We start from the raw sequence: 228533 nt of genomic DNA, 5'->3' as shown, positions 1-228533 counted from the left end.
CGAACCAGGGGTTTCGGGCCATCTACGCGAAACTTCAAGCGACCGAACCTCATCGAATGGCGAACGAACGCTACAATCCCCGCGAATCCGAAGCGCGTTGGCAGAAAGTCTGGGACGACGAGAAGGTCTTCACGACCGATAACGACGACCCCCGGCCGAAGTACTACGTGCTCGAGATGTTCCCCTATCCGTCGGGCAAGATCCATATCGGCCACGGCCGCAACTATGTGATGGGCGACGTGGTGGCGCGCTACAAGCGCGCCAAGGGCTTCAACGTCCTGCATCCCATGGGCTGGGATGCCTTCGGCCTGCCCGCCGAGAACGCTGCGATCGAGAAGAAGGTCCATCCCAAGGAATGGACCTACGAGAACATCGAGACGATGAAGGCCCAGCTCAGGCTGCTCGGCCTGTCGATCGACTGGAACCGCGAACTGGCGACCTGCGATCCGGAATACTATTCCAAGCAGCAGCTGCTGTTCGTCGAGTTCCTGAAGGCGGGCCTGGTCGAGCGCCACACCTCGCTGGTCAACTGGGACCCGGTCGACCAGACCGTGCTCGCCAACGAACAGGTGATCGACGGGCGCGGCTGGCGCTCCGGCGCGCCGGTGGAGAAGCGCGAGCTGGCGCAGTGGTTCTTCCGGATCACCGACTACGCCCAGGAGCTGCTCGACGCCATCGACACGCTCGACAACTGGCCCGACAAGGTGCGCCTGATGCAGCGCAACTGGATCGGCCGCTCCGAGGGCCTGCGCTTTTCCTTCGACATGGTCGACGGCGACGGCAAGGCCGTCGACGAGCCGCTCGTCGTCTACACCACCCGCCACGACACCATCTTCGGCGCGAGCTTCTGCGCCGTCTCGCCGGATCATCCGCTGGCCAAGCGGCTTGCCGAGACCAATCCGGATCTGGAGGCCTTCCGGCGCGAATGCGCCGCGCTCGGCACCAGCGAGGAGGCCATCGAGCGGGCCGAGAAGAAGGGCTTTGCGACCGGGCTCTACGCGGTCCATCCGTTCCGCCCCGACGTGACGCTGCCGGTCTATGTCGCCAACTTCGTGCTGATGGGCTACGGCGAAGGCGCCGTCTTCGGCTGTCCGGCGCACGACCAGCGCGACCTCGACTTCGCCCGCAAGTACGACTTGCCGGTCATTCCCGTCGTCGCCCCGGCCGATGCCGACCCGGCGACGTTCGACGTCGTCGACGAGGCCTTCGTCGAGAAGGACGGCGAGGCGGTGGTGCTGATCAACTCCGAATTCCTGGACGGCATGAGCGTGGCGCAGGCGAAGGAAGAGATCGCCGACCGCATGGAGGCCGCCGGCACCGGCGCGCGCAAGGTGAATTTCCGCCTGCGCGACTGGGGCATCTCGCGGCAGCGCTACTGGGGCTGCCCGATTCCCGTAATCCACTGTGATTCCTGCGGAATTGTCCCTGTGCCGGAAACCGACCTGCCGGTGCTGCTGCCCGACGATGCGACCTTCGACAAGCCCGGCAATCCGCTCGACCACCATCCCACCTGGAAGCATGTCGACTGTCCGTCCTGCGGCAAGGCCGCGCGGCGCGAGACCGACACGATGGACACGTTCGTCGATTCCTCGTGGTACTTCGCCCGCTTCTGTTCGCCGCGCGATACCGCCGTCGTCGACCGCAAGGCCGTCGACGACTGGCTGCCGGTCGACCAGTATATCGGCGGCATCGAGCACGCCGTCCTGCACCTGCTGTATTCGCGCTTCTTCCTGCGCGCGATGAAGAAGACCGGCCACACCACGCTGGACGAGCCGTTCCGGGGCCTGTTCACGCAGGGCATGATCACCCACGAGACCTATCGCGGCCCGCAAGGGCAGTGGATGTTCCCCGAAGAGGTGGAGCACCGCGAGGACGGCTCGGTCGTCGCCCGCGCCGATGGCTCCGCGGTCACGGTCGGCGCGCCGGAGAAGATGTCGAAGTCGCGCAAGAACGTCGTCTCGCCGGAAGCGATCGTCGAGACCTACGGCGTCGACGCCGCGCGCTGGTTCATGCTCTCCGACACCCCGCCGGAGCGCGACAGCGAGTGGACCGAATCCGGCGTCGAGGGCGCCTGGCGCTTCGTCCAGCGGCTGTGGCGGCTGGTCGGACAGGTCGCCGAACTCGCCCCGCCCGTCGGCACCGCGAGTCCCGAGGCTTTCGGGTCCGAGGCCGAGGCGCTGCGCCGGGTGACGCACAAGGCCCTCGCCGCGGTGTCCAAGGATATCGAGGAACTGCGTTTCAACCGCGCCATCGCCCATGTCTACGAGGTGGTCAACGCGGTGACCGCCGTGCTCGGCTCGACGTCCAACGGCGCGACCGCGGCCGATCTCGGCTGGGCGCTGCGCGAGGCGGCCGAGGTCATCGTCCAAATTTCCGCGCCGATGGTGCCGCATCTGGCCGAGGAATCCTGGCGGGTTCTCGGCCATGACAGCCTGCTCGCGACGGCCGACTGGCCGCAGGTCGATCCCGCGCTTCTGGTCGAGGACACGGTGACGCTGCCGGTTCAGGTGAACGGCAAGCGCCGCGACGAGCTTGTCATTTCCCGCGATGCGGATCAGTCTGCGATCGAGGCTGCCGCGCTGGCGCTGACCGGCGTCCAGCGCGCCATCGGCGACAAGCCGGTGCGCAAGATCATCGTCGTGCCCCAGAGGATCGTGAATGTGGTCGCCTGATTTCGCATTGCCGCGCAAAGCCGCCCTCGCGCTCGGCCTCCTCGTCGCGACGTTCCTCGGCGGCTGCCAGGTGCAGCCCCTTTACGGCCCGGCAGCGACCGGCACCGGTGGCATGACCACCACGGCGCTCGCCGATGTTGACGTTGCGCCGGTCGAGGGACGCGTCGGCCAGAAGATCCGCAACGACCTCCTGTTCAACATGAACGGCGGCGCCGAATCCGGCGGCAGCTACATGGTCGAGCTCAACGTCCGGTCGCGCTACACCAACGTGCTGACCCGGTCGATTTCCGGCCTGCCCGGCGGCCGCAACATGCGCCTCCAGGTCCGCTATACGCTCAAGAAGGTGGGCGAGGAAGGAACGCTGACGTCGGGGACGGTCACGCGGGTCGCCTCGATGGACTATTTCAACCAGCGTTTTTCCAACGATCGCGCGATGATCGACGCGGAGAACCGCGCCGCCAAGGAAGTCGCCGCCGATATCCACCTGCGGCTCGCCTCCTTCTTCGCCACCGGCAAGAGCTACAAGGCGGTCGACACGGCCGAACCCGACGACGACGAGCTGACGACGACGGGCGACACCATCTTCGACGACCAGGAACAGACCTACGGCGCGCCGCAGCTATGACCGCGCTCAAGGGCGAAGCGGTCGGCCGTTTCCTCAAACGACCCGACAAGCCGGTCGCCCTGGTCTACGGCCCCGATACCGGCCTCGTCGGTGAACGGGCGCGGGCGATCATCGACGGCTTCCTGGGGCCGGACGCCGACCCCATGGCGCGCGCCGTGATCGAGGGCGACGGCCTGCCCGGCGCGCCGGAGCGCCTTGCCGAGGAAGCCCATTCGGTGCCGATGTTTGGCGGCCGGAGGGCAATCCGCGTCCCTGCCGGCTCGAAGAACATTTTGCCCGCCGTGCAGCCGCTGCTGTCCGATCCGCCGCGCGAGGCCATCGTCGTCATCGAGGGCGGCGACCTGAAACCGTCCTCGCCGCTGCGCAAGGCGATCGAGAAGTCCGACCAGGCCGTTGCCATCCCCTGCTATGTCGACGACGCCCGCGCGGTCGAGACCCTCGTCACCGAAGAGATGGCGGCGGCCGGGTTGCAGGTCAGCCCCGACGCGCGGGCGGCATTGACGCGCCTTCTCGGCGGCGACCGCCTCGCCTCGCGCGGCGAATTGCGCAAGCTCGCCACCTATTGCCACGGCCGCGAGCGCGTCGAGATCGAGGATGTCGGCGCCGTCGTCGGCGACGCCTCGGCGCTCGAGCTGGACGTGCTGATCGATTCGACCGCCGTGGGCGACGCCGGCCAGGCCGATCTCGTGCTGCGCCGCTGCCTTGCCGCCGGCACCGCGCCGGGCAGCGTCGTTTCCGCGCTGTCGCGCCATTTCATGCAATTGTCGGAGGCGCGGCTGAAGATCGATCGCGGCGCAACCGCCGACGCCGCCATGCGCGAGCTGCGCCCTCCGGTATTCTTCAAGCGCCAGAACGGGTTCCGCCGCCAGCTCGGATTGTGGTCGCCGGAGGCGCTGGGCCGAGCCCTCGAGCTGATCGCGGCGACCGAAGCAAGCGTTCGGCTCGAACCCGACCTCGCCGACGCGATGACCAGCCGCGCGCTGATCACGCTTGCCGGCGCCGCGCGCGGCCCGCGTCAGGGGCGGTAGCCCCGAATACCCTATTTGTTGACGAGACGGTCGATGACGCCGTCGAGCTGTTCCAGCGTCTTGTAGCGGATCCTGAGCTCGCCGGTGCCCGATGGCTTGTGCCTGAGGTCGACGGCCAGGCCGAGCGCGTCGGACAGGCGCTTCTCGATCGCCCGGGTGTCCGCGTCCTTGTCGGACGCCGTTGCGGGTTCGTGCGCGGTCTTCTCCGGCCGCTTCATCAGCGCCTCGGCCTCGCGGACATTGAGGCCGCTTTCGATGATTTCCCGCGCCAGGTTCTCGGGATCGTCGTGGGTGACGAGCGTGCGGGCATGCCCCGCGCTCAGGCTGCCATCGGCGATCATGTCCTGGACAGGATTTGGAAGTTTCAATAATCTCAATGTGTTAGCGACGTGGCTTCGACTCTTTCCTATGACGTCGCCGAGCTCCGCCTGGGTATAGGCGAACTCGTCGATGAGGCGCTGGTAGCCTTCGGCCTCCTCGAGCGGATTGAGATCGGCGCGCTGGACGTTCTCGATGATCGCGATCTCGAGGGCCTCGCGGTCGCCGACCTTGTGGACGACGACCGGCACCTCGTGCAGGCCGGCGCGCTGGGCCGCGCGCCAGCGCCGCTCGCCGGCGATGATCTCGAACCGGTCGGCATCCTCCGGCGTGGCGCGCACCAGGATCGGCTGCACGATTCCCTTTTCGCGGATCGACGCAGCAAGATCCGCGAGATCGTCGTCGCCGAAACGCTTGCGCGGGTTGCGCGGATTGGGGCGCAGGAACTCAATCGGGATCCGCCGCTGGCCGCGGGCACGGTCCAGCGCCGATTTCTCGGTATCGACATCGCCGATCAGCGCGGCAAGGCCGCGTCCGAGCCGCGACGGGCCGCCTTGGCCGCCGTCTTCCTTCTTCGCCATTGTCGTCGCTGCGGGTTTCGCCATCGTCATTGTTGCGGATCCGAATCGAGTTACGGTTACGTAAGGGTCAAGCAGCCCTCAGGCGGCGTTCACGCTGGATTATTTCGGATGCGAGTCGAATATACGCCTGGCTTCCGGCGCAGTGCATGTCATAGAGCAGCACCGGCTTTCCGAACGACGGCGCCTCGGACACCCGCACGTTGCGCGGGATCACCGTTTCGTAGACGTTCTGGCCCATATGCCGGCGCACGTCGTCGACCACCTGCCCCGACAGGTTGTTGCGGCGGTCGAACATGGTCAGCACGATGCCGTGGATCGACAGCGACGGGTTCAGGGCGGTCTTGACGTGTTCGACCGTCTGCAGGAGCTGGCTCAGGCCCTCCAGCGCGAAGAACTCGCATTGCAGCGGAACCAGCACCGAGTTGGCCGCGCTCAGCGCGTTGATGGTCAGCAGGTTCAACGAAGGCGGACAATCGATCAGCACGTAGTCGATGCCGAAATCGTCGTCGTCGTGCGCCGCCCCGGCCCCGAAAGGTTGCCGGATCGCGTTGCGCAGCCGGAAGGACCGGTCGTGCGCGCCCATCACCTCCTGCTCGAACCCGAGCAGATCGAGGGTCGAGGGCACCACCGAAAGCCGCGGCACCGCGGTGTCCATGATACCGTCGACCAGGCTCCTCTCGCCGGTCAGCACATCGTAGACCGACCGGTCGCGCATGTTGCGGTCGATGCCGAGGCCGGTCGAGGCATTGCCCTGTGGATCGAGATCGACGACGAGGACACGTTCGCCGATGGCGGCAAGCGCGGTCCCCAGATTAATGGTCGTGGTCGTCTTGCCGACCCCGCCCTTCTGGTTGGCGATGGTAATGACGCGCGGTGTCATGCGGCAGGCCTCCGGATACGATCTACAGGTCTTTAGGCGCTTTTGCGGACACAGTCATCAACGATGACCAGGGCACTGCCCGCTTGTGTCCGGCTCGGTACGAGTCTGTAGCTAAATCTCCAACATGTTGAGGCCCGGGTCAATTCACGCTCTACATCTTGGCCCTTGTGGAAAACCGCGATAGCCCCGCGCGCGATCATCGGAGCGGCCATTTTCAACAGCTTTTCCAATGGTGCGAGCGCCCTGGCGGTCACCACGTCGACGGGGTCGTGCCACCGTTCGACGAATGTCTCTATTCGCTCGCAGTGCACGGTCGCGGGCGCGCCGGTGCGCCGCGCGGCGGCGCGCAGGAAGGCGCACTTGCCCGACAGTGATTCGACCAGATGCACCGCGGCGCCCGATTTCTCGGCCATGAGGATCGCGACGACCATGCCCGGCAATCCGGCGCCCGAGCCCAGATCCACCCAGCGCCGGGCGCCGGGCGCACAAGCCACAGCCTGTGCACAATCGGCTATATGCCTTGTCCACAGGCTCGAAAGCGTATCCGGACCAACCAGGTTCTTGGCTTTGCTCCACTTTTTGAGCTCGTCCACGTAGTTATCCAGTTTTGCCTCTGTTTCACGTGAAACGTCGACGAGGCCGCGCACGAGCGCCAGACCGTCCGCCCGATCCGCATCCGAATCAATTTTGGAATTGCTACGCACTCTTGCGACCGCCGCTGCGCCGCCGCAGGTGGGCGGCGAGAAGGAGCAACGCCGCCGGCGTCATGCCTTCGATCCGCGCCGCCTGTCCGACCGAGCGCGGCCGGACCGTCGACAGCTTCTCGCGGATCTCGTTCGTCAGCCCCGATATCCCCGCGAAATCCATATCCGCGGGCATCTCCAAATTTTCGTCGCGCCGGAACCGGTCGATATCGGCCTTCTGCCTGTCGAGATAGACGGCATAGCGCGCCTCGATCTCGAGCTGTTCGCCAATCTGTTTCGGTAGCGCACCGAGTTCCGGCCAGACAGAAACGAGCCGCGCCATGTCGATATCCGTATAGGCAAGCAGATCCAGGGCCGACCGGCGCTGTCCATCATGATTGAGTGTCAGCCCGTGCCGCGCGGCCTCTTGCGGTGTCAGGCTGAGCGAACCGGCAAGCACCTTGGCCTCCTCCAGGGCGGCCATCTTCGCCTCGAACCCCCGGGCCCGCTCATTGCCGACACAGCCGAGTTCGATCCCCCACCCCGTCAACCGCTGATCCGCGTTGTCGGCCCGCAGGGTCAACCGGTATTCGGCCCGCGAGGTAAACATGCGATAGGGCTCGCTGACCCCGCGCATGACCAGGTCATCGATCATAACGCCGGTATAGGCATCGGACCGATCGATCACGATCCCATCTGTTCCGGATGCGAATCGACCGGCGTTCAATCCCGCCAACAGGCCCTGCGCGGCCGCCTCCTCGTATCCGGTCGTGCCGTTGATCTGACCGGCCAGGAAAAGCCCCGCGACTCGCTTCGTCTGCAATGTCGGCTCGAGCTCGCGCGGATCGACGAAGTCGTACTCGATCGCATAGCCAGGCCGCAGGATGACGGCCCGCTCCAGCCCGGGCATGGATTCGACGATCGCCTTCTGGACGTCCTCGGGCAGCGACGTCGATATCCCGTTCGGATAGACGGTATCGTCGTCCAGGCCCTCCGGCTCCAGGAAGATCTGGTGGCTGTCACGATCGGCGAAGCGGACGACCTTGTCCTCGATCGAGGGGCAATAGCGCGGCCCCCGGCTCTCGATCCGCCCGGAATACATCGCGGATCGGCCGAGATTCGCCTCTATGATCTCATGTGTGCGCGCGACGGTCCGGGTGATGTGGCAATCGATCTGCGGCGTCTGGATCTTTGTGGTCAAAAAGGAAAAAGGCACCGGTTCGGTATCGCCGGGCTGGCGCTGCAGGGACGCCCAATCGATCGTCCGGCCATCGAGCCGCGGCGGTGTACCCGTCTTCAGCCGTCCGAGACGGAACCCGAAGGAGTCGATCCGCTCGGCCAGCCGCACCGACGGATTGTCTCCGACCCGACCTGCGGGCCACGTCTTCTCACCGAGATGAATGAGACCGCGCAGGAAAGTCCCGGTCGTCACGACGACGGCGCCCGAGGAGAAGTGCCGACCGTCAACGGTCGTTACGCCACCGACTCGATTGCCGTCGACGACCAAATCCGCAGCCTCGCCGCCTACGATATAGAGATTACCGATATCCGCCAGTTCGGCCTGCATCGCTGCGCGATACATTTTCCTGTCGGCCTGCGCACGCGGTCCGCGCACGGCCGGGCCCTTGCGCCGGTTCAGGAGCCGGAACTGGATGCCTGCCCGATCCGCGACCCGGCCCATCAGCCCGTCCAGCGCGTCGATCTCACGAACCAGGTGACCCTTGCCGACCCCACCGATCGCGGGATTGCAGGACATCTCGCCGATCTTCGCCGGGTCCTGGGTGATAAGAGCCACGGTCGCGCCGGCGCGCGCGGCGGCCGCGGCGGCCTCGCAGCCCGCATGGCCGCCCCCGATCACCACGACGTCGTATGTCTGTCTGTGCGTCATTAGACGCGCTGATTACAGTGATTGCCCCGCCGCTGCCAAGGTCTGATTGGGCCCGACAGCTGTTTCACGTGAATCCGGCCTACCGGCGGTCAGGCCGTTAACCGTGATTCACGTGAAACATTCCGATTCCGATCGCCCCTTACTTGCCGATGCAGAATTGCCCGAAGATCGCATCCAGCACGTCCTCGACATCGATCCGGCCGGTAATGCGCCCGAGCGCGTTCGCCGCCGCCCGCAGTTCCTCGGCGACGAGGTCCCCATCCGCCACGTAGTCGAGCCGCCCCGCCCGTTCCAGCGCCGCAAGCGCCGTCATCGTTTCGGTGCGATGCCGCGCCCGTGTGATCAGCGAATCCGTTCCGCTTCCGACTCGATCGCCGATCCACGTCGCCAGAGCCTCGATAAGCGCGGCGATCCCCGACCCGGTCTTCGCCGAAATACCGAACCGATCATCCGTCAGCAGCCCGGCCTCCCCGCCTCTGACATCGACCTTGGTCTCGACAAACCAGGCTTCCGATCCACCAACAGCCAAATCCCCGTTCTGTTCCGTGCCCCGTTCGACCAGCCACAGAACAAGGTCGGCCCGCGCCGCGTGATCGCGCGCACGCCGTACCCCTTCGGTCTCAATCGCATCGGCCGTTTCGCGAATACCCGCCGTATCAACCACCGTTACCGGAACGCCGGCGAGATCGAGGCGCACCGCGATCGCGTCCCGCGTCGTCCCCGGCAGCTCCGAGACAATCGCTACGTCGCGACGTGCCAATGCATTGATCAGGCTCGATTTTCCGACATTCGGCTCACCGGCGATGACCACCGTAACACCGTCGCGAATCATCTCTCCACGGCCACCGTCGGCGAGCTCCCGCGCCATTTCCGCGCACAAATCCGCGATCGCCGGGCCGACCTGCCCGCTCACCCCGGCCGGCACATCATCCTCGTCGGCGAAATCGATCCCCGCTTCGCACAGGGCCAGAATGCCGATCAGCCGTTCCCGCCAGGTGTCGAACACCCGACCGGCCCGGCCCTCGAGTTGCCGCAGGGCCTGACGCCGCTGCGCCTCGGTCTCCGCGTCGATCAGATCGGCGAGCCCCTCGACCTCGGTCAGGTCGAGTTTGCCGTTAGCGAACGCCCGCCTGGCAAACTCTCCGGCTTCGGCCGCCCGCAAGCCGTGGAACCCCGACAGCGCCTCGATCAGCCCCGCCACGACGGCGCGGCCGCCATGGACATGGAACTCGACGCAGTCCTCGCCGGTGAAGCTTGCCGGACCCGGCATCCACAGCACCAGCCCCTTGTCGATCGCCTCGCCGTTCCGCCCCCGAATCGACCGTACCGACGCGACCCGGGCAGGCGGAACCGACCCGGCCAGACGTTCAACCGACCGAGCCGACGCCGGACCCGACACCCGCACGACCGCGACGCCGGCCTTGCCCGCGCCGCTAGACACCGCGAAGATCGTGTCGGTCTCCACCGGATCACACTGCCCTGTCACTTCACCGCCACCGCCTTAGATATCCTACGGAACCCGCAAAAACCGCATGACCGAAAACCGCCTCAGCCAAGAAACCAGCCCCTATCTCCTCCAGCACGCCGACAATCCGGTCCACTGGCGCCCCTGGGGAACGGATGCGCTCGCCGAAGCCAGAGCCTCCGGCAAGCCAATCCTCCTGTCGATCGGCTACGCCGCCTGCCACTGGTGCCATGTTATGGCCCACGAGAGCTTCGAGGATCCCGAAACCGCCCGCTGGATGAACGATCTGTTCGTCAACATCAAGGTCGACCGCGAGGAACGCCCCGATATCGACCAGCTCTATATGGCCGCGCTGCATCAACTCGGCGAGCACGGCGGATGGCCGCTGACCATGTTTCTGACCCCTGACGGCGATCCGTTCTGGGGCGGAACCTATTTCCCCAAGACCGCCCGTTACGGCCGGCCCGGCTTCGTCGACGTCCTCAAGCACATCGCCGGTATCTTCCGCGACGACCCCGGCAAGATCGAACAGAACCGCGCCGCCATCACCGCCCGTCTAGCACCTGCCGCGACCGATCCGGGCCAACTATCCCCCAACATCGTCCCGGCGATCGCCGGAAGATTGCTCGAGATCTTCGATCCCGTGAACGGCGGCCTCAACGGCGCGCCCAAGTTTCCGCAAGCTCCGATCCACGATCTCGTCTGGCGCGCCGGCCTGATGACCGGCGAGACACGCTTTTTCGAATCGGTCGAGCACACCCTTTCGAGGATCGCCCGCGGCGGAATCTACGATCATCTCGGCGGTGGCTTCGCCCGCTATGCCGTCGACGAGCGCTGGCTGGTGCCGCATTTCGAGAAGATGCTCTACGACAATGCCCAGCTCATCGACCTGCTGACCACGGCGTGGATCAGGACAGGAAATCCCCTGTTTCGCTCCCGAATCGAAGAAACGGTCGATTGGCTGACGCGGGAGATGATCGCCGAGGGCACCGCCTTCGCTGCAAGCCTCGACGCCGATTCGGAAGGTGAGGAAGGCCGCTTCTACGTCTGGGACAAGGCGGAGATCGACGGCCTCCTCGGCGATAACGGCGCCCTTTTCGCCAAAGCCTATGACGTCACCGAAGCGGGCAACTTCGAGGGCCGTAACATCCTCAATCGCCTCGACGATCCGTTCCCACTGTCCGAAACCGACGAATCGCGCCTGGCCGAAGCCCGGGCAATCCTGTTCCACGCCCGGGACCCGCGTGTCCATCCCGGCCGCGATGACAAGGTCCTCGCCGACTGGAACGGCATGATGATCGCCGCCCTCGCCTATGCCGGACGGACGTTCGGGCGCCCGGCCTGGATCGCTCTCGCCGAAACCGCCTATCGTTTCGTCACCGACTCGATGATCCGCGACGGCCGCATCGCCCACGCATACCGCGCGGGCAAGATGACGTGGCCCGGCTTTTCCACCGACTATGCCGCAATGACGTCCGCTGCCCTCGCCCTGGCAGACGCGACCGGCAATCGTCCCTATCTCGATGATGCGATCTCGCTTGCCGACCTGCTGGAGACCTGGCACGTCGGCGAGGACGGCAGCTATCGCCTTGCCGCGTCCGACGCCAACGATGTGACCATCCGGATGCGCTCCGGCGTCGACGAGGCCACCGCAAATCCGAACGGCGTCGCCGCCACGGTCCTCGCCCGTCTCTATCACCTGACCGGCGAAGACCGCTTCCTCGCTCGCGCCGACCGCCTTCTCGCCGCCTTTGCTTCCGATGCGGCACAAAATCCCGTCGGCCACGCGAGCCTGCTGTCCGCCCTCGCCGTGCGTACGACCGGCCTGCAGGTCGTGTTGATCGGAAAACCCGACGACGACCTGAAAGGCTTCCTTTCGATCGTGAATCGCGTTCCGGATCCGAATCGATCGCTGATCGTGCTTCGGCCAGGCGAAGAATTGCCGTCCTGCCATCCCGCCCACGGCAAGGTCCAGGTCGACGGACACGTCACCGCCTATGTCTGCCGCGGCGACACCTGCTCGCTGCCCGTAACGGATCCGAATGGATTGAAGGACGCGCTCGATCCGACCTGAACGCGCTACTTTTTCTTCGCCTTGTACTTAACCGTAACCCCCGAGAGGATCACGTTTCCGCAGGAATCGGCAGCGTCGGTGTTATACCTCACCATTTCCAGCCCAAACATATCGCCGGGCTTCCTATCGCTCAGGATCCCATCCGACTCAAGAATGAACGCCTTGCGAACGCCAACCCACGGAAGCGCCCGGCTTACAAACGGCCCGCCGCGCGGGCGTAGGAATGTCGGATCGCCGTTGTAGCCGCCCGCCTCGAATTTCAGGGTGCAAGCTGCAGGCGCTGTGACGAAGACAAAGAACACCTTGATCTTGCTGCGATGCCGGCGGCACCGACATCGTCCAGAAGCGCGCCGCCCGCCTCGTATTCCACGTTACCGAGCATGACGGTGCTGCTGACGGGAACCGAAAAGGACACCCTCTTGGCGGACGCAGGCGAACTGGAAATCATCATCGCAGCCACCGCCATTACAAGGAAGAAAAGTCCTGCCGGCGCCGAAACGCCTTTCCCCCCGAAAAACATCCGGGTTCTCCCATCTAAATCCATTGCTACCGGGAAACCTAAACGATTAACAAATATTCCGCGAAGTCACTTCGGCCAAACGACACCGCCCGCATCATCGATCGGCCGCTCAAACGAAAAGGCCGGGCCCCGCGGGGCCCGGCCTCCATGTCTCACGGTAAGCAATCCGGTGTTCAGGTGTTCATCGAATCGAAGAACTCGTCATTGCCCTTCGTCTGCCGGAGCTTGTCGAGCAGGAACTCGATGGCGTCCACCGTCCCCATCGGATTGAGGATGCGGCGCAGAACGTACATCTTCTTGAGCTTGTCGGGCGAGACCAGTAGTTCTTCCTTGCGCGTGCCAGACCGCGTGATGTCCATGGACGGGAATACGCGTTTGTCGGCGACCTTGCGGTCGAGGATGATTTCCGAATTGCCGGTGCCCTTGAACTCTTCGAAGATCACTTCGTCCATGCGGCTGCCGGTATCGATCAGCGCCGTCGCGATGATCGTCAGCGAGCCGCCTTCCTCGATATTGCGCGCCGCGCCGAAGAAACGCTTCGGCCGCTGCAGCGCATTGGCGTCGACACCACCGGTCAGAACCTTGCCCGAGGACGGCACGACGGTGTTGTAGGCACGACCCAGGCGCGTGATCGAATCGAGCAGGATGACGACGTCGCGACCGTGCTCCACAAGACGCTTGGCCTTCTCGATCACCATTTCCGCGACCTGGACATGGCGCGCGGCCGGCTCGTCGAAGGTCGAGGAGATCACCTCCCCCTTCACCGACCGCTGCATGTCGGTCACTTCTTCCGGGCGCTCGTCGATCAGGAGGACGATCAGATAGCACTCGGGGTGATTGGTCGTGATCGAATGGGCGATGTTCTGCAGCAGAACCGTCTTGCCGGTCCGCGGCGGCGCCACGATCAGGCCGCGCTGGCCCTTGCCGAGCGGAGCGACCAGATCGATGACCCGGGCCGACATGTCCTTCCCCGTCGGAACTTCAACCTCCATGTTGAAGCGATCTTCCGGGTAAAGCGGCGTCAGGTTGTCGAAATTGATCTTATGGCGTGCCTTCTCAGGATCCTCGAAATTGATCGTGTTGACCTTGAGCAGCGCGAAGTACCGTTCGCCCTCCTTGGGGCTGCGGATCATGCCTTCCACCGTATCGCCGGTGCGCAGGCTGAACCGTCGGATCTGGCTCGGGCTGACATAGATGTCGTCCGGTCCCGGCAGATAGTTCGCGTCGGGCGAACGCAGGAAGCCGAATCCGTCCTGCAGCACCTCGACGACGCCTTCGCCGACGATTTCGACGTCCTGCGCCGCGAGCTGCTTGAGAATCGCGAACATCAGCTCCTGCTTCCGCAGGCCGCTGGCGTTTTCGACTTCCAGGCTTTCGGCAAAGGCGAGCAGCTCCGGAGGCGACTTCGCCTTGAGCTCCTGAAGCTTCATTTCCCGCATCGGCGGTAAACTCCTGTGGCGGTATACGCCTGAGTGGTTCGGGGGGCGTGGACCGGCGAAAAGAATCGGGTCCATCGTTTTTGTGGAGGTTCACGAGGCTGGGACTTGCACCCGAGACGGGCGGATCGGTGTCCTACGCTCGATTAGGTGAGTCGGGCGATTATATATACCGCCTCACAAGACGCCACAAGTATTCCACGTCAGTTTCGATCAGAACGGCTTCACGATCACGAGAATGACGATGATGACCATCAATAGCGTCGGCACCTCGTTCATGATCCGATAGAATCGCGCCGTATGGCTGTTGCGATCCTCCGCGAAGGCGCGGACATAGCCCGAAAACATGCCGTGCACGGCCGAAAGCGCGATCACCAGCGCGAACTTCGCGTGGAACCAGCCGGACGTCCACCAGCCCCCGTCCCAGGCGAGCCACAATCCCAGCGCCCAGGTCACCACCATGGCCGGGTTTATGATGAACCGCAGAAGCCTGCGCTCCATCACCTTGAACGTCTCGGACTGCGCCGAACCCGGCTCCGCGTCGCAATGGTAGACGAACAGCCGCGGCAGATAGAGCATGCCCGCCATCCACGAGATCACCGCGATCAGGTGAAACGCCTTCAGCCACAGATACAGCGCCGACGGCTGCCAGACCGCCAGACCGCCGAACAGGACCGCCGCGACGCCGACACCACCGACGGCCCTCAGGACAAGCCCGCGGCGCGGCCCCTCGCTCACCCCGTGCCCTTCCGAACGCGATCCAGCATCGATTCGACGTGGGCTATCGGCGTCTCCGGCAGGATCCCGTGGCCCAGGTTGAAGATCAGCCGCCCCGCCGACAGCGTTTCCAGGATCCGGTCGACGCTTTCGTCCAGCGCCTTGCCGCCGGACAGCAACGCCAGCGGATCGACATTGCCCTGCACCGCCGTCACCGGCTGCAGGGTGTCACGCGCGAACGCCACCGGCATGGTCCAGTCGAGACCGATCGCGTCGATCCCCGTGCCCTCGACATAGGCCCTGGCGCGCACCCCGGCCCCGCGCGGGAAACCGATCACCCGCGTCCCCGGAATCTCGGCGCGCACCGTGTCGATGATCCGCCGCGTCGGCTCGATCGCCCAGCGCCGAAAACCGTCCTCGTCGAGCACGCCCGCCCAGGTATCGAAGATCTGGATCGCGTCGGCGCCGGCCCTGAGCTGACGGATCAGATAGTCGGCCGACGCCTCGACCAGAATATCGATCAGCTGCTGGAACAGCTCCGGCTCGCCATAGGCCATCATCCGCGCCGGCCGCTGATCCGGCGTACCCTGACCGGCGATCATGTAGGTTGCGACCGTCCACGGCGCCCCGCAGAAGCCCAGCAGCGTCACTTCGTCGGGCAGGCCCGCCCGTACCCGCTCCACGGTCTCGAACACCGGTGAGAGATGGCTGGCGATCCTCTCCGGCGTCAGCGCCGCGATATCCGCGCCTCCCGATAGCGGCGCGAGCCTGGGCCCTTCGCCCTGCTCGAACCGTACCGGCTGTCCGAGCGCGTCCGGCACGACCAGGATGTCGGAGAACAGGATCGCCGCGTCGAACCCGAACCGCCGTATCGGCTGCAGCGTCACCTCGGTCGCGGCGTCCGGCGTGTAGCACAGGTCGAGGAAACTGGGATAGCGCGCCCGTACCTCTCGGTACTCGGGCAGATACCGTCCTGCCTGCCGCATCATCCAGACGGGCGGCACGTCGTATCGCTCGCCTGCCAGAACCTTCGCCACCCGACGATCAACAGGTAGACGGTCTTCTTTCAATAGAGTCAAAGAGAGAGGATTCCTTCGATTCTGATTCTTAGAGAGCCAACTAGCGGGATTAAAGTCTGTCCACAACACCGGTCCCAAAATGATCTGGCAAGCCGCATTTCGTCGCGGTTCGTGCCGTTAAGATTTCATTAATAAATTCAATGACTCGTCGGGTCGATCCGAAAACCGGCCCAGCATGTTTACCCATTATTAACGAAATCAACCGGGCATCCCGGATTCCGTACCTGGACGGAAGAACCTGTTGATGACCGAGCGGGTCAAACGCTAAGTCAGCCGATAGGATTCCCCACCGGGCCCGTGAGCCGGGGATAACGACCAGGTTCTCCACAGGTCTTAACAAGCCGATGCCGGATCGCATTCATAGCTACGTCCATCTGCACCTGGTCTCGGACGCGACCGGCGAGACGCTGATCGCGGTGGCGCGCGCGGCGGCCGCGCAATACGCCTCGGTGCGTGCGATCGAACACGTCTATCCGCTGGTGCGGTCGCAGAAGCAGCTCGAGCGCGTCATAGCCGACATCGAGGATGCGCCCGGTATCGTCCTCTATACGCTGATCGGGGCCGAGCTCAGCGAGCGGCTCGAAAAGAGCTGCAAGGAGATCGGCACGCCCTGCGTATCGGTGCTCGCGCCGGTGCTCGGCGTGTTCCGCTCCTATCTCGGCACCGAGTCGACGCCACGCGTCGGCGGTCAGCACGTTCTCAACACGGAATATTTCCGCCGCATCGACGCGCTGAACTACACGCTGCTGCACGACGATGGGCAGATGCCGGAGGATCTGAACGAAGCGGACGTCGTCCTCGTCGGCATTTCCCGCACGTCGAAAACCCCGACCAGCATCTATCTCGCCAACCGCGGCATAAAGACGGCCAACATCCCCGTGGTGCCCGGCATCCCCTTGCCGCCGCAGCTCGACGAGGTGACGAAGCCGTTGATCGTCGGGCTGATCGCCAGCCCCGAGCGTATCGTCCAGATCCGCCAGAACCGGCTGTTGTCGCTGAATGCCGACGACAACACCTCTTATGTCGACAAGTCGAGCGTGGCAGCCGAGATCGCCTTCACCCGAAAGCTCTGCGCCCGCCAGGGCTGGCCGCTGATCGACGTGACCCGCCGGTCCATCGAGGAAACGGCTGCGGCGATCCTCGCCCACTACAAGGAGCACGCCAATGACCCATGACCGTCCGCTTGCCCTGAAACCGGTGGTCCTGGCATCCGCCAGCCGCACCCGCCGCGGCCTGCTCGAAGCCGTCGGCCTGGAGGTCGAAGCCGTTCCGTCTGGTCTCGACGAGCGCGCGATGATCGACGCGGTCGTCCGGGACACCGAGGAGGATCTGCCGCCCGCCGACGTCGCCTCGGTCCTGGCCGCCGCCAAGGCCGATGCCGTAAGCGCTCATCGGCCTGGCGCCATCGTCATCGGCGCCGACCAGACGCTCGAGCTCGACGGCGAACTCTTCGTCAAGCCGGAGAGCATCGACCAGGCCCGCTCGAATCTCCTTCGCCTGCGCGGCAAGACCCATCTGCTGCACGCCGCCGTGGCGATCGTGCGCGACGGCCAGCAAGTGTGGTCCACGCTCGAAACCGCGGCGCTGACCATGCGCGACTTCACCCCGCAGTTCCTCGGCCGCTACACCGCCGCCGCCGGCGACGACATGCTGGACAGCGTCGGCTCGTACCGGGTCGAGGGTCTCGGTCTTCAGCTCTTCGAGCGCATCGACGGCGATCACGCGACCATCCTCGGCCTGCCCCTCCTGCCGGTTCTGGCTGAACTGAGAAAACTCGGCGTCGTCGAAAAATGAATGATATTCCAACGGCTTGCGTTATCGGCTGGCCGGCCAGGCACTCGCGATCGCCGCTTATCCACCGCCATTGGCTGACACGCTACGGCATCGCCGGCGACTACGTCATCGAGGAGATCGCGCCAGAGGATTTCGAGACCTTCCTGTCTGGGCTTTCCGCGCACGGCTATGTCGGCTGCAACGTCACGCTGCCGCACAAGGAAGCGGCCGCCCGTCTCGTCGCCGTGCGTGACGAGACCGCGGCGCGCCTCGGCGCGGTCAACACGGTCTGGTACCGGGACGGAGACCTCGTCGGCGCCAATACCGACGTCTACGGCTTTCTCGCCAATCTCGATGCCGGCGCGCCGCGATGGGACGCGGGCCTCGACCGCGCCGTGGTGCTCGGTGCCGGTGGTGCGGCGCGTGGCATCGTCCACGGTCTGCTGACGCGCGGTGTCGGCCGTATCGATGTTGTCAACCGCTCGCTCGACCGGGCCGCGGCCCTGGCCGGCGCCTTCGGCCCGGCGGCGATCGCCCACGGCTGGGACGCGATCGATACGGTGCTCGAGGGTGCGCGCCTGCTCGTCAACACGACGTCGCTCGGCATGCAGGGCAAGCCGCCGCTCGAGATCGATCTCGCACCGCTCGCACCCGATGCCATCGTCAACGATATCGTCTACGTGCCGCTCGAGACCAATCTCCTGAAAGCGGCGCGCGCGCGAAATCTGAACGCCGTCGACGGTCTCGGCATGCTGCTCCATCAGGCGGTGCCGGGCTTCGAGAAATGGTTCGGCGTGCGCCCGGAGGTGACCGCGGACCTGCGCGCCGTTCTCGTCAAAGATATCAAGGGGACCTGATGTTCATAATCGGCCTGACCGGATCGATCGGCATGGGCAAGTCGGCGACCGGGCGCATGTTCGCCGCCCGCGGTGCGCCGGTGCACGATGCCGATGCGGAGGTCCATCGCCTCTATGCGAACGAGGCCGTCGGTCCGATCGGCGACGTCTTCCCCGATGCGATCGTCGGCGGCAGGGTCGACCGCGATCGGCTGTCGAAGGTGGTGCTCGGCGACGAGCAGGCGATCAAACGGCTCGAGAAAATCGTTCATCCGCTGGTGCAGGCGCGCGAAACGGCTTTTCTCGACACGGCGTTCGCCGAAGGCCGTCGCTTCGCCGTCGCCGAGGTGCCGCTGTTGCTCGAGGTCGGCGGCGATGCGCGTGTCGACGCGGTGGTGCTCGCCTCCGCCCCCGCCGCGGTGCAGCGCGAACGCGTACTGAAGCGCGGCGGCATGAGCGCGGAGAAGTTCGAGAAGATCCTCGCCCGCCAGATGCCCGACGCTGAAAAGCGCCGGCGCGCCCATTTCGTCGTCGACACCAGCCGTGGCTTCGCCTTCGCGGAGAAACAGGTGGACGATATCATGCGGGCCCTTGCCGCCTCATCGGGCGCGGCCTATGCACGAAGACGCCGGGGCTGAGCCCGGACCCGGCATGAACAGTCCAGGGACATGCCGGGCGGCATGGTCCGGGACCTAAGGGGGAGGATCGGCGCGCCGATGCGCGAGATCGTGCTCGACACCGAGACCACCGGATTGAATCCGGCCGGCGGCGACCGGGTGGTGGAGATCGGCGGCGTCGAGCTGCTCAACCACATCCCGACGGGCCGGAACCTGCACCTCTACATAAATCCCGAGCGCGACATGCCCGCCGAGGCCTTCGCCGTGCACGGGCTGTCGATCGAGTTCCTGGCCAACTATCCCGTCTTCGCCGACATTGCCGACCAGTTCGTCGAGTTCGTCGCCGATTCGAAGCTCATTATCCACAACGCCTCGTTCGACATGGGCTTCCTCAACCACGAACTCGAGACGCTCGGGCGCGCGCCGATCCCCTATGCCCAGGCGGTCGACACGCTGATGCTGGCCCGCCGCCGCCATCCCGGCGGTCCGAACAATCTGGACGCCCTGTGCAGTCGCTACGGCATCGACAATTCACGCCGCGACAAGCACGGCGCCCTGCTCGACGCCGAACTGCTCGCCGAAGTCTATATCGAGCTGATCGGCGGCCGGCAGGCCGCGCTTTCCCTGGTCGAGACTGCATCCGGCTCGCGCGGCGGCGCCGATGAGACGCGTTCGGCCCGCCCTGTTCCGCTCGCCCCGCTGATCAGCGAAACGGAAAAGGCGGCTCACGCCGCCTTTATCGCCAAACTCGGTCCTGACGCCATTTGGCGTAAATACCGGACCCTTCCCGAGGAATAGCCCCGGGAAACGGTCGGCGCCCCGTTACTGCGCGGCGCCGGCCGGGATATCAGGCCTGTGCCGTCGGCTGCTGCGCCATGCGCTGCTGGTACAGCGAGGCAAAGTCGATGAGGCCGAGCATCACCGGCGGGAAACCGCCCGCGCCGATCGTGTCGGCGACGATCTGCCGCGCGAACGGGAACAGCAGGCGCGGGCACTCGATCATGACGAACGGCTGGAAATGCTCCTGCGGAATGTTGCGGACCCGGAACAGGCCGCAATAGACCAGCTCGAGCGCGAAGATCACGGTCGTCTCGTCGCCCGCGCGGGCTTCCAGCTTGAGCTCGACCTCGATCTGGTCTTCGCCGGCCGGATTGGCGTTGACCTGGATGTTGAAGTTGATCGGCGGCTGGCCGGTGCGCTGCTCTGTCATGGAGACCGGGGCGCGCGGGTTCTCGAAAGACAGGTCCTTGATGTACTGGGCGAGCACTTCGATGCTCGGGCCCGCCTGCTGGCCAGTCGCGGCCGCGCCGCCCTCGCTTCCGGCCGCGCCGCCGCCATTGGTGGTTTCATTGGTCATGGAATGTCGCTCCGGAGGTTGCGTTGATCCGTAAATCGGTTTCGAGGGGCGCTAAAGGACGTCGAGCCGGTCTTCGCAGTCTTGCGGGCTCGCTCGGGGGGCTCTTTAGCGTGTCGCGCCGCTGGCTAACACGTCACCCCGAGGCGGGGCAAGCGGCGCGGAACCGACACCGCTCCGCGCACCCTCACGGATTGCGCCATGGAGAACGCCCGCCGCTTCCCGAAGATCCGCCACCCGATGATCCGCCGGACCGGGTGTCGCCGGACCCCGTATCGCCCGGCTCGGCATCGCCCAGCCTGGCATCGCCCAGCCTGGCATCGCCTGACTTGGCATCGCCGGTCCCATCCGTGTCGATCTCTATCTCGTAGGCCTCGACATCGATGACGTCGTCCCGCCGTCCGTGTCGGCCGCCCGGTCCGCCGGCAGTCCCGCGCCGTGGTCCGGCGCCGCCCATCTCGACGACGGTGACCCGGCCGGCGAGCCAGCGCGCGATTGCCGAGACGATCGTGCGCCGCGCCGGCGGGATCAGCAACGTGAAGCCGATCGCATCGGTCAGGAAACCGGGCGTCAGCAGCAGCGCGCCGGCGACGAGGATCGCCAGGCCTTCGCTCATCGCGCCCGTCGGCAAGACGTTGCGGTCGATGTCGGCACGCGCCTTTGCGAGCGTTTCAAGCCCCTGCCGGCGGACCAGCCAGGCGCCGGCGATCGCGGTCAGGATCACGATCGCGATGGTGGCCAGCACGCCGATTTGCTCGCCGATGACGACGAACAGTGCGATTTCGGCGATCGGAATGCCCAGAAACAGGGCGAAGAGAACCAAACCCATCGTCTGTCGTTTTAACCCCGTTGGTGTTTTGCGGTCGATCCGGGCGCGATGCACTGGACCGCGCCCGATCAATCCTTACATAGTAGTCGTTGGCCAATCCTGCCTTCTTTCTTGGCGCACCGGGCAAATCCCGGTAAACGGGTGCTGATGAACGGCATATTCGATATCTACACGATCCTCTTCCTGGTCCTCGCCGTGGTGATTTTCCTGCGGCTGCGGAGCGTGCTCGGCCGGCGCACCGGCAATGAACGCCAGCCGTACGATCCTTTCTCGGCGCCGAAGGAAAGCGGGTCGGCCGCATCCGACAAGGTCGTCAACCTGCCGCCGCGTGCCGAATCGGGCACGTCGCGCGCGAACGCCGCCAACGACGATTTCGGCGATATCGCCCCGCGCGGCTCCGATCTCGCTCAGGGCCTGTCCGCGATCAGACAAACCGATCCCACCTTCGAGCCGAAAGGGTTCGTCGAGGGTGCGAGGATGGCCTACGAGATGATCGTCACCGCCTTTGCCGACGGCGATCGCAAGATGCTCAAGACCCTGCTGTCCCGGGAAGTCTACGACGGCTTCGTCGGCGCCATCGCCGATCGCGAGGGCCGAGGCGAGACCGCGACGTCGAATTTCGTCTCGATCGACAAGGCGGACATCACCGAGGCGCAGTTGCGCGGCCGCAACGCCCACGTCACCGTGCGGTTCGTCTCGCAGCTCATCACCGCCACCCGCGACAAGGACGGCGCGGTGATCCAGGGCGACCCCAACGCGGTCACCGAGGTGACGGACATCTGGACCTTCGCCCGGGACGTCGGATCGCGCGATCCGAACTGGAAGCTCGTTGCCACCGAGTCTGCCGACTGAGCTGATCGCCCGCTTCACCGCGCGTCCGCGCTGGCGACGCGAGCTTGCCATCGCGGCGGGCGCTGTCGCGCTCGCGGCCGCCGTGGCGCTCGTGTTCGCGCTGCCCGGCCGTGATCGGATGGTCGCCGGCCATCCCGCGGTCAAGGCCGGTCACCGCCTCGTTGCCGTCGGCTTCGACGACCTGCCGGGCTTCGCCGCCGACGATCCGTCGGAAGCTTTCGCGGCCTTCCTGCGCTCCTGCGGCCATGGCCGCGACGACAGCCCGCTCGCCGATGTCTGCCTCAAGGCGGAGGCGTTGTCGGACCCCGATACTGAAGCCGTTCACGCCTTCTTCGTCAGGAACTTCCGCCCCTACCGTGTCGAGCCGAAGGACGGCGAGGCGGTCTTCACCGCCTATTACGAGCCGGTCGTTCCCGGCTCGCGCGTAAGGACCGGACGCTTCGCCACGCCGCTCTATCCGCTACCGGACGGACTGGTGCCGGTCACCGACAAGGATCGTCCCGAAGGCTGGGACGAGACACTGACCTGGGGTCGCAAGACCGAAGGCGGTCTCGAGCCCTTCTATACCCGCGCCGAGATCGACGGCGGCGCGCTCGACGGCGCGGTGAAGCCGCTCGTCTATGTCGAGAACTCCGTCGAGGCCTTCTATATCCACATCCAGGGCTCGACCCGCATCGCGCTGCCCGACGGCGCGCTGATGCGGGTCGGCTTCGCAGGCAAGAACGGCCACCCCTATTCGTCGGTCGGAAAGGCGATGCAGGCCAAGGGCATCGTGCCGGACGGCGGCTTCTCGATGGACGCCATGCGCGCCTACTTCCGCGACAACCCGGAGATCACACCGGGTCTGCTGCAGGAAAACCGCTCCTACATCTTCTTCCGTGAGATCGCCGGCCTGGCCCCGGATCTCGGGCCGATCGGCGGCGAGGGCGTGCCCCTGACCGCCGGGCGGTCGATCGCCGTCGATACCGCCTATCATCGCTATGGTACCCCGATCTTCGTCGACGCCGAGCTGCAGACCGGCAAGGACCGCGCCCGCGAGCCGTTCCGCCGCCTGATGATCGCCCAGGACACCGGCTCGGCGATTAAGGGCCCCGCGCGGGCCGACCTGTTCTGGGGCACGGGCAGGCAAGCGGGCTCGATGGCCGGCGGCATCAAGGCCGACGGGAGTTTCTTCGTCCTCGTGCCGAAGCCGTGAGGCCGGATCGATGGCGTCGCGGAAATCCAGGGACCTGAACGCGGAAGACCGGGCGTTGTGGCGCAGCGTCACCGAAACCGTCAGGCCGCTGCACAAGAGCGTTAAGACCGGCAAGACCGACGCCGCCCCGCGCGACGAGCCCGGGACCGAACCCGCCGCACCGGCGAAGGCAGTCTCGCCGCCGTCGCGATCCCGCGCCCCCGTCGTCGCGAAACCATCGCCGCCCCCGCCGGTTCCTTCGCTCTCGCCGATCGACCGGAAGCTCACCCGCCGCATCGCCAGGGGATCGCGGTCCGTCGACGCCAAGATCGATCTGCACGGCCTCAACCAGCGCGAGGCCCACGCACGTCTCCTGTCCTTCCTGCAGACCGCGCGCGCCCGTGGCCACCGGCTGGTGCTGGTGGTGACCGGCAAGGGCAAGAGCGACGGCGCGGCGGAATGGTGGGAGGAGGGCACGCGCGGCGTGCTGCGCCGCTCGGTGCCCGAATGGCTGGCGACACCGCCGTTCCGGGCGATGGTGGTCGGATACGAACGGGCGCATGCGCGCAAGGGCGGCGACGGTGCGCTCTATGTGCAGCTGCGCCGCGTCGACAAGCCGGGCGCGGGCGAGCGATGACGCCGTTCGGAGCCAGACTGCGCGCGATGCGCAAGGCGCGCGGCGTCACCCTGTCGCAGATGGCCGCCGAACTCGGCGTCTCCGCGGCCTATCTCTCGGCCCTGGAGCACGGCAAGCGCGGCCGCCCGTCCTGGTATCTGGTCCAGGGCGTCATCGCCTATTTCAACGTGATCTGGGACGAGGCCGAGGAGCTCACGCGCCTCGCCGGGCTGTCGCATCCGCGCATTACCGTCGACACCTCGGGCCTCGCCCCGGAGGCGACCGAACTCGCCAACCGGATCGCGCGCGACATCGGCAAGCTCAGCCGCGAGGACGCCGCCGACCTGCTGCAGCGGCTGAAACGCGCGACCGGAGAGAAGGGCTAAGAGCGCGCTACAGCACGTAGCGGCTGAGATCGGCGTTCTTGGCGAGGTCGCCGATGTGCTTGCGCACATAATCCGCGTCCACCGTCACCGTCTGTCCGGACTTGTCGGGGGCCTCGAAGCTGATCTCGTCGAGCACCCGCTCCATCACCGTCTGCAGGCGCCGCGCGCCGATATTCTCCACCGACCCGTTCACCTCCACCGCGATCCTGGCGATCTCGGCGATGGCGTCGTCGGTGATGTCGAGACTGACACCTTCGGTGCCCATCAGCGCGACATATTGCTTGATCAGGCTCGCCTCGGTCTCGGTGAGGATCCGGCGGAAGTCCTCCTCGGTGAGCGCGCGCAGCTCGACGCGGATCGGCAGGCGGCCCTGCAACTCGGGCAGCAGGTCCGACGGTTTGGCCACATGGAATGCGCCCGAGGCGATGAACAGCACGTGGTCGGTCTTCACCGGCCCGTGCTTGGTCGAAACGGTCGTGCCCTCGATCAGCGGCAGCAGGTCGCGCTGCACGCCCTCGCGGGAGACATCGGCGCCGCCGACGCGCTCGGAGCGGCCGGTGATCTTGTCGATCTCGTCGAGGAAGACGATGCCGTGGTTTTCGGTGATGTGGATCGCTTCCTGGACGATCTGCTCGTCGTCGAGCAGCTTGTCGGATTCCTCGGCGATCAGCAGATCGTAGGAATCCTTCACGTTCACCTTGCGCGACTTGGTCTGGCCGCCGAAGGCCTTGCCCAGCATGTCGCCGAGATTGATCATGCCGACCGAGGCGCCGGGCATGCCGGGAATGTCCATCTGCGGCATCGACATTGAGCTCTGGCGCACCTCGACTTCGATTTCCTTGTCGTCGAGTTCACCGTCGCGCAGCTTGGCGCGGAAGGATTCCCGCGTCGACGGCCCGGCGCCCGGACCGACCAGCGCGTCGAGCACGCGTTCCTCGGCGAGCAGATGCGCCTTGGCCTGCACCTCCTTGCGCCGGCGGGCGCGCACCAGGCCGACCGCGGCCTCGACCAGGTCGCGGACGATCTGCTCCACGTCGCGGCCGACATAGCCGACCTCGGTGAACTTGGTCGCCTCGATCTTTATGAACGGCGCATCGGCCAGCTTGGCCAGCCGGCGCGAGATCTCCGTCTTGCCGACGCCGGTCGGGCCGATCATCAGGATGTTCTTCGGCAAAACCTCTTCGCGCAGGCCCTCTTCGAGCTGCTGGCGCCGCCAGCGGTTGCGCAGGGCGATTGCGACGGCGCGCTTGGCATCCTTCTGGCCGACGATGTAGCGGTCGAGCTCGGAAACGATCTCGCGGGGGGAGAAATCGGTCATGGGCGCTCCGGAATGACGGGGAGACGAGAAACGAGGCTGGCCGGTAGCGGCAGTACTGAGATAAGGGCCGAGCGCGTCTGTTGCCAGCCCGCGCCGAGCAGGATGACCATTCCGCCGATCAGCGTGAGGGTGAGCGCGGCGGAGCTGGACCCGCCGAGATCGGCCGCGCGGATGAGCTCCGACAGCGAATAGCCGAGATAGACGAGGCCGGCGACCAGCAGGGCGCGCCGGTCGATCACGACGGCGAGCAGGCCGAAAAGCACGACCGTGCCGACGATGATCAGGGCGGAGCCGGCGTCGAGGTCTCCACCGGCGAGGATGAAATGGAACACGCCGCGCAGGATCAGCGGGGCGGCGAGAAGATGCAGCCAGAACGCATTGTCGCTGCGTAGCGTGCGTCGCTGCGGATCGGAAAGATCGAAGGCCATCGCCGTGACGAAGACGGCAAGCCCGGCGATCAGGAGAAGCAGCGGCCCGTCCGTGTCGAAGACACCCGGCGCGGCCAGGTGCACGGCGCTGAAGAAGGCGACGACGGCCGCCGCCGCGGTTACCGCGAGGGTGAACGGCAGGCGGAAGCGCAGGAAGAACGCGCCGCCGGAGACGAGCGCCACCAGGGCGCCGAACAGGACCGCGAACGAACGCTCGAACAGCACATCCACGCTGATCACGGTTAGACCGAAGATCGCCATCCCGACCACGCCGGCATGGACGACGAAGATGATCGCAAGCGCCATGGACGGGAGCACGAGCCGTCGCCTGCGCGCGAAGAACTCGGCCAGAGCCCACGACAGGATGGTCGCCAGGAAAGCGGTCGGCAGCAGCCCCGCGACCGGCACGATCATGGTGCCGAGGCCGATGAACAGCATGACGATGCCGATCGTCAGGAACACGTCGTGGAAGCCGCGCGCGAAGCGCACCTCCTCGCGGTCGGCCGCCCTGTCGGCTTCGCCACGCTTCCGTGCTTCGAGAAATGCGATCAGCCTTTCCGCACTGTCGGGATCGACGATGCCTGCGGCCGAGGCGGCCGCGATATCGTCACGCAGTGGCATCGAGCGTTTCCACGACGACCTTGTCGTTGGTGTAGACGCAGATATCGGCGGCAATCGCCATCGCCTTGCGGGCGATCTCTTCCGCGCTCATGTCGGTGTCGGCGAGCGCGCGGGCGGCCGCGAGCGCGTAGTTGCCGCCCGAGCCGATGGCGGCGAGGCCGTTTTCCGGCTCCAGCACGTCGCCGTTGCCGGTGACGACCAGGCTGACGCTCGAGTCGGCGACGATCATCATCGCCTGCAGATGCCTGAGATAACGGTCCGTGCGCCAGTCCTTGGCCAGCTCCACCGAGGCACGCATCAGCTGGTTCGGATACTGCTCGAGCTTCTTCTCCAGCCGTTCGAACAGGGTGAACGCGTCGGCGGTGGCGCCGGCGAAGCCGCTGATCACCGAGCCGTCGCCGAGCGGGCGCACCTTGCGGGCGGTGTGCTTCATCACCGTGTCGCCGATCGACACCTGGCCGTCGCCGGCGACGACCACTTTTCCGCCCTTGCGCACGGTCAGGATCGTCGTCGCGTGCCACTGGTTGTCGGAATTGGAGCTCATGCACTTGTCCTATATCGCAGCCGAATCGATCGGCCGGGCACCCGGGGCCTCATGTATGCCGTTACGGGTCCGATTCAACGTTTTGCTTCCGGCGCTTTCATCTGCGCCGATCGCCTGATAAAAGGCCCCTTCTGTCAAATCCTTATCGGAAGTCGAGCTGATGAGCGAGGCGCGTAGCGCGGAAATCGCGCGCAAGACCGCCGAGACCGATGTAACGGTCTCGGTCAACCTGGACGGCGAGGGCAAGTCGGACATTGCGACCGGCATCGGCTTCCTCGACCATATGCTCGAGCTGCTCGCGCGCCACGGCCTGATCGACATGACGGTCGCAGCCAAGGGCGACCTGCATGTCGACATGCACCACACCACCGAGGATGTCGGCATCGTGCTCGGCCAGGCGGTGCGCCAGGCGCTCGGCGAGCGCCGTGGCATTACCCGCTACGCCACCGCCCATCTGCCGATGGACGAGTGCCTGAGCCGCGTATCGGTCGACGTGTCGGGCCGGCCGTTCCTTGTGTGGCGCGTCGCGTTTCCCGCGCCGAAGGTCGGCGACATGGATACCGAGCTGTTCCGCGAGTGGTTCCAGGCCTTCACCATGAACGCCGGCATCACGCTGCACGTGGAGTGCTTCTACGGCGACAACAGCCATCATATCGCCGAGAGCTGCTTCAAGGGGCTCGCCCGCGCGCTGCGTGCGGCGATCGCCATCGATCCGCGCGAGGGCGCCCGGGTGCCGTCCACCAAGGGCAGCCTGTAGCGGCACCAAGCCCGTCTGATCCCCAAGGGTGTACCATGAAGGTCTACACCGTCCACGAACCGCCGGAAGGCGACGGCGACAGCGCCGACAGGATCCTCTTCGTCAAGGAGGGATTCTGCTGGCCGGCGCTGTTCGTGCCGATGTTCTGGCTGCTCTGGCACCGGATGTGGTGGGTTCTGCTCGGCTGGCTGGCGATCAGCACCGGCCTCGCGGTCCTCGGCGAGCTGGTCGAGGAGGTGGCGTTCATCGTCGGGGTGGCGAGCCTTCTGTTCTCGTTCTGGTTCGCCCTGGAAGCGAACGTGCTCAGGCGCTGGAGCCTCGGCCGCAAGGGCTGGCGCATGCTCGGCATTGCCGCCGGCCGCGATCGCGAGGAGGCCGAGCAGTCCTTCTTCCGCCGCTACCTGGCGCTGAAGGTCGCGCGCGCGCCGTCCCGCTCCGCCGCGCCCCATCTGCCGCCGGTCCCGCGTCCGGCGGCATCCACGACCGACCGGCCGGTCATCGGCCTGTTTCCGCAACCCGAGTAAAGCGTAGTCCGACCTGATCCCATGCGCGTCGCCATCCTAGATTACGGCTCCGGCAACCTGCGCTCGGCCGAAAAGGCCTTCGCGCGCGCCGCCCGCGAAACCGGCCTTGCCGCCGAGATCCGCGTCACCAACGATCCGGACCTGGTGCGCGTCTGCGACCGCATCGTCCTGCCCGGCGTCGGCGCCTTTGCCGATTGCAAGCGCGGGCTCGAGGCGGTCCCGGGCTTGCGCGAGGCGCTCGTCGAGGCCGTCGAGGACAGGGGCCGGCCGTTCCTCGGCATCTGCGTCGGCATGCAGCTGATGGCCGATTTCGGCCGCGAACACGAGGTCGCGGAAGGCTTCGGCTGGATTTCCGGCGACGTGGTGCGGCTCAAGCCCGCCGATCCGGGCCTCAAGATCCCGCATATGGGTTGGAACACGCTGCGCGTCCTGTCCGACCATCCGCTGCTGGAGGGGATCGCGACGGGGGACGACGGCCTCCACGCCTATTTCGTCCACTCCTATCACCTGGCCGCGAAGGACCGGGACGCCATCGTCGCCGAGGCCGATTACGGCGGCCCGGTCACGGCGCTTGTCGCCAGCAAAAACCGCGCCGGCACCCAGTTCCACCCCGAGAAAAGCCAGAAGCTCGGCCTGGCCCTGATCGGCAATTTCCTCAGATGGGCACCGTGAGGCCAGGTTCATGATCCTTTTCCCCGCCATCGACCTCAAGGACGGGCGCTGCGTGCGCCTCGTCAAGGGTGACATGGATGCCGCCACCGTGTTCAACGACGACCCGGCCGCCCAGGCGCGCGACTTCGAGACCGCCGGCTTCGACTGGCTGCACGTGGTCGACCTGAACGGCGCCTTCGAGGGCAGGAGCGTCAACGGCCCCGCCGTCGAGGCGATCATCGCGGCGGTGTCGATGCCGATCCAGCTCGGCGGCGGCATCCGCGACATGGCCGGCATCGCCGCCTGGCTGGAGAAGGGCATCCGCCGCGTCATCCTCGGCACGGTGGCGGTGCGCGATCCCGGCCTCGTGCGCGAGGCCTGTGCGGCGTTTCCCGGCCGCATCGTCGTCGGCATCGACGCGCGCGCCGGCAGGGTCGCGGTGGAAGGCTGGGCGGAGACGTCGGAAATGACGGCGGTCGATCTGGCGAAGAAGTTCGAGGACGCCGGCGTCGCCGCGATCGTCTACACCGACATCGACCGCGACGGCATCCTGACCGGGCTCAACATCGACTCGACGCTGGAGCTGGCCCGCTCGGTGTCCATTCCCGTCATCGCGTCGGGCGGGCTCGCCGCCATCGACGACGTGAAGCGCCTGCTCCAGCCCGACTGCGCCATCCTCGAAGGCGCGATCTCCGGCCGTGCGCTCTACGACGGCCGGCTCGATCCGGCCGAGGCGCTGGCTCTGATCAACTCCGCCGGGAAGGTCTCCTGATGCTGAAGGCCCGCGTCATTCCCTGCCTCGACGTCAAGGACGGCCGCGTCGTCAAGGGCGTGCAGTTCGTCGACCTGATCGATGCCGGCGACCCGGTCGAGGCGGCGATCGCCTACGATGCCGCCGGCGCCGACGAGCTGTGCTTCCTCGACATCGCCGCGAGCCACGAGGACCGCGGCATCCTGCTCGACGTCGTCACCCGCACCGCCGAGCACTGCTTCATGCCGCTGACCGTCGGCGGCGGGGTGCGCACCGTCGCCGATATCCGCGTGCTGCTGCGCGCCGGCGCCGACAAGGTGTCGATCAACACCGCGGCGGTGAAGGATCGCGCCTTCGTCAGGGCGGCGGCGGAGAAATTCGGCAGCCAGTGCGTCGTGGTGGCGATCGACGCCAAGCGCGTCTCCGCCGACGATCAGCCGCCGCGCTGGGAGATCTTCACCCATGGCGGCCGCCAGCCGACCGGCATCGACGCGCTCGACTTCGCCGAGGAGGTCGTCGCGCTGGGCGCCGGCGAGATCCTGCTCACTTCCATGGACCGCGACGGCACCAAGGCGGGCTACGACATCGCGCTGACCCGGGCGGTCGCCGACCGCGTCCACGTGCCGGTCATCGCCTCGGGCGGCGTCGGCACGCTGGAGCACATGGTCGAGGGCATTCGCGACGGCGGTGCCACCGCCGTGCTCGCCGCCTCGATCTTTCACTTCGGAGAGCATACGATCCGCGAGGCGAAGGATTACATGGCCGCCGCCGGCATTCCGATGCGGCTCGATCCCTAGCGTCACCGGGCTGGAACGAGAAGACATGGCTGTAGCGCGACTGAGCATCGACGACCTCGCCGAGATCGTGAAATCCCGAAAAGGGGCCGATCCGGGCACCTCCTATACCGCGAAGCTTCTCGATCGCGGTGTCGGCCAGTGTGCCAAGAAATTCGGCGAGGAGGCCGTCGAGACCGTGATCGCCGCGATGGACGGCGACAAGCAGGCGATCTGCTCCGAGGCCGCCGACGTGCTCTATCATCTGGTCGTGCTGCTTGCCGCCGCCGATGTGGAGCTCGAGGATATCTACGCCGAGCTCGGGCGGCGGGAAGGCACGTCGGGCATCGTGGAAAAGGCGAGACGCGGCACATGAACCCGCAGAGTCTGGCAGTTACCGGCGACGTTCCGGCCGACAACGACCGGGTCCCTTCGCCCTATCGCATCTTCACCCGCGAGGAATGGGCGGAGCTGCGCGCCGACACGCCGATGACGCTGACCGAGGCCGAGGTGCTTCGGCTGCGCGGTCTCAACGAACGCCTGTCGATCGACGACGTCGTCCAGATCTACCTGCCGTTGTCGCGGCTTTTGAGCCTCTACGTCCACGCCACCCAGGACCTGTTCAAGGCGACCCGCTACTTCCTCGGCGCCAGGGACGGCAAGGTGCCCTACATCATCGGCGTCGCCGGCTCGGTGGCGGTCGGCAAGTCGACGACCTCGCGCGTGCTGCAGGCCCTGCTCACCCGCTGGCCGAACACGCCTAAGGTCGATCTCGTCACCACCGACGGGTTCCTGTTTCCCAACGCTGTGCTCGAGCGCGACAACCTGATGCACCGTAAGGGCTTTCCCGAGAGCTTCGACGTCGCCGCGCTGTTGAACTTCCTCTCGCGGATCAAGGCCGGCGAGCGCAATGTCGAAGCCCCGCTCTATTCGCACTTCGCCTATGACGTGCTGCCGCCGGACCAGGTCGTCGTCGTCGATCAGCCCGACATCCTGATCGTCGAGGGCCTCAACGTGCTGCAGCCCGGCCGCATGCCCAGGGACGGCAAGGCGGTGCCGTTCGTCTCCGACTATTTCGACTTCTCGGTCTATATCGACGCGGATACCGAAACGGTCGAGCGCTGGTACGTCGAGCGCTTCATGACGCTGCGCCGCACCGCCTTCCGCGATCCCGGCGCCTACTTCCACCGCTATTCCACGCTGTCCGACGAGAAGGCCGAGGAGACGGCGCTCGATATCTGGCGGCGCATCAACCTGCTCAATCTGGAAGACAACATCCTGCCCACCCGGCAGCGCGCCGACCTGATCCTCAAGAAGGGCGGCAACCACCAGATCGAGGAAGTGTGGCTGAGAAAGCTGTGACGTCGACCTGACCGGTCACCCGTGCCGGTGCACGGGGCGGCAGGCCGAACGCGCGCCCTGCCGCCGGCAAACCCCTGCCTCAGGGGACGAGAAATTCGAACGGCTCGGTGGGAACCAGCCGGTCGGAGACGTTTCCGCCGACATCCGCGAGTCCCTGGAAGGCCAGTCGCGCTGGAGCCGCGCCCTCGGTCAGATCGATCTTGTCGAGATCGACCCAGACCACCGACGGATTGATCACCGAATCGAAGAAGTACCGTCGGGCGTCGTGGTCGATCACGGTGCGCCAAAGGGTGGACGCGATGTTCGGCTTCTCCGGATCGTTCAGGCCGAGCGGCGTGCTAACGGCCCGCATCTGCGAGAAGATCGCCGCCAGCGCGGCCCGCTGATCCTTGAATTGCGGCGTTGATTTCAGATTGTAGCTGGCCCGCGCGAACCGGTCGGCGGCGCTGATCGTGCCCGGCAGGAAATGCTGTCCGCCGATCAGGTCCCAGTAGGCATTGATGGCGAGCTGCTGGTCGTAGACCGGCGAGTTGGTCATCACCCGGTACTCGGCGCCGTGGTGGATCGTCAGCGCGCCGCCGATGAACTCGAAAACGGCCGAATCGCCCGAGGCATCGGAGAGTGCGATATGGACCGTGGTCGGCTTTCCGTTGGGCGCGTCGGCCGTGATCACCGTCAGCGGGTCGTCCTGCATTCCCGCCACCGCCTCGGCGACGCTGGCGTAGCTGTCGAGCATGTATTGCAGCCAGGCACCCACGGAGATCGTCGGTTTGTCGCGCGTCGCCGGATCGCCGAAATCCGATTCGGCCAGATAGAGCAGATTGCCGGCGAGCCCGGCCTCGTTCAGGCCGTCGGACGTGGCGAGGTTGTAGACCGCGACGACGACGGAGCCGTAGGACGACGTCCATCGCGCGGTTCCGTCCCCGGTGCCGCCGTCGCGGGCCATGCCGCGCGGAAAGGCCCAGAGGTCCGTCTGCATGTCGACGTCGCTCCAGTCCATGCTGCGGCCGGTCAGGAAGGTATTGGCGCCCGTACCGTAGAGAACACGCGTACACATTCGATAATCGCTCCGATTTGCCGTAACCCTGGGAAATCCTGGAAGGAAAAGACGACGCGGCAACGGCCGCGCCGATCAATATCGACACGTCCCCGGGCCGCCGGCCCGGGAAAATGCCGCGAATCGGGGGATGCCGCGTCCTAGACCGGCAGGCCGTTCTGTTCGGCCAGGTCCTTCAGGCTCACCTGCGGCCGCGCGCCGATATGGCTGATGACCTCGGCCGCGGCGAGGCCGCCGAGCTTCGCGCAGGTCTCCGGATCCTGGCCGCGGGCGAGGCCGAACAGGAACCCTGCGGCGAACAGGTCGCCGGCGCCGGTCAGGTCGACGATGCGCTCGACGGGCGCCGCCGGCACCGCGAAGCGCTTGCCGTCCTTCAGCACCACCGCGCCCTTCTCGCTGCGCGTCACCACGGCGAACCTGCAGTCCTTCTCCAGCGCCGCCAGGGCGGTATCGAAGTCGGCGGTCTCGTAGAGCGCGTGCAGCTCGGATTCGTTGCCGAACAACAGCGTCACCGTCTCCGAGCGGATGAGGTCGAGGAATTCGGCGCGATAGCGGTCGACGCAGAAGGAATCCGACAGCGTCAGCGCCACCTGGCGCCCGTGCCGCTTGGCGATGGCGGCGGCATGCACGAAGGCCTTCTTGGCCTGCGGCGGATCCCACAGATAGCCTTCCATGTAGAGCACGCTGGATTGCGCCACCACGTCCTCGTCGACGTCGTCCGGCCCGAACATCTGGCAGGCGCCGAGGAAGGTGTTCATGGTCCGCTCGCCGTCCGGCGTCACCATGACGAGGCAGCGCGCCGTCGACGGTCCGGCGGTGAGCGCCGGCGTCTCGAAATGTACGCCGAGCGCGCGGATGTCGTGGCTGAACACGCCGCCGAGGCCGTCCTGGGCGACCTTGCCGAAGAAGGCGCCGCGGCCGCCGAAGGAGGCGAGCCCGGCGATGGTGTTGGCGCCGGAGCCGCCGGACATTTCCGTCGCCGCGCCCATGGCGTTGTAGAGCGTGCCGGCGCGGTCCTCGTCGATCAGGTTCATCGAGCCTTTGACGAGCTTCTCGTTGACGAGGAAGTCGTCCTCGGCGCGGGCGATCACGTCGACGATGGCATTGCCGATGCCGACGACGTCGTATTTTGTTTCGGCCATGATATGAAATGTTCTCTGTTGCGGAGCCTGTGCACTATAAGCTGTGAGTCCGCTGCGGCAACCCCTGTTAACTCCCGATATTTCAAGGGAAATTTCCCATTTCGCCCACCCCGGCCGACGCCGTCGTTGCGGATCGCCGCCCACCTGCCTATCTCAAGGGACGTCCGTGAAGCACGCGACGTGCCCGCTTCGTCGCCGTCTCTACGCCAAAGGAAATTCCGAAAGGCCGCCTGATGATCGCAGATGCGTTTGCCGCGCTGTCCGACGTCGTGTCGAAGCCGTTCCGCGCCATCCTGCTGCGGACGCTCGGCCTTACGCTCGCCGGGCTGATCGCGTTGTGGATCGTCCTCGTCTGGGTGTTCAACCACTTCGTCACGCTGCCCTGGGGCTGGGCGGAGACAACGGTCGATATCATCGCCGGCGCGGGCTTCGTCGTGGCGATGGTGTTCCTCGTCGCCCCGGTCTCCTCGCTGGTCGCGGGCCTGTTCCTCGACGACATCGCCGAGAAGGTCGAGCGGACGGCGTTTCCGTCCGATCCCGTCGGCAGCCCGCTGCCGCTGCCGCAGGTGCTCGTCAGCTCGCTGAAGTTTTTCGGTGTCGTGATCCTGGCGAACCTGATCGCGCTGGTGCTCCTGCTGTTGCCGGGCATCAACCTGGTCGCCTTCCTGCTGGTCAACGCCTACCTGCTCGGCCGGGAATATTTCGAGCTCGCCGCGCTGCGCTTCCGCCCTTATGAAGAGGCCCGCACGCTGCGCCGCGCCGTCGCCGGCCAGGTCTTCGGCGCCGGCCTCATCGTCGCGCTGTTCGTGATGATCCCGATCGTCAACCTGGCGACGCCGCTGTTCGCCACCGCCTTCATGGTGCGGCTGCACAAGCGGATTTCGGCGCAAGGGCGGACTTCGGCGCAGGGGGCCGTCTAGGCAGCCCCGTTCGGCGGTCTGCGCCCCGCCTCAGGCGGTCTTGTCGGGATATTTGCAGATATCGCGGATCACGCAGCGGTCGCAGGCCGGCTTGCGCGCCTTGCAGATGTAGCGCCCGTGCAGGATCAGCCAGTGATGGGCGTAGAGCCGGTACGTGTCCGGCACCACCGCTTCCAGGCCGCGTTCCACCTCCAGCGGATCCTTGCCGGGCGCCAGGCCGGTGCGGTTGGAGACCCGGAAGATATGGGTGTCGACGGCGATCGTCGGCTCGCCGTAGGCGACGTTGAGCACCACGTTGGCGGTCTTGCGCCCGACGCCGGGCAGCGTCTCCAGATAGTCGCGGTCGCGCGGCACGTCGCCGCCGGTCTCCGCGACCAGCCGTTTCGACAGGGCGACGACGTTCTTGGCCTTGTTGCGGAACAGGCCGATCGTCTTGATATGCTCGCGCACCGCGTCCTCGCCGAGCGCCGCCATCTTCTGCGCCGTGTCGGCTTCGGCGAACAGCGCCCGCGTCGCCTTGTTGACGCCGGCGTCGGTGGCCTGCGCCGACAGCACCACGGCGACGAGCAGGGTGAACGGATTGACGTATTCGAGCTCGCTCTTGGGTTCCGGATCGGTCTTCTGCAGCGCCGCGAACAGTCGGTCGATCTCCTCCGGCGTGAGCAGCGTCTTGCGCCGTTTCGCCGTCCGTTTGCGCGGCGCCGGCTTGGCGGTGGCGGACCGGGCCGTTTCCGTGCCGGTGGCGGTCTTCCGGGCGGGACGTTTCGGTGTGGGCTGAATCTTGGACATTCATCCTCTATATTGGGGCCCATGAACCCTGCCAATCCGGAAACGGACCGCGAGATTTTTTCCGCGGTGATCGCTCCGCACCGCTCGCTGTCGCGGCGCGGGTTCCTGATTTTCATGGCCGCCGTCGGCGGTGTCAGCTTCGCCACCGGCCTCGTCTTCCTGTCGATGGGCGCCTGGCCGGTGTTCGGCTTCTTCGGCCTCGACGTGCTGCTGGTCTTCCTGGCGTTCCGCGCGAACTACATATCGGGGCGCGCCCGCGAGGTGATCCGGATCACCGAATCCGAACTCCTGGTGCGCCGCATTTCGGCGAAGGGGGCGATGGTCGAATGGCGCTTCAATCCCTACTGGGTGCGCATCGATGTCGGCCGCGACCATGACGGCGACCTGCAAACCGTGTCGCTGACCTCGCACGGCAGCAAGCTGGAGATCGGCTATTGGCTATCGCCGCCGGAAAAGGCCGATTTCCTCGCCGCGCTGTCGGCGGCGCTGGCCGCAGCCCGCCGCGGATTGCCGGCCTAGCCTTCCGGTCTCGCGTCATCGTCGGGTCCGGCCCGACGATCTCCGGTCGCTGGCACGGGAGGCGATCCGGAATCGGGTGTCGCGCCGGTTTCGGCGGGCCTAAGGTTTGCGCCACCTCGAAGACTGGAGGCGCGCTATGATGACCATGATGACGAATCCGAACACCCTTGCCGCCGAGCCGCTCAACGCCACCCCGTCCGATTACGACGCGGTGCGCCGCACCGTCGAGCTCATCACCGAGACCTGGCGCGATCAGCCCTCGCTGGAGACCATGGCCGCGCATGTCGGCATGGAGCCGACGCGGTTGCAGAAGCTGTTCCGCCGCTGGTGCGGGCTGACGCCGAAGGCCTTCGTCCAGGCGATCACGCTCGACACCGCGCGCGACCTGCTGCGCGATTCCGCCTCCGTGCTGGATGCGAGCTATGAAGTCGGCCTGTCGGGCCCGGGACGCCTGCATGACCTGTTCGTCAGCCACGAGGCGATGAGCCCCGGCGAATATGCCGCCCGCGGCGCCGGCCTCGACATCGCCTGGGGCTTCCATCCCTCGCCCTTTGGCGACGCGCTGGTGATGGCGACGCCGCGCGGCCTCGCCGGCATTGCCTTCGCCGACGACCAGGCGGACCGCGCCCGCGTTCTCGCCGACATGACGGCGCGCTGGCCCAGGGCGCATTTCCACGAGGACGCCGCCGCGACCGCCGATTACGCCAGGCGCGTGTTCCATCCCGACCTGTGGCGCCCGGACGATCCGCTGCGCGTGGTCTTCATCGGCACCGATTTCGAGATCCGGGTCTGGGAGACGCTGCTGCGCATCCCGCTCGGCCGCGCCACCACCTATTCCGACATCGCCGAAACGCTCGGCAAGCCGACCGCCGCCCGCGCGGTCGGGTCGGCGGTGGGCCGCAACCCGATCTCCTTCGTGGTGCCATGCCACCGGGTGCTGGGCAAGTCCGGCTCCCTGTGCGGCTATCACTGGGGCCTCACGCGCAAGCGCGCGATCCTCGGCTGGGAAGCCGGGCTGGCTGGCGCGGATATCTAAAGGCCCTACCGCCTCGGCCGCGCATCCCCGCTTTTGCGGGAACGCGCGGGCCGAAGATCTCAGGCCGTCAGATCGAGCGTCTCGGCGACCGTCGAATCGGCCGCCAGCCGGTAGACGATCGGCTCGCCGGTCGCGATCTCGCGCTTGACGATGGTGTCGCGGCTGTGCCGCTCGAGCACCATGACGATCGAGCGCAGCGAGTTACCGTGCGCGGCGACCAGAACCCGTTCGCCGCGCAAGACGCGCGGCTGAATCTCCGACACGTAATAGGGCAGGGTGCGGGCGACGGTGTCCTTCAGGCTCTCGCCGCCGGGCGGGGAGACGTCGTAGGACCGGCGCCAGATATGCACCTGTTCCTCGCCCCACTTCGCCCGTGCGTCGTCCTTGTTCAGCCCGGTCAGGTCGCCGTAGTCGCGCTCGTTCAACGCCTCGTCGCGGATGATCGGGATCGATGTCAGCGCCATCTCGTCCAGGATGATGTCGAGCGTGTGCTGCGCCCGCGTCAGCGCGCTGGTGAAGGCGACGTCGAAGGTCAGGCCGGCGGCCTTGAGCATCTTGCCGGCGGCATGCGCCTCGGCGATGCCCTGCTCGGTCAGGCCGACGTCCTTCCAGCCGGTGAACAGGTTCTTCAGGTTCCAGTCGCTCTGCCCGTGGCGGACGAGCGCGAGAAGGCGGTCCATTCGTTACTCCAGTCTAGTCGGAAAGGCCGAGCACGTCGGCCATGGAATAGAGGCCCGGCTTGCGGCCGCGCGCCCATAGCGCGGCCTTGATCGCGCCGCGCGAGAAGATGCCCCGGTCCTCGGCCCGGTGGGTGAGCTCGATGCGCTCGTGCGGGCCGGCGAAGATCACCGTGTGCTCGCCGACGACGGTGCCGCCCCTGAGCGCCTGAAAGCCGATGTCGCCGCGCTTGCGCGCGCCGGTCTGGCCGTGGCGGGTCCACACCGCGTGCTGGTCGAGCGCCACCTCGCGGCCGGCCGCGGCGGCCTGGCCCAGCATCAGCGCCGTGCCGGACGGCGCGTCGACCTTGTTGCGGTGGTGCATTTCCACGATTTCGATGTCGAAGTCGGGGTCGAGCGCGGCGGCGACCTTTTTCGCCAGCGCCGCCAGCAGGTTGACGCCGAGGCTCATGTTGCCCGAACGGACCACGACGGCATGGCGGGCGGCGGCGGCCAGCTTGGCGTCGTCATCCTCGCTCAGGCCGGTCGTGCCGACGATATGGGCGATGCGCGCCTGGGCGGCCAGTTCGGCGAACGCCACCGTCGCCACCGGCGCGGTGAAGTCGATGACGCCGTCGGCGCGCGCGAACACCGGCAGGGCGTCGTCGGTGACCGGGACGCCGAGATGGCCGATGCCCGCCAGCTCGCCGGCATCGGCGCCGATCCCGGCCGCGCCGTCGCGTTCGATCGCGCCGACGAGCACCGCGCCGTCGGTCTCGACGACGGTACGGATCAGCTCCCGCCCCATGCGCCCGCTGGCGCCGGTGACGATCAACCGCATGTCGGACATCCGATACTCCCGGTTTCGACACGTCCGTGTCAGGGGCCCTTCGTCAGGGCTACCGTGTCAGGGCGCCGGTATAGCAGGCGGGGCCGCGCCCGCAAGGCCGCGGACGCGGGAAACGGTCGTTTCCGTCCCGGGTTGGATGCGGGCATCCGGCACCCGGCTCGGCTCAAGGCCGGCGGCTCAGCCCGGCTGTTCGCCGTCGTAGCCTTCGACGACGACGAGATCGACGTCGCCGGCCTCGCCCCGCTCTTGAATCGCGAACTGGTATTCCGGCGAGTTGTAGCAGTCGAGCGCTGCCTGGTAGCTGGGAAATTCGATGACGACGTGCCGGTCCTTCAGCGCGCCGAGCATCGACCGGGACTGGCCGGCGCGCACCAGGAAGCGGCCGCCATATTTCTTGAAGGCCGCCGCATTCGCCGCCTTGTAGCGCTCATAGCGCTCCGGGTCTTGGACGGTGACGTGGGCTACCCAGTATCCCTTGACCATGGTTCGCTCTCCCTGCGGTCGGATTGACTCTCCTTGCCGGTCGTTTCGTCTGCGACTCTATTTCGTTACCGATTCGATTTCGGCGACGATCCGCTCCGCCGCCGCGCGCGGATCCTCCGCCTGGATCACCGGGCGCGCCACGACCAGACGGTCCGCGCCGTCGCGAATGGCGCTCTCCGGCGTCGCCGCCCGTTTCTGGTCGCCGCGTTCGGCGCCCGCCGGCCGGATGCCCGGCGTGATCAGTTCCAGCGTATCTCCGGTCGCCGCGCGGATCGCCGCGACCTCGACGGGCGAGCAGATCAGTCCGTCCATGCCGATATCGGCCGCCTGCGCCGCGCGGCGCAGCACCAGGTCGCCGACGCCGCTGCCATAGCCCGTCTCGACGAGGTCGGTGTCGTCGAGGCTGGTCAGCACCGTGACCCCGAGAAGCTTGAGCCCGGACCCGCCCCGCCCGGCGACGGCCGCGCGCATCGCCTGCGGATAGGCATGGATCGTCGTGAAGGTCACGCCCATGTCGGCGATCGCCTCGACCGCGTGGGCGACGGTATTGGGAATGTCGAGCAGCTTCATGTCGAGGAAGACGCGCTTGCCCGACTGCACGAGCTCGCGGGCAAATCCCAGACCCGCGGAGAAGCTCAGCTGCATGCCGATCTTGTAGACGCCGACGGCGTCGCCCAGCGTCGCGACCATCCGTTCCGCTTCCGCCTGCGAAGACAGATCGAGCCCGACGATCAGCCGGTCGCGCGCGGCGATGGTCTCGGACGTCATGGGCTGCTCCTCGTCAGGATAAGCGGCGCGGTCACGGAAGCGACCCGCCATGCAATGGAACGGGCTGGCGCCAAGCGGTTTTGGATCGCGGGGGCCCCGCCTGTCAATGCGCCAGAACGCCGAGCGAGGACTAGCCGCGGTCTAGACCGGCGCGGCGAAGGTCCTCGCCATCGACACGAGCCGCTCGGCGACCGTCGCCAGCATCTTCGCGGGACGCTCGGCCACCAGCCGGCCGGAGTCGTCGAAGGCGGAGTTCGCTGCGGGCACAGAGATCATTTCCGGGACCATCAGGGTGCCCAGCGCGTTCTCCAGCGAATGGCGCAGCTGAAGCAGGCCGCGATAGCCGCCGAACTGGCCGTTGGAGACCGCCCCCAGCGCAAAGACTCGGCCCTTGAACGGGCCCGGCCGGTGGTCCGTCGTCTTCGGCCGCGACACCCAGTCGATCGTGTTCTTCAACAGCGGCGTGATGCCACCGTTGTATTCCGGCGCGACGATGAAGATACCCTGGCTCGCGATCATTTTTTCCGCGAGCCGGGTGGCGGTCTCGGGAACGCCCTCGTTTTCCTCGAGATCGCCGTTGTAGATCGGCATCGGATAGTCGGCGAGCGAGATATGCGTGACGGCGCCGCCGGCCTGCTCGATCGCCTCGACCGCGCGGACGGCGAGCTTCTCGTTGATCGAGCCGGTGCGGATGCTTCCGGCGAAGACGAGGATGGCGGGGCGGGTCACGGGAAATCTCCTTGCGAAAACAGCGGTGCACCCGGCGACCTAGGGCGACGCCGGCGTGCTACCAGTCCTGAAGGAAACGATCAGTCCCGCGAATAGATCCAGGTGGTCGCCGGCGGCAGGTTCATCAGAACGCGGCGGCCGCGGCGCGCCTCGAATTTGCCGGCCTGCGCGGGAACCGGCGCCTGCAGCCCGTAGGTGAACTGGACGAGCGGCATGCCGGGCTTGAGCGCGTTGACGCCGGCCTCGATCAGTGCGATGCGCTGCTCCATCGGCCGGTTCAGCAGTGGCAGGCCGGTGATGACCGCCGACAGCCCGGTGATGGCATGCGCGTCGAGATGGCTCTTCAGCGCGTAGGCGTCGCCCTGGATGATGGTCACACCGGGAAAGCGATTGGCCAGAAGCCGGCAGAAATCGGCGTTGTACTCGATCAGCATCAGCCGCTCCGGCTTCACGCCGTGATCGATCAGAGCCTTGGTGAAGACACCGGTGCCGGGACCGAGCTCGACGACCGGCCCCTCGTCGTTGGCATCGACTTCCGCCGCCATCGCGCGTGCGAGCCAGCGCCCGCTCGGGCTCACCGCCCCGGTGCGCAGCGGATTCCCCGCCCATTCGCGCAGGAAGATCAGCTCGTCGAGGATCGTCCGTTTGCGGGTTTCGGAATCGCCTGAGATCATGTCTGGCCGGCTCCTGTTACAGACTCAAAGTTCAGCGGGTAAAAGCGGCGAGATCCGGATCAACCGCTCAGATCGTCCCAGAATTCCTTCACCTTGGCGAAGAAACCCGAGGATTCCGGATTTGTCGATTCGGAGGAGACCTGCTCGAATTCCTCCAGAAGCTCCCGCTGGCGACGGCTCAGGTTGACCGGGGTCTCGACCACCGCCTGGATGTAGAGGTCGCCGTGCTGCGGGCTGCGCAGCACCGGCATGCCCTTGGCCTTGAGGCGGAACTGCTTGCCGGTCTGGGTGCCGGCCGGCACCTTGACCTTGCTGCGTCCGCCGTCGATCGTCGGCACCTCGATATCGCCGCCGAGCGCCGCCGTCGTGATCGAGATCGGCACCCGGCAGAACAGGTCGGCGCCGTCGCGCTGGAAGATCTCGTGCGGCTTCACCGACAGGAAGATGTAGAGGTCGCCCGCCGGTCCGCCGCGCATGCCGGCCTCGCCCTCTCCGGCGAGCCGGATGCGGGTCCCGTCCTCGACGCCGGCGGGAATGTTGACCGACAGGTTGCGCTCGCGCGTGACCCGCCCCGCCCCGCCGCAATCGGCGCAGGGGTCCTCGATGATCTCGCCGCGGCCCTGGCAGTGCGGGCAGGTACGCTCGATGGCGAAGAAGCCCTGGCTTGCCCTGACGCGGCCGGCGCCGCCGCAGGTGGTGCAGGTCGTCGGGCTGGTGCCCGGCTTGGCGCCGGAGCCCGAACAGGTCTCGCAGGTGATGCTGGTGGGCACGCGGATCTGCGCGGCCTTGCCGGAGTAGGATTCCTCCAGCGTGATTTCCATGTTGTAGCGCAGGTCGGCGCCGCGTCCGCGCCCGGAGCGGCCGCGCCCGCGGCCGGCGCCCATGAAGTCGCCGAAAAGGTCGTCGAAGATCGACGACATCGACGACGCGAAATCCGTTCCGAAGCCCTGCTGTCCGGCCATGCCGTCGAAGGCCGCGTGGCCGAACTGGTCGTAGGCCGCCCGCTTCTGCGGATCGCGCAGCGCCTCGTAGGCTTCGTTGATTTCCTTGAACTTGTGCTCGGATTCGTCGTCGCCCGGGTTCTTGTCCGGGTGATACTTCATGGCGAGCTTGCGGAATGCGCCCTTCAGCTCTGCGTCCGTGGACGACCGGCTACAGCCCAATACCTCGTAAAAGTCGCGTTTGGACATCGATTCTGGTCTTGCGGCTCGGTTCGTGCCCCGGCGGGATGGCCCGCGGGGCGCCCCGCCCGCCGGCCCACCGGTCTTGAAACGGGATGGCCCCCGATCCGGCGAGAATTACAAGTCTCGACGAACGAGGGCCATCCCTTTAGTCGCTCTTTCTGTCAGGCCGACTTCTTCTGGTCGTCGTCCTTCACTTCCTCGAAGTCGGCGTCGACGACGTCTTCGTCGGCGGAGGTCGCATCGGCGTCGGCAGGACCTTCGGCAGCGCCCTCGGCTTCGGCCTGCGAGGCGGCATACATCGCCTCCCCGAGCTTCATCGCCGCCTGGGCCACGTCCTGCGCCTTGGCGTTGATCGCCTCCGGATCGTCGCCTTCCATCGCCGACTTCAGCTCGGTGACGGTCGCCTCGATCGTGCTCTTGTCGGATTCCGGCACCTTGTCGCCAAATTCCGCGAGCTGCTTCTCGGTCGAATGCACCAGCGCCTCGGCCTGGTTCCTGGCCTCGACGAGCGCGCGCCGCTTCTTGTCCTCGTCGGCGTGCGACTCGGCGTCCTTGACCATCTTCTCGATGTCGGCGTCGGACAGGCCGCCGGACGCCTGGATGCGGATCTGCTGCTCCTTCGAGGTCGCCTTGTCCTTGGCCGACACGTTGACGATGCCGTTGGCGTCGATGTCGAAGGTGACCTCGACCTGCGGCATGCCGCGAGGCGCCGACGGAATGCCGACGAGATCGAACTGGCCGAGCAGCTTGTTGTCGGCCGCCATCTCGCGCTCGCCCTGGAACACGCGGATCGTCACGGCGGTCTGGTTGTCCTCCGCCGTCGAGAAGATCTGGCTCTTCTTGGTGGGGATCGTGGTGTTGCGGTCGATGAGGCGCGTGAACACGCCGCCCAGCGTCTCGATGCCGAGCGACAGCGGCGTCACGTCGAGCAGCAGCACGTCCTTGACGTCGCCCTGCAGCACGCCGGCCTGGATGGCAGCGCCGATGGCGACGACCTCGTCCGGGTTGACGCCCTTGTGCGGCTCCTTGCCGAAGAACTGCTTCACGACCTCATGGACCTTCGGCATGCGGGTCATGCCGCCGACCAGGACCACCTCGTCGATCTCGCCGGCCGACAGACCGGCATCCTTCAGCGCTGCCTTGCAGGGCACGATGGTCTTCTGGATCAGGTCGTCCACCAGCGCCTCGAACTTGGCGCGGGTGAGCTTCATGGTCAGATGCTTCGGGCCGGACTGGTCGGCGGTGATGAACGGCAGGTTGATCTCGGTTTGCGTCGCGCTCGACAGCTCGATCTTGGCCTTCTCGGCGGCCTCTTTCAGCCGCTGCAGCGCCAGCTTGTCGTTGCGCAGGTCGATGCCCTGCTCCTTCTTGAACTCGTCGGCCAGATAGCCGACCAGCCGCATGTCGAAGTCCTCGCCGCCGAGGAAGGTGTCGCCGTTGGTCGACTTGACCTCGAACACGCCGTCGCCGATCTCCAGCACCGACACGTCGAAGGTGCCGCCGCCGAGGTCGTAGACCGCGATGGTCTTGCCGTCCTTCTTGTCGAGCCCGTAGGCGAGCGCGGCCGCGGTCGGCTCGTTGATGATGCGCAGCACCTCGAGGCCTGCGATCTTGCCGGCGTCCTTGGTGGCCTGGCGCTGGGCGTCGTTGAAGTAGGCGGGAACGGTGATGACGGCCTGCTCGATCTTCGAGCCGACGAAGGCCTCGGCCGTCTCCTTCATCTTCTGCAGGATGAAGGCGGAGATCTGCGAGGGCGAATACTTGTCGCCGCGGCTCTGGACCCAGGCGTCGCCGTTCTCGGCCTTGACGATCTCGTAGGGAACCAGGCCCTTGTCCTTCTCGGTCATCGGGTCGTCGTAGGTACGACCGATGAGGCGCTTGATGGCGAAGAAGGTGTTTTCCGGATTGGTCACCGCCTGGCGCTTGGCCGGCTGGCCGACCAGCCGCTCACCGTCCTCGGTGAAGGCGACCATCGAAGGCGTGGTGCGCGCGCCTTCGGCATTTTCGATAACCTTGGGATTCGACCCTTCCATGACGGCGACGCACGAATTGGTGGTGCCGAGGTCGATACCGATGACCTTACCCATTTTTCGAACCTCTCTTTCCGGCAGGCCGCTGGAGCCCTCATCGCGAGGCACCCCTGATCCGGTCTTCCCGATGAACGGGGTCACGGAACGGCCCCCAACGAACAATGGTGTTTGCCCCGCGGGGGACGCGAGGACGTGTTCGGCGCTGATATAAGGAGACGGCCACTGCGCCGCAAGGCGGCAGGCGTATGTTTGAAGCCGGAGCGAACCGGGTTGACGCCGCCGATCGCTTCAACAGGATGGCGGTCGCACGCCCCGCGAACGGAGCCGACATGGACACCGACGAATTCCGCCGCCTCGGTCACGCCCTGATCGATCGCATCGCCGACTACTGGGACGGCATTGAGGAACGCCCGGTCCGCTCCAGGACGAAACCCGGCGATATCGTCGCGGCGCTGCCCGCCGAGGCACCCGAGACGGGCGAGGGATTCGACCGCATTCTCGCCGATTTCGACCACATTCTCGATCCGGGCCTGACGAACTGGGCGCATCCGCGCTTTTTCGCGTATTTCCCGGCAAATATCAGTCCGCCGGCCGTGCTCGGCGAGGTGCTCGCTGCGGGGCTGGGCCAGCAGGCAATGCTGTGGGAGACGTCGCCGGCCGCCAACGAGCTCGAGGCCGTCACCATGGCCTGGCTCGGCAAGGCGATCGGCCTGCCGGAAGCGTTTAAGGGCACGATCCAGGACTCCGCCTCCACGGCGACGCTCTGCGCGCTGCTGGCAGCGCGGGAAAAGGCGCTTCAATGGTCCGGAAACACCGACGGCCTGTCGGACAAGCCGGCGTTGACGGTCTACGCCTCGGCGGAGGCCCATTCCTCCATCGACAAGGCCGCCCGGATCGCCGGCTACGGCGACATCGGCCTGCGCCGCGTCGAGACTGACGCCGGTTTCCGCATGAAGCCGGACGCGCTCGACGAGATGATCACGCTGGACAGGGCGGAGGGCCGTCTGCCCGCCGCGGTCATCGCCTCCATCGGCGCGACCGGCATCGGCGCCGTCGATCCGGTCCGAGATGTCGCGCAAATCGCCGCCCGCCACGGCGTCTATCTGCATGTCGACGCCGCCTGGGCCGGATCGGCCCTGGTCTGCCCGGAGTTCCGCGCCGTCGGCGACGGCATCGAACTGGCCGATTCCCTCGTCTTCAATCCGCACAAGTGGATGGGCGTCAATTTCGACTGCTCGGCCCATTTCGTGAAGGATCCGCAGGTGCTCAGGAAGGCGCTGTCGATCCTGCCGGCCTATCTGGTCTCCGAAGGCAGCGGTGCGGGGCCCGAATACCGCGACTGGACGATTCCGCTCGGCCGCCGCTTCCGGGCGCTGAAGCTGTGGTTCGCGCTGCGCAGCTACGGGCTGGAGGCGATCCGCGACATGATCCGCCGCCATGTCGCCTGGGCCGAGGAGCTGGAAGGGCTGATCGCGGCCGAACCGGGCTTCGCGCTCGCCGCGCCGCGCAGTCTTGCCCTGGTCGCCTTCCGGCTGACGCCCGAGGGGCGCGACGGCGCGGCGCTGGACACGCTGAACGACCGGCTGATCGCGACCGTCAACGAGACGGGCTTCACCTATCTGACCCGGACGCTGGTCGACGGCCGTGTCGCGGTGCGGGTGTCGATCGGCAATCTGCTGACCGAGCGCCGCCATGTATTGCAGGCCTGGGATCACATCCGTGACGTCGCCAAGACGCTCGCTTGAGCAAAAACCGCCCGAGGCGGTCGAGATCGCGCCCGGCTGCCGCTATGTGCCGGATTTTCTCGACCGGTCCGCGCAGCGGGATCTCCTCGCCGCCCTGCGCGACATCGTCGCCGAGGCGCCGTTCTTCACCCCGAGGATGCCGCGCACCGGCAAGCCGTTTTCCGTCGCCATGACCAATTGCGGGCCGCTCGGCTGGGTCGCCGACAGGGACGGCGGCTATCGCTATCAGCCGGCCCATCCCGAGACCGGCCGGCCGTGGCCGCCGATGCCCGGCATGCTGCTGGAGGCCTGGCGATCGCTGTCCGCCTATCCGCACCCGCCCGAGGCGTGCCTCGTCAACTACTACAAGCCGGCGGCGAAGATGGGTCTGCATCGCGACGAGGACGAGGAGGATTTCGCCGCCCCCGTCCTGTCGCTGTCTCTCGGCGACACCGCCGTCTTCCGGGTCGGCGGGACGACGCGCAAGGGGCCGACCCGCTCGGTGAAGCTCGAGTCGGGCGATGCGGTGGTGCTCGGCGGCGACAGCCGGCTCGCCTATCACGGCGTCGACCGCATCCTCGCCGGCTCCTCGACGCTGCTCGACGGCTGGCTGCCGGAGGGCGGCCGCGTCAATCTCACCCTCCGGCGGGTCACGAGACCCTAGCTGCTGGCCGGCCGCGCCTTTCGGATTTCCTCGACCGACATTTCGGCGACCAGCGTGCCGTTCTGTTCGAGGATGATGCGCTCGGCGGGAATCGCCACCTCGCGGGAGAACAGGCCGAAGATGCCGCCGACGCGGGCGCGCACCTCGGTGACCGCGCCGTTGCCGTCGACGATCACGTCGCTGACGGTACCAACCTCGGTGCCGTCGATCGCCGCGATCGGGCTGCCGATCCATTCGATCGTGGCGCCCGAGCCGACCGGCGCTTCGCTCGATGCTTCCGACCGGGCGGTGGCCGCCGCCTCGCCGAGCGTGTTGCGCTCGACCTGCTGCTGGATGGCCTGATTGTGCGCCTGCTGGTTCGACTGCTCGCCCGTCTGGGCGACGGCGCTTGTCGCCGCAAGCGTGATTGCCAGCGTGGTCGCCAGAACGAGAGCTGGCAGGATCCTGGATATGGTCATGACGGTCTCCCCTTGATGTCGCGCGGTTGAACGCGCCCGCCCGCTCAAGGGGTGCCGCCTTTGTGGCCAGATCGCGCCCGTCGCGCCGTGTTACGGCGAATGTGATCGCCGATCACGAAAAGACCCCGGGTTTGGCACCGTCTTGCCCGATTCCGGGGTGTTTCGGGCGTATCCGCGTGCCGCGGCGACTTCGTGACCGGTCCGGGCGGATCAGGCCGTCTTGTCGACCTGCGGCGGGCCGTCCGGTGCGGTTTCGGCGGTTTCCGGCTTCGCCGCCGTCTTCGGGCCGCCCTTGGATACGCCGACCATCGCCGGCCGCAGGCAGCGTTCGCCGATCTTGTAGCCCGTCTGCACCACCTGCACGACGGTGCCCGACGGCACGCTCTCGTCCGGCACCTCGAACATCGCCTGGTGGAAGTTCGGGTCGAACTTCTCGCCCTGCGGCGCGACCCGGGTGACGCCGTGCTTCTCCAGCGTCTTCAACAGCTCGCGCTCGGTCATCTCGACGCCGTCGAGCAGGCCGATCAGCACGCTGTCGGCGGCCTCGCGGGCTTCCCCGCCGACGGTCTCCAGCGCCCGGCGCATGTTGTCGCCGACGCCGAGCAGGTCGTGGGCGAAGCGCGAAATCGCGTACTGCCCGGCTTCCCTGACCTCGCGCTCGGCGCGCTTGCGCAGGTTCTCCATCTCGGCGACCGTGCGCAACAGCCGGTCGCGCAGGTCGGCGTTCTCGCTCTTCAGCGTCTCGACGGCATCGGTTTCCGGCGCGGCCGCCCCGGCGTCCGGCGTCTCGGCGTCCGGCGCTTCGGTGGCCCGGTTCTCGGCCTCGGTGGCGTTGTTCGCGGCGGCGGTCTGTCTTGTTTCGTCGCTCATATTGTCCTCGGACAAGGCGGAATCTGTGCATTCCGTGAAGGGTCGGCCCCGATATCAGGGCTCGGGGCGGAAAAATCAACCGCTGAAAGGGTCGGGAATGTCGCTAGTCGAGCAGCCGGCTGACGAGCTGGGCGGTGTAGTCGACCACCGGCACGATGCGTGCGTAGTTGATCCGGGTCGGGCCGATGACGCCGAGCACGCCGACGATCTTGTCGTTGGCGTCGCGGTAGGGCGCCGCCACCACCGAGGAGCCGGACAGCGAGAACAACTTGTTTTCCGAGCCGATGAAGATACGCACCCCGTCGGCCCGCTCGGCATGGCCCAGCAGCTCGATGATATCGTTCTTCTTCTCCAGGTCGTCGAACAGCACGCGGATGCGTTCGAGGTCCTCGAGCGCGTGCAGGTCTTCGAGCAGATTGGCCTGGCCGCGGACGATCAACGTGCGCGGCCTGTCGTCGGCCACCCCCGACCAGGTGGCGAGCCCGGCCTCGACCACGCGCGCGCTCAGGGTGTCGAGCTCGGCTTCCAGCGCCGAGCGCGTGCGGGCGATCTCGTCGCGCACCTCCGCCAGCGTGCGGCCCTGCAGGCGGGCGTTCAGGTAGTTGCCGGCCTCCACCAGCGCCGACGGCGGGATGTCCTCGTCGATCTCGACGACGCGGTTTTCCACCGATCCGTCGTCGCCGACCAGGATGATCAGCACCCGTCGCGGCTCCAGCCGCACGAATTCGATGTGGCGGATGCGCATGTCGGTCTTGCTGGTGAGCACCAGCCCGGCGCCACGCGACAGGCCCGACAGCAGGCTCGAGGCCTGGTCGAGCACGCCTTCCATCGAGCGCTGCTGCGGCTGCGGCCCGAACCGCGCCTCGATCGACTGGCGTTCGTCCGGCGACAGGTCGCCCACCTCGAGCAGCGCGTCGACGAAGAAGCGCAGGCCCAGTTCCGTCGGCAGCCGGCCCGCGCTGGTATGCGGCGCGTAGATCAGGCCGAGCACCTCGAGGTCGCTCATCACGTTGCGCACCGACGCCGGCGACAGCGACAGCGACAGCTGCAGCGCGCGCGCGATGTTGCGCGAGCCGACCGGCTCGCCGGTCTCCAGATACGCTTCGACGATGCGGCGGAAGATCTCGCGCGAGCGTGCGTTGAGCTCGGCGAGCCCCGATTTGCTGAGCCCCGTTTCCGGGGCGCTTGTGCCGCTTGGGCGAACTTCGTTCATGATGGTTCATTATGTGCGGTCCGCAGGGACGACCGTCAAGGCGGGCGTGCATGCCCGGATGCAATGGTGATCACGGCGGTGAACAGGGTGGCGAACGGGCGGCGAAGCGGTTAGAAAGCCGGCGATCCGGGCCGCTTTGTCGCCGCCCGGTCGATGTTCCCCCACTGGAGAGATGAATGCGACCGTCCAAACGCGCCCCCGACGAACTGCGTCCCGTCCGAATCGAGCGCGGGGTGTCGCGCCACGCCGAGGGCTCGTGCCTCGTGCGATTCGGCGATACCGAGGTCCTGTGCATGGCGAGCCTCGAGGACAAGGTACCCGGCTGGCTGCGCGGGGCGGGGCGCGGCTGGGTGACGGCGGAATACGGCATGCTGCCGCGCGCCACCGGCGAGCGCATGCGCCGCGAGGCCGCGTCCGGCAGGCAGGGCGGTCGTACCCTCGAGATCCAGCGCCTGATCGGCCGCTCGCTGCGTGCCGTCACCGATCTCGTCAAGCTCGGCGAGCGCCAGATCACCGTCGACTGCGACGTATTGCAGGCCGACGGCGGCACCCGCACCGCCGCGATCACCGGCGGCTGGGTGGCGCTGCACGAATGCGTCCGCTGGATGCAGGCGCGCGACATGGTGTCTGAGTCCCCGCTGGTCGATCACGTCGCCGCCGTTTCCTGCGGCATCTATGCCGGCACTCCGGTGCTCGACCTCGATTACCCCGAGGATTCGGAGGCCGGCACCGACGCCAATTTCGTCATCACCGGCTCGGGCAACCTCGTCGAGGTGCAGGCGAGCGCCGAGGGCGCGCCGTTCAGCGAGGACGAGCTGCTGCGCCTGCTGACGCTGGCCCGCGGCGGCGTTTCCCGCCTGGTCGACCTGCAGAAGATGGCGATCGCATGAGCGATCGCGCGCCCCTCGACCCCCGGCGCCCCGAACGCCGGCGTCTCGAACCCCGGCGTCTCGAGCCGGGCCGGCTCGTGGTCGCGACCCACAATGCCGGCAAGCTCAGGGAGATCCGCGAGCTGCTGGCGCCCTTAGGCTTCGATACCGTGTCGGCGAGCGAGCTGACCCTGCCCGAGCCGGAGGAGACCGGGGCTACCTTCGAGGACAACGCGATCCTCAAGGCCCGCGCCGCCGCGGAGGCCTCGGGCCTGCCGGCCCTCGCCGATGATTCCGGCCTCGCCGTCGACGCGCTCGACGGCGCGCCGGGCATCCATTCGGCCCGCTGGGCGGGCGCCGACCGCGATTTCGCCCGCGCCATGCGCAATGTCGAGGAGGAGCTGCAGAAGAAGGGCGCGACCGGCCCCGACGCACGGACCGCCCGCTTCGTCGCCGCGCTGGCGATCGCCTGGCCGGACGGCCATATCGAAACGGTGCGCGGCGAGGTCGAGGGCACGCTGGTGTGGCCGCCGCGCGGGACACAGGGGTTCGGCTATGATCCGATGTTCCTGCCCGACGGTTTCGACCGAACCTTCGGCGAGATGAGCGCGCAGGAAAAGCACGGCGGCAAGGCGGACGATCCCGACAACCCGCCGCTGTCGCATCGCGCCCGCGCCTTCGCCACGCTGGTCGAGGCGCATATCGATACGGACAACGGATGATCGAACCGGGCCGCGCATTCGGGATGCTGGGGGACGAGGGGCGCTTCGGCGTCTATGTCCACTGGCCGTTCTGCGCGGCCAAGTGCCCCTATTGCGACTTCAATTCCCATGTCCGCCGGGGCATCGATCAGAAGCCCTATGCCCGGGCGCTCGCCACCGAGATCGCCCACATGGCGACGTTGGCGCCCGGGCGCACCGTCGGCTCGATCTTCTTCGGCGGCGGCACGCCGTCGCTGATGGAGCCGCAGACCGTCTCGGCGGTGCTCGAGGCGATCGCGGCGCGCTGGCCGGTGGCCGATGACGTCGAGGTCACGCTGGAGGCCAACCCGACGAGCGTCGAGGCCGGCCGCTTCCGCGCCTATCGCGAGGCCGGCGTCAATCGGGTCTCGCTCGGCGTCCAGGCGCTCAGGGACGACGTCCTGAAGTTCCTCGGCCGCCTGCACGACCGCGCCGAGGCGCTGGCCGCGCTGAAGGTCGCCCGCTCGACCTTCGAGCGCGTCTCCTTCGACATGATCTATGCCCGTCCCGGCCAGGCCGAGGCGGAATGGCGGGAGGAGCTGGACGAGGCCTGCAGCTTCGCCGGCGAGCACCTGTCGCTCTACCAGCTCACCATCGAGCCGGAGACGCCGTTCGCCGCCCTGCACGCCCGGGGCCGGCTGGTCGTGCCCGAGGACGATGCCGCCCGCGGCCTCTACGACGTGACTTTGGAGACGACCGCGGCGCGCGGCCTGCCGGCCTACGAGATTTCCAACCACGCCCGTCCCGGCGCCGAGTGCCGGCACAATCTGGTCTACTGGCGCGGTGGCGAATGGGCCGGCGTCGGCCCCGGCGCGCACGGCCGGCTCAATCTCGACATGGGCCGCAGCGCGGTGTCGACGATCCGGTCGCCGGAGGCCTGGCGCGCCGCCGTCGAGGCGCACGGTCACGGCATCGAGGACAGGACCCCGCTCACCCCCGCCGAGGTGGCCGACGAATTCCTCGTCATGGGGCTGCGGCTGATCGACGGCGTCGACGCCGATCGCTACCGGGCACTTGCCGGCAAGCCGTTCAATCCGGGCCGCATCGCCGATCTCGTCGGTTACGGCCTGCTCGAGGAGCTGCCCGGCCATCGCCTGCGGGCCACGCCCGCGGGCTTCGCCGTTCTCAACGCCGTGGTCGCGAACCTGGCGGCTTAGCCGGGGTCTACCCGCCGGCGCCGAACGCGGCCGGCGCCGGCTGGCGGATGGTGGCCGAGCCGTTCTGGACCTCCAGGATCGCCAGGCCGCGCTGGCTGGTGCCGTTGGCGCGGAAGCGGAAGATGCCGTCGACGCCGGAGAAGCCGTCCGGATTGGTCAGCGTCTGGTCGTTGAAGCCCGCGGTGCCGCCGATCCGCGCCAGCGCCGCGGCCAGCGTCACCGCGTCGTAGGCGAGCGTGGCGTTGCGCGGCGGCACGACGCCGTAGCGCCCGCGGTACTTGGCCACGAAGGCCTGCCAGCCGGCCGGGTCGGGCCCCGGGAACCAGCCGCCATTGAGGCCGGCCAGGCGCCAGACGGTCTCGTCGTTCCACTGTCCCGAGCCGAGCAGCTGCACCCGCCGCGACGAGATCTGCGCATTGGCGAGCTCCGCCGTCAGCGTCGGCAAGACCGCGTGGCCTTCCGGGATCAGCAGCGCGTCGGCCTGCGGATTGGTGCCGCCGACGACACCGCCGAGCTGCGCGACCGAGGCCTTCAGCGCGTCGGCGCCGGTGTCGTAGCGCACGACGGCGGCGACGCGGCCACCATTCGCCGAAGCCGACCGCTGCAGGGCGGCCTCGACGACCGAGCCATAGGCTCCCTGCGGCAGAAGCGCGGCGAAGGAGCGTTTGCCCTGCCGCGCGGCGTAGGACACGACCCGGTCGACGTCGGTCTCCGGCAGGAAGCTCAGGAGATAGACGCCCTGCGAGGCGACATTGGCATCCGAGGAGAAGGCGAGCACCGGAATGCGCGCCGCCTTGGTGATCGGCGCGACCGCGCTCACCTCGGCCGCGAACAGCGGGCCGACGACGAGGCTGACGCCGCCGGCCACCGCCGTCTGGGCGGCGCTGCGCGCGCCCTCCGGCGTGCCGCGCGTGTCGAGCGGCACGAGCTGGATGTCGGCGGAGGGGATCTCGGACAGCGCCAGCTCGGCGGCGTTTTGCATCGCCTTGGCGGTTGTCCCGGCATTGCCGGTCGCCGATAGCGGCAACAGCAGCGCCACCTTGATCGAGCCGCTGCCGATCGCATCGCCTGTCGGCTGCATGGTCGGGCCGAGCCCCGGTCCGACACCCTGTCCGCACCCGGTGAGCACGGCAAGGCTGGCGGCGACCGCCAGGCCGCCGAAGGCTCGCCGCGAGATGGCGCCGCCGCGAGCGGCGCTCCCTTTGAAGAACGCAAACACTGTACGCAAAAATCCCCTGCGTGAAATCCCCGCGGTCACGTTGTCCGCCGTTGGTCGCGGGCGTGACGTTCGTCCGGTGACAATGGTAGTGGCGAAGGGCTTGGAATCAAACCCTTGTTGTGGGAATGCGACGCCGTGTACCGCACATGCTAGGTTCGCCGGCGGTGCGGGATCTGGGCGCGGCATCTGGGCGCGGGGTCGGGGCGCGAGACGGAGCGGGTCGGGAGAATGCGGGATCGGAAGCAGGACAGCGCCGCCGGGCGCCGGGCTCCGGAGCCGGAGTCGGTGCTGGCGGCGATTGCCAACGTGCCCTCCGATCCGCCGGGCCTCTATGTGGTGGCGACGCCGATCGGCAACCTCGCCGACATCACCCTGCGCGCGCTCCGCATCCTCGCCCGCGCCGACGTCGTCGCCTGCGAGGACACCCGCGTCACCCGCAAGCTCATGAGCCGCTACGGCCTGTCAACGCCGCTCCTGTCCTATCACGAGCACAATGCCGAGGCGCGCCGGCCCGAGCTGATGGCCCGTCTCGCCGCCGGCGAGATCGTCGCCCTCGTCACCGACGCCGGCACGCCGCTGGTGTCCGACCCCGGTTCCCGGCTGGTCGAGGCCGCCCGCGCCGGGGGCCACGAGGTCTACGCGGTGCCCGGCGCCTCGGCGGTGCTCGCCGGCCTCGTCGTCGCCGGCCTGCCGGCGGACCGGTTCTGGTTCGAGGGGTTCCTTCCGTCGAAACAGGCGGCGCGGCGCGCCCGCATCGCCGACCTTGCCGGCATCGACGGCACCCTCGTCCTCTACGAGGCGCCGCACCGGGTTGCCGCCGCGCTCGCCGATCTCGCCGAGGGTCTCGGGCCGCGCCCGGCCGCGCTCGCCCGCGAGCTGACCAAGCGCTACGAGACGGTCGTTCGCGGCACACTGGCCGACCTTGCGGCGCAACTCGCCGCGGACGGCGCGCCGAAGGGCGAAATCGTGCTGATCGTCGGCCCGCCCGAGCCGGAAAGCCTTGTGCCGTCGCTGTCGGACGCCGAGATTGACGACCGGCTCGCCGCCCGCGCGGCCGAGATCGGGGTCAAGCGCGCCGCCGCCGAGCTTGCCGCCGAAACCGGCCGCAAACGCGCCGATCTCTATCGCCGGGCTCTCGACCTGGGCGCCGGCGGCCGTGCGCCAGGGAAGGGCACAGATGGGAATGGCCCAGATGGAAAGGACCGGGATGGGAATGGCCCAGATGGGAAGGACCGGGATGGCCAGGACGACGGCTGATCGCCGGCGCTCGGAACGGTTCGGCCGGCTCGCGGAGACCGCGACCGTACTGCTCTATCTTTCGCGCGGCTACCGGCCGCTCGCTCGCCGCCTGCGCACCCCCGTCGGCGAGCTCGATCTCATCGTGCTGCGCGGCAGGACGCTGGTGCCCGTCGAGGTGAAGCTGCGCGCCACCGCCGCCGACGCGGCCTTCGCGATCACGGCGCGAAATCGGCGGCGAATTCTCGATGCCACCCGCTGGTGGCTTGCGCGCCACCCCGATCATGCCCGATACACGGTCCGCTTCGACGTGGTGCTGTGGTCGCCGTGGTCGTGGCCGCGGCGGATCGCCGGCGCGTTCGAGGCGGAAGCGTGAGGGAAGGGTCATGATGTTGAAAGTCGCGGTGCAGATGGATCCGATCGAGACGATCAAGATCCAGGGCGACACCACCTTCGCGCTGATGCTCGAAGGCCAGGCGCGCGGGCACGCCCTGAGCTACTACAATCCCGATACGATGGCGATGCGCGACGGCGCGGTCTCGGCCCTGGTCGCCCCCGTCGAGGTGCGCGACATCGAAGGCGATCACTACGGCCTCGGCGACTACGAGCGGCGCAGCCTGAGCGACTTCGACGCGATCCTGATGCGGCAGGATCCGCCCTTCGACATGCACTACATCTCCGCGACCCATCTGCTCGAGCACATCCACCCGAAGACGCTGGTGGTCAACGATCCGGCCCATGTCCGCAACGCGCCGGAAAAGCTCTTCGTGATGAATTTCCCGGACCTGATGCCGCCGACGCTGGTCACCCGCGACCGCGCCGAGATCGAGGCGTTCCGCGCCGAGTTCGGCGACATCGTGATGAAGCCGCTCTACGGCCACGGCGGCGGCGCGGTGTTCCGCATCACCCGCGAGGACCTGAACTTCGGCTCGCTCTACGACCTGTTTGCCGTCACCTTCCGCGAGCCCTGGGTGGTCCAGCGCTTCCTGCCCGAGGTGAAGGACGGCGACAAGCGCATCCTGCTGATCGACGGCGAGTTCGCCGGCGCGGTCAACCGCGTGCCCGCCGAGAACGACCTGCGCTCCAACATGGTGCGCGGCGGCGCGGCGCGGGCGACCGACCTGAGCGCGCGCGAACGCGAGATCTGCGAGCGCATCGGGCCGGCGCTGAGGGAGCGCGGCTTCCTGCTCGTCGGCATCGATGTGATCGGCGGCAATCTCACCGAGATCAACGTCACCTCGCCGACCGGCGTGCGCGCGGTGAAGAAGCTCGGCGGCCCCGATGCGGCCGCCCTGGTGTGGGACCGCATCGAGGCGATCCGCAAGGGCAAATAGGCGTTTCGGCACGCGCCGGACCGCCCGCTTGACTTCGGTCAAGTGCGCCGGCGGATGCGTTGGCTAGCCTGCCGTCCATGTCGGTTCCGGCGCGCGCCCAGTCCTCGTCCCCGCCTCTGCCCGCTCTTGTCAGGGATATCCCGGCGGTGTTGCTCGCCGCGGTGCCGCTCGCCGTGCTGCAGCCGCTGTTCAACCGGATCGCGGCCCATGTCGCCCGCACCCGCCCGGAGCTGTTCGCCCGTCTCGGCCCCCATACCGGGAAGTACTATCTGATCGATCCGATCGACCTGCCGTTCGTCCTGGTGCTGCGGCCGGACGCGGCGAGCCCCTATCTGAAGGCCCACCGCCGGCACGAGCACCCGCACCACGATGCGGTGATCGCCGGGACCTTCCTCAATCTGCTCGAGATGATCGACGGCGCGCTCGACGGCGATGCGCTGTTCTTCTCCCGCGATCTCAGGATCGGTGGCGATACCGAGGCGGTGGTGGCGCTGCGCAACGCGCTGGACGATTTCGAGGGCAGCGCGCTCGACAGCGTGCTGTCGTCCTTCGGGCTCCTGTCGCGGCCGGCCGCGACGGCCGTCGCCGCCCTGCGCGCGCTTGCCGCCCCGAGCAGGCAAGGCAGCAGCCGAGACCGTCGCCAAGACCGGAGCCGCCATGAGTGACGCCCTCATATCCGAGACCGGCACGACCGACGGCTTCGTCCGCCCCGATCTGGTGTGCCCGGCGGGCACGCCGGCGGCCTTGCGGACCGCCGTCGACGCCGGCGCCGACGCGGTCTACTGCGGTCTGCAGAACGAGACCAACGCCCGCAACTTTCCCGGCCTGAACTTCACCCCGGCGGAGCTGGAATCGGCGGTCGACTACGCCAACGCCCGCGGCGCCAAGGTGCTTCTCGCCGTCAACACCTTCCCGCCCGCCGGGCGCTTTGCGATCTGGCGCGATGCGGTTGATCTCGGTGCCCGCCTCGGCATCGACGCGCTCATCGTCGCCGACATGGGCGTGGCCGACTACGCCGCCCGCACCTATCCCGACCTCCGGCTGCACCTCTCCGTCCAGGCCGGTGCCTCCTCGCCGGAGGCGATCCGGTTCTTCTGCCGGGAGGTCGGCGTCAAGCGGGTGGTGCTGCCGCGCATCCTCACCGTTGCCGAGATCGCCGCGATCCACCACCAGATCCCCTGCGAGATCGAGGCCTTCGTCTTCGGCAATATCGGCATGATGGCAGAGGGCCGCTGCAGCCTCACCAACTACGTCACCGGCGTGTCGACCAACATGGACGGTGTCTGCTCGCCGGCCGCCGACGTGCATTACGAGGAAGACGCCCGGCACACCCTGACGACGCGGCTCGGTCCGTTCGTCATCGATCGCTTCGCCGCCGGCGAAAGCGCCGGCTACCCGACCATCTGCAAGGGGCGCTACCTGTGCGGCGCGCGCGACGGCGCCTACTATGCCTTCGAGGAGCCGGTCAGCCTGAACCTGTCGGCGCTGCTGCCCGATCTGATGCGCGCCGGCGTCACCGCCCTGAAGATCGAGGGCCGGCAGCGCAGCCGCGCCTATGTCAGGTCGGTGGTCGCCGCGTTCCGCCGCGCCGTCGACGACATCATGGCCGGCCGCGACGCGCAGCTCGCCGAGCTGCTGGCCCTGACAGAGGGCCACCGGCAGACCGAAGGGGCATTCGCGGGCAAGACGTGGAGGTAGCGGTGCACGGCGACGAAGCGGAGATCACCCTCGGCCCGGTGCTGTTCAACTGGCGGCCCGAGCAATGGCGCGACTTCTATTTCCGCATCGCCGACGAGGCGCCGGTCGACACCGTCTATGTCGGCGAGGCGATCTGCTCGAAGCGCGCGCCGCTATTCGACCGCTGCCGCGCCGCCGTTCTCGACCGGCTCGACGCCGCCGGCAAGACGGTGGTGCTGTCCACCCTGTCGGAGGTTGTTCTGGCGCTCGACCGCAAGCAGATCGACGCCATGTGCGCGCAGACCCGGTTTCCCGTCGAGGCCAACGATACCGCGGCGCTGTTGTCGCTGGCCGGCCGGGCGCACCGGATCGGCCCGTTCATGAACGTCTACAACGAGGCCACGCTGGCGTTCCTCGCCGGCAAGGGCGCCGACGGCGTCTGCGTCCCCGCGGAGCTGCCCGCAGAGGCGATCCGGGCGATGGGCGAGACCGCCGCCGGCCTCGGCGTGGCGCTGGAGACGCAGGTGTTCGGGCGGATGCCCTTGGCGCTGTCGGCGCGCTGCTATCACGCCCGCGTCTACGACCGCACCCGGGACAGCTGCCTGTTCGTCTGCGAGAAGGATCCCGACGGCCTCGAGCTGAAGACGCTGGAAGGCAGCCCGTTCCTCGCCATCAACGGCATCCAGACCCTGTCGCACGAATATCTCAATCTCGTCGGCGAACTCGCCGACCTGAAGGCGGCGGGCGTGTCGCGGTTCCGCCTGTCGCCGCACAGTTGCGACATGGTCGCCGTCGCCGAAATCTTCCGCGCCGCGCTGGATCGCGACATCGACGTTCCGGAGGCGCTGGCCCGCCTCGGCCGCCTCGATCTACCCGGCCCCTTCTGCAACGGCTTCTATCACCACCGGCCCGGCAATCACTGGCACCGGCCCGGTTCGGCGCCGACCCGCTCTGGCGCCGGCCTGACCCGATAACTCAGACCGCCGGAAAGCCCCCGATCGGGCCGGAATAGCCCGGCGCGGCCGCGCCGGGCTGCCGCCCCGGGCTGCCGCCCCGGGCTGCCATTGGGTCTGGACGCTCGCGCCCCCGCGTGAGAGTCTGCGCGAATCAGTGGCAAATGGAGGCCGAACCATGTCTACGCCTGAAGCTGGTCTGCCGACGCGGGAAGAACTTGCCGCCCAGACGCGCGACGCGATCCGCAAGCATCGAACGCTGTTTCTGGTCCAGGGCATCGTCATGGTGATCCTCGGCATTGTCGCCATCGTCATCCCGCAGGTCACCACCCTGGCGGCCACGATCTTCGTCGGCTGGTTGTTCGTCATCGGCGGCATCATCCGCGTCGTCGCCACGTTCCAGTCGCGATCGGCGCCGGGCTTCTGGTGGTCGCTCCTGATCGGCATCCTCGCGCTGATCGTCGGCTTCATCATCGTCGCCAATCCGCTCAAGGGCGTGCTGACGCTGACGATGGCGCTGATCATCCTGTTCCTGGTCGAGGGCGTGTTCCAGTTCATCGCCGGCATCGAGTTCCGCAAGGCGCTGGCGTCGAGCTGGGTCTGGCTGATCATCTCCGGCGTCATCGACATCGCGCTGGCGGTGCTGATCTTCGCCGGCTGGCCGGACACGGCGACCTGGGCGATCGGGCTCCTGGTCGGTATCAACCTCCTGTTCGCCGGTATCGCGCTGACCATGACGGCGCTCGCCGCCAAGGACCTGCCGGCGACCTGAGACGGTTTACCGGAAGGACCGCGCCGATGCTGGTCGTGCTTCTCGTCGGCACGGGCGTCAGCTTATTGAATATCGCCATCCATGCCGGCGCGATGGCGGTGCTGGTGCACGCCGTCGGCTCGCGCTTCGTCAAGGCGATCCACAGCAATGCCCTGGCGCGCCTTGTCATCGTGATGGTGACGGCGGTTGCGGTGCTGATGGCCGCCCATATCGTCGAGGTCGGGGTCTGGAGCGCGCTCTACCAATGGGTTGGCGCGACGCCGGGCGAGGCCAACGATTTCGGCTTCGCCTTCGTCAACTACACCACGCTCGGCTACGGCAACATCGTGCCCGTGCCGCAATGGGAACTGCTCGGGCCGATGACGGCGATGAACGGCGTGTTGCTGTTCGGCTGGTCGACGGCGGTGTTGTTCCAGGTGCTGACGGTCAGCTACAAGGAACTCGAACAGCGCCTGTGATGGTCCGGTGTGACGGTCCGGGCCGGCACGTCCGACGGATTGCAACCGACAAGGATCGGGGGAATTCGATGAGCAGCAAGAGCCGGGAGACGCAGATCGCGGAACTGAACGGGGCGCTCGAGGTCCTGTTCGATCTGCGCGAGGAATTCGCCCAGTGGGCCGAGGAGGGCGAGGACGAGTCCAAGCGCGAGGCGCTGGAAAACGTGCTCGGCCATGTCGAGGTCATGGAAGCGGAATACAAGCGCCGCCGCGACGAACTCGTCGGCTGACGGGCCGGCTGCCGGGCCGGCCGGGTCGTCGGTCGCGCGCGAAGCGCGGAGCGTGCCCACGCCGTGTTCCCCTATTGTTCTTGATTGGATCCGATTCCCGTTGTAGACTTCCCATGCGTCAACCGAGGCGCGAAGTGTTCAGCAGGGTGATTGGGATGGTTGCGCGTGTGGCCACCGTCGCCTTCGTCGGGATCGAGGCCCGGCGCGTCGACGTTCAGGTTCAGATCGCGCCGGGGTTGCCGGCCTTCGCCATCGTCGGCCTGCCCGACAAGGCGGTCGCCGAAAGCCGTGAGCGGGTCCGCGCGGCGCTGACCGCCGTCGGTCTGGCGCTGCCGCCGAAACGCATCACCGTCAATCTCGCCCCCGCCGACCTGCCCAAGGAAGGCAGCCACTTCGACCTGCCCATCGCCGTGGCGCTGATGGCGGCGATCGGCGCGATGCCGGCGGATGCGCTGGCCGGCTGGTGCGTCCTCGGCGAACTCGCCCTCGACGGCCGCCTGACCCAGGTCAGCGGCGTGCTTCCCGCTGCGATCGGCGCCAACGCGGCGGGCCTGGGGCTGATCTGCCCGGCCGAGGGCGGCGCCGAAGCCGCCTGGGCGAGCCCGGACATGGAGATCCTGGCGCCCGCCGACCTGATCCAGATCGTCAATCACTTCAAGGGCACGCAGGTTCTGTCGCGCCCCCGGCCGGCGATCCGCGAGGAGGCGGGGCCGATGCTCGACCTTGCCGAGATCCGCGGCCAGGAGACCGCCAAGCGGGCGCTGGAGATCGCCGCCGCCGGCGGCCACAACCTCCTGTTCGTCGGCCCGCCCGGCGCCGGCAAGTCGATGCTGGCCCAGCGCCTGCCCTCGATCCTGCCGAAGCTCAACCCGGCCGAACTGCTCGAGGTCTCGATGATCCAGTCGATCGCCGGCGTCATCGCCGGCGGCCGTCTGTCGGCGGACCGGCCGTTCCGCGCGCCGCATCATTCCGCCTCCATGGCGGCGATGGTCGGCGGCGGTCCCAAGGCGCGTCCCGGCGAGGTGTCGCTCGCCCATAACGGCGTGCTTTTCCTCGACGAACTGCCGGAATTCACGCCGCAGGTCCTCGATTCGCTGCGACAGCCGCTCGAATCCGGCGAGACGGTCATCGCCCGCGCCATGCACCGGGTGACCTATCCCTCGCGCTTCCAGCTGGTGGCGGCGATGAATCCGTGCCGCTGCGGCATGGCCGGCGAGCCCGGCCACACCTGCCGGCGCGGGCCGCGCTGCGCCGCCGACTACCAGGCCCGCGTCTCCGGCCCTCTGCTCGACCGCATCGACCTCCGTCTGGAGGTGCCGGCCGTCACCGCCGCCGATCTGATCCTGCCGCCGCCGAGCGAGGGCAGCGCCGAGGTCGGCGCCCGTGTCGCCGCCGCCCGGACGCTGCAGGCCGAACGCTACGCCGCCCTCGGCCTCGACGGCGTGCGCACCAACGCCGGTTGTCCCGCGCGCCTGCTCGAGGACGTCTCCCGGCCCGATGCCGCCGGCCTGGCGCTTCTGCGCGACGCCTCTGAGTCGTTGAAGCTGTCGGCGCGCGGGTTCCATCGCGTCCTTCGCGTCGCGCGCACGCTTGCGGACCTCGGCGGCGCCGAGGCCGTGGGCCGCCTCCACATCGCCGAGGCCGTCGGCATGCGCGCGGCCGGATCGGGCCTTCTGGCGGCTGCTTGAGACGGCAATCGCCGCGCGTTTACGCGAAAGTGGCGGTTTGACGGGGGTTTTCTTCCGAAAATCCGAATCCCCTGCCCGGTCTTTGTACGATCGGACTCACCTGATCTTAATCGCGATCCGTCACGATCGGGCCCATTCGGACGAAGAATCCGAGCGACAGGACCACCGTGGCGTTAATGACAAAACCCGATCTCACCGAGGCCGGACAGCGGTCACGGCCGCCGAGGATCCGGCGCGTACAGCTGCTGTATGCGGCGACGCTCGCCCTGGCCGCGATGCTACCGTTCACGTTCATCTTCGGCGGACCGGCCTCCTGGGTCGCCGCGGCCGGCCTGATCGGGCTGTCGCTGGTGTCGCTGCGCGTCGCCATCCTGGAGCGTCGCCGCCGTACCGACTCCGACGCCGCCGTGGCGCGGCTTTCACACCGCCTCGAGGACGCCCAGGACCGCATCTGGGAACTGTCGGAGAGCCTGGCCCGCCAGCGCGGCCTGGTTGACGCGCAGGACGACGCCATCGTGCGCCGCGACGCCGATGGCCGTCTGACCTTCGCCAACGACGCCTTCTGCCGGATCTTCGGCTTCGAGAGGGCGGATGTCGTCGGCTCCGTCGGAATGCCCGTGCCGCTCGAGCCCGCCCGGGACCCCGGCGAGGAGGCCGTCTCCCCGGACATGCCGCGCCTGACCTTCGATGCCCGCTATCGGACCGCCGGCGGCGTCCGCTGGTTCCAATGGCAGGATACGCCGATCCGCGACGCGACCGGCCATGTCGTCGAGATCCAGAGCGTCGGCCGCGACATCACCATCCGCAAGGACACCGAGGACGCCCTGCGCCGGGCGCGCGATGCCGCGGAACAGGCGAGCCGTGCCAAGTCGCGGTTCCTCGCCGCTGTCAGTCACGAGATCCGCACGCCGATGAACGGCATCATCGGCATGGCCGACCTTCTGCTCGACAGCGGGCTGACCCAGGAGCAGACCACCTACGCGCGCGCCGTGCACGGCTCGGCCGAGGCGCTGCTCGGGCTGATCGACGAGATCCTCGACTTCTCCCGCATCGAGGCCGGGCGCATCGAGCTCGTCGACGCGCCGTTCTCGCTTGCCAAGATCATCAGCGACGTCGCCGAGCTGTTCGGACCGCGCGCCGGCGAGAAGGGGCTCGAGATCGCCGCCTTCGTCTCCCGCGATGTGCCCGCCGTGATGCGTGGCGATGCCGACCGCCTGCGCCAGGTCCTGGTGAATCTGGCCGGAAACGGCATCAAATTCACCGATCGTGGCGGCGTCCTGATCGAGGTTCGGCCCGAAATGGACGCGGGATCCGCCGCCGGCGGCATTCGCATCAGCGTTCGTGACACGGGAATCGGTATTCCGCGGGACGCGCTCGGTCGTATCTTCGAGGAGTTCGAGCAGGCCGACGTCGGCCCCGCGCGCCGGCACGGCGGCGCCGGGCTCGGGCTCGCTATCTGCAAGCGCATCGTCACGGCGATGAACGGCGAGATCACCGTCGAGAGCACGGCCGACCGCGGCAGCACCTTCACCGTCCGCCTGCCGCTGGTTGCCTCCGAGCCCGCCCCGTCGACGCCGCGCATGCTCGCCGGCCGGCGCATACTGGTCGCATCGCCCTCCCCCATCCTGCGGCATTCCCTGAAATCGGTGCTCGAAGACGAGGGCGCGCGCGTCGAGACCGCCGCCCGCGCCGACACGCTTGCCCGCAAGCTCTCGGGCAACGGCAAGTTTGATTCCGTCCTCGTCGACCTTCCCTTCGCCGAAGCGGTCGATCCCGGCCCGCTTCCCATGATCGTCCTGCTGGCGCCGCGCGACCGCGGCATCCTGCCCGATCTCACCGAACGGGGCTTCGCCGGCTATCTCATCAAGCCGATCCGCAGCCAGTCCCTGCTCGCGCGGCTCGGCGTCGCCGCCAATCGCGAAGGCCGGCCGGCCGTGCCGATCCCGCAGGAAGAGCCGGTCGGCCCGGCTCTCGACGTCCTCCTCGCCGAGGACAACGACCTCAACGCGATGCTCACCGAGGCGCTCCTGCGCCGGCTCGGCCACCGCGTCACCCGGGTGCGCGACGGCCTGCAGGCGGTCGCGAAAATCCGCGCCGCCGGCGACCGCGGCCGCCCCTTCGACATCGTCCTGATGGACGTTCACATGCCGAATCTGGACGGCCTCTCGGCGGCCCGCGAGATCCGCGCCGACGAACGCGACACCCCGCAACGGGGGCGGATTTTCATGATCGCGTTGACCGCGAACGCCTTCGCGGAGGACCGCGAGGCCTGCCTGGAGGCGGGGATGGACATGTTCATGGCCAAGCCCGTCGATCGCGAGGTCCTCGCCGAGGGTCTGAAAAAAATCTCCCCGGCCGCCCCGCCCCGGAAAAAGCCCCGTCTGCGTCGCGCCTGATCGCGTCGCAATTGTCATGGAACCGTCTCCGAACTATGATTCTTAAGTCGAAGGCGGGGATGTGAGGCCGGTCCGATTCGGGCGGCGTTTCCGACGCTTCCTGGTCTTTGCACGGGGGAGGCGCCAGTATGCGCCAACGAGGTCAGATGCGTTTGACGGACAAGTTCCGGCCGACCCGGCTGGTGCGTCGTTTCGTTCCGGGCGGGCCGTACGCCGGGTATGCGGCCCACGGTACCGGTTTTAGCGGCACTCCCCTGGCGGAGCCGCTGAAGCGGATCGGCTCGCTCGAGGTGCGGCTTGCTCGCAACGCACGCGAGGTGCGGCTTGCGCAGGCGCTGCGCTACCGAGTCTTCTATCGCGAGATGTCGGCCCAGGCCGGCGCCACCGGAAAGCTGTGGCGGCGCGACATCGACGGCTTCGATTCGATCTGCGATCACCTGCTCGTCATCGACCACGAGCCCGATCCGGCGCTGTTCCGCGGCATGCGCCGCAAGCGCAAGCCCGCCGTGGTCGGCACCTACCGGCTGCTGCGCCAGGAGGTCGCCGAGCAGTTCGGCGGGTTCTATACCGCCGGCGAATACGAGATCGACGCGCTCGTCGCCCGCCACCGGCCGAAGCGGTTTCTCGAGCTCGGCCGCTCCTGCGTCCTCAAGGAATACCGTAACAAACGCACCGTCGAGCTGCTGTGGGCCGGCAACTGGGCCTATGTGCAGCATCACGAGATCGACGTGATGATCGGCTGCGCCAGTCTGGAAGGCATCGAGCCGCGCAAGCTGTCGCTGCCGCTCTCCTTTCTGCACCACCACGCCGCCGCGCCGGAGGAATGGCGCATCCGCGCCCTTCCCTCCCGCTACGTGCCGATGAACCGGATGGGCCCCGAACAGATCGACACGCGCGCCGCGCTCAACGAGCTGCCGCCGCTGATCAAGGGCTATCTCCGGCTCGGCGCCTATATCGGCGACGGCGCGGTGGTCGACCACCAGTTCGGCACCACCGATGTCTGCATCGTGCTGCCGGTCTCGGCGATCAATCCGCGCTACTCGCGCTACTACGGCCATTTCGGCGCGCCGAAGGAACGCCTGGCCTCGTAGCCCGGCAAGACCGGTCCCGCCTCCCCGTAGCCCCGGCCCCCGAGCCGCGAGCCCCCCGGCCCGGGGCGTGTGCCCGAGGCGTGCCCGGGGGTGCGAGGAGGCGGACGCCCCTATCCGTTGACGTTGTAGGCGGCGAGCGCGGCCATGTTGACGATGTCGCTGTCGGTCGCGCCCAGGTTGACGATCTGCACCGGCTTGTCGAGGCCGACCAGCAGCGGGCCGATCACCGTCGAGCCGCCGAGTTCCTGCAGCATCTTCGTCGCGATCGAGGCCGAGTGGATGGCCGGCATCACCAGCACGTTCGCCGGTCCCGACAGGCGGCAGAACGGATAGGCGGCCATCGCCTCGCGGTTGAGCGCCACGTCGGCGGCCATCTCGCCGTCGTACTCGAAGTCGACATGGCGCTTGTCGAGGATCTTCACCGCCTCGCGCAGGCGCTCCGAGCGCTCGCCGCTGGGATGGCCGAAGGTCGAGTAGGCGAGCAGCGCCACCCGCGGCTCGTAGCCCAGCCGCCGCGCGACGCCAGCCGCCTCGACCGCGATCGCCGCCAACTCCTCCGCCGTCGGCATGTCGTGGATCGCGGTGTCGGCGATCAGCACGGTGCGTCCCCGGCAAAGCGCGATGGAGGCGCCGATGACGCTGTGGCCGGGCTTCGGATCGATGACGCGGCGCACTTCCTCCAGCGCGATCGAATAGTTGCGCGTCGCGCCCGTGACCATGCCGTCGGCATCGCCGATCGCCACCATGCAGGCGGCGAACGTGTTGCGGTCGGTGTTGACCATGCGCTGGCAGTCGCGGAACAGGTAGCCGCGCCGCTGCAGCCGGGCATAGAGGAACTCGGCGTACTCGGCGTTGCGCCGCGACAGCCGCGCGTTGACGATGTCGATGTCGTCGCGCAGGTCGAGGCCCAGCGCGGCGACGGTCTCGCGCACCTGTTCGTCGCGGCCGACCAGCACCGGCCGGCCAAGGCCGCTGTTGGCGAAGGCGAAGGCGGCGCGGATCACCTGCTCCTCCTCGCCCTCGGCGAAGACGATGCGCTTCGGCGAACGGCGGATCTTCGACTGGATTCGCTGCAGGGTGCCGGCGATCGGATCGAGCCGGGCCGACAGCTCCTGGCGGTAGCTCTCCATGTCGACGATCGGCCTGCGGGCGACGCCGGACTCCATCGCCGCGGCGGCGACGGCCGACGGCACGGCGCTGATCAGGCGCGGATCGAACGGCACCGGGATGATGTATTCCGGTCCGTATTTCGGCCGCGAGCCGCGATAGGCGGCGGCGACCTGGTCGGGCACGTCCTCGCGGGCGAGCTCCGCCAGCGCCCGCGCCGCGGCGACCTTCATGTCGTCGTTGATCGTCGTCGCGCGCACGTCCAGCGCACCGCGGAAGATGTACGGAAAGCCCAGCACGTTGTTGATCTGGTTGGGATAGTCCGAGCGTCCCGTCGCCACGATGGCGTCGTCGCGGATCTCGGCGACCTCCTCCGGGGTGATCTCCGGGTCCGGATTGGCCATGGCGAAGATGATCGGCTGGGCGGCCATCGAGGCGATCATCTCCGGTGTGAAGGCGCCTTTCACCGACAGGCCGAACACCGCGTCGGCGCCGCGCATGGCGTCCTCCAGCGTGCGCGCGTCGGTGTCGGCGGCGTGCGCCGACTTCCACTGGTTCATGCCTTCCTCGCGGCCCTTGTGGATCACGCCCTTGGTGTCGCAGAGGATGACGTTGTCGTGGGGAAAGCCCATCGCCTTGATCAGTTCGACGCAGGCGATGCCGGCCGAGCCCGCGCCGTTGCAGACGAGTTTCGTCGTCTTGATGTCGCGGCCGGTGATGTCCAGCGCGTTGATCAGGCCGGCGACTGCGATGATGGCGGTGCCGTGCTGGTCGTCGTGGAACACCGGGATGTCCATCAGCTCGCGCAGCCGCTGCTCGATGATGAAGCAGTCGGGCGCGCGGATGTCTTCCAGGTTGATGCCGCCGAAGGACGGGCCGAGCGGCTTGACGCAGTTGATGAACTCGTCGACGTCGAGCGTGTCCACTTCCAGGTCGATGGCGTCGACGTCGGCGAAGCGCTTGAACAGCACCGCCTTGCCTTCCATCACTGGCTTGGAGGCGAGCGCGCCGAGATTGCCCAGGCCCAGGATTGCCGTCCCGTTCGAGATCACCGCGACCAGGTTGCCGCGCGTCGTGTAGTCGAAGGCCCGGCCCGGATCCTCGGCGATCGCGCGGACCGGCACCGCCACGCCCGGCGAATAGGCCAGCGACAGGTCGCGCTGGGTCGCCATCGGCTTGGTCGGGGTGATCTCCAGCTTGCCCGGCTTGCCCTGCTGGTGGAACTGGAGTGCTTCCTGATCGGTGAATGTCGGCCGGCTGTCCGCCGTCTTGCCCTGCTTCGGCATGTGCCGTTCTGTCCTTAAGCGCGTTGTTGAGGTCCGCCGCCGGCGGGACCCGGACCTTATAAGGGCCCCGATGCGTGCTCAAGTCGCCTTCCGGATAACGGCCGGTGAAACCGCGCATTTGTTCTGCTAGGGTCCGCGCCATGACGGCCCGACCTGCAGATATTCCCGCATCCGCGCCAGCAACAGCGCCCGCATCCGTGCCCGCCCCTGTTTCGGCGGTCGTGGACACCCCCGCTCCCGCCCCCGAATCCGTGCCTGGAGCCGATGCGGCCGCCGCCGATGCGCGCGTCACCCCGATGATGCGCCAGTTCCTCGAGATCAAGACCGCCAATCCGGACAGCCTGCTATTCTACCGGATGGGAGATTTCTACGAACTTTTCTTCGAGGACGCTGTCGTGGCGAGCCGCGCCCTCGGCATCACCCTGACGACCCGCGGCAAGCATCTGGGCACCGACATCCCGATGTGCGGCGTGCCGGTCCATGCCGCCGACGATTACCTGCAGAGGCTGATCGCGCTCGGCCATCGCGTCGCCGTCTGCGAGCAGATGGAGGATCCCGCCGAGGCCAAGAAGCGCGGCTCCAAGTCGGTGGTGCGCCGCGACGTGGTTCGGCTGGTGACGCCGGGCACGCTGACCGAGGACAATCTGCTCGATTCCCGCCGCAACAATTTCCTCGCCGCGCTCGCCCGCCTGCGCGCCGGCGGCGACGACGGCTTCGCGCTGGCCTGGGCCGACATCTCGACCGGCGAGTTCGCCGTCGTCGAGGCGACCCGCGCCGAGCTGCCGGCCCTGATCGCCCGTGTCGATCCCGGCGAGCTGCTGATCGCCGATGCGCTCTACGACGACGGCGACCTGCGCGACCTGTGGCGGGACATGCGCTCCGCCGTGACGCCGCTGCCCACCGCGGTGTTCGATTCGACCGCCGCCGAACGGCGTCTGCGCGATTATTTCGACGTCGCCACCCTCGATGGCTTCGGCCCGCTCGGCCGCCCCGAGATCGCCGCGGCCGGCGCCGTCATCGCCTATATCGACCGCACCCAGATGGGCGAGAAGCCGCCGCTCAAGATCCCGGCGCGCGAGGCCCGCGGCGCGGTGATGGCGATCGATCCGGCGACCCGGGCCAATCTCGAACTGGTCTCGACGCTGTCCGGCGAACGGCGCGGCAGCCTGGCCGAGGCCGTCGACCGCACCGTCACCGCCGCCGGCGGCCGCGAGCTCGCCCGCCGCCTGTCCTCGCCGCTGACCGACCCGCAGCGGATCGCCGCGCGCCACGCGGCGGTCGCCTGGCTTGCCGAGCGTCCCGCTCTGCGCCGGGGCCTGCGCGAGACGATGCACGCCGCCCCCGACATCGCCCGCGCCCGCGCCCGCATCGTTCTGGCGCGCGGCGGCCCGCGCGATCTCGCCGGCATCCGCGATGGCATCGGCGCGGTCCATGCGCTGTGCGCGCGGCTGCGCGCCGACGCCGGCCCCGGCCCGGATGGTGCCGCCGGCACCGGTGCCGACATGCCGCCGATCCTCGCCGACATCGCCGCGCGCCTCGACGGCCCCGACCGGGCGCTGTTCGACGAGCTGACGACGGCGCTGGTGGAGCGCCCGCCGCATCTGCGCCGCGACGGCGGATTCATTCAGGCGGACTTCGCCGCGGACCTGGACGACGCCCGCCGCCTGCGCGACGAGAGCCGCCAGATCGTCGCCGGCCTGCAGGCCAGGTACCAGGAGGCGACCGGCATCAAGTCGCTGAAGGTCCGCCACAACAACGTGCTCGGCTATTTCGTCGAGGTCACCGCCCAGCACGGCGACCGGATGCTGGCGGCGCCGCTGAGCGAGACCTTCTTCCATCGCCAGACGCTTGCCAGCCAGGTGCGGTTCTCCACAACCGAACTGGCGGATCTGGAAGGCCGGATCGCGTCGGCGGCCGAACGCGCGATGGCGCTCGAGAACGAGATCTTCGATGCGCTCGTCGCGCGCATCGTCGGCGACGGCGCGGCGCTCGAGGCCGCCGCGGCGGCGCTTGGCGAACTCGACGTCCATGCCGGGTTCGCCGAGCTGGCCGTCGAGCGCAACTACGTGCGGCCGGTCGTCAGCGACGATCTCGCCTTCGACATCGTCGGCGGCCGTCACCCCGTCGTCGAGCAGGCGCTCGCCCGCGACGGCGGCGGTCCGTTCGTCGCCAACGACTGTGACCTGTCGCCGCCCGATGGCGTATCGGGCGATGCCGCCGCCGGCCGGATCCTGCTGATCACCGGGCCCAACATGGCCGGCAAGTCGACCTTCCTGCGCCAGAACGCGCTGATCGCCGTCCTCGCCCAGGCGGGCGGGTTCGTGCCGGCGGAGACGGCGCATATCGGCGTCGTCGACAGGCTGTTCTCCCGTGTCGGCGCCGCCGACGATCTCGCCCGCGGGCGGTCGACCTTCATGGTCGAGATGGTCGAGACCGCCGCGATCCTCAATCAGTCCGGTCCCCGCGCGCTGGTGATCCTCGACGAGATCGGCCGCGGCACCGCCACCTTCGACGGCCTGTCGATCGCCTGGGCGACGATCGAGCATCTGCACGAGGTCAACGGCTGCCGCGCGCTGTTCGCGACCCATTTCCACGAGCTGACCGCGCTCGCCGAAACCATGGCGCGCCTGCACAACGCCACCGTTCAGGTCAAGGAGTGGAAGGGCGAGGTGGTGTTCCTGCACGAGGTGGTGCCCGGCGCCGCCGACCGCTCCTACGGCATCCAGGTCGCCAAGCTCGCCGGCCTGCCCGCGCCGGTGCTGAGCCGCGCCCGCGAGGTTCTGGAGCGGCTCGAGGAAACCGACCGCCGCGCCGGCGCCGCCGGCCTTGCCGACGACCTGCCGCTGTTCGCGACCCATGTGCGATCGGCCGCCGCGACGCCGGTCCCGCCGGCGAATGCCGCGCTGGTGCAAAGGCTGGGCGGCGTCTCGCCCGACGACCTGACGCCGCTTCAGGCGCTCGAGATGCTATATGAGCTGAAACGTCTCGCCGAGACCGGCGGCGACGGTCAGGACGCCGGATGAACAAGCGCTCGACGAACAGGTCGGCTCGCAACCTCGCCGAAATCGCCGATCCGGACGCCCTGGCCGGCGAGCTGGGGGTCCTGTTCGAAAAGCATGGCGCGGGCAACGACTTCCGCGCCGCCATGCTCGCCCACCTGAAGGCGTTCAGGGCGCGCGGCCACGAGACGATCGAGACGTGGCTGTCTGAGGACGGCCGCGGCCTGGCCTGCGCGCGCCGCATCGGCGCGCTGCAGGACGCGATCATCCAAGGCATCTACGCCTTCACCACCCGCCACCTCTATCCCGTCACCAATCCCTCGTCGTCGGAGCGGCTGTCGGTGATCGCGGTCGGCGGCTACGGCCGCGCCACCATGGCGCCGGGCTCCGACGTCGATCTCCTGTTCGTGCTGCCCTACAAGAAGACCGCCTGGAGCGAGAGCGTCTGCGAGCAGATGCTCTACACGCTGTGGGACATGGAGCTGAAGGTCGGCCACGCGGTGCGCACCGTCGACGAGTGCGTGCGCCTGTCGAACGCGGACATAACGATCCGCACCTCGATCCTCGATGCCCGCTTCATCTGCGGCGACCGCGCGTTGTTCGACGAGCTCGAAGAGCGCTTCCAGGCCGATGTCGTCGCCGGAACGGGCCCGGAGTTCATCGAGGCCAAGCTCGCCGAGCGCGACGCCCGCCACACCCGCTCCGGCGAATCCCGCTATCTCGTCGAGCCCAACGTCAAGGACGGCAAGGGCGGCCTGCGCGACCTCCAGACGCTGTTCTGGATCGGCAAGTACTTCTATGGCGCCGACAGCGGCGAGGGCCTGGTCGAGGCCGGCGTCTTCGACAAGTCGGAGTCCCGCCTGTTCCGCAAGTGCGAGGATTTCCTCTGGGCGGTGCGCTGCCACCTGCACTTCATGACCGGCCGCGCCGAGGAGCGGCTGACCTTCGACCTGCAGCGCGGCATGGCGACCAGGCTCGGCTACCTGCCGCATCCCGGCGTCCGCGACGTCGAGCGGTTCATGAAGCACTACTTCCTGATGGCCAAGGACGTCGGCGACCTGACCCGCATCTTCTGCAACGCGCTGGAGGTGCAGCACGTCAAGCGCACGCAGGTCCTGTCGCGGTTCATGCAGCGCTTCCGCCGCCGCCGCCCGGGCAAGCTGTCGGACAGCGACGACTTCGTCATCGAATCCGACCGCCTCAACATCGCCGACGACCTCGCCTTCGAGCGCGATCCGGTCAATCTGATCCGGATGTTCCATCTCGCCGACAGGTACAACATCCCGTTCCACCCCGAGGCGCTGAAGATCGCCCACCGCTCGCTCAAGCTGATCGGTCCCAAGCTCAGGGAGAACGAGGAGGCCAACGCGCTGTTCCTCAAGATCCTGACCTCGCGCAACGATCCGGAGGTGGTGCTGCGCCGCATGAACGAGGCCGGCGTGCTCGGCCGCTTCATCCCCGATTTCGGCAAGATCGTCGCGCTCGTCCAGTTCAACATGTACCACCACTACACCGTCGACGAGCACTTGATCCGCTCCATCGGCCTGCTGGCCGACATCGATCACGGCCGCCTCGCCGACGACCATCCGCTCTCCAACGAGATCATCCGCACGATCCGCAGCCGCGACGTGCTCTATCTGGCGCTGTTCCTGCATGACATCGCCAAGGGCCGGCCGGAGGACCATTCGATCGCCGGCGCCCGCGTCGCCCGCCGGCTGGCGCCGCGGCTCGGCTTCTCCGCCGCCGATACCGAAACGGTAGCCTGGCTGATCGAGCACCATCTCGACATGAGCATGATCGCCCAGTCGCGCGATCTCGCCGACCGCAAGACCATCGAGGACTTCGCCGCCACGGTGCAGAGCCCGGAACGGCTGAAGCTGCTGCTGATCCTCACCGTCGCCGACATCCGCGCCGTCGGCCCCGGCGTCTGGAACGGCTGGAAGGGTCAGCTCCTGCGCACGCTTTATTACGAGACCGAGCCGGTGCTGGCCGGCGGTCACAGCCAGGAGCAGCGCAAGTTCCGCATCGAGTCCGCCCGCGCCCGCCTGCGCAAGGAGCTGTCCGATTGGCCGCAGGCCGAGTTCGACGCCTATTGCGAGCGCCACTATCCCGCCTACTGGGTGCGCACCGACCTGCCCCGCCAGATCGAGCACGCCCGCTTGCTGCACGCGATGGACGGCAAGGGCGGCAAGCTCGCGATCCGCGCCCGCCCCGACGAGTTCCGCGACATCACCGAGATAACGGTGTTCGCGCCGGACCACCCGCGGCTTCTCTCCATCATCGCCGGTGCCTGTGCCGCCTCCGGGGCCAACATCGTCGACGCGCAGATCTTCACCACCTCCGACGGCTACGCCCTCGACACCATCTTCGTGTCGCGCGAGCTGCCCGAGGACGCCGACGAGCGGCGCCGCGCCGAGCGCATCGGCAAGGTCATCGAGCAGGCGCTCGCCGGCGCGGTGAAATTGCGCGACCTCGTCGGCCAGCGCGCCGTCACCAAGGGCCGGATCCGCGCCTTCTCGGTGGAGCCGGACGTGCTCGTCAACAACACCTGGTCGAACCGCTACACCGTCATCGAGATGTCGGGCCTCGACCGCCCCGGCCTGCTCTACGAGCTCACAGACGTGCTCGCGCGCCTCAACCTGAACATCGCCTCGGCCCATGTCGCCACCTTCGGCGAGCGCGCCGTCGACGTCTTCTACGTGACCGACCTGACCGGCCAGAAGATCACCAACGCCAACCGCCAGGCGGCGATCCGCCGCCGCCTGCTGCAGGTCTTCCAGCCCCAGAAGGAAGGCAGTAAGGAAACCAGTAAGGACGGTGGCAAGGACGGGGCCAGGGCAGGCGCCAGGGCGGGCGAGGCGGCATGACGCCGCCGATGACGGCGCGTCCCGTTTCGGATAGTGTCCCGCGCTCACGCGCCTGAAGGGTTTTCCATGGCACTGTTACGGCATTTCGCGACTGTCGGCGGCGGCACGATCGTAAGCCGCGTCCTCGGCTTCGCCCGCGACGTGCTGACCGCCTCCGCGCTCGGCACCGGGCCCGTCGCCGACGCCTTCTTCGTCGCCTTCCGCCTGCCCAACCTGTTCCGCCGCATCTTCGCGGAAGGCGCGTTCAACGCCGCCTTCGTGCCGCTGTTCGCCAAGGCGCTGGAAGGCGAGGGCGCGCGCCAGGCCCGCCGCTTCGCCGAGGAATCGCTGGCCGCGCTCTTGTTCGCGCTGCTCGTGCTCACCGCGCTCGCCGAGATCGCCATGCCGGTGTTCATGCTGCTGCTGGCGCCCGGCTTCGTCGAGGATCCCGGCAAGTTCGGCCTCTCGGTGCTGCTGACCCGCATCACCTTTCCCTATCTCACCTTCATCTCGCTGGTGGCGCTCCTGTCCGGCGTGCTCAACGCGCTCGGCCGCTTCGCCGCCGCCGCCTTCGCGCCGGCCCTGCTCAACGCGGTGCTGATCGGCGCCCTGCTGACGATCCACGCGGTCCAGGCCGACGGCAGCGAGACCGCCGGCGTCTACCTGGCGATCGGCGTCTTCATCGCCGGCATCGCCCAGCTTGTCATGCTCGGCTGGGCCGCCCGCCGCGCCGGCATGGGCCTGACGCTGGTCCGGCCGCGCTTGACGCCCGGCGTGAAGCGGCTCGTCGCCCTCGGTATTCCCGGCGTCATCGCCGGCGGCATCACCCAGATCAACATCATGGTCGGCACCATGATCGCCTCGCTGCAGGACCGGGCGGTGTCGTTCCTCTACTACGCCGACCGGCTCTACCAGCTGCCGCTCGGCACCATCGGCATCGCCATCGGCATCGTGCTCCTGCCCGAGCTGTCGCGCCGCCTGCGCGCCGGCGACGACGAGGCGGTGATGAACGGCCAGAACCGCGCGCTGGAATTCGCGCTCACCCTGACGCTGCCCTCCGCCGCCGCGCTGTTCTTCGTGCCCGACGCCATCATCCGCGGCCTGTTCGAGCGCGGCGCCTTCGGCCCCGAGGACACCGCCGCGACCGCCGCCGCGCTCGCCGCCTTCGCCGTCGGCCTGCCCGCCTTCGTGCTCAACAAGGTGTTCGCGCCCGCCTTCTTCGCCCGCGAGGACACCCGCACGCCGATGTACTACGCCGGCGTCAACGTCGCCGCCAACATCGCCTTCTCGCTCGCCCTGTTCCCGGCCTTCGGCCATGTCGGCATCGCCGCCGGCACCTCGATCGCCGGCTGGATCAATTCGGGCCTGCTCGGCTACACGCTGTGGCGCACCGGCCATCTGGTGCCCGACGCGCGCGTCAAGCGCCGCACCCTGCTCGCCCTGCACGCGACCGCGTGGATGTCGGCGGCGCTGGTGGCGACGAACTGGCTGCTCGCGCCGCTCGCCGCCCACGGATCGCTCGGCGCCGTCGCCACGCTGCTCATCCTGGTGGGTGTCGGCGTCGTCGTCTTCGCCGGCCTCGCCGCGACGACCGGCGTGATGACCCGTGCCGATCTGGCCCGCGCCTTCTCGAAGTCGGCGACGAAACCCGAAGCCCCTTCGGCTTGAAACCTCGGCCCCGATCGGCCATAAGGCCCCGGCACTCCAGCGCTTTCAGCAAGGACAGGGTCTAATGGCGGCGTTCCCGCAGCGCGTCTTTTCCGGCGTCCAGCCGACCGGAAACCTGCATCTGGGCAATTATCTCGGCGCGATCACGCGCTTCGTTGCCCTGCAGGACGACTATGACTGCATCTATTGCGTGGTCGACATGCACGCGATCACGCAGGCGGTCTCCGTCTGGGGCGGCCCCGAGGAGCTGCGCAAGAGCACCCGCGAGGTGACGGCCGCCTTCATCGCCGCCGGCATCGACCCGGACAAGCATGTCGTCTTCAACCAGAGCCAGGTCGCCGAGCACGCCGAGCTCGCCTGGGTGTTCAACTGCGTCGCCCGCATGGGCTGGCTCAACCGGATGACCCAGTTCAAGGAGAAGGCGGGCAAGCATCGCGAGAACGCCTCCGTCGGCCTGTTCGCCTATCCCAACCTGATGGCCGCCGACATCCTGGTCTACCGCGCCACCCACGTGCCGGTGGGCGAGGACCAGAAGCAGCATCTCGAGCTGTCCCGCGACATCGCCCAGAAGTTCAACAACGACTTCGCCGCCTCGATCGCGCGGGTGACCGGCGAGGACGCGTTCTTCCCGCTGCCCGAGCCGATCATTCAGGGCCCGGCGACCCGCGTCATGAGCCTGCGCGACGGGTCCAAGAAGATGTCGAAGTCGGACCCCTCCGACTATGCCCGCATCAACCTGACCGACGACGCCGACACCATCGCCCAGAAGATCCGCAAGGCGAAGACCGATCCCGAGCCGTTGCCGAGCGAGGCGGAGGGCCTGGAGGGTCGCCCGGAAGCCGAGAACCTGATCGGCATCTACGCCGCGCTGGCCGGGGCCGACAGGGAGACGGTGCTGAAGGAATATGGCGGCGCCCAGTTCTCGATCTTCAAGACGGCGCTGGCCGATCTGTCGGTCGCCAAGCTCGCGCCGATCGCGGCTGAGATGCGCCGGCTGACCGCCGATCCCGGCTATATCGACGGGGTCCTGAAGCGCGGCGCCGATCAGGCCCGCGACATCGCCGCGCCGGTGATGCACGCGGTCAAGGACATCGTCGGCTTCCTGCGCTGACGGGTATCGAAGGAAAGGAAAACGCCGGGCCTCGTTGAGACCCGGCGTTTTTTGGTGTCGGACGGTCCGGAGGCCCTACGGCTTCTGTGGCGGGCCGACCTGCGGCGTCTTCACCGGCGCGGCCATCCCGATCATCACCGCCATGGTCTTGCCGCCGGGATTGGTCTGATAGGGAACGGTCAGCCAGTTGTTGGTCAGCCACACGTTGCCCGACGCGTCGATCTGCACGGCGGTGACCCGCACCAGGCCGTCGAACGCGTAGCCCGTCTTCTTCGGCGCGATCGACTCTCCCGTCTTCACGCCCGGCGGGCAGTTCTCGGGGCGCGCGCCGCAGAGGTGCCCGACCCGGAAGCCGCCGAAATTCGCCACCCAGACGTTGTCGTCGCCGTCGACGGCGATGCCCCAGGGCAGGAAGACGCCGCCATTGGTGTAGGCCTTGCTGACGGTGCCGTCCGGCGTGACCATCGAGACCGACGCATCCGCCTTGTCCGGGATGTTGAGTGTCTTGCCGAAATAGCAGGGCGCCGCGATGGCGCCGGAATTCGACACCCAGGCGTTGTCCAGGCTGTCGACGGCGATGCCCATCGGCCGCTTGATCCCGTTTTCGCCGCGCTCGGTGCGGACGAGGACGTTGCCGAGGCGGTCGAGCTTGAACACGCGGTTGGTGTTGTTGGCGGTGAACCAGGCGTGGTGCTGGCTGTCGACCGCCGCGCCAAACGGTTTCTCCAGGCCCCACGGCGCGTGGTTGACGGCCGCCGTAGGATCGCCGAGGGGATAGACGGCGACGCTGTCGCCGCCGCAATTGGCGAACCAGACCGTGCGGTCGACGTCGGTGGCGAGGCCCTGCACCCGGTTGACGCCGCCGTCGGCGTAGGGGCTGCCCGCCTGCGCCACGCCGTCGGAATTGAACAGGGAGACGGTCTGGTCGTCGCCCAGCGGCTGGTCGCAGCCCCTGCCCGAGAAGCCGAAATTGCCCAGCCAGATGTTTTCGTCGGGATCCATCGCGATGCCGAAGCCGACGCCGTAGATGCCGCCGCCGGTATAGGGCGCGCCGGGATAGTTCCTGCCGTCCGGCGTCAGCCGGATCAGGTGGGTGTCGCCGCAGGCGGGCGTCTTGGCGCGTCGCTGGTACTGGTAGTTGTTGCCGATCCAGACGTTGCCCTCCTTGTCGAAGACCATGTTGCCCGGCCCGTCCAGCTGTCCGCCGCCGCCGTCGTAGAGCAGGGTCAGCGTCCAGGTGGCGATCGGGCTCGTTAGGGCCGGTCCATAGACGGCGACGCGCTGCGAGAGCCGGAACAGCTTCTTCGCCTTCCGGCCCGGGTAGTGGGCGATGTTGACGGCCGCCTGCAGGGTGTTCTTCGCCCGCTTGCCGCCGGGCGGCTTGGCCAGGTTGAAGAGTGATTTGCAGCCCCCGTCCGCGAGGCCGCGCGCGCAGGTGGCGAGCATGTTGGCGAGCGAATTGAACTCGCGCATCGTCTGTGTCTTGCCGCCGTTGGGCTTCGTCGCAAGAACGTGGCCGACCGCGCCGGTCCGCCTGTTGACGAGGTTGCGCAGGGTCAGCGCGGCGTTCTTCGGGCCGGGATGGACGCCGGAGATCTGCACCCCGTCGATGAACTGCGCGAAGGCATAGGCCGTCGCCACGGTCGTCCGCTCGTTGATGGTGATCTGGGACGGTGGCGAGCCCGGGCCCAGCACGGTCGCGAACCGGAGCCGGCGCTGCCGGGGCTTCAGCCCGAAGATGTCGACGGTGCCGCCCTTGGTGACGACGTAGAGCACCGCGTTCGCATCCGACGGTTCCGCATAGGCGACCCGGAATCCGCCCTGCGAATCGCTTTTGCCGGTGCCGAGCAGGATTGCCCCGCCGCCGGCCGTGGTTCCCGCCTGGTAGAGGAATACCTTTGCATAGGATACCGGCAGGTTGCCGGTCCGGACCGTTCCGTTCAGTTCGGCCGCATCGGCCGGCCCGGCCGAGAATGCGCCGGCGAGGCCGAAGACGAATGTCGAAAACAGCAGTCTTATGGGGAGGCGTCGGCAAGTCATGAAGGTCATCGATACTGTCCGCGCGTGTCGTTTTGTCGAAATGCCAAAACGGCAATACGCAAGACATACGGAATCGATGCCGATCTGACGCAGCGTCAGTACAGAAGATGTGTTTACGAACAGTCTACACGATAGATAGAAAATACGGACCGACCGGAACCGGCGGTTCCCCAGCGCCAATCGATCAGCGCCAATCGCCCGGCTTCACTCGATCAGCGCGGGTCGGACGCGGTGGCCGCCTCGATCCGGGAAACGGTGCCGCCCAGTTGCGCGGCGTAAATCTGGCCGTCGACGCCGAGCCCGAAGCTGCTGAGGCCGGGAAAGCCGATCCCGGCCGGCTGGTCGTCGGTGCCGTCGGCGGCGATGCTGCGCACCTCGCCGGAGCAGAAATCGCCGTAGACATAGCGCCCGGTCATCGCCGGGATCGCCGGATCGCGCACGATATGGCCGCCGGTGATCGAGCAGCGCCCGCCGGAATGGTCGTAGACGAAGACCGGGAAGGTCGGCGCATCGGGTCCGGGGCGGTTGTCGTCGTAAACCGCGTTGCCCTCGTATTGGGGCCAGCCGAAATTCGCCCCGCTGGCCTCTGCGAGCGTGAGGATGTTCACCTCCTCCCACGCGCCCTGGCCGACATCGCCGATCAGCAGCCGGTTGCCGTCGAAGGCGAACCGCCACGGATTGCGAAGCCCGTAGGCGAAGATTTCGTCCCGGCCCGGCTTGCCGACGAAGGGGTTCGACTTCGGGATCCGGTAGGCGCGCTTCCGCTTCTGCCGGGGGTTGATGCGCAGGATCTTGCCGAGCAGCCGGTCGAGCTTGCGGGCGTTGTCGAATCCGTCTCCGCTGCCGCCGCCATCCCCGGTCGCGATGTACAGAAGACCGTCGGGGCCGAACTGAAGCTGGCCGCCATTGTGGTTGCGCGCGTCGCGATGCGGCACCCGCAGCACCACCCGGCGCGTCCTGGGCAGCGCCCGGAGCGCCCGCTTCCTCGCGCGCCGGAACTCCGCGACCACGAGGTCTCCCTTCCTGTTGGTGTAGGCGACGTAGAAGCGCCTGGATTTGCGGTAGGACGCGGGAAACGCCACCGACAGCAGGCCCTGTTCGCCGCCGGCGCCCGAATCGGGCGGCCCGTACACGCGCTTGCGGATGTCGAGGAAGGGCCTGGCCAGCGTCTTCCCGTTGCGCAGAATCCGTATCCGTCCGGCCCGCTCGACGACGAAAACGAGCTTCCGGTAGTCCGGCGTGACGGCGACATGGACCGGGTCCTCGAAGGTCCCGACCGGCACGGCCTTGAGGGTCTGTGCGGCCGCCGGCGCGCCGGCCGCGCCGAGCAGGGCAGTGAGCAGGGCAGTGAGCAGGGTCGCGAACAGGAGCGCAGACGAGAGCGCAGACGGGAGCACAGACGGGAGCGCGGCCGCCGGTTCGGATGGACGGGGCACACGAGGGCGTTCCGGGAGCGTCGATTCGCCGCGCATTGGTGCTGGCCTCCTCTGCTTTGCAGCGTCCCGAGGTGATCCCGGAAATCCGGCCAGAATGGGGAAAACCTGCCGCGGCGTCGTGAAACGGCGAATTCAATGCCGTCTTGCCGGGCCGGATGGCAGGTGGCAGCATGCCGGTCATGAACACCAAACGACGCAGCGGGGAGCCCGGCCATCGGCGCAAGTTCCTCGTCATCATCGACGACTCGCCCGAGTGCGACCGGGCCGTCTACTACGCCAGCCGCCGCGCCCAGAACACCGGGGGCAAGCTGCTGATGCTCTATGTGCTCGCGCCGGGCGATTTCCAGCACTGGCTCGGCGTCGAGAACATCATGCGCGCCGAAGCCCAGGACGAGGCGCGCCGGGTGCTGGGCGAATTCGCGGAAAAAGCGCGCAAATGGGCCGAGGTCGAGCCCGAGATGGTGATTCGCGAGGGCAATCGCGCCGACGAAGTGGTGAATCTGATCGAAGAGGACAGCGACGTCTCGATCCTGGTTCTGGCCGCGGCGACCGGCAAGGAAGGCCCCGGCCCGCTGGTCTCCTCCATCGCCACCAAGGCGGCGGCGACCTTCCCGATTCCGATCACGATCGTTCCCGGCTCGCTGTCGGACGAGGAGATCCAGGCGGTGTCCTGACAGGCGGTGTGCTGAGCCGATTCGTGCCGCCGGCGAGCGATTCGCGCGTTGCCTGTTCGCTCAGCCATGATAGAATATTTCTAAATTTCCACTGGGACCGCCCACTGGGAGCGCGGCGTCGCGGCCCTATATTTGGGCATGAGACCCGAAATCCCCGGGATTTCCCGACAGCCGCGCGCTGAAGAGGACAGTCGATGTTCATCCAGACCGAAGCCACGCCCAATCCCGCCACGCTGAAGTTCATTCCCGGACGCCCCGTCCTGCCCGGCGACACGCGCGACATCCGGTCGGCCGAGGACGCCGCCTGCTCGCCGCTGGCCCAGCGCCTGTTCGAGATCGACGGCATCAGCGGTGTCTTCTACGGCTCCGATTTCATCGCCGTCACCAAGGACGACGGCGAGTGGCAGCATCTCAAGCCCGCGATTCTCGGCGCGATCATGGAGCATTTCATGTCCGGCGCGCCGCTGTTTGCCGGTGACGGCGCCGACACCGGCGAGGCGGACGAGGAATTCTTCGACGAGGCCGACGCGCCCACCGTCGCCACCATCAAGGAGCTGATCGAGACGCGCGTGCGTCCCGCGGTCGCCTCCGACGGCGGCGACATCATCTTCCAGGGCTATCGTGACGGCGTGGTGTTCCTGCACATGCGCGGCGCCTGCTCCGGCTGCCCAAGCTCGACGGCGACGCTCAAGCACGGCATCGAGAACTTGCTGCGCCATTTCGTGCCCGACGTGCAGGAAGTCCGCCCGATCTGAGCGGTTCGCCTCTGATCCGCCGGAGCCGGACGTCCCCCGGACGGCTCGCCTCGCACCGGTTTTGCGCCCGCGCGGGGTTTTCTCCGGGCCGAAAGCCGACTAGACCGCATCGCGTCGGATGATTGAACGCCCGCGGTTCCGCTCGTGAAGCCATGAACATCCTTGCCGTCGATACGGCGCTGTCGGCCTGCTCGGTCGCCATTCTTCTCGGCGACCGCGCCGTCGTGCGCTCCGAGCCGATGCCGCGCGGCCACGCCGAGGCGTTGATGCCGATGCTCGCCGATGCGCTCGCCGAGGCCGGCATCGGCTACGGCGCCATCGACCGGTTCGCGGTGACGGTCGGGCCGGGCACCTTCACCGGCGTCCGCGTCGGCGTCGCCGCGGTGCGCGGGCTCGCGCTTGCCACCGGTCGGCCCGCCGTCGGCGTGACGACGCTGGAGGCGCTGGCGGCGACCGCGCGCCGCCGTGAGGCGGTGGCGATGCTGGTCGCCATGGATGCCCGCCGCGACGAAATCTACGCCCAGACCTTTTCAGCCGAGGGCGAGCCGACGAGCCGACCGCGGATCCGACGCCTGGACGACCTAGTTGACGGGCTGGCCGACGCCGGGACGGCCGCCGGGATGGCCGCCGGGATGGCCGTAGTCGGCTCGGCCGCCGAGATGGTCGCGGATGCGGCGCGGGCGGCGGGACGGGCAATGCGGGTGCTCGGCACCGATTCGGCCCCCGATCCCCTCGAAATCGCCCGGATCGCCAGCGAAAGAGTGCCGGAGGGACCGGTCAGGCCGCTCTATCTGCGGCCCCCCGACGCCAAGCCGCAGGCGCACGCCGCGATCGACCGGCGATGACGGCCGGCGTCCCGATCCGCCGCCTGGAGCCCGCCGATGCTGCGGCCGCGGCCAGTCTGCACGCGGCGATGCCGGAACCCTGGAACGAGGCGGATTGGGCCAAATTCCTGGCCGATCCGCTCGTCATCGGTCTCGGCGCGGTCGAAAATGCGCTGATCGGTGCGATTCTGCTGCGGGTCGTCGCAGACGAGGCCGAGGTGCTGACGGTCATCGTCGCGGAAACCGCGCGCGGCCGCGGCATCGGCCGGCGGCTGCTCGATGCCGGCCTCGAGGAAGTGGCCCGGCGCGGGGCGAAAGCCACGTTTCTGGAGGTCGCCACCGACAACGCCGCGGCGATTGCGCTTTATTATGTCACCGGTTTCGTTGAGATCGGGCGCCGACGCGGATATTACCGGCGCCCGGGCGGCTCTCAGGACGCGCTGACGATGCGCAAGGGCCCGGCGCTGGACGATGGCCGGCACGCTACCTAGGATGATGTCATTGGGCGGGATTGCGAGGAATATGGCGGACGAGTCCAATCTCATCGAGGATCAGTGCCAGGCGCGCGGCATGCGGATGACCGAGCAGCGCCGCGTGATCGCGCGCGTGCTTTCGCAGTCCGCCGACCATCCCGACGTGGAGGAACTCTACAAGCGCGCCTCGGCCATCGACCCGAAGATCTCGATCTCGACGGTGTATCGCACCGTCAAGCTGTTCGAGGACGCCGGCATCCTCGCCCGCCACGATTTCGGCGACGGCCGCTCGCGCTACGAACAGGTGCCCGATGAGCATCACGATCACCTGATCGACCTGAAGACTGGCAAGGTGATCGAGTTCCGCGACGAGGAGATCGAGCGCCTGCAGGAGGCGATCGCCCGCAAGTACGGCTTCCGCCTCGTCGACCACAAGCTCGAGCTTTACGGCGTGCCGCTCAACGACAAGGACAGCTGAGTCCTGTCATGGGAACGGTGCGCGCCATCTTCATTCTCGTTGTGCTCGCGGTGGTGACGCCGCCGCTGATGCTGATCCAGCTCGTGCTGGTCGCGCTGAAGTCCGGCGCGGCGGGCAGGGTGCCGGTGGCCTATCACCGCCTCGTCTGTTTCCTGCTTGGCGTGCGCGTCCGCCAGGAGGGCGTCCTGTCCGATCGCCGGCCGCTGCTTGTCGCCGCCAATCACGTGTCCTGGCTCGACATCTCCGTGTTCGGCGCGATCGCGCCGCTCTCCTTCATCGCCAAAAGCGAGGTTGCGAGCTGGCCCGTGTTCGGCTGGCTCGCCAAGCTGCAGCGTACGGTTTTCGTCGACCGCAATCGCCGCGCCCATACCCATCATGTCAACAATGCCATCGGCAGCCGCCTCGCCGACGGCGACGTCATGGTGCTGTTCGCCGAGGGCACGTCCAGCGACGGAAACCGGGTGCTGCCGTTCCGTTCGGCGCTGTTGGGTGCGGCGCACGAGCTGGCAAGCGACGATGGCGAGACGCCGGCGATCTACGTGCAGCCGGTGGCGCTCGTCTATACGCACCTGAACGGCCTGCCGATGGGACACCAGCACCGCCCGGTGGTCGCCTGGCACGGCGATATCGAGCTTGCTCCGCATCTGTGGCGACTGCTGAAATCCGGCGCGATCGACGTCACCGTCGCCTTCGGCGAGCCGATCCCGCTCACCTGCGCGGCCGAGCGCAAGGCGGTGGCCGGGCGCGCTGAACGCGCGGTGCGCGGCATGGCCACCGCCCTGCTGGCGGGCCGCGACGTGTCGCCGGCCAGAAAAGCTCCGCTTCCCGTCGCCGCCGAAACAGGCTAGGGAAACGGGCGAAAACCGCTTATATGAGACGGGAACCCCGCGAAACGACTGTGCAAGGATGCGCGGTGTGACCGGTAAATAGCGGAAGATATTGGCGGAATTGACCGACAGGCGCTTCACTTAACCCATGACGGCTTCCCGAAAGAAGCTCTTCGTCAAGACGTTCGGTTGCCAGATGAACGTCTATGATTCTGGCCGCATGATTGATGCGCTGGCCGGCGAGGGCTTCGAGTCCACCGATTCTATCGACGAGGCCGACCTCGTCATCCTCAACACCTGCCATATCCGCGAGAAGGCCGCCGAGAAGGTCTATTCCGAGATCGGCCGCATTCGCGCGGTGAAGGAGGCGCGCGCGAAAACCGGCAAGGACACGATGATCGGCGTCGCCGGCTGTGTCGCCCAGGCCGAGGGCGAGGAGATCGTTCGCCGCGCCCCGGTGGTCGATCTGGTCGTCGGCCCGCAGAGCTATCATCGCCTGCCGGAAATCCTGGCGCAGGCCCGCGGCAGCGCCGTCGTCGAGACGGAATTTCCGGTCGAGGACAAGTTCGACCACCTGCCCGCCGCGACCGGGACGCGGCTGCGCATGGGCGGACCGACCGCGTTCCTGACCATCCAGGAAGGCTGTGACAAGTTCTGCACCTTCTGCGTGGTGCCCTATACCCGCGGCGCCGAGGTGTCGCGGCCCGTCGGCGCGATCCTCAAGGAGGCCCGCCACCTCGCCGAGGCCGGCGTGCGCGAGATCACCCTGCTTGGCCAGAACGTCAACGCCTATCACGGCGCCGCTCGGGACGGGGGCCTGAAGACCGTCGGTCTTGCCGGGCTGATCGCGGAACTCGCCGGGATCGAGGGCATCGAGCGCATCCGTTACACCACCAGCCATCCCCGCGACATGGACGACGACCTGATCGCCGCCCATCGCGACATCCCGCAGCTGATGCCGTACCTGCACCTGCCTGTGCAATCTGGATCCGACCGCATTCTCGCGGCGATGAACCGCAAGCACCGCCGCGACGAATATATCGACCTGATCGAGCGGATTCGCGCCGTCCGTCCCGATATCGCCATGTCGGGCGATTTCATCGTCGGCTTCCCCGGCGAGACCGACGCCGACTTCGAGGACACGATGGATCTCGTGCGCCGGGTCGCCTACGCGCAGGCCTATTCGTTCAAGTACAGCCCGCGCCCCGGCACGCCCGCCGCGGCGATGGACGATCAGATACCCGAGCCGGTCATGAAGGAGCGCCTTGCCGCGCTGCAGGCCCTGATCGACCAGGGCCAAAAGGCGTTCAATGCCGCGATGGTCGGCCGCACGATCCAGGTGCTGTTCGAGAAACCCGGCCGCAAGCCGGGTCAGCTCGTCGGCCGTTCGCCCTATCTGCAGCCGGTGAACGTCGATGCGCCGGAGAGCCTGCGCGGCGAGATCGTCGAGGTCCGGGTGACGTCGGCGGGGCCGAACAGCCTGTTCGCCGAACGGGTCGGCGACGGCGCCGTTTCCGGCCGAACCGCTGCCGGACGCGCCGCGATGGAGGCGGTTTCTTGAACGATACCCCCGTCAGCCGTCCGGCTTCGGACCGCCGCGCGGCGGCCGCGGCGGCGGCCGTCACCGAGCGGGTCATGACATTCGAGGACAACCGGCTCGCCAGCGATCTCTACGGCCAGTACGACCAGAACCTCGCCCTGATCGAGCAGCGGCTTGGCGTCGAGACGAGCGCGCGCGGCAATCACGTCACCCTGCGCGGCGCGCCGGAGGCCTGCGCCGACGCGGCCGAGGTGCTCGAGAGCCTGTACCGGCGTCTGGTGCGCGGCCAGCAGATCACGCTCGGCGACGTCGACGGTGCGATCCGCGTGGCGACCGCGCTTCCCGATCAACAGGACAATCTGCCGGGCCTGTCGGCCCTGGCGCAGGTGTCGACGCGCAAGCGCACGGTCACCGCGCGCACGCCGCGTCAGGATCTCTATCTGCGTGCGCTCGCCGACAACGACCTCGTCTTCGCCACGGGTCCGGCGGGGACCGGCAAGACCTATCTCGCCGTCGCCTATGCCGCCTCGATGATCGAGCGCGGCCAGATCGACCGGCTGATCCTGTCGCGGCCGGCGGTCGAGGCGGGCGAACGGCTCGGCTTCCTGCCGGGCGACATGCGCGAGAAGGTCGATCCCTATCTGCGCCCGCTTTACGACGCGCTCTACGACCTGATGCCGCCGGAAAAGGTGGAGAAGGGTATGCAGACCGGCGTCATCGAAATTGCCCCGCTCGCCTTCATGCGCGGCCGTACCCTTTCGCACGCCGCCGTCATCCTCGACGAGGCGCAGAACTGCACGCCGATGCAGATGAAGATGTTCCTGACCCGTCTCGGCGACGGTTCGAAGATGATCGTCACCGGCGATCCCAGCCAGGTCGACTTGCCGCCCGGGCAGCGCTCCGGTCTGTCCGAGGCGACGTCCCTGCTCAAGGGCGTCGACGGCATCGGCCAGATCGCCTTCGGCGAGGCCGACGTGGTGCGCAATCCGCTGGTGGCGCGGATCGTCCGCGCCTACGAGGCCGCCGAGGCCAAGCCGGCGTCACGCGGAATCGACGGCGATGGCGCCTGATCCAGCCTCGCGACCCGGATTGCCGGCCCGACTGCAAATCGAGATCGCCGAAGAAGCCGGCGACTGGAGCGATGTCGGTGCCGCGGCGCGGGTCGATGCCGCCGTCGGCGCACTGTCCGCCAGGGTTGGCGACGCCGAAGGGATCGTCGTGCTGGCGCTCGCCGACGATGCGATGGTTCGGGATCTGAACCGGCGCTTTCGCGGCAAGGACAAGCCGACGAACGTCCTGTCGTTTCCCTCCGGTGAACCCGGCGGCGCCGACACCCATATCGGCGACGTGATCCTGGCGATCGAGACGCTGCGCCGGGAGGCGGCCGCCGATGGCAAGCCGGTCGGCGATCACTTTGCCCATCTGGTGATTCACGGCATTCTGCACCTTATGGGATATGATCACGAATCAGACGATGACGCGAAGCGCATGGAGTGCCTCGAGACGGCGATCCTCGCCGACCTCGGTATCGATGATCCTTATGCCGAACCCGCTATCGCCGACAGCGAGCCCCGTTGAACCCTCCGATGCCTGACGAACCGAATTCCAAGCCAGAAGACCCCGCCAGTAGTAGCCACTCCGGCGGCGAAACCGTATTCCAGAAGCTGAAGAGCCTTTTCGGCCAGCGCCACACCTCGTCCTCGCTGCGCGAAAGCCTCGCCGGCGCGCTCGACGAGGCGGACGGCGTCGCCACCGATCCGTTCTCCGCCAAGGAACGGTCGATGTTGCGCAATGTGCTCGGCCTGCGGGATCTGCGCGTCGACGACGTGATGGTGCCGCGCGCCGATATCGATGCCGTCGAGACCGATGTCTCGATCGCCGAGCTCATCAAGGAATTCCGGGACGCCGGCCACTCGCGCCTGCCCGTCTACAAGGAGACGCTCGACGAGCCGTGCGGCATGATCCACATCAAGGATCTGCTCGGCTGGATGACGGAACAGGCGCTGCGGTCGCAGAAGGACGAAGAGGCCCAGCAGCCCGGCGATCTCGACATGAGCCGTATTCCGCTGAAGACGTCACTCGCCGAGGCCGAGCTCGTCCGTCAGGTGCTGTACGTGCCGCCCTCGATGCCCGCCGTCGATCTGCTGGTGAAAATGCAGGCGACCCGGATCCACATGGCCATCGTCGTCGACGAATACGGCGGCACCGACGGTCTCGTCTCGATAGAGGACCTGGTCGAGGAGATCGTTGGCGAGATCGAGGACGAGCACGACGAGGAGACGGCGCCGATGATCGTGCCGACCGATGACGGCGGCTTCATCGCCGATGCGCGGGCGCCGATCGAGGAAGTCGGCAAATTGCTCGGCGCGGAGCTCGAGATCGGCGACCTTGTCGAGGACATCGACACGCTTGGCGGTCTGGTCTTCGACCGGGCGGGCCACGTGCCCGTGCGTGGCGAGCTGGTCAGTTTCCCCGGCGGCTACGAATTCGAAATCCTCGACGCCGATCCGCGCCGCATCAAGCGCGTGCGCATTCACAGGCGAGCCGCGGGGACGACCCGGAGCACCCGGCGCGAACGGACCGACAAGGAGCGTGCCGACACCGGGCGTCCTGACGGCGATCGTTCGGATGCGGCCTGACCACTAGCGGAGGCGCGGTCCACCATGCTCGATGCAATCGCCAGCCGCGTCGTCGTGCTGTGGGGTTGGCGCCGTCTGCTGCTCGCCTTCGTCGCCGGCGCCGCCTCCGCCTTGGCGATGCCGCCCATCGACGCCTTCCCGGTGTTGTTCGTTACCTTCCCCGTCCTCGTCTGGCTGATCGACGGGACGCTGGGCCGCGGCCGCATCCGGGCGCTGGCCGCCGCCGCGCTGATCGGCTGGTGTTTCGGCTTCGGCTATTTCCTCGCCGGTCTGTGGTGGGTCGGCTACGCCTTCCTCGTGGACGCCGACGTGTTCGGCTGGATGCTGCCGTTCGCCGTCGCCGCGCTTCCCGCCGGCCTCGCCCTGTTCACCGCCGCCGCCACCCTCGTCGCCCGTATTTTCTGGAGCGCCGGTCCCCGGCGCGTCTTCGCGCTGGCGCTCGGCGTCACGCTCGCCGAATTCGCCCGTGGCCACGTGTTCTCCGGGTTCCCCTGGAATACCTTCGGTTATGCCCTGACGGTCACGCCGATGATGATGCAGGCGGCCGCCGTCTTCGGCGCCTACGGACTGACCGCCCTTGCCGCGTTCATCTTCGCAAGCCCCGCCGCGCTGTCCGGCGCCGGCTCCCGTACGGCCCGGATCGCCATGCCCGTGATCGGCCTTGCCGTGCTCGGCGGGCTGGCCGGCTACGGGGCCGTGCGCCTGACGCAGGCCAGCGATGCGATGGTCCGGGATCTCGACCTGCGGATCGTGCAGCCGGCGATCCGTCAGGCCGAGAAGTGGAAGCCCGAGAACCGCAACAACATCTTCACGGACTATCTCACCTTGAGCGACGCCGCGGCGTCCCCGGAGGCGGTGGGGGTGGCCAGCGCCGATCTTCTGATCTGGCCGGAGTCCGCGCTGCCCTTCGTCTTCGATTCGGAGCCGGCGGCCCTGCCGGCGATCGCCGCCCTTCTGCCGCCTGGCACGACGCTCGTCACCGGCATGCAGCGCCTCGTCCGCGACGCCTCCGTGCCTGAAGGCTACCGAATCTACAACGCCGTCATGACCATCGACGAGGCCGGCGAGATCACCGATGTCTACGACAAGGCCTGGCTCGTCCCCTTCGGCGAATTCCTGCCGTTTCAGTCCCTGCTCGAATCCTACGGCTTCAGGCAGCTGACGCAGGTCGTCGGCGGATTTTCGGCCGGTCCCGGGCCGAAGCTCCTGTCGGTTCCCGGTGCGCCGCCGGTCCTGCCCCTCGTCTGCTACGAGATCATTTTCCCCCGGGCATTCGTTTCCATGGACGAACGTCCCGGATGGATTCTGAATGTCACCAACGACGCCTGGTTCGGCGACAGTCCCGGTCCCTGGCAGCACTTGCGTCAGGCGCGGGTGCGCGCCGTCGAGGAAGGCTTGCCGGTGGTCAGGGCTGCGAATACCGGCATCTCCGCCGTCATCGATCCGTATGGCCGTTTCGTCAAGCGGCTGGGTCTGAACGTACGCGGCGTCATCGATTCGAAACTGCCGGAGGCGTTGCCGCCGACGCCGTTCCTTACGTACGGGAACTGGATTCTGATCGGCCTGATCGGGTTGTTCACATTAGGTGCGCTGCGCCGCAAAACCGGCTAACAATGACCGGGAATCCGTTATATGGTCGTCGTTGCCGCAGGCTGGATGATTGGTCATTTGACCTCGTTTCACCCATGGCGCAATGTGCGCCGACTGTGGCACATGCAACCGGCGCCACCCAACGAAGGCGGCGTCTCGATCCGAACCAGACGGTGCGGCAAACGCGTCCGTCACAAAGAACAAGATCTGATGAATCGTAAGGCACCCAACCCTATCGACGTCCATGTCGGCAGCCGCGTCCGCCTGCGTCGTGTACTGATTGGCATGAGTCAGGAGAAGCTGGGCGAGCAGCTCGGCATCACCTTCCAGCAGGTCCAGAAATACGAGAAGGGGACCAACCGCATCGGCTCCAGCCGGCTGTACAGGATCGCGCAGGTTCTTGGCGTGCCTGTCTCGTTCTTCTTCGAGGACATCCCCGGCCAGAACCCGGCGGACGAGGGTTTTTCGGAAACCAAGTCCGAGCGCTACGTGGTGGATTTCATCTCCTCCGCCGAGGGCCTCCAGCTCAACAAGGCCTTCCTGCGGATCTCCGATCCGCGGGTGCGTCGCAAGGTGGTCGAGCTGGTTCAGGCGGTTTCGAGCGACACCGACTAGGCGTTTCTCGCCGTTCCCCCGTCTTGCTTGACGGGATCGGGGGAGGCTGTCACAAACCGGTCGCCGGGGGGCGGACTGTCCCCCGGAGTATGTCCCGTCTTGATAACAGGGAGCCGGCAGGCCGTGGCGCGCAGCGACTATCTATTCACGAGCGAATCCGTATCCGAGGGCCATCCAGACAAGGTCTGTGACCGGATCTCGGATGCCATCGTGGACGCCTATCTCGGCGCTCAGCCGGACGCGCGCGTCGCCGTCGAGACCATGGTCACCACGAACCGAATCGTGCTCGCCGGCGAGGTCCGCGGTCCCGACACCATCACCCATAGCCATCTCGAGGAGATCGCCCGCGAGGCGGTCAAGCAGATCGGCTACGAACAGTCGGGCTTCCACTGGCGCGACGCCGCCGTCGAGGTCTACGTCCACTCCCAGTCCTCCGATATCGCCCAGGGCGTCGATGCCGCCGGCAACAAGGACGAGGGTGCCGGCGATCAGGGCATCATGTTCGGATATGCCTGCCGCGAGACCCCCGCGCTCATGCCCGCGCCGATCTACTACGCCCACAACATCCTGAAGGCGATGGCGGACGCGCGCCATTCCGGCGCCCAGCCGGGCCTGGAGCCCGACGCCAAGAGCCAGGTCACGCTGCGCTACGCCGGCGGCAAGCCCGTTGGCGCCACGTCGATCGTCGTCTCGACCCAGCATGGCGAAGCGCTGTCGACCGAGGCGGTCCGCGAGATCGTCCGTCCATTCGTGCACGACGTTCTGCCCGACGGCTGGATGTGCCCGGAGGAGGAATTCTACGTCAATCCGACCGGCCGGTTCGTCATCGGCGGTCCCGACGGCGATTGCGGTCTGACCGGACGCAAGATCATCGTCGACACCTATGGCGGCGCGGCCCCGCACGGCGGCGGCGCCTTCTCCGGCAAGGATCCGACCAAGGTCGACCGCTCCGCCGCCTATGCCTGTCGCTATCTCGCCAAGAACGTGGTGGCCGCCGGTCTCGCCGACCGGTGCACCATCCAGATCTCGTACGCGATCGGCGTTTCCAAGCCGCTGTCGCTCTATGTCGATCTGCACGGAACCGGCCAGGTGGACGAGGCGAAGCTCGAGACGGTGCTCTCCGACGTTGTGGATCTGTCACCGCGCGGCATTCGCGAGCACCTCAGGCTCGACCGGCCGATCTACGCGCGCACCGCCGCCTACGGCCATTTCGGCCGTGAGCCGGAACCGGATGGCGGATTCTCCTGGGAGAAGGTCGATCTCGCCGACGAGCTCAAGAGCGCATTTGCCTGAAGATCGCGCACGCCGGCTGCTCTACGGCCGGCATAAGGGACACAAGTTGCGGCCCCGCCAAGCGGGGCTGCTCGAGACGCTGCTGCCGCGGCTGGCGCTGCCGCTCGACGGCCCCTGCCCGGCCGATCCGCGCGCGCTGTTCCCCGCGCCCGTCGAGGCGGTCCATCTGGAGATCGGCTTCGGCGGCGGCGAGCATCTGGGCTTCCGTGCCGACGGGAACCGCGGCGTGGGCTTCATCGGTTGCGAGCCCTTCGTCAACGGCGTCGCCAAATTGCTCGTCGAAATCGAGGAGCGCGGCCTCGACAACATCCGCGTCCACGGCGATGACGCGCGCCAGGTGATCGACTGGCTGCCGGCCGGTTCGCTCGATTGTGTCTGGCTGCTCTACCCCGATCCCTGGCCGAAGCGCCGCCACCGCAAGCGCCGCTTCCTGTCGGCCGGGAATCTCGATGCGCTTGCCCGCGTGATGAAGCCCGGCGCCGAGCTGCGATTCGCTACCGATATCGACGACTATGCCGACCGGTCCCTGCGGCTGTTGGCGCAGCGCGACGATTTCGAGTGGGCCGCCAGAAGCGGCGACGACTGGCGAAATCCATGGCAACCCTGGCCGGGGACGCGCTACGAGGAAAAGGCGGTCAAGGCGGGCCGCTTTCCATGCTACCTGACATTCCGCCGGGTCTGATCCGACGGTCGGGGCAAGGATGATTCGCCGCGTAACCCTTGCGTAGATGCCGCCACACGTATATTTACTTGGGTAATTCCAATCTCATGATGTCGGTGACGGATTGAGAGTGGGTCCTCCGGGGGCCCGCTCCTTTAGGTGTTACCGGCCTCGTAGTCGAGGGCTTTGACAGAGCGTCCATGCAGGCGAATCCGGCGAACGATACCGAGGCGGCCGAAAACGGGCCGGAGGTCGGGGACGATCCGCGCATCGTGCGCGAGACCGGCCTTGCCGCGCGGGTTGCCGCGATCGCCGAGCCGGTCGCCGCCGATCTCGGATTCGATCTGGTGCGCGTCAAGATCAGTGGACGTGACGGCTGCACCGTGCAGGTTATGGCCGAGCGCCCCGATGGCGAGATGACGGTCGACGACTGCGCCGATTTCTCGCGCGCCCTGTCGCCGGTGCTGGATGTCGAGGACCCGGTCGACCGGGCCTACCACCTGGAGATCTCCTCGCCGGGAATCGACAGGCCGCTGGTGCGCCGTCGCGACTTCGAGCGCTGGACGGGGCACGAGGCCAAGATCGAGCTCGCCGTCGCCGTCGACGGCCGCAAGCGGTTCCGTGGCCGCATCACCGGCATCGACGATGGCAACATCCAGGTCGAGCTTATCGAGAAGACCAAGGACGATACCGGTCCGGCGCTCGTGGCGATCCCCATCGAGGATGTCGCCGAGGCGCGGCTGGTGCTGACGGACTCATTGATTGCCGAGGCCCTGAAGGGCGAAAAGGCGCGACGGCGCGACAGCGCCGAGCAATAGCAACGGAGAACCAAATGGCGACGGCTGTTAGTGCCAACAGGCTCGAGCTTCTGCAGATCGCAGACGCGGTGGCGCGCGAAAAGGTTATCGATCGGCAGATCGTCATTTCGGCGATGGAAGACGCCATCCAGAAAGCAGCCCGCTCGCGCTACGGCAGCGAGACCAACATCAAGGCCGAGATCAACTCGAAGACTGGCGAGATCAGGCTGACCCGCCTGCGCGAGGTGGTCGAGACGCTTGAGAATCCCGCCGCCGAGATTTCCGTCGAGGACGCCCGCGAGCGCAATCCGGCCGCCCAGGTCGGGGACTTCATGTCCGAGCCGCTTCCGCCCCTCGACTTTGGCCGCATCGCCGCCCAGTCGGCCAAGCAGGTCATCGTGCAGAAGGTGCGCGAGGCCGAGCGCGAGCGCCAGTACGACGAATACAAGGATCGCATCGGCGATGTCGTCAACGGCGTCGTCAAGCGCGTGGAGTACGGCAACGTCATCGTCGACCTTGGCCGCGCCGAGTCGATCATCCGCCGCGACGAGCTGATCCCCCGCGAGACGTACCGTCCCGGTGACCGCGTCCGCGCCTATATCTACGACGTGCGCTCGGAGCAGCGCGGACCGCAGATCTTCCTGTCGCGCACGCATCCGCAGTTCATGGCGAAGCTGTTTGGTCAGGAAGTGCCGGAGATCTACGACGGCATCATCGAGATCAAGTCGGTCGCCCGCGATCCCGGATCGCGCGCCAAGATCGCCGTGATCTCCAACGACTCCTCGATCGATCCGGTCGGCGCCTGCGTCGGCATGCGCGGCAGCCGCGTCCAGGCCGTCGTCAACGAGTTGCAGGGCGAGAAGATCGATATCATTCCGTGGTCGCCGGAGGCCGCGAGCTTCATCGTCAACGCGCTGCAGCCCGCCGAGGTGGTCAAGGTGGTGCTCGACGAGGATGCCGAGCGCATCGAGGTGGTGGTGCCCGACGATCAGCTGTCGCTGGCCATCGGCCGTCGCGGCCAGAACGTCCGCCTCGCCTCGCAGCTCACCGGCTGGGATATCGACATCCTCACCGAGCAGGAGGAGTCGGAGCGCCGGCAGAAGGAGTTCGCCGAGCGCACCGATATGTTCATGGAAGCGCTTGACGTCGACGAGGTCGTCGCCCAGCTGCTGGTTTCCGAGGGCTTCTCCAGCGTCGAGGAAGTCGCGTATGTGCCGCTCGACGAGGTCGCCGGTATCGAAGGCTTCGACGAGGAGACGGCCGAGGAAATCCAGCTTCGCGCCAAGGAATATCTGCAGCGTCTCGAGGAAGAGCTGACGGCCAAGCGCCGCGAAATCGGTGTCGAGGACGCGCTGGCCGAGGTGCCGGGCGTGTCGACCGCGATGCTGGTTGCGCTCGGCGAGAACGACGTCAAGACGGTCGACGATCTGGCCGGTTGCGCCACCGACGACCTGACCGGCTGGTTCGAGCGCGTTGACGGCGAGAGCAAGCGCTTCGCGGGCTTCCTTGATGGTTTCGACCTGTCGCGCGAGGAAGCGGAGGCGATGATCATGGCTGCCCGTCTCAAGGCAGGATGGGTCTCCGAGGCCGATCTCGCCGCGATGCAGGAAGAGCCGGCCGAGGAAGGCGCCGAAGTGGAGGCCGAGGAGGATAACGCTGGCGAATCGGTTTGATGCGCGTGAAGCGGACACGGTGGTCGACGATGTCGCCGCCGATGAGGCCGACGCGGGCCCGCGAGACCGGGCGCCGCAGCGTCGTTGTATCGTCACGCGTCGGTCGCTGCCGGTCGATGACCTGATCCGGTTCGCGCGCGCGCCGGATGGGTCGGTCGTTCCCGATTTGCGTCGCCGGCTTCCCGGCCGCGGCGTTTGGGTGTCGGCGGACCGGCGGGTGGTCGCGGAGGCCGCGCGCAAGAAGCTGTTTTCCCGGGCGTTCCGGGCGGAGTCGCGGACTTCCGACGACCTCGCAGACAACGTCGGGATGCAGATGAAGGACTTGGCGCTCGGTCGGTTGGGACTGGAGCGCAAGGCCGGTCGGCTGGCGGTCGGATTCGCCGAAGTCGACGCGATGCTGCGAGGCGGCCGCGCCGCACTCGTGCTGCACGCCTCCGACGCGGCCGCGGACGGCTTACGCAAGCTCGATCAGGCGGCGTACGCGGGGGCCAGGGCCGGTGCTGAGACGCCCTATCGATGTCGGGCGTTCACCTCGGCGGAAATGAGTTTGGCCTTAGGCCGTGGGAATGTGATACATGCTGCCCTTGAGAAGGGCGGCGCCAGTGGCGCGGTGATCGCGCGTTGCCGCCTTGTAGACCGCTATTTTGGCGAAGTCGAAGGGGCGGCGGACCTGTCACCGGACGAATTCGCAGGAAGGACCGAATGAGCGACACGAAGCAGCCGGACGACAAGACGCTGACGCTTGGCGGGCGCAAGACGCTCAGCCTGCGCCGCACGGTCGAGTCGGGCACGGTCAGGCAGAACTTTCCGCGTGGCCGATCAAAGCCGGTTCTTGTCGAGAAGAAGAAGCGCCGCACCATCGTGGGTGGCGCCGAGGCGGAAGCGCAGGCACCCGAGCCCGCGCCGGTACAGGAGGCGCCTAAGCCGGAGCCTGAGAAGGCGGCCGCACCCGCGCCCGCACCCAAGCCCGCGCCGGCCGAAGCTGCGCGCGGCGGTGTCGTACTGCGCACTCTGACCAACGAGGAGAAGGGCGCCCGCGCCCTCGCGCTCGCCGAGGCGAAGGTTCGCGAGGAGGAGGAGCGCCGCGTCGCCGAGAGCGAAGCCAAGCGCCGTGCCGCCGACGAGGAGCGCCTGAAGAAGGAACGCGAGGAGACGGAGAAGCGCCAGCTCGAGGAAGAAACGCGACTCAAGGCCGAGGAAGAGGCTCGCGAGCAGGCCGAGCAGGAAGCAAAGAAGCGGGTGCCGGAAGCAGCGACGCCCGCGGCGGCGGCGGCGCCTGCGCCGGCCGCGCCCACGCGCGAAGCCCGGGCGGCCGAGGAGGCAGCCGAGGCCGCCAAGGCCAAGCGCAAGGCGGCCGAGCAGAAGCCGGTGCGCCGCGGCGAGGAACGTCGGCGCGGTCGTCTCACCATTTCGAACGCCCTCGACGAGAACGAACGCAACCGCTCCCTGGCCGCGATGCGTCGCCGCCGCGAGCGCGAGAAGCGCGCCGCCGGGCCGCGTGAGCCGGGCGAGAAGATCGCACGCGAGGTGATTCTGCCCGAGACGATCACCATCCAGGAGCTCGCCAACCGCATGGCCGAGCGCGCGGTCGATGTGATCAAGCTGCTCATGCAGCAGGGCCAGATGCTCAAGATCAACGACATCATCGATGCCGATACGGCTGAAATCATTGCCACGGAGATGGGCCATATGGTCAAGCGCGTCTCCGAGGCCGATGTCGAGGAAGGGCTGTACGGCGAGGACGACAATCCCGCCGACATGAAGGCCCGTCCGCCGGTGGTCACCATCATGGGCCACGTCGACCACGGCAAGACGTCGCTGCTCGACGCGATCCGTGAGGCCAACGTGGTCTCCGGTGAGGCCGGCGGCATCACGCAGCATATCGGCGCCTATCAAGCCAAGGCGCCCGACGGCCAGGTCATCACCTTCATCGACACGCCGGGCCACGAGGCCTTCACCTCGATGCGTGCCCGCGGCGCCAAGGTCACCGACCTCGTCGTGCTGGTCGTTGCCGCCGATGACGGCGTCATGCCGCAGACGATCGAGGCGATCAATCACGCCCGCGCCGCGGAAGTTCCGATCATCGTGGCGATCAACAAGATCGACAAGCCGGAAGCCGACCCGAGCCGCGTGCGCACCGATCTCCTGCGCCAGGATATCGTCGTCGAATCGATGGGCGGCGACACGCTCGAGGTCGAGGTTTCGGCGCTCAAGCACCTGAACCTGGAGAAGCTGCTCGAGGCTATCCAGCTTCAGGCCGAGGTTCTGGAGCTCACGGCCAATCCGGACCGTCCCGCCGAAGGCATCGTCATCGAGGCGAAGCTCGACAAGGGTCGCGGTCCGGTCGCCACCGTGCTCGTTCAGCGCGGCACTCTGAATGTCGGCGACATCCTCGTGTGCGGCGCCGAATCCGGCAAGGTCCGCGCCTTGGTCGACGACCACGGCCGCAGCGTCCAGTCCGCCGGTCCCGCGACCCCGGTTGAGGTGCTCGGTCTCGACGGCACGCCGGAGGCCGGCGATCGCTTCGCCGTCGTCGATTCGGACGCGCGTGCCCGCGAGATCAGCGATTATCGCCAGCGCAAGAAGCGCGAGCGCCTGCAGGCGCGCGGCGGCGGTGCCAAGACCTCGCTGGAACAGATGATGTCCCAGCTCAAGGAGCAGGGACGTGCCGAGTTCCCGCTGGTGCTCAAGGCCGACGTGCAGGGCTCTGCCGAAGCAATCGTTGCTGCCCTCGACAAGCTCGGCACCGACGAAGTCGGCGCCCGGGTTCTGTCGTCCGGTGTCGGTGGCATCACCGAATCCGACGTGACGCTGGCGGCCGCCTCCAACGCGGTCATTCTCGCCTTCAACGTCCGCGCCAACCGGCAGGCCCGCGAGGCAGCCGAGCGCGACGGGGTCGAGATCCGCTACTACAACGTCATCTACCACCTGGTGGACGACGTGAAGGCGGCGATGTCGGGTCTGTTGTCGCCGACGTTGCGCGAGGAGATGCTCGGCAATGCGGAGATCCTCGAGGTGTTCAACATCTCCAAGGTCGGCAAGGTCGCCGGTTGCCGCGTCACCGACGGTGTCGTTCAGCGTGGTGCCAGTGTCCGCCTGATCCGCGACGATGTCGTCATCCACGAGGGCAAGCTGTCGACGCTCAAGCGCTTCAAGGACGAGGTTCGCGAGGTCAAGGCCGGTCAGGAATGCGGCATGGCCTTCGAGAACTACCAGGACATGCGTTCCGGCGACGTGATCGAGTGCTACACCGTCGAAGAGATCCAGCGCACGCTGTGATCGAACGCTAGATGAGTCCGGCGCGGTCCAAGCCCGCGCCGAACCGTCGAGGATTACGTGATGACATCAGCTAGTCGCCGGGCGTTTGGCCCGGTTCCCGCGCCGTTGCTTCGGCGCGCTGCGAGGCGCTTTTCGCCGGAAGCGGAGGGGTGCCGATGAGCCGCCGCCAGTCTCACGCCGCCGGCCAGGGACCGAGCCAGCGCCAGCTTCGCGTCGGCGAGATGCTGCGCCATGCGCTGGCGCAGGTCCTTCAGCGCGGCGATATCTCCGACCCGGTGCTGGAGACAGCCGTGGTAACCGTGCCGGAAGTGCGCGTGACGCCTGATCTGCGCCATGCGATCTGCTACGTCATGCCGCTCGGCGGCCAGCATGTCGACGAAGTCGTCAAAGCGCTGGAGCGCCACAAGAAATTCCTGCGCGGCGAACTCGCCCGCAAGGTCACGCTGAAATACATGCCCGACCTGCGCTTCGAGATCGATCGCAGCTTCGAGGAAGGCGACCGCATCGATCAGTTGCTGCGCAGCCCCGAGGTCGCCCGCGATCTCGACAGGCCCGACGACGAGGATGCCGACTGATGGGGGCGATCGTCTGATGGGACAGCGCAGGCGCGAATCCAACGTCCACGGCTGGCTGATCCTCGATAAGCCGGTCGGCTTGACCTCGACCCAAGCCGTATCGCGGCTGAAACGTCTGTTCGGCACCCGCAAGGCCGGTCATGCCGGCACCCTCGATCCGCTCGCTTCCGGCTGCCTTCCGGTTGCCTTCGGCGAAGCGACCAAGACCGTGCCCTACGTCGTCGACGGGCTGAAGGTCTATCGCTTTGCGGTGCGTTGGGGCGTGGAGACCGATACGGACGATTCGGAAGGAAAAGCCGTCGAAACGTCGGAAATCCGACCCTCCGATGCCGAAATCGACGCGGCGCTGCCGCGTTTCGTCGGGCTAGTGGAGCAGGTCCCGCCGCGATACTCGGCCATCAAGATCGCCGGCGAGCGCGCCTATGACCTCGCCCGCGAGGGCGAGGAGGTCGAGCTGAAGGCGCGCCAGGTCGAGATTATCCGTCTGGAGCGCGTCGGCCCGACGGCCAACGACGAGACCGAATTCGAATGCGAATGCGGCAAGGGCACCTATGTGCGTGCGATCGCCCGCGATCTCGGCCGCCTGCTTGGCAGCCGCGGCCACATCGTCGCGCTGCGTCGCCTCGCCGTCGGACCCTTCGACGAGGAGGACATGATTCCTCTGGATAAACTGGAGGAGTTGTGCGATAGAGCCCCCGGCCAAGATGATCCCTGCGGGGAGAACCTGGCCGATTTCCTACGACCGGTCGAGACCGCGCTGGACGACATCCCGGCGCTGGCCATCAGCCGGTCGGACGCAACCCGCCTCAGGAATGGACAAGCGGTGTTGCTGCGCGGGCGGGATGCACCCGTGCTGAGTGGTCTGGCTTACGCGACGACGCAAGGACAGCTTGTCGCCCTCGTCGAGGCGGACCGCGGCGAGTTGCACCCGAAGCGCGTGTTCAACCTGCCCGGTTAGGAGCCGGGCGCAACGATTTGGAGACGATGTCGCTATGTCGATTACTGCCGAACGCAAGCAGGAACTGATCAAGGAATACGCCAAGGGCTCCGCCGACACCGGCTCGCCCGAGGTTCAGGTTGCGATCCTCACCGAGCGCATTTCCAACCTGACCGAGCATTTCAAGACGCACAAGAAGGACAACCATTCCCGGCGCGGGCTCCTGAAGCTCGTTTCGCAGCGCCGCCGGCTCCTCGACTACGTGAAGGCGAAGGACGAGGCACGCTATCGGGAACTCATCGAGCGTCTCGGCATCCGCCGCTGACGTTCTCTTTCGCGGCGGCTTAAGGCCGCCGCGCACCACCCCGGAGGCTTGGTGGCCATGGGGAGGATAGCCGGACGCTTCACCTCCGGACGTTTTCGGGCACGAAGCGCCCCGCCATCTTGCCCATGGCTCGCCCTGCATCCCACGAGCCATGAGGCACATAGGTATGTTTGATATCCATCGCGAAGAAATTGAATGGGGCGGCCGCACGCTGATCCTGGAGACGGGCAAGATGGCCCGCCAGGCCGACGGCGCGGTTTTCGCCAAGTATGGCGACACCACCGTGCTCGCCACGGTCGTCGCCGCCAAGGAGCCCAAGCCCGGCATCGACTTCCTGCCGCTGACCGTCCACTACCAGGAAAAGTACTACGCGGCCGGCAAGATCCCCGGCGGCTACTTCAAGCGCGAAGGCCGACCGACCGAGAAGGAGACGCTGGTCTCCCGCCTGATCGACCGGCCGATCCGCCCGCTGTTCGTCGAAGGCTTCCGTTGTGACACCCAGGTCATCGCGACCGTCCTGTCGCATGACCTCGAGAACGATCCCGACATGGTGGCGATGGTCGCCGCCTCCGCCGCCCTGACGTTGTCCGGCGCTCCGTTCATGGGCCCGATCGGCGCCGCCCGCGTCGGCTACATCAACGGCGAGTACGTGCTCAACCCGCAGCTCGACGAGATGCCGGAATCGACGCTCGATCTGGTCGTCGCCGGCACTGCCGACGCCGTTCTGATGGTCGAGTCCGAGGCCCAGGAGCTGCCCGAGGACATCATGCTTGGCGCCGTCATGCACGGCCACAAGGGCTTCCAGCCCGTCCTCGAGGCGATCATCCGCCTTGCCGAGCGCGCCGCCAAGGAGCCGCGCGACTTCGCCGCCGCCGACAATTCGGATCTCGGGGCGAAGGTTGCCGAGATCGCCGGCCAGGGCCTTGCCGCCGCTTACAAGATCGCGGCCAAGACCGAGCGCCAGGACGCCGTGGCCGCGGTCAAGGACATGGTCATGGCGACGCTCTGCCCTGACGACGCCGCCGATGGCGAAGTCCACGACAAGCAGAAGGTCGCCGACGTCTTCAAGAAGCTCGAGAAGAAGATCGTGCGCGGCTCGATCATCGAGACCGGCCATCGCATCGACGGCCGCGACCTGAAGACCGTTCGCCCGATCGTCGCCGAGGTCGGCCTGTTGCCGCGTACCCACGGCTCGGCGCTGTTTACCCGCGGCGAGACCCAGGCGCTGGTCGTCGCCACGCTCGGCACCGGCGAGGACGAGCAGTTCGTCGACTCGCTGTCCGGCACCTACAAGGAGCGGTTCCTGCTCCATTACAACTTCCCGCCCTACTCCGTGGGCGAGACGGGCCGCATGGGCGGCGCCGGTCGCCGCGAGATCGGCCACGGCAAGCTCGCCTGGCGGGCGATCCATCCGATCCTGCCGGACCACGCCGAGTTCCCCTACACCCTGCGCGCCGTCTCGGAGATCACCGAGTCGAACGGCTCGTCCTCCATGGCCACCGTATGCGGCACCTCTCTGGCGCTGATGGATGCCGGCGTGCCGCTCAAGCGGCCGGTCGCCGGCATCGCCATGGGCCTTATCCTCGAGGAGGGCGGCCGTTACGCGGTTCTGTCCGATATCCTCGGGGACGAGGACCATCTCGGCGACATGGACTTCAAGGTGGCCGGCACCGACGCCGGCATCACCTCGCTGCAGATGGACATCAAGATCGCCGGCATCACCGAGGAGATCATGCAGATCGCCCTCGATCAGGCCAAGGGCGGACGCATGCACATCCTCGGCGAGATGGCCAAGGCCATCACCCAGGCGCGGCCGGAACTCGGCGAGCATGCCCCACGCATTGAGGTGATCACTATTCCGGTCGACAAGATCCGTGAAGTGATTGGCTCCGGCGGCAAGGTGGTCCGCGAGATCGTCGAGAAGACCGGCGCCAAGATCGACATCAGCGACGACGGTACGATCAAGGTCGCCTCGTCGGACGGAAAGGCGATCAAGGCGGCGCTCGACTGGATCAAGTCGATCGTGGCCGAGCCGGAAGTCGGCGCCATCTATCGCGGCAAGGTCGTGAAGGTCGTCGACTTCGGCGCCTTCGTGAACTTCTTCGGTCCGCGCGACGGCCTCGTCCACATCTCCCAGCTCTCCAAGGGCCGTCCGGAGAAGGTCACGGACGTGGTCAAGGAAGGCGACGAGGTCTACGTCAAGCTGGTCGGCCTCGACGATCGCGGCAAGGTCCGCCTGTCGATGAAGGTCGTCAATCAGGAGACCGGCGAAGAGGACGATGCGGGCCAGGCGGCCTGATCTCCGACCCCCGGATTACCGCTTGGAACGGCCCTGTGGATAACCACGGGGCCGTTTCTTTTTAAGCCGGCTCAGCCGGTTAGAGAGCTGATTAAAAAGCTGAATAATTCTTTCAGAGCCCCGCAAGGGCTCGCACCATTAGGTTGCGAAGATCACCGCGATGTTCGTGTGGTCTTTATGCAGAGGGATTGCGATGCCTGCGTCGCAACTGGGTGCTGACCGGAATGGCCCGCGTGAGCTGGGGTTCTACCGGTTTTTGAACGGCCTCTCATGGCCTGGAACCTATCTCGGCCGCCTGCTGCTCGTCTGTACGGTCGCGCTGAGCGTGCCTCTGTTTGCGAGTCTCGGTCTGGTTGTATTTCTGGATGACTGGCCGATCGAGATGACGAGTATCTTCGCCGCCGCGCTTGTCGGCGATGCCGTCGGCATCTGCATCATGTTTCTCGGCCTGCGGATGGCGATGGCGCCGTTCCGGATTTCGCTCGACGCATTGAACGCCTATCGCCGCGACCGCCGCTTGCCGTTGCTCCCGGGGTACTACGACGACGAGCCCGGCCGGCTCATGCGAGAGATCGGGCGCACCATCCTGTCGGCGGAAATGGTTCGCGCCGATCTCCTGCACCGCGCAGAAACCGACCCGCTGACCGGCGTGGCCAATCGCCGGCGCTTCCTCCGGCGCGGCGTTCGCGATCTGGCCGGCGCGCGCCGAAGCGGCGAGGCGCTGTCGCTGGTCATCCTCGACATTGACCGCTTCAAGGGGATCAACGACACCCACGGCCACGCCGCCGGCGACGAGGTTCTGAAGCGGCTTGCCGGATTGCTGTCATCCGCGCTGCGCAGCCGCGACTCGCTGGCGCGTATCGGTGGCGAGGAGTTCGCGATCATGCTGCCCGACACCTCGCTGGCCGACGCGGTGGCGATCGCCGAGCAGTTGCGCCATCGAATGACTTCGCTGCCGATGCCCCTGCTCGGCGGTGCCGTGATAACCGCCAGCTTCGGGGTCACCGCGGCGGAGCGTGACGACGCGGATATCGAAGCGCTGATGCGCCGCGCCGACAGGGCGCTCTACGATGCCAAGCGGAGCGGTCGCAACGCCGTCGCCTGCCGGCCGACGATTGCCCCGGACGGGACGATGGCGGATGAAACCGTCCCGGACCCGGTACAGGTTGCCGCGATCCCGGGCCGTGGCGGCAAGACCGAGGTCGTTTGGATCGTGGACTGAGCTAGCCGAGGACGGCCCCTGCGGGGCCGGAGCCGATTATTCGGCGGCCTTCAGGTTTTCCGTGTCGCCGTTGCCGAGATCGGCCTTCATGTCTTCCGGCTTGGGCATGGAGACCACATGGAACCCGGAGTCGACGAAATGGACCTCGCCGGTCACCCCGGCCGATAGCGGCGACAGCAGATAGAGCGCCGATCCGCCGACGTCCTCGATGGTCGTCGCCCGCCGCAGCGGCGCGTGCGCCTTGTGGAAATTGTACATCCGCCGCGCGTCGGTGATGCCCGCGCCTGCCAGCGTGCGCACCGGGCCCGCCGAGATTGCGTTGACGCGGACGCCCTGCGGGCCGTAGTCGGCGGCCAGATACCGGACGCTCGCCTCCAGCGCGGCCTTCGCGACGCCCATCACGTTGTAGTTCGGCATCACGCGGGTCGATCCCGCATAGGTGAGTGTCAGCAGCGATCCGCCGTTCGGCATCATTGCCGCGGCCCGATTGGCGATCTCGGTGAAGGAGAAGCACGAAATCACCATCGTGCGCACGAAGTTCTCGCGCGTCGTGTCGGCGTAGCGGCCCTTGAGCTGCGCCTTGTCGGAGAAGGCGACGGCATGAACCACGAAGTCGAGGCTGTCCCACGCCGTCTGCAGCTCGGTGAAAACCGCATCGACGGTCGCGACATCCTCGACGTCGCAGGGCAGTACCAGATTGGCGCCGACCGACTCCGCCAGCGGGCGGACCCGCCGTCCGAAGGCCTCACCCTGATAGGTGAAGGCGAGCTCGGCACCCTGGCCGGCCAGTGCCGTCGCGATGCCCCAGGCGATGGAATGGTCGTTCGCCACTCCCATGATCAGGCCGCGCTTTCCGGCCATCAGCCCGTTGCTCATCGGTGGTCCTGCCTTTCCGGCTGTGTTTCTTGAGGCGTCCCTCAGCCGTCGAGACGGCGGAACACGAGGGTCGCGTTGGTGCCGCCGAAGCCGAAGCTGTTCGACAGCACGGTATTGATGGCTGCATTGTCGCGCCGCTCACGAAGGATCGGCATGTCTGCGAACTCCGGATCGAGCTCCTCGATATTCGCGGATTCGCACATGAAGCCGTTGTTCATCATCAGGAGCGAATAGATGGCTTCCTGGACACCCGCGGCACCCAGCGAATGGCCGGTCAGCGACTTGGTGGCGGAGATCGGCGGGCATTTGTCGCCTGACCCGAAGATATTGCGGATCGCGGCGATCTCGGGCCCGTCGCCCGCCGGCGTCGAGGTCGCGTGCGGGTTGATGTAGTCGACCGGCTCCTTGAGATCGGCCATCGCCATGCGCATGCAGCGCTCTCCGCCCTCGCCCGAAGGTGCGACCATGTCGTAGCCATCGGAAGTGGCGCCGTATCCGGCAAGCTCGGCATAGATCCGGGCCCCGCGCGCCTTGGCGTGCTCGAGCTCCTCCAGGACAAGCACGCCGGCGCCGCCGGCGATGACGAAGCCGTCACGATTGACGTCATAGGCCCGCGACGCCGTCTGCGGTGTGTCGTTGTACTTCGACGACATGGCGCCCATCGCGTCGAACAGCATCGACAGCGACCATTCGAGTTCTTCGCAGCCGCCGGCGAACATGACGTCCTGCTTGCCCCACTGGATCATTTCCGCGGCGTTGCCGATGCAGTGCGACGAAGTCGCGCAGGCGGAGGAGATCGAGTAGTTGATGCCCTTGATCTTGAACCAGGTGGCAAGCGTCGCCGACGCGGTCGACGACATCGCCTTCGGCACGGCGAACGGCCCGATGCGCTTCGGGCCCTTTTCGCGGGCGATATCGGCGGCTTCGATCAGGGTGCGCGTCGACGGGCCGCCCGAGCCCATGATGATGCCCGTGCGCTCGTTGCTGATCTCGCTGTCCTCGAGGCCGGACTCGCGGATCGCCTGGTCCATCGCGACGTGGTTCCAGGCCGTGCCGGCGCCGTGGAAGCGCATCGCCCGGCGATCGACCAGTTCGGTCGGATCGAGCGTCGGCGCGCCGTGAATCCGGGATCGGAAACCGAGCCGCTCGTAATCGTCGGCCTTGACGATTCCCGATTTGGCCTCGCGCAGCGACGCAACCACTTCCTGGGTGGTATTGCCGATGCTCGAGACGATCCCCATGCCGGTGACAACTACGCGTCTCATGGCAGCCTCTTGAAAAACAATCTTGTATCGCGTGTGCGACTAGTTCCGAAATCAGGCGATTTTCCGCCGCCTGATTACGGCGCCGCGCTTTCCGACTCCGCGGTGAACAGTCCGACGCGCAGATCGAGCGCCTCGAAAACCGTCTCCCCGTCCGCCTTGACCCAGCCGTCGGCGATTCCGAGCGTCAGCCTGCGACGGATCACCCGTTTCAGGTCTACGCCGTATTCGACGACCTTGTTGGTCGGCAGGACCATGCCGGAGAACTTGACGCTGCCTGTCGACAGCGCGCGTCCGCGGCCCGGCGCTCCGGCCCAGCCGAGGAAGAAACCGACCATCTGCCACATCGCGTCGAGCCCCAGGCAGCCCGGCATCACCGGATCGCCTTTGAAATGACACGGGAAGAACCACAGGTCGGGCCTGATATCGAGCTCGGCGCGGACCGCACCCCTGCCGTGCTCGCCGCCGTCCTCGGAAATGGACGAGATGCGGTCGAACATCAGCATCGGCGGCAGCGGCAGCTGCGCGTTCCCGGGGCCGAAAAGTTCGCCCCGCCCGCAGGCGAGCAGGTCGTCGTAGTCGTAACTGGACCGCCGTTCGGTCATTCGCCTCACTCTTTTTTCTGAATGCCATTCCGTTTGCGCCGAACGGCAGCGACGTCACCTGGTTTGTCCCCGAACGCCGGAGGCTTAACTAACATAGCTTCTTCGGCCTCGAAAGGGCGCGAAAGACCATTATTCCGGAACGTTCCGGCGCTTGCCGATACTAGGCGCCTTACGTATATTGGTAGCGAATGCAACGAATTGTCGGATCATCTTGATGATGAACGGAAGACCGTCGGACGACCCGCACGCGGGCGCACCGAAGCGCGAGCGCGAAGTCACCGAACTGCTTCGCCGGGCCGGCCTGCGCCCGACGCGCCAGCGCTTGTCGCTGGGCGCGCTTCTATTCGACGGTGTCGACCGCCACGTGACGGCGGAAATGCTGCATGAACAGGCCATTCGTGCCTCGGTTCCGGTGTCGCTGGCAACCGTCTACAACACGCTGCACCAGTTCACCCATGCCGGTCTGCTGCGCGAGGTCGCGGTCGATGGCGCGAAGTCATACTTCGACACGAATACCCGCGATCACCATCACTTCTATCTCGAAGACGAAAACCGGCTGATCGATATCGCCGGCGGCAGCATCGCGGTGACCGGCCTGCCGGATACGCCTGAAGGTATGGAGATCACCCACATCGATGTCGTCGTACGGGTGAAGCAGGCGGCCAAGCGCTGAACGGGCGTCGGAAATCCGCCTAATCGACGATTTCCTTGGGGTAGACGCCCCATAGCATCTCCTGCGCGATCCAGCCGGTGACGCCGTTTACCGTGACGCGGCACCACGTGCCGTCGCATTTGTTGAGGTCGACCAGAACCTTCGGCTCGACGAGCGCGGCCAGGCCGCCGTTCTCGCCGGGATTGCGCCGCAGTGCCAGCGTGTCTTCCTCGGACCACGGCGCGACGATGGCCGTGCGCCGCCCCGATAGCAGCGAATGGAATATCCAGCCTTCCGCGCCCTCGCTGTCGCGGATTCGCCGCCAGTTCTCGTATTCGGCGACGATTTCGACCGGAAGCCCCGCCTTTGCGAAGATCCAGGCAACGCGGTGGTCCTGTCCGGGCCCCGCGCGCACGTTGATCCTGTCGGATTTCAGGCTGACGAAGCGCGGAAGCGGCAGGCCGCTCGGGCCAGTCTGGGTGGTCGCTGCCTGGATGCCGGATGGCGCGCCCGCGTCCGCCGCTGCATGGGCGTGCGGGACCGCGAAGCTCAGGAATCCGACGAGGCAGAGGACCGCAAGGCGCTCACGAACCGGTAGGGCGTTCATATTTGTTCCGATGGCATCCCCAGCGCCCCGATGGCATCCGCTGCGCCGAGGCGTATGCACATAAATCACGCCATTTCGAAGTCAACGGGACAGGACGCCGCGCCGATCTGCTTTGTGTTTGCCGGACCGTCTGCTAGAGAGTCCGCGAAGTCCGCCCGATTCCCCGGACCGATCCCTATCACCATCGTGGTAAACGACCGGTGAACCGGGGTGCGGGGGATAAAATGAGCATCGAGAGGGAGATCGTCGCCCATGCCAAAGACGCGACCGCACGTCATCGTCACGCGCAAGCTGCCGGACGTTGTCGAGACGCGGATGCGCGAATTGTTCGATGCCCGCCTCAATCTGGACGACCGGCCGATGAGCCAGGCCGAATTGATCGAGGCGGTGCGCGACGCCGACGTGCTCGTGCCGACGGTGACCGATCGCATCGACGCCGCAGTGCTCACCCAGGCCGGCCCGCGGCTGAAACTCGTCGCCAACTACGGTAACGGCGTCGACAATATCGACGTGGAGACCGCCACGAACCGGGGCATTGCCGTCACCAATACGCCGGGCGTCCTCACCGAGGACACCGCCGACATGACCATGGCGCTGATTCTCGCCGTGCCGCGCAGGCTGGCGGACGGCATCCGGGTCATGGAAACGGGCGAGTGGAAGGGGTGGTCGCCGACCTGGATGCTCGGCCATCGCATCAACGGCAAGCGGCTCGGCATTGTCGGCATGGGCCGGATCGGACAGGCCGTGGCACGGCGCGCGCGCGCCTTCGGCATGCAGATCCACTACCACAACCGCCGACGCGTCCCCACGGCAGTCGAGGACGAGCTGGAGGCGACCTACTGGGACAGCCTCGACCAGATGCTTGCCCGCATGGACGTTATCTCGGTCCATTGCCCGCACACGCCGGCGACATATCACCTTCTGTCGGCGCGCCGGCTCAAGCTGCTGCGCCCGGAGGCCTATATCGTCAACACCGCGCGCGGCGAGGTCATCGACGAGAATGCGCTGGCACGCATGCTGGAGGCCGACGAACTCGCCGGTGCCGGCCTGGACGTGTTCGAGCACGAGCCGTCGGTCAATCCGAAGCTCGCCAGGTCGGACAAGGTGCTGCTTCTGCCGCACATGGGATCGGCGACGATCGAGGGCCGCGTCGACATGGGCGAAAAGGTCATCATCAACATCAAGACCTTCGCCGACGGCCATCGGCCGCCGGACCGCGTCCTGCCTTCGATGCTCTAGCCGGGTGGAGGCGCGGCCGTGCTCGACCACGTCTCCATAACCGTTTCAAGCATCGATCGGGCAGAAAGCTTCTACGACGCGGTTTTCGGCGCCCTCGGCGTTCCCAAGGTCGTCAGCGAGCCGAACCGGCTCGGCTACGGCCAGCGCGCGGGCGCGGACCATCCCGACAGAACCTACCTGTCGATCCGCGTCGGCGAAGCCGGCCGGGTCCAGGGACGCCATTGGGCGTTCAAGGCCGGCAGTCGCGCCGACGTCGATGCGTTCCATGCCGCGGGCCTGGCCGCCGGCGGCCGCGACGAGGGCGCGCCGGGCCTGAGGCCGCACTATCACGAAAGCTACTACGCGGCGTTCCTGCGCGATCCCGACGGAAACCGCATCGAAGCGGTTTGCCATCTGCCCGATTGATCACGCCGCTCCCTGCCGGGCCGTCTGCGCCTCGTAGAGCGGGTATTCCTCGGCGAGCGCCTTGGCGACCGCCGGGCGTGCGCGCATGCGCGAGACATAGGCCTTGAGCGCGGGCCATCGGTCGAGATCGATCCCGACCGCCCGCGTCCAGCCCAGAACGGTGGTGAGATAGGCGTCGGCCACCGTGAACCGATCGAGCAGGAACTCCCGGCCGGAAAGGTGCTTGTCCGCGTAATCGAACCGCTTTTCGGCGACATGGAGCGCGAAGGCTTTCGCCCCCTCGTTGCTGTCCGGCGAGAACAGCGGATAGAAGATCGCCTTGTGCAGCTCTGTCGTGATGAAGTTCAGCCACTGCTGCAGGCGGTAGCGTTCCAGTCCGGATTTCGGCGCCAGGCCCGCGTCCTCGTTGAGATCGGCGACATATTGCAGGATGGCGGAGGTCTCGGTCAGCTGCTCGCCGGAATCGGTACGCAGCATCGGAACCTGCCCCATCGGGTTTACGGCGTAGTAGTCGGAACCGTCCTCGATCTTTTTCGAGAGACGGTCGACGCGGATATAGTTGGCGGGCGTATCGGATTCGTAGAGGGCGATGCGGGTGGCGAGCGAGCAGGCGAGCGGCGAGAAGTACAGATCCATGGGGGTGATCCTCCGTGATTTGATTTTTGTACCGTATCGTATGAAAATTGGTAGCGGCAAGGATTAATTGCGAAATGGTACAAAATAAGCCCGCAAAGCGCGGACGGCCGCGCGCATACGATCCCGACGCGGCGCTGGCCCGGGCGCGGGACGTTTTCTGGACGCACGGCTTCGCGGCCACATCCCTCGACGAGTTGAGCGTGGCGACGCAGATGAACCGGCCGAGCCTCTACGGCGCCTTCGGCGACAAACGGGCCTTCTACCGGACCGTGCTGGAACGCTACCGGGAGCAGATGCGGGACAAAGTCCGGCTGGCGCTTGCCCCCGATGGCTCTCTTAGAGAGGCTCTGACGCGGCTCTTCGGCTTCTATCTCGCGGTCTATTTCCCGGAAGATGGCCAGCCGCGCGGGTGCTTCATGATTTCAACCGGTGTGCCGGAGGCGGCGACCGACCCGGACATTCGGCAGCTGCTTGCCGAGACATTCCGCGGCTTCGACCGGATGCTTGAGAAACGGATCGTGAAAGCCGTCAGCGACGGGGAGTTGCCGGCCGATACGGACTGCGCGACACTTGGCCGGATGGTCGCGTCGGCCGTCGGCTACATCGCGATCCGCTCGCGCCTCGGCGAAAGCCGCGACCTGCTCGAGTCCTTCGCCGCGGCCACAGTCGATCACGTCTGCGGTAAGCCTGCGCCGGCAGGCGCGTGACCTTGCATCGGCGCACCTGGGCACGCACATAACGGCAAGGACAATGAACCAATCAGGATTGTCATGACCGATACGAGCCAGTCCCGCCAGATGATGGAATACGACGCCCTGTCGAAATCGGCGGTGCTGGCCTACATCCTGTGGTTCTTTCTCGGCTTTCTCGGCGCCCACAGGCTGTATTCCGCCCGTGTGCTGTCGGGCATTCTGCAGTTTCTGCTGTGGGGCCTCGGATGGCTGACCATGTGGATCCTGATCGGCTGGGTGTTCTGGGCCATATGGGCACTGTGGTGGGTGATCGACGCAGTATTGATTCCGGGCTGGATCCGCGACTACAATCTGACGGTTGCGCGCCGGCTTTCAACGCGCGCGACCTGACTAGGTTTTATGTCCCGACAAGTCCCGATTTCACGCAGCCGGGACTTTTCTGCCCCCAATCCCGCTGCTTTTTGGAACCAACCTGCCGCTTGTTTCTTCTATAACAGGTGGCCTTCAATATCGCATGGCAGCGAAGAGGAGAACGAATTCATGTGGAAACTGCCTGCCATCGTCTTGTCGACGGCTCTGCTTGCCGCCTGCCAGACCACGCCCCAGGAGCGCGGTGCGCTCACCGGCGGCGCGATCGGTGCGGGAACGGGTGCGGTCGCCGGTGCGATCATCGGCGGTTCGGCGTCCAGCGCAGCGGTCGGCGCCGCGATCGGTGGCGCGACCGGCGCCATCATCGGCGCCGTCGCCAATCGCCCTGGCTATTGCTATGCCCGCGACCGTTACGGGAACCGCATCGTCGTCGAATGCCCGCCGGGCTACTACTGATCTAGTCCTGAACAGGATCCCGGCGATCGGGTACGGCGCTAGCCGGCGCTGTATCCGATCGTCTCGACGCGCATGGACATGCCGTCGAACAGCATGAGCCGGCCGATCAACGGCTCGCCGACACCGGCGATCAGCTTGATCACTTCCAGCGCCATTATCGATCCGATGACACCTGGCAGCGCGCCGAGGATTCCCGCTTCCGCGCAGGTCGGCAGCATGCCGTCCGGCGGCGGCGCGGGGAAAAGGTCGCGATAGCTCGGATTGGGACGGTCATCCTTGCCGATCTCGTAGGGCTTCAGGGTCGTGACCGAGCCGTCGAATCGACCGACTGCCGCGGAAACCAGCGGCCGCCGCCACGCCGCGCAGGCATCCGCCGCCGCATACCGCGTGGCGAAATTGTCCGACCCGTCGGCAACGATGTCGAAGCCGCAGACGAGCCCGGGCGCGTTGTCGGGCGTGATCCTGAGCGCGTAGGTCTCCACCTCGACATGCGGGTTGATCCGCTTGATCGCCGCCGCCGCGCTGTCGACCTTGGCCGTTCCGATCGCGTCCGTGTCGTGGATCACCTGCCGCTGCAGGTTCGACAGGGCCACCGTGTCGTCGTCGACGATGCCCAGCGTACCGACGCCGGCGGCGGCGAGATACAGCAGGAGCGGCGCGCCCAGGCCGCCGGCACCGATGACGAGGACGCGGGCACGCTTCAGCTTCTGCTGGCCCGGCCCGCCGATCTCGGCAAGCACGATGTGCCGCGCATAGCGCTCCAGTTCCTCATCGCTGAGTTTCATCGGCACGAGCATCGGCTGGCGTTGGCCCTCCTGAAATTGCCTACTGCGGCAGGTCTCCGGTGACGACAAGGAACCGTCGCTGCGGTCCCTCGAAGCCCGGCTGGAATATGCTCAAGACGACGGCGACCTTTTCCGCCGGATAGCCGTCGGGCACGGTCACCGCGTCGATCCGGTAGGTGATCGGGCAGCCGCGCGATTGCGGGATCTGCTCGTCTTCGTGCAACACCGTCTCGGTGTTGGTCACGAGATTCCTGAGCGTCAGGCGAAAGCCCTTCGGCTTGTCGCCAATATAGGTTTCGCAGGCCTCGTCGGGAGTTTCGGCATCGTAGATCTCGAGGCCGGCATTGTAGCGCCGGTCGATGTCGCGCAGCGGGTTGGCGGGAAACGGCTCGCCGAAATCGACGCTGACCGGATCGGCACCCAGTTCGCCGAGCGGATTGGCGGCAAGCGTCATCGCCCGGTCTTCCACCGCGAACTGATCGAGTATCGGCGCTGCCTGCTGACGGGCCTGCGCGCGCGCTGCCGATAGCGCTGCCGTCTCCTCGTTGATACGCACCCGGACCGGTGATCCGGGCACCCAGGAATCCGTATCCGTATTGACGACGTAGATATTGGCATAGGGGAAGCCGGAGCCGTCCTGAACGCCGAATTCCTCGAACGCGAAGACGCCGCCATTGGAGGAGAAACCGAGGATGCGATGCTCCGCGATGTCGCCGGCCTCAGCCGTCGCGACACTGGACAGTAGCGCTAGAACAAGGCCAATTCGCGCGCTCGAACTCATGGCGCAGCCTCCTTCGCCTCCGTCCCTGGCGAAAACGATAGGCCAAAAAAACCGCCGAACCAAGTATTCCATCCGCCGGCAGCAATGCGGGGTTGCCGCCGGCAAACGGGTTCGCGGAATGCTCGAATCAGAGGCCCTCGAACAGCACCGTCGAGAGGTAGCGCTCGGCGAACGACGGGATGATGATCACCACGTTCTTGCCGTCCATTTCCGGGCGTGAGGCCACCTTGAGCGCCGCGGCGACGGCCGCACCCGACGAGATACCGACCGGAATGCCTTCGGTCCGGGCGACTTCGCGCGCGGTCTCGACGGCTTCCTCATTCGAAACCTGGACGACCTCGTCGATCACGTCGCGGTCGAGGACGTCCGGGATGAAGCCCGCGCCGATGCCCTGAATCTTGTGCGGGCCGGGCTCGCCGCCGGACAGGACCGGGCTCGCCTCGGGCTCGACGGCGACGATGTGCAGGTCCGGCTTGCGCGGCTTCAACACCTGGCCGACGCCGGTGATGGTGCCGCCGGTGCCGATGCCGGAAACGAACACGTCGATCTCGCCGTTGGTATCGTTCCAGATCTCCTCGGCCGTCGTCTTGCGGTGGATCGCCGGGTTCGCCGGATTCTGGAACTGCTGCGGGATCACCGAATTGGAGATCTCCTTGTGCAGCTCTTCGGCACGCGCGATCGCGCCCTTCATGCCTTTCGGCCCTTCGGTCAGCTCAAGCTCGGCGCCGAGGAAGGCGAACATCTTGCGACGCTCCACCGACATCGTCTCGGGCATCACCAGGATCAGCCGGTAACCGCGCGCGGCGGCGACGAAGGCGAGCGCGATGCCGGTGTTGCCGGAGGTCGGCTCGATCAGCACGGTGTCCTTGTCGATCTTGCCCTCGGCCTCCAGCGCATCGATCATCGACACGCCGATACGGTCCTTGACGCTGGCGATCGGGTTGAAGAACTCGAGCTTGGCCAGCAGGTTGGCCTTCACGCCCTTCGCCTTGGCCAGCTTGTCCAGGCGCACCAGCGGGGTGTCGCCGATGGTGTCGGTGATGGAGTCGTAGATGCGGCCGCGACCGGGCTGGCGGTCGAGGTCCTGCTTGGGGGCGATGGCCTGGCTCATGATTGTGCTCCGTTGGCGTCTTGATGCGGCTGCCGCCGCTTACTCGTTGGACCGGTCCACAACGTAGTCGCCCCTCGGTTTCCCCGCGAGGCCCTGCGCATTCCAATTTGACCGGTATTACGGAATGCGCTCCTAGAAAACGATCGATTTCGAGAAAGCCAATTCTCTACGGCTGGCTGATTGCGCCTTCGGCGAAAATGCATTCCAGCCCGGATCAGCGTCCCGTCGAGCCGAAGCCGCCTTCGCCGCGGGCACTGTCGCTCAAGGCATCGGCTTCCACCAGCATTGCACGGGTCACCGGCGCGACGACAAGCTGGGCGATGCGGCTGCCCGGCTCTATCGCGAACGGCTCGGCGCCGAGATTGATCAGGATCACCTTCACTTCGCCGCGATAGTCGCTGTCGATCGTGCCGGGTGTGTTGAGCACGGTGATGCCGTTCCTGGCGGCAAGCCCCGAGCGCGGCCTGACCTGCCCCTCGTGGCCGTCGGGCAGTTCGAAGACGAGCCCTGTCGGTACCAGGGCGCGGCAGCCGGGTACCAGGTTCAGCGGTTCGGCGATCGCCGCGCGCAGGTCGAGGCCGGCGGCGCCGTCTGTTTCGTACGCGGGTAGCGGCAGATCGGTGCCGTGCGCCAGGCGCTTGATACGGACTGTGACGGTCATTCTAGCGGTGCGCCTTCAGGATCTCGGCGATGCGCGCGACAAGCCGCGCGGCGACTTCGGTTTTCGGCATGTCTTCCCAGCTCTCCACGTCGGCCGGCGAGACCAGATGTACGGTGTTGCGGTCGCCCCCCATGATGCCGGTGGCGTGCGAGACGTCGTTGGCGACGATCAGGTCGCAGCCCTTGCGCTGGAGCTTCGCCCTGGCGTGGTCGACCACCGTCTCGGTCTCCGCCGCGAACCCCACCACCAGCGTCGGCCGCAGCGTATGGTGCTGCGCGAGCGTCCGCAGGATGTCCGGATTTTCGACGAGAGCGAGTTCAGGGGCTTTCCTTTCGCCTTCCTTCTTCATTTTCTGGGCGCCTTCGCTGTCCGGCCGCCAGTCGGCGACCGCGGCGGCGCAGACGGCGACGTCGGCCGGCAGCGTCTCCTCGACGGCGGCCAGCATCTCGCGGGCCGTTTCCACATGGATCGTGGTCACGCCTTGCGGATCGGGGATCGATACCGGACCGCTGACGAGCGTCACCTGCGCTCCGGCGGCGGCCGCAGCCGCGGCGATCGCGTGTCCTTGTTTCCCCGAGGAGCGATTGGCGAGGTAGCGCACCGGGTCGATCGGCTCGTGGGTTGGCCCGGACGTGACGATCACCCGTTTGCCCGCGAGCGGCGTGTCGGCGGTCAGGATGGCTTCGATCGCCGCCAGGATCTCCGCGGGCTCCGCCATGCGGCCTTCGCCCGCTTCTCCCGATTCCGCCATCTCGCCACGGTTCGGTCCGACGAAACGAAGGCCGTCGTCCTTGAGCCGCTCGACATTGCGCCGGGTCGCCGGATGCGACCACATGCGCGGGTTCATGGCGGGCGCGACGAGCACCGGCTTGTCGGTGGCGAGCAACACCGCGCCGGCGAGGTTGTCGGTGATGCCGTTGGCGAGCTTCGCCAGCAGGTCGGCGGTCGCGGGTGCCACCACGACGAGATCGGCCTCGCGCGACAGGCGGATATGGCCGATTTCCGATTCCTCGTTGAGGGAGAACAGGTCGGTATAGACGGTGTCGGCGGACAGGCTGGCAAACGACAATGGCGTCACGAACTGTTGCGCGGCGTCCGTCATCACGCAGCGCACGGCGAAGCCCTTGTCGCGCGCCCGGCGCACGAGTTCGAGGCACTTGTAGGCGGCGATGCCGCCGCCGACGATGAGAAGGATGCGTTTCATCCGCTTCCCGTTGCGTTTCGGCCCGTCGGGTACAGTCTACCGGCCGGGCGCCTAACCTTCCATGTCGGTGTCACCACCACAATGCGGCGGCGATCGTCGCCAACGACAGGGCCGCGATCCAGAGCGCGACCCGTCCGGAGCGGGTACGCCGTGCTTCCTCCGCCGCGATCGCCTCGACGCTAACCCGGTCGAGATGGAAGCCGTCGCGCGCCATCGTCGCGAGACCGGCGGCGATCCGCTCGCCGCGAACCAGCAGTTCCGGCGCGGTCAGCAAAAGGCGACCGAGGTTGCCGGCCCCCTGCGCAGCCGAATGCAGCGCGCCCTCCGGCCCCAGGTTCTTCCGGATCCATTCGCCGACCACGGGCTCCGAGGTCGTCCACATGTCGAGTTCGGGATCGAGATGGCGGGCCACACCCTCGACAACGACCATCGTCTTCTGCAGCAGAAGCAGCTCCGGTCGTGTCTTCATGTCGAACAGCTCGGTCACCTCGAACAGCTGCGTCAGCAGCCGCGCCATCGAGATCTCGGAGGCGGTGCGGTCGCGCAGCGGTTCGCCGATCGCCCGCAGCGCCTGGGCGAAGTCGTCGACGGAATGAATGTCCGGCACGTAGCCCGCCTCGAAGTGCACTTCAGCCGTCCGGTGATAGTCGCGGCGGATGAAGCCCCAGAGGATCTCGGCCAGGAAGCGCCGTTCCTTCGGCCCGAGCCGGCCCATGATGCCGAAGTCGACGGCGACCAGATTGCCGTCGTCGTCGATGAACAGGTTCCCCGGATGCATGTCGGCGTGGAAGAAGCCGTCGCGCAGGGCATGGCGCAGGAACGACTGCATGACCAGCGCACCGAGGCGTTTCAGGTCGTGGCCGGCCTCCTCCAGCGCATCGCGGTCGGCGATCGGGATGCCGTCGATCCATTCGAGCGTCATCACCCGTTTGGCGCTGCGGCTCCAGTCGACCTTCGGCACGCGGAATCCCGGATCCTCGGCGGTGTTCTCCGCGATCTCCGAGATCGCGGCGGCCTCCATCCTGAGGTCCATCTCTATCGCCACCGAGCGGGCGAGGATCTCGACCGTATCGACAGGACGCAGCCGCCGGGCTTCGGGGTCGATGCGCTCGATGGTGTGCGCGGCGAAGAAGAAGGTATCGAGATCGCGGCGGAATCGCCTTTCGATGCCGGGCCGCAGCACCTTGACCGCGAGACTGCCGCCGTCGGCCTGTGCCTTGTGCACCTGGGCGATGGACGCCGCCGCGACGGGCGGGCCGAGCTCGTCGAAGGCGTCTTCGACCGGACGGCCGAGCGCCGCTTCGATCGCGCCGCGGGCAACCGCATCCGGGAAGGGCGGCAGACGGTCCTGGAGCTGCGACAGGTCGCCGGCGATAGCATCGCCGACCAGGTCGCGCCGGGTCGCCAGGAACTGGCCGAGTTTGATCCAGCTCGGTCCCAGGCGCGAAAAGGCGGCGGCAAGGCGGGCGTCCTGCGGATTGCGCCGCCCGACGATCGCCCCGATGGCGCGTCCGAGGCGAATCGCCATTGCCGGTCCGGCGGGCAGATCGGTCGGATCGACCAGCGCGAAGGCGCCCTCGCGGGTCAGCGCCCATCCCGCCCGGGCGAGCCGGCTCAGATGCACGATTGCGGAAAACACCGGACGCGACCTCTAGATCCGCCAGCCGGAATGCAGCACGGCGATGCCGCCCGAGAGCGCCCGCCACTGCACCCGATCGAAACCGGCCTCGCGGATCATATCTGCGAAGGTTTCGCGATCGGGGAAGCGGCGGATCGACTCGACCAGATAGCGATAGGAGTCCGCGTCGCCCGCCACGATCCTGCCCATGGCGGGAATCGCATTGAACGAATACAGGTCGTAGATCCTGTCGAGCATGGGCATCTCGACCTGGCTGAACTCGAGGCACAGGAACCGCCCGCCGGGCTTCAGCACCCGGTAGGCTTCCTTGAGCGCCAGGTCGATATGCGTGACGTTGCGGATGCCGAAGGCGATCGTATAGGCATCGAAGCTCGACCCGGGCAGTTCCGTGGCCTCGGCGTTTCCTTCCACGAACGTAAGGCGATCGGCAAGCCCGCGCTTTTCCGCCCGCGCCGCGCCCACGTCCAGCATGTTCGGATTGATGTCGAGAACGGTGATTTCGGCGGCCGGCGCCGCCTCGGCGATGCGGAAGGCGATGTCCCCGGTGCCGCCGGCGACGTCGAGCACCGACCAGCCGGCGCCGCCCCGGGGCGGATTGAGCCAGGCGATCATCGCGTCCTTCCAGAGCCTGTGCAGCCCCCCGGACATCATGTCGTTCATCAGGTCATAGCGCCGGGCGACCCGGTCGAACACCGCGTCGACCTTGCCCTGCTTCTCGTCCTCGCGGACGGATTCGAACCCGAAATGCGTGTCGCGGGCCATGCTCGCGTCTGTGCCTCGCCTGATCATGGCGCGGACCATAGCGCAAGCCCTTGCCGCACGCTATCGTCGCGACCCTGATCGGTTACTGAAAATCCAGCGAACAGAAGACCATGCCCGAACTGCCCGAGGTCGAGACAGTGCGCCGCGGCTTGGAGCCGGCGATGAGCGCCGCGCGCATCGACGACATAGAGGTGCGCCGCCCGGACTTGCGCTTTCCCTTTCCTGTGTCGTTTGACGCGCGCCTCAGGGGCCGGACGGTCGTCGGCCTGGGCCGGCGGGCGAAGTACCTGCTCGCCGACCTCGATGACGGCGAGGTGCTGGTCATGCATCTCGGCATGTCCGGCTCGTTCCGCATCGAGGCGGACGGAGACGAGGCGACGCCCGGCACCTTCCACCATGCCCGCTCCAAGGCGGCCGCGCACGACCATGTCGTCTTCCACATGTCGAGCGGTGCGCGGATCACCTACAACGACCCACGCCGCTTCGGCTTCATGTCGCTGATCCCGCGGGCCGAACTGGCGGAACACGCCCTGTTCAGGAAGCTCGGCGTCGAGCCGGTCGGCAACACTCTGGATGCGGCCTATCTCGAGACCGCCTTCCGCGGCAAGGTGACGCCGCTCAAGGCGGCGTTGCTGGACCAGCGCATCATCGCCGGCCTCGGCAATATATATGTGTGCGAGGCGCTGCATCGCTCCGGCCTGTCGCCGACCCGCGCCGCCGGCGTCCTGTCTTCGGCACGACCCAGGAAGAAACCCGGGCCCCGTGCCGAACGGCTGGTTGCGGCGATCCGCGATGTCATCGCCGAAGCGATCGCGGCCGGGGGCTCGAGCCTGCGCGACTATGTCCATACCGATGGTTCGCTCGGCTATTTCCAGCACACCTTCCGCGTCTATGACCGCGAGGGCGAGCCCTGCGTGACGCCGGCCTGCGCCGGCAGCGTCAGGCGCATCGTCCAGTCGGGCCGCTCGACCTTCTACTGTCCCCGCTGCCAGCGCTGAGCGTGCGATCCTCGCCTGCGACCAGCGGCCGGGTTGCAGGCGGGCTGACGCTACTGTAGCGCTATCGCCCAAACGCAACGCCACCCGGGGAGTAACATGGCCTACGAGAACATCCTGGTCGAAACACGCGGCCGCGTCGCACTGATAACGCTCAATCGGCCCAAGGCCCTCAACGCATTGAGCTCCGGCCTGTTCGCCGATCTGAACGCCGCGCTCGATAGCTTCGAGGCCGACGAGGCTATCGGATGCATCGTCCTGACCGGCAGCGAGAAGGCCTTCGCCGCCGGCGCCGACATCAAGGAGATGCAGCCATTCAATTCGGTCACCGCCTACCTGACCGACCTGATCACCCCCTGGGAGCGCGTCTCGCGCAACCGCAAGCCGATCATCGCGGCGGTCGCCGGCTACGCTCTCGGCGGCGGCTGCGAGCTCGCCATGATGTGCGACTTCATCATTGCCGCCGATACCGCCAAGTTCGGCCAGCCCGAGATCAACCTGGGTGTCATGCCCGGTGCCGGCGGCACGCAGCGGCTGACCCGCTTCGTCGGCAAGTCGAAGGCGATGGACATGTGCCTGACCGGCCGGATGATGGATGCCGCCGAGGCGGAGCGTTCGGGGCTGGTGAGTCGCATCGTTCCGGCCGACGAGTTGGTCGACACGGCAATGGACGTGGCCGCCAAGATCGCCGACATGTCGCTTCCCGCCGTGATGATGATCAAGGAGTCGGTCGACCGCGCCTACGAGACCACGCTGTCGGAAGGTGTCCGCTTCGAGCGACGGGTATTCCATTCGCTCTTTGCCACTGAGGACCAGAGCGAGGGCATGCAGGCCTTCATCGACAAACGCAGCCCGAACTTCCGCAACCGCTGAGTCGGTTGACGAGGCGAAGGGGAACCGTTTATACACCCGCCGACGTGCGGTGGGATTGCGTGCCTGCCGCCTTTGGTGTTTTTGGCGCGGCGTGCCGGGAATAGACCCCGAGCCGGCCAGTTTCGGAGATGTTTTATGGCGAATACCCCGTCGGCCAAGAAGGCGGCGCGCAAGATCGCGCGACGGACGGCCATCAACAAGACGCGCAAGAGCCGCGTGCGCACGTTCGTGAAGCAGGTCGAAGCGGCAATCGCCGCCGGCGACCGCACCAAGGCGACCGAGGCGCTCCGCGCCGCCGAGCCGGAGTTGATGCGCGCTGCCCAGAAGGGCGTGCTGCATGCCAATACCGCGTCCCGCAAGGTGTCGCGGCTTTCTGCCCGCGTGAAGGCGTTGCCGGCCTGATCGGCCTTCGCTGACACAGCGGTCACTGGGATCGAGGGGCCCGGCGGATTGCCGGGCCTTTTCTTTGTCTCGATGCGGCTGTCGCGGGGTGATATGGCGTCCGGAACCGCTGTTGGCGCGAAGGATGACCGCTATTTCAAGGCCTTATGCCAAAACGCACGACGTGCGCATTGTGGCCGGACGGGCATTGTCGTTTTGCACAGTCGTTCCGTTGATATTTCAAGGGCTTGTCGACACGACGGTTGGCAGGGCCGGATTCCCGCTGAGGCTGGGGTGGCGGAACGATGGTCGGGCATGGGCGCGATGGTAAAAATTCCGGCCGTGGCCGCACAGTAACGGCGATCCGGTTTTCGCTGACTCGTCAGTTGGTTGGTCTCGGCGGGGCGGCGCGCCATGCGGGAATGCGTCGTCTTTGCCGCAGATTTTTGACGCCGCGGCGGTTGCCCTTATCGGGCCCTCTGTGTAAAGTCCAAAGTCATCGGGGCGGCCGTAGAGTACTCAACCTCATTGGCAAGAATTAAGTGCTTGGAAAACAAGCGGCGGAGAGCTTTTGTCGTGTCTATACTTTCGGTTGAGATAGTATTTGTGCCTAGCTTATGTGTGGGCAGGGCAGGCGTGTTCTTAGCCTGACATTGGCCCAATCGGCGGTCCGCCGAACGGGTGTTGCTTGAAATCGGTAATGTGGTTTGAGGCCGGGGGCGTGATTGCCCTTCCGGTGCGTTGCGAGGCTGTGTGTGGATGTCGGTTGGCGGTTACCAGGCGGATGTGCCAGCCAGCGAAGTCTGGCGCAGGCTTGCCGAGGATCATGATGCATTTCTCATCGACGTCCGCAGTCAGGCGGAGTGGATGTTTGTCGGTGTCCCCGATCTTTCGTCGATCGGGAAGGAAGCGCTCCTGCTCGAGTGGCAGCGCTACCCCGGCATGTTGAGGAACACGGAATTTGTAACCCAGCTTCGCGGTGCGCTCGGCGGGCGCGGAGTTGGGGAGGACACGGCACTGTATTTCCTGTGCCGGTCCGGCGGTCGCAGCGGGGCGGCGGCGGCGGCGATGACGGCCGCCGGCTACCGCAACTGCTTCAATGTGGTGGATGGATTCGAGGGGCGTCTCGACGGCACTCGGCACCGCGGGGCGTTAGAAGGCTGGAAGGCTTCGGGTTTGCCTTGGGTTCAATCCTGAGCGCCCGGCGTTTGGATAACAGAGTCCCGATTACTGGGGTGTGGCTGGAGAAAGGAAGGATGATGGACTTGCGAGGACGTGGCGCCTCAGCGCGCCGTCAGGAGGTCGAAGAATTCGACCATCCGGCAGCGCATGTCGGCAGCGCCGCTCTCGAGGCGGCGGACGGAACCATCAACGGCAACGAGGGGCGGACTGTGGGCAAGGGCAGCGGCGATCATGGTGAATCCTGGGGGCGCATTGTCCAGCGTTTACGCGCCGAGTTCGGCGAAGACATCTACCGGAGCTGGTTCCGGGGCCTAGCGTTCGTCGAGCTGTCCGGCATGACCGTGGTGCTGACGGTCCCCACCCCTTTCCTGCGCATGTGGATCCGAACCAATTACGGCAACCGTCTTCTTGCGCTGTGGCGCGCGGAGAACGGTGGCATCGAGCGCATCGACATCCGGGTGCGTGGTGTGGAGACGGTTCAGCCCGGCGAGAAGCCGGCGATGCCCGCGCTGGTTCGCCGGCCCAAGGAGGAGCGCCCCGTCGAGGCCGCGAGAGCCCGGCTCGGTGCGGTTTCGGCCGCCGGAGAGAGCGCGCTGGAAAGCGCCCCGCTCGATCCGCGCTTCCAGTTCGGTTCATTCGCTGTCGGCGTCTCCAACAAGATCGCCCATGACACGGCGCTGGCCGTCGCGACGTCCGGCGCCGAAGGGTCGATGTTCAACCCGCTGTTCATTCACGGCGGTGTCGGTCGCGGCAAGACGCATCTGCTCCATGCCATCGCCTGGAAAGCCGCGGAAGCCAATCCCGGTCGCCGTATCCTCTATATGTCCGCCGACCAGTTCGTGTTCCGCTTCGTCACGGCGCTGCGCTCGGATTCGGCCATCGGCTTCAAGGAAAAGCTGCGTTCGATCGACTTGCTGCTGATCGACGATCTGCAGTTCCTTCAGGGCAAGGCGACCCATCGCGAGTTCGGCCACACCATGAACGCGCTGATCGAGGGTTGCCGCCAGGTCGTCATCGTCGCCGACCGGCCGCCTTCCGAGCTCGACGGTTTCGACGATCGGACGCGCTCGCGCCTCGGCGGCGGGCTGGTTGCCGGCATCGGCAACCAGGAGCTGCCGTTGCGACGCCAGATTCTCGAGGCCCGCGTCACCACGCTGGCCGAGCGCGGCCAGAAGATCGAGTTGCCCGCCGACGTTCTCGATTTCGTGGCGCGCAACGTCGCCTCGAACGGCCGCGAGCTCGAAGGGGCGCTCAACCGGCTGGCCGCCTATAGCTGCTTTGCCGGGTTGCCGATCACGGTCGAGCTCGCCGAACGGGCGATCCGCGATCTCGTCGCCGCCCAGGAGCGGCCGCAGATCCGCATCGAGGACATCCAGCGGGTCGTCGCCGTCCACTATCAGGTCAGCCGCTCCGATCTGGTATCCAGCCGGCGTACGCGGGCCATCGTCGTGCCGCGGCAGATCGCCATGTATCTCGCCAAGGTTCTGACGCCGCGGTCTTTGCCGGAAATCGGCCGTCGCTTCGGCAACAGGGACCACACCACGGTCCTGCACGCGGTACGCAAGATCGAAGGCCTGATCGGTCGCGACCAGTCGCTTGCCCGCGATATCGAGTCGCTGAGGCGGCGGATCGAGGATGGGGAGGGCTGAAGCCCTCCCTTTGCCTCTCCGGCTCTTGCAAAAGCCGCGCATTCTGGGCAAGTTCACTTCCCTTTCCCCGTAGGGGCATGGGGTGAACACGCCGGCCGGCTTCCCGATCGGTCGGCGAGACGACAGGATTCCTGATCATGCGTGTCACGCTCGAACGCGCCGCGTTCCTAAAGTCGCTCGGTCACGTGCACCGCGTCGTGGAACGGCGCAACACGATACCGATCCTTTCGAACGTGCTGATCCGAGGCGACGGCGCCGCGTTGCAGCTCAAGGCCACGGATCTCGATATCGAGGTGGTCGAGACGGCGGCCGCGGACGTCTCGCAATCCGGCGCCACCACCGTGCCGGCCCATGTCGTCTATGACATCGTCCGCAAGCTCCCCGACGGCGCGCAGGTCGCGCTGGAATCGGGCCCGGATTCGAGCACGATCGTCTTGTCGGCGGGCCATGCGCGCTTCTCGCTTCAGACGCTGCCGGAATCCGACTTCCCGGACATCACCGCCGGCGATTTCAGCCATCGCTTCGTCGTGGCAGCGTCGGCGCTGAAGCGGCTGATCGACAAGACCCAGTTCGCCATCTCCCAGGAGGAGACGCGCTACTATCTGAACGGCATCTATCTCCACACCGTCGACGACGGCGAGGGCCTGATGCTGCGTGCGGTGGCGACCGATGGCCATCGCCTCGCCCGTGTCCAGACCGAGGCGCCGGATGGATCCGACGGCATGCCGGGCATCATCGTGCCGCGCAAGACCGTGCAGGAGCTGCAGCGGCTTCTGGAGGACCCGGAGGAAACCGTCGGTATCGAGCTGTCGGCCAACAAGATCCGGTTCACCATCGGCCAGATTGTGCTGACCTCCAAGCTGATCGACGGCACCTTCCCCGACTACGGGCGCGTGATCCCGACCGGCAACGACAAGATCATGAAGGTGGACCGCGAGTCGTTCGCTCGCGCAGTCGACCTTGTATCGACGGTGTCGAGCGAGCGTGGCCGTGCGGTCAAGCTCGCGATCGGCGACGAGCGCCTGGTGCTGACCGTCAACAACCCCGATTCGGGCAGCGCCACCGAGGAGATTTCCGTCGGCTATTCGGCGGATGCCATCGAAATCGGCTTCAACGCCCGTTATCTGCTGGACATTACCTCGCAGCTGGAATCCGGCGAGGCCCGCTTCGAGCTGGCCGATCCCGGTTCGCCGACGCTGATCTGCGACGAGGACGACCGGTCGTCGCTCTACGTGCTGATGCCCATGCGGGTATGAGGCGCGGTCCGCATCGCGCAGGAAACGCATCGCGTTTCGGGCGAAGAACGCGCGCGGCCTGAAGCCGAGCGCCGGAGCGCCCGCCGAAACGGGCAGAAGAAAGGGCACCGGCCCTGCCGAATTCAGGTTATTCGACGTCCGGATTCTCCTTGGGCGAAGCCGATACCGGTCGGGACCGCGACCGGGTCGCGGTCGTACGGCTGACGCTTACGGACTTCCGCAACTACGCGCATCTGCGGCTCGACCTCGATCCGCGCCCCGTCGTGCTGACCGGCGCCAACGGGTCCGGCAAGACCAACCTGCTCGAGGCCGTATCCTATCTGACGGCGGGCCGCGGGATGCGCAGTGCCCAGCTCGATCGCGTGATCCGCATCGGTGCCGAGGCGTTCGCGGTCGCCGCGACGATTTCACGTCCCGTTGGTCCCGATGAGCCAGGCGAGATCGACATCGGCACCGGCTATCGGCGCGGCGAAAACGGCCGCGTCGCCCGCGTCAATCACGGGTCCGCTCCCGCCGTCGGCATACTCGCCGAACTCGTCCGCGGTCTTTGGCTCACCCCGTCGATGGACGGTCTGTTCACCGGACCGGCGTCCGACCGCCGCCGCTTCCTCGATCGTCTGGTGCTGACACTCGATCCGGGGCACGCCGCCCGTGTCGGCGACTTCGAGAAGGCGATGCGACAACGCAACCGTCTGCTCGAGGAGCCGCGTCCCGACGCGCGCTGGCTTGACGGGATCGAGCAGGCAATGGCCGAGCTCGCCGTGGCGGTCGCCACCGCGCGCGCGCAGGCGATGGCAAGGCTGACCGATGCCCTGAACGAACGCGCCGGCGGCGTCTTTCCCGATCCCGATATCGCCATCGAGGGGGAATTCGAGGCCAGCCTCGACGGCCGCGCCGCCGTCGATGTCGAAGCCGATTATCGAGCCGCGCTGCACGGTGCCCGCCGCCGCGACGCCGCGGCCGGTCGCACGCTGATCGGCCCGCACCGCTGCGATCTCGCCGTTGCCCACCGGGCCCGCAACGTACCCGCGGCGCTTGCCTCCACCGGCGAGCAGAAGGGTCTGCTGATCGCCCTGATCCTCGCCCATGCGCGACTGGTGCGGCAGGCCTCCGGTGGTGTCGCTCCGCTGCTTCTCCTCGACGAGGTCGCCGCCCATCTCGACGACATGCGGCGCGCCGCCTTGTACGCCGAGATTCTTGCGCTCGGCTCGCAGGCCTGGATGACGGGCACCGATCGCGCCCTGTTCGCCGATATTGCTGCCGATTCCCAGGGGTTTGAGGTCGCCAACGGCGCATTGTCGGCCATCTAGCCGCGATACCTGCCATATGCCGCTGGCCCTCGTCGCGTGCCGGCCGATGGCGTCAACGACGGGGCGGCCCATTATTCGGTTCCCGGCCGGGGCGGGATCGCCCCGTTGGTCATGGGTCTCGCGATCTTGGCTGCGGCAACGCCGCGCTTCTCCGGCGGCGGTTTTTCCTGTAGCAAGGCCACCATGGACTGGACGAGCCTCCTGACCTTCGCCGCGGTGCTTGCGCTTGCCGCGGCCATTCCCGGGCCCGGCGTCGCCGCCGTGATCGCCCGCGCCCTCGGCGCTGGCTTTCGTCCGACCGTTCCGATGGTCCTCGGTCTGATCGTCGGCGATCTCGTCTATCTGTCCGCTGCCGCCCTCGGCCTCGGCGTAATCGCGGCGACCTTCGGCGGCCTGTTCACGCTGATCCGCTGGGTGGGGGCGGCCTATCTGGTCTATCTGGCGATCCGACTGTTTCTCGCCCGTCCGGAAGCCGGGGCGCTGCCGGTTCGCGGCGGACGGCGCACCGGGGCTTTCCTCGCCGGCCTGTTCGTTACGCTCGGCAACCCCAAGGTGATCCTGTTCTACCTCGCCCTGTTGCCGACGATTATCGATCTCGGTGGACTGACGGCGCTCGGTTTCGCCGAGATGTCGGCGGTCGTGGCGTTGGTGTTGCTCGGTGTTATCGGCGGTTACGCGGCGCTGGCCGCCCGCGCCCGGCTGCTGTTCGAAAGCCCCGCCGCCCGCCGTATCCTCAACCGGGTCGCCGGTATCACCATGATGGGCGCGGCAGCCGCGATCGCGACCCGGTCGTGACCGGTCCGTGGGTTTGCCGAAAGCGGCCTGGAACCCCATATACACACGACGGAATTTCATCCTGCGGGGCTCGGCAAACAGGCCCCTGAAATGCTAGGATGTCATTGATTCTAAATTACCTTCCGGTGCGCCTCGAGGCCGAGACCGGCTGAAGCGCGGCGCCCCGAACAGGAACACGGAACGAAGTATGCAGGAAAACGAGCCCGGAACCGAGCCTGGTTCCGAATACGGCGCAGAATCCATCAAGGTCCTCAAGGGCTTGGACGCTGTCCGCAAGCGTCCCGGCATGTATATCGGCGACACCGATGACGGGTCCGGCCTGCATCACATGATCTACGAGGCCGTCGACAACGCCATCGACGAGGCGTTGGCGGGCCATTGCGACCGCGTCGACGTGATCCTCAATCCGGACGGATCGGCGACGATCCGCGACAATGGCCGCGGCATTCCGACCGAGATGCACGAGGAAGGCGTTTCCGCAGCGGAAGTCATCATGACCCAGCTGCACGCCGGCGGTAAGTTCGACCAGAATTCCTACAAGGTCTCGGGCGGCCTGCATGGCGTCGGCGTTTCCGTCGTCAACGCCCTGTCGTCGAAGCTGACTCTGCGCATCTGGCGCGGCGGCAAGGAGCACGTGATGGTGTTCCGCGACGGCACCGCCGAGGCGCCGCTGGCCGTGGTCGGCGATTCCGGCGGCAAGAGCGGCACCGAGGTCACCTTCCTGCCGAGCCCGGCCACCTTCACGATGACCGAGTTCGACTGGCACACGCTCGAGCACCGCCTGCGCGAGCTCGCTTTCCTCAATTCCGGCGTCACCGTCGCGCTCGTCGATGATCGCGGCGTCGAGTCGAAGCGCGAGGAGATGTACTACGAAGGCGGCATCGAGGAATTCGTGCGCTGGCTCGATCGCGCCAAGTCGCCGCTCATCGGGGCGCCGATCGTCGTCCGCGGCGAGCGCGACGGGATCGTGGCGGAAGCGGCCATGTGGTGGAACGACAGCTACCACGAGAACGTGCTGTGCTTCACCAACAACATCCCGCAGCGCGACGGCGGCACGCATCTGGCCGGCCTGCGCGCCGGGCTGACGCGCCAGGTCACGGGCTATGCGGACTCCTCCGGGCTGTTGCGCAAGGAGAAGGTTTCGCCGACCGGCGACGATTGCCGCGAAGGCCTGACCTGTGTCTTGTCGGTGAAGGTTCCCGATCCGAAGTTCTCGAGCCAGACCAAGGACAAGCTGGTCTCCTCCGAGGTCCGCCCGGTCGTCGAGAACGTCATCAACGAGGCCCTGGGCACCTGGTTCGAGGAACATCCCGCCGAAGCCAAGACGATCGTTTCCAAGGTGGTCGAGGCGGCCGCCGCTCGCGAGGCCGCGCGCAAGGCGCGCGAGCTGACCCGCCGCAAGGGCGCGCTCGAGATCGCCAACCTGCCCGGCAAGCTCGCCGATTGCCAGGAGCGCGATCCGGCGAAGTCCGAGCTGTTCATCGTCGAGGGTGACTCGGCAGGCGGCTCCGCCAAACAGGGCCGCAACCGTGCCAACCAGGCGGTGCTGCCCCTGCGCGGCAAGATCCTCAATGTCGAGCGTGCCCGCTTCGACAAGATGCTGTCGTCCGACCAGGTCGGCATGTTGATCACCGCGCTCGGAACCGGCATCGGCGAGGACTTCAACATCGCCAAGCTGCGCTACCATAAGATCATCATCATGACGGACGCCGATGTCGACGGCGCCCATATCCGTACGCTGCTGCTGACCTTCTTCTACCGGCAGATGCCGCAGATCATCGAGAACGGTCACCTGTATATCGCTCAGCCGCCGCTCTACAAGGTCAAGCGTGGCCAGTCCGAGCAATACCTGAAGGACGAGCGCGCCCTCGAGGACTATCTCATCGGCAGCGGCCTGGACGACGCCTCGCTGACGCTGGCGAGCGGAGAAGTGCGGTCGGGCGCGGATCTGCGCGCCGCGGTCGACGAGGCGCGTTCGCTCGCCAAGACTGTCGAGGGACTGCACGGTCGCTATCACCGCACGACGGTCGAACAGGCCGCCATCGCCGGCCTCCTCAATGCCGAGACGGCGAAGTCGGAGGAAGAGCGCCAGCAAGCCGCGGCCTATGTCGCGCGCCGGCTCGACCTTCTCTCCGACGAGACCGAGCAGGGGTGGGTCGGCATTCCGACCGAGGATGGCGGCTATCGCTTCGAACGCGAGGTTCGCGGTGTCAAGGAAGCCTCCTTCATCGACCCGGCGCTCCTGAATTCGGCCGACGCCCGAAGGCTCGACGCCCACACCGGCTTCCTGCAGGAGGTGTTCGGCAAGGCGGCCGTCTTCCGCCGCAAGGACGCCGAGAGCGAGATCCGCGGGCCTACGGCGCTGTTCAAGGCAATTACGACGGCCGGCTCGAAGGGGCTCGCCCTGCAGCGCTACAAGGGCCTCGGCGAGATGAATCCCGGTCAGCTCTGGGAGACGACGCTCGACGTCAACGCCCGTACGCTCCTGCAGGTCAAGGTGCGCGAGGCGACGGACGCGGACGAAATCTTCACCGAGCTGATGGGCGACGTCGTCGAGCCGCGCAAGCGCTTCATCCAGGAAAATGCGCTGAACGTGTCGAACCTGGACGTGTAGTCCGATGCGGGGGGCGGGCCCATGATCGCCGCCCTCACCGTCCTGCTCGCCTGCCAGCTCGCCGGCGAGGTCCTGGTCCGGTTGACGGACCTGCCCGTTCCGGGCCCTGTGCTGGGGCTAGTGATCCTTTTGATCGGTATCGGCGCCACGGGCCGGATTCCGCAGGACTTGCGGGAAACGGCGACCGGGCTGCTGACGCACCTCTCGCTTCTGTTCGTGCCGGCCGGCGTCGGCGTCATGCTGCATTTCGAGCGCATCGGTACGGAATGGCTGGCGCTTCTTGCCGCTCTCCTGCTGTCGACCTGGGCGACGATCGCCGTCTCCGCACTGGTTTTCGTCGGGGTCACGAGGATGGTCGGCGGCGCCGAAACCGACGACCCCGACGGCGAGGGCACCCGATGACCGGGCCTCTCGGCGACGTCTGGGTCTATCTGTCCGCGACCCCGCTCCTCTGGCTGACGGCGACGCTTGTCGCCTATCTGATTGGCTTCACCCTGTTCGGGCGGCTCGGGCGCAATCCGGTGGTACAGCCCGTCGCCGTCGCCATCGTCCTTCTCGTTGCGGTGCTGCTGGTCAGCGGAACGTCCTACGACGTCTATTTCGACGGCGCCCAGTTCGTGCACTTCCTGCTCGGCCCCGCGACGGTGGCACTGGCCGTGCCCCTGTTTTCGCAATGGAAACGCGTGAAGCGCGCCGTCCTGCCGATGGCGGCCGCCCTCCTGGCCGGTTCGCTCACGGCTGTCGTCAGTGCGGTCGGCATCGCGGCGATGCTGGGCGCCAGTCGCGAAAGCGTGCTGTCGCTGGCGCCGAAATCGGTGACGACGCCGATCGCCATGGGCATCGCCGAGAAAATCGGCGGTCTGCCGTCGCTGACCGCCGTGCTCGTCATCCTGACCGGGATCATCGGCGCGATGACCGCGACGCCGCTGCTCAATCTGTTGGGACTGAAGGACTACGCCGCGCGCGGCTTCGCTGTCGGCGTCGCCTCGCACGGGATCGGCACGGCGCGCGCCTTCCAGGTCAGCGAACTCGCCGGCGCCTTCGCCGGCATCGCCATGGGCCTCAACGCGCTGGCGACGGCGGTGATCGTGCCGCTGCTGGTCCGCCTGTTCGGCTGACACCTACGCCTCGAAGAACTGGGTCTCGTTCTCGCCCTGCAGGATGATGTCCCAGTGATAGTGGCCGTCGCCCTTGTTTTTGGCGATCAAACTGTGCCGCGCCGCCGCGTCCTCGATCGCGTTGAGGAGCGGATCGGTGTCGTTGAGCGGTTCGCCTTCCAGATAAATCCGGGTGACGAGCTGCTTCAGCAATCCGCGGGCGTAGACCTGCACCAGGATATGCGGGGCCTGCAGCGCATTGCCGAGGCCTGATACGGGTCCCGGCCTCACCGTTCGGAAATGGAAGCGGCCTTCGGGATCGGTGGCCACCCGGCCGAAGCCCTGGAAACCGGGATCGATCGGCTTGTCCTGATCGTCTTCGGGATGGTCGTACTTACCTGCCGCGTTGGCCTGCCAGATCTCGATCATGCAGTCCGGCACGGGCTGGCCGTCCCCGTCCAGGACGTGGCCCTCGATGACGATGCGCTCGCCCTCGGACTCGGTGCCGGCCAGATCGTCGATCTCGTACGTGTCGGTCAGGCCGAAATGGAAGAACGGTCCGACCGTCTGCGACGGTGTCGTCTTCGACATGGTCAGTCCTCCATCGGGATGGCTTCGCGGCCGCGAAGCACGATGTCGAACTTGAACGCGAGCGCCCATTCCGGCTGGGTGGCGTCGAGGTCGAAGCTCGAGATCATCCGTTGCCGCGCCCGTTCGTCGGTAACCGAATTGAAGATCGGGTCGAACGGGAACAGCGGGTCGCCGGGAAAGTACATCTGTGTCACCAGACGCTGCATGAAGCTCGCCCCGAACAGCGAGAAATGGATGTGCGCCGGTCGCCAGGCGTTGTGGTGGTTGCGCCAGGGATAGGCGCCTGGCTTGACCGTGACGAAGCGGTAGTTGCCGTCGTTGTCGGTCACGCAGCGGCCCGCGCCGGTGAAGTTCGGATCGATCGGGGCGGGATGCTGGTCGCGCTGGTGGATATAGCGCCCGGCGGCATTGGCCTGCCAGATCTCGACCAGGCTGTTGCGCACCGGGCGGCCGTCCTCGTCGAGGACGCGTCCGTGCACGATGATCCGTTCGCCGAGCGGCTCGCCGCCGTGCTGGCGGGTGAGGTCGGCCTCCTCCGGCCTGACGCCCTCGTGGCCGTAGACCGGGCCGGTGATCTCGCTCAGCGTGTGCGGCAGGATCATCAGCGGCCGCTTCGGCACGCGCAGCGGGTTCGACCGATAGTCCGGAAATGGATGCGCGGGTGCGCTGTCCGGCGTGATGAGGCGGTATCCTGGTGCGTCGCTCATCGGTTGGTGCTCCTCCTCGTTGCGGCCGATATCGTTCCCCTGCGATATCGGGCCGGGCGCCTGTCAGGCGGCGTGGGCGCGGCGCGTGCGCTCCTGAAGCGCGCGCAGCGTTTCCAGTTCCTCTGCCGTCGGGGCGGGCGTTTCGACGGTCGTCTCCGCAAAGCGGATCGGCCAGCCGCACGCCTCTGAAATCCGGTCCCTGGCGACGCCCGGATGGATCGAGACGACGGTCAGTTCCTTCGTCTCCGGGTCGGGTTCCAGGATGCACATGTCGGTGATCACCTTGGTCGGGCCCTTTGTTTTCAGGCCCAGGCGCCGGCGATGGTCGCCGCCCTCGCCGTGGCCCATCGAGGTGATGAACGCGAGGTGGTCGACGAAGCCGCGCGGAGACAGCGCCATGGTGATGAAGATCTCGCCGCAGTGCCCGGCGATCTCTGGCGCCCCGCCGCCGCCGGGCAGGCGAACCTTCGGCGTGTCGTAGGGCCCGACGACGGTCGTGTTCAGGTTGGCGAAACGGTCGATCTGCGCGCCGCCCAGGAAGCCGAGCGTGATGTGGCCGCCCTGCAGCCAGTAGCGGAACATCTCCGGCACGGAGACCGTCGTCAGCGCGGTGTCGCACAGTTCGCCGTCGCCAATCGACAGCGGCAGCACATCCGGCCGGGTGCCGATCGTGCCGGATTCGTAGATCAGCGTGATGTTCGGGGCATGCGTCAGCCGCGCGAGGTTGCAGGCTGCCGACGGTGCGCCGATCCCCACGAAGCAGACGTCCTCGTTCCTGAGAGGCCGCGCCGCAGCGATCGTCATCATCTCGTTCGCGGTATGATCCATCGTTCAGGCTCCCCGTGCCGTGGATCCGTCGCCCGCGTAGCGGGCATAGGCCTCGGGCCCCTTGTCGAGAACGTTGTCCTTCATCCAGGCAAGGAATGTATCGCGATCGCGCGCGATCGGGTCCCATGCCTTGTAGTACGCATTGTCGCGCTTGTAGTAGCCGTGCGCATAGGACGGATGGGCGCCGCCCGGCACTTCGGCGATCGCCGTGACCGCCCAACGCGGCAGGATCACGGAATTGGGCGAGATATCGCCGAAATCATCGACGACTTCTTCGACCGTGATCACCGAACGCTTCGCCGCCAGAACGGCTTCCTTCTGCACCCCGACGATGCCCGCGAACAGGACGTTGCCGTCCCGATCGGCCTTCAGCGCGTGGACGATGGCGACATCGGGCCGGATCGCGGGAACGGTCGCGAGCTCCTCGCCGGTATAGGGGCAGGTGACATGCCGGATCGTCGGATTCACCTTCGGCAGGTCGGTGCCGACATAGCCGCGGAACACCGCGAACGGCAGGTTCGCCGCCCCCGCGTCATAGGCGTTCGCCATCGCCGCGTGGCTGTGCTCCTCGATCTGCAGCCGATGCGGCCAGCCGTTCTCCACCGCGTCGCGCAGGCGATGCAGCGAGCCAACGCCGGGATTGCCGCCCCAGGAGAAGACCAGTTTGTCGGCGCATCCCATTCCGATCAGCTGGTCGTAGATCAGGTCCGGCGTCATCCGGTACAGCGTCAGGTGCTTGCGACCCTGCCTGATGATCTCGTGTCCCGCCGCATGGGGGATGAGATGGGTGAAGCCTTCCATCGCGACGCTGTCGCCGTCACGAACGTTTTTTTCTATCGCCTCGGACAGAGACGTGATCTCAGCCACGGATTTTCCTTCGCATTTTCCAGCCGACATAGCCAAGATGATTTGAGCTCCCAACTCCCCGTTGCGTCAACGGCTCGGTTCGCATATCGATAATATGTTCGTCATCCGAACTTATGGGAGGCGCTATGGCCGTCCGCGACGAAACCGTTCAGTCCCTCGTGCGGGGGATCGCCGTTATCCGCAGCTTCGATGCCGGTCATCGCCATCAGACGATAACCGATGTCGCCGCCCGCACCGGCCTGACGCGCGCCGCCGCCCGCCGGTTCCTGATCACCTTGTGCGAGACGGGCCTCGCCAGGAGCGACGGCAAGAATTACGAACTCACGCCGGCGATCCTGGAGCTGGCGCAATCCTATGTCTCGTCTGCGAGTGAGCTGGAGATCGTGCAGGACGTGCTTCGCGGCCTGTCGGAGCAGTTCGACGAATCCGCATCCGCCGCGATGATGGACGGCACGGACATCATCTATGTCGCCCGCGCGCCGGCTCGCCACCGGATCATGACCATCGGCCTGGGACTGGGCACGCGCCTGCCGGCCCACGCCACGTCGATGGGCCAGGCGCTTCTGTCGCTGATGCAGCCGCGCGAACTGGAGATCTACCTGAGCAAGGCCAAGCTTACGCCGCTCACGCCGTACACCCTGACCACGCGGACCTCTCTGCGCCAGCGCATCGACGAGGTACAGGACCGGGGCTATGCCATCGTATCGGAAGAGCTGGAACTCGGTCTGCGCTCGATCTCGGTGCCGGTCAGGAACCGCAACGCCCGCTCCAACATCGCCATCAACATCTCCGCGCAGGCCGCCCGCGTCTCCGCCGACGACATGGTCGAACGCTTCCTTCCCGCCCTGCAACGGGCGGTCCGGCACATCGAAATCGCTATGGACAGCCGCTGAGAGGCGGACGGACCGACTTTAGGCTTGCAAGGACGGTCCGGCGATTTCCCGGGTGACCGAACGGCCGGGGGCTACTTGCCCCGCCCCATCATCATGCCGACGACGAAGGCGCCGAGCACCAGTTCGTAGCCCTTCGCGTCCTTGCCGAAAATCGCGCCGACCGCCTCGGCTTCCGCCGCCAGTCGCGCGATGTCGTCGTTGGCATTGCGGCTTGACGCGCTTGCTGCCGCGCGACCCTGATCCGAGGTGCGCGCCGGACGGCCATGCCCGTGCGAACCGCCGGAAACCGCGATCAGGAGGGCGATCAGCATCAGGATCAGCGTGACTCCTGCGACGATCAGGGCGGCGATATAGGGTGCCGTCTGGGTGCGCAGCCACAAATAGAATGCGAGTTCCGCGAAGACGATGACGCCGGCGAACAGGATCAGGGCGATCCCGAGGAAGACGGCGCGCCGGACGGCATCGCGCACCACGGGACGGGCGGCATCGGCGGCCATGTCCACGGCCGTCGATGTCGCCATCCTGACCAGACTGGCGATCGGCACTAGTTCCGGCCCCGCGAGGCCATGCCGATCAGGAAGCCGAGGCCGACCGCGATCAGGACGGCCGTCAGCGGATTGCGATTGATCGTGCTCTCCAGCTCGTGGCCGATCGCGCTGGCGCGTTCGCCGGCGTGGCGAACGCTATCGTGGCCGCGCGCGCTGAGATCCTCGGCAAGCGTGTTGACCCGGCGAGACAGCTCGTCGATCTCGTTGAGAATGCGATCCCGGCCTTCACCGGCACCGGCCCTGGCGAGGTCGCCGGCGGCGGAATTGATCTCGGATAGATCCTCGCGCAGCCGCGCGAGCCGGTCGGTAAGCCGTTCCCAGTTCTCGGCGACCGATTCGTTCGAAGCTGATTTGTTGCCGGCGCTGGCCTTCTGGGCACTCATGACGAAACTCCCTTGTTCCTTGCCGCTGCATTGGCGTTGATTATAGCCGAACGGACCTAAATTACTCCTATGCCCATTTACTCATGTGCCCCGCGCGCGAGCTCTCAGGTACGGAGTCGGGCAGGACCACTCGGCCGGGCGGACGTGCGCGCGACCGCCCGGACAACGCGACCTGCGGCCGAAAGTTCCCGAATCCCGCCGCCGTGACCCGTGGATTATCCTAGAACCCGACCCTATCGGCGCCCTTTAGATCCAACATGGCGCGCGCATCTTCGGGCGTGGCGATCTGAAGCGACAGATCCTCCATGATGCGGCGGATCTTGGCGACCTGCGCGGCGTTGGTCTCGGCGAGCGTGCCCTTGCCGAGATAGATCGAGTCCTCGAGACCGACGCGGACATTGGCGCCCATCGTTGCGGCCATCGAGCAGAACGGCATCTGGTTGCGGCCCGCCGCCAGGATCGACCAGCACCACTCGTCGCCGAACAGCTTGTCGGCGATCCGGCGCATATGCATCACGTTCTCCGGATCCGCGCCGATGCCGCCGAGGATGCCGAAGATCGTCTGCACGAAGAGCGGCGGCTTGACGAGCTTGCGGTCGAGGAAGTGGGCGAGATTGTAGAGGTGGCCGACATCGTAGCACTCGAACTCGAAGCGGGTGCCGTGGGCGTCGCCGAGCTCCTTCAGGATGTATTCGATGTCCTTGAAGGTGTTGCGGAAAATGTAGTCGCGCGAGTTCTCGAGATGCTGCCGCTCCCAGGCGTGCTCGAAGTCGGGATAGCGGTCGAGCATGGGATACAGGCCGAAATTCATCGACCCCATGTTGAGCGAGCACATTTCGGGCCTGGCGCGCAGGGGCGCGGCGAGGCGCTCCTGGACGGTCATGCCGTGGCCGCCGCCGGTCGTGATGTTGATCACCGCGTTGGTGGACTGCTTGATGCGCGGCAGAAACTGCATGAACACGTCGGGATCCGGCGTCGGCTTGCCGTCCTGCGGATCGCGCGCATGCAGGTGGATGATCGAGGCGCCGGCCTCCGCCGCGCCGATCGAGGCCTCGGCGATCTCGCCGGGCGTGATCGGCAGGTGCGGCGTCATCGTCGGCGTGTGGATCGAGCCGGTGACGGCGCAGGTGATGATCACTTTGTCCTGCTTCTTCATGCTTCCTCCCAAAGCAGCCGGTGCGCGGTGCCGGCTATGACGACAGCCTCTCCAGATCCTCCAGCAGTGGCTTGATCTGGTCGTCCGGCAGCGCCCTGAGCGGCGGCCGCACCGCGCGCCACGAGGGCGCGCCGTAGCGATCCGCCAGCACGGCCTTGATCGCCGCGATCAGCGGTCGCGCCTCGACGGTCTTGCGATAGCCGACGATTTCCGCGTGGCGGTCGTCGGCGCGCCCGGGATCGGTTTCGTCGATGACGGCGCGGATCGCCCTGGCGTTGAGATTGCCGGTCGCGGTGATGCAGCCCGCCCCGCCCTTCCGCAGGCCCGGCAGCAGGAAGGTCTCCGATCCCGGATAGATGTCGAGGTCGGGGCAGGCCGCAAGCAGCGCCTCGGTGTTGGCGAAGTCGCCCGAGGAATCCTTGACCCCGACGATGATGCCAGGGAAGGCATCGGCCAGCCGGCGCACCAGCGGCACCGGAAAGCCGACCTGGGCGACCGGCGGGATGTGGTAGAGGATGATGCGCGGACCAAGGGGCTTCAGCTCTTCGACCAGCCAGGCCATCGCGTCGAAGACGCCGTCCTCGCTGACCGCCTTGTAATAGTAGGGCGGCAGCGTCATCACCGTTTCGCAGCCCTGCTCGAAGGCGTGGCGCGACAGCGCGATCGCCTCCGTCACCGCCGGGCAGCCCGTACCCGGCATGATCCTGTCCGCGGGGATGCCCGCCGCGATCAGCCCTTCCAGCGTCGCCATCCGTTCGGGCGCCGAGAACGAGGTGGCCTCGCCGGTCGTGCCGAACAGGGCGATGGCGTCGGCGCCGTCGGCCAGCAAAGCATGGCAGTGGGCGGCGAGCCGTTCCAGATCGATCCGCCTGTCGGCGTCGATGGGGGTGGCGGCGGGGACGAGCAGCTTGGCCATTGTGCGCTCCGGTTCACGTGGTCGGCGCTTCCGAATTCCGGCCCGTGTATACACCGGCAGCGGCGCCGCGTGGAGTATGGAAACGGCAGCGTCCGGCAAAATCGTTTGTTCGCAAACCGAATTGACGCGGGCGGGCCGGTTTCATAAGCGTGTCGGGCAACGCCTCGCGGAACCGAGCGGAGTCCTCGGCCGCCGCCCCCACGCCGGACCGATCTGGAGACCGTCATGCGTATCGTCAGTTTCTCGACCGGTGGACGGATGTCCTGGGGCGCCGTCGTCGATGGCGGCATCGTCGACCTCGCCGCGCGGCTTTCGGCGTTTCCCACGGTTCGTGCGCTGCTCGAGGCCGACGGCCTCGACAAGGCCCGCGCCGCTCTCGAGGGCGCCTCGCCGGATCTGGCGCTCGACGCGGTCACGCTGCTGCCGCCCGTCACCGATCCCGAGAAGATCCTCTGCATCGGCGTCAACTACGCCAATCGCAACGCCGAGTACAAGGACGGGTCGGAGGAGAAGTCCTATCCGAGCATGTTCGTGCGTTTTCCCAGTTCGTTCGTCGGCCACGGCACGCCGATCGAGCGTCCCCCGGTCTCCGATCAGCTCGACTACGAGGGTGAGATCGTGCTGGTGATCGGCAAGGCGGGGCGCCGCATCCCTGCCGATCGGGCGCTCTCCCATGTCGCCGGCGTGACGCTTGCCAATGAAGGCACGATCCGCGACTGGACGCGCCACGCCAAGTTCAACGTCACCCAGGGCAAGAACTTCGACCGCACCGGTGCGATCGGCCCGTGGATGGTGACGTCTGACGAGGTCGATCTGTCCGCGCCCCTGCACGTCACCACGACGGTCAACGGCGAACTGCGTCAGGACGATACCACCGCCAACATGATGTATTCGTTCGCCCGCCTGATCGAATACATCACCACGTTCGCCACGCTGAAGCCCGGCGACATGATCCTGACGGGCACGCCGACCGGCGCTGGCGCCCGCTTCGATCCGCCGCGCTGGCTCGTGCCCGGCGACGTCGTCGATGTGGCCGTTCCCGAGATCGGCACGCTGTCGAATTCCGTGATCGACGAGCCCCGGTGACACGGTCCGCAGCCGGTACAGTCCAATGACGTTCAGGTCCGACACGATCGCGCTTACGGCCCTGCTCGGCCTGCTCACCGCGCTGGGCCCGCTGTCGACCGACATGTATCTGCCGTCGCTGCCGTCGCTGACGGCCGAGCTCGGCTCGACGCCGACGGAAGGGCAGCTCACCCTGTCGGCCTTCCTGATCGGCTTCGCCTCGACGCAGATCTTCTACGGCCCGTTGTCCGACCGCTACGGCCGCCGACCGGCGCTCCTCGTCGGGCTGTCGATCTTCGTCCTCGCCACCGTTCTCTGCGCGATCGCCCAGTCGATGCCGCTGTTGATTGCCGCCCGTTTCGTCCAGGCGCTCGGCGCCTCCGGTCCGATCGTGCTTGCCCGCGCGATTGCCCGCGACCTCTATTCGGGCCGCCGTGCCGGCCAGGAGCTGGCGATGATGGCCTCGATCATGGGCATTGTCCCGACCGTCGCGCCGGCGATCGGCGGCGTGCTCGAGATCACCTTCGGCTGGCGCTCGACCTTCATCGTGGCGGCCGCGATCGGCCTTATCCTGTTCGCCGCCGTTGCCCTGCGCCTGCCGGAGACGCGACCCGACAGCGGCGCGCCGTCGACGCCACTCGGGATGATCCGCATCTTCGGCCGACTGATCCGCGATGCGCGCTTCGTCGTCTATGTCTCGCTGGTCTGCCTGAGCTACGGCTGCATCTTCGTCTTCATTTCGGTGTCGTCCTTCATCCTGCAGGGCCTCTACGGCCTGTCGCCGATAGGGTTCGGCATCTCCTTCGGCCTGTGCAGTCTGGGCTATATCGGCGGCACGCTCGCCGGCCGTCACGTCACGGGCCGTTTCGGCATCGACGCCGGCATCGCCGTCGGCATCACCCTGATGGCGCTCGGCGGCGTTGCCACACTCGCGGTCGTGATTGCCGATGTCGGTGGGGTCTATTCGGTCGTCGGCATGTCGACTGTCGTGTTCGCCGGTGTCGGCGCCGCGCTTGCCCAGTCGATGGCCGGCGCGCTGATGCCGTTTCCGGGCAATGCCGGCGCGGCATCCTCGCTGATGGGAGTCTGCCAGATGACCTTTTCCGCGCTCGCCGGCGTGCTCGTCACCGGCATCCTGGACGCCGGGTTGTTTGCCAACCAGGCGATGCCGCTCGCCGTTTCCCTGGCCGTGCTCGGCCTTGCCGCGGCGGCCGTGTTTCTGGGCGGCTGGAAGGTCCGCGCGGCCGCGCGCTCCGGCGAGTAGCCGGTCCGGCTATCCGCCGAACAGTTTCTTGAAGAAGCCGTTCTGGCCGAACAGGCCGCCGCCCCCGTTCTGCTGGGGCGCTTGCGCCTGCACCGGCCGGCTCGGATCGTAGGCCGGGCTTTGCGGAGCCGGATTGCCCTGCAGCCACGGCAGCGTCTCGTCGACGGCGAACTGCGTGCCGGTGCCGGGAATGTACTCGCCGGGCAGGTCGGCCATGGCGAGCCCTTCATGCGCATCGGCCATGAAATCGTGCCAGACCGTTGCCGGCAGGCTGCCGCCGGTCACCCTCTTGGTCGGCTTGCCGTCGTCGTTGCCGAGCCAGACGCCGGTGACCAGGTAGGCGGTGTAGCCGATGAACCAGGCGTTCTTGTATTCCTGGCTGGTGCCGGTCTTGCCGGCCGCCGGCCAGGCATCGAATCCCGCGCGCCGGCCGGTCCCGTTCTCGACGGTCTGCTTCAGCATGTAGTTCATGGCGCCGACCGTCTCCGACGACAGGACCTGGCCGGGGCCGTCGCCGCTGCGCTCATAGAGGACCTTGCCGTCGGCGGTGCGGATGCGGCGGATCACGTAGGGCACCGCGCCGTAGCCGCCCGAGGCGAGCGGCACATAGGCGCTGACCAGCTCCAGCGGCGTGACGTCCGAGGTGCCGAGCGCAATCGACATGTTCTCCGGAATGTCCGAGCCGATGCCCATCCTGTGGGCGACGTCGATGACCTTGTCGACCCCGACCTCCGACGTCAGCCTGACGGCGACCGTGTTAATCGAGTCCTTGAGAGCCTCGGTGAGCGTGATCGGGCCGCGATACTTGCCGTTGTAGTTGCCCGGAGACCAGTTGCCGAACGAAACCGGTCCGTCGGTTCGCAACGTGTCGGGCGAGAGGCCGGCCTCGATCGCGGCGGCATAGACGAACGTCTTGAACGAGGAACCGGACTGGCGCTTCGCTTTCACCGCGCGGTTGAACTGGCTTTTCGCGTAGTTGCGGCCGCCGACTATGGCGCGTACGGCGCCGCTCGTGTCCATGGCGACGAGCGCACCCTCCGAGACGCCCTTCTCCTTGCCCTGCTCGTCGATCACCTTGACGAGCGCGGCCTCGGCGGCCTCCTGCATGCGCATGTCGATGGTGGTGTCGACCACGACGTCCTCGCGCAGCTCGCCGATGAACGAGGGCACCTGTTCCCATATCCAGTCGGCGACGTAGCCGGCGGATTCGCCCGGCGTGCGCGGCTTCACCTCGGCCGGACTGATCAGCGCGAGCTTGGCTTCGTCGTCGGTGAGGTAGCCGGCCTCGACCATGGCGCTCAGCACCGTCTGGGCCCGTTGTTCGGCAAGATCGGGATTGCTTGTCGGCGCATATCTCGATGGCGCCTTGAGCAGGCCGGCAATGGTCGCGGCCTCGGAAACCGTCACTTCGCGCGCCGATTTGCCGTAGTAGGTCCGCGCTGCTGCCTCCACGCCGGTGGCGCCGGCCCCGAGATAGACGCGGTTCAGGTACATCTCCAGGATCTGGTCCTTCGAGAACTTGTGCTCGAGCCACAGCGCCAGCAGCACTTCCTGCACCTTGCGGCGGATGGTGCGCTCGGGCTTAAGGAACAGGTTCTTGGCGAGCTGCTGCGTCAGCGTCGAGCCGCCCTGCACCACGCCGCCGGCGGTGAAATTGGTGACGGCCGCGCGGGCAAGCCCGATCGGGTCCACGCCGAAATGGGAATAGAAGCGGCGGTCCTCGATCGCCATCACCGCCTGCGGCAGATAAGGCGGCAGTTCGAACAGGCGCACCGCCTCGCCGCCGGTCTCGCCGCGATTGCCCAGAACCGTGCCGTCGGCGGCGACCACCATGACATTGGCCGGGCGGTCGGGCACTGCCAGTTCCTCTGGCGGCGGCAGGGTCATCGCGAAATAGCCGACGACGCCCATCACGGCGATCAGACCCCAGACGCCAAGCACCGCGGTCCAGTAGGCCATCCGGCCGATCGTGCGGCCGATGCCGCCGCGGGCCGTGGCGCGCTTGGTCTTTTTGGCCTTGCGCGGCTTGGCGCGGCGGGTGGATGCCGGAGCCTTCCCGGATTTTCTCGACGATTTCGACTTCGACCGATGGGTCGGTCCACCGGGCCGGTCTTCGGGGCTCAGTCTGAGGTCGTAGGGGCTCATGCGCGTCCTGTCGATCGCGCCCCGACGGGCACGGCAGTTCAGTAGGTTCGAGTACGCCCGATACCCGTTCGCTTTTCAGAGGGAACGGTATGGTGCGGGTGCGGCCGGCCGAAACGCACTACCGAACAACGGCCGGCTGCATCCGCACGCAAATGGCAAGCTAATTTCGGCCGCTTAAGGGCGAGTTAAGGTTGAGAAAATGGCAATCCGTCTTTGAACCGGGATGCGTGGCACCGCGGCAACAGTGCCTGAAACCCCAGGGATCACGGGAATTTCACCATGCCGGGATGGCCCGGGCGAAGATCGCGTGAGACACTGCAGCGGGTACCGGGCCAACCGACAGGGAGCGCGCGATGTTCGCCCTGGGTTCCGTCGCGAAGGGTTTCGCCGCGTCCGTGATTCTGTCGGGCGCCGTATCCGGCGCGCTCGCTCAGGAGGTGGAGCCCGAACGTTGCCCGCGCCTGATCGCCTTCGAGGCGCTGCCGGTCGTTCCCGCCGCGTTCCGGCTGGCGCAGGGCGCCGAGCAGGGCGAGAGCACGGTGCGGCTCACCTATGTCGGTCATTCCACGTTCTTCATCGAAAGCCCGGCCGGCGTGACCATTGCCACGGATTACAACGACGGCGTGCGTCCGCCGGTGACCCCGCGCATCGCCACCATGAACATCGCCCATTCCTCGCACCGCTCCTACAGTCCCGATCCGGGCATCGAATATCTGCTGCCCGGCTGGGGCCAGGGCGGCGAGCCGGCGAAGTGGGAGCTGACCGTCGACGACGTCTGGCTCAGGAACGTCACCACCAATATCCGCGGCGGCGCGGCGGGCGTCACCCGCGACGCCAATTCCATGTTCGTCTTCGAGGTGGCGGGCCTGTGCATCCTGCATCTAGGTCATCTCCATCACGTGCTGACCAACGACCACTTGAAGGCGCTCGGCCGTATCGACGTGGTGCTCGCCCCGGTCGACGGCAGCTATACCCTCGATGTGGAGGGCATGATCGAGACCCTGCAGAAGCTGCAGGTGCCGCTGGTGATCCCGATGCACTATTTCGGGTCGACGACACTCAATCGTTTCCTCACCCGCATGGGCGACCACTACGAGGTGGTGCTGAGCGACACCCCGTCCGTCACGCTGTCTCGCGATTCCCTGCCGGTGCAGCCGACCGTGCTGGTGCTGCCCGGATTCTGAACCGGCCCGCGGAAGATCGCAAACGCTTGGTAACCCGGCACCGGTAAAGTCCGGGCGAACAGGCGGACTCCAATGGCGGTTTTCCCATGAGCGCGATCACCGATACGAAACCCGCGGGCGGCGGCCTGCTGCGTCGCCGCGGCCTCGTGCTACTGGCTCTCGCCGCGCTGATGTCGGCCCTGCTGGTTGCCGGGCTTGCCGTGCGCGCGCTCGGCGAGGCGGGCGAAGCCAACACCTACGCGCTGCTCGCCGACGCCTTCCTCAATGGTCGGCTCGACGTCAGCGGCTGTTTCGACGAGGACTGCGCGATCTACGCCGACAGGATGTGGGTGATCTTCCCGCCGGCCCCCGCGGTTCTGGTCATGCCCTTCGTCGCGCTGTTCGGACCTGGATTTTCCGGCTTCATACTGCTGGCGATGCTTTTGACGGGGATCTCGCTCGCCCTGTGGTGGCGGATCCTCGGTCATCTGGGACTCGACCGCGAAACCGCCGTCTGGCTTGTCCTCGCCCTCGCCTTCGCAACGCCGCTCTATTACGTCACGATCCGCGGCGACGGCGTCTGGTTCTTCGCCCAGACGGTCGCCTTCCTGGGCATCGCCGTCGCGATCCATGAGACCGTGCGCGGCGGCAGCCTGGTCCTGGCCGGCGTCGCCATCGGCGTGGCGTTTCTCAGCCGTCAGATGTCGATCTTCATGCTGCCGTTCCTGTTCGCGCTGGCATTGCGCGCCGAGGAGCCGCTGATTTCGTTTCGCTGGCCGCACTGGCGCCGGGCGCTCGCGCTCGGCCTGCCCGTCGCCGCCGCCGTGCTGATCTATTTCGCCTACAACTATGTCCGCTTCGGCAGCCCGACCGACACCGGCTACGGCTACATGATGCCGCCCTCTGCCGGTGCCGAGACCATGTCGACGCGCCGGATCGACGACTACGGCCTGTTCAGCTCGGCTTACGTGCTGTTCAACGCGCTGTACCTGTTCGTCCAGGGCTTCCATCTGCAGTTCGGCGGACCGACCATGACGGTGCCCGAGGCGATGGATTCGGCCGGCACCTCGCTTCTTGCCGCGAGCCCCTTCGTGCTGCTTGCCATATTCGCGCCGATTCGCCGCGCCGTGGTGATCGGGCTTCTTATGATCGCGGTGATGGCCGTGCCGATGCTGTTCTATCACTCGAACGGCTTCTCCCAGTACAACGTCCAGCGCTACGTGCTCGACTGGCTGCCGATCCTGTTCGTGATCCTCGCCTTCGCGCTGACCGATCGCCTGCGCCCGGCGCTGCAGGTGCTGGTCACCTATGCGATCGGCCTCAACGTCGTGACGATGGTCATGCTGGCGCTGACGACGGGCGGGTGACGCGGTCGTTTGGGGCCATGGCGCGAGACGGGCTCGTCGAGCCCACGGCCCTCATCCTGAGGAGCTGAAAAGCCGCGTCTGGAAGGACGGCGCCAAGAAAGATGACCAGAAAGACGGAGTTCGTCAGGCCGACGGCGCCCTGGCGGCGTGGCTGATCCGGAAGGTCAGGAACTTGTGGCCCACGAAGTTGGCCGCCGCGCCGACCCCGATGGCGATGCCGTGGCCGGTGGCAAGCGGCATGAACGTGTAGCCGATCGCCGGGAACAGCCGTTCGACGAGCGCCATCGCCACGCTCCACACGATCACCGCGCCCATGACGTTGACGGCGAGAAAGATCGCGACCTGCGGCCCGATCGCCCGGTCGGAGCCGGGGAACACGTAGGCCCGATAGAGCGTGAAGCCCGCCGACATGCCGATCGCGTAGGCGACAAGGATCGCCCAGGAGAACGGCAGGACCAGCGACAGCGGGAAGCGCACCAGCCAGTTGATCGCCGCCGCCAGCCCGCCCAGCAGCAGGAAGCGGAAGACCTGCGAACCGGGGATGGAGCGGATCATGCGCCGATCCCGTACCAGCCCGCCAGGAAGGCGGCGACGATGCCGAGGCCCAGCAGGATCGAGGTGCGGTCGCGCACCGCGAAGGCGACGGGATCGTCGTTGAGCTCGCCGCGTTGGCACAGGAGCCAGATGCGCCCGATCCACAAGAACAGGATCGGCGGGAATGCCCACAGCCAGACCGGATTGGCGTAGAGCCCGCCGGGGAAGGCGTCGTTGATCAGGTAGAGCACCATGATCATGACCGCGCCGAGGCCGCTGGAGACGCCCATCGACAGGATCAGCGGTCCGTCGCTCGACAGATAGCCGCGGCCGGCGATGCGCAGCTCCCCGAGGGTGGCCATCCGCTCCGCTTCCGTGTGTCGCTTGGCAAACGACAGCGAGGCGAACAGGAACATCGAGAAGACCATCAGCCACGGCGAAACCACGACACTCGCGGCGACGACGCCGAGGCCGAGCCGCAGCGTGAACAGGACGGCAAGCGTGAACGCGTCGACGATCGGCTGACGCTTCAGCTGCATCGAATAGGCGACGGTGACGACGAGATAGACCGCGAGCACGCCGGCGGCCGTCGCGCCGACCATCGCCGCGAGCGCGAATGCCACGGCGAAGCCGACCGGAAGCGCGGCGACCGCGGTGGCGACCGGCAGCCGGCCGCTCGCCAACGGCCGTTCGCGCTTCGACCAGTGCTGGCGGTCGTCGGGCAGGTCGAACAGGTCGTTCAGGAGATAGGTGGTCGAGGCGAGCACGCCGATCGCCACGAAGGCGAGTACGGCGTTGGCCCAGGCGGCGGGATTGGCGAACTGGCCGCCGAGCACCAGCGGTGCGAACACCAGTGCGTTCTTGGCCCATTGGTGCAGCCGCGCCGATTTCACCATCGCGCGGGCGACGCTCGGACGCGGGAACGAGGCCTCGACGGGTCCGAGGCGCGCCGCCTTTCGGGCGACCGTGGGGCTCGCCTCGACGACGACGACCGAAGCCGCCCTTTTCCACACCGCGAGATCTGCCGCGGAATCGCCGGCATAGGTGAACCCGTCCGGGAACATCTCGCAGAGCGTCTCGGCCTTGGCCGCGCCCTTGAGGTTGGTCACGCCGTCCGAGGCGACGACGCGGTCTATGAAGGCGAAGCGCTTGGCGATCCGGGTGGCGACGAACAGGTCCGAAGCCGTGGCGAGCACGACCGTGCGCCCCTTCGCCTTCTCGGCGGCGGCATAGTCGGCCAGATCATGGTTCACCGGCAGGGAATCGACATCGACCGTGACGGCCTCCGCGAGCTTGCGCTTGAGCACGGCGCGGCCCTGCATCAGCCAGCGCATCAGCGTGAACACGCCCAGCGGATTGCGCCGCAGGAAAGCCAGCGCGGTTTCATGCAGCACGTCGCAGCGGATCAGGCTGCGGTCGAGGTCGAGAACCAGCGGCACCGGGATTTCGCTGGCGGGCGTCTCGTTGACGCGCGCGGCGGAGCCTGCATACGCGGACATGGAAGTTGCCTGTTGACGTCTCGTTTTGTTGGACGCATTCGACCACAGCCGCCTTCAGAGGTCGGTTAAGACCGGAACCGAGTTTCGCGTAAACCTTAACGATCCGTACCGGCAGGTGCCGCCGTCACTCGACGAACACCGTCACGGTGGCCGAACGGCCGTCCGCGTCGATCACGGAAACCGTCGAGAATCCGCGCCCGTCCGGCTGCCAGGTCGCGTTGCGCCGCCGGTCCGCACCGTCGATCGGAGCGCCGTTGGCGAACCACTGGAACGGCGGCCGCCCTCCATCGAGCTTGACGACCAGCGGCCGCAGGTGGCCCTCGCTGTCCTCCTCCAGCGCGACCCGGGCGCCATTCGGCGGAAACACGATCGACGGCGGCGGTTCGCTCGCTGCCCCGCCCGTCAGGGTTTCGCCGGGCGCGAAGCGTCTCAGCGCCGGCGGCAGGTCTGCGGCGCGCGAGATCAGAGTCCCCTTCGGCGGCGAGGGCAGCGGCGTGCGCTTCGGGCCGAGCCGCTCGAAGGCATCGAACAGGATCGGCGCGGCGGTGATACGTCCGGACAGTCCGGCGATCGGCGCGCCGTTCGGCCGTCCGACCCAGACGCCGATCACGTGCCGCCCGTCGTAGCCGACCGACCAGGCGTCGCGATAGCCGTAGGAGGTTCCCGTCTTATAGGCGAAGCCGCCCGACGCGTGGCCGGCCGGCGGCGGCGTGCCTTCGAGAATGTCGCCGACCTGCCAGGCCGCCCGCGCGTCGAGGAATTCGCCGGATGGGCGTACGTTCGTTTCGGGCGTGCGATGCAGGGCGACCGGGGCGCCGCCCTCGGCGAGGCCCGCGAACAGCGTGACGAGCTGGTCGAGGCTCAATCCCACGCCGCCAAGCCCGATCGGCAGGCCGGGCTTGTCGCCGCGCGGCAGCACCGGATCGGCGCCTGCGCGTTTCAGCCGTGCCACCAGCCGGGTCGGCCCGACCGCTTCCAGGAGACGGACCGCCGGCACGTTGAGCGACATCTCGAGCGCCTCGCGCACGCTGACCGTGCCCTGATAGCCGAAATCGAAATTGCGCGGCCTGTAGCCGCCGAAGTTCGTCGGCCGGTCGTCGATCAGCGTCTCCGGATGGGCGAGACCCGCCTCGAAGGCGAGGCCGTAGATGAGCGGCTTCAGCGTCGAGCCGGGCGAGCGGATCGCGCGCACCATGTCGACCTGCCCGGCGCGGCGTTCGTCGAAGAAATCCGCCGAGCCGACTTCGGCCAGCACCTCGCCGGTCCTGTGGTCGGCCACCAGGATCGCCACCGACTGGACCGGCCCGAGGGCCGTCGCGCTGTCCCTGGCCAGCGCCTCGAGGTCGGCCTGCAGGCGCGCATCGAGGCTGACCTGCCAGCCCGGCGCGTCCGGCGTCTGGGTCGAGACCAGCCGGGCGAGATGCGGGGCGAGGTTCGGCATGTCCTGCCGGGCGGCAGGAATGCGAACGGCGAGCGCGGGCTGAAGCTCGTCGGCCTGGATCACGCCGGCCGTCACCAGTCGGTCGAGCACGCGGTCGCGGGCCGCCCGCGCGGCCTGAGGATCGCGATCCGGGCGGCGCGCTTCCGGCGACTGCGGCAGCGCCACCAGCAGCGCGGCCTCGGCGAGGCTGAGCTTGCGCGGCTCGTGCCCGAAATAGGCCAGGGAGGCGGCGCGCGCGCCTTCGAGATTGCCGCCGTAGGGCGCGAGCGTGAGATAGAGCGTAAGCAGTTCGTCCTTGCTGAAGGCGAGGTCGAGGCGGATCGCGTCGCGCATCTGCCTGAGCTTGGCGCCGAGGCTGCGCTCTCCGCGCGGACCGAGCAGCCGGGCGACCTGCATCGTCAGCGTCGAGCCGCCGGAGACGATCCGTCCGTTGGTCGCGAGCTGCCAGGCGGCGCGGCCGAGCGCCAGCGGATCGACGCCGGCATGGTCGCGGAAGCGCTTGTCCTCGTAGGCGACCAGCATCTGAACGAAACGCGGATCCACGGAGGCGAGATCGGCCTTCAGGCGCCAGCGGCCGTCCTCGATGGCGAAGGGATTGAGCAGCGTGCCGTCGCGGTCGATCAGCTCGCGCGAGACGTCGATCGCACGGGCCCGCTCGACGACGGCTGCGCCGTCGCGGGACGTCAGGAATCCGCCGACGCCCGCGATGGCGCCAACCAGCGCGACCGCGAAGGCGGCGCCGGCAACCGACCTGGCGATATCGCGGCGCCGTGTCCCTTCCGGCGCCGATATCTCCTGGTTCTGCCGATCCTTCATCCGCATGTCGTCCGCAGCAGTTGCTGCCGGGTGCGCAGCCCTGTGGGGTCCGGGTCAGGCCCGGCCACGCGACGCACCCGGTACTATCCGGTGCGGCGATCCGACCCCACTTACGGCCGCGCTCCGAGCACCTCGATCCGCCCGCTCTCGCCGCGCGCGTTCAGGTATGGCCGATACATGTCCTCGACATAGGCCGGAGGATGAACGAACGCGCCGGGCGATACGGCCCGCACCACATAGGCCAGCTTGTAACCGCGCTCGGACCGGGAATCCTCGGCGAAGGCGGCGACGAACCGGTCGTCACGGAACTCCACATGCGCCGGATTGACGTCCTCCGGCAGCCACGAGAAGGCCGACAGATCGGCGCTGTTGACGAGGTTCGGATTGTCGATCTCGAAGCCCGCCGGCAGCATGTCGACGACCAGCACCCTGCTTGGCCACGCATTCTGCTCGGTGACGTCGAGGACGACGACGAGACGCGTGTTCTGGGCGACCGATCCGACCGGCACCGCGTTGCCGTCGAGGTCGTAGTAGGTGCGCGAGATGGTGAAGCCGTTCGCTTCGGCGCCGCGCGGAGCGAGCGGGACGCCGGCCACGGTGATCACCGCGTCGATGGCCCGGTCGCCCCTGTTGGTGACGGTGACGGGCTGGCCGTCGAGGCGCTCGCCGGAGTAGCGGCGCATCAGGTTGCCGTCGACGGCGACGCCGTCTTCCTCGAGCTCAAGGGAGGCTGCTTCGGCGAGCAGCGCATGCGCGGCCATCAGCATCCAGCCGTCTTCCTGCGTAGAGGTGTAGCGGCGGCCGGCCCGCTCTGCATCGACGATGCGGATCAACGCGGGCATCGGTTCGGGATCGATGCCGCTCTCCGCGATCAGCGTCAGCGTCGCCGCGCCGTCGCGCAGACGCGACCCGTAGTCGGTACGGTAGCCGTCGGAATCCGCGTTCGCTTCCAGAACGCTGAGCGCGGCGTCGAAGGCGTTCCGCGCGCGGCCGTTCTCGCCGTAGAAGGCAAGGGCTGCACCGAGCTGCGCCTGGGCGAGCGGCGAGGAGAACCGGTCGAGCTGCGTGTCGACATAGTAGCGCAGGTCCGAGATCGCCGCCCGCTTATTGCGCGCCAGCACGTAGAGCGCGTAGGCGATCGACGACCCCTGGTCCTCGATGTTGTCGGTATAGGCGAGCGTATTCGACAGGCTGTCGAGCGCCTGGGTGAAGGCGAGATCGGGAACCGCGTAGCCCGCTTCCCGTGCCCGCGTCAGGAACTCGGTGACATAGGCGTCCAGCCACAGGTCGCCCTGGCCGGGACCCCACAGGCCGAAGCTGCCGGAGCCCGACTGCTTGGCGAGCACCCCGGCGATCGCCTTTTCTACCCGCTCGCGCAGTTCCGGCTCGGTGCCGAGACCGAGTTCGCCGGCGACCGAGGAGAGGTAGAGCAGCGGCATGCCGCGACTCGTGATCTGCTCCGCGCAGCCATAGGGATAGCGGTCCAGCGCCGCCAGGATCGACGGCACGTCGAGCGCGCCGGCCCGCGTGATCGACAGGTTGACGAACCCGCTGCCCGCCACCCGGTCGGCGACGAGCGCGCCGTCGAGCGTCAGCGACTTGCCCGGCTCGAGCGACACGACGCGCCGCTCCACGACCGGCGGTTCGCCGCCGCGCACCCCAATGTTGAGGTTCTGCGAAATCGTCAGCCCACTCTCGTGGATAAGCGAGACGGTCAGCCGGTCCTGTCCGATCCGCGAGGCGGCGAGTGGCACCGTCACCGCGGCGCGCGCCTTCTCGGCCAGATTGAACATGGTGGCCGGTTCGGGTGTTCCCGCGGTCACGACGCCGGCCGACGCGACCTCGAGACGCCACGACCCGCCCGGCCCGTCGGCATTGTCGATGTCGAGGCGCAGGCGCGAATCGTCGCCGGGCGCCAGGAAGCGCGGCAGGCTCGAAACCATCACCACGGGATCGCGAACGATGATGTCCTTGACGCCATGGCCCACCTCGTCCTTCGACCAGGCAACCGCCATCACCCGCAGCGTTCCGTTGAACTCGGGGATGTCGAAGGACACGGTCGCCTTGCCGTCGGCATCCGCGGTGACGATGCCGGAGAACAGCGACACCGGCTCCTGCGTCGGCGGCGAGCCTTCGAGGCCCTTGCCGGCTTCACCGCCGCCGGAACGGATCCGGCCGGTTTCGCCGTTGAGCCCGTCGATGAGGGATCCATAGATGTCTCGGATCTCGGTCGAGAGCGCGCGCTGGCCGTAGTACCAGTCCTCCGGCGCCGGCGGCTCGTAGCTCGTGAGGTTGAGGATGCCGACATCGACGGCGGCAACCGTCAGATAGGCCTGTTCGCCGGCCTCGAGGCCCGCGATGGATGCGGGAACCGTCAGGGTCTCGCGCGGCCGGGCAACCTCGGGCAGGTCGAGCGCCACGTCGAGCGTCCGCTCGGCGGTGTCGACCTCAAGCCACGACAACCCGATGGCGCGGGCCGGCATGTGGGTGCCGTCCTGGTTCATCGGCCGGATCACGGTGGCGGTCACATAGGCGCCGGGCGTCCAGTCCTCGCCGACGGTGAGCTGGACGGTCGTACCGGAGTCGGCGACGTCGATTTCGCGCGTTTCCAGAAGCGTCTCGCCGATCACGTTGACGATCGCCTTGCCGGCGAAGCGCGACGCGATGGTCACCGTCGCGGTGTCGCCGACCGCGTAGGACGGCTTGTCGAGGCTGAGTTCCAGCGTGTCGGGGCTGTCGGCCTCGCTCGTTTCCACGTACCAGCCGGCGGTGAACTCGATCGATGTCACCGGTCCGGCGGCGCTGGCCGAGGCGACCTCGAGCCGATAGCGACCCCAGTCGACATCGGCGGCGAGGCGCGCGGCCCCGTCGGTCGTCGCGTCGACGGTACCCGAGGCGATCCGCGTCGAATAGGTGACCGGATCGTAGCTCCAGCGTCCGTCGCCGCGATACCATTGGAAGCTGCGCTCGATGCGCGTCAGTTCCCAGCGCAGGCCGGTCTCGGCGACACGGCCACCGTCGGCGCCGACCACGATCACGTCGAAGCTGGCGGTCGACCGCTCCGGCACGCTGTCGTCGGAGAACAGCGGCCGCACGCCGATCATCGGGCCGGTCTGGGTGATCGGCAGCGTCAGGTCGCGCTCGACCGCGCGCCCGCCAGCCTCGCGCATGCGCACGGCGATCTTGGCTTCCAGCGGCCGCGTCGTCTCCGGCAGCGCGGGGGCCGCGACCGGGAAGGTCGCGCGGCCGTCGGCGTCGGTGCGCGGCAGCCCGGTCAAGGTCTCGCGGACCGGCGTCACCTCCTCGTCGTCGAGGCCGAAGCGATAGTTCGGCCAGGCCGGCAGCGTCGACGTCGGCGACACGGTGATATCGCCTTCCAGCCTGAGGTCGGCCGCCGGAGTGCCATAGAGGAAGCGTCCGCCGACGCTGGCTTCGATCGGCTGTTCGGCCGGCAGCGCCGTCGCCGCCGTCGTCAGGTCGAACTCGATGCGGTCGGGCACGAAGTCCTCGACCAGGAAGTCGATCTCGGCGACCGGCTTGCCCTTCGGATCGGAGTAGGCGGCCGCCGTCCAGCTGCCGCGCATCGCCGCGCCGATCATCGGCAGGTTGAAGACGTGACCGCCGAGCGAGTCCTCGCGGCTGACGATGCGCCGGTCCTCCACCCCGTCGGGGCGCTTGACGACGAGCGTCAGCGGCGGGCCGGAGACGGCATCCGCGGTGTCGTCGCGAACGAGCGCGGTGAGATAGACGGTCTCGCCCGGTCGATAGACGCCGCGCTCGGTATACAGGAACACGTCGAGCGGGCCCGGCGCCGGCCGGCCGGCGACGCCGCGGTCGGACAGGTCGAAGCCGGAGCGGGTCAGGTCGACGAAGGTGAAGTCCGTGTCCGCCACCGTCGCGGTCAGCACGCCCGGCGCCAGGCCGCCGGTGCCGCGCGTCATGCCGGCGCCGAAGTCCGCCATGCCGCGCGCGTCGGTGACCGCCTCGCCGAGCAGTTCGTTGTTGCGCGCGATCAGCTGCACGGCGACGCCTTCGAGCGGCTCCGCCGTTTCCAGCGAGCGGGCGAAGACGTGCAATCCGTCGTTGCCGAGCAGAGTCGTGACGCCAATGTCGGAGACGATGAACCACTGCGTGGCGAGCGGCTCCCAGTACTCCTGCTTGCCGTCCGTGGTCTTCGCCGTCATCACGTAGACGCCGGGCCGGCGCTCGGGCAGTGCGTCGTCGACGGGGAAGATCGTGGTCACCTCGTCGTTGAGCGCGCTCTTCACCGCCATGGTGCCGGACCACATCTTCACGCCGGTGTCCTCGGCGAGTCGTTCGGCGTCCCACTGGTCGAGTTGGCGCAGGAACGGCCCGTCGCCGACCGCGCCGGCCAGGCCGCGCTCGCCGATGCGATAGAGCGCGATCTCGATCTCGGAGGTGTTGACGGTGACGGCGGGAACACCCTTGGAGCCGACGCGCGGCAGCACGAAATCGTTGCCCGAGAAGCGCACCGAGGGGCTGCGGTCGCGCACGTAGATGTCGAAAACGGATGCTTTCTCCAGCGTCTCGTCGACGACGGAGGGGATGCCGGCGCGCACGGTGACCTGATAGCGCTCGCCATGCGCGACGCCATCGACGCAGAGCTGTTCGCCCGACGCGGTGACCGCCGGCGGGGTCTGTCCGTCGAGCGTCACATAGGGCGTGAAGTCGAACCGCCCGGCTTCCAGTTCCTCGGAGAACTGGACGCAGATCCGAGGCGCGGCCGCGTCGGAGTCGACCGTGTAGTCGACGACGCGGAAGCCGTACTGCTCGTGTAGCGCGTCATAGGCGGCCTGGACATCGGGCGAGGCGACCAACGCCAGGCTTGCCTTGTAGGACTGCAGGGCGGGGCGATGCAGGTCGCGCCGTTCGAGGGCGTCGGCGAGCGCGGCATAGGCGGCGGCGCGCGTCGCCGTCGCCTTCGACGTCCTCACCGCCTCGATGGCCGCCGAGACCGCTTCGTCGCGCAGCCGGTAGCGCTCGGAGTCGTCCGCGGGCTCGATCGCCAGCACCGCCTGGGCAAGGCCGAGCCAGGCTTCGCCGCCGTCGCTATTCAGCGCCGCCGCGCCGCGAAAGGCCCGCGCGGCCGTGCCCGCGTCGCCCTGGGCGAGCGCGCTCTGACCGCGCGACACAAGCATGTCGAAACTGGCGTTCTGCGGCTTGCGCGCGGCAAGCCGCGTCGCGAAGCGGCCGGCGTCCTCGATCAGCCAGTCCTGCACGAAGGAAAGATCGGGCGCCGGCAGGGCCTCGGTCTGGACCGCGACCTGGACCACCTTGCCTGCGACCGCGCCGGCGAAGGTGTTGAGCGCGCCGACGCCGCTCTTCAGGAAGCACCACTGGGCGGACGTGTTGTAGGTGAAAGCCTGGCAGGCCGTATCGCGGATGCACGCCGCCTCGCAGGCCTCCAGCGTGACGTTCTTCAGGGTCGCGTAGTCGTGGCCGTAGTAGTCGGCGTCCTCGACGGCGACGATCCGCCGTTCGGTCTGCTGGGCCTGGGCGTTTGCGGGACCTAGCCCCGTCACAAGGGCCGTCAGAAGTGAAACGACCGTTACGCGGAAAAACGACATGCGTGCCTCCCAAAAAAACCGGCCGCCCCCGGCCGGCGCACTATGACTCGGTGACGGCGATGCGTCCATTGCCCGCAGGGGCTGCCGGCCCGAACGGCCGTCCGCGCCGCAGCCCCCGATCGGGTGTTGTTGTGGCGGCCGCACCTATTGCGGCCTGGTGTACACCGTCCGGCCTTCCTTGATCGTCTCCTGGACGGTCAGCGTATCCAGGGTTTCCGGATCGATGGCGGTCGGATCGTCCGACAGGATGACGAAGTCGGCGAGCTTGCCCACCTCGATGGAGCCCTTCCGGCCTTCCTCGAAGTGCTGATAGGCCGGCCAGATCGTCATCGCCTTCAACGCCGTGACCACGTCGACGCGCTGGTCCGGGCCGATGATGTCGCCGGACCGGGACCGCCGGGTCACCGTCGCATCGAGGATGCGCATGGAATCCGGAAAGGCGACGGGCGCGTCGTGATGGCTGGAGAAGATCATGCCGCGTCTGCGGACCGAGCCGGTCGGCGAGATGTTGTCGGCCAGCTCCGGGCCGACCGTCCGGTCACGGTGCCAGTCGCCCCAGTAGAAGGTGTGCATCGGGAACAGCGACGGGAAGATGTCGAGATCCTTCACGGTATCGATCTGGTCCTCGCGCAGGAACTGCCCGTGGATCAGCACCGGGCGCCGGTCGGCCGGACCGTACTTCTCTTCGGCGGTCTTGATCGCCGCGAGCAGCTGATCGGTCGCCGCTTCGCCGTTGGAGTGCGTGATGATCTGGATGTCGTTCTTGAAGGCCCAGTCGATGGCGTCGAAGGTCTCGTCCGGCTTGACCGCCGCATACCCGGCATAGTCGGCGCGGTAGTGTGCGGGCGGGTCGTAATACGGGCGGTCGCGCCAGGCGGTGAAGCCCTGCGGCGACCCGTCGATCGTCAGTTTCGCGCCGGCGACGCGGAACCTGTTCTTGTACTCGCGGCTCGCTTTCTCCGCGATCAGGTCCCTGGCGACGAGAACGTCCGGATAGGACACGACATCGATGTCCAGCTCACCGCGGTCGGCGACCGCCTCCATGAGCTTGACCTGGCCGGGCATCGACCGGCCTTCCTGCGCCGTCGTGTAGCCGTAGCTGGTGATCAGCTTCGTGCCTTCCTTGAAGATATGGGCGGAGCCCTTGGCGTCGACGTTGCCGAGCAGCTTGGTCAGGGCGAAGAAGTGCGGCGTTTCCTCGAGCACGCCGTCGGGCTCGCCGTCGGCCTCGCGCCGGATGACGCCGCCGGGCATCTCTTTGGTGTCCGCGTTGAAGCCGACGGCCTCGAGCGCTTTCGAGTTGGCCACGCCGATGTGTCCCGACTGATGGATGACGTAGACCGGCAGCTCGGTCGACACCGCGTCGAGGTCTTCGCGCGTCGGATGGCGTTGCTCGGCGAGCTGGCTGTCATCGTAGCCGAAACCGACGATCGCGCCGATCGCCTTCACCCGCTCCGGATTGGCCTCGGCCCAGTCATTCAAGGTCGCTTGCAGGCTGGGGATATCCGTCACCTTGCCGTCCGGCGGGGCCAGCAGGTTCGCCGACAGCGCCTGGATGCCGATGGCGAAGACGTGGCCATGGGCGTCCACGAAGCCGGGCAGCATCGTCTTTCCGCCGAGATCGACCGTCTCGGTGTCCGCACCCTTGTGGCTCAGGACGTCGGCCTCCGCGCCGACCGCGAGGATGCGGCCGTCCTTCACGGCGACGGCCTCTGCGCGCGCCTGGGCGTCGTTCATCGTCAGGATCGGGCCGCCGAGGAAAATCTTGTCGGCGGTTTCCTGGGCCAGGAGCGAACCTGGAAACAGGCCGAAAGTGGTCGCGTAAAGGATGCCGAAAAGAAGCCGGCGGCGTGTCGTCATTACGATTCTCCCCGAATAGTCGTCGCCCCGCTATGCCCGACCGGACCTTAACAATTTCGTATGACGAGCGAATACCGCCGTCGATCCCCGCCATGGCCGGTGTCTGACTTGTCCCGGCGCGATCCGCGCGCCTATCCTGCCGCCGCCTGAAACGACATCGAATGACAGGAAGGTGGCAGCGGCATGATCGTTATCGACGCCGATACCGTGCACGAACTGATGGACTGGACGCTGGCGATCGAGGCGCTTCGCGCGGGTCATCGCGGTGGGCGACCGGCGATCGACGATCTGCTGATGAAGAATACCGATCGCGCATTCCTGATACGGGCTTCCTGGGTGCCGGGTGGCGCGGTCGGTCTCAAGGCCGTCACCGTGTTTCCGCAGAACCCGGGCCGGCAGCCGCCGCTACCGGCGGTACAGGGGCAGTTCCTGCTGTTCGACGGCGAGAGCGGTGCCGTCTCCGCCGTGATCGACGGAGCGGCGATCACGGCCTGGAAGACGGCGGGGGACTCCGCGCTGGGCGCCGATCTGCTCGCCAGGCCGGATGTCGATTGTCTCGCCATGATCGGCGCCGGTGCCATGTCCGAGCCGCTGGTGCGCGCCCATCTCTCGGTGCGTCCGTCGATAGGGCGCATCGTTCTCGGCAACCGCACCCGCGCCCGCGCCGAGGGCCTTGCCGGACGCCTCGCCGACACCGGCCGCAGGATCGAGCTTGCCGACGACATCGATTCAGCCGTTGCCGAGGGCGACGTGATCTCGGTGGCGACGATGGCGCGTGAGCCGATCATCAGGGGGGCACTGTTGAGGCCCGGCGCTCACGTCGATCTCGTCGGCGCCTACACGCCGGACATGCGCGAGGCCGACGACGACGTCTTCGCCCGTGGCCGCCTGTTCGTCGACGCCCGTGAAACGACGCTGCACGAGATCGGCGAGCTGATGATACCGCTGGCCGCCGGCGCCATTCGGGAATCCGACGTGCAGGGCGATCTGTTCGATCTCGTCCCCGCCGCTGACGCCGGCTCTCGCGCCCGCGGCGCGGCCGACGAGATCACCGTCTACAAGAACGGCGGCGGCGCCCATCTCGACCTGATGACCGCCGGCGCCATCCATCACGCCTGGCTGCAGCGACACAGGCTGTGAGGTCCGGGCGGCCGAACCCGGTCTGACTTACGTCGGGGTCGATCCGTCGATCCTGCTCGGCGGCTGGCGGCCGGCGCTGCTCACCCCTCGTCCAGCATCAGCCGGACACGGGCCGCCGCCTCGTGCGGGTTTATGACGGCGTTGCGGATCAGTCCGTCGAACCGGTCGATCAGCACGCGGATATGCTCGGTGGTGTTGAGCACCAGGTACATGTCGCCGACATAGATCGCCGCGCGCAGCGGCCCGAAGATCGTCAACGGCGCCGAGAACAGCCGTTTTCCGTCGTACAGGAACAGGCGGAAGGTCGGGTAGAGCTCCTCGAGAAGATGGGCCATGTGGCCGAGTTGCGCGCGGCGGGTGTCGCGGTCCAGTCCCGACCAGATCCCCTCGCCGCGGGCGAAGCCCGTCAGCCGCTGCACCGGCATGCACACTTCCATGTCGGTCTCCGGGCGGCGCGTATAGGCCAGATAGCGATCGGCATCGGCGATCGACGCCTCAACGCGCCCGTCCGCCGCGCGCCCGAGCTCGTAACGGATCACGGCTTCGGTGCGCAGCAGGTCGGGCAGGGTCGCCGGCACGTAACGGATCTTGTAGCCCGAGGCCTCGCGTCGCCACTGCTGCAGGCGCGAATCGTCCGGCCCCGAGGCCCCGAGCTCGATGGCGAGCGTCGGCGCGATCTCGGCGGCGAGCCGTTCGTTCTGGCTCACCCCCATCAGCCAGTCGAGGCTGACCCCGTGTGCCCCGGCGATGGCGACCAGCGTTTCCGCCCGCGGCAGCCGCACGGTCTTGCCCGACAGGAGCTGCGACAGCGCCGAGCGGTCGAGACCGATCGACTGGGCGAAGCGCGACTGCCCGCCGCCGTAGCGGCGCATCACTTCGCTCAATCGCTCGCGAAACACCTCGCCGAGGTCACGTTTGTCCATTTTGGTCACCGAATTGCTGACAATGCACAACAATCTCAATATTCATGCATCAAATACAACGGAATGTAACTATTCTCGCGTTGCCCCGACCCCGGCAAATCATTCAATTTTGCCAACAATGGGGAACATTTCACGCGAAGAACTGGCGGTTTCCGTCGCGATTGCCGCGGATGCGCGCCGCAGACGGCGAAAATCGCTCGAATGGCCCACCTTCCTGGCGTTGTTCGGATGCTACGCTGTGTGGGCGGCCGTCGTCTGGTTCCATGACTCTCTGCCGATTGTGCTGTTCGGTCCGCTTGCCGCCTGTTGCGTGGCGCTGCAGTCCTCGCTGCGGCACGAGGCGCTGCACGGCCATCCCACCCGGCGGCTCTGGATCAACGAGGCGCTGGTTTTCCCGCCGCTTTGCCTGCTGATCCCCTATCGCCGCTTCCGCGACACCCACCTGAAGCACCATCACGACGCGCGGCTGACCGACCCCTACGACGATCCGGAATCCTGGTATCTGGCGGAGAGGGACCTTGCCGCCCTGTCGCCGGCGACGAGACGACTTTTGCGCCTCAATTCGTCGCTTCTGGGTCGGCTCATCGTCGGCCCGCCGTTGTCGGTGGTCGGCTTGATCCGCCACGACCTGCGCGCCATCCGTCGCGGCGACCGCGATGTCCTCGTGGCATGGCTGATGCACATTGCCGGCTGCGTCCCGGTGGTGGCCTGGATCGTGATCAGCGGCATGAGCCCGTGGGCCTATCTGCTGCTCGCCTCCTGGCCGGGCCTGTCGCTGCTGATGCTGCGTACCTATGCCGAGCACCGCGCCCACCCGGACGTGCCGCAGCGCACCGCGATCATCGAGGCCAATCCGCTTCTTGCATTCCTGTTCCTCAACAATAACCTGCACTACGTCCACCACCAGCGCCCGCGCGTGCCCTGGTACGAGCTGCCGCGCCTCTATCGCGCCGAGCGCGCGCGCTACCGCGCAGAGAACGGCGGCTACGGCTTCGACGGCTATCTCGATCTCGCCCGCCGGCATCTGCTGAAGGGAAAGGAACCGGTGGCCCATCCCTTCATGCGGCGTTAGCCTGACGGGCGTGATCGCGTCCCTGCCGATGTATGACTGGCCAGACCTGCGTCTGGCGACCGACGCCCTGTGGGCGGCGCTGGCGCGCGCCTTGCGCGCCCGCGGCATCGCCGCGCCGGACAGGCTCGAGCGCGCCCGTCCGCGCGAGGACCAGTGGCGCGATCCCGATCTGCTGCTTTCCCAGACCTGCGGCTACCCCTACGCCACCGCCCTGCGCGGCACGGTGCGGCTCGTCGCGACGCCGGCCTATGTCGCCGACGGCTGCGAAGGCCCCCTGTATCGCAGCGCCATCGTCGTCCGCACAGACGATCCCGCCCGCGGCCTGGTCGACCTGCGCGGCCGCGTCGCCGCCTACAACGCGCCCGACTCCCAGTCCGGCTATTCCGCCTTCCGCGCGGCGGTCGCGCCGCTGGCGCGGGACGGCCGTTTCTTCGCCGGCACGGTGCGGACCGGCGCCCATCTCGCCTCCATGATCGCCGTTGCCGAGGGCCATGCCGATTGCGCGGCGATCGACTGCGTCTGCTGGTCGCTCGCCGAGCACTACCGCGTCGACATCGCCGCGCGGCTCAAGGTGGTCGCCTGGAGCCCGCCCGCGCCGGCTCTGCCGTTCGTCACGGCGGCGGGGCGCACGGACGACGAGGTCGAGGCAATCCGCGCGGCCGTGCGCGCCGTCCTCGCCGATCCGGCGACGGCGGCGACGCGGCGCGCCCTGCTCGTCGCCGGCGTCGAGGTGCTGGACGACAGCGCCTATGACGTGATCGTCGACATGGAACGGGCGGCGATCGCGGCGGGATATCCGGCGCTGGCGTAGCGACTTTTCTGACCACCCAGGCACCTATTCGGCGTCGGTCCCGCGAAGGCGGGAATGACAACGGAGTGGCTGGAGTGAAAGCCGCCTACCGCTGCCGCTCGCGCCAGTCCGGATTGATCCACGGTTCCTGGTTCGCCGCCGGCAGCGGGTCGCGGCCGAGGATCAGGTCGGCGGCCTTCTCGCCGACCATGATCGAGGGCGCGTTGAGATTGCCGTTGGTGATCTGCGGGAAGATCGAGGAGTCGACGACGCGCAGGCCCTCGACGCCGATCACCCGGCATTGTGGATCGACCACGGCCAGGTCGTCGTCCGCCGCGCCCATCCGGCAGGTGCCGCAGGGGTGGTAGGCGCTTTCCACGTGGGCGCGGATGAAGTCGTCGATGGCCGCGTCGTCGCGCACGTCGCTGCCCGGCGCGATCTCGCCGTCGATGAACGGCGCCATCGCCGGCTGTTCCATGATTTCGCGGGTCAGGCGGATGCAGGCGCGGAACTCGTCCCAGTCCTCGGGCGCCGACATGTAGTTGAACCGCACGCGCGGCGCCTGCGAGGGGTCGCCGGACCGCAACGCGACCGCGCCGCGCGAGCGCGAGCGCATCGGCCCGACATGGACCTGGAAGCCGTGCCGATCGACCGCCGCCTTGCCGTCGTAGCGCACCGCGGCGGGCAGGAAATGGTACTGGATGTCCGGATACGCGACGCCGGCCGCCGATCGGATGAAGGCGCAGGATTCGAACTGGTTCGAGACGCCCAGGCCCCGGCGCAGCAATAGCCAGCTCGCCCCGATCCACGCCTTCGAGAGCCAGTTGAGCTGGCTGTTGAGCGTGATCGGCTGGCGCGAGCCGTACTGGACGTAGACCTCCAGATGGTCCTGCAGGTTGGCGCCGACGCCCGGCCGGTCGGCGACGACGTCGATGCCATGCGCCTTCAGGTCGTCGGCCCTGCCGATGCCCGACAGCATCAAGAGCTTCGGCGAGTTGATCGAGGAGGCGGCGACGATCACCTCGCGCCGCGCCGTCACGGTCCGCGTCGTGCCACCCCGGCGGATGACGACGCCGCCGGCGCGCTTCCCCTCGAAGACGATTCGCTCGGCGTCGACGCCGGTCATCAGCCGGACGTTGCCGCGCTTCAGCGCCGGCCTGAGATAGGCGTTGGCGGCGGACCAGCGCCGCCCCTGCCACACCGTCATCTCCATGGCGCCGAAGCCTTCCTGCCGGCAGCCGTTGTAGTCTTCGGTCAGCGGATATCCGGCCTCGTGCCCGGCGTCGATGAAGGCTTTGTAGAGCGGGTTCTTCAGGGTGCCGCGGGTGACGTGCAGCGGCCCGTCGGTGCCGCGCCAGCCGGCCTCGCCGCCGTGGCTCGTCTCCATTCGCTTGAAATAGGGCAGCACGTGCCGGAAGCCCCAGCCGGCCGCGCCCGTCTCTTCCCAGGTGTCGTAGTCTCGGGCGTGGCCGCGCACATAGACCATGCCGTTGATCGACGACGACCCGCCGATCACCTTGCCGCGCGGCACCGCGAGCGTGCGCCCGCCCAGATGCGGCTCCGGCTCCGTGTAGTAGCCCCAGTCGTAGCGGGCCATGTTCATCGGGATCGAGAAGGCGAGCGGCATCTGGATCAGCGGGCCGATGTCGCTGCCGCCCTTCTCCAGGACGATCACCGAGTGGCGGCCGTCCTCGCTCAGGCGATAGGCCAGCGCGCAGCCCGCCGAGCCCGCGCCGATGATGATGTAGTCGGCCGCCAGGACCTCGCTCATTGCCGAGCCTGTCCGATTCGCGATTCGACGAAATCCTCAACGAGCCGGATGGCCGCCTCCGGGTCCGGCCGATTGTCGGAAAGCGCGTAGCGGATCCACAATCCGTCGATCAGCGCCGCGGCTCCTTCCGCCGCGTCGATGGCCTGCTCGCGCGGGATCAGCAGCGCCAGGCCGTGCACCAGGTTGCTCTTCAGCCGGCGCGCGTAGATGCGGTGCAGCCGATGCGCGTCCGCCACGGTCTGCGCCTGGACGTAGAACGCCAGCCAGGCCGAGATCGTGGCGGGCTGGAACTGGTCGGGCGCGAAATTGCCGGCGATCACCGCCGAGACGCGCTCGCGCGGCCCCTTCGCGTCCCTCAGGCGCTCACCGATCGCCGCGCCGAGCTCGTTCAGGAGGTGGCGCATGGTGGCGACCAGCAGGTGTTCCTTGGAGCCGAAATAGTGGTGCGCCAGCGCCGACGACACGCCGGCGCGCCGCGCGATCTGCCCGACGGTGACGTCGCAGAAGCCGCGGTCGTGGATCGTCTCGATGGCCGCGCTGATCAGCGCCCGGCGGCGGATCGGCTCCATTCCAAGCTTCGGCATCGCGGGCGACCTCGTTCCGGGCGATAGCCCGGATGTTGACTGACTAGTCAATTAATATAATCTGCCGAAGCTCTGGTAAAGTATTTCCATCGCCGCGATCGCCACGGTCGCCGCAGCCGGCGAAGGGGGGCGGCTGCCGTCGCGCGCGATCACGATCGGCACCAAAGGGAGGATTGAACCGCCATGAAAATCTGTCTTCGAAGCCAGCTGGCCAGTGTGCTGGTGAGCGTCGCCGCCGTCGCGGTTGCCGCCACTGTCGTCGCCACGGGCGCCGTCGCCAAGGAGCCCGAGTCCTGCAAGGTCGTGACCTTCTCCGACGTCGGCTGGACCGACATCACCGCGACCACCGCGGCCACCTCGGTGGTGCTCGAGGCGCTCGGCTACGAGACCGACATCAAGGTCCTGTCGGTGCCGGTCACTTACGCCTCGCTGAAGAACAAGGACGTCGACGTCTTCCTCGGCAACTGGATGCCGACAATGGAGGCCGACATCCGGCCTTATCTCGACGACGGCACGGTGGTCAGCCTCGGCGTCAATCTGGAGGGCGCCAAGTACACGCTGGCCGTGCCGCAATACACCTTCGACAAGGGCCTCGCGACCTTCGAGAATATCGCCGACTTCCGCGACGACCTCGGCAACAAGATCTACGGCATCGAACCGGGCAATGACGGCAATCGCCTGATCCTCGACATGATCGACGGCGACGCCTTCAACCTGAAGGGCTTCGAGATCGTCGAGTCCTCCGAGCAGGGAATGCTCGCGCAGGTCGCCCGCGCCGTCGCCCGCAAGGAGGACATCGTCTTCCTCGCCTGGGAGCCGCATCCGATGAACGCCAATTTCGATCTCGTCTACCTGCCGGGCGGCGACGACTATTTCGGCCCGGATCTCGGCGGCGCCACCGTCCATACCAACGTGGCCGCCGGCTTCGTCGAGGAATGCGCGAACGTCGGCAAGCTCCTGAAGAACCAGACCTTCACGCTGGCGATGGAAAACGAGATCATGGGCGCCATCCTCGACGACGGCAAGGAAGCCGACGTCGCGGCCAGGGACTGGCTGAAGGCCAATCCGGCCATGTGGGAAGCCTGGGTCGAGGGCGTGACCACCTACGAGGGCGGCAACGCCAAGGAAGCCGTCAAGGCGCATCTGGACAAGTGAGGGGCGCCCCCGTTTGTCCGTTCTTTCCCGCGCAAGCGGGAAGCGCGTGCGACCGCACGCCGTCCTCTCGCGGCCGGGTCCCCGCTTTCGCGGGGACGAGCGGACATCGGAAATCGGGCGGCCGCAAACGATAGGCTGCCGGGATCTACAGCGCGATAAGGCTTCGGCCGGGGGGATATCGCGCTAATATCCGGCACGGCGCCCCGCGTTCAAGGACGCGTGGCGCCGTGCCGGACCAACGCCGGAGACGAACCCGGCACGAACCGGGGACACGAACCCGGGAAGGGGGGCGACGCATGGAATGGCTCGTCGAGCACAAGATTCCCATCGGCCAGTGGGCCAAGGCCTTCGTCGACTGGCTGACGGCCAACGCGGCCTGGCTGTTCGACTTCATCGCGCTCGTGCTCGAGCACATGATCGACGGCATCCTGTGGGTGCTGCAGACGCCGCATCCCCTGGTCATCGTCGCCTTCACCGTCGCCCTCGCCTGGGTGGTGCGGCGCAGCCTGTCGTTTCCGATCTTCGTGCTGCTGTCGATGCTCCTGGTGATCAACCAGGGCTACTGGGAGGAGACCACAGAGACGCTGGCGCTGGTGATCTCCGCGACTGTCGTGTGCATGGCCGTCGGCGTTCCCGTCGGCGTCGCCGCCGCGCACCGGCCCTGGCTCTACGAGGGGCTGCGGCCGGTCCTCGACCTGATGCAGACGATCCCGACCTTCGTCTATCTGATCCCGGCGCTGATCCTGTTCGGCCTCGGCATGGTGCCCGGCCTGATCGCGACGGTGATCTTCGCCGTGCCGGCGCCGATCCGGCTGACCCAGCTCGGCATTTCCTCGACGCCGCAGGCGCTGATCGAGGCCGGCGAGGCCTTCGGCGCGACGAAGCGCCAGCTCCTGTGGAAGGTCGAGCTGCCCTATGCCCTGCCCAACATCATGGCCGGGCTGACCCAGACCATCATGCTGTCGCTGTCGATGGTGGTGATCGCCGCCCTGGTCGGCGCCGACGGGCTCGGCGTGCCGACGCTGCGGGCGCTGAACCAGGTCAACATCGCCCGCGGCTTCGAGGTCGGCGTCGCCATCGTCCTGGTGGCGATCGTGCTCGACCGCTTCTTCCGGCCCGGACCGACCGGCGGACGGGGCTGAGCGATGCCGGAGCGCAAGGCGGAACCCGCGGTTCGCTTCACCGACGTCGACATCGTCTTCGGCAAGGCGCCGCAGACGGCGCTGCCGCTGATCGACGCGGGCCGCAGCCGCGAGGAGATTCAGCAGGAGACCGGCCAGATCCTCGGCGCCTGCGGCTGCACGCTCGACGTCGGCGAGGGCGAGATCGTCGTGCTGATGGGCCTGTCGGGCTCCGGCAAGTCGACGCTGCTGCGCGCGGTCAACGGCCTCAACCGGATCATCCGCGGCGAGGTGCTGGTGCGCGACGGCGACCGCTTCGTTAATCCCAATACCTGCTCGCCCGACGAGCTGCGGCGCCTGCGCCGGCATCGCGTCGCCATGGTGTTCCAGCAGTTCGGCCTCTTGCCCTGGCGCACGGTCGAGGACAATGTCGGCTTCGGCCTCGAGCTCGCCGGCATGCCGGCGGCCGAGCGCAAGGCCCGCGTCGCCGCCCAGCTCGAGCTGGTCGGCCTGTCGTCCTGGGGCGGCAAGCAGGTGCACGAGCTGTCCGGCGGCATGCAGCAGCGCGTCGGCCTCGCCCGCGCGTTCGCCACCGACGCGCCGATCCTGCTGATGGACGAGCCGTTCTCCGCGCTCGATCCGCTGATCCGCGCGCGCCTGCAGGACGAGCTGCTGGAGCTGCAGCAGCGCCTGAAGCGCACCATCATCTTCGTCAGCCACGATCTCGACGAGGCGCTGAAGATCGGCAACAAGATCGCCATCATGGAGGGCGGCCGCGTCGTCCAGTTCGGCACGCCGCACGACATCGTGCTCGATCCGGCCAACGACTACGTCGCCGATTTCGTCGCCCACATGAACCCGCTGTCGGTGCTGCGCGCCGTCGAGCTGATGACCAGAATAGCGGACTGCGACACACGCGACGGCGCCCGCGTGCTCGATGCCGCCGCCGGCCTCGCGCTCGCGGCCGATGGATCGGTCCGCCGCGATGGCGGCGATGCCGCGCTGGCCGCCCTCGGCGAGGCGGAGCCGGCGCCGGGCATGGTCTGCACCTGCGCGCCGGAGACCCCGGTACGCGACCTGATGCGCGCCCGCCTCGTCACCGGCCTGCCCGTTCTCGTCGTCGAGGACGGCACGGTGATCGGCAAGGTCGGCGACGCCGAGATCTACGACGGATTGCTCGGGCGGTCCTAGGCGGCCTGGAGCAGTGCGGCGATCATCGCCGCGCGTTCGTCCTCCAGCGACGTCTCGGGGCGCGTCCTGCCGGCGCGACGATACCAGTAGTCGGCGTTCCAGAGGTCGCCCTCGACCCGGTGCAGATGGGCGTGCACCCAGGCCGAGTCCCGGCTTTCGATCGCCTGCACGATCTCGTGCGCGGCGTGCCAGTCGTCCTTGTCCAGGTGCCACAGCGCGGCCAGCGTCGCCGGCAGATCGGACGGCGGAGCGTCGAGGCTCAGCGAGGCGCGGAAGTCGTCATAGGTCATGGCCCTCACCATAGCGGGTCCTCGCCGGCGGGCACACGCATCGCGCCGGGGACGTGCGCGTCCGGATCGAGGCCGCCGACATCCGCCAGCAGGTCGTCGAAGCTGGCGGTGACGGTGCGGATGTCGAAGAAATGCACCGCCCGATCGCGCCCGGCCGCTTGCAGGCGCTGCCGCTCCGCGTCGTCGTCGATCAGCCGGGCGATGGCAGCGGCGAAATCCGCCGGCTCCACCGATCCCGTGACGATGGCGGTATCGCCGACCACCTCCGACAGGCCGCCGCGCCCCGAGGTGATCACGGCGGCTCCGCTCGTCATCGCCTCCAGCGCGGTGCGGCCGAACGGCTCGGCCCAGACGCTCGGCACCGCCGCGATGGCGGCGCGGGCGAACAGGTCCATGACATCGGTATGCGGCAGGTCGGCGAGGATTTCCGCGCGCGCCCCAAGCGGCCCGAGATGGTGCCGCACCCGCGCCACCGTCGCCTCCGCCGCCTTGCCGCCGCCCAGTGCCAGCACCGCGCGCCAGCCGGGCCGGTCCTGCAGCGCCTTCGCCGCGGCTTCCGCGAACTGCTCGACACCCTTCTCCGGCACCGCGCGCCCGGCGAACAGCACGATGGGCTCCTTCTCGTCCGCCGGCACGAAGGTGCGCGTGTCGATGCCGTTATAGACGACGGCCGACGACGCCCGCCCGGTATAGCTCGCCCGCGCGGCCTCGGAGACGAAGATGACGCCGGCGAGGCTGCGGTAGAACCGGTCGCGCCACAGCCGGTGGCCGACCCAGCGTTGCGGCTGCATGTTGTGCCGCTGCAGCACGACGGGAATGCGCGGAATGCCCGCCTGGATGCGGGCCGCGGCCGGCGGATACTGGTGCACCAGGATGACGTCGGGATTGGCCCGCTCGATCGCCGCGCGCACGGGCGAGAACGAGAACGGCCCGAACGCCTTGTCGATGTCCTCGACGCCGATATAGGGCACGTCGGTGAACGGCCATTTCACCTTGCCGCCGATCACGGTGATGCCGTCGCGAAAGCGCGAATGCAGCACGAAGTCGCGCGCGCACAGGTCGATCGACGTCGCCCGGTCCGGCGCGTAGTGCATGTTGCGGGGCAGGACGACGGCCAAGCGCATCGTGTCGGACGGTCCGGTCACGTGTCGGCCAGCGTCGCCCGCCACCAGTCGAGCGCTTCGCCAAGCCCCTGTTCCAGCGGCCGGATCGCCTTGAAGCCGACCTCGCCGGTCAGCCGGTCGACATTGGCGACGATCCGCTCCGGCTCGTCGCGGTCGGGGAACGCGCCGACCTTGACGAGCTCGGGCCGTCCGGCGATCCGGGCGATGGTCTCGGCGACGTCGCGCACCGAGCTGGCGTGGCCCGAGGCGATGTTCACCGGCCCCTCGACCGCCGACAACGCCAGCGCCGCGGTGGCCGCGCCGGCGTCGCGCGAATCCATGAAGTCGCGCGGCCGCTCCAGCGTGCCGATCGGCGCCGGCTCGCCCTTGATGATCCGCTGGGCGACCTGCGGCACAAGCCGCGTCGGCGTCTCGTCGGGCCCGTAGAGCAGGAAGAACCGCCCCCAGGCCCAGGACAGGGAGGTCTGCCGGGCGAACGCTTCCAGCACGCGCCGGGTCGCGTCCTTCGCCGTGCCGTAGACCATGAACGGATCGATCGGGGTCGTCCGCTCGTCGCAGTCCTCGGTCGTCTGCGGCGCGTATTCGAAGCAGGTGCCCAGGCCCACGAAGCGCTTCAGGCCGGTCTCGGCGGCGCGGCGCGCGAGGTCGAGGCTGGCGCCGACCCAGTCGAGGTTCTCCGGCGTGGTCCAGAACTTCCCGTGCTCGACGTTCCAGGCGAAGTGCACGATCGTGTCCGGCTGCACCGTCTCGACGAGACGGGCGCGGGCGGCGTGGTCGAGCAGGTCGAGCCGGTGCCAGGTGACGCCGGGAACCTGGGTCCTCGGCTCGCCGCGCACGGTGGCGTGCACCTCCGCGCCGCTGCCGGCGAGTGAGTCGAGGGCATGGCGGCCGATGAAGCCGTTGCCGCCGGTCAGGAGAATGCGCGAAGCCATGGCGTCCGACTGCGGGTGGATTTCGGCGACTTGTACCCCTCGGGTCGAGACGTGGCAATCGACCGGAAAAATGCTAGCGCTTGGGGCGGCAACAGGACCGGGGGCCGCGACCCGCCCTCCATCTGGACATAAATCGCGGTATGGTGTCCCGTCCCGTCGATGCCGGTCATGGCGGGCTCCTGTCTCAATCCCCGGCGTGATGGGGCCGGGGGCTCGCGGTCTTTCGCCGGGCAAGGAAACGTCGTGAACGAACCAGAGTCCAGCGTCCCGGTATTCGTCGTCAACAATCTGACCAAGGTCTATCACACCGGCGAGGTCGCGGTACACGCCCTGCGCGGCGTCGACCTCGACATCCGCGAGGGCGAATTCCTGGTCCTGCTCGGCCCGTCGGGCAGCGGCAAGTCGACATTGCTCAACATCCTCGGCGGGCTGGACCACGCCACGGCGGGCAGCGTCCTGTTCCGCGGCACCGAGTTGACCGCGTTCAGGGAGCGCGAGCTGACCCTGTACCGGCGCGAGAACGTCGGCTTCGTGTTCCAGTTCTACAATCTGGTGCCGAGCCTGACGGCGCGCGAGAACGTCTCGCTCGTCACCGAGATCGCCGTCGATCCGATGCGGCCGGAGGAGGCGCTCGAGATGGTGGGTCTGGGCGATCGCCTCGATCATTTCCCCGCACAGTTGTCGGGCGGCGAGCAGCAGCGCGTCGCCATCGCCCGGGCGATCGCCAAGCGGCCGGAAGTGCTGTTCTGCGACGAGCCGACCGGCGCGCTCGATTCCAAGACCGGCGTGCGGGTTCTGGAAGCGCTCGTCCACGTGAACACGGAACTGGGCACCACCACCGCCGTCATCACCCACAACGTGGCGATCGGCGATATCGCCGACCGTGTCGTCCATTTCGCCGACGGCCGGGTCGCGCGGATCGACGTCAACGAGACCCGCCGCCCGGCCTCGGAGATAACCTGGTAGCCATGGCGGCGCTTGATCGCAAACTGCTGCGAGACCTCTGGCGCCTGAAGACGCAGGTGATCGCCATCGCGATGGTCATGGCCGCCGGTGTCGCCACGCTGGTGCTCGCCGTCGGCGCCTATCGCTCGCTCAACGAGACGCGGGAGACCTATTACGAGCGCTACCGCTTCGCCGACGTCTTCGCCAACGCCACCCGCGCGCCGGAATGGCTGGCCGACGAGATCGCCCGGATTCCCGGTGTCGCCGCCGTCGAGACGCGCATCGTCAAGACCGCGATCCTCGATATCGAGGGCTTCTCGGTCCCCGCCACCGCGGCGCTGGTCTCCATGCCCGAAATCGGCGAGCAGGTGCTCAACCGGCTCTATATCCGCCAGGGCCGCACGCCCGATCCCGCCCATCCCGACGAGGTCGTCGTCAACGAGGCCTTCGCCAAAGCGCACGGTTTCGTGCCCGGCGACAGCTTCCACGCCATCATGGAGGGCCGCAAGCGCAGGCTGACCATCGTCGGCGTCGCGCTATCGCCGGAATACATCTACGCGCTCGGGCCGTGGGACCTGATGCCCGACGATTCGCGCTTCGCGGTCGGCTGGATGTCGCGCAAGGCGATGGAGGCGGCCTTCGATCTCGACGGCGCGTTCTCGCAGGTCTCCGTCAAGCTGCTGCGCGGCGCCTCGGAAGCCGATGTCATCGAGCGCATCGACACGCTGCTGGAGCGCTACGGCGGGCGCGGCGCCTACGGCCGCAAGGACCAGCAGAGCCATGCCTTCCTCGATGCCGAGCTGCTTCAGCTCCAGGCGATGGCGCGCGTGCTGCCGCCGATCTTCCTGTTCGTCGCCGCCTTCCTGATCAACATGATCCTGAGCCGCCTGGTGGCGCTCGAGCGCGAGCAGATCGGCCTGATGAAGGCGCTCGGCTATCGGGCGATGACCATCGGTGTGCACTACCTGAAGTTCGTCGCCGCCATCGCCGTGATCGGCATCGTCGTCGGCGGCATCGCCGGCACCTGGCTCGGCTTCGGGCTGACCAGGCTCTACGGCGATTTCTACCACTTCCCCTTCCTGGTGTTCCTGTGGGGCCCGGACATCTATGCGGTCGCCGTCTTCGTCACGGTCGGCGCCGCCGTCGCCGGCGGCGCGCGCGCGGTCTGGTCGGTGGTCCGGCTGCCGCCGGCCGTCGCCATGCACGCCCCGGCGCCGCCGCGCTACCGCCGCCTGTTCGCCAATGGCTGGCTGCGCCATTTTTCCCAGGTCACGATCATGATCGGCCGGCACATCCTGCGCTGGCCGGTGCGCGCCGGCCTGACCGTGTTCGGCATCTCGCTGTCCGCCGCCGTCCTGCTGGCCTCGCTGTTCGCGCTGGATTCGGTCGAGTTCATGATCGACTTCACCTATTTCCAGGCCGATCGGCAGGACGCCACGCTAGAATTCACCCAGGAACGGCCGATCAGCGTCATCGCCGACGTGCAACGGCTGCCGGGCGTGCTCACCGCCGAGCCGACCCGCGCCGTCGCCGTCAAGGTGCGGCACGGCCATATCGAGCGGCGCGTGCCGATCATCGGCAAGCCCGCCGGCACCGACCTGAGCCGCGTCATCGATACCGGCTTTCGGCCGGTGACGCTGCCCGAGACCGGCTTCGCCCCTTCGGAGGCACTGGCCGGGATCCTCGGCGTCCGCGTCGGCGACATCGTCGAGATCGAGACGCTGGAAGGCCGCAAGCGCATCGTCGAGATGCCCGTCACCGCGATCATCCAGGGCTATATCGGCCTTCTGTCCTACATGGACATCGAGGCGGTGAACCGGCTCATGCTGGAGGGCCCGATGATCACCGGCGTGCACCTGGCGATCGACGAGGCGCAGTCCGACGCGCTGTTCGCCGCCGTCAAGGACATGCCGATGGTCGGCTCGATCGCGCTGCAGAAGAAATCGCTCGAGAAGTTCCGGCAGACGCTGGCCGAGAACATCGACATCATGATCTCGGTCTATACCGGCCTGGCCATGGTGATCGCCTTCGGGGTCGTCTACAACTCCGCCCGCATCCAGCTGTCGGAGCGCGGCCGGGAGCTGGCGAGCCTGCGGGTTCTGGGCTTCACCCGGGCGGAGGTTTCGTGGATCCTGCTGGGCGAGCTCGCGGTGCTGGTCCTGGCGTCGCTGCCGCTCGGCTGGGCGCTCGGCTATCTGGTGGCGTGGGCGACGGTGCAGGGCTTCCAGAGCGAGCTCTACCGGGTGCCGCTGGTCATCGGTCGCGAGACCTACGCGATGTCGAGCCTGGTGGTGCTCGGCGCCGCCGTCGCCTCGGCGCTGATCGTCAAGCGGCGCATCAACCGGCTGGACCTCGTCGAGGTCCTCAAGACACGGGAATAGGAAGGGCGTCATGGCTTTCAACTGGGTCCGTCCGGCCGTCATGGTCGCCACCGCCGCGGGGGTGGCGGGCGCGATCGCCTGGGCCTTCTGGCCGCAGCCGATTCCCGCCGATCTCGCCGTCATCGGGCCGGGCGTGCTCGAGGTCACCGTCGACGAGGAGGGCATATCCCGCATCCGCGACGTCTACACGGTGTCCGCGCCGATCGCCGGCAAGGTGATGCGTTCGCCGCTCGAGGTCGGCGACAAGGTCGTGGCCAACGATACCGTGGTCGCCGTCATCCAGCCGACGGCGCCGGCGTTCCTCGACGTGCGCTCGCGGCGCGAGGCGGAGGGCGCGATCGCCGCCGCCAAGGCCGCCGTGACGCTGGCCCAGGCGCAGGTCACCGAGGCGCAGTCGCAGCTCGATTTCGCCAAGAGCGAGGCCGGCCGCGCCGACGAGCTGATACGGCGCAACATCATCTCAGAGCGCACCCACCAGCAGGCCCAACTGGAGGTCGATACCGCCGCCGCCCGCCTTGCCAGCGCCAACGCAACGCTGGAGGTGCGCAAGCGCGAGCTCGAACGCGCCCAGGCGGCCCTGATCGGCCCCGAAGCGATGCAGGAAGCCGCCAGCGGGGAGAACTGCTGCGTCGAGGTGGATGCGCCGGTCGATGGCGAGGTGCTCAAGATCGACACGGAGAGCGAGCAGGTCGTCCCCGCCGGCACGGCGCTCGTCCAGATCGGCGATCCGGTCAACCTGGAGATCGCCGTCGACCTGCTGTCGTCCGACGCGGTCCGCGTGCCCCATGATGCCGAGGCGCGGATCGACGGCTGGGGCGGGCCGACGCTGACCGCCAGGGTGCGGCGCATCGAGAGCGCCGGTTTCACCAAGGTCTCCGCCCTCGGCATCGAGGAGCAGCGGGTCAAGGCGGTGCTCGATCTGGTCGATCCGCCGTCGAAATGGAGCAGCCTCGGTCACGACTACCGCGTGGTCGTGCATGTCATCGTCGACCGGCAGGAGGCCCTGCTGGTGCCGCTCGGCGCGCTGTTCCGGCGCGGCGCGAGTTGGGCGGTGTTCGTGGTCGACGCCGAAAGCCGGGCCCGGCTGCGCACGGTGACGCTCGGTGCGCGCAACGCCCGCCACGCCGCGATCGTGGACGGTCTGAATGAGGGCGAACGGGTGGTTCTGCACCCGAGCGACCGGATCGCCGACGGCGTCCGCGTGGCCGCCCGCGACGTCCAGGCGCTCTGAATACAGAAAAAACAGGCCAATAAAGGCGATTATCGCCGAAGTTTGCCACAATGTTGTCCCGAGAAGCCGGAATCAATACGGCATCCGGGGGTCGACCGTGGTTGTGCGGCGCAACATTCGTATGGCCAACCGCCACGCGAATGGCTATAGGTGCGCCACGTGCCGCGCTTCGACGGTGCCTTCCCGACTGGACGGTATGACGAACGCTTCCGGGCGGACCATTTCGAGGGGAAATGGTCCGGCGTCCCGGGGCGGCGGCTGGAGGTGTACCAAATGGCGTTGACCCGCAGGGGTCTTGTGTTTTTGGGCATCGCGGCTGCGGCCGCGCAGCGGACCTGGCCGATGGAGGCCATGGCCGCCGGCGACGGGCCGCTGCTGCGGGTCGGCGATCCCCAACCCTTCGCGCCGGCCGCGGTTCGCGCCCGCGCCAGGGAGCTCGCCGCCGAGCCGTTCGTGCCGCACCTCTCCGAGGTGCCCGGCGCCATCCGCGATCTCACCTACGATCAGTTCCGCGACATCCGCTACCGCACCGACGCGGCGATCTGGCGGGGCGAGCAGCTGCCGGTCGAGATGCAGCTGTTCCATCTCGGCCATGTCTATGACGAGCCGGTGTCGATCAACCTCGTCGCCGACGGGGCGAGCCGGCACGTCGTGTTCTCGCCGGAGCTGTTCGACTACGGCCCGCTGGTGCCACAGCCGGTGCCGGCCGAAGATGTCGGGTTCTCCGGGTTCCGCCTGCACGGCCCCCTCAACCGTCCCGACTATCTCGACGAGTACGCGGTGTTCCAGGGCGCGAGCTACTTCCGCGCCATCGGCAAGGGCCAGGCCTACGGCCTGTCGGCGCGTGGCCTTGCCATCGGCACGGCCGAGCCCGATGGCGAGGAGTTCCCGGCCTTCCGCGAGTTCTGGATCGAGAAGCCGCGGCCGGGCGCGAATTCGGTCGTCGTGCACGCGCTGCTCGACAGCCCCAGCGCGACCGGCGCCTATCGCTTCACCATCCGCCCCGGCGCCGACACGGTCATCGACGTCGAGGCGACGCTGTACCCGCGCACCGATATCGACAAGGTCGGTCTCGCCCCGCTCACCAGCATGTTCTATTTCGGCCCGCAGGACCGCGCCGGCATCGACGATTTCCGTCCCGCCGTCCACGATTCCGACGGCCTGCTCGTCTGGAACGGCCGCGGCGAGTGGATCTGGCGGCCGCTGGTCAACCCCGCGCGGCTGCAGATCAGCGCCTTTCTCGACGAGCACCCGCAGGGCTTCGGCCTGCTGCAGCGCTCGCGCAAGTTCGACGCCTATCAGGATCTCGAGGCGCGCTACGAGCGCCGCCCCAGCGTCTGGGTCGAGCCGATCGGCGACTGGGGCACGGGCTCGGTGATCCTGATCGAGATCCCGACCAATTCCGAGGTCCACGACAATATCGTCGCCTTCTGGCGGCCCGCCGAGCCGATCAGGGCCGGCGAGGACCAGCAGGTCACCTATCGGCTCTACTGGTGCAACGAGATTCCGACCGACCAGGGCGTGGCCCGCGTCGTCGGCACGATGAACGGGCAGGTTCCCGCCGACGGCTCGAGCACGCCGCCGGACGACCGGCTGATCGTCATCGATTTCGCCGGCGGCCCGCTCGCCGGCCTGTCGCCCGAGGAGGCCGTGGTGCCGGACATTTCCGCGTCCGCCGGCACGGTGTCGCCCGGCACGATCCAGTTCAATCCGGAGACCGGCGGCCGCCGGGTCGCTTTCGGCTTCGACCCGGCCGGCACCGACGGCGTCGATCTGCGCTGCGCCCTGCTCAAGGACGGCGAGCGCATATCCGAAGTGTGGGTCTGCCGATGGGCGGAGTGACCAGGGTACCCGCCAACGAACCGATCGTCCTGCCGGATTCGCCGCTGCCGGCCGAAGCCCCGCTGGGCATGCCGATCCAGGATCTGCGGCGGATCCCGCAACCGATGCGCCACGCCGCGCCCGACCGTTGGGCCTGGATACCGCGGCTCGTCGTCTTCGGCGGCGCGGTGGTTCTGTCGGCGATCCTGGTCAACGAGATGTACGGCGTTCTCGCCGTCGCCGGGCTGACGCCGATCGAGGCGGCGATGCTGGCGCTGTTCGTCGTCAACATCGTCTGGATCGCGTACGCCTTCACGTCGGCGACGTTGGGCGCGCTGGCGCTGCTCACCGGGTGGGGCATATTCACGGTGCCGGCCCGTGACAACCGCGTGCCCTCGGGCCGCACCGCCGTCCTGCTCCCCGCCTATAACGAGGACGCCGTCCGGGTTTTCGCCGCCGCCGCCGCGACCGCCGAAGGCCTTGCCGAGGCCGGGGCGAGCGATGCCTTCGACGTCTACGTCCTCAGCGATTCGACCGACCCCGACGTCTGGATCGCCGAGGAGGCGGCGTTCCGCGCCCTGATCCGCCGCCGCGCCCGCCGCGCCCGCGTGTTCTATCGCCGTCGCCGCCACAACACCGAGAAGAAGGCCGGCAACATCGCCGAATGGTGCAAGTGCTTCGGCGCGGCCTATCCCTTCTTCGTCATTCTCGACGCCGACAGCCTGATGGAACCGGAGACGCTGATCCGTCTGGCGCTTGCCATGGAAGAAAGTCCCCAGGCCGGACTGATCCAGACCGTGCCGGCGATCGTCAACCGCAACACGCTGTTCGCCCGGTTGCAGCAGTTCGCCGGACGCGTCTACGGACCGGTGATGGCGGCGGGGCTCGGCGCCTGGGCCCGCGGCGTCGGCAACTACTGGGGCCACAACGCCATCATCCGCACCGAGGCCTTCGTCGGCGCGGCGGGACTGCCCACCCTGCGCGGCAGGCCGCCCTTCGGCGGCCACATCATGAGCCATGATTTCGTCGAGGCCGCGCTGCTGCGCCGGGCCGGCTGGTCGGTGCTGCTCGCCCCCACCCTCGCCGGCTCCTACGAGGAGAGCCCGCCGAGCCTGATCGATCTCGCCACCCGCGACCGGCGCTGGTGCCAGGGCAATCTCCAGCATGCCAAGATCGTCGTGGCGCGCGGGCTGAAATGGCCGAGCCGTGTCCACATGGTGACCGGCATCATGTCCTACGTCGCCTCGCCGGTCTGGCTGATGTTCCTGATCGCGGGCCTGCTGCTCGCCCTGCAGGCGCGGTTCATCCGGCCGGAATACTTCACCGAGCAGTTCCAGCTGTTCCCGAGCTGGCCGGTGATCGATTCCGAACGGGCCATCGGCCTGTTCGTGGTCACCATGGCGATCCTGTTCCTGCCCAAGCTGTTCGGGCTGGTCGTTGCGCTGACCGACCGCAAGGTGCGCGCCGGCATCGGCGGCATCGTCCGCGGCACGGCCAGCGTTCTGGTGGAATCGCTGCTGGCCGCGCTGCTCGCCCCGGTGATGATGGCGATCCAGTCAGCCGCCGTCGCCGACATCGTGCTCGGCCGCGATGCCGGCTGGAATCCGCAGCGCCGCGACGACGGCACCGTTCCCTTCGCCGAGGTGTTCCGGCGCCATCGCCCCCACACCGTGCTCGGCGTCCTGCTCGGAGCCAGCGCCTGGGCCGTGTCGCCGCAGGTTCTCGCCTGGATGAGCCCCGCCGTGCTCGGCCTGCTGCTGGCCGCCCCGGTCTCGGCGCTGACCGCGCGCCTCGGCGCCGGCCTCGCCCTGCGCCGGGCGCGCCTCCTGTCGATCCCGGAGGAGAGCGCCCCGCCGCCGATCCTGACCCGGGCCGAGGCGACCGCGGCGGAACTCGCCGAGCGGATCGGCGCGCCGCGCGAGGCCTGCGATCGCCTCCTGTCCGATCCGGCGCTGCTCGCCTTCCACCGCGCCTGCCTGACGCCGGCCCGCCCGCACGGGCGCGGCGGCATCGACGAGACCCTGGTGCTGGCGCTGGCGCGTCTCGACGCGGCGGGCAGCATAGAGGAGGCCGTGCGCTACCTGTCGCCGCGCGAAAAGCTCGCCGTGCTCGCCGACTGCCAGGGCCTCGATCGTCTCGCCCTGCTGCCGCACGCCAAGGCGGCCGAATAGGCCCGAACCTGCCGGGATGGCATAAGCCTTCGGCGTCTATGCCCCTCACCCGCCGCTTCGCGTCGACCTCTCCCCCTGGGAGAGGTGTAGCTGCCGCGATGCCGCCACCTCTCCCCGCCGGGGAGCGGTCGGGGCCGGCGCCGCCGGTCCCGGGTGAGGGGCCTCGACGCCTTCAGCGCTGTCGGTGTCCGCTGGACATGGCTGGCGTTCAGGGTGGCGGACCAGATCGGCTACCCCTTTCCCGCTCATCCCCGCGAAAGCGGGGATCGTCCGGCTTGAGGCACGGCCCTGCAACGCCGCAACCCGACTCCCGCCTTCGCGGGCGTGAGCGGCAAGAGGCAAGTTCCACCTACGGCTTGTCGCCGCCCTCGCGCAGTTTCGAGACTGCGTTGGCGTGGGCCTCGAAGCCTTCGTAGCGGGCAAGGACGCGCGCCTGCGGCGCCAGGCCGGGATAGCCGTCCTCGGTGATGTAGGCGATGGTCTGCCGCTTCAGGTAGTCGAACACCGACAGCGGCGAGCGGGTATGCGCCCAGCCGCCGGTCGGCAGCACGTGGTTCGGGCCGAGCACGTAGTTGGCGACCGCGATCGCGGTATGGCCGCCGAGCAGGATCTCGCCGGCATGCTTCAGCTTCGGCACGTAGGCCCACGGGTTGGCGCTTTCGACCATCAGGTGCTCGGGCGCGTAGTCGTTGACGAAGGCGCAGGCCGCGTCCATGTCGGCGGCGATCACCACGCCGCCGTTGGTCCCACCCAGGACGGTGCGGCAATAGGAGATCCGCGTCTCGCCCATATGCGCGAACAGCGTCTCGATCTCGGCGATCACCCTGTCGGCGAGCACGCGGTCGTCGGTGACCAGGAAGGCGGAGGAATCCGGTCCGTGCTCGGCCTCGTTGAGAAGGTCGAGGGCGGTGACGCGGGGATCGGCGGTGGAGTCGGCGATGACGATGGATTCGCTCGGACCGGCCGGCGGGCCGACGTCGATGACGTCGGCGAGCGCCTGCATCGCGGCGACCAGCCACGGCGAGCCCGGCCCGACGATCTTGGCCACCTTCGGCACCGTTTCCGTGCCGTAGGCGCAGGCGGCCACGGCCTGCGCGCCGCCGCACTTGTAGACCTCCGTGACGCCGGCGAGCCGGCAGGCATAGAGCGTGGCGTCGTCGATGCCGCCGTCCGGCGTCGGCGGTGTCACCACGATCACCCGTTCGACGCCGGCGACGACGGCGGGGATCGTCGTCATCAGTGCGACCGAGGGAAACGCGCCCTTGCCGCGCGGCACGTAGCAGGCGACCGAGGGGATCGGCAGCGAGCGCTCGCCGGCCATGACGCCGTCGCCCATGTCCTCGAGCCACATGTCCTCGGGCATCTGGCGGGCGTGGAAGCGGCGGATGCGTTCGGCGGCGAAGGCCATCGCCTCCTTGATCTCGTCGTCGAGCGCGGCCTCGGCGGCGTCGAAATCGGCCGGGGTCGCCGCCAGCGCGTCGGCGGTGACGTCGGCATGGTCGAACTCGCGGCCGAATTCGGCCAGCGCCGCGTCGCCGCGCGTCCGTACCGCCTCGATGATCGGGGCGACCTTGTCGCGATACGCGGACAGGTCCGCCTCGCTGCGCCGAAGCAGCTCGGCGCGCGCGGCCGCGTCGAGGCGGGTGAGGTCGTGTACGGCGATGGAGGACATCGGGGCGCCTTTCCGGATCGGTCTTCCGGTCAGGCTCTAAGCCATCCGCGCGAACGGCTCAAGCCGGCCAGGACGGACGGCCGGACCGGTGAAACGGATCGCGATGACGGGAAGACGGGGCTGGCGCTGCTCGGGCGGCGCCCGACGGACTCGGGCGCGCGGAATTCAATTGCGCCAGATTAGATGGCCCGGATCAGATGCGGGCCAGGAGGAACGGCGAGGCGAGGAGAGCGAACAGGCCGAAGGCGATGAGCCGGTCGCCGAATCGCCGGATGCCGAGAACAGTCTTGTTGCGCATGGGATGCCCCTCGTTTCGCAGCAGGTCGCAGCGGTTGATGCTGCGGCGCATATATTGTTGCGCATGAAACGAGGCGAGTGCGCAAACTGTCGCATCCGGGGAATCCCGTAGGTTTCTCCCGGCGCGATCAGGCGGCTATCAATCGTCGAGCGACGGGAGAGTCAGGCGTTTTTCGCGGGCGCAGCGAATGGCGATGTCGTATCCCGCGTCAGCATGTCGCATCACGCCGGAGGCCGGGTCGTTCCACAGCACGCGGGCGAGCCGGCGCGCCGCCGCCTCGGTGCCGTCGGCGACGATCACCATGCCCGAATGCTGCGAGAAGCCGATGCCGACGCCGCCGCCGTGGTGGATCGACACCCAGGTCGCCCCCGACGCGCAGTTGAGCAGCGCGTTGAGCAGCGGCCAGTCGGCCACCGCGTCGGAGCCGTCCATCATCGCCTCGGTCTCGCGGTTGGGGCTCGCCACCGATCCGGAATCGAGATGGTCGCGGCCGATGACGACCGGCGCCTTCAACTCGCCCTTCGCCACCATCTCGTTGAACGCCAGGCCCAGCCGGTCGCGGTCGCCGAGGCCGACCCAGCAGATGCGGGCGGGCAGGCCCTGGAACTGGATGCGCTCGCGCGCCATGTCGAGCCAGGTGTGCAGGTGGGGATCGTCGGGGATCAGCTCCTTCACCTTCTGATCGGTGCGGTAGATGTCCTCCGGGTCGCCCGACAGCGCCGCCCAGCGGAACGGCCCGACGCCCCGGCAGAACAGCGGCCGGATATAGGCCGGCACGAAGCCGGGGAACGCGAAGGCGTCGGTACATCCCGCTTCCAGCGCCATCTGGCGGATGTTGTTGCCGTAGTCGAAGGTCGGCACGCCCTCGCGGTGGAACCACAGCATCGCCTCGACCTGATCCTTCATCGACAGCTTGGCCTCGCGGATCGTCGCGGCGGGATCGCTGACGCGCCGCTCGTCCCATTGCTCCAGCGTCCAGCCGGCGGGCAGGTAGCCGTTCAGGGGATCGTGCGCCGAGGTCTGGTCGGTGACGGCATCGGGCACGACGCCGCGCCGCACCAGCTCCGGGAACATCAGCGCGGCGTTGCCGAGCACGCCGACCGAGACCGGCTTCTTCTCGGCGCAGGACCGCCGGATGATCTCGAGTGCCTCGTCGAGGTCCCTGGCCTGGATGTCGAGATAGCCGGTGCGCAGCCGCATCTCGATGCGCGAGGGCCGGCATTCGACGGCGAGCATCGAGGCGCCGGCCATGGTGGCCGCCAGCGGCTGCGCCCCGCCCATGCCGCCGAGGCCGCCGGTCAGGATCCATTTGCCCGCCAGGTCGCCGCCATAGTGCTGGCGGCCCATCTCGGCGAAGGTCTCGTAGGTGCCCTGAACGATGCCCTGGCTACCGATATAGATCCACGAGCCCGCGGTCATCTGGCCGTACATCATCAGGCCCTGGGCATCGAGCGCGTTGAAATGCTCCCAGTCGGCCCAGTGCGCCACCAGGTTGGAGTTGGCGATCAGCACGCGCGGGGCGTCCGGATGGGTCTTGAACACGCCGACCGGCTTGCCCGACTGGATCAGCAGGCTTTCGTCGTCCCCCAGCGTCCGCAATGCCGCGACGATCCGGTCGTAGGATGCCCAGTCGCGCGCCGCCCGGCCGATGCCGCCATAGACGACGAGCTCGTGCGGGTTCTCGGCGACGTCGGGATCGAGATTGTTCATCAGCATCCGCAGCGGCGCTTCGGTGAGCCAGCTCCTGGCGGACAGCTCGGTCCCGCGCGGCGAGCGGATCTCACGGGCGTTGTCGATGCGGCCGTGTACGGTCATCGGTTTTCTCCTTCGATGCGGGCGCCGGCAATGCGGGCGCCGGCCTCGATCAGGGCGTCGAGAACCCGGCGCAGGACCGGCCGCATGCGCGCGGCTCCGTCCTCGTTGAAGGTCCAGGGCGCCGCTTCCAGCATGTAGGCCGTTTGCGCGAGCTCCATCTGGACGGCGTGGACGCGCGAATCCGGCTCGCCGAAATGGCGGGTGATCCAGCCGCCCTTGAAGCGGCCGTTGACGATATAGGTGAGGTCGCTTTCCGATCCCTCGTCCCGAGGAGGTTGGTGCGCTGGGCCGTCCGATGCGGCGGCACAGGCCTCGGCGCAGGCCTCGGCGACGGCGTCGGAGATGGCGGCCTCGATCTCGGGCGCGCACGACTGTCCGTCATTGGTGCCGATGTTGAACACCGGCAGCGTTCCCGCGAACAGGCGCGGCACCACCGAGCGGATCGAATGGCAGTCGTAGAGCAGCGCGTAGCCGTGCGCCTCGTGCACGCGGTCGATCTCGCTGCGCAGGGCGATGTGGTAGGGCCAGAAATAGCGGTCGCGGCGGATGCCGGTCTCGAGCACGCCCGGCGCCATGGCGTCCTGGTAGATCGGCTCGCCGTCGAAGGTGGTGGTCGGGCACAGCTCGGTCGTCGCCCGGCCGGGATAGAGCGAGGCGCCGGACGGGTCGCGGTTCACGTCGATCACGTAGCGCGACAGCCTCGCCTCGACGACGGTGGCGTCGAGGCCGTCGGCGAAATCGTAGAGGCGCGGTATCCACCAGTCGGTATCGGGAACCGAAAGCCCGGTCTCGTTCAGCCGCTTGGCGACCTCCGGCGGGATCTCGGTGCCGGAATGGGGCATGGACAGGATCAGCGGGCTGCCGCCCCGGCGAACGCGGACGATGTCGTCCATCATGTCCGGTCCTCCAGCCGCGGCAGGGCGACGTCGGAGACCGCGGCCAGCGCGGCGCCTTCGCCAACGAGGCGCGAGGCGGCTTCGAGGTCGGGGGCGAGATAGCGGTCGTCCGCCAGCGCCGCGACCTCGGTGCGCAGCGTGGCGACGGCCTTCTGCAGCGTGGCGCTGGTCCTGAGCGGCGCCCGCAGGTCGACGCCCTGCGCCGCGACCAGCCATTCGATCCCGAGGATGCGGGTCAGGTTGGCGTTCATGTCGGTAAGCCGGCGCGCGGCGTGGCAGGCCATCGACACGTGGTCTTCCTGATCGGCGCTGGTGGGCGTCGAATCGACCGAGCAGGGATTGGCGCGCTGCTTGTTCTCCGCCATCAGCGCCGCCGACGTCACCTCGGCGATCATGAAGCCCGAGTTAAGCCCGGGTTGCGGGGCGAGAAACGCCGGCAGGCCGTAGGACAGCGCCGGATTGACCAGCATGGCGATCCGCCGCTGCGCGATCGAGCCGAGCTCGGCGATGGCCAGGGCGATCTGGTCGGCGGCGAAGGCCACCGGCTCGGCGTGGAAGTTGCCGCCGGAGATGATCGATCCGTCCTCGATGACGACGAGCGGATTGTCGGTCGCCGCGTTGGCCTCGATGCGCAGCGTCTCGCCGGCCTGCCGCATCACGCCGAGGCAGGCCCCGGCGACCTGCGGCTGGCAGCGGATGCAATAGGGGTCCTGCACCCGCTCGTCGCCGTCGCGGTGGGATTCGCGGATTTCCGAACCGCCGATCAGGGCATGCAGCGCGGCGGCGGCGTCGCTCTGTCCCGCATGGCCCCGCAGCGCCTGCACCTCCGGGCGGAACGGCGCCGCCGAGCCCATGCAGGCGTCCGTCGACAGCGCCCCGGTGACCAGCGAGGACAGCGCCAGCCGCCAGGCGCCGAACAGGCCCGCCAGCGCCAGCGCCGTCGAGCACTGGGTGCCGTTGATCATGGCGAGCCCTTCCTTGGGCCCGAGCGCGATCGGTTTCAGCCCGGCGAGCATCAGCGCGTCGGCGCCGGGCATGCGCCGGCCCTCGAGGACCGCCTCGCCCTCGCCGATCATCACCGCCGTCACATGCGCCAGCGGCGCCAGATCGCCGGACGCGCCGACCGAGCCCTGCGACGGCACGACCGGCGTGACCGCCTTGTCCAGCATGCCTTCCAGGAGATCGATGATCTGCCAGCGCACGCCCGAGGCGCCGCGCCCCAGCGACAGCAGCTTCAGCGCCATCATCAGCCGCACCACCGGCGCGCTCAGCGCCTCGCCGACGCCGGAGGCGTGCGACAGGATCAGGTTGCGCTGCAGGCGGGCCGTGTCCTCCGGCGCGATGCGCCTGGAGGCGAGCTTGCCGAAGCCGGTGTTGACGCCGTAGACCGCCGCGGCGCCGGCGGCGGCGTCCGCGATGATGCGTGCCGAGTGCTCGACCGCGGCCCGGCAGGACGGATCGAGCCGCACGGGGGCATTGGACCGATAGATATGCTCGAGCGTCGCCAGGTCGACCGCGCCGGGGCTCAGGACGATCGTGTCGGTCATTTTCCTCTCCACACGCGCGCCTGCAGCGGGTTGAAGCCGATGCGGTAGACCAGTTCGGCCGGCGTCTCGATGTTCCAGATGGCGAGGTCGCAGGCCTTGCCGGGTTCCAGGGTGCCGATGTCGCCGAGCCGGCCGAGCGCGCGCGCGGCGTTGCGGGTGACGCCCAGCAGGCATTCCTCGACGGTCAGGCGAAACAGTGTCGCCGCCATGTTCAGGGCGACGAGCGGCGAGGTCAGCGGCGAGGAGCCGGGATTGCAGTCGGTGGCCACCGCGATCGGCACGCCGGCGAGCCGCAGCGCGTCGACCGGCGGGACCTGCGTCTCGCGCAGGAAGTAGAACGCGCCGGGCAGCAGCACCGCCGTCAGGCCGGCATGGGCCATCGCCGCGACGCCGTCCTCGTCGAGATATTCGAGATGGTCGGCCGACAGTGCGCCGTAGCGCGCGGCGAGCCTGGCGCCGCCGAGATTGGAAAGCTGCTCGGCGTGCAGCTTCACCGGCAGGCCCAGCGCCTGCGCCGCGTCGAAGACCAGCGCCATCTGGTCCGGCGAGAAGGCGATGGTCTCGCAGAACCCGTCGACGGCATCGGCCAGGTTGTCGGCGGCGATCGAGGCAAGCTGCTCGCGGCAGACCGTGTGGATATAGCCATCGGCGTCGCCCTCGAACTCCGGCGGCACGGCATGGGCGCCGAGGAAGGTCGTCGTGACCGTCACCGGCCGTTCGTCGGCGAGCCGTCGCGCCGCGAACAGCATCCGGGTCTCCGCCTCGGTCTCCAGGCCGTAGCCCGACTTGATCTCGACGGTGGTGACACCCTCGGCCAGGAGCGCATCGAGACGGGGCAGCGCCGAGGCGACGAGCTCGTCCTCGCTCGCCGCCCGCGTCGCGGCGACCGTCGAGCGGATGCCGCCGCCGGCGCGCGCGATCTCCTCGTAGCTGGCGCCGGCCAGGCGCAGCTCGAATTCCCGGGCGCGGTCACCGCCGTGAACCAGATGGGTATGGCAATCGATCAGGCCGGGGCTCACCCAGCGGCCCTCGAGGTCGGTGCGGTCCCTGGCGTCGAGATCGCCGGGCAGGTCGGCCATCGGCCCGGCGAAGACGATCCGCCCGGCCTCCTCGGCCACGGCGCCGGCCTCGACCACGCCGAGACCCGGCGTGCCCGGGGCCCCCGGAACCCCCGGGACCATCGTCATCAGCCGGCCATTCGTCCAAAGACGGTCGACCTGCATCGCGCTTCGCCTCCCTCTTGGCGATTTTGTATATACATATCTACGACGCAGGGGTATGTCTACAGGGAACAGCGAGCGACAGCACACGGCCGCGTACAGATGGACACGACCCGATTGTGGTTCGAGCAGGCGTTGTTGCCCGCCGGTTGGGCCGATGCCGTGGCGATCGAGATATCCGGCGGCCGTATCGTCGCGGCGACGGCGGGTGCCGCGCGCGGCGACGCGGTTGGGTTTTCCGGCGCCGCGGTGCCGGGCCTGAGCAACCTGCACAGTCACGCCTTCCAGCGCGGCATGGCCGGCCTCACCGAGCGGCGCGGCCCCGGCGACGACAGCTTCTGGACCTGGCGCGAGACCATGTACGGCTTCCTCGCCCGGCTGACGCCGGACGATGTCGAGGCGATCGCCGCCGAGCTCTATGCCGAGATGCTGGAGGCCGGCTTCACCGCCGTCGGCGAGTTCCATTACCTGCACCACGCCCCGGACGGGCGTCCCTATGACGACATCGCCGAGATGGCCGCGCGTATCGCTGCGGCGGCCTCGGCGACCGGCATCGGCCTGACCCTGCTTCCGGTGCTCTACGAGGCCGGTGGTTTCGGCGGCGTGCCCGCCGGCGAGGGCCAGCGCCGGTTCGCCAACGCTGTCGACCGTTTCGAGAGCCTCGTTGCCCGCAGCCGCGAGATCGTCCGTGATCTGCCCGGCGCGGTGGTCGGCGTCGCGCCGCATTCGCTGCGCGCGGTGACGCCGGACGCGCTGGACCGCGTCGTCGCGGGCGCGGGCGGGCCAATCCACATCCATGTCGCCGAGCAGCGCAAGGAGGTGCAGGACTGCCTCGCCTGGTCCGGCCGGCGCCCGGTCGAATGGCTGTTCGATCATCACCGCGTCGACGAGCGCTGGTGCCTGATCCACGCGACGCACATGAGCGATGCGGAAACAGCGGCGCTCGCCGCCAGCGGCGCGGTCGCCGGCTTGTGCCCGGTCACCGAGGCCAATCTCGGCGACGGCATCTTTCCCGGCGTCGCCTACCTGCGGGCCGGCGGTCGCTTCGGCGTCGGCTCGGATTCGAATGTCCGCGTCTCGGCGGCCGAGGAGCTCAGCACGCTCGAATACGGCCAGCGCCTGCGCGACGAGGGCCGCAACCGGCTGGCGACGGACACCGGCTCGACCGGCCGGCAGGTCTTCGCGCGCGCGGTCGCCGGCGGCGCCCAGGCCCTTGGGCGGAACCCGCTCGGGCAAAATTCGGGCGCGCTGGCCGTGGGCGACGTCGCCGACATCGTCCGCCTGACGCCGGACCATCCCGCCCTCGTCGCGGCGCGCGGCGACACCTGGCTCGACGGCTGGATCTTCGCCGGCGGCAACGCCTGCGTCGCCGATGTCTGGGCCGCCGGCCGCCACGTCGTGCGCGATGGCGCCCATGTCGGGCGCGATGCGATCGCCGCGCGCTTCGCCCGGACCATGCGCGCGCTCGCGGCATGACCGCGCGCCTCACCCCGCCGGTGCTCGACGGCTCCGGCGCCGTCTACCAGCAGATCCGCCGCGCGGTCGCCCGGCCGATCCTGCGCGGCGAGTGGGCGCCGGGCGCGCGCATCCCCTCCGAGCACGAGCTGATGGACCTGTTCGGCGCCTCGCGCATGACCGTCAACAAGGCGCTCAGCGCGCTCGTCGACGACGGCCTGATCGTCCGCCGCCGCCGCGTCGGCTCCTTCGTCGCCGAGCGGCCGCCGGAGCGCGCGGCGATGGAGATCTGGGACATCGGCGCGGAAGTCGCCCGTAGCGGCCGGGCCTACCGTTTCGAGCTTCTCGAATGCCATCGCCGCCCCGCCGACGAGGCCATCGCCGAACTCTTCGACGTCGCGCCTGGGACGCCGGTGATCGAGATCGTCGGGCGCCACTATGCCGACGGCGTTCCGGTCCAGATCGAGCGTCGCTACATCAATACCGAGGCCGCCCCCGGGGTCGCCGGCGCCGACTTCGCGACGACGCCGCCGGGCCGCTGGCTGCTCGACAATGTTCCGTGGACGGACGCGGAACATCTGATCCGCGCGGTCAACGCGGACGAAGCGACCGCCGGGCTTCTGGACATCGGCGACCGCGATGCCTGTCTGCTCGTCGAGCGGCGGACCTGGGCCGACCGCACGCCGATCACCTGGGTCGAGCTGCTCAGCCCCGGTGCCGCGCGCCAACTCGTCAGCCGGTTCTCGCCGCAGGGCTGACCGGCGCCGGACGCGCCCGTTCCGTCTTGGTCGCGCCGTTTCCGGCATGCCGGCCTTGCCGGAAATCCCCGGAGGCTGCAATCTTCGGCCCGAAGGCGGGACGCGAGGGGACGATTGAACCGAAAGCGTCGTCGCGCTCCCGGGTATTTTGCCGCGCGATGCGACCCGTATTCATCTGTGAACTGTAACAAAAAGCAGCCATGGACAATACTCTGACGAAGACCACATTGATCAATGTGGCAACGGCGCTGAACAACAACGAGAAGATCGACGCCGGCCTGGTCGACCCCTTTCTCGATCATAAATTCGAGGAACTGTCCTCGCTCAGCAGGTTCATGCTGAAGGTGTCCGCGGTAATTTCCCTGTTCTTCGCGTCGGTCCTGGTGATCTTCCCGGAAGTTGGCGAGACGCTGATCGAATGGCTGCCGGGCTTCTTCCTGTTGCCGGAGCGCCTGTCGAAGGCGCTCGACTACGTCTGGGGACTCGTCGGGGAACCCGTCGGCCAGCAGCACCTGATGTATCACGTGCCGAACATCATCGTTTATGCGTTCGGCGTTGCCGGCGTCCGGCAGGTGTGGAAGCGCGTCCACAAGAACAACTGGAAGGACCTCGTCGCAGGCGCGCAGGAGAAACTGGGCACGGCGATCGAGGACGGCACCGGCCTGTTCCGTTTTACCCCCGGCTTCTCGCTGCTGTTCGTCGGCGAAGGCGACCACATCGCCCGCAGCCTCGTCGCGGACGATCCGGCCGTCGGGCTGACGATTTCGTCCAGGCGGCAGCCCTACACGAACCTCTGGGCGCGGTTCGCCGCGGGCGAGGGCGACGAGGGCTTCGTCCGGGCGCTGGGACAGATCAACGCCGAGGACGCCGGCGAATACGTGCTGTTTCCCGTCCGCGACGAGCACCTGTTCCTGCCCGGGCCGCTCGATTTCGATATCGCCCCGCATCGTGTCGACGTCGCCGTGCGCAGGATCCGCGAGTTCGAGAAGGAGAGGGCCTGGAAGGCGAAACGGATCATCATCGTCGGCGACAAGGAACAGAGGAGCAACTTCGTCACCGAGGGCGAAAGCGGCAGGATCGCGACCGATATCGACGAAGTGAGCCTGCGGACGATCGCCGACAAGTACGAGAACATGACCATCCTGGACCCGACGGAAACGACGATACGGAGCATCGTCGAATTTGCAGGCGGGCGGCGCATTCTGTTCAGGTCGTCCGACAGGGGCGTCGAGAAATACGGTCGCGAATTCTATCGCCGGCTGTCGCTGCTAGGCTACAGCCCCACCAGCGAGGAGGCCCTGACCATCGGCTACGACATCTCCGACCTGGAGACGGAGCACCAGCTCCTGTCCCAGGCCTACCCGGCCTACCTGCCGGTCATCCTGTCCCGGGACATCTTCGACGGGCTCGTCAAGAGCGGCCTGTGGGACGACAGCTACATATTCATTCCGCGCCTGGTGAAGCAGGAACTGCAAAGGCTCGTCGGCCAGCAGTGACGGTCGTCGCCGGGTCGAGATCCGCGGCCGGCGGTCAGGTTCCCGGCCTGAGCTTCTCGATCTCGCCGATGCGCGTCTTGGCGCTCGACCAAAGCCGCTCGGTGACGGCGGCCAGCAGCGCCTCGACGAGTGCCAGCGGCGCGACGTTGGAATCCCAGTTCGACGGCACCGAGATGTGCGCCGACAGCATGTGCGTCGCCACGCGGGAAATCGGCGACAGCCACGGGTCGGTGATCAGCACCACCTTGACGCCGCGCCCGGCGGCGAGCTGCGCCAGCGCCACGATGTCGTTCTGGTAGCGGCGCATGTCGAAGACGACCAGTACGTCGTTCTTGCGCATGTCGAGCACCTGGTCGCGCAGGTTCTCGATCTGGCCGGCGAGATGGATGACGCGGGTGCGCACGATCCTGAGATGCGAGGCGAGATAGCGGGCCAGGGGATCGGTGAAGCGGCCGCCGATCATGTAGATGCGCCGCTTCGGATCCGACATCAGCGCGACGACGGCATCGAACTCGCCCGGCGGCACATGCGAGAAGGTCTCGGCCAGGTTGTTCTCCACCGCCGCGCGGAACCGGTCGAACAGCCGGCTTTCGCCCGACCGCGCGTCCGGCTCGAAGCTCGCCTTCATCAGCGGCGATTTCAGCTGCGCCTCCAGCTCCTCGCGCAGGCGCTTCTGGAAATCGGGATAGCTCTGGAATCCCAGCCGGGCGACGAATCGCAGGATGCTCGGCGCGCTGACGCCGGCGCGCGCGGCGAAATCGGCGACCGGCTCGAGGCCGGCGAGCGGGTAGGTGGCCAGCAGCACATGGGCCGCCTTGCGCTCGGTCGCGGTGAACTCGTGCAGATGCTCGCGGACCTGCTCCGCGATGGTCAATGCGCCGTTTGCCATGGCTTTTTTCTCGTGCCCCCGCCCCGTCCCGCGCCCTTTCCCCACCACTACTCCGGCGCGGCGACGGCGTCCAGCGTGGTGGAATATGCGTTCCAGATTTGACATTCTTCGGTGAATTGTATCTAGAATTATATCGGTTGAAGGGGCGTCCAGGAAGGGTCGCGTGAGCGGGGCGGGGGCTATGAACGGCGTGGTCGAGCCGGTTTCGGTTGAGCGGAGTACCGATCTGATACGGCGCGAAGGCGCGCCGACCGGCGGCGACTTCGTCATCGTCTGCGACCACGCCTCCAACCGGATTCCGCCGGGGTTCGGCGAACTCGGCCTGAACGACACCGACATGCGGCGCCATATCGCCTGGGATCCCGGCGCGCTTCCCGTGGCGCGCGGCCTTGCCGGTCGGTTCGGCGGCCCGCTGCTCTATCCCGACGCGTCGCGGCTGCTGATCGACTGCAACCGTCCGCCCACGGCCGCCGATTCCACACTGACGGTCAGCGAGGACACCGAGATCCCCGGAAATCGCGGTCTCGCCGCCGAGCTGCGCGCGCGCCGGATCGCCGAGATCTACGACGCCTATCACGCTGCCATCGACGCGGTGCTGGAGGCCCGTGCCGCGGAAGGCGCGACGACGGCGGTGGTCGCCGTGCACAGCTTCACCCCCGTCTATCGTGGCAAGACCCGGCCCTGGCATATCGGCGTGCTCTACGATGCCGACCGCCGGCTGGCCGAGCCGCTGCTCGCCGCGTTGCGGGCGGACGCGGATCTGGTGGTCGGCGACAACGAGCCCTACGGTCCCTGGGACGGCGTGTACCATACGCTGAGCCGCCACGCCGAGGCGCGCGGCCTGCCCTGCGTGATGATCGAGATCGCCAACGACCGTATCGCGGACCCGGATGCCCAGCGCGCCTGGGTGGACAGGCTGGAGGCGGCACTGAAGGCGTCCCTGGGGGCGATCGCATGAGCCAAAGGGCAGGACGACCTCAGGCAGGACGACCTCGGCAGGACGGCCCTGGGCCGAACCGTTTCGGGGCGCTGGCGCAAAGCCGGTTGACCGGTGCGCCCGCGTCGCGGGACAAATAGGGGTGCCGTCTCGATGAGAAGGATCCATGCCTGAGACCGTGAAGCGATACGTCAGGTACGTGGACGCGTTGAACAGGAAGGTCGGCCTGTTCGCGATGTATCTGATCTTCGGGATGCTCGGCATCCTGTTCTATTCCGCGATCTCCAAGGCGTTCTTCCTCCCCTCCCTGTGGACGCTGGAGATGGCCCAGTTCGTCATGGTCGCCTACTACATGCTCGGCGGCGGCTACACGCTCCAGACCGGCACGCATGTCCGCATGGACCTGCTCTACAGCCGCTGGCGGCCGCGCACCAAGGCCGCCGTCGATTCCGTCACGATCCTGTTCCTGATCTTCTTCCTGGTGCTGCTGCTCGCCGGCGGATACTCCAGCACCGAATACGCGTTCCGCTACGGCGAGGAGAGCTATTCGGCCTGGGCGCCGAAGATGTGGCCGATCAAGGTCATCATGTGCATCGCGATCCTGCTCACCCTGCTTCAGGCGGTCGCGACCTTCTTCAGGAACCTCGCCGAGGCGCTCGGCGATCCGATTGACGGGCCCGGCGACGGAATCGGCGGGGAGGCCGCGTCATGAGCTACGAGTTGATCGCGCTCATGATGTTCTCGACGATGATGCTGCTGCTCCTGACCGGGCAGCGCATCTATGGCGCGATCGGCTTCGTGGCGGTTGCCTCGGCCCTGCTCCTGTGGGGCGACGGCGGCTCCGAGCTCGGCTTCTCGGCGGCCATGAAGCTGATGAAATGGTACCCGCTGCTGACGCTGCCGATGTTCATCTTCATGGGCTACATGCTGTCGGAATCGGGCATCGCCGACGACCTCTACCGCATGTTCCATGTCTGGTTTGGGCCGGTGCGGGGCGGGCTCGCCGTCGGCACCATCGGCCTGATGGTGGTGGTCTCCGCCATGAACGGCCTGTCGGTCGCCGGCATGGCCATCGGCGCGTCGATCGCCCTGCCCGAGCTGCTCAGGCGCGGCTACGACAAGATCATGGTGACCGGCGTGATCCAGGCCGGGTCGTCGCTGGGCATCCTGGTGCCGCCGAGCGTCGTGCTCGTGCTCTACGGCATGATCGCCCGCCAGCCGATCGGCCAGCTCTGGCTCGCCGGTGCCGTCCCCGGCCTGGTGATGGCCGGCCTGTTCATCATCTACATCCTGATCCGCTGCGCGCTGCAGCCCAACCTCGGTCCCGTGCTGCCGAAGGCGGAGCGCCAGGTCAGCTGGGGTGAGAAGCTGCGGCTGCTGCAGGCCGGCATCCTGCCGTTCCTGATCTTCCTCTCGATGACCGGCCTGTTCGTCATGGGCTACACCAGCCTCGTGGAAAGCTCGGCGGTCGGCGCCGTTGCCGCCACGTTCGCCGCCCTGGTCAAGGGCAGGCTGACCACCAAGGTGCTGCACGCCACCGTCGAGAAGACGCTCGGCATCAGCGCCATGTTCATGTGGATCATCCTCGCGGCGCTGTGCTTCGGCGCGGTGTTCGACGGCCTCGGCGCGGTAAAGGCGATCGAGCACCTGTTCATCGACAAGCTCGGTCTGGGGCCCTGGGAGATCATCATCATGATGCAGATCTCCTTCATTCTGATGGGCATGTTCCTCGACGACACCGCCATGCTGGTGATCGTCGCGCCGCTCTACGTGCCGCTGGTGGGCGCGCTCGGCTTCGACCTGATCTGGTACGGCGTCCTCTACACGATCACCTGCCAGATCGCCTACATGACGCCGCCCTTCGGCTACAACCTGTTCCTGATGCGCGCGATGGCGCCGCCCGAGGTCACGCTTGGCGACATCTACCGCTCCATCGTTCCGTTCGTGATCGTGATGGTGCTGGCGATGGTGCTGCTGATGGTTTTCCCGGAAATGGCCCTGTGGCTCCCCAACAAGGTCTACGGACTCTGAGGGGAGGACATGCGGGGGGCTTTGACGACCGGAAGAAAAGGCGTCCGCAGGGAGGCGGAGGAAACGAGGAGGAGTTGGGTCGTTCGAAACGCTCGCGGTGGTCCCGGCCGGCGATCCCGGCCGCGGTCTTGGCGAGCAAGATACGAGAAGGGAGCAAATCAAAATGACCGATACGAAGAAGCTGACTAAACGTGCGTTTCTGAAGACGGCCGGGGTGGCAACGGCGGCCACCGGCGCCTCGGCGCTCGCGGCCCCGGCGGTCCTCGGCCAGTCGCCGATCAAGTGGCGACTGCAGACCTATGCGGGCGTGGCGCTGGCCGAACACGTCGTCAAGCCGGCGATCGACGCCTTCAACAAGGTGGCCAACGGCGAGATGGTCATCGAGCTCTACACCGCCGATCAGCTGGTTCCGACCGGCGAGCTGTTCCGTGCCATGCAGGCCGGCACGATCGACGCCGTGCAGAGCGACGAGGACTCGATGGCTGCCCCCGTCGACGTGTCGGTGTTCGGCGGCTACTTTCCCTTCGCCACGCGCTATTCCCTCGACGTGCCGGTGCTGTTCAACCAGTACGGCCTGAAGGAGATCTGGGAAGAGGCCTATTCGGAAGTCGAGAACGTCACCTGGCTCTCCGCCGGCTCGTGGGATCCCTGCCACTTCAACACCACCAAGCCGATCCGCAGCCTCGAGGACCTGAAGGGCCTGCGGGTCTACACCTTCCCGACCGCCGGCCGGTTCCTGACCCAGTTCGGCGTCATCCCGGTCAACATCCCCTACGAGGACGCCGAGGTCGCCGTCCAGACCGGCGAGCTCGACGGCATGGCCTGGTCGGGCATCACCGAGGACTACACGGTGGGCTGGGCCGACGTGACCAAGTACTTCCTGACCAACAACATCACCGGCGCCTGGATCGGCTCGTTCTTCGCCAATTCCGAGCGCTGGAACGAGGTGCCCGAGCACCTGCAGACATTGTTCAGGCTGTGCATGGACTCCTCGCACTACTATCGGCAGTGGTGGTACTGGGGCGGCGAGGCCAACCTGCGCGTGAACGGCGACAAGCTGGAGCTGACCTCCATTCCCGATTCCGAATGGAACCAGGTCGTGAAGGCCGCCGAGACCTTCTGGGGAGAGGTGGCCGCCGAAAGCGACCGCTCGAAGCGGGTGGTCGAGATCCTGAAGAAATACGCGGGCGTGATGGAGAAGGCGGGTCCGCCCTACCGCTGCGTCTGAGTTCGGTTCGGGCCCGGGGACCCTCCTCCGGGCCCGTCCCTTCGCCGCAAGGCGTCGGGCCGAACAGAAGGCGGCCTCGGCAACGCGGCCCCCTCCTGTCCGGCTCGCGGCATCGCCCGACGACGGTTTCGACCGTCGCGGCGCCGCGATCACGGATTGGCTGACACTTACCAACGGAAGCACGCGACAATGGCAGCAAAGCTAACCCTCGAAACCCTGGCCAAGGCCGTGAAGGCCGGCGATATCGACACCGTGATCGTGTGTTTCCCGGACATGATCGGACGGCTGATCGGCAAGCGCTTCCAGGCCGAGCACTTCGTCGAGTCGGCCCACGAGGAGACGCACGGCTGCGACTACCTGCTCGCCAACGACATCGAGATGGAGCCGGTGCCGGGCTACGCCGCGGCCAACTGGTCGAAGGGCTACGGCGACTTCGTGTTCAAGCCGGACCTGTCGACGCTGATGCCGGTGCCGTGGCTGTCTAAGACGGCGCTGGTGCTGTGCGATCTCGTCGACCACCACCATCACAAGCCGATCCCGCACAGCCCGCGCGCGATCCTGAAGGGCCAGCTCGAACGGCTGAAGTCGCTGAAGGCGCGCGCCTTCTTCGCTTCCGAGCTGGAATTCTACCTGTTCGACGATTCCTTCCGCGAGGCCCATGACAAGGGCTACCGCGACCTGCGCACGGCCGGCTACTACATCGAGGACTACAACGTCCTGCAGTGCACCCGCGAGGAGCCGGTCATGCAGGCGATCCGCACGAACCTGCAGGCCGCGGGCATCCCGGTCGAGAATTCCAAGGGCGAATGGGGCCCCGGCCAGGCGGAGATCAACGTGCGCTACGCCGACGCGCTCACCATGGCCGACCGCCACGTCGTCATGAAGAACGGCATCAAGGAGATCGCCGACCTGCACGGCAAGGCCGTCACCTTCATGTCGAAATGGCGCTACGACCTCGCCGGATCGAGCTGCCACGTCCACTCCTCGCTGTGGGACGCCGCCGGCAAGTCGTCGCTGTTCTTCGATCCCAAGGCGCCGCACGGCATGTCGAAGATGATGCGCCACTACGTCGCCGGCCTCGTCACGTACTCCCGCGAGATCACCTGGTTCCTCGCCCCCTTCATGAACTCCTACAAGCGGTTCCAGCAGGTCGGCACCTTCGCGCCGACGCGGGCGATCTGGAGCCACGACAACCGCACGGCCGGCTTCCGCGTCTGCGGCGAGGATACCAAGGCGGTGCGCATCGAATGCCGCGTCGGCGGCGCCGATCTCAACCCCTATCTCGCCTTCGCCGCGATCCTGGCCGCCGGCCTCGCCGGCATCGAGCAGAAGCTCGAGCTCGAGCCGCCCTTCGAGGGCGACGCCTATTCCGGCAAGAAGCTGCGCGAGATTCCGCCGACCCTGCGCGAAGCGATCGCGCTGATGAAGAAATCGAAGATGCTGCGCGGCGCCTTCGGCGATGCCGTCATCGACCACTACGTGCACACCGCCGAGTGGGAGCAGGCGGAGTTCGACCGGCGCGTCACCGACCTGGAGCTGTCGCGGGGGTTCGAGCGCGCCTGAACGCGGGACGCCGTGCCGCAGTTGACTCGCGCCGGCCGTCCCTTCGAATGACGTAACCCGTTTCTATACCGGATCAGTAAGTGCCATGACCGACACCGTGCGCTGTATTTCCCCCGTCAACGGCGAACTCTACGCCGAGCGTCCGCTGACCCCGGACACCGAAGTCGATGCCGCGATCGCCGCGGCGCGATCCGCCCAGGCCGAATGGAAGCGTCTGCCCGTCTTCGAGCGCGCCCGCATCTGCTCCACCGCCGTCGACGCCATGCTGGCCATGCGCGACGAGATCGTACCGGAACTGGCCTGGCAGATGGGCCGTCCGGTGAAGTTCGGCGCCGGCGAGCTGCGCGGCTTCGAGGAGCGCGCCCGCCACATGATCGATATCGCCGACCTGGCGCTCGCCCGCATCGATCCGGCGCCGAAGGAGAACTTTCGCCGCTGGATCAGCCGCGAGCCGCTCGGCGTCGTCTTCGTCGTCGCGCCCTGGAACTTTCCATATCTGACCGCGGTCAATTCGATCGTCCCGGCGCTGATGGCCGGCAACGCGGTGATCCTCAAGCACGCCGCCCAGACCCTGCTCGTCGGCGACCGCTTCCAGCAGGCCTTCGACGCCGCCGGGCTGCCGTCCGGCCTGTTCCGCAACCTCACGCTCAGCCACGGCCAGACGGCGCGGATCATCTCCGGCGGCCATGTCGACCAGGTCAACTTCACCGGCTCGGTCGTCGGTGGCAAGGCGATGGAGGCGGCCGCCTCCGGCACCTTCACCGGCCTCGGTCTGGAACTCGGCGGCAAGGACCCGGCCTATGTCCGCGCCGACTGCGACATGACGCAGTCGATCGAGAACCTTGTCGACGGCGCGTTCTTCAATTCCGGCCAGTCCTGCTGCGGCATCGAGCGCATCTACGTGCACCGCGACGTCTATTCCGAGTTCGTCGACGGCTTCGTCGATCTCGCCCGCCAGTACGTGCTCGGCGATCCGCTCGAGGACGCGACCACGCTCGGCCCGATGGTCAAGGGCGAGGCCGCCGATTTCGTCCGCGGCCAGATCGACGCCGCCGTGCGCGCCGGCGCCCGGGCGCATCTCGACCCGAAGGCGTTTCCGCGCGACGCCGCGGGCAGCCCCTACATGGCCCCGCAGGTGCTCACCGACGTGAACCACCAGATGGCGGTTATGGTCGAGGAATCCTTCGGCCCGGTCGTCGGCATCATGTCCGTCGCCGACGACGACGAGGCGGTGCAGCTCATGAACGACAGCCCCTATGGCCTGACGGCCTCGGTGTGGACCGGCGATCTGTCGGCGGCCGAGCAGATCGGCGACAGGGTGGAGACCGGCACCGTGTTCATGAACCGCTGCGACTATCTCGATCCCGCGCTCGCCTGGACCGGGGTCAAGGACACCGGCCGCGGCGCCACCCTGTCGAAGGTCGGCTACGAGACGCTGACCCGGCCGAAGTCCTGGCACATGCGCACCAGCTTCGCCTGATGCGGACGTCCCGCAGACCGCTCATCCCCGCGCAAGCGGGGATCGCCCGACGGGATACCGGCGGCAAGTCGCAGCGCGATTCCCGCTTTCGCGGCCCCGATCCCCGCAGTCGCGGGCCCGATCCCCGCAGTCGCGGGAATGAGCGGACCAAGACCAGTCACTGACCAGCCGGCGCTCACGCATGCCGCCGACGTTTTCAGGAGCTCCGAATGAACCTCACCGCCAACTGGAACTACCCCACCGCCGTGCGCTTCGGCCCCGGCCGCATTTCCGAGCTTGCCGAGGCCTGCAAGGCCGTCGGCATGTCCAACCCGCTGTTGGTCACCGATCCGGGCCTCGCCGGCCTGCCGATGATCGCCGACATGGTCGAAATCCTGACCAAGGCCGGCCTGTCGACGGCGGTCTATTCCGACGTCCGCCCCAACCCGGTCGAGGCCAACGTCACCGGCGGCGTCGAGATGTTCCGCGCCGGCGGCCATGACGGCGTCGTCGCCGTCGGCGGCGGCAGCGCCCTCGATGCCGGCAAGTGCGTGGCCTTCATGGCCGCCCAGACCCGGCCGATCTGGGACTTCGAGGATGTCGGCGACTGGTGGACGCGCGCCAACCGCGACGGCATCGCCCCCATCGTCGCCGTGCCGACCACGGCGGGCACCGGCTCCGAGGTCGGTCGCGCCGGCGTCGTCACCAACGAGGCGACGCATACCAAGAAGGTGATCTTCCACCCCGACATGCTGCCGAAGATCGTCATCTGCGATCCCGAGCTGACCGTCGGCCTGCCGCCGAAACTCACCGCCGGCACCGGCATGGACGCGCTCGCCCACTGCCTGGAGGCCTATTGCGCCCCGGGCTATCACCCGATGGCCGACGGCATCGGCGCGGAAGGCGTCAGGCTGTGCAAGGACTACCTGCCGCGCGCGGTCGCCGACGGCACGGACATCGAGGCGCGCGCCAACATGATGGCCGCCGCCGCCATGGGCGCCACTGCCTTCCAGAAGGGCCTCGGCGCAATCCATTCTCTGTCGCATCCCGTCGGCGCCCTCTACGACACCCACCACGGCCTGACCAACGCGGTGTTCATGCCCTATGTGCTGGTCGCCAACCGGGCCGCGATCGAGGCGCGCATCGTACGGCTCGCCGCCTATTGCGGCCTGGAGCCGTCCTTCGACGCGTTCCTGCGGTGGATCCTGGACCTGCGCCGGGAAATCGGCATCCCCCACACCGTCGCGGAACTCGGCGTCGACGCCGGCAAGGCCGACCTGATCGCCGAGATGGCCATCGCCGACCCGACCGCCGGCGGCAATCCCGTCGCCGTGACCAAGGAGATGGCGCGGGCCGTCTTCGACAGGGCGCTCAGGGGCGAGGTGTGAGATCGACAAGGGGCGGCACCGGCCGCCCCGCTTGCCGCCCGGAACGGCGGCTCACGGCTAGTGCGCCATCAGCACGGCGGTTCTGGTTTCCAGCATCACGTACCGCGTCGTACCGCCGAGCATGTGCTCGCGCAGCCATGCGTGGCCGTAGGCGCCCATGATGAGGAGGTCGGTCTGCAGCGCCTCGGCCTGCGCCACCATGGTCGCGCCGATCGTGCCCTGCAGCGGCGCGCGGACGATCTCCGCGTCCGCCCCGTGCAGGTCTAGATACTCGATGATCTCCTCGGTGTCCCGTATCCGCGGGCCGTCCGTCTCGACGACCAGCACGTTCACTTCCTCGGCGTTGCTCAGCAGCGGCAGCGAGGCCTCCACCGCGCGCGCCGCCACGGCGCTGCCGTCCCAGGCGACCAGGCAGCGGCTTCCCACGACGGAGGGTGCGTCCGGCGGCGCGATCAGGACCGGCCGTCCGGAATCGAACAGCGCCGCGTCGCGGACCCGCCGGATGTCGGCGAGTTCGTCCGCCCGGTAGGGGGACGCGGCGACGAGATCGGCGCAGCGGGCCCGCCGCACCACGGTCTCCTCGATCGGGCCGGGAAAGGCCTCGAACTCGACCCCGGCCAGCCGCGGATCCGATGAAAGCTCTTGCAGCGTCGCCCGCGCCTGCGCTTCCGCCGCGTCGTCTTCGGCTTTCAGCGCGTCGGTGAACTGGTCGGTGATATCCTTGGCGATGTAGCCGGTCACGAACGGCAACGCCTCGCGCGGATCGTGGCGCAGGAAAACCGCCTCGATGCGCGCCGAAAGCCGCGCCGCAACCGCCCCTGCGGCAATCAGCCGCTCCCTGTCTCCGGCATGCCCGTGTACCGGCACCACGATCTTGCGAATGGTCATGGCGCCACTCTACCCGCCGGCCCGCCGGTCGGGCAATCGCAACCGCCCGGTCACCCGCCCGGTCACCCGCCCGGGCGACCGGGCGGCCATTCGGTCGTCTGCGACTCTCGGGCCTCAGCCTGCCTTTTTCAGCTCGTCCTTGCTGAGAAAGCTCGAGCGGACCGCCTCGCTGCCCTCGCCGATCGTCTCGCCGGCAAGGCCGATCAGGCGGTTGGCCTCCGTCGTGTAGTCCTCGAACATCGCGCGCATATGCTCGAGCTGCATCTGCAGCAGCTCGGGCGGCGACTTGGCCCCGGCGAACTTGGCCAGGTCCTCGCTGTTCGCTTCGGCCCGCCGCACCGCGAAATCGGTGAATTCCTTGGCGAACCGGGTCGCGGTCTCGAGGAAGCCCATCTGCATCTCGATGGCCGTCTCGAACGCTTCCTGGTTGAACATCATCAGGTTGTTGGTGGCCTTCTCGGCCGCTGGTTTCCTTTTCGCTGGCATGACCAGAACCTCCCATTTCATGCCACAGAGATTATGTATTGCCATGATTGCGCGCTAAGCGCTTTGAGGGCGATCAACGATCCGATGCCCGCATTGGAATGGCAGCGACCCATGGCAAGTACCGCTCCGAAGCTCACCGTCGTCTCCGATCGTGCCGAAACGAAGGCCGGCACGGGAAAAACCGCATCGCGGCGTCCGGCATCGCCCGGGCAGCGCCAACCCGAAGCGTCCAAGGCCGACCTTGCGCCGCGCCTCGACACGCTCGATCGCGTCAACCGCGCGCTGCTAGCCCGCTGGACGCAGGGCATCTCGCCCTGGGCGCTGGCGAGCGCCTGGGCGGACTGGTCGACGCATCTGGCCGCCTCCACGGGGCGCCAGACCGAGCTCGCCCAGAAGGCGGTCGTCGACGCGGCCAGGATCGCCGCCTATGCCGCCACCCGCGGCACCGACGGCGTCGACGCGCCGTTCGCGCCGAAAGCCGGAGACCGTCGCTTCGACGATCCGACCTGGAAGGCGCGCCCGTTCGACCTGATGGTGCAGTCCTATCTCGCCGTCGAGGACTGGTGGCGGGCGGCGACCGAGCCGATCCGGGGCATGAACTCGAAGAACGCCGATCGGGTCGCCTTCATGACCGACCAGCTGGTCGACGTGCTGGCGCCGTCCAACTCCGCGCTCACCAATCCGCAGATCCAGCAGACGATCCTGCGTACCGGCGGCGGCAATCTGGCCCAGGGCTGGCGCAACCTGATGGAGGATGCCAGCCGGCACCTCGCGGGCCAGCGGCCGGCCGGGCTGGAGCAGTGGCGCGTCGGCGAGACCGTTGCCGTGACCCCCGGCAAGGTCGTCTACCGCAACGACCTGATCGAGCTGATCCAGTATGCGCCGACGACCAAGAAGGTCGCCAAGGAGCCGGTGCTGATCGTCCCGGCCTGGATCATGAAGTACTACATCCTCGACCTGTCGCCGGAGAACTCGCTGGTCAAATGGCTGGTCGGCCAGGGCCATACCGTGTTCATGATCTCCTGGCGCAACCCGACCGGCAAGGATGCCGACATCAGCCTTGACGACTATCGCACTCAGGGCGTGATGGCGGCGATCGACGCGGTCGGCAAGATCGTGCCGCACGAGAAGATCCACGCCTGCGGCTATTGCCTCGGCGGCACGCTGCTGGCCATCGCCGCGGCCACCATGGGGCGCCGCCGCGACCATCGGCTCGCCTCCGTCACCCTGCTCGCCGCCCAGACCGACTTCTCGGAGGCCGGCGAGCTGATGCTGTTCGTCGACGAATGGCAGATCGCCTTCCTCGAGGACATGATGTGGGACCAGGGCGTCCTCGACACCCACCAGATGGCCGGCGCCTTCCAGCTTCTCAGGTCGAACGATCTGGTCTGGTCGAAGATGGTGCGCGAATACGTGCTCGGCGAACGCGGCTCGCAGAACGACCTGATGGCCTGGAACGCCGACCAGACGCGCATGCCCGCGCGCATGCATTCCGAATATCTGCGCGGCCTGTTCCTGGAGAACCGGCTGACGGCGGGCCGTTTCGCCGTCGAGGGCCGCGTCATCGCGCTGCGCGACATCCGCGTGCCGTTCTTCCTCGTCGGCACCGAGCGGGACCACATCGCCCCGTGGCGCTCGGTCTACAAGCTGCACCTGTTCACCAATACCGACGTGACCTTCGTGCTCACCTCCGGCGGCCACAATGCCGGCATCGTGTCGGAGCCCGGGCACCCGAACCGCCGCTACCGCATCGCCACCCGCGTCGACGATTCGCCCTATCACAGCCCGGACGAGTGGCTGCCCTGCGCGGAACAGAAGGACGGCTCGTGGTGGCTGGAATGGGACGCCTGGCTGAAGCGGCACGGTGGCCAGGATCTGGTCGCGCCGCCGCCGATGGGCGCGCCGAAGGCGGGCCTGCCCTGCCTCGAGGATGCGCCGGGAACCTACGTCTACGGAACCTGACGGGCGTCAGACAGCGGTTATCGGGCGGCCGGCGTGTGACGGCTGTGCCAGTGCCGGGCGATGTCGACGCGCCGGCACACCCAGGCGTCCTCGTGCTCGAGCACGTAGTCGAGGAATCGCGCCAGCGCCGCCGCGCGTCCCGGCCGGCCGGCGAGCCGGCAGTGCAGCCCGATCGACATCATCCTCGGACGCTCGGCGCCCTCGGCATAGAGCACGTCGAAGCTGTCGCGCAGATAGGCGTGGAACTGGTCGCCGGAATTGAACCCCTGCGCCGTGGCGAAGCGCATGTCGTTGGCATCCAGCGTGTAGGGGATGACGAGATGCGGCCCCCTGGGCCCTGAAACCCAGTAGGGCAGGTCGTCGGCGTAGGAATCGGAGTCGTAGAGGAAGCCGCCTTCCTCCATCACCAGCCTTCGCGTGTTCTCCGAGCAGCGGCCCAGATACCAGCCCAGCGGCCGCGCGCCGGTCGTCTCCGTATGGATGCGGATCGCCTCGTTCAGGTGCCGGCGCTCCACGTCCTCGGCGATGTCGCGATACTCGATCCAGCGGTAGCCGTGGCTGGCGATCTCCCAGTCGGCCTCCTGCATGGCCGCGACGGCGTCCGGGTTGCGGGCCAGCGCCATGGCCACGCCATAGACGGTGACCGGCACCCCGCGGGAGGCGAACAGGCGCCACAGCCGCCAGAATCCGGCCCGCGAGCCGTATTCGTAGACCGACTCCATGTTCAGGTGGCGCTTGCCGGGCCACGGCTCCGCGCCGATGGTCTCCGACAGAAAGGCCTCGGAGGCGGCGTCCCCGTGCAGGATCGAGTTCTCGCCGCCTTCCTCGTAGTTGATGACGAACTGGACGGCGATGCGCGCGCCGGCCGGCCAGTCGGCCACCGGCACGGCGCGGCCGTATCCGATCATGTCGCGCGGATAGGCGGGATCCGTCATGGCGGGGCCCTCCGGCGCCCGGGGATGCCTCAGGCGTTCAGCATGCCGAAGATATCGTCCTTCAGCTTCAGCCGCGCCTTCTTCATCTCTTCCAGATGATCGTCGGTGGTCGGCTCGACATCGGTCTCGGCGCGATGAATGTCGCGGTTGAGGCGATGATACTCCTCGGCGAGCTTGTGGAAGTGGGTGTTGGCCGTCTTCAGCTCGTGGATCTTTTCGGCGTATTCCGGGAATTCTTCGTGCAGTTCGTGCGGTGTATGGGTCATGGGTAGCTGTCGCTCACGCAAGGAATGTTTGTCGCCGCTCGCTGTCGCACGGACGGCACGGCGAAATCAAGAGCGCGCGGCTCTGCCCGTCGGCTGGTTCCCGCCTCGGCCCATTTCCGCCTCAGCCCATTTCCGCTTCGAACACCTCCATGGCGTCGTCGCCGGCCTCCTTCAGGACCGCTTCCACGGCGCGGGCGGCGTCCGCGGCATTGTCCGCTTCCACCACCGCGACGGCCCGCTCCGTGTCGAGCAGGATCGCATGCGACTCGCCGGCGATGCAGCCGTCGAACCGCTGCAGGCGATAGGCGACCGCGATGAACCGGTCCTCCAGCGCCGCCAGCCAGTGCTTGCTCTCGCCCTTGGGAAGCGGGGCGAGAACGCGCCTGTCGACGATGATGAAGTCGGCCTCGGACACGACGGCCGTCAAAAGCGCGATGCGGGAGGCGACCGCGGGGGGCGGGCCCGCGCCGTCCTTCGCCGCCTGGCGGATGGCGTCGATCGACGGGGCGATCTCAGCGAGCCCGGTGTCCTTCAGCCGGGCGTCGAGGTCGTCCTGGGTGAGCGCCAGCAGCCCGTGGGCGGCGAGCCGGCCCGGTTCGGCCAGAGCGGCGGTGCAGCGCAGCGCCGCCGCGTTCAGCTTCTCGCGCGTCGATTGCCGCGCCCGCTGCGTCAGGGCGAAGGCGAAGAAGTACTGCGTGTAGCGGTTGACCTTGGCCGGCGAGACGATCGCGACGGGCTCGCCGCGCTGCACCGGAACGTCCGTCCCGAGCGTCCCCGGCGGCGGCTCGTCCTGTTTCGCCGCGTGCAGCACCGGCTTTCCGGTGAACTTCCCCGCATCCTTGAGCGGGCTCGTCAGGTAATCGAAGGTGCTGCGGATGAGGCCGTAGAAGCGCGCGTAGGTGGTCAGCGAGACCGTGCTCCCGGTCAGGCCGCTGATCGCGACCCGCAGCATGACGAAGAACCCGATCACCTGGGCCAGCGGTATGACGCCGGACAGCGCCTCGTAGCCGAGGTAGAGGCCGATGGCCGCCACGGCGATCGACGCCAGCACGTTGGAGACGAACTCGGACTGACGCGGCGACAGCACGTAATAGGTGAAGATCCCGACGCTCGCCTTGTTGGCGGGGCTCGCCATCAGGTCATCCGCCAGCGACGCGCGGTCCGCCATCGGCTGTGATTCGTCGCTGAAGGCGTTGAGCGTATCGCGCATGGCCTGGCGGTAGTTGCGGTTCACCTCGAAGCGGCTCTTCTGCGCCACCACCACGCGCCGGCTGATAACGTAGTTGAGCGCCACGGCCGGGGTCGCCAGGACCGCGAGGAAGGCGACGACCTCGCCGGCGATCCAGATCATGCCGGCGATGGCGGGAATGACGAGCAGGATGTGGCGCGGCAGCGTCAGCAGCACGTAGACGGGGCGGAACAGCATCGGCTTTCCGTTCGTCACCTCCTGCACCTGATGCGAGACCTGGCCGTTCTGCGCGATCGCGGCGCGGGTCGGATAGGCACCCTCGAGGTTCATCACCGATTTGACGAGGTTCTCGGCGAACGCGACCGACAGGTAGAACCCCAGTCGCGCGCTCAGGTAGATGACGAATGTCGCCGTGATCATCGCCATCGCGACGCCGGCAAGCATCAACGCCATCCATTGCCCGCTGCGCGGATCGACGGACAGTCCCATCAGGTCGATCGGCGTGTTCCGCTCGGCCGCCGAGAAGAACCAGATCAGGCCGGCGAAGGCGGCCGCCTGGAGGCTGCGCCCCGCCGTGATCAGCCCGACGATGAAAAGCACGGGCATCGGCCTGAACAGGAACAGGTTGGTGACGAGCCACCGCAGCGTCTCGAAGTAGCGCTGCGTGCGCCGCCGCACCAGTTGGTGCCCGGTCAGACCGGTGAGGCCGGTGGATGTCTCGGACATTGTCGCCAGGGTTTTCCGGTTCGATCGCGCCATGTCGAGGATAATCACGCCGCCACGGTCTATTGGAAGCGGCTCTGGCACGCAATCGGCAGCGGCCGGCCCCGCCTCGGCGGGGCCTGTATACACCGGCGTGACAGGTTTGGCTTGTCCCGGCTCGCCATGAGCAATAGAAAACCCCTCATTTCCGGCCCGCCGGTGCGATGTCCCGCGCCCGCGGCCGGCCCGCTGGACAGCACCGAGATGGACTTCAAGGGCGGCATATGAGCGCCAAACGATCCGTGATCATCATCACCTACGGTCGCACCGGCTCGACGCTCCTCGTCGGGCTCCTGAACACGGCCGACCGCACGCTGATCCGGGGCGAGAACGGCAATTTCTTCTACAACCTGTACAAGGCCTACAGCGCGCTGGCGCAGTCGAAGCGGCGCGGCGGGGCGAAGCCCAACCATCCCTTCTACGGAATCAACAAGGCCGACCTCACCGGTTTCATCGCCATGTGCCGGCAGGCCGTCTACAAGATCCTGGCGGTACCGCGGACATGGCTGTTCGGCCCGACCACCATCGGGTTCAAGGAAGTCCGCTATCTCGAAATGACTGAGAGGGATCTGTCCGAGTATATCGATTTCATGGACATGATCTTTCCCGATCCCGTCTACGTTTTCCTGACCCGGGACCACGAAAAGGTACTGTCGAGCGGGTTCTACAGGAACAAGACGAACAAGGATCAGATCGCGGAGAAGCTGGCGGCATGCGACCGCAAGTTCGCGAATCTGGCGTCCAGGCGAACCAATACGTTCTCCATTGACTATAAGGATCTAAAGGCGGACAGCGAGCCGCTGCGGGAGCTGTTCGCTTTCGCCGGGCTGGCCTATCATCCCGACCGGATCGAGAAGATCCTCAATACCGATCACAGTCCGCAGACGCCGAAACATCTGAAGCGGCGGACGTGGCCGGCGGATGCAGCCGGATAGAGAGCCCCGCGCCGATACCGCATGAAGGTCTCAGTCGTCATCCCCACCAAGAACCCGGGCCGGATCTTCCGGGACGTGCTCGATCGCGTGCTCGCGCAGGACTGTCCCTGGCCCTACGAAGTGCTGGTGATCGATTCGGGCTCCAGCGACGGCACCCAGGACTACGCGCGCTCGAAGTCCGGCGTGCGTCTGCACGAGATCGCCCCGGAGGACTTCGGCCATGGCCGTACCCGCAATCTCGGCGCGTCGCTGGCGACGAGCGAATACGTGGCGTTCCTGACCCACGATGCCCTGCCGGTCGACAATTCCTGGCTGCGCGCGCTGGTCGAGGCGCTCGAGCAGGACCCCAATATCGCCGGCGCCTTCGGCCGCCACGTCGCCTATCCCGACGCCAGCCCCTTCACCAAGCGCGACCTGGAGGCCCATTTCGCCGGCTTTTCCAGGCAGCCGCCGGTGGTCTCCCGGGAAACCGATCCGCAGCGCTACGAGACCGACCAGGGCTGGCGCCAGTTCCTGCACTTCTATTCCGACAACAATTCCTGCCTCAGGCGCAGCGTCTGGGAGACGCTGCCCTATCCCGACGTCGAGTTCGCCGAGGACCAGATCTGGGCGCACCGGATGATCGAGGCCGGCTACGCCAAGGCCTACGCGCCGGACGCGGTCGTCTACCATTCGCACGATTACGGCGTTTTCGAGCGATTCCAGCGCTCGTTCGACGAATCGAACGCCTTCCGCGTCCTGTTCGGCTATCGTTTGAACGCGCGCCCGGTCCGTGCTTTCCTGTCGATCGGCTATCTCGCCAAGCGCGACCTCGCCTTCGCCTGGCGCAACCGGATTTCGCCCTTCGCGACGCTGAAACGGCTTTTCCTCGACGTCGCCTCGGTGACCGGCCAGATGGTTGGCGCCCACGCGCCGCGCCTTCCCGGGAGCCTGCGCCTGTCGCTGTCGCGCGACAAGCGTCTGCAGCGCAGCCTTCCCGTCACCACCCCGCGCTGGTCCGCGGAAGAACACTAGGATCGGAGGCCGACGGCCATGCTGGTTGAGCCCTGCGAAATCCCCGACATCCTGCGAATCACGCCGAAGAAGCACGGCGATCACCGCGGGTTCTTTTCCGAAACCTGGAACCGCCACGCCATCGTCGAGGCGACCGGGATCGCCGACGAGTTCGTCCAGGACAATCATTCGCTGTCCGCCGAGACCGGCGTCATCCGCGGGCTGCACTTCCAGTCCCCGCCCTATGCGCAGGGCAAGCTGGTGCGGGTGTCGCGCGGCGCGGTGTTCGACGTCGCCGTCGATATCCGCGTCGGCTCGCCGACCTACGGCCGTCACGTGGCGGCAGAGCTGTCGGCGGAAAACTGGTGCCAGCTGTGGATTCCGCCGGGCTTCGCCCACGGGTTCTGCACGCTTGAGCCGGATACCGAGGTCCAATACAAGGTCACCGGCTACTACGCCCCCGACAATGACCACGGTCTGGCCTTCGACGATCCGGCCCTCGCGATCGCCTGGCCCGTCGAAGCGGCCGGGGCGATCCTGTCTGACAAGGATCGGCATCATCCGCGTCTGAAGGACCTGCCCGCCTATTTTCGGTATTGAGGAGTGCGTGTGATGAAGATCCTGGTGACCGGCGGTGCCGGCTTCATTGGATCGGCGGTGTGCCGCCATCTGATTGCCGACACGGACCACGCGGTGGTCAACGTCGACAAGCTCACCTACGCGGCGAACCTGTCCTCGCTCGACCCGATCGCGAACGATCCGCGCTACCGCTTCGCCAAGCTCGACATCTGCGACCGCGACGCGATCCACGCGCTGCTGGTCGAGGAGCAGGTCGACGGGATCATGCATCTGGCCGCCGAAAGCCATGTCGACCGGTCGATCGACGGGCCGGAGGAGTTCATCCAGACCAACATCGTCGGCACCTACCGGCTGCTCGAGGCGGCGCGGCACTACTGGTCCGCTCTGCCCGAGGACAAGAAGCGGGGGTTCCGCTTCCATCACGTCTCGACGGACGAGGTCTACGGCTCGCTGCCGCTGGATTCCGGGGTCTTCACCGAGGATACGGCCTACGAGCCCTCGTCGCCCTATTCGGCCTCCAAGGCAGCGTCGGACCATCTCGCCCTGGCCTGGTGGCACACCTACGGCCTGCCGGTCGTGCTGTCGAACTGCTCCAACAACTACGGCCCCTATCACTTCCCCGAGAAGCTCATTCCGCTGATGATCCTCAACGCGATGGAGGACAAGGCGCTTCCCGTCTACGGCAGCGGCAGCAACATCCGCGACTGGCTCTATGTCGAGGATCACGCCCGCGCGCTGGCGACGGTGCTGACGAAGGGGACGCCGGGGGAATCCTACAATGTCGGCGGCGACGCCGAGCGCAGCAATCTCGATGTGGTCGAGGCGATCTGCGATCTCGTCGATGCGCGCCGGCCGCGCGCCGACGGCAGCCGCCGCCGCGACCTGATCACCTTCGTCGCCGACCGCCCCGGTCACGACCTGCGCTACGCGATCGACGCCTCCAAGATCGCCCGCGAGCTCGGCTGGACGCCGAGCGAGGACTTCGAGTCGGGGCTGGCCAAGACGGTCGACTGGTATCTCGACAACGAGGCGTGGTGGGGCCCGATCCGCGACGGGCGCTATACCGGCGAGCGGCTCGGCCTGCGCGCCTGAGCCGGGGGGCCTATCGTTCCGGGGCCCAGCCTTCCGCTGTCAGCGTTTCGCGGCTAGCCCTTCGGGGCTAGCCTCCCGCGGGCCCGTCTTTCGGGTCGCGGGCCTTTCGTGGCTAGGCTTCGACGTCGATCCGCACGTCCTCGACCGTGCCTTCCTTGGCCAGCGGCACGATGGCGAGGCGTTTCAGGCTACCCGTCGTCTGGATCTTCAGGACCGGTGATCGCGAGGTCAGGTCCAGGAGCAGGCGGTGGCCGAGGTGGAACCGGCCATCGTAGTCGTAGTAGAGCCGGACCCGGTCGTCGTCGCCCGCCCCCGACAGCGTGAAGCGGAGCCAGAAGGTCTTGGGAAAGCCCGTTTCGGGCGCCAGCCAAACCGAGGCCCGGTCCCTGGCGTAGCCGATTTCCCCCTTCTGCGGCTTGCCGGCGGTCGCGTCGACCGGCTCGAGCGCGCTCTCGGGTGGCGCGGGCGCCTCCTCGGCGCCGAACCAGTATTCCGGCAGGTTCAGATAGCCCGCGCCCTGGTCGAGGATCATCGCGGCGGCCCGCTCGATCGTCTCGGGTTCGGCGGCGAGGCCGAGGAAGCTTGCCACCTGCTCGACGCAGGCCCGCGGATTCTCGGTGGCCTGCTCGTAGTTGATCATTAGCACCGGGGCATCGACCTGGTCGATGAAGCCGAAGATCGACTGATAGTTCGTGAGCGCGTCCTGGATCGCCGCCGGCAGGGTGCCGCCGGTGCGTGCCACCACGCTCATGCCGCGCGCCATCGGGTGGCGCATGACGAACAGGTAGTGCGGATTGCGCAGGCTCGGGTGGAACTTGTCCATCATCTGCGAGGCTTCGGGGAACTTGAAGCCCCAGGTCCGGTGTTCGCCGTCGCGCTCCCGCGCGAGCTTACCGAAGTCGCCGAAGTTCTTTCTGGAGACGATGGACTGGACCTTGGAGTCCTCGTGGTTGAAGCCGAGATTGTCGCCCATGAAGATGCCCAGGCCGCGCAGCACCCCGGAGACCATGGACGTTCCGCCGCGCGCCACGCCGAGCACGACCGCGGTGCGCGGCGCGCCGGGCTTCAGGCCGCTCTCTCGGATGACGGCGCAGGCATCCTTGCGACCGGTGCCCATCACCGAGCGGCGGCCGCTGTCGGCGTCGACGACGGTGGAGCTGTAGGCGGGATTGTTCACCGCGTTGATGCGCAGCGGATCGAGCCGGTTCGGCTGGACGAGGTTGCGCGCCTTGCGCCACGCCAGTCTGATCTTCATCTGCTCAGGCTCCCGCGACCGGGGCGCTGTCGTCCCGGCTCATTCGTAGGCCTCGAGGTAGGAACTGAACGTCCTGAACTCGTTGTCCCAGGACGTCGACTGGCTGAGGTCGAAGCCCTTGTTCTTCCGCGCCTCGACCTCCGGCCCGCCGTCGAGCACTTTCATCAGCGTGTCGGCGATGCTGTCCACCGTCAGGTCGCAGTACCAGGAGACGGATTCGTCGATCAGCCACTCGTTGTTGGCGCCGCGGTTGACCACCAGCGGGCAGTCGCAGGACAGCACCTCGAGCGGCATCAGCGACAGGTTGGTGAGCGACAGGACCAGCGCCGCGTCGGACTGGCCGATCATGTCGGCGAGCTTCGCCGGCGGCACCACGCCGGCGTCGACATGCGGGAAGGGAATATCGAAATAATCGAGGTTCCATCCCGCCAGCAGCGCCGCGGTGTCGCCGCGCGCGTCGCATACGCGCTTCAGCGCCAGCGCGCCCAGCTCGAACGCGCGCCGCGGCGTCGCCGGCCGCGAATAGAAGAACACCTGCTTGGCGTAGTCGGAGGGACGGCGCGGCGCCGGCTTGTAGATGTCGTGGTCGCAGGAGAACGAGATCGCCTGCGTCCGCATGCCGTACTCGGTCGCCAGCTTGTCCTTCAGCCAGTCGCCGGCGGTAATCGCGTCGAGACCGAGCCTGTAGGTGCCCTCGGCCAGGATCTGCTCGGCCCCGACCGGATAGAAATACGGCTCGAAATCCTGCACGAAATAGATCTTGTGGGCGGCGTCCTTGTACTTGGCCACCCAGTAGGCGGTCTGCCAGCCGGTCGCGATCAGGAAGCGGCTCGGCGGGATGTTCCGGCAGCCGAGCACGACCTTGGTGTGCTCCAGTTGCGTGAAGTGCTTGTGGATCGAGGCCACCGCCTCTTCCGCCCGCAGCCAGCGATAGGGCTCCTTGATGACGATCGTCTGGTTCTTCCAACCGAGCAGCTCGAGGCCGCGCACGATCCGCAGGATCGTGGTGTGGCCGCCGGAGCCGGCCGCGAAGTCGGGGATGACCCAGGTGATCGAATCGCGCGGCGCCGCGGCGATGACGGCGGGATCGCCGCTGCCCTGCTCCTCGCCGAGATTGGTCTCGAACCGGTCGACGAGCTTGAAGCGGCCATGGCCGCCGCTGATCGCCTTGCCGAGCGAGCCGGGGATCATCTTGCCGAGTTCGCCGCGCCCGCGATTGAGCGCGGTCGCCCATCCGTAGCGCTGCACGTAGGCCGGCAGCCGCTGAAGCTTCTGGATCGGGTTCATTGGCGTGCCCGTTCTCCGATGCGCAGCAGATACCGCCCGTAGTCGGTCTTGCCGAGCTCCTCGCCGGCGGCGATCAGCGCGTCGAGATCGATATAGCCCTTGAGGAAGGCGATTTCCTCGGGACAGGCGATCTTCAGCCCCTGGCGCCGCTCGATGGTCTGGATGAACGAAGACGCCTCGTGCAGGGCGTCGTGCGTGCCGGTGTCGAGCCAGGCGTAGCCGCGCCCGAGCCGTTCGACCTGCAACCGGCCGCGTTCGAGATAGGTCTGGTTGACGGTCGTGATCTCGAGTTCCCCGCGCGCCGAGGGCTTCACGTCCCTGGCGATGGCGACGACGTCGTTGTCGTAGAAATAGAGCCCGGTCACGGCCCAGTCCGAGCGCGGCGCCTTGGGCTTCTCCTCGATCGACAGCGCTTTGCCGTCGCCGTCGAATTCGATCACCCCGTAGCGTTCCGGATCGACCACCTGATAGGCGAACACGGTGGCGCCCTCGGTGCGTCTGGCGGCGCCTTCCAGCTGATCCTGGAGGCCGTGGCCGTAGAAGATGTTGTCGCCGAGGATCAGCGCGCAGGCGTCGCTCCCGATGAAGTCGGCGCCGATGATGAATGCCTGCGCCAGGCCTTCCGGCTTAGGCTGCACCGCGTAGGACAGCGACAGCCCCCATTTCCCGCCGTCGCCGAGCAGGGTCTCGTAGAGCGGCAGGTGTTCCGGGGTCGAGATGATCAGGATCTCGCGGATGCCGGCAAGCATGAGCACCGACAGCGGATAGTAGATCATCGGCTTGTCGTAGACCGGCAGCAGCTGCTTACTCATCGAGATCGTCAGGGGATGCAGACGAGTGCCGCTGCCGCCCGCGAGAATGATACCTTTCATCTACAGCTCTTTTGCCTTGAGAGTAGGATGCGGGAACCGGCCGCCGGTCGCCGCCGGGCCGCGTTCGGACCTGCCGGCGCGGGCGACGGGAACGCCGGGCGGTGCCGGTGCCGCGCTTCCACTAGCCGCTGCCGCCTCGTCAGTCAAACCGGACCAGGGTGGACAGCAGCGTCAGCACCCCGTCGCTGTCCTCGGCGAAGGGCGTTTTCCCGCTGGTCTGCCAGAGGAAGCGTTCCGCGCGCAGAAACAGCACGATATCGGCCTCCGCCAGCGCCTTCCGGGCCAGATCCGTGTCGATCGACACGGTGTGGATGAACGTGGTGGAGGCGAAGAACAGCCGCAGGGAGGGATGCAGGGCCGTCCCGTAGGAATCGCAGATCACGGCGATCTTCGGCAGCAGTGGCGCGCCGTCGCGGGATTTCGCCGTGTACCGCACGGTCGGCGCCTTGCCGGCCCGCTCCGCCCCGGCCCGCTTCCAGCGGACGCCCGGCCGCCGGAAGATCCAGGTATCGGCAGGCTCGGTCCGGTCGAGGCCGGCGTATTTGACGAGGTCGGGCAGGACCTCGCGGGGCTTTCCGCGCGTGATCTGCAGGGAGGCCGACAGGCCGGGGGCGAGCCGGTCGACGATCGCGCGCGTCATCACCGCGGCGCCTAGCGCGGTCCAGTGGGTGTCGCGCGGGTGGTAGAGCGGTTCGGGCGACTGTTCTGAGGCCCGTTCCAGTTCGTCCCAGGTATCGATGAAGCCTTCGACCGGCGCACGCCGCATCAGCGCGCGGAACCGCTCCAGCCGCTCCCGCACCACCGTCTGCCGGCGCCGGTCGCGCTCTCCCAGATAGTCGGCATAGATCGTCGGCTTGTGCGGCGCCACCGCGTACAGAAACGTCTTTCCGGCCGCCTCCACCTCTTCCTTCAGGCGCAGGATACCCGCCCGCAGGGTTGCCGGATCGTAGTCCGGCTCCAGGCCGCGGCCGATCGCGTGCTCGAAGAACACCCAGCCGTCGCGGCCCTGAAGGACCATCAAGTTGTCGAGGTCGCCGAAGATGCCGTTGTCGATCCGCGCGTCGAGCCGGCGCAACGCGCGACGCAGGGGCACCCGGTCGCGCAGCCAGGAACCGACGGCGGAAAAGCCCTCGCCGTTCAGGAAATCGGTGGCGCCGACCTGAGGGAACGGGACCGGATTGCGGTTGAGGTCCCCGGTATCCGGTCGCAGCAGCGGCGCGGCGACGAACAGGCCGGCCAGCGGCAGCGCCACCGCGATCGAAACCAGGACTTTTTCGTATCCGCGCACCGTCCCGGCCCTAGAACTGGAAATAGATGAAGCTGGTGAAGGCGCCCGCGATGACGAGCGTCAGGGCGTAGTAGTAGCCGGCGCCGACGACAAGGACGCGCCCGGCGAGGCCCGCGATGCCGTCGCGAAGCAGCAGATCCGGCATGCGGAAGCCGCGCGGCAGCACGAACACGAGCGCGGCGAGCGACAGCACCGTGGACGCCCGATTGGTCGCGGCCTGCGCCACGGCATCGGGAAGACCCGCCATCTCCGGCGTCGCCAGTGCGGCGTAGTAGCCGAGCGCGGCACCGAGATCGGGGGCGCGGAACAGGACCCAGCCGGCCATCACCAGGAGCAGCGTCAGCGCCCGCGCGCCGATCACCGCCGGCAGCGTCCGGAGCGTCAGCTCGCGCCAGCCGGTCAGCCGCTCGGCGACGAGAAGCAGCCCGTGCCACGCGCCCCAGAGCACGAAGGTCCAGGCCGCGCCGTGCCATAGGCCGGTGACCAGGAACACGATCCACAGGTTGGCGTAGGTGCGCAGGGCGCCGCCGCGGTTTCCGCCGAGGGGAATGTAAAGATAGTCGCGGAACCAGCTCGACAGGCTCATGTGCCAGCGCCGCCAGAACTCGGTGATCGAATGCGCCGAATAGGGCCGGTCGAAGTTCTCCGGGAACCGGAAGCCGAGAATGCGGCCGAGCCCGATCGCCATGTCGGAATAGCCTGAAAAGTCGAAATAGATCTGGATCGTGTAGGCGACGAGCCCGATCCAGGCGGCCGAGAAGGTCAGGTCGCCCGACGACGTGGCGAAGGCGGCGTCGGCGATGGGCGCGACGCTGTCGGCGATCACCACCTTCTTGACCAGTCCCAGCGCGAAGCGCTGCGCCCCTTCGGCGAAGTCGTCGAAACGGGTGCGCCGCTCGACGAGCGCCTCGGCGATCGTCGCGTAGCGTACGATCGGGCCGGCGACGAGCTGCGGGAACATCGAGACGTAGAGCGCGAAATCGACGAGGCTGCGCGCCGGCCGTGCCGCCCCGCGCGCCACGTCGAACACGTAGGACATCGCCTGGAAGGTGTAGAACGAGATGCCGATCGGCAGGATCACCCCGTCCCAGGCGATGGTGCCGAGCCCGGTCATGGTGCCGACGTCGTTGACCTGGGCGACGATGAAGTTGGCGTATTTGAAATAGCCCAGGATCGCCAGGTTCGCGGCGACCGCGCCGGCGATGCCGGCGACCGTCAGGCGCCGGTCGCCGCTGGTGCGCGCCCGCGCCACGACCGCGCCGCAGGCGAAGTTGAGGACGATGGAGGCGATCAGGATCAGGACGAGGGCGCCCGATCCCCACACGTAGAACAGGACGCTGGCGACCAGCAGGACCGCGTTGCGGGCGGCCACCGGCACTAGGAAATACAGGCCGATCGCGGCCGGCAGGAAGAAGATCAGAAACTCGATCGACGAGAAGACCATACCCGATCCCAGCACGGCCGGCGGCGCGACGTTTCCGCGCCGGCCGGCCGCATGCCGCGACCCGGCACTGTCGGCCGGCTAACTGCGGAACGTCTTTTCCACGTATCCGAGCAGTTCTTCAAGGGCCTGGTCGATCGACAGGTTGCTGGTGTCGATGATCAGCTCGGCGGTGTCGGGGGCCTCGTAGGGCGCCGAGATGCCGGTGAAGTCCTTGATCTCTCCGGTGCGCGCCTTGGCGTACAGGCCCTTCGGGTCGCGCTCCTCGCAGGTCCCCAGATCCGCCTTGATGTAGACCTCGTGGAAGTGCTCGCCCGCTGCCTTGCGCGCGCGCTCGCGGTCCGACTGGTAGGGCGAGATGAAGGCGGTGATGGTCACCAGGCCGGCCCGCGAGAACAGCGCCGCCACCTCGCCGACGCGGCGGATGTTCTCCGCGCGCTCCTCCGGCGAGAAGCCGAGATTGGCGTTGAGGCCGAAGCGGATGTTGTCGCCGTCCAGCACGTAGGTCTGGTAGCCGCGATCGAACAGCGCCCGTTCGAGCTTGGTGGCGAGTGTCGACTTGCCGGCGCCGGACAGGCCGGTGAACCAGAGCACGCCGCCCTTGTGGCCGTTCTGGCGCTCGCGCTCGCCGGTCGGCACGCCGTGCTCGACGCGCGTGATGTTCTTGGCGCGCTGGGTGACGAGCTGGCGCTGGTCGGCGTAGCCCTCCATCGAGATGATGCCGCCGCCGGCGATGTCGTAGCCGTCGATCAGCACGAAGCGGCCGGTGCGGCCGTTGCGGGTGTGTTCGTCGAGGGCCAGCAGGCGGCGGGAGCGCAGGACGACCTCGCCGACCTGGTTGCGCTCGACCTTCGAGGTGGTCGACGACGACAGGTCGGTGGTGTCGAGCACATGCTCGATCTCCTGCACCGTGACCCGTGTCTCGCCGGTGCCGATCTTCATCTTGTAGACCTTGCCCTTTTCCAGGGGCTTGCGGCCGAGCCAGAACAGCTTGGCCCGGAACACCTCGGTCTCGATCGGCGGGTTGGTGGTGTGCGAGGCCATTTCGCCGCGTTCGACGAACAGCTGATCGTCGAGCGTGATGCCGATGCACTGCCCGGCGCCGACCGTCTTCGGGCGCGCGTCCGAATCGGACGGTTCGGGCCACACCTCGATCGACTTGACCCGCGCGGTGTTGTTCGACGGCGAGAACATCAGCTCGTCGCCGACATGAAGGCGGCCGGATTCGATGCGTCCGGCCAGGATGCGCCGGTCGTCGAACTTGTAGACGTCCTGGATCGGGAACCGCAGCGGCCGGTCGACAGACGTCGCGGGAAGCTGGAAGGAGTCGAGCGCGCCGACGACGGTCGGCCCGTCGTACCATTCCATGGCCTGCGAGCGGGTGGCGATGTTGTCGCCTTCGCGCGCCGACACCGGCACCACGAAGGTCGGCGTCACGCCGATCGAGGCGAGATAGTCACGGTATTCCGCCTCGATCTTGGTGAAGACGTCCTCGCGATAGCCGACCGCGTCCATCTTGTTGACGGCGACCGCGATCTGCCGGACGCCGAGCAGGTGCAGCAGATAGCCGTGCCGGCGCGACTGCTCCTGAACGCCCTCGGTGGCGTCGATCACCAGAACGGCGGCGTCGGACTGGGCCGCGCCGGTGATCATGTTCTTGAGGAATTCCTTGTGGCCGGGCGCGTCGATGATCGTGTAGTCGCGCTTCTCGGTCTTGAACCAGATCTGCGCGGTATCGATGGTGATGCCCTGGTCGCGTTCGGCCTGCATCGCGTCCATCAGGAACGCCCACTCGAACGGCATGCCGCGGCGTTCGCACATCTTGCGGATCGCCTCGAACTTGCCGTCGGGCAGCGAGCCGGTGTCGTGGAACAGGCGGCCGACCAGCGTCGACTTGCCGTGATCGACATGGCCGACGATGACGATGCGCAGGAGCTGTCGGGTCGCGGCGCGGTTGGCGGCGGCGGTTGCGGAGATCGGACCAGCGTTCATGACGGGGCTTTCGGACATAATGGAATGACGGGGCTGCGGGCTTACATGTAGCCTTCGGCGCGCAGGCGCTCGAAGGAGTCTTCGGCCTCGTGGTCCATGGCGCGGCCGGCGCGCTCGGACACCTTGGTGGTCATCAGTTCCTCGACGATCTCCTCGACGGTGGAGGCCGTGGAATCGACCGGGAAGGTGATGTCTTCGTCGCCCAGGGACCGGTAGCGCTTGCCGTTGTTGGCGAAGTACAGCGAGATGAGCGGGATGCCCTCGCGCGCCGAGTAGCGCCAGATATCGATCTCGGTCCAGTGCAGGAGCGGGTGCACGCGGATATGGGTTCCGGGCGGGAAGTCGGTCTTGTACTGGTCCCAGAACTCCGGCGGCTGGTCGCGGAAGTCCCACTGGCCGGTCTCTCCGCGCGGGCTGAACACGCGTTCCTTGGCCCTGAGCGCCTCCTCGTCGCGCCGGATGCCGGCGAACAGGGCGTTGAACTTGTGCTTTTCGAGCGCCGCCTTCAGGCCCAGCGTCTTGCGCGCGGCGGAACGGGCGGCGGGAGGCAGCGTCTCGTCGGTCGCCTCGACCGGCGGGCATTCCTCGCGGATGAACTTCAGGTTCCACTCCTCGGCGTAGCGGTCGCGGAACGCGTACATTTCCTTGAACTTCTTGCCCGTGTCGACATGCATGACCGGGAAGGGCACGTGTCCGAAGAACGCCTTGCGGGCGAGCCACAGCATCACATTGGAATCCTTGCCGAGGCTCCACAGCATCGCGATGTTGTCGATGCGGTTGAAGGCTTCGCGAAAGATGTAGATGCTCTGGGCTTCGAGCTCGTCGAGATGGTTCATGGGATCTCTTCTTGTTACGTACACGGCGCGTCGCCTTGTGGAGTCGGCGCCGAATTCCAGAGAGGCCTCGGGTCGGTCCGCGACCGCCGACTGTCGCTGGTGTCTATAGCGATCGGCGCGGACTACGTAAAATGAATGCGGCGCCTTATAACGAAGCGATCCCTATGAGAAAAGACCCTTGTGCAGTGCAGCAAAATCCGTATGCCCGCGCGGCGGCATTTGAGCATCCTGTTCCATGAACGCCATTCCGCGCGTCAGTATCGTTCTCCTGAACTGGAACGGCGGAAACCGCGTCGTGGAGTGTTTTCGCGCCGTTCGGGCGCAGGAATACCCCGAGATCGAGCTTATTCTGGTCGATAACGATTCCGCGGACGGATCGGTGGAAAAGTGCCTGGCGGTTGGCGAGCCCGACAGGCTGATCCGGCTGCCGGGGAATCGCGGCTTCGCCGCCGGCATGAACGCCGGCATCGCCGAGGCGTCCGGTGACTGGGTGATGCCGCTGGGAAACGATGTCTATCTGTCGCCCGACTACGTTTCGACCGTGGTCGGCCGTGGAGAGGCGGACCCGGAGATCGGCGTCGTCGGCGGCAAGGAGTTCGCCTGGGTGGACGGCGAGCGGACCGACCTGCCGCGCCCGAGCGCCGGCGCGCTGTTCGTGTCGCGGGAGTTGCGCGGCCGCTGGGTCCCGACCTCCGAGGATACCTATGCCTTCGGCGTCTCCGGCTCGATGCCGCTGATGCGCCGCGCCATGCTGGACGACATGCGCGCGGTTCACGGCTATTGCTACGACGAGCGGTTCGGCACGGGCTACGAGGATCTCGACCTGTGGTTCCGCATGCAGCACCGCGGCTGGAAGGCGCTCTATTGCCCGGCGGCCAGGGCCTGGCATGTCGGGTCCGCCTCCGCCGACGGCGCGTCCGGGTTTCTCGACAAGCCGCCGGACTATCAGCAACGCCTGTTCCGCAACCGCCGTCTGATCTGGATGAAGGATATTTCGCCGGGCATGCGGCGGCGGCTGTGGCTGCGCTGGCACCTGTTCGAGCTGCTGCTGCCGGCCTATCTGCTGTTGCGCGCGCCCTCGGCGCTCGCCCCCTGGTGGCGGGGCCGGTGCGACGCCCGCCGCCAGGCAGCGGCGTTTCGCAGCGAGGGCGAAACGACGAGCCGGCTGGCCCTTGTGCCGGAATCGGTGATGCTCGGCTTCGTACGCTGATCTCGGGTGGCGTGTGCCGGCGGGCGCCGGCGGCCTAGTTGGGCACCACCTTGAGGCTGACCTCGCTCACCTCGATCGCGCGCCCCTCACCTTGCGTATCGGCCAGGATCGACACCAGCGCCAGCCGGGACGCCGCGTCCTCGCCGAATGCGTACTCGATCGCATAGGGCCGGAAGGTCTCGTCGAGGTCGAAACGCTGCCATCCGGAGCTGCGCCTTGCGCCGCCCGATATCGCCAGCGCGAATTCGGGGCTGGGATTGTCCGGGGCGGCACGGGCAACCACGATCAGCCGAAGCGTGCTGTCCGCGATGGCGGCGCGGATATCGCGGCTGAACATGATCCGCGCGCCTTGCGTGCGACGGTTCGCCGAGGCGCCCTCGACGCGCGACTCGATCCGCACCACGCCCGGTCCGAACAGCTCCCTGACGTTCGAAACGGTGGTGTCCTCCGGCGCCGACAGACGCGCGGCCGCCGCGCCGACGAACAGGACGGCCGCACCGGTGTCATCCAGGCGCTGCGCCACCGCATCCATGCTCGGCAGCGAGGGCGCGAATATGGAGGAGAGGACGAGCCAGATACCGAAGCCGATCGCGCCGATGACCGCTGCTGCGAAGACGACGGGCGCCGGCAGCCGCAGCGCTGCGAAGCGTCCCGGTTTCTCGTCGTCCCAGCCGGTCGCGCCGCGCGGTCCCGGCGGTGGTGTGATCGGTGGTGCTGCAGTGGGGCGCGCGTCGTCGGTGGCGGCCGATTGCTGCGCGCCGATGAACGCCGCGACGGCCTCCGACGTTGGCTCGTTCGTCGTGCCGTGACCCGCGTATTCGGATTCGATGCGCGCGATCGCCGCCTCGAGGTTTTCCCGATAGGCGCGCTCGGTCTGCGCCGACAGGGGCGGATCGGACTCTGCGATCAGATGGTCGAGCTGGACACGCGCGCGGTCATAGACCCCGACGCGGGCCGCCGCGGAGTCGCGACCCTCGGCTGCGACCGTGTGCGCGAGAACGGAATAGAAACGATCCAATGTGCCCGGATACTCCCCTCAGCCGACTTCGGCTAGGAATACCCGATGCGTCGCGCCTTTGCGATTCCTTCGATGGCTTCGGATCGGCGGCCGGGACGAATCCTCGTCAGCAGGGCAGCTTGACGGCTTCGCCCTGCCGGGGCCGCATGTAGAACGTGTCGTTCAAGGTGATCGACTCCGTCAGGATCTGGCCGATCGTGGGAATATACTCGTACTGAACCTCGGTGATGACCAGGGTCGTTCCCTCCACCCGGACACCCTCCGGTACCGACATGATCGATCCCTTCGCACGCGCCGAGGCGTGATAGGAACAGCTGCCGAGCACCTTGTCGCCCTTGGATGTGATGTCGACGCTGGTCACGACGACCTTGAGGGTCGCCGAAGAGTACGGCTCCATGATCGCCTGGGCCGCGGAGAAGATGTTGTCCATCTCGACCTGGTTGATGATATTGCCCTGGGCGACCAGATCGCCGACGGAGCCGCCCGCCGTGGTCAGTTTGCGATCGACCGTGATCGCGTGGCTGAGTTCGACGCCGCCCGCGTAGATCAGGATCAACACCGGGAGAATGAGCGCGAATTCGACGGCCGACGTGCCGCGTTCGTCCCGGCCCAGGCCTTTCCAGCGAAGTCGCTTACACGGGGTCATGGTGTTGCCTCAGAACGGCTCGTTTCGAAATGTCGCGGCTGCGGACAGCAGGAAGTTGCCATTGGCCAGATTTCTCGGGGAGATGAAGTCCGGCAGCACGGTCGGCCACTCGTAGAAGGCGCGAACCAGCATGATGTCGCCGCCCAGGCCGGGATCGTAGACGAAGTCGTCGTCCGTGAATTTGCCCTCGTCGTCGATCGGCGCCGGCTGCCTGGTGCTGAAGTTCTGAAGCTTGCGAACGTCGATCCTCAGTCCGTTGTCGCAGTCGAGCAGAGCGAATACGCCGGAACAGACGGCCTCCTTGAACTTGGCTTTGTCGAACTTCTGTTCCTGTGCCTGACCCGTGCGGATGAGGCGGGCTGCGTCGGCCAGTCCCGTTTCCATGAGCTGGCCGGCGAAGAAGATGAGTGCCGTTTCGAGGATCGCGAACAGGATGGCGAAGAACGGCAATGCGACGAGGGCGAACTCGACGGCAATGGCGCCTTCATCGTTACGGGCGAAGCGGCGAAGGAGCCGCCGCCGCACCGCCAGCGCTTGCCGAGCAATCATTCCGCTGCCTCCGAGTTGGTTCCGAGCGCGCGCATCTGCGTGGCAACACCCGCAGGTATCTTCCGTACCCGAACCAAATCTAGACAGAAAATGTTTGCCGAACCCTTTCCGGCAATGCCGGAGCCTCGGGGAATGCGGTAGGGCTTCGTTAACTCAAGCTGTGCGCCGGAGTGTCGGAGGCGCGGATCAGTTGGATCCCGCCTGGCCGGTCGCAAGCCCGATGCGATCCTGGATCTGTGTGTTCAGGGCGGAGTAGCTTTCGCCCATGTCGCCAATCATCAAGGTGCGTTCGCAGGTCGGGGCGCAGCTGTAGGAGAGTCGGCTGGGGCCGCGCTGGACGGTGACGATGCCGACGTCGTCTCCACGCACGTGAAGAGTAAGATCGCCGATTGTCTTTCCGGACGCATCCAGAACGATCATGTTGGTCACGCCGAAGCTCTTGCCGGTCACGACCAGCATTTCGCGGTTATGAACGAGGGCGTCGGCAATTGAGGGATTGCCGATAATGACGGTCGCGGCGGGCTGATCAAGCTTCACGATCTTTGCGCGATCGACCTCGACGAGGAGGGTGTCTTCGAGGGCGACTGCAGGCCGCGATGCGGCGGCCGCGACGGCCACAAACAGCGCGCCCGCGAGAATTCCCCTGAAGACCGGCATGAAGATCGGCATGGCGAACATCCTTCCGCAACCTACTCACGTGCGTGGACTGTACCGAAATATTGGTAAACGAATTGCCAACGCCGCCGGCGATGAATTACCGGGCGCCGGTTCTGTTTGACGTGGGACCGGCTCAGCGGCGCCGATTACGATCTTTCGTCGCCACGAGCCGACGGACGGTCATCAGAAATGAAATTTTCTCGTCCAATTAAAGCGTATTGAATCATGATATACTATAGGGATTCGGGCATTTTTGGAAATATAAAAGTCTATACTCCGGAAGCCGGTGTGGTTAACGGCGTTTAACCGAACTAAATATAAAAAATCTAGGGCCTATCGATGAATAAAGAGCGATATTAAATCGTTCACCAAAGGCTTTGAACTGTAAATTACCTGCAGATGTGTACGATCGAATTAAGTTGTTCGTAACGCGTGGAGCGTAGGGTCGCCCTCGGTTCGATGAACGAGGCCCAAAAAGGCCGGTCGAACCAAGCGTCTTAAGACGATAGGACAAGGAGCGATCAAGATGACCAATCTCTTCAAGAACTTCGCCCGTGACGAGTCGGGTGCCACCGCCATCGAATATGGCCTCATCGCCGCCGGCATCTCGGTTGCGATCGTCGGCATCGTGTACTCGGTCGGTGGTTCGCTGACCACGACCTTCACGACGATCAACGACAAGCTGACCGGCGCCGGCGCCTGATCTGCCGCCGCAGGCAGTTTGCCTGTTACGATCCGCCGCTTCGGTTCAGGCAGCCGGGGCGGCGTTTCGTTTTTTGGAGCCCGCCCGTTTTGTGGCGTCTGGACTTGCGGCTCCCGACATCAGCCTCGCGTTTAAGCCGCCATTAAGCGCTGCGTGGCATATACGGTGTCTCGGACTGTGCGATACCGGAGCAGTTTCGCGATATGTTGAACGCCGCCCTTTTGCTTGTCTTCCCCGGTGCGATGGCGCTGGCGGCCAGTCTCGACTTCTTCACGATGACAATCCCGAACCGGCTAACAATTGCGTTCGCGGTGTTGTTCTTCCCCGCGGCCTACTTCGCCGGACTGGCGCCTGCGGAGATCGGCATGCATGTCGCCGCGGGCGGCGCGATGCTCGTCGTGTCCTTCGCTTTTTTCGCCTTTGGCTGGATCGGCGGCGGTGACGCGAAGTTCGTTGCGGCCGTCGCGCTTTGGCTGGGCTGGAGCAATCTGCTCGAGTACGCCCTGCTGTTCTCCATACTCGGCGGCGCGCTGACCTTGATCATCCTGTCGGTTCGCCGGTATCCGCTGCCGTTCGCTCTATCACGTGCCGATTGGGCCGTGCGTCTGCATGATTCGGAATCCGGGATTCCATACGGAATTGCGCTGGCGGTGGCGGGTTTCATGATCTATCCGGCGACGTCCTGGATGGACGTGTTCGTCAGGTAGATCAGGCATTTATTGCGACAGCTATCAATTCGATACTTCTCATTAACCATAAGTTGACCATTCGATCCGCATGATCCTTTCAAACGCCGCACCTGCGCGGCAGCGAGTTGGGATGATGTGTCATGAAAGTTGCGCGTCTCGTCGTACTTGGTGTTGCTGTCGTCGCCGGCTTTTTCGCCTGGCGGCTGGCCAGCAACATTGGCAGCGATCAGTCCCCGGTCGTCGTTCAGCAGAAGGTTGATACCGACGAGATCCTGGTCGCCACCAAGGACATCCCGCCCGGCGCGACGCTTACGGCCGCCGATCTCTCCTGGGAAAGCTGGCCGCGCGACGCCATCAACCACGCGTTTGTGACCCGCAGCGGCGATCCGGAAGCCATCGATAAGACCGCCGGCTCGGTCGCGCGGACCAGTTTCTTCTCCGGGGAGCCGATCAGGGACACCAAGCTCGTGAAGAGCGGGGCCGGCGGGTTCCTGTCGGCGATGCTGCCGACCGGCATGCGCGCGGTGGCCACGAAGACGTCGCCGGAAGTCGGCGCGGGCGGGTTCATCCTGCCCAATGACCATGTCGATGTGGTTCTCACCCGACAGGACATGAGCGCCAATTCCCGCCGTGATGCCCTCATCAGCGAAACGGTGCTCCAGAACGTTCGCGTCCTGGCGATCGATCAGACCATCGAGGAGAAGGACGGCCAGATGAACGTGGTCGGCAACGTCGCCACGCTGGAGCTGCGTCCCGAACAGGTCGAAGTTCTCGCGCTGGCCCAGCAGCTCGGCGACATCTCGCTGTCGCTGCGCAGCATCATGGACGGCCCGGGAGCCGATGGGGCACCGCAGACGGCGGATGGCCTGCTGGCCGGCCGACGCGGAACCGTCACCGTCGTGAAATTCGGTGTTCCCGTCCAGGTGAACACCAATTGAGTACGAGCATATCGGGGGAATCCGCCATGGCTCGCAGGAGCATTAGATACTCGGTTCTGGCCTTCGCCTTCGCGGTTGCCGCGATCGTGCTCAACGCGGTCGGTGTGGCGCCAGCCGGCGCCCAGTCGACGGGGCACATGACCATTCAGCCAGCGGAGCTCTCGACCTCGCGCATGGTCAAGCTCGGCCTCGGAAAATCGCTGGTCATCGACCTGCCGCGCGACGCCAAGGACGTCTTGGTGTCTAGCCCCAAGGTCGCCGACGCGGTGATGCGCACCGCGCGCCGGGCCTATCTGATCGGCCTCGAAGTCGGCCAGACCAACGTCTTCTTCTTCGACGTCGCCGGACGCCAGATCGCGGTCATCGAGCTACAGGTCGATCGCGACACGATGGCGCTTTCGCAAAACATTCGACAGCTGGTTCCAGGCTCGGCGGTCAAGGTCGAGTCCATGAACGATAACATCGTCCTGACCGGGACGGCGCCGACCGCCGCAGACGCGGAGAAGGCAACGGACATCGCCGGCCGCTTCGCCGGGGATCCAGCCAAGGTCCTCAACATGATCGCCGTGGAGGGAAGCGAGCAGGTGTTCCTCAAGGTCACCGTCGCCGAAGTCAAGCGGCAGACCCTCAAGGAACTCGGCATCGACTGGAACCTGCAGATCAATTCCAGCACGATCGCCGCCAACGTGATTTCCAACCCGGTGTTCGGTCTGGGTCTTTCGCAACTGCCCGCGCTATCCGGTCCCGTCACCTGGAGCGACGGCACGACCGCCATCAGCGCCCAGGTGCGCGCGCTCGAATCCAAGGGCCTGTTGCGGGTGCTGGCGGAGCCGACGCTGTCGGCGATCAGCGGCGAGACCGCGAACTTCCTGGCCGGCGGCGAGTTCCCGGTGCCGATAGGCAATACCTGCGATCCCGATACCGGGCAGTGCCAGCTCTCGATCGAGTTCAAGCCCTTCGGTGTCGCGCTTGCCTTCACGCCCGTCGTGATGTCGGCGAACCGCATTAGCCTCAAGGTCAAGACCGAAGTCTCCGAGATCGACCGGCAGTCGGAAGTCGTGCTGCAGGACACGCGCATTCCCGGCATCAAGACCCGGCGCACGGACACCACCGTCGAGCTGCCCAGCGGCGGTTCGCTGGCCCTGGCCGGGCTCATCCAGCAGGACACCAAGCAGGTCTTCAACAGCGTGCCCGGCATCGGCGACATCCCGATCCTCGGGACACTGTTCCGCAGCCGCGACTTCCAGAGCGACGAGACGGAGCTGGTGATCCTTGCGACCCCGTACATGGTCGAGGCGACCTCGAGGGACGAGCTTGCTCGGCCCGACAAGAATTTCGCGCCCGCGTCCGATCCCGCCGCCGTCCTGCTGGGCCGTTTGAACCGCCTTTACGGTCTCGCCGAGAAGAATCCGGCCGGGAACTACCGCGGCCCGATTGGCTTCATTGTTGAATAGGGGGCGGCACTAGCCGAAGCATCGATGAACGTCAGGTCGAAGAAAATGCCGATCTCGTACTCTGCTCGCCGTGTCGTGATGGTCGCCCTCGTCGGATTGCCCATCGCCGCCTGCCAGTCCGATCGCGTGGTGACCGGTTCGGTGCCCACGTCGGTGGAACAGCGCTATCCCATCGGGGTTGTGCCCGAACGCGTCAAGCTCGATCTCAATGCGACCGGAACCCGGTTGTCGAGACCCGACAAGGCGATGGTCGAGGAATTCGTGCTCGGCTGGCGTCGGCAGGGTACCGGCGGGCTCGAGGTGATGGCGCCGACGGGCACCGCGAACGAAGCCGAGGCCGCATCCGTTGCCGAGGAGGTCAAGGAGATCGCCTACGCTTACGGCATGCCGATCGAGTCGGTCCATATCGTGGGCTATCGCACCACGCAATATACCGCGCCGGTTCGTCTTGCCTACGAGCGGTCGACGGCGACGCTGGAATGCGGTGCCTGGCCGACCAATGCCGGCGGTGATTGGCGGAACCTTCCCTACGAGAACTTCGGCTGCGCCTCGCAGAAGAACCTGGCGGCGATGGTCGAGGACCCGCGCGATTTGAACGGACCGCGGTCGGGGACGACGCCGCGTGACGGCCAGCGGCGCGACACCGTGTACGGCAAATATCGGAAGGGCGAGGATCCGTCCACGATCTACAACGACGCGGGCACTGGTCAGATCAGCGAGGTCGCGCAGTAGCCATGAGTGTAGCCGCCGAAAAGCTAGACGGGACCGAGGCCGAATCTCCGGCTACGGGCAGACAGCAGGATCGGTATATCCCGCCGCTTCCGCGGGTTTCGATCCAGGTCTTCTGCGAGACGCCTGAAACCAATGCCGCCTTCTCGGAAGCCGCGAGCGATCGCCGTGCCTCCCGGGCGCATATGACCGTGCAGATGGGCGGCCTCGCGGCGGCCCGTGAGTTCTACGTCAATGCGGCGACGCCGAATGTCGTCGTGGTCGAATCGACGGCCGGTTCCGATGGACTGCTCGAACAGCTCGACCGTCTGGCCGACGTTTGCGACGCTGGAACGCGCGTTATCGTCATCGGTCACGCCAACGATATCGGACTGTACCGCAAGCTGATACAAAAGGGCGTCAGCGACTATGTGCTCGCGCCGATTAATCCGGTTCTGGCGCTGTCCGCCCTGTCGTCCCTTTTCGACGTGCCGGGGACCGATCCGCTCGGCCGCACCATCGCGTTTGTCGGCGCCAAGGGCGGAGTCGGATCGTCGACGATCGCGCACAATGTCGGCTGGGCGATCTCTCAGGAACTGATCAGCGACGTGGTGATCGCCGATCTCGATCTGGCCTTTGGAACCGCGGGACTCGACTTCAATCAGGACCCGCCGCAGGGCATGGCCGAGGCGGTGTTCGCGCGCGAACGGCTCGACGAGAACTATCTCGACCGGCTGTTCTCCAAATGCACCGACCACCTAAGCCTGATCGCCGCGCCATCGACGCTCGACAAGGAATACGACCTGCCCGGCGATTCCATGGAGCCGGTCATTGAGCTGATCCGCAAGACGGTGCCGACCGTCATTCTGGACGTCCCGCATCTGTGGACGACCTGGGCGAAGGCCACGCTGCTGGGCGCCGACGAAATCGTCATCACGGCGATGCCGGATCTCGCCAATCTTCGTAATGCGAAGAACCTGCTCGACATGCTCAAACAGTCCCGGCCCAACGACCGCCCGCCGGTCGTCGTCCTCAATCAGGTCGGCGTACCCAAGAAGCCGGAAATCTCCGAGAAGGATTTCGCCGCCGCCCTGGAACTGGACATCTTCGCGACCGCCACGTTCGATCCGGTGCTGTTCGCCAACGCGGCGAACAACGGACAGATGATCGCCGAGACCCAGGCCAACGCGAAGCCTGTCGAGATGTTTCGGTCACTGGCCGAGGCGCTGACGGGCCGGTCCGAGGTCCGCAAGGCTAAGCGGTCTCCGCTCGGGCCGCTGCTGAAGAAATTATCGATGAAAAAGAGCTGAACGGATCTGAACGCCCATGTTCGGCAAACGAGGCACGCAATCTGACGTAACGCACCCGGCGCCGGTGGAGCAGCCGCGGCCGTCTGCCGCTGAAGCGCCGGCGAAGGCCCGCCCTGAGCCCCGCGAGGAGGCTCCGGCGGCGCCTGATATGAAACCGTCGGTTGCCCTGGAAGCGGACGTTCCGCAAGCCCCGGCGGCGTCTTCCGGGACGAATGATGCGTCGGCCGAACTGCTCGCGCCCAAGGCGGCGGCGACGGCCGATCCGCCAGCCACCGCGACCAAGCCCCCCGCCGCCGCGCCAAAGCCGTCGGCCGCGACGCCGCCGCCCGAGCCGAAGCGCGCACCGCGCCAGGCGCCTGCCCGCCCGGTGCGGTCGGAGGAGTACTACGACACCAAGACCGCCATCTTCTCGGCGCTGATCGACGCGATCGATCTCAGCCAGCTGGCGAAGATGGACGTCGAATCGGCGCGCGAGGAAATCCGCGACATCGTCAACGAGATCATCTCGCTGAAGAATGTCGTGATGTCGATCGCCGAGCAGGAGGAACTGCTCGACGATATCTGCAACGACGTGCTCGGCTACGGCCCACTGGAGCCGTTGCTGGCGCGCGACGACATCGCCGATATCATGGTCAATGGCGCCGACACGGTCTATATCGAGGTGTCGGGCAAGATCGAGCAGACCAACGTCCATTTCCGCGACAACGGCCAGCTCCTGAACATCTGCCAGCGGATCGTCAGTCAGATCGGCCGCCGCGTCGACGAGGCCAGCCCGATCTGCGACGCCCGCCTTCCCGACGGCAGCCGCGTCAACGCCATCGTCCCGCCGCTGGCGATCGACGGCCCCGCCCTCACCATTCGTAAGTTCAAGAAGGACAAGCTCACCCTCGAGCAGATGGTGAACTTCGGCACCATATCGCCGGAGGGCGCGACCATTCTCGAGATCATCGGGCGTGTCCGCTGCAATGTCGTCATCTCCGGCGGCACCGGCTCGGGCAAGACGACGTTGCTCAACTGCCTGACCCGCTACATCGACGAAGACGAGCGCGTCATCACCTGCGAGGACGCCGCCGAACTGCAGCTGCAGCAGCCCCATGTGGTGCGCCTCGAGACCCGCCCGCCCAATCTGGAGGGCGAGGGCGAGGTGACCATGCGCGATCTGGTCAAGAACTGCCTGCGTATGCGTCCAGAACGGATCATCGTCGGCGAGGTGCGCGGACCCGAGGCCTTCGACCTTCTGCAGGCCATGAATACCGGCCATGATGGCTCGATGGGCACGCTCCACGCCAACAGCCCTCGCGAGGCCCTGTCGCGTATCGAGGGCATGATCACCATGGGCGGCTTCAACCTGCCTTCGCGCACCATTCGCGAGATGATCACCTCCTCGGTCGACGTGATCGTCCAGGCGGCCCGCCTGCGCGACGGCTCGCGCCGCATCACGCACATAACCGAGGTGATCGGCACCGAAGGCGAGGTCATCACCCTCCAGGATCTGTTCGTGTTCGATATTATCGGCGAGGACTCCAACGGACGCATCATCGGCCGGCACAGGTCGACCGGCATTGCCCGGCCTGCCTTCTGGGATCGTGCCCGCTACTTCAACGAGGAAAACCGTCTGGCCGCGGCACTCGATGCCGCCGAGGTTCAGGACGAAGACGGCAACGCGTTCGGGGGCTGACGCGAATGCTCGACGACCGCATTATCAGTCTCGCGATCGCGGTGATGGCGACGATCGCCGTCGGCGGCATCGCCTGGGTGTTCGTTTATCCGCTGCTGTCGGGCGAGCGCCGGACCGAAAAGCGCGTCCAGACTGTCGCGGGGCGTCGCACCACCGGCGTCGCAACCGCCAAGGCGAAGGCCGAAGCCGAGGCAGGCAAGCGTCGCAAGGCGGTTCAGGAAACCCTGAAGGAACTGGAGTCCAAGCAGAAGGAACGCAAGCGGCCGCCGCTGCGCGTCCGCATCGCCCAAGCCGGCCTGAAATGGAGCGTGAAGGGCTACTTCATGTTCAGTATTGTGGTCGCGCTCGTCTTCACGTTCTTCGGGCTGAT

General features: G+C 67.5%; 210 protein-coding genes (1 of these 210 only partly in view). 124 read left to right on the top strand and 86 right to left on the bottom strand.

What is annotated here, in order from left to right; translation table 11 throughout:
* The first annotated feature begins 56 nt into the window (after positions 1-56).
* From leuS to holA, 3 genes are read left to right on the top strand one after another with little or no spacing between them, the layout of a single operon-like run.
* Positions 57-2672 (top strand): leucine--tRNA ligase, encoded by a 2616-nt coding sequence (gene leuS / locus ACSF9G_RS19165; RefSeq protein ID WP_436643732.1) that lies wholly within the window; start codon positions 57-59, stop codon positions 2670-2672.
* The gene (locus ACSF9G_RS19160) at positions 2659-3297 is read left to right on the top strand and encodes a hypothetical protein (RefSeq protein WP_436643731.1); all 639 of its coding nucleotides are present in this window, start codon (positions 2659-2661) and stop codon (positions 3295-3297) included. The genes leuS and ACSF9G_RS19160 overlap by 14 nt, the downstream gene beginning before the upstream one ends.
* On the top strand, positions 3294-4325 hold the full coding sequence (gene holA, locus ACSF9G_RS19155) for a DNA polymerase III subunit delta (RefSeq protein ID WP_436643730.1): 1032 nt from the start codon (positions 3294-3296) through the stop codon (positions 4323-4325). Before ACSF9G_RS19160 ends, holA begins: the two co-directional genes overlap by 4 nt.
* Before the next feature lie 11 nt (positions 4326-4336).
* On the opposite strand, the gene ACSF9G_RS19150 is transcribed toward holA, so the two are convergent.
* The 5 genes from ACSF9G_RS19150 to mnmE all read right to left on the bottom strand — a co-directional run bounded on the left by ACSF9G_RS19150 (position 4337) and on the right by mnmE (position 10140).
* Positions 4337-5224, bottom strand: coding sequence for a ParB/RepB/Spo0J family partition protein (locus tag ACSF9G_RS19150; RefSeq protein WP_436644038.1), 888 nt, complete (start codon positions 5222-5224; stop codon positions 4337-4339).
* A gap of 67 nt (positions 5225-5291) precedes the next feature.
* A complete protein-coding gene (locus ACSF9G_RS19145) occupies positions 5292-6104 on the bottom strand; it encodes a ParA family protein (protein WP_436643729.1) in 813 nt (270 codons plus the stop codon).
* A gap of 32 nt (positions 6105-6136) precedes the next feature.
* Entirely contained in the window at positions 6137-6808 is a 672-nt protein-coding gene (gene rsmG / locus ACSF9G_RS19140; RefSeq protein ID WP_436643728.1) for a 16S rRNA (guanine(527)-N(7))-methyltransferase RsmG, read from the bottom strand.
* Positions 6801-8675: a tRNA uridine-5-carboxymethylaminomethyl(34) synthesis enzyme MnmG gene (mnmG, locus tag ACSF9G_RS19135; RefSeq protein ID WP_436643727.1), complete on the bottom strand. Its 1875-nt coding sequence runs from the start codon at positions 8673-8675 to the stop codon at positions 6801-6803. The genes rsmG and mnmG overlap by 8 nt, the downstream gene beginning before the upstream one ends.
* Before the next feature lie 139 nt (positions 8676-8814).
* A complete protein-coding gene (gene mnmE, locus ACSF9G_RS19130) occupies positions 8815-10140 on the bottom strand; it encodes a tRNA uridine-5-carboxymethylaminomethyl(34) synthesis GTPase MnmE (protein ID WP_436644037.1) in 1326 nt (441 codons plus the stop codon).
* Between the two features lie 67 nt (positions 10141-10207).
* On the opposite strand from mnmE, the gene ACSF9G_RS19125 reads away from it, so the two are divergent.
* Positions 10208-12214: a thioredoxin domain-containing protein gene (locus tag ACSF9G_RS19125; RefSeq protein WP_436643726.1), complete on the top strand. Its 2007-nt coding sequence runs from the start codon at positions 10208-10210 to the stop codon at positions 12212-12214.
* Between the two features lie 5 nt (positions 12215-12219).
* Here ACSF9G_RS19125 and ACSF9G_RS19120 read toward each other — a convergent pair whose 3' ends face one another.
* The 4 genes from ACSF9G_RS19120 to hemE all read right to left on the bottom strand — a co-directional run bounded on the left by ACSF9G_RS19120 (position 12220) and on the right by hemE (position 15876).
* Positions 12220-12516, bottom strand: coding sequence for a hypothetical protein (locus tag ACSF9G_RS19120; RefSeq protein ID WP_436643725.1), 297 nt, complete (start codon positions 12514-12516; stop codon positions 12220-12222).
* Between the two features lie 391 nt (positions 12517-12907).
* On the bottom strand, positions 12908-14173 hold the full coding sequence (gene rho, locus ACSF9G_RS19115; protein ID WP_436643724.1) for a transcription termination factor Rho: 1266 nt from the start codon (positions 14171-14173) through the stop codon (positions 12908-12910).
* A 210-nt stretch (positions 14174-14383) separates the two neighbouring features.
* Positions 14384-14908 (bottom strand): protoporphyrinogen oxidase HemJ, encoded by a 525-nt coding sequence (gene hemJ, locus ACSF9G_RS19110; RefSeq protein WP_436643723.1) that lies wholly within the window; start codon positions 14906-14908, stop codon positions 14384-14386.
* A complete protein-coding gene (gene hemE, locus ACSF9G_RS19105; protein WP_436644036.1) occupies positions 14905-15876 on the bottom strand; it encodes a uroporphyrinogen decarboxylase in 972 nt (323 codons plus the stop codon). The genes hemJ and hemE overlap by 4 nt, the downstream gene beginning before the upstream one ends.
* Before the next feature lie 434 nt (positions 15877-16310).
* Between hemE and ACSF9G_RS19100 the strand changes: the two genes are divergently transcribed.
* The 5 genes from ACSF9G_RS19100 to dnaQ all read left to right on the top strand — a co-directional run bounded on the left by ACSF9G_RS19100 (position 16311) and on the right by dnaQ (position 19990).
* Positions 16311-17141 (top strand): pyruvate, water dikinase regulatory protein, encoded by an 831-nt coding sequence (locus tag ACSF9G_RS19100; RefSeq protein WP_436643722.1) that lies wholly within the window; start codon positions 16311-16313, stop codon positions 17139-17141.
* Complete coding sequence (locus tag ACSF9G_RS19095; RefSeq protein ID WP_436643721.1) at positions 17131-17760, top strand: Maf family protein; 630 nt, start codon at positions 17131-17133, stop codon at positions 17758-17760. Before ACSF9G_RS19100 ends, ACSF9G_RS19095 begins: the two co-directional genes overlap by 11 nt.
* Positions 17757-18596 carry a shikimate dehydrogenase gene (locus ACSF9G_RS19090; RefSeq protein WP_436643720.1) on the top strand — a complete coding sequence of 280 codons (840 nt, stop codon included), beginning with the start codon at positions 17757-17759 and terminating at the stop codon, positions 18594-18596. The genes ACSF9G_RS19095 and ACSF9G_RS19090 overlap by 4 nt, the downstream gene beginning before the upstream one ends.
* The gene (gene coaE / locus ACSF9G_RS19085) at positions 18596-19213 is read left to right on the top strand and encodes a dephospho-CoA kinase (RefSeq protein ID WP_436643719.1); all 618 of its coding nucleotides are present in this window, start codon (positions 18596-18598) and stop codon (positions 19211-19213) included. The genes ACSF9G_RS19090 and coaE overlap by 1 nt, the downstream gene beginning before the upstream one ends.
* Before the next feature lie 78 nt (positions 19214-19291).
* Positions 19292-19990, top strand: a complete 699-nt coding sequence (dnaQ, locus tag ACSF9G_RS19080; protein WP_436643718.1) for a DNA polymerase III subunit epsilon — start codon at positions 19292-19294, stop codon at positions 19988-19990.
* A gap of 49 nt (positions 19991-20039) precedes the next feature.
* Here the strand turns inward: dnaQ and secB are convergent, their stop codons facing one another.
* Together secB and ACSF9G_RS19070 are read right to left on the bottom strand one after the other, a co-directional pair.
* Positions 20040-20549 carry a protein-export chaperone SecB gene (gene secB / locus ACSF9G_RS19075; RefSeq protein ID WP_436643717.1) on the bottom strand — a complete coding sequence of 170 codons (510 nt, stop codon included), beginning with the start codon at positions 20547-20549 and terminating at the stop codon, positions 20040-20042.
* Between the two features lie 184 nt (positions 20550-20733).
* Positions 20734-21375 carry an FxsA family protein gene (locus ACSF9G_RS19070; protein ID WP_436643716.1) on the bottom strand — a complete coding sequence of 214 codons (642 nt, stop codon included), beginning with the start codon at positions 21373-21375 and terminating at the stop codon, positions 20734-20736.
* 147 nt (positions 21376-21522) lie between these two features.
* Between ACSF9G_RS19070 and ACSF9G_RS19065 the strand changes: the two genes are divergently transcribed.
* The 4 genes from ACSF9G_RS19065 to ACSF9G_RS19050 are packed head-to-tail and all read left to right on the top strand — an operon-like array spanning position 21523 to position 24403.
* Positions 21523-22227, top strand: coding sequence for a Tim44/TimA family putative adaptor protein (locus ACSF9G_RS19065; protein WP_436643715.1), 705 nt, complete (start codon positions 21523-21525; stop codon positions 22225-22227).
* The gene (gene mltA / locus ACSF9G_RS19060) at positions 22205-23422 is read left to right on the top strand and encodes a murein transglycosylase A (RefSeq protein ID WP_436643714.1); all 1218 of its coding nucleotides are present in this window, start codon (positions 22205-22207) and stop codon (positions 23420-23422) included. Before ACSF9G_RS19065 ends, mltA begins: the two co-directional genes overlap by 23 nt.
* Positions 23423-23432: 10 nt before the next feature.
* Positions 23433-24038 carry a Smr/MutS family protein gene (locus ACSF9G_RS19055; protein ID WP_436643713.1) on the top strand — a complete coding sequence of 202 codons (606 nt, stop codon included), beginning with the start codon at positions 23433-23435 and terminating at the stop codon, positions 24036-24038.
* Entirely contained in the window at positions 24035-24403 is a 369-nt protein-coding gene (locus ACSF9G_RS19050) for a helix-turn-helix domain-containing protein (RefSeq protein ID WP_436643712.1), read from the top strand. The genes ACSF9G_RS19055 and ACSF9G_RS19050 overlap by 4 nt, the downstream gene beginning before the upstream one ends.
* Positions 24404-24410: 7 nt before the next feature.
* On the opposite strand, the gene hslU is transcribed toward ACSF9G_RS19050, so the two are convergent.
* Genes hslU through hslV form a run of 3 tightly spaced genes read right to left on the bottom strand, consistent with a single transcriptional unit; the run spans position 24411 to position 27314 of the window.
* Positions 24411-25721: an ATP-dependent protease ATPase subunit HslU gene (gene hslU / locus ACSF9G_RS19045; protein WP_436643711.1), complete on the bottom strand. Its 1311-nt coding sequence runs from the start codon at positions 25719-25721 to the stop codon at positions 24411-24413.
* Positions 25718-26770, bottom strand: a complete 1053-nt coding sequence (locus ACSF9G_RS19040) for a hypothetical protein (RefSeq protein ID WP_436643710.1) — start codon at positions 26768-26770, stop codon at positions 25718-25720. The genes hslU and ACSF9G_RS19040 overlap by 4 nt, the downstream gene beginning before the upstream one ends.
* Complete coding sequence (gene hslV, locus ACSF9G_RS19035) at positions 26757-27314, bottom strand: ATP-dependent protease subunit HslV (protein ID WP_261615767.1); 558 nt, start codon at positions 27312-27314, stop codon at positions 26757-26759. The genes ACSF9G_RS19040 and hslV overlap by 14 nt, the downstream gene beginning before the upstream one ends.
* A gap of 160 nt (positions 27315-27474) precedes the next feature.
* Here hslV and hisB point away from each other — a divergent pair, with 160 nt between their 5' ends.
* The 7 genes from hisB to coaA are packed head-to-tail and all read left to right on the top strand — an operon-like array spanning position 27475 to position 32132.
* Positions 27475-28071: an imidazoleglycerol-phosphate dehydratase HisB gene (hisB, locus tag ACSF9G_RS19030; RefSeq protein WP_436643709.1), complete on the top strand. Its 597-nt coding sequence runs from the start codon at positions 27475-27477 to the stop codon at positions 28069-28071.
* Between the two features lie 35 nt (positions 28072-28106).
* Positions 28107-28595, top strand: a complete 489-nt coding sequence (locus tag ACSF9G_RS19025) for a DUF2628 domain-containing protein (protein WP_436643708.1) — start codon at positions 28107-28109, stop codon at positions 28593-28595.
* A gap of 21 nt (positions 28596-28616) precedes the next feature.
* The gene (hisH, locus tag ACSF9G_RS19020; protein ID WP_436643707.1) at positions 28617-29267 is read left to right on the top strand and encodes an imidazole glycerol phosphate synthase subunit HisH; all 651 of its coding nucleotides are present in this window, start codon (positions 28617-28619) and stop codon (positions 29265-29267) included.
* A gap of 10 nt (positions 29268-29277) precedes the next feature.
* Entirely contained in the window at positions 29278-30018 is a 741-nt protein-coding gene (gene hisA / locus ACSF9G_RS19015) for a 1-(5-phosphoribosyl)-5-[(5-phosphoribosylamino)methylideneamino]imidazole-4-carboxamide isomerase (RefSeq protein WP_436643706.1), read from the top strand.
* Positions 30018-30794 (top strand): imidazole glycerol phosphate synthase subunit HisF, encoded by a 777-nt coding sequence (gene hisF, locus ACSF9G_RS19010; protein ID WP_261615762.1) that lies wholly within the window; start codon positions 30018-30020, stop codon positions 30792-30794. Before hisA ends, hisF begins: the two co-directional genes overlap by 1 nt.
* A gap of 25 nt (positions 30795-30819) precedes the next feature.
* The gene (locus tag ACSF9G_RS19005) at positions 30820-31146 is read left to right on the top strand and encodes a phosphoribosyl-ATP diphosphatase (RefSeq protein ID WP_261615761.1); all 327 of its coding nucleotides are present in this window, start codon (positions 30820-30822) and stop codon (positions 31144-31146) included.
* A complete protein-coding gene (gene coaA, locus ACSF9G_RS19000) occupies positions 31143-32132 on the top strand; it encodes a type I pantothenate kinase (RefSeq protein WP_436643705.1) in 990 nt (329 codons plus the stop codon). The genes ACSF9G_RS19005 and coaA overlap by 4 nt, the downstream gene beginning before the upstream one ends.
* Positions 32133-32211: 79 nt before the next feature.
* Here coaA and ACSF9G_RS18995 read toward each other — a convergent pair whose 3' ends face one another.
* Both ACSF9G_RS18995 and ACSF9G_RS18990 read right to left on the bottom strand, forming a co-directional pair.
* Positions 32212-33189: a linear amide C-N hydrolase gene (locus ACSF9G_RS18995; RefSeq protein WP_436643704.1), complete on the bottom strand. Its 978-nt coding sequence runs from the start codon at positions 33187-33189 to the stop codon at positions 32212-32214.
* A 140-nt stretch (positions 33190-33329) separates the two neighbouring features.
* Positions 33330-34331: an adenosine kinase gene (locus tag ACSF9G_RS18990; protein WP_436643703.1), complete on the bottom strand. Its 1002-nt coding sequence runs from the start codon at positions 34329-34331 to the stop codon at positions 33330-33332.
* 233 nt (positions 34332-34564) lie between these two features.
* Between ACSF9G_RS18990 and ACSF9G_RS18985 the strand changes: the two genes are divergently transcribed.
* Complete coding sequence (locus tag ACSF9G_RS18985; protein WP_436643702.1) at positions 34565-35251, top strand: sulfate transporter family protein; 687 nt, start codon at positions 34565-34567, stop codon at positions 35249-35251.
* Between the two features lie 30 nt (positions 35252-35281).
* Here ACSF9G_RS18985 and nth read toward each other — a convergent pair whose 3' ends face one another.
* Positions 35282-36040 (bottom strand): endonuclease III, encoded by a 759-nt coding sequence (gene nth, locus ACSF9G_RS18980; RefSeq protein ID WP_436643701.1) that lies wholly within the window; start codon positions 36038-36040, stop codon positions 35282-35284.
* A gap of 21 nt (positions 36041-36061) precedes the next feature.
* On the opposite strand from nth, the gene ACSF9G_RS18975 reads away from it, so the two are divergent.
* On the top strand, positions 36062-36559 hold the full coding sequence (locus tag ACSF9G_RS18975) for a DUF2244 domain-containing protein (protein WP_436643700.1): 498 nt from the start codon (positions 36062-36064) through the stop codon (positions 36557-36559).
* A gap of 139 nt (positions 36560-36698) precedes the next feature.
* Positions 36699-37595 (top strand): methylated-DNA--[protein]-cysteine S-methyltransferase, encoded by an 897-nt coding sequence (locus ACSF9G_RS18970; RefSeq protein ID WP_436643699.1) that lies wholly within the window; start codon positions 36699-36701, stop codon positions 37593-37595.
* Between the two features lie 59 nt (positions 37596-37654).
* On the opposite strand, the gene ACSF9G_RS18965 is transcribed toward ACSF9G_RS18970, so the two are convergent.
* From ACSF9G_RS18965 to dnaK, 8 genes are all read right to left on the bottom strand, one after another.
* Positions 37655-38275, bottom strand: a complete 621-nt coding sequence (locus ACSF9G_RS18965; protein WP_436643698.1) for a 2,3-bisphosphoglycerate-dependent phosphoglycerate mutase — start codon at positions 38273-38275, stop codon at positions 37655-37657.
* A 13-nt stretch (positions 38276-38288) separates the two neighbouring features.
* Complete coding sequence (gene dapB, locus ACSF9G_RS18960) at positions 38289-39101, bottom strand: 4-hydroxy-tetrahydrodipicolinate reductase (RefSeq protein WP_436643697.1); 813 nt, start codon at positions 39099-39101, stop codon at positions 38289-38291.
* A 177-nt stretch (positions 39102-39278) separates the two neighbouring features.
* Positions 39279-39584, bottom strand: coding sequence for a DUF1330 domain-containing protein (locus tag ACSF9G_RS18955; protein ID WP_436643696.1), 306 nt, complete (start codon positions 39582-39584; stop codon positions 39279-39281).
* Between the two features lie 57 nt (positions 39585-39641).
* Positions 39642-40352 carry an orotidine-5'-phosphate decarboxylase gene (gene pyrF / locus ACSF9G_RS18950; RefSeq protein ID WP_436643695.1) on the bottom strand — a complete coding sequence of 237 codons (711 nt, stop codon included), beginning with the start codon at positions 40350-40352 and terminating at the stop codon, positions 39642-39644.
* Positions 40353-40493: 141 nt separating this feature from the next.
* Positions 40494-41081 (bottom strand): NADPH-dependent FMN reductase, encoded by a 588-nt coding sequence (locus ACSF9G_RS18945; protein WP_436643694.1) that lies wholly within the window; start codon positions 41079-41081, stop codon positions 40494-40496.
* Positions 41082-41161: 80 nt separating this feature from the next.
* A complete protein-coding gene (locus ACSF9G_RS18940; RefSeq protein ID WP_436643693.1) occupies positions 41162-41755 on the bottom strand; it encodes a class I SAM-dependent methyltransferase in 594 nt (197 codons plus the stop codon).
* Positions 41756-41814: 59 nt separating this feature from the next.
* Entirely contained in the window at positions 41815-42945 is a 1131-nt protein-coding gene (dnaJ, locus tag ACSF9G_RS18935; RefSeq protein ID WP_436643692.1) for a molecular chaperone DnaJ, read from the bottom strand.
* Positions 42946-43100: 155 nt separating this feature from the next.
* Positions 43101-45026 (bottom strand): molecular chaperone DnaK, encoded by a 1926-nt coding sequence (gene dnaK, locus ACSF9G_RS18930; RefSeq protein WP_436643691.1) that lies wholly within the window; start codon positions 45024-45026, stop codon positions 43101-43103.
* A gap of 272 nt (positions 45027-45298) precedes the next feature.
* Between dnaK and ACSF9G_RS18925 the strand changes: the two genes are divergently transcribed.
* Both ACSF9G_RS18925 and ACSF9G_RS18920 read left to right on the top strand, forming a co-directional pair.
* Positions 45299-46714, top strand: coding sequence for a pyridoxal phosphate-dependent decarboxylase family protein (locus ACSF9G_RS18925; protein WP_436643690.1), 1416 nt, complete (start codon positions 45299-45301; stop codon positions 46712-46714).
* Positions 46689-47357: an alpha-ketoglutarate-dependent dioxygenase AlkB family protein gene (locus tag ACSF9G_RS18920; RefSeq protein ID WP_436643689.1), complete on the top strand. Its 669-nt coding sequence runs from the start codon at positions 46689-46691 to the stop codon at positions 47355-47357. The genes ACSF9G_RS18925 and ACSF9G_RS18920 overlap by 26 nt, the downstream gene beginning before the upstream one ends.
* Here the strand turns inward: ACSF9G_RS18920 and ACSF9G_RS18915 are convergent.
* The 3 genes from ACSF9G_RS18915 to hrcA form a co-directional block, all read right to left on the bottom strand.
* A complete protein-coding gene (locus tag ACSF9G_RS18915) occupies positions 47354-47815 on the bottom strand; it encodes a PRC-barrel domain-containing protein (RefSeq protein WP_436643688.1) in 462 nt (153 codons plus the stop codon). The two genes, ACSF9G_RS18920 and ACSF9G_RS18915, sit on opposite strands and share 4 nt — an antisense overlap.
* Before the next feature lie 210 nt (positions 47816-48025).
* Positions 48026-48685, bottom strand: a complete 660-nt coding sequence (grpE, locus tag ACSF9G_RS18910; protein WP_436643687.1) for a nucleotide exchange factor GrpE — start codon at positions 48683-48685, stop codon at positions 48026-48028.
* A gap of 103 nt (positions 48686-48788) precedes the next feature.
* The gene (hrcA, locus tag ACSF9G_RS18905) at positions 48789-49898 is read right to left on the bottom strand and encodes a heat-inducible transcriptional repressor HrcA (RefSeq protein ID WP_436643686.1); all 1110 of its coding nucleotides are present in this window, start codon (positions 49896-49898) and stop codon (positions 48789-48791) included.
* A gap of 176 nt (positions 49899-50074) precedes the next feature.
* Here hrcA and rph point away from each other — a divergent pair, with 176 nt between their 5' ends.
* From rph to hemW, 3 genes are read left to right on the top strand one after another with little or no spacing between them, the layout of a single operon-like run.
* Positions 50075-50788 carry a ribonuclease PH gene (gene rph, locus ACSF9G_RS18900; RefSeq protein WP_436643684.1) on the top strand — a complete coding sequence of 238 codons (714 nt, stop codon included), beginning with the start codon at positions 50075-50077 and terminating at the stop codon, positions 50786-50788.
* Positions 50785-51489, top strand: coding sequence for an RdgB/HAM1 family non-canonical purine NTP pyrophosphatase (gene rdgB / locus ACSF9G_RS18895; protein WP_436643682.1), 705 nt, complete (start codon positions 50785-50787; stop codon positions 51487-51489). The genes rph and rdgB overlap by 4 nt, the downstream gene beginning before the upstream one ends.
* Positions 51486-52664, top strand: a complete 1179-nt coding sequence (hemW, locus tag ACSF9G_RS18890; protein WP_436643681.1) for a radical SAM family heme chaperone HemW — start codon at positions 51486-51488, stop codon at positions 52662-52664. Before rdgB ends, hemW begins: the two co-directional genes overlap by 4 nt.
* A 7-nt stretch (positions 52665-52671) precedes the next feature.
* Here the strand turns inward: hemW and ACSF9G_RS18885 are convergent, their stop codons facing one another.
* Positions 52672-53883 carry a penicillin-binding protein activator gene (locus ACSF9G_RS18885; protein WP_436643680.1) on the bottom strand — a complete coding sequence of 404 codons (1212 nt, stop codon included), beginning with the start codon at positions 53881-53883 and terminating at the stop codon, positions 52672-52674.
* A 228-nt stretch (positions 53884-54111) separates the two neighbouring features.
* Between ACSF9G_RS18885 and rsmI the strand changes: the two genes are divergently transcribed.
* The 12 genes from rsmI to olsB all read left to right on the top strand — a co-directional run bounded on the left by rsmI (position 54112) and on the right by olsB (position 65757).
* Positions 54112-55140, top strand: a complete 1029-nt coding sequence (gene rsmI / locus ACSF9G_RS18880) for a 16S rRNA (cytidine(1402)-2'-O)-methyltransferase (RefSeq protein WP_436643678.1) — start codon at positions 54112-54114, stop codon at positions 55138-55140.
* Positions 55121-55495, top strand: a complete 375-nt coding sequence (locus ACSF9G_RS18875) for a YraN family protein (protein WP_261615737.1) — start codon at positions 55121-55123, stop codon at positions 55493-55495. Before rsmI ends, ACSF9G_RS18875 begins: the two co-directional genes overlap by 20 nt.
* Positions 55496-55505: 10 nt before the next feature.
* On the top strand, positions 55506-56453 hold the full coding sequence (gene gshB / locus ACSF9G_RS18870) for a glutathione synthase (RefSeq protein WP_436643676.1): 948 nt from the start codon (positions 55506-55508) through the stop codon (positions 56451-56453).
* A gap of 59 nt (positions 56454-56512) precedes the next feature.
* The gene (gene ubiT, locus ACSF9G_RS18865; RefSeq protein ID WP_436643675.1) at positions 56513-57118 is read left to right on the top strand and encodes a ubiquinone anaerobic biosynthesis accessory factor UbiT; all 606 of its coding nucleotides are present in this window, start codon (positions 56513-56515) and stop codon (positions 57116-57118) included.
* Positions 57111-58151, top strand: coding sequence for a ubiquinone anaerobic biosynthesis protein UbiU (ubiU, locus tag ACSF9G_RS18860; protein ID WP_436643673.1), 1041 nt, complete (start codon positions 57111-57113; stop codon positions 58149-58151). Before ubiT ends, ubiU begins: the two co-directional genes overlap by 8 nt.
* Before the next feature lie 2 nt (positions 58152-58153).
* The gene (gene ubiV, locus ACSF9G_RS18855; protein WP_436643671.1) at positions 58154-59104 is read left to right on the top strand and encodes a ubiquinone anaerobic biosynthesis protein UbiV; all 951 of its coding nucleotides are present in this window, start codon (positions 58154-58156) and stop codon (positions 59102-59104) included.
* 157 nt (positions 59105-59261) lie between these two features.
* Positions 59262-59855, top strand: coding sequence for an HdeD family acid-resistance protein (locus ACSF9G_RS18850; protein ID WP_436643669.1), 594 nt, complete (start codon positions 59262-59264; stop codon positions 59853-59855).
* Positions 59856-59881: 26 nt separating this feature from the next.
* Positions 59882-60313 (top strand): potassium channel family protein, encoded by a 432-nt coding sequence (locus ACSF9G_RS18845; RefSeq protein WP_261615731.1) that lies wholly within the window; start codon positions 59882-59884, stop codon positions 60311-60313.
* A 68-nt stretch (positions 60314-60381) separates the two neighbouring features.
* On the top strand, positions 60382-60582 hold the full coding sequence (locus ACSF9G_RS18840; protein ID WP_436643668.1) for a hypothetical protein: 201 nt from the start codon (positions 60382-60384) through the stop codon (positions 60580-60582).
* A gap of 155 nt (positions 60583-60737) precedes the next feature.
* On the top strand, positions 60738-62270 hold the full coding sequence (locus ACSF9G_RS18835) for a YifB family Mg chelatase-like AAA ATPase (RefSeq protein WP_436643666.1): 1533 nt from the start codon (positions 60738-60740) through the stop codon (positions 62268-62270).
* A 176-nt stretch (positions 62271-62446) separates the two neighbouring features.
* Positions 62447-64666 (top strand): PAS domain-containing hybrid sensor histidine kinase/response regulator, encoded by a 2220-nt coding sequence (locus ACSF9G_RS18830; RefSeq protein ID WP_436643664.1) that lies wholly within the window; start codon positions 62447-62449, stop codon positions 64664-64666.
* A 146-nt stretch (positions 64667-64812) separates the two neighbouring features.
* Complete coding sequence (gene olsB, locus ACSF9G_RS18825; protein WP_436643663.1) at positions 64813-65757, top strand: l-ornithine N(alpha)-acyltransferase; 945 nt, start codon at positions 64813-64815, stop codon at positions 65755-65757.
* Positions 65758-65867: 110 nt separating this feature from the next.
* Here the strand turns inward: olsB and ACSF9G_RS18820 are convergent, their stop codons facing one another.
* Complete coding sequence (locus tag ACSF9G_RS18820; RefSeq protein ID WP_436643662.1) at positions 65868-68150, bottom strand: NADP-dependent malic enzyme; 2283 nt, start codon at positions 68148-68150, stop codon at positions 65868-65870.
* Positions 68151-68401: 251 nt separating this feature from the next.
* Between ACSF9G_RS18820 and mutS the strand changes: the two genes are divergently transcribed.
* The 4 genes from mutS to trpS all read left to right on the top strand — a co-directional run bounded on the left by mutS (position 68402) and on the right by trpS (position 76774).
* The gene (mutS, locus tag ACSF9G_RS18815; RefSeq protein WP_436643661.1) at positions 68402-71173 is read left to right on the top strand and encodes a DNA mismatch repair protein MutS; all 2772 of its coding nucleotides are present in this window, start codon (positions 68402-68404) and stop codon (positions 71171-71173) included.
* Positions 71170-74016: a [protein-PII] uridylyltransferase gene (locus tag ACSF9G_RS18810; protein ID WP_436643660.1), complete on the top strand. Its 2847-nt coding sequence runs from the start codon at positions 71170-71172 to the stop codon at positions 74014-74016. Before mutS ends, ACSF9G_RS18810 begins: the two co-directional genes overlap by 4 nt.
* A gap of 66 nt (positions 74017-74082) precedes the next feature.
* Entirely contained in the window at positions 74083-75663 is a 1581-nt protein-coding gene (murJ, locus tag ACSF9G_RS18805) for a murein biosynthesis integral membrane protein MurJ (protein ID WP_436643659.1), read from the top strand.
* 64 nt (positions 75664-75727) lie between these two features.
* Entirely contained in the window at positions 75728-76774 is a 1047-nt protein-coding gene (gene trpS / locus ACSF9G_RS18800) for a tryptophan--tRNA ligase (protein WP_436643658.1), read from the top strand.
* 75 nt (positions 76775-76849) lie between these two features.
* Here the strand turns inward: trpS and ACSF9G_RS18795 are convergent, their stop codons facing one another.
* Positions 76850-78823, bottom strand: coding sequence for a Vgb family protein (locus tag ACSF9G_RS18795; RefSeq protein ID WP_436643657.1), 1974 nt, complete (start codon positions 78821-78823; stop codon positions 76850-76852).
* A 203-nt stretch (positions 78824-79026) separates the two neighbouring features.
* Complete coding sequence (locus tag ACSF9G_RS18790) at positions 79027-80211, bottom strand: PQQ-dependent sugar dehydrogenase (RefSeq protein ID WP_436643655.1); 1185 nt, start codon at positions 80209-80211, stop codon at positions 79027-79029.
* A gap of 218 nt (positions 80212-80429) precedes the next feature.
* On the opposite strand from ACSF9G_RS18790, the gene ACSF9G_RS18785 reads away from it, so the two are divergent.
* The 23 genes from ACSF9G_RS18785 to ACSF9G_RS18675 all read left to right on the top strand — a co-directional run bounded on the left by ACSF9G_RS18785 (position 80430) and on the right by ACSF9G_RS18675 (position 103726).
* Entirely contained in the window at positions 80430-80924 is a 495-nt protein-coding gene (locus tag ACSF9G_RS18785; RefSeq protein WP_436643654.1) for a universal stress protein, read from the top strand.
* Between the two features lie 194 nt (positions 80925-81118).
* On the top strand, positions 81119-81679 hold the full coding sequence (locus ACSF9G_RS18780; protein ID WP_436643653.1) for a NifU family protein: 561 nt from the start codon (positions 81119-81121) through the stop codon (positions 81677-81679).
* Positions 81680-81831: 152 nt separating this feature from the next.
* Positions 81832-82524, top strand: a complete 693-nt coding sequence (gene tsaB / locus ACSF9G_RS18775; protein ID WP_436643652.1) for a tRNA (adenosine(37)-N6)-threonylcarbamoyltransferase complex dimerization subunit type 1 TsaB — start codon at positions 81832-81834, stop codon at positions 82522-82524.
* Complete coding sequence (rimI, locus tag ACSF9G_RS18770) at positions 82521-82994, top strand: ribosomal protein S18-alanine N-acetyltransferase (RefSeq protein WP_436643650.1); 474 nt, start codon at positions 82521-82523, stop codon at positions 82992-82994. The genes tsaB and rimI overlap by 4 nt, the downstream gene beginning before the upstream one ends.
* Positions 82995-83025: 31 nt before the next feature.
* Positions 83026-83454, top strand: coding sequence for a Fur family transcriptional regulator (locus ACSF9G_RS18765; protein ID WP_436643649.1), 429 nt, complete (start codon positions 83026-83028; stop codon positions 83452-83454).
* Between the two features lie 8 nt (positions 83455-83462).
* The gene (gene olsA / locus ACSF9G_RS18760; RefSeq protein ID WP_436643648.1) at positions 83463-84302 is read left to right on the top strand and encodes a lyso-ornithine lipid O-acyltransferase; all 840 of its coding nucleotides are present in this window, start codon (positions 83463-83465) and stop codon (positions 84300-84302) included.
* A 127-nt stretch (positions 84303-84429) separates the two neighbouring features.
* The gene (gene miaB, locus ACSF9G_RS18755) at positions 84430-85842 is read left to right on the top strand and encodes a tRNA (N6-isopentenyl adenosine(37)-C2)-methylthiotransferase MiaB (protein WP_436643647.1); all 1413 of its coding nucleotides are present in this window, start codon (positions 84430-84432) and stop codon (positions 85840-85842) included.
* 74 nt (positions 85843-85916) lie between these two features.
* Entirely contained in the window at positions 85917-86891 is a 975-nt protein-coding gene (locus ACSF9G_RS18750; protein WP_436644035.1) for a PhoH family protein, read from the top strand.
* A complete protein-coding gene (gene ybeY, locus ACSF9G_RS18745) occupies positions 86881-87399 on the top strand; it encodes an rRNA maturation RNase YbeY (protein WP_436643646.1) in 519 nt (172 codons plus the stop codon). Before ACSF9G_RS18750 ends, ybeY begins: the two co-directional genes overlap by 11 nt.
* An 8-nt stretch (positions 87400-87407) precedes the next feature.
* Positions 87408-88460, top strand: coding sequence for a hemolysin family protein (locus tag ACSF9G_RS18740; protein WP_436643645.1), 1053 nt, complete (start codon positions 87408-87410; stop codon positions 88458-88460).
* Positions 88461-88484: 24 nt separating this feature from the next.
* A complete protein-coding gene (lnt, locus tag ACSF9G_RS18735) occupies positions 88485-90071 on the top strand; it encodes an apolipoprotein N-acyltransferase (RefSeq protein WP_436643644.1) in 1587 nt (528 codons plus the stop codon).
* A 189-nt stretch (positions 90072-90260) separates the two neighbouring features.
* On the top strand, positions 90261-90665 hold the full coding sequence (locus ACSF9G_RS18730) for a helix-turn-helix domain-containing protein (protein WP_436643643.1): 405 nt from the start codon (positions 90261-90263) through the stop codon (positions 90663-90665).
* A 123-nt stretch (positions 90666-90788) separates the two neighbouring features.
* Positions 90789-91958 (top strand): methionine adenosyltransferase, encoded by a 1170-nt coding sequence (gene metK, locus ACSF9G_RS18725; RefSeq protein WP_436643642.1) that lies wholly within the window; start codon positions 90789-90791, stop codon positions 91956-91958.
* On the top strand, positions 91897-92640 hold the full coding sequence (gene trmB / locus ACSF9G_RS18720) for a tRNA (guanine(46)-N(7))-methyltransferase TrmB (RefSeq protein ID WP_436643641.1): 744 nt from the start codon (positions 91897-91899) through the stop codon (positions 92638-92640). The genes metK and trmB overlap by 62 nt, the downstream gene beginning before the upstream one ends.
* A gap of 179 nt (positions 92641-92819) precedes the next feature.
* Entirely contained in the window at positions 92820-93437 is a 618-nt protein-coding gene (rimP, locus tag ACSF9G_RS18715) for a ribosome maturation factor RimP (RefSeq protein WP_436643640.1), read from the top strand.
* Between the two features lie 14 nt (positions 93438-93451).
* The gene (gene nusA / locus ACSF9G_RS18710) at positions 93452-95089 is read left to right on the top strand and encodes a transcription termination factor NusA (protein ID WP_436643639.1); all 1638 of its coding nucleotides are present in this window, start codon (positions 93452-93454) and stop codon (positions 95087-95089) included.
* 19 nt (positions 95090-95108) lie between these two features.
* Positions 95109-95795, top strand: coding sequence for an RNA-binding protein (locus tag ACSF9G_RS18705; RefSeq protein WP_436643638.1), 687 nt, complete (start codon positions 95109-95111; stop codon positions 95793-95795).
* The gene (infB, locus tag ACSF9G_RS18700; protein WP_436643637.1) at positions 95792-98368 is read left to right on the top strand and encodes a translation initiation factor IF-2; all 2577 of its coding nucleotides are present in this window, start codon (positions 95792-95794) and stop codon (positions 98366-98368) included. The genes ACSF9G_RS18705 and infB overlap by 4 nt, the downstream gene beginning before the upstream one ends.
* A 155-nt stretch (positions 98369-98523) precedes the next feature.
* The gene (rbfA, locus tag ACSF9G_RS18695; protein ID WP_436643636.1) at positions 98524-98943 is read left to right on the top strand and encodes a 30S ribosome-binding factor RbfA; all 420 of its coding nucleotides are present in this window, start codon (positions 98524-98526) and stop codon (positions 98941-98943) included.
* Entirely contained in the window at positions 98933-99901 is a 969-nt protein-coding gene (gene truB / locus ACSF9G_RS18690) for a tRNA pseudouridine(55) synthase TruB (protein WP_436643635.1), read from the top strand. Before rbfA ends, truB begins: the two co-directional genes overlap by 11 nt.
* Before the next feature lie 34 nt (positions 99902-99935).
* Positions 99936-100205, top strand: coding sequence for a 30S ribosomal protein S15 (rpsO, locus tag ACSF9G_RS18685; protein WP_261615700.1), 270 nt, complete (start codon positions 99936-99938; stop codon positions 100203-100205).
* Positions 100206-100371: 166 nt separating this feature from the next.
* Positions 100372-102504, top strand: a complete 2133-nt coding sequence (pnp, locus tag ACSF9G_RS18680; RefSeq protein WP_436643634.1) for a polyribonucleotide nucleotidyltransferase — start codon at positions 100372-100374, stop codon at positions 102502-102504.
* 193 nt (positions 102505-102697) lie between these two features.
* Positions 102698-103726, top strand: a complete 1029-nt coding sequence (locus ACSF9G_RS18675) for a GGDEF domain-containing protein (protein ID WP_436643633.1) — start codon at positions 102698-102700, stop codon at positions 103724-103726.
* A 36-nt stretch (positions 103727-103762) separates the two neighbouring features.
* On the opposite strand, the gene fabI is transcribed toward ACSF9G_RS18675, so the two are convergent.
* The 3 genes from fabI to fabA all read right to left on the bottom strand — a co-directional run bounded on the left by fabI (position 103763) and on the right by fabA (position 106469).
* Positions 103763-104602, bottom strand: a complete 840-nt coding sequence (gene fabI, locus ACSF9G_RS18670; RefSeq protein WP_436643632.1) for an enoyl-ACP reductase FabI — start codon at positions 104600-104602, stop codon at positions 103763-103765.
* Between the two features lie 41 nt (positions 104603-104643).
* The gene (gene fabB, locus ACSF9G_RS18665) at positions 104644-105867 is read right to left on the bottom strand and encodes a beta-ketoacyl-ACP synthase I (RefSeq protein WP_436643631.1); all 1224 of its coding nucleotides are present in this window, start codon (positions 105865-105867) and stop codon (positions 104644-104646) included.
* A 74-nt stretch (positions 105868-105941) separates the two neighbouring features.
* Positions 105942-106469 (bottom strand): 3-hydroxyacyl-[acyl-carrier-protein] dehydratase FabA, encoded by a 528-nt coding sequence (fabA, locus tag ACSF9G_RS18660; RefSeq protein ID WP_436643630.1) that lies wholly within the window; start codon positions 106467-106469, stop codon positions 105942-105944.
* 217 nt (positions 106470-106686) lie between these two features.
* On the opposite strand from fabA, the gene irrA reads away from it, so the two are divergent.
* A complete protein-coding gene (gene irrA / locus ACSF9G_RS18655; protein WP_436644034.1) occupies positions 106687-107142 on the top strand; it encodes an iron response transcriptional regulator IrrA in 456 nt (151 codons plus the stop codon).
* Positions 107143-107161: 19 nt separating this feature from the next.
* Here the strand turns inward: irrA and ACSF9G_RS18650 are convergent, their stop codons facing one another.
* Positions 107162-107728 carry an SH3 domain-containing protein gene (locus ACSF9G_RS18650; RefSeq protein WP_436643629.1) on the bottom strand — a complete coding sequence of 189 codons (567 nt, stop codon included), beginning with the start codon at positions 107726-107728 and terminating at the stop codon, positions 107162-107164.
* A gap of 252 nt (positions 107729-107980) precedes the next feature.
* On the opposite strand from ACSF9G_RS18650, the gene ACSF9G_RS18645 reads away from it, so the two are divergent.
* Both ACSF9G_RS18645 and ACSF9G_RS18640 read left to right on the top strand, forming a co-directional pair.
* Positions 107981-108967: a 2-hydroxyacid dehydrogenase gene (locus tag ACSF9G_RS18645; protein ID WP_436643628.1), complete on the top strand. Its 987-nt coding sequence runs from the start codon at positions 107981-107983 to the stop codon at positions 108965-108967.
* A gap of 18 nt (positions 108968-108985) precedes the next feature.
* Positions 108986-109372: a VOC family protein gene (locus ACSF9G_RS18640; protein WP_436643627.1), complete on the top strand. Its 387-nt coding sequence runs from the start codon at positions 108986-108988 to the stop codon at positions 109370-109372.
* Here ACSF9G_RS18640 and ACSF9G_RS18635 read toward each other — a convergent pair whose 3' ends face one another.
* Positions 109373-110008 carry a glutathione binding-like protein gene (locus ACSF9G_RS18635; RefSeq protein WP_436643626.1) on the bottom strand — a complete coding sequence of 212 codons (636 nt, stop codon included), beginning with the start codon at positions 110006-110008 and terminating at the stop codon, positions 109373-109375. It lies immediately after the preceding gene.
* A 74-nt stretch (positions 110009-110082) separates the two neighbouring features.
* On the opposite strand from ACSF9G_RS18635, the gene ACSF9G_RS18630 reads away from it, so the two are divergent.
* The 3 genes from ACSF9G_RS18630 to ACSF9G_RS18620 all read left to right on the top strand — a co-directional run bounded on the left by ACSF9G_RS18630 (position 110083) and on the right by ACSF9G_RS18620 (position 111525).
* Positions 110083-110715, top strand: a complete 633-nt coding sequence (locus ACSF9G_RS18630; RefSeq protein ID WP_436643625.1) for a TetR/AcrR family transcriptional regulator — start codon at positions 110083-110085, stop codon at positions 110713-110715.
* Between the two features lie 63 nt (positions 110716-110778).
* The gene (locus ACSF9G_RS18625) at positions 110779-111090 is read left to right on the top strand and encodes a TM2 domain-containing protein (protein ID WP_436643624.1); all 312 of its coding nucleotides are present in this window, start codon (positions 110779-110781) and stop codon (positions 111088-111090) included.
* A gap of 150 nt (positions 111091-111240) precedes the next feature.
* A complete protein-coding gene (locus tag ACSF9G_RS18620) occupies positions 111241-111525 on the top strand; it encodes a YMGG-like glycine zipper-containing protein (protein ID WP_261615688.1) in 285 nt (94 codons plus the stop codon).
* A 38-nt stretch (positions 111526-111563) separates the two neighbouring features.
* Here the strand turns inward: ACSF9G_RS18620 and moeB are convergent, their stop codons facing one another.
* The 7 genes from moeB to ubiE form a co-directional block, all read right to left on the bottom strand.
* Complete coding sequence (gene moeB / locus ACSF9G_RS18615) at positions 111564-112310, bottom strand: molybdopterin-synthase adenylyltransferase MoeB (RefSeq protein ID WP_436643623.1); 747 nt, start codon at positions 112308-112310, stop codon at positions 111564-111566.
* Positions 112311-112350: 40 nt separating this feature from the next.
* Positions 112351-113091, bottom strand: a complete 741-nt coding sequence (locus ACSF9G_RS18610; protein WP_436643622.1) for a DUF2259 domain-containing protein — start codon at positions 113089-113091, stop codon at positions 112351-112353.
* A 127-nt stretch (positions 113092-113218) separates the two neighbouring features.
* On the bottom strand, positions 113219-114202 hold the full coding sequence (cysK, locus tag ACSF9G_RS18605; protein ID WP_436643620.1) for a cysteine synthase A: 984 nt from the start codon (positions 114200-114202) through the stop codon (positions 113219-113221).
* Positions 114203-114416: 214 nt separating this feature from the next.
* The gene (dut, locus tag ACSF9G_RS18600; protein ID WP_436643619.1) at positions 114417-114863 is read right to left on the bottom strand and encodes a dUTP diphosphatase; all 447 of its coding nucleotides are present in this window, start codon (positions 114861-114863) and stop codon (positions 114417-114419) included.
* Position 114864: 1 nt separating this feature from the next.
* Positions 114865-116067, bottom strand: coding sequence for a bifunctional phosphopantothenoylcysteine decarboxylase/phosphopantothenate--cysteine ligase CoaBC (gene coaBC, locus ACSF9G_RS18595; RefSeq protein ID WP_436643618.1), 1203 nt, complete (start codon positions 116065-116067; stop codon positions 114865-114867).
* Between the two features lie 70 nt (positions 116068-116137).
* On the bottom strand, positions 116138-117706 hold the full coding sequence (ubiB, locus tag ACSF9G_RS18590) for a 2-polyprenylphenol 6-hydroxylase (protein WP_436643617.1): 1569 nt from the start codon (positions 117704-117706) through the stop codon (positions 116138-116140).
* A gap of 12 nt (positions 117707-117718) precedes the next feature.
* Positions 117719-118495, bottom strand: coding sequence for a bifunctional demethylmenaquinone methyltransferase/2-methoxy-6-polyprenyl-1,4-benzoquinol methylase UbiE (ubiE, locus tag ACSF9G_RS18585; RefSeq protein ID WP_436643616.1), 777 nt, complete (start codon positions 118493-118495; stop codon positions 117719-117721).
* Between the two features lie 83 nt (positions 118496-118578).
* On the opposite strand from ubiE, the gene mutM reads away from it, so the two are divergent.
* The 11 genes from mutM (at position 118579) to ACSF9G_RS18530 (ending at position 130641) form a co-directional block, all read left to right on the top strand.
* A complete protein-coding gene (gene mutM / locus ACSF9G_RS18580) occupies positions 118579-119466 on the top strand; it encodes a bifunctional DNA-formamidopyrimidine glycosylase/DNA-(apurinic or apyrimidinic site) lyase (RefSeq protein ID WP_436643615.1) in 888 nt (295 codons plus the stop codon).
* Between the two features lie 96 nt (positions 119467-119562).
* Positions 119563-120336 (top strand): enoyl-CoA hydratase, encoded by a 774-nt coding sequence (locus ACSF9G_RS18575; RefSeq protein WP_436643614.1) that lies wholly within the window; start codon positions 119563-119565, stop codon positions 120334-120336.
* Positions 120337-120471: 135 nt separating this feature from the next.
* Complete coding sequence (rpsT, locus tag ACSF9G_RS18570) at positions 120472-120738, top strand: 30S ribosomal protein S20 (protein WP_436643613.1); 267 nt, start codon at positions 120472-120474, stop codon at positions 120736-120738.
* Positions 120739-121476: 738 nt separating this feature from the next.
* Positions 121477-121914 carry a rhodanese-like domain-containing protein gene (locus ACSF9G_RS18565; RefSeq protein WP_436643612.1) on the top strand — a complete coding sequence of 146 codons (438 nt, stop codon included), beginning with the start codon at positions 121477-121479 and terminating at the stop codon, positions 121912-121914.
* Positions 121915-121973: 59 nt separating this feature from the next.
* The gene (gene dnaA, locus ACSF9G_RS18560) at positions 121974-123548 is read left to right on the top strand and encodes a chromosomal replication initiator protein DnaA (protein ID WP_436643611.1); all 1575 of its coding nucleotides are present in this window, start codon (positions 121974-121976) and stop codon (positions 123546-123548) included.
* 137 nt (positions 123549-123685) lie between these two features.
* Positions 123686-124804 carry a DNA polymerase III subunit beta gene (gene dnaN, locus ACSF9G_RS18555; RefSeq protein WP_436643610.1) on the top strand — a complete coding sequence of 373 codons (1119 nt, stop codon included), beginning with the start codon at positions 123686-123688 and terminating at the stop codon, positions 124802-124804.
* Positions 124805-124953: 149 nt separating this feature from the next.
* On the top strand, positions 124954-126114 hold the full coding sequence (gene recF, locus ACSF9G_RS18550; RefSeq protein ID WP_436643609.1) for a DNA replication/repair protein RecF: 1161 nt from the start codon (positions 124954-124956) through the stop codon (positions 126112-126114).
* Positions 126115-126297: 183 nt separating this feature from the next.
* The gene (locus ACSF9G_RS18545; protein WP_436643608.1) at positions 126298-126909 is read left to right on the top strand and encodes a LysE family translocator; all 612 of its coding nucleotides are present in this window, start codon (positions 126298-126300) and stop codon (positions 126907-126909) included.
* Between the two features lie 187 nt (positions 126910-127096).
* The gene (gyrB, locus tag ACSF9G_RS18540; RefSeq protein ID WP_436643607.1) at positions 127097-129523 is read left to right on the top strand and encodes a DNA topoisomerase (ATP-hydrolyzing) subunit B; all 2427 of its coding nucleotides are present in this window, start codon (positions 127097-127099) and stop codon (positions 129521-129523) included.
* Positions 129524-129544: 21 nt separating this feature from the next.
* Entirely contained in the window at positions 129545-129925 is a 381-nt protein-coding gene (locus ACSF9G_RS18535) for a CidA/LrgA family protein (RefSeq protein WP_436643606.1), read from the top strand.
* Complete coding sequence (locus ACSF9G_RS18530; protein ID WP_436643605.1) at positions 129922-130641, top strand: LrgB family protein; 720 nt, start codon at positions 129922-129924, stop codon at positions 130639-130641. The genes ACSF9G_RS18535 and ACSF9G_RS18530 overlap by 4 nt, the downstream gene beginning before the upstream one ends.
* A 3-nt stretch (positions 130642-130644) precedes the next feature.
* Here ACSF9G_RS18530 and pcaG read toward each other — a convergent pair whose 3' ends face one another.
* The 4 genes from pcaG to ACSF9G_RS18510 all read right to left on the bottom strand — a co-directional run bounded on the left by pcaG (position 130645) and on the right by ACSF9G_RS18510 (position 133613).
* Entirely contained in the window at positions 130645-131211 is a 567-nt protein-coding gene (gene pcaG / locus ACSF9G_RS18525; protein ID WP_436643603.1) for a protocatechuate 3,4-dioxygenase subunit alpha, read from the bottom strand.
* A gap of 2 nt (positions 131212-131213) precedes the next feature.
* Positions 131214-131918 (bottom strand): protocatechuate 3,4-dioxygenase subunit beta, encoded by a 705-nt coding sequence (gene pcaH / locus ACSF9G_RS18520; RefSeq protein ID WP_436643602.1) that lies wholly within the window; start codon positions 131916-131918, stop codon positions 131214-131216.
* Positions 131919-131981: 63 nt separating this feature from the next.
* Positions 131982-132746, bottom strand: a complete 765-nt coding sequence (locus ACSF9G_RS18515; protein WP_436643601.1) for a CoA-transferase subunit beta — start codon at positions 132744-132746, stop codon at positions 131982-131984.
* A gap of 3 nt (positions 132747-132749) precedes the next feature.
* Entirely contained in the window at positions 132750-133613 is an 864-nt protein-coding gene (locus ACSF9G_RS18510) for a CoA transferase subunit A (protein WP_436643600.1), read from the bottom strand.
* A 125-nt stretch (positions 133614-133738) separates the two neighbouring features.
* Here ACSF9G_RS18510 and ACSF9G_RS18505 point away from each other — a divergent pair, with 125 nt between their 5' ends.
* Positions 133739-134506: an IclR family transcriptional regulator domain-containing protein gene (locus tag ACSF9G_RS18505; RefSeq protein ID WP_436643599.1), complete on the top strand. Its 768-nt coding sequence runs from the start codon at positions 133739-133741 to the stop codon at positions 134504-134506.
* A gap of 71 nt (positions 134507-134577) precedes the next feature.
* Here the strand turns inward: ACSF9G_RS18505 and ACSF9G_RS18500 are convergent, their stop codons facing one another.
* The 4 genes from ACSF9G_RS18500 to ACSF9G_RS18485 form a co-directional block, all read right to left on the bottom strand.
* The gene (locus tag ACSF9G_RS18500; protein ID WP_436643598.1) at positions 134578-135051 is read right to left on the bottom strand and encodes a hypothetical protein; all 474 of its coding nucleotides are present in this window, start codon (positions 135049-135051) and stop codon (positions 134578-134580) included.
* A complete protein-coding gene (locus tag ACSF9G_RS18495; protein WP_436643597.1) occupies positions 135051-135437 on the bottom strand; it encodes an ElaB/YgaM/YqjD family protein in 387 nt (128 codons plus the stop codon). Before ACSF9G_RS18495 ends, ACSF9G_RS18500 begins: the two co-directional genes overlap by 1 nt.
* A 220-nt stretch (positions 135438-135657) precedes the next feature.
* On the bottom strand, positions 135658-136593 hold the full coding sequence (gene kce, locus ACSF9G_RS18490; RefSeq protein WP_436643596.1) for a 3,5-dioxohexanoate:acetyl-CoA acetone transferase: 936 nt from the start codon (positions 136591-136593) through the stop codon (positions 135658-135660).
* Between the two features lie 34 nt (positions 136594-136627).
* Entirely contained in the window at positions 136628-137509 is an 882-nt protein-coding gene (locus ACSF9G_RS18485; RefSeq protein WP_436643594.1) for a dihydrodipicolinate synthase family protein, read from the bottom strand.
* Between the two features lie 225 nt (positions 137510-137734).
* Between ACSF9G_RS18485 and ACSF9G_RS18480 the strand changes: the two genes are divergently transcribed.
* Both ACSF9G_RS18480 and ACSF9G_RS18475 read left to right on the top strand, forming a co-directional pair.
* Complete coding sequence (locus tag ACSF9G_RS18480) at positions 137735-138595, top strand: fumarylacetoacetate hydrolase family protein (RefSeq protein WP_436643593.1); 861 nt, start codon at positions 137735-137737, stop codon at positions 138593-138595.
* 25 nt (positions 138596-138620) lie between these two features.
* On the top strand, positions 138621-139838 hold the full coding sequence (locus ACSF9G_RS18475; RefSeq protein WP_436643592.1) for a multidrug effflux MFS transporter: 1218 nt from the start codon (positions 138621-138623) through the stop codon (positions 139836-139838).
* 9 nt (positions 139839-139847) lie between these two features.
* On the opposite strand, the gene ACSF9G_RS18470 is transcribed toward ACSF9G_RS18475, so the two are convergent.
* A complete protein-coding gene (locus tag ACSF9G_RS18470) occupies positions 139848-141983 on the bottom strand; it encodes a transglycosylase domain-containing protein (protein WP_436643591.1) in 2136 nt (711 codons plus the stop codon).
* A gap of 353 nt (positions 141984-142336) precedes the next feature.
* On the opposite strand from ACSF9G_RS18470, the gene ACSF9G_RS18465 reads away from it, so the two are divergent.
* Complete coding sequence (locus ACSF9G_RS18465; RefSeq protein WP_436643590.1) at positions 142337-143167, top strand: MBL fold metallo-hydrolase; 831 nt, start codon at positions 142337-142339, stop codon at positions 143165-143167.
* 86 nt (positions 143168-143253) lie between these two features.
* Positions 143254-144513 (top strand): glycosyltransferase family 39 protein, encoded by a 1260-nt coding sequence (locus ACSF9G_RS18460; protein WP_436643589.1) that lies wholly within the window; start codon positions 143254-143256, stop codon positions 144511-144513.
* Between the two features lie 123 nt (positions 144514-144636).
* Here the strand turns inward: ACSF9G_RS18460 and ACSF9G_RS18455 are convergent, their stop codons facing one another.
* From ACSF9G_RS18455 to ACSF9G_RS18435, 5 genes are all read right to left on the bottom strand, one after another.
* Positions 144637-145068 (bottom strand): GtrA family protein, encoded by a 432-nt coding sequence (locus ACSF9G_RS18455; protein ID WP_436643588.1) that lies wholly within the window; start codon positions 145066-145068, stop codon positions 144637-144639.
* Positions 145065-146546, bottom strand: a complete 1482-nt coding sequence (locus ACSF9G_RS18450) for a UbiA family prenyltransferase (protein WP_436643587.1) — start codon at positions 146544-146546, stop codon at positions 145065-145067. Before ACSF9G_RS18450 ends, ACSF9G_RS18455 begins: the two co-directional genes overlap by 4 nt.
* Before the next feature lie 124 nt (positions 146547-146670).
* The gene (gene pbpC, locus ACSF9G_RS18445; RefSeq protein ID WP_436643586.1) at positions 146671-148803 is read right to left on the bottom strand and encodes a penicillin-binding protein 1C; all 2133 of its coding nucleotides are present in this window, start codon (positions 148801-148803) and stop codon (positions 146671-146673) included.
* A 110-nt stretch (positions 148804-148913) separates the two neighbouring features.
* Positions 148914-154391 (bottom strand): alpha-2-macroglobulin family protein, encoded by a 5478-nt coding sequence (locus tag ACSF9G_RS18440; protein WP_436643584.1) that lies wholly within the window; start codon positions 154389-154391, stop codon positions 148914-148916.
* 144 nt (positions 154392-154535) lie between these two features.
* The gene (locus ACSF9G_RS18435; protein ID WP_436643583.1) at positions 154536-156251 is read right to left on the bottom strand and encodes an amidohydrolase; all 1716 of its coding nucleotides are present in this window, start codon (positions 156249-156251) and stop codon (positions 154536-154538) included.
* Positions 156252-156434: 183 nt separating this feature from the next.
* On the opposite strand from ACSF9G_RS18435, the gene ACSF9G_RS18430 reads away from it, so the two are divergent.
* Positions 156435-157391 (top strand): ornithine cyclodeaminase family protein, encoded by a 957-nt coding sequence (locus ACSF9G_RS18430; protein ID WP_436643582.1) that lies wholly within the window; start codon positions 156435-156437, stop codon positions 157389-157391.
* Positions 157392-157471: 80 nt separating this feature from the next.
* Here ACSF9G_RS18430 and ACSF9G_RS18425 read toward each other — a convergent pair whose 3' ends face one another.
* Entirely contained in the window at positions 157472-158314 is an 843-nt protein-coding gene (locus tag ACSF9G_RS18425; RefSeq protein ID WP_436643581.1) for a helix-turn-helix domain-containing protein, read from the bottom strand.
* Between the two features lie 238 nt (positions 158315-158552).
* Between ACSF9G_RS18425 and ACSF9G_RS18420 the strand changes: the two genes are divergently transcribed.
* Together ACSF9G_RS18420 and ACSF9G_RS18415 are read left to right on the top strand one after the other, a co-directional pair.
* Entirely contained in the window at positions 158553-159386 is an 834-nt protein-coding gene (locus tag ACSF9G_RS18420; RefSeq protein ID WP_436643580.1) for a fatty acid desaturase, read from the top strand.
* 28 nt (positions 159387-159414) lie between these two features.
* On the top strand, positions 159415-160197 hold the full coding sequence (locus ACSF9G_RS18415) for a phosphate/phosphite/phosphonate ABC transporter substrate-binding protein (protein ID WP_436643579.1): 783 nt from the start codon (positions 159415-159417) through the stop codon (positions 160195-160197).
* A gap of 85 nt (positions 160198-160282) precedes the next feature.
* Here ACSF9G_RS18415 and betA read toward each other — a convergent pair whose 3' ends face one another.
* Together betA and betI are read right to left on the bottom strand one after the other, a co-directional pair.
* Positions 160283-161935 carry a choline dehydrogenase gene (gene betA, locus ACSF9G_RS18410; protein WP_436644033.1) on the bottom strand — a complete coding sequence of 551 codons (1653 nt, stop codon included), beginning with the start codon at positions 161933-161935 and terminating at the stop codon, positions 160283-160285.
* 8 nt (positions 161936-161943) lie between these two features.
* Entirely contained in the window at positions 161944-162531 is a 588-nt protein-coding gene (gene betI / locus ACSF9G_RS18405) for a transcriptional regulator BetI (RefSeq protein WP_436643577.1), read from the bottom strand.
* Positions 162532-162714: 183 nt separating this feature from the next.
* On the opposite strand from betI, the gene ACSF9G_RS18400 reads away from it, so the two are divergent.
* From ACSF9G_RS18400 to choV, 3 genes are all read left to right on the top strand, one after another.
* A complete protein-coding gene (locus tag ACSF9G_RS18400) occupies positions 162715-163686 on the top strand; it encodes a choline ABC transporter substrate-binding protein (protein ID WP_436643576.1) in 972 nt (323 codons plus the stop codon).
* Between the two features lie 296 nt (positions 163687-163982).
* Positions 163983-164828 carry a choline ABC transporter permease subunit gene (gene choW / locus ACSF9G_RS18395; protein ID WP_436643575.1) on the top strand — a complete coding sequence of 282 codons (846 nt, stop codon included), beginning with the start codon at positions 163983-163985 and terminating at the stop codon, positions 164826-164828.
* Between the two features lie 3 nt (positions 164829-164831).
* Entirely contained in the window at positions 164832-165998 is a 1167-nt protein-coding gene (gene choV / locus ACSF9G_RS18390) for a choline ABC transporter ATP-binding protein (protein ID WP_436643574.1), read from the top strand.
* On the opposite strand, the gene ACSF9G_RS18385 is transcribed toward choV, so the two are convergent.
* From ACSF9G_RS18385 to ACSF9G_RS18375, 3 genes are read right to left on the bottom strand one after another with little or no spacing between them, the layout of a single operon-like run.
* A complete protein-coding gene (locus ACSF9G_RS18385; RefSeq protein ID WP_436643573.1) occupies positions 165995-166288 on the bottom strand; it encodes a hypothetical protein in 294 nt (97 codons plus the stop codon). The two genes, choV and ACSF9G_RS18385, sit on opposite strands and share 4 nt — an antisense overlap.
* Positions 166289-166293: 5 nt before the next feature.
* Positions 166294-167412, bottom strand: a complete 1119-nt coding sequence (locus ACSF9G_RS18380) for a glycosyltransferase family 4 protein (RefSeq protein WP_436643572.1) — start codon at positions 167410-167412, stop codon at positions 166294-166296.
* Positions 167413-167429: 17 nt separating this feature from the next.
* Positions 167430-168344, bottom strand: coding sequence for an NAD-dependent epimerase/dehydratase family protein (locus ACSF9G_RS18375; protein WP_436643571.1), 915 nt, complete (start codon positions 168342-168344; stop codon positions 167430-167432).
* A gap of 243 nt (positions 168345-168587) precedes the next feature.
* Between ACSF9G_RS18375 and ACSF9G_RS18370 the strand changes: the two genes are divergently transcribed.
* The 5 genes from ACSF9G_RS18370 (at position 168588) to mdoH (ending at position 176893) form a co-directional block, all read left to right on the top strand.
* Entirely contained in the window at positions 168588-169310 is a 723-nt protein-coding gene (locus ACSF9G_RS18370; RefSeq protein ID WP_436643570.1) for an ABC transporter ATP-binding protein, read from the top strand.
* Positions 169311-169312: 2 nt separating this feature from the next.
* Positions 169313-171670, top strand: coding sequence for an ABC transporter permease (locus ACSF9G_RS18365; protein ID WP_436643569.1), 2358 nt, complete (start codon positions 169313-169315; stop codon positions 171668-171670).
* A 10-nt stretch (positions 171671-171680) separates the two neighbouring features.
* Positions 171681-172901, top strand: a complete 1221-nt coding sequence (locus tag ACSF9G_RS18360) for an efflux RND transporter periplasmic adaptor subunit (RefSeq protein WP_436643568.1) — start codon at positions 171681-171683, stop codon at positions 172899-172901.
* Positions 172902-173174: 273 nt separating this feature from the next.
* A complete protein-coding gene (locus ACSF9G_RS18355; protein WP_436643567.1) occupies positions 173175-174743 on the top strand; it encodes an OpgD/OpgG family glucan biosynthesis protein in 1569 nt (522 codons plus the stop codon).
* On the top strand, positions 174731-176893 hold the full coding sequence (gene mdoH / locus ACSF9G_RS18350) for a glucans biosynthesis glucosyltransferase MdoH (protein ID WP_436643566.1): 2163 nt from the start codon (positions 174731-174733) through the stop codon (positions 176891-176893). Before ACSF9G_RS18355 ends, mdoH begins: the two co-directional genes overlap by 13 nt.
* A 349-nt stretch (positions 176894-177242) precedes the next feature.
* On the opposite strand, the gene hisD is transcribed toward mdoH, so the two are convergent.
* The 5 genes from hisD to hutI form a co-directional block, all read right to left on the bottom strand.
* Positions 177243-178565 (bottom strand): histidinol dehydrogenase, encoded by a 1323-nt coding sequence (gene hisD / locus ACSF9G_RS18345; protein ID WP_436643565.1) that lies wholly within the window; start codon positions 178563-178565, stop codon positions 177243-177245.
* A 436-nt stretch (positions 178566-179001) separates the two neighbouring features.
* Positions 179002-180678, bottom strand: coding sequence for a urocanate hydratase (gene hutU, locus ACSF9G_RS18340; protein WP_436643564.1), 1677 nt, complete (start codon positions 180676-180678; stop codon positions 179002-179004).
* Positions 180675-181574 carry an N-formylglutamate amidohydrolase gene (locus ACSF9G_RS18335; protein ID WP_436643563.1) on the bottom strand — a complete coding sequence of 300 codons (900 nt, stop codon included), beginning with the start codon at positions 181572-181574 and terminating at the stop codon, positions 180675-180677. Before ACSF9G_RS18335 ends, hutU begins: the two co-directional genes overlap by 4 nt.
* Positions 181571-183121 carry a histidine ammonia-lyase gene (gene hutH, locus ACSF9G_RS18330; RefSeq protein ID WP_436643562.1) on the bottom strand — a complete coding sequence of 517 codons (1551 nt, stop codon included), beginning with the start codon at positions 183119-183121 and terminating at the stop codon, positions 181571-181573. The genes ACSF9G_RS18335 and hutH overlap by 4 nt, the downstream gene beginning before the upstream one ends.
* Entirely contained in the window at positions 183118-184344 is a 1227-nt protein-coding gene (gene hutI / locus ACSF9G_RS18325; RefSeq protein WP_436643561.1) for an imidazolonepropionase, read from the bottom strand. The genes hutH and hutI overlap by 4 nt, the downstream gene beginning before the upstream one ends.
* A gap of 99 nt (positions 184345-184443) precedes the next feature.
* Here hutI and ACSF9G_RS18320 point away from each other — a divergent pair, with 99 nt between their 5' ends.
* The 3 genes from ACSF9G_RS18320 (at position 184444) to ACSF9G_RS18310 (ending at position 188050) form a co-directional block, all read left to right on the top strand.
* Entirely contained in the window at positions 184444-185817 is a 1374-nt protein-coding gene (locus tag ACSF9G_RS18320; protein ID WP_436643560.1) for a formimidoylglutamate deiminase, read from the top strand.
* Positions 185814-186554 (top strand): histidine utilization transcriptional repressor HutC, encoded by a 741-nt coding sequence (gene hutC, locus ACSF9G_RS18315; RefSeq protein ID WP_436643559.1) that lies wholly within the window; start codon positions 185814-185816, stop codon positions 186552-186554. The genes ACSF9G_RS18320 and hutC overlap by 4 nt, the downstream gene beginning before the upstream one ends.
* 200 nt (positions 186555-186754) lie before the next feature.
* Positions 186755-188050, top strand: coding sequence for a hypothetical protein (locus tag ACSF9G_RS18310; RefSeq protein WP_436643558.1), 1296 nt, complete (start codon positions 186755-186757; stop codon positions 188048-188050).
* A 34-nt stretch (positions 188051-188084) separates the two neighbouring features.
* On the opposite strand, the gene ACSF9G_RS18305 is transcribed toward ACSF9G_RS18310, so the two are convergent.
* On the bottom strand, positions 188085-188939 hold the full coding sequence (locus ACSF9G_RS18305) for a MurR/RpiR family transcriptional regulator (protein ID WP_436643557.1): 855 nt from the start codon (positions 188937-188939) through the stop codon (positions 188085-188087).
* Between the two features lie 163 nt (positions 188940-189102).
* Between ACSF9G_RS18305 and ACSF9G_RS18300 the strand changes: the two genes are divergently transcribed.
* The 7 genes from ACSF9G_RS18300 to ACSF9G_RS18270 all read left to right on the top strand — a co-directional run bounded on the left by ACSF9G_RS18300 (position 189103) and on the right by ACSF9G_RS18270 (position 197545).
* Positions 189103-189897, top strand: coding sequence for an N-formylglutamate amidohydrolase (locus ACSF9G_RS18300; protein WP_436643556.1), 795 nt, complete (start codon positions 189103-189105; stop codon positions 189895-189897).
* Positions 189898-190042: 145 nt separating this feature from the next.
* On the top strand, positions 190043-190588 hold the full coding sequence (locus tag ACSF9G_RS18295) for a TRAP transporter small permease subunit (protein ID WP_436643555.1): 546 nt from the start codon (positions 190043-190045) through the stop codon (positions 190586-190588).
* The gene (locus ACSF9G_RS18290; protein ID WP_436643554.1) at positions 190585-191907 is read left to right on the top strand and encodes a TRAP transporter large permease; all 1323 of its coding nucleotides are present in this window, start codon (positions 190585-190587) and stop codon (positions 191905-191907) included. The genes ACSF9G_RS18295 and ACSF9G_RS18290 overlap by 4 nt, the downstream gene beginning before the upstream one ends.
* 163 nt (positions 191908-192070) lie before the next feature.
* Positions 192071-193135, top strand: a complete 1065-nt coding sequence (locus tag ACSF9G_RS18285) for a TRAP transporter substrate-binding protein (RefSeq protein WP_436643553.1) — start codon at positions 192071-192073, stop codon at positions 193133-193135.
* 189 nt (positions 193136-193324) lie between these two features.
* A complete protein-coding gene (locus ACSF9G_RS18280) occupies positions 193325-194698 on the top strand; it encodes a glutamine synthetase family protein (RefSeq protein WP_436643552.1) in 1374 nt (457 codons plus the stop codon).
* An 85-nt stretch (positions 194699-194783) separates the two neighbouring features.
* Positions 194784-196178, top strand: a complete 1395-nt coding sequence (locus ACSF9G_RS18275) for an aldehyde dehydrogenase family protein (protein ID WP_436643551.1) — start codon at positions 194784-194786, stop codon at positions 196176-196178.
* Positions 196179-196387: 209 nt separating this feature from the next.
* Positions 196388-197545 carry an iron-containing alcohol dehydrogenase gene (locus tag ACSF9G_RS18270; protein WP_436643550.1) on the top strand — a complete coding sequence of 386 codons (1158 nt, stop codon included), beginning with the start codon at positions 196388-196390 and terminating at the stop codon, positions 197543-197545.
* Between the two features lie 57 nt (positions 197546-197602).
* Here ACSF9G_RS18270 and ACSF9G_RS18265 read toward each other — a convergent pair whose 3' ends face one another.
* The gene (locus ACSF9G_RS18265; RefSeq protein ID WP_436643549.1) at positions 197603-198433 is read right to left on the bottom strand and encodes a universal stress protein; all 831 of its coding nucleotides are present in this window, start codon (positions 198431-198433) and stop codon (positions 197603-197605) included.
* A 114-nt stretch (positions 198434-198547) separates the two neighbouring features.
* On the bottom strand, positions 198548-198919 hold the full coding sequence (locus ACSF9G_RS18260; RefSeq protein ID WP_436643548.1) for a phasin family protein: 372 nt from the start codon (positions 198917-198919) through the stop codon (positions 198548-198550).
* Between the two features lie 111 nt (positions 198920-199030).
* On the opposite strand from ACSF9G_RS18260, the gene ACSF9G_RS18255 reads away from it, so the two are divergent.
* Positions 199031-200881: a PHA/PHB synthase family protein gene (locus ACSF9G_RS18255; protein WP_436643547.1), complete on the top strand. Its 1851-nt coding sequence runs from the start codon at positions 199031-199033 to the stop codon at positions 200879-200881.
* 17 nt (positions 200882-200898) lie between these two features.
* On the opposite strand, the gene puuE is transcribed toward ACSF9G_RS18255, so the two are convergent.
* From puuE to ACSF9G_RS18240, 3 genes are all read right to left on the bottom strand, one after another.
* Positions 200899-201816 (bottom strand): allantoinase PuuE, encoded by a 918-nt coding sequence (puuE, locus tag ACSF9G_RS18250; RefSeq protein WP_436643546.1) that lies wholly within the window; start codon positions 201814-201816, stop codon positions 200899-200901.
* Positions 201817-201845: 29 nt separating this feature from the next.
* Complete coding sequence (locus tag ACSF9G_RS18245) at positions 201846-202082, bottom strand: HP1242/YdcH family protein (RefSeq protein WP_436643545.1); 237 nt, start codon at positions 202080-202082, stop codon at positions 201846-201848.
* Between the two features lie 121 nt (positions 202083-202203).
* Complete coding sequence (locus tag ACSF9G_RS18240) at positions 202204-203997, bottom strand: ABC transporter ATP-binding protein (protein WP_436643544.1); 1794 nt, start codon at positions 203995-203997, stop codon at positions 202204-202206.
* A 260-nt stretch (positions 203998-204257) separates the two neighbouring features.
* Between ACSF9G_RS18240 and ACSF9G_RS18235 the strand changes: the two genes are divergently transcribed.
* The 4 genes from ACSF9G_RS18235 to rfbB are packed head-to-tail and all read left to right on the top strand — an operon-like array spanning position 204258 to position 207632.
* Positions 204258-204968, top strand: a complete 711-nt coding sequence (locus ACSF9G_RS18235; RefSeq protein ID WP_436643543.1) for a sulfotransferase — start codon at positions 204258-204260, stop codon at positions 204966-204968.
* Between the two features lie 21 nt (positions 204969-204989).
* Positions 204990-205982 carry a glycosyltransferase family 2 protein gene (locus ACSF9G_RS18230; RefSeq protein ID WP_436643542.1) on the top strand — a complete coding sequence of 331 codons (993 nt, stop codon included), beginning with the start codon at positions 204990-204992 and terminating at the stop codon, positions 205980-205982.
* 18 nt (positions 205983-206000) lie between these two features.
* Complete coding sequence (gene rfbC, locus ACSF9G_RS18225; protein ID WP_436643541.1) at positions 206001-206561, top strand: dTDP-4-dehydrorhamnose 3,5-epimerase; 561 nt, start codon at positions 206001-206003, stop codon at positions 206559-206561.
* A 12-nt stretch (positions 206562-206573) separates the two neighbouring features.
* Positions 206574-207632, top strand: a complete 1059-nt coding sequence (rfbB, locus tag ACSF9G_RS18220; protein WP_436643540.1) for a dTDP-glucose 4,6-dehydratase — start codon at positions 206574-206576, stop codon at positions 207630-207632.
* 112 nt (positions 207633-207744) lie between these two features.
* Here rfbB and ACSF9G_RS18215 read toward each other — a convergent pair whose 3' ends face one another.
* The 7 genes from ACSF9G_RS18215 to cysD form a co-directional block, all read right to left on the bottom strand.
* Positions 207745-208887: a sulfotransferase family protein gene (locus ACSF9G_RS18215; RefSeq protein ID WP_436643539.1), complete on the bottom strand. Its 1143-nt coding sequence runs from the start codon at positions 208885-208887 to the stop codon at positions 207745-207747.
* Between the two features lie 39 nt (positions 208888-208926).
* Positions 208927-210174 (bottom strand): rhamnosyltransferase WsaF family glycosyltransferase, encoded by a 1248-nt coding sequence (locus tag ACSF9G_RS18210; RefSeq protein ID WP_436643538.1) that lies wholly within the window; start codon positions 210172-210174, stop codon positions 208927-208929.
* Positions 210171-211046 (bottom strand): glucose-1-phosphate thymidylyltransferase RfbA, encoded by an 876-nt coding sequence (rfbA, locus tag ACSF9G_RS18205; RefSeq protein WP_436643537.1) that lies wholly within the window; start codon positions 211044-211046, stop codon positions 210171-210173. Before rfbA ends, ACSF9G_RS18210 begins: the two co-directional genes overlap by 4 nt.
* 139 nt (positions 211047-211185) lie before the next feature.
* A complete protein-coding gene (locus ACSF9G_RS18200; RefSeq protein WP_436643536.1) occupies positions 211186-212334 on the bottom strand; it encodes an alginate O-acetyltransferase AlgX-related protein in 1149 nt (382 codons plus the stop codon).
* 10 nt (positions 212335-212344) lie between these two features.
* The gene (locus ACSF9G_RS18195) at positions 212345-213778 is read right to left on the bottom strand and encodes an MBOAT family O-acyltransferase (protein WP_436643535.1); all 1434 of its coding nucleotides are present in this window, start codon (positions 213776-213778) and stop codon (positions 212345-212347) included.
* Positions 213779-213856: 78 nt separating this feature from the next.
* A complete protein-coding gene (cysC, locus tag ACSF9G_RS18190) occupies positions 213857-215767 on the bottom strand; it encodes an adenylyl-sulfate kinase (RefSeq protein WP_436643534.1) in 1911 nt (636 codons plus the stop codon).
* A gap of 41 nt (positions 215768-215808) precedes the next feature.
* The gene (gene cysD, locus ACSF9G_RS18185) at positions 215809-216603 is read right to left on the bottom strand and encodes a sulfate adenylyltransferase subunit CysD (RefSeq protein ID WP_436643533.1); all 795 of its coding nucleotides are present in this window, start codon (positions 216601-216603) and stop codon (positions 215809-215811) included.
* A gap of 235 nt (positions 216604-216838) precedes the next feature.
* Between cysD and ACSF9G_RS18180 the strand changes: the two genes are divergently transcribed.
* Positions 216839-217813, top strand: coding sequence for a glycosyltransferase family 2 protein (locus tag ACSF9G_RS18180; RefSeq protein WP_436643532.1), 975 nt, complete (start codon positions 216839-216841; stop codon positions 217811-217813).
* Positions 217814-217847: 34 nt separating this feature from the next.
* On the opposite strand, the gene ACSF9G_RS18175 is transcribed toward ACSF9G_RS18180, so the two are convergent.
* From ACSF9G_RS18175 to ACSF9G_RS18160, 4 genes are all read right to left on the bottom strand, one after another.
* Positions 217848-218831 carry a hypothetical protein gene (locus tag ACSF9G_RS18175; protein WP_436643531.1) on the bottom strand — a complete coding sequence of 328 codons (984 nt, stop codon included), beginning with the start codon at positions 218829-218831 and terminating at the stop codon, positions 217848-217850.
* Between the two features lie 106 nt (positions 218832-218937).
* Complete coding sequence (locus ACSF9G_RS18170) at positions 218938-219477, bottom strand: TadE/TadG family type IV pilus assembly protein (protein ID WP_436643530.1); 540 nt, start codon at positions 219475-219477, stop codon at positions 218938-218940.
* A gap of 9 nt (positions 219478-219486) precedes the next feature.
* Positions 219487-220026 (bottom strand): TadE/TadG family type IV pilus assembly protein, encoded by a 540-nt coding sequence (locus ACSF9G_RS18165; RefSeq protein WP_436643529.1) that lies wholly within the window; start codon positions 220024-220026, stop codon positions 219487-219489.
* Between the two features lie 186 nt (positions 220027-220212).
* Positions 220213-220695, bottom strand: a complete 483-nt coding sequence (locus ACSF9G_RS18160) for a pilus assembly protein N-terminal domain-containing protein (RefSeq protein ID WP_436643528.1) — start codon at positions 220693-220695, stop codon at positions 220213-220215.
* A gap of 514 nt (positions 220696-221209) precedes the next feature.
* Here ACSF9G_RS18160 and ACSF9G_RS18155 point away from each other — a divergent pair.
* The 8 genes from ACSF9G_RS18155 to ACSF9G_RS18120 all read left to right on the top strand — a co-directional run.
* Positions 221210-221386 carry a Flp family type IVb pilin gene (locus ACSF9G_RS18155; protein ID WP_261615596.1) on the top strand — a complete coding sequence of 59 codons (177 nt, stop codon included), beginning with the start codon at positions 221210-221212 and terminating at the stop codon, positions 221384-221386.
* Positions 221387-221589: 203 nt separating this feature from the next.
* A complete protein-coding gene (locus ACSF9G_RS18150; protein ID WP_436643527.1) occupies positions 221590-222093 on the top strand; it encodes an A24 family peptidase in 504 nt (167 codons plus the stop codon).
* A 122-nt stretch (positions 222094-222215) separates the two neighbouring features.
* The gene (cpaB, locus tag ACSF9G_RS18145) at positions 222216-223013 is read left to right on the top strand and encodes a Flp pilus assembly protein CpaB (protein WP_436643526.1); all 798 of its coding nucleotides are present in this window, start codon (positions 222216-222218) and stop codon (positions 223011-223013) included.
* Positions 223014-223039: 26 nt separating this feature from the next.
* On the top strand, positions 223040-224467 hold the full coding sequence (locus ACSF9G_RS18140) for a type II and III secretion system protein family protein (protein WP_436643525.1): 1428 nt from the start codon (positions 223040-223042) through the stop codon (positions 224465-224467).
* Positions 224468-224491: 24 nt separating this feature from the next.
* Positions 224492-225199, top strand: a complete 708-nt coding sequence (locus tag ACSF9G_RS18135) for a CpaD family pilus assembly protein (protein WP_436643524.1) — start codon at positions 224492-224494, stop codon at positions 225197-225199.
* Between the two features lie 2 nt (positions 225200-225201).
* The gene (locus tag ACSF9G_RS18130) at positions 225202-226485 is read left to right on the top strand and encodes a CpaE/TadZ family protein (protein ID WP_436643523.1); all 1284 of its coding nucleotides are present in this window, start codon (positions 225202-225204) and stop codon (positions 226483-226485) included.
* Positions 226486-226633: 148 nt separating this feature from the next.
* Entirely contained in the window at positions 226634-228163 is a 1530-nt protein-coding gene (locus ACSF9G_RS18125; RefSeq protein WP_436643522.1) for a TadA family conjugal transfer-associated ATPase, read from the top strand.
* Positions 228164-228168: 5 nt separating this feature from the next.
* On the top strand, positions 228169-228533 hold the beginning of the coding sequence (locus ACSF9G_RS18120; RefSeq protein WP_436643521.1) for a type II secretion system F family protein. The gene runs 634 nt beyond the window's last position; 365 of the gene's 999 nt are visible here — the first part of the coding sequence; its start codon is at positions 228169-228171; the stop codon falls past the right edge of the window.

The organism is Microbaculum mangrovi, from assembly GCF_051390635.1.
Classification (GTDB): Bacteria; Pseudomonadota; Alphaproteobacteria; order Rhizobiales; family Tepidamorphaceae; genus Microbaculum.
The sequence above is the reverse complement of the archived record's forward strand: the minus strand, read 5'-3'. Positions and strand labels throughout refer to the sequence as shown.

Coding starts and splice junctions, on each gene's coding strand:
- leuS (WP_436643732.1), top strand. CDS start 57: ATGGCGAACGAACGCTACAATCCCCGCGAATCCGAAGCGCGTTGGCAG.
- ACSF9G_RS19160 (WP_436643731.1), top strand. CDS start 2,659: ATGTGGTCGCCTGATTTCGCATTGCCGCGCAAAGCCGCCCTCGCGCTC.
- holA (WP_436643730.1), top strand. CDS start 3,294: ATGACCGCGCTCAAGGGCGAAGCGGTCGGCCGTTTCCTCAAACGACCC.
- ACSF9G_RS19150 (WP_436644038.1), bottom strand. CDS start 5,224: ATGGCGAAGAAGGAAGACGGCGGCCAAGGCGGCCCGTCGCGGCTCGGA.
- ACSF9G_RS19145 (WP_436643729.1), bottom strand. CDS start 6,104: ATGACACCGCGCGTCATTACCATCGCCAACCAGAAGGGCGGGGTCGGC.
- mnmG (WP_436643727.1), bottom strand. CDS start 8,675: ATGACGCACAGACAGACATACGACGTCGTGGTGATCGGGGGCGGCCAT.
- ACSF9G_RS19125 (WP_436643726.1), top strand. CDS start 10,208: ATGACCGAAAACCGCCTCAGCCAAGAAACCAGCCCCTATCTCCTCCAG.
- rho (WP_436643724.1), bottom strand. CDS start 14,173: ATGCGGGAAATGAAGCTTCAGGAGCTCAAGGCGAAGTCGCCTCCGGAG.
- hemE (WP_436644036.1), bottom strand. CDS start 15,876: ATGATGCGGCAGGCAGGACGGTATCTGCCCGAGTACCGAGAGGTACGG.
- ACSF9G_RS19100 (WP_436643722.1), top strand. CDS start 16,311: ATGCCGGATCGCATTCATAGCTACGTCCATCTGCACCTGGTCTCGGAC.
- ACSF9G_RS19095 (WP_436643721.1), top strand. CDS start 17,131: ATGACCCATGACCGTCCGCTTGCCCTGAAACCGGTGGTCCTGGCATCC.
- ACSF9G_RS19090 (WP_436643720.1), top strand. CDS start 17,757: ATGAATGATATTCCAACGGCTTGCGTTATCGGCTGGCCGGCCAGGCAC.
- coaE (WP_436643719.1), top strand. CDS start 18,596: ATGTTCATAATCGGCCTGACCGGATCGATCGGCATGGGCAAGTCGGCG.
- dnaQ (WP_436643718.1), top strand. CDS start 19,292: ATGCGCGAGATCGTGCTCGACACCGAGACCACCGGATTGAATCCGGCC.
- secB (WP_436643717.1), bottom strand. CDS start 20,549: ATGACCAATGAAACCACCAATGGCGGCGGCGCGGCCGGAAGCGAGGGC.
- ACSF9G_RS19070 (WP_436643716.1), bottom strand. CDS start 21,375: ATGGGTTTGGTTCTCTTCGCCCTGTTTCTGGGCATTCCGATCGCCGAA.
- ACSF9G_RS19065 (WP_436643715.1), top strand. CDS start 21,523: ATGAACGGCATATTCGATATCTACACGATCCTCTTCCTGGTCCTCGCC.
- ACSF9G_RS19055 (WP_436643713.1), top strand. CDS start 23,433: ATGGCGTCGCGGAAATCCAGGGACCTGAACGCGGAAGACCGGGCGTTG.
- ACSF9G_RS19050 (WP_436643712.1), top strand. CDS start 24,035: ATGACGCCGTTCGGAGCCAGACTGCGCGCGATGCGCAAGGCGCGCGGC.
- hslU (WP_436643711.1), bottom strand. CDS start 25,721: ATGACCGATTTCTCCCCCCGCGAGATCGTTTCCGAGCTCGACCGCTAC.
- ACSF9G_RS19040 (WP_436643710.1), bottom strand. CDS start 26,770: ATGCCACTGCGTGACGATATCGCGGCCGCCTCGGCCGCAGGCATCGTC.
- hslV (WP_261615767.1), bottom strand. CDS start 27,314: ATGAGCTCCAATTCCGACAACCAGTGGCACGCGACGACGATCCTGACC.
- hisB (WP_436643709.1), top strand. CDS start 27,475: ATGAGCGAGGCGCGTAGCGCGGAAATCGCGCGCAAGACCGCCGAGACC.
- ACSF9G_RS19025 (WP_436643708.1), top strand. CDS start 28,107: ATGAAGGTCTACACCGTCCACGAACCGCCGGAAGGCGACGGCGACAGC.
- hisH (WP_436643707.1), top strand. CDS start 28,617: ATGCGCGTCGCCATCCTAGATTACGGCTCCGGCAACCTGCGCTCGGCC.
- hisA (WP_436643706.1), top strand. CDS start 29,278: ATGATCCTTTTCCCCGCCATCGACCTCAAGGACGGGCGCTGCGTGCGC.
- hisF (WP_261615762.1), top strand. CDS start 30,018: ATGCTGAAGGCCCGCGTCATTCCCTGCCTCGACGTCAAGGACGGCCGC.
- ACSF9G_RS19005 (WP_261615761.1), top strand. CDS start 30,820: ATGGCTGTAGCGCGACTGAGCATCGACGACCTCGCCGAGATCGTGAAA.
- coaA (WP_436643705.1), top strand. CDS start 31,143: ATGAACCCGCAGAGTCTGGCAGTTACCGGCGACGTTCCGGCCGACAAC.
- ACSF9G_RS18995 (WP_436643704.1), bottom strand. CDS start 33,189: ATGTGTACGCGTGTTCTCTACGGTACGGGCGCCAATACCTTCCTGACC.
- ACSF9G_RS18990 (WP_436643703.1), bottom strand. CDS start 34,331: ATGGCCGAAACAAAATACGACGTCGTCGGCATCGGCAATGCCATCGTC.
- ACSF9G_RS18985 (WP_436643702.1), top strand. CDS start 34,565: ATGATCGCAGATGCGTTTGCCGCGCTGTCCGACGTCGTGTCGAAGCCG.
- nth (WP_436643701.1), bottom strand. CDS start 36,040: ATGTCCAAGATTCAGCCCACACCGAAACGTCCCGCCCGGAAGACCGCC.
- ACSF9G_RS18975 (WP_436643700.1), top strand. CDS start 36,062: ATGAACCCTGCCAATCCGGAAACGGACCGCGAGATTTTTTCCGCGGTG.
- ACSF9G_RS18970 (WP_436643699.1), top strand. CDS start 36,699: ATGACCATGATGACGAATCCGAACACCCTTGCCGCCGAGCCGCTCAAC.
- ACSF9G_RS18965 (WP_436643698.1), bottom strand. CDS start 38,275: ATGGACCGCCTTCTCGCGCTCGTCCGCCACGGGCAGAGCGACTGGAAC.
- dapB (WP_436643697.1), bottom strand. CDS start 39,101: ATGTCCGACATGCGGTTGATCGTCACCGGCGCCAGCGGGCGCATGGGG.
- ACSF9G_RS18955 (WP_436643696.1), bottom strand. CDS start 39,584: ATGGTCAAGGGATACTGGGTAGCCCACGTCACCGTCCAAGACCCGGAG.
- pyrF (WP_436643695.1), bottom strand. CDS start 40,352: ATGACGTCCGAGACCATCGCCGCGCGCGACCGGCTGATCGTCGGGCTC.
- ACSF9G_RS18940 (WP_436643693.1), bottom strand. CDS start 41,755: ATGATCTCAGGCGATTCCGAAACCCGCAAACGGACGATCCTCGACGAG.
- dnaJ (WP_436643692.1), bottom strand. CDS start 42,945: ATGTCCAAACGCGACTTTTACGAGGTATTGGGCTGTAGCCGGTCGTCC.
- dnaK (WP_436643691.1), bottom strand. CDS start 45,026: ATGGGTAAGGTCATCGGTATCGACCTCGGCACCACCAATTCGTGCGTC.
- ACSF9G_RS18925 (WP_436643690.1), top strand. CDS start 45,299: ATGGACACCGACGAATTCCGCCGCCTCGGTCACGCCCTGATCGATCGC.
- ACSF9G_RS18915 (WP_436643688.1), bottom strand. CDS start 47,815: ATGACCATATCCAGGATCCTGCCAGCTCTCGTTCTGGCGACCACGCTG.
- grpE (WP_436643687.1), bottom strand. CDS start 48,685: ATGAGCGACGAAACAAGACAGACCGCCGCCGCGAACAACGCCACCGAG.
- hrcA (WP_436643686.1), bottom strand. CDS start 49,898: ATGAACGAAGTTCGCCCAAGCGGCACAAGCGCCCCGGAAACGGGGCTC.
- rph (WP_436643684.1), top strand. CDS start 50,075: ATGCGACCGTCCAAACGCGCCCCCGACGAACTGCGTCCCGTCCGAATC.
- rdgB (WP_436643682.1), top strand. CDS start 50,785: ATGAGCGATCGCGCGCCCCTCGACCCCCGGCGCCCCGAACGCCGGCGT.
- hemW (WP_436643681.1), top strand. CDS start 51,486: ATGATCGAACCGGGCCGCGCATTCGGGATGCTGGGGGACGAGGGGCGC.
- rsmI (WP_436643678.1), top strand. CDS start 54,112: ATGCGGGATCGGAAGCAGGACAGCGCCGCCGGGCGCCGGGCTCCGGAG.
- ACSF9G_RS18875 (WP_261615737.1), top strand. CDS start 55,121: ATGGCCAGGACGACGGCTGATCGCCGGCGCTCGGAACGGTTCGGCCGG.
- gshB (WP_436643676.1), top strand. CDS start 55,506: ATGATGTTGAAAGTCGCGGTGCAGATGGATCCGATCGAGACGATCAAG.
- ubiU (WP_436643673.1), top strand. CDS start 57,111: ATGAGTGACGCCCTCATATCCGAGACCGGCACGACCGACGGCTTCGTC.
- ACSF9G_RS18850 (WP_436643669.1), top strand. CDS start 59,262: ATGTCTACGCCTGAAGCTGGTCTGCCGACGCGGGAAGAACTTGCCGCC.
- ACSF9G_RS18845 (WP_261615731.1), top strand. CDS start 59,882: ATGCTGGTCGTGCTTCTCGTCGGCACGGGCGTCAGCTTATTGAATATC.
- ACSF9G_RS18840 (WP_436643668.1), top strand. CDS start 60,382: ATGAGCAGCAAGAGCCGGGAGACGCAGATCGCGGAACTGAACGGGGCG.
- ACSF9G_RS18835 (WP_436643666.1), top strand. CDS start 60,738: ATGGTTGCGCGTGTGGCCACCGTCGCCTTCGTCGGGATCGAGGCCCGG.
- ACSF9G_RS18830 (WP_436643664.1), top strand. CDS start 62,447: ATGACAAAACCCGATCTCACCGAGGCCGGACAGCGGTCACGGCCGCCG.
- olsB (WP_436643663.1), top strand. CDS start 64,813: ATGCGTTTGACGGACAAGTTCCGGCCGACCCGGCTGGTGCGTCGTTTC.
- ACSF9G_RS18820 (WP_436643662.1), bottom strand. CDS start 68,150: ATGCCGAAGCAGGGCAAGACGGCGGACAGCCGGCCGACATTCACCGAT.
- ACSF9G_RS18810 (WP_436643660.1), top strand. CDS start 71,170: ATGAACAAGCGCTCGACGAACAGGTCGGCTCGCAACCTCGCCGAAATC.
- murJ (WP_436643659.1), top strand. CDS start 74,083: ATGGCACTGTTACGGCATTTCGCGACTGTCGGCGGCGGCACGATCGTA.
- trpS (WP_436643658.1), top strand. CDS start 75,728: ATGGCGGCGTTCCCGCAGCGCGTCTTTTCCGGCGTCCAGCCGACCGGA.
- ACSF9G_RS18795 (WP_436643657.1), bottom strand. CDS start 78,823: ATGACCTTCATGACTTGCCGACGCCTCCCCATAAGACTGCTGTTTTCG.
- ACSF9G_RS18785 (WP_436643654.1), top strand. CDS start 80,430: ATGAACACCAAACGACGCAGCGGGGAGCCCGGCCATCGGCGCAAGTTC.
- ACSF9G_RS18780 (WP_436643653.1), top strand. CDS start 81,119: ATGTTCATCCAGACCGAAGCCACGCCCAATCCCGCCACGCTGAAGTTC.
- tsaB (WP_436643652.1), top strand. CDS start 81,832: ATGAACATCCTTGCCGTCGATACGGCGCTGTCGGCCTGCTCGGTCGCC.
- rimI (WP_436643650.1), top strand. CDS start 82,521: ATGACGGCCGGCGTCCCGATCCGCCGCCTGGAGCCCGCCGATGCTGCG.
- ACSF9G_RS18765 (WP_436643649.1), top strand. CDS start 83,026: ATGGCGGACGAGTCCAATCTCATCGAGGATCAGTGCCAGGCGCGCGGC.
- olsA (WP_436643648.1), top strand. CDS start 83,463: ATGGGAACGGTGCGCGCCATCTTCATTCTCGTTGTGCTCGCGGTGGTG.
- miaB (WP_436643647.1), top strand. CDS start 84,430: ATGACGGCTTCCCGAAAGAAGCTCTTCGTCAAGACGTTCGGTTGCCAG.
- ACSF9G_RS18750 (WP_436644035.1), top strand. CDS start 85,917: ATGACATTCGAGGACAACCGGCTCGCCAGCGATCTCTACGGCCAGTAC.
- ybeY (WP_436643646.1), top strand. CDS start 86,881: ATGGCGCCTGATCCAGCCTCGCGACCCGGATTGCCGGCCCGACTGCAA.
- ACSF9G_RS18740 (WP_436643645.1), top strand. CDS start 87,408: ATGCCTGACGAACCGAATTCCAAGCCAGAAGACCCCGCCAGTAGTAGC.
- lnt (WP_436643644.1), top strand. CDS start 88,485: ATGCTCGATGCAATCGCCAGCCGCGTCGTCGTGCTGTGGGGTTGGCGC.
- ACSF9G_RS18730 (WP_436643643.1), top strand. CDS start 90,261: ATGAATCGTAAGGCACCCAACCCTATCGACGTCCATGTCGGCAGCCGC.
- trmB (WP_436643641.1), top strand. CDS start 91,897: ATGGCGGATTCTCCTGGGAGAAGGTCGATCTCGCCGACGAGCTCAAGA.
- rimP (WP_436643640.1), top strand. CDS start 92,820: ATGCAGGCGAATCCGGCGAACGATACCGAGGCGGCCGAAAACGGGCCG.
- nusA (WP_436643639.1), top strand. CDS start 93,452: ATGGCGACGGCTGTTAGTGCCAACAGGCTCGAGCTTCTGCAGATCGCA.
- infB (WP_436643637.1), top strand. CDS start 95,792: ATGAGCGACACGAAGCAGCCGGACGACAAGACGCTGACGCTTGGCGGG.
- rbfA (WP_436643636.1), top strand. CDS start 98,524: ATGAGCCGCCGCCAGTCTCACGCCGCCGGCCAGGGACCGAGCCAGCGC.
- truB (WP_436643635.1), top strand. CDS start 98,933: ATGCCGACTGATGGGGGCGATCGTCTGATGGGACAGCGCAGGCGCGAA.
- rpsO (WP_261615700.1), top strand. CDS start 99,936: ATGTCGATTACTGCCGAACGCAAGCAGGAACTGATCAAGGAATACGCC.
- pnp (WP_436643634.1), top strand. CDS start 100,372: ATGTTTGATATCCATCGCGAAGAAATTGAATGGGGCGGCCGCACGCTG.
- ACSF9G_RS18675 (WP_436643633.1), top strand. CDS start 102,698: ATGCCTGCGTCGCAACTGGGTGCTGACCGGAATGGCCCGCGTGAGCTG.
- fabI (WP_436643632.1), bottom strand. CDS start 104,602: ATGAGCAACGGGCTGATGGCCGGAAAGCGCGGCCTGATCATGGGAGTG.
- fabB (WP_436643631.1), bottom strand. CDS start 105,867: ATGAGACGCGTAGTTGTCACCGGCATGGGGATCGTCTCGAGCATCGGC.
- fabA (WP_436643630.1), bottom strand. CDS start 106,469: ATGACCGAACGGCGGTCCAGTTACGACTACGACGACCTGCTCGCCTGC.
- irrA (WP_436644034.1), top strand. CDS start 106,687: ATGAACGGAAGACCGTCGGACGACCCGCACGCGGGCGCACCGAAGCGC.
- ACSF9G_RS18650 (WP_436643629.1), bottom strand. CDS start 107,728: ATGAACGCCCTACCGGTTCGTGAGCGCCTTGCGGTCCTCTGCCTCGTC.
- ACSF9G_RS18645 (WP_436643628.1), top strand. CDS start 107,981: ATGCCAAAGACGCGACCGCACGTCATCGTCACGCGCAAGCTGCCGGAC.
- ACSF9G_RS18635 (WP_436643626.1), bottom strand. CDS start 110,008: ATGGATCTGTACTTCTCGCCGCTCGCCTGCTCGCTCGCCACCCGCATC.
- ACSF9G_RS18630 (WP_436643625.1), top strand. CDS start 110,083: ATGGTACAAAATAAGCCCGCAAAGCGCGGACGGCCGCGCGCATACGAT.
- ACSF9G_RS18625 (WP_436643624.1), top strand. CDS start 110,779: ATGACCGATACGAGCCAGTCCCGCCAGATGATGGAATACGACGCCCTG.
- ACSF9G_RS18620 (WP_261615688.1), top strand. CDS start 111,241: ATGTGGAAACTGCCTGCCATCGTCTTGTCGACGGCTCTGCTTGCCGCC.
- moeB (WP_436643623.1), bottom strand. CDS start 112,310: ATGAAACTCAGCGATGAGGAACTGGAGCGCTATGCGCGGCACATCGTG.
- ACSF9G_RS18610 (WP_436643622.1), bottom strand. CDS start 113,091: ATGAGTTCGAGCGCGCGAATTGGCCTTGTTCTAGCGCTACTGTCCAGT.
- cysK (WP_436643620.1), bottom strand. CDS start 114,202: ATGAGCCAGGCCATCGCCCCCAAGCAGGACCTCGACCGCCAGCCCGGT.
- dut (WP_436643619.1), bottom strand. CDS start 114,863: ATGACCGTCACAGTCCGTATCAAGCGCCTGGCGCACGGCACCGATCTG.
- coaBC (WP_436643618.1), bottom strand. CDS start 116,067: ATGAAACGCATCCTTCTCATCGTCGGCGGCGGCATCGCCGCCTACAAG.
- ubiE (WP_436643616.1), bottom strand. CDS start 118,495: ATGATCAGGCGAGGCACAGACGCGAGCATGGCCCGCGACACGCATTTC.
- mutM (WP_436643615.1), top strand. CDS start 118,579: ATGCCCGAACTGCCCGAGGTCGAGACAGTGCGCCGCGGCTTGGAGCCG.
- ACSF9G_RS18575 (WP_436643614.1), top strand. CDS start 119,563: ATGGCCTACGAGAACATCCTGGTCGAAACACGCGGCCGCGTCGCACTG.
- rpsT (WP_436643613.1), top strand. CDS start 120,472: ATGGCGAATACCCCGTCGGCCAAGAAGGCGGCGCGCAAGATCGCGCGA.
- ACSF9G_RS18565 (WP_436643612.1), top strand. CDS start 121,477: ATGTCGGTTGGCGGTTACCAGGCGGATGTGCCAGCCAGCGAAGTCTGG.
- dnaA (WP_436643611.1), top strand. CDS start 121,974: ATGATGGACTTGCGAGGACGTGGCGCCTCAGCGCGCCGTCAGGAGGTC.
- dnaN (WP_436643610.1), top strand. CDS start 123,686: ATGCGTGTCACGCTCGAACGCGCCGCGTTCCTAAAGTCGCTCGGTCAC.
- ACSF9G_RS18545 (WP_436643608.1), top strand. CDS start 126,298: ATGGACTGGACGAGCCTCCTGACCTTCGCCGCGGTGCTTGCGCTTGCC.
- gyrB (WP_436643607.1), top strand. CDS start 127,097: ATGCAGGAAAACGAGCCCGGAACCGAGCCTGGTTCCGAATACGGCGCA.
- ACSF9G_RS18535 (WP_436643606.1), top strand. CDS start 129,545: ATGATCGCCGCCCTCACCGTCCTGCTCGCCTGCCAGCTCGCCGGCGAG.
- ACSF9G_RS18530 (WP_436643605.1), top strand. CDS start 129,922: ATGACCGGGCCTCTCGGCGACGTCTGGGTCTATCTGTCCGCGACCCCG.
- pcaG (WP_436643603.1), bottom strand. CDS start 131,211: ATGTCGAAGACGACACCGTCGCAGACGGTCGGACCGTTCTTCCATTTC.
- pcaH (WP_436643602.1), bottom strand. CDS start 131,918: ATGAGCGACGCACCAGGATACCGCCTCATCACGCCGGACAGCGCACCC.
- ACSF9G_RS18515 (WP_436643601.1), bottom strand. CDS start 132,746: ATGGATCATACCGCGAACGAGATGATGACGATCGCTGCGGCGCGGCCT.
- ACSF9G_RS18505 (WP_436643599.1), top strand. CDS start 133,739: ATGGCCGTCCGCGACGAAACCGTTCAGTCCCTCGTGCGGGGGATCGCC.
- ACSF9G_RS18495 (WP_436643597.1), bottom strand. CDS start 135,437: ATGAGTGCCCAGAAGGCCAGCGCCGGCAACAAATCAGCTTCGAACGAA.
- kce (WP_436643596.1), bottom strand. CDS start 136,593: ATGAAGAAGCAGGACAAAGTGATCATCACCTGCGCCGTCACCGGCTCG.
- ACSF9G_RS18485 (WP_436643594.1), bottom strand. CDS start 137,509: ATGGCCAAGCTGCTCGTCCCCGCCGCCACCCCCATCGACGCCGACAGG.
- ACSF9G_RS18480 (WP_436643593.1), top strand. CDS start 137,735: ATGCGTATCGTCAGTTTCTCGACCGGTGGACGGATGTCCTGGGGCGCC.
- ACSF9G_RS18475 (WP_436643592.1), top strand. CDS start 138,621: ATGACGTTCAGGTCCGACACGATCGCGCTTACGGCCCTGCTCGGCCTG.
- ACSF9G_RS18470 (WP_436643591.1), bottom strand. CDS start 141,983: ATGAGCCCCTACGACCTCAGACTGAGCCCCGAAGACCGGCCCGGTGGA.
- ACSF9G_RS18465 (WP_436643590.1), top strand. CDS start 142,337: ATGTTCGCCCTGGGTTCCGTCGCGAAGGGTTTCGCCGCGTCCGTGATT.
- ACSF9G_RS18460 (WP_436643589.1), top strand. CDS start 143,254: ATGAGCGCGATCACCGATACGAAACCCGCGGGCGGCGGCCTGCTGCGT.
- ACSF9G_RS18455 (WP_436643588.1), bottom strand. CDS start 145,068: ATGATCCGCTCCATCCCCGGTTCGCAGGTCTTCCGCTTCCTGCTGCTG.
- ACSF9G_RS18450 (WP_436643587.1), bottom strand. CDS start 146,546: ATGTCCGCGTATGCAGGCTCCGCCGCGCGCGTCAACGAGACGCCCGCC.
- pbpC (WP_436643586.1), bottom strand. CDS start 148,803: ATGAAGGATCGGCAGAACCAGGAGATATCGGCGCCGGAAGGGACACGG.
- ACSF9G_RS18440 (WP_436643584.1), bottom strand. CDS start 154,391: ATGTCGTTTTTCCGCGTAACGGTCGTTTCACTTCTGACGGCCCTTGTG.
- ACSF9G_RS18435 (WP_436643583.1), bottom strand. CDS start 156,251: ATGACGACACGCCGCCGGCTTCTTTTCGGCATCCTTTACGCGACCACT.
- ACSF9G_RS18430 (WP_436643582.1), top strand. CDS start 156,435: ATGATCGTTATCGACGCCGATACCGTGCACGAACTGATGGACTGGACG.
- ACSF9G_RS18425 (WP_436643581.1), bottom strand. CDS start 158,314: ATGGACAAACGTGACCTCGGCGAGGTGTTTCGCGAGCGATTGAGCGAA.
- ACSF9G_RS18415 (WP_436643579.1), top strand. CDS start 159,415: ATGTATGACTGGCCAGACCTGCGTCTGGCGACCGACGCCCTGTGGGCG.
- betI (WP_436643577.1), bottom strand. CDS start 162,531: ATGCCGAAGCTTGGAATGGAGCCGATCCGCCGCCGGGCGCTGATCAGC.
- ACSF9G_RS18400 (WP_436643576.1), top strand. CDS start 162,715: ATGAAAATCTGTCTTCGAAGCCAGCTGGCCAGTGTGCTGGTGAGCGTC.
- choW (WP_436643575.1), top strand. CDS start 163,983: ATGGAATGGCTCGTCGAGCACAAGATTCCCATCGGCCAGTGGGCCAAG.
- choV (WP_436643574.1), top strand. CDS start 164,832: ATGCCGGAGCGCAAGGCGGAACCCGCGGTTCGCTTCACCGACGTCGAC.
- ACSF9G_RS18385 (WP_436643573.1), bottom strand. CDS start 166,288: ATGACCTATGACGACTTCCGCGCCTCGCTGAGCCTCGACGCTCCGCCG.
- ACSF9G_RS18380 (WP_436643572.1), bottom strand. CDS start 167,412: ATGCGCTTGGCCGTCGTCCTGCCCCGCAACATGCACTACGCGCCGGAC.
- ACSF9G_RS18375 (WP_436643571.1), bottom strand. CDS start 168,344: ATGGCTTCGCGCATTCTCCTGACCGGCGGCAACGGCTTCATCGGCCGC.
- ACSF9G_RS18365 (WP_436643569.1), top strand. CDS start 169,313: ATGGCGGCGCTTGATCGCAAACTGCTGCGAGACCTCTGGCGCCTGAAG.
- ACSF9G_RS18360 (WP_436643568.1), top strand. CDS start 171,681: ATGGCTTTCAACTGGGTCCGTCCGGCCGTCATGGTCGCCACCGCCGCG.
- ACSF9G_RS18355 (WP_436643567.1), top strand. CDS start 173,175: ATGGCGTTGACCCGCAGGGGTCTTGTGTTTTTGGGCATCGCGGCTGCG.
- mdoH (WP_436643566.1), top strand. CDS start 174,731: ATGGGCGGAGTGACCAGGGTACCCGCCAACGAACCGATCGTCCTGCCG.
- hisD (WP_436643565.1), bottom strand. CDS start 178,565: ATGTCCTCCATCGCCGTACACGACCTCACCCGCCTCGACGCGGCCGCG.
- hutU (WP_436643564.1), bottom strand. CDS start 180,678: ATGACCGTACACGGCCGCATCGACAACGCCCGTGAGATCCGCTCGCCG.
- ACSF9G_RS18335 (WP_436643563.1), bottom strand. CDS start 181,574: ATGATGGACGACATCGTCCGCGTTCGCCGGGGCGGCAGCCCGCTGATC.
- hutH (WP_436643562.1), bottom strand. CDS start 183,121: ATGACCGACACGATCGTCCTGAGCCCCGGCGCGGTCGACCTGGCGACG.
- hutI (WP_436643561.1), bottom strand. CDS start 184,344: ATGCAGGTCGACCGTCTTTGGACGAATGGCCGGCTGATGACGATGGTC.
- ACSF9G_RS18320 (WP_436643560.1), top strand. CDS start 184,444: ATGGACACGACCCGATTGTGGTTCGAGCAGGCGTTGTTGCCCGCCGGT.
- hutC (WP_436643559.1), top strand. CDS start 185,814: ATGACCGCGCGCCTCACCCCGCCGGTGCTCGACGGCTCCGGCGCCGTC.
- ACSF9G_RS18310 (WP_436643558.1), top strand. CDS start 186,755: ATGGACAATACTCTGACGAAGACCACATTGATCAATGTGGCAACGGCG.
- ACSF9G_RS18305 (WP_436643557.1), bottom strand. CDS start 188,939: ATGGCAAACGGCGCATTGACCATCGCGGAGCAGGTCCGCGAGCATCTG.
- ACSF9G_RS18295 (WP_436643555.1), top strand. CDS start 190,043: ATGCCTGAGACCGTGAAGCGATACGTCAGGTACGTGGACGCGTTGAAC.
- ACSF9G_RS18290 (WP_436643554.1), top strand. CDS start 190,585: ATGAGCTACGAGTTGATCGCGCTCATGATGTTCTCGACGATGATGCTG.
- ACSF9G_RS18285 (WP_436643553.1), top strand. CDS start 192,071: ATGACCGATACGAAGAAGCTGACTAAACGTGCGTTTCTGAAGACGGCC.
- ACSF9G_RS18280 (WP_436643552.1), top strand. CDS start 193,325: ATGGCAGCAAAGCTAACCCTCGAAACCCTGGCCAAGGCCGTGAAGGCC.
- ACSF9G_RS18275 (WP_436643551.1), top strand. CDS start 194,784: ATGACCGACACCGTGCGCTGTATTTCCCCCGTCAACGGCGAACTCTAC.
- ACSF9G_RS18270 (WP_436643550.1), top strand. CDS start 196,388: ATGAACCTCACCGCCAACTGGAACTACCCCACCGCCGTGCGCTTCGGC.
- ACSF9G_RS18265 (WP_436643549.1), bottom strand. CDS start 198,433: ATGACCATTCGCAAGATCGTGGTGCCGGTACACGGGCATGCCGGAGAC.
- ACSF9G_RS18260 (WP_436643548.1), bottom strand. CDS start 198,919: ATGCCAGCGAAAAGGAAACCAGCGGCCGAGAAGGCCACCAACAACCTG.
- ACSF9G_RS18255 (WP_436643547.1), top strand. CDS start 199,031: ATGGCAAGTACCGCTCCGAAGCTCACCGTCGTCTCCGATCGTGCCGAA.
- puuE (WP_436643546.1), bottom strand. CDS start 201,816: ATGACGGATCCCGCCTATCCGCGCGACATGATCGGATACGGCCGCGCC.
- ACSF9G_RS18245 (WP_436643545.1), bottom strand. CDS start 202,082: ATGACCCATACACCGCACGAACTGCACGAAGAATTCCCGGAATACGCC.
- ACSF9G_RS18240 (WP_436643544.1), bottom strand. CDS start 203,997: ATGTCCGAGACATCCACCGGCCTCACCGGTCTGACCGGGCACCAACTG.
- ACSF9G_RS18235 (WP_436643543.1), top strand. CDS start 204,258: ATGAGCGCCAAACGATCCGTGATCATCATCACCTACGGTCGCACCGGC.
- ACSF9G_RS18230 (WP_436643542.1), top strand. CDS start 204,990: ATGAAGGTCTCAGTCGTCATCCCCACCAAGAACCCGGGCCGGATCTTC.
- rfbC (WP_436643541.1), top strand. CDS start 206,001: ATGCTGGTTGAGCCCTGCGAAATCCCCGACATCCTGCGAATCACGCCG.
- rfbB (WP_436643540.1), top strand. CDS start 206,574: ATGAAGATCCTGGTGACCGGCGGTGCCGGCTTCATTGGATCGGCGGTG.
- ACSF9G_RS18215 (WP_436643539.1), bottom strand. CDS start 208,887: ATGAAGATCAGACTGGCGTGGCGCAAGGCGCGCAACCTCGTCCAGCCG.
- ACSF9G_RS18210 (WP_436643538.1), bottom strand. CDS start 210,174: ATGAACCCGATCCAGAAGCTTCAGCGGCTGCCGGCCTACGTGCAGCGC.
- rfbA (WP_436643537.1), bottom strand. CDS start 211,046: ATGAAAGGTATCATTCTCGCGGGCGGCAGCGGCACTCGTCTGCATCCC.
- ACSF9G_RS18195 (WP_436643535.1), bottom strand. CDS start 213,778: ATGGTCTTCTCGTCGATCGAGTTTCTGATCTTCTTCCTGCCGGCCGCG.
- cysC (WP_436643534.1), bottom strand. CDS start 215,767: ATGAACGCTGGTCCGATCTCCGCAACCGCCGCCGCCAACCGCGCCGCG.
- cysD (WP_436643533.1), bottom strand. CDS start 216,603: ATGAACCATCTCGACGAGCTCGAAGCCCAGAGCATCTACATCTTTCGC.
- ACSF9G_RS18180 (WP_436643532.1), top strand. CDS start 216,839: ATGAACGCCATTCCGCGCGTCAGTATCGTTCTCCTGAACTGGAACGGC.
- ACSF9G_RS18170 (WP_436643530.1), bottom strand. CDS start 219,477: ATGACCCCGTGTAAGCGACTTCGCTGGAAAGGCCTGGGCCGGGACGAA.
- ACSF9G_RS18165 (WP_436643529.1), bottom strand. CDS start 220,026: ATGATTGCTCGGCAAGCGCTGGCGGTGCGGCGGCGGCTCCTTCGCCGC.
- ACSF9G_RS18160 (WP_436643528.1), bottom strand. CDS start 220,695: ATGCCGATCTTCATGCCGGTCTTCAGGGGAATTCTCGCGGGCGCGCTG.
- ACSF9G_RS18155 (WP_261615596.1), top strand. CDS start 221,210: ATGACCAATCTCTTCAAGAACTTCGCCCGTGACGAGTCGGGTGCCACC.
- ACSF9G_RS18150 (WP_436643527.1), top strand. CDS start 221,590: ATGTTGAACGCCGCCCTTTTGCTTGTCTTCCCCGGTGCGATGGCGCTG.
- cpaB (WP_436643526.1), top strand. CDS start 222,216: ATGAAAGTTGCGCGTCTCGTCGTACTTGGTGTTGCTGTCGTCGCCGGC.
- ACSF9G_RS18140 (WP_436643525.1), top strand. CDS start 223,040: ATGGCTCGCAGGAGCATTAGATACTCGGTTCTGGCCTTCGCCTTCGCG.
- ACSF9G_RS18135 (WP_436643524.1), top strand. CDS start 224,492: ATGAACGTCAGGTCGAAGAAAATGCCGATCTCGTACTCTGCTCGCCGT.
- ACSF9G_RS18130 (WP_436643523.1), top strand. CDS start 225,202: ATGAGTGTAGCCGCCGAAAAGCTAGACGGGACCGAGGCCGAATCTCCG.
- ACSF9G_RS18125 (WP_436643522.1), top strand. CDS start 226,634: ATGAAACCGTCGGTTGCCCTGGAAGCGGACGTTCCGCAAGCCCCGGCG.